The organism is Hyunsoonleella aquatilis, assembly GCF_014270105.1.
Lineage (GTDB): Bacteria > Bacteroidota > Bacteroidia > Flavobacteriales > Flavobacteriaceae > Jejuia > Jejuia aquatilis.
Genome location: NZ_JACNMF010000001.1, coordinates 115,344 through 346,029 on the forward strand (window position 1 = coordinate 115,344; position 230,686 = coordinate 346,029).

The following is a 230,686-nucleotide window of genomic DNA, read 5'->3' on the forward strand; positions in this document are numbered from 1 at the left end:
ATTGGTGTACACTTGAATGGCCAATCCTGTAAACAGAAAGAACACTAGCATTACCCAGAAGCGTTTTTTATCACTGTTTAATAAAAAGAACATGCCTATTAACCCTAAAATTAATGGCAGGAAATAATAGGTGTTTCGTGCTTTGTTGTTTTTTACATCACTAGGCAGATTATCTTGTGACATTCCCAAATGCCATTCATCAATGGGTTTGATACCACTGATCCAATTGCCGTGGTTGTCATATTTTCCTTGGATATCATCCTGTCTCCCCACAAAGTTCCACATAAAATAGCGCCAGTACATATATCCCAATTGGTATTCAAAAAGGTATTTGATATTGCTTGCCAAATCGGGCTTTTCGATATCGATATAACTTTTATAGCGCTTTAAAAAACTGTTGTAATCCTCGTAATCCACATTGCCCTGCATCACTTCGCCCCGAAAATCGGAAACTAGTTTGCGCAGTTCATTTTGCATTTGATATTCAGGTTTCAAACTAAAATTCAAATACCCCGTAAACATCATGTAGTTTTCGGCATGCTCTGCACTCCACATTCTCGGTAAAATAGAAGCGTGGTCTGAATTATAATTTTGCTTGGCGTCCTTATAATCGTTTACCACCACATATTCGCCCTTTTTCTCATCCTTTTCATATTTGGGTTTGTCATCAATGTAAGGATTATTTTCATCCAAATAGGCGTATTGATCGGTAAATTGAGGGCCATAAAACAGATGGGTTTCAGGGTATTGCTCCAAGTTGTAATAGGCCAAAAGTTCCCTGGCACTTGATGGATTATTTTCGTTCACCACCACATTGGCATTGGCTCGAATAGGCAACATCAACCAAGTTGAAAATCCAATAATTACGAAGGTTAAACAAAGAATACCGGTATTCAAATGCACATAATTCTTCTGTCGGGTATAGCGCAAGGCATAAAAAATAACTGCCACCAAAAACACCACGGCAATGATGGAACCAGAATTAAATGGCAATCCAATGCTATTCACAAAAAAGATTTCAAAAACACTGAAAATCTTTAAAATATTCGGTGCCAATAGTTTAAATACAAATAGCAAAATAGCCACCGAAACTACATTGGCGATAATAAAATTGGTAACCGTAACGGTTTTGTAATTCTTGAAGAAATAAATAAGACCAATTACAGGAATGGTCAACAAGCCCATAAAGTGTACGCCAAAAGATAGCCCTAAAATAAAGGCGATCAAAATCAACCAACGGTTGCCACGGGGTTTATCCATATCCTGTTCCCATCGCAAGGCCAGATAAAACAAACAGGACATAATCAAAGTGGCCATGGCATACACCTCAGTTTCTACGGCATTGAACCAAAACGAATCCGTAAAGGCAAATGCCAAACTGCCTACTAAACCACTGCCTAAAATGGCAATGCCTTGCCCTTTGGAAACCGTATTGTCTTTTGAAACTAATTTTTGTAGCAATATTGTAATGGTCCAAAACATAAACAAAATGGTAAAGGCACTAGCTACTCCACTCATCATATTCATCATTAAGCCTACCAATTCGCTGTTGCCAAAGGTAAAGGTGGAGAAAGATGCTCCCATCATTTGAAACAATGGTGCCCCTGGTGGGTGTCCCACCTGCAGTTTTGCCGAAGTTAAAATATACTCGCCCGCATCCCAAAAACTTACCGTCGGCTCAACCGTTAAACTGTAGGTTATTAGAGCAATTAAAAAAGAGAACCAGCCCAAAATGGTGTTCCATTTTTTAAAATTAAAATCCATCATCAAATATCTGTGTTTGTTTGCTGTGGCGAATTTAACAATAAATATGAAACAGCCGTAAATATTATACTGGCGTTAACATAAGTGATTTGGACGCTAATTCCACTAATTTGCACAAATGCTTAAACGTACGCTTTATATTGACTTTTTAAAGAAAACCGCATAAAAACCCTCAAGGGCTTATTTAAAATTGGTGAGAATTCGTGGAATTCGTGTCTGCAATTTTTTCCCAAAAATACTTGTTCAAATAAAACTTTGTGCTAAATTTGCACCTGCCTTTGCCGACAGGCAGGCCCGCATTGGCCTATGGTGTAACTGGCAACACGTCTGGTTTTGGTCCAGAAGAGTCTAGGTTCGAGCCCTAGTAGGCCAACAAGTTATTCAAAAGTCCTTACTTTAAGTGAGGACTTTTTTTATTTCGAGTGATTCCTGAAAGGAATTTTGCCAATACGTTGGGCGTTACCCACAAGGGGTCGGGCTTTCCGTTCCAATTCCTCGCTACGCCTTTGGGCTCCGCTGTGGGATTTCCACTGCAATCCCTAACGCAAATCCGCTAAGCACATTACCTGTTCAAAGTTTATTTATATGTTGCAGACCATTACGCCTCAGCGCCTTCGCGAGAAAAAATCAAATCCGAAACGTCATCACAGGTCGCCTAGCATGGTTCACCAAATCCTCACTGATACTCCCATTAAAAAAATGGGAAATCCCACGTCTGCCATGCGTGCTCATCCCAATCAAATCCGCATTTATAGACTGCGAAAAATTCATCACTCCCTCCTCAATCGTTTTGTCGTTATAAACATGAATCGTACAAAAATTATGGGTTACGCTGTCTAGAAACCCTTGAATACGGGCTTTGGCGTCCACAGTAGTCACAAATTTATTGGCCGTTACCACCATTAACAAGTGCATTTCGGCTTCAAATAATTTTGCAAACTCGGAGGCCTTTAAAAACGGCACTTTCGATTCTTCCTTAAAATCAGAGGCAAACACAAAATTATCAACCTTAAATTCCGTATGGCGTTTTTTCACCACCAAAACAGGCACATCAGCTGTGCGTACCACCTTTTCAGTATTGGAACCAATCAGCAGTTCCTTAAATCCACTCGTACCATGCGACCCCATAATCACCAAATCAATATTGTGTTTTTTGCACACCTGGTTGATGGCTTTAAAGGTGTCGTGGAACTCAACAGTATCGTGTACAGTAAGACCTTCCAAATAATCCCGTGTTTTTAATTCCTCAAACTTTTTATGTGCCAATTTCATAAAGAATACGGCCTCGGGTAAATCGTTATAACCTTTGATGGGGTCAATTTCGTGGAGAGGCAAATCCAAAACATTCAAAAGAAAGATTTCGCAATTGTGCTTTCTGGCCAGCTGGGAGGCCACTTCAAGGGCTTTTTCGGCCTGTTCGGAAAAATCGGTTGGGACTAGTATTTTTTTCATGATGGGGAGGTTTAGCTATTAACTCGATTTTATCATTTCTTGTAGAAAGAGAAAGTTGTTTGAGTTCTTATAAAATTAGGCATAAATTCTTTAAAAATCAATTTAATATCTTATATTTGCGCCGTTGAAAAGGCGAAATTAATTATGAGGGGACGGAAAGTCCCCTCTTTTTATACTTAAAATGTTTAAGGAAAGCGTACAGGAGTTGTTGGAAAATGCGTTGGAAGAACGTCCAGATTTGTTCTTGATTGATTTTGAGGTAAATGAAGCGAACCATATCAAAGTGATTTTGGATGGCGACAATGGTGTTTTGGTGGAAGATTGCATGTTTGTAAGCCGTGCCATTGAACATAATCTGGATAGAGAGGCGCAGGATTTTTCACTGGAGGTGATGTCGGCTGGGGCCACTTCCCCATTGGTCAATAAAAGACAGTATAAAAGGCATATCAGCCGAACCTTGAAGGTGAAAACAGCCACCGAGAAACTAGAGGGCGTTTTGGCCGAAGCCACAGAGGATAAGATTCTTATAGAATGGAAGGCCAGAGAGCCAAAACCCGTTGGAAAGGGCAAGGTGACCGTAAAAAAGCAAGCCAATGTGGCTTACGAGGACATTGTAGAAGCAAAAGTTATGATTAAATTTTAATTCAAGTAGAGTTATGGAGAATGTTGCGTTAATTGAATCTTTTTCGGAATTCAAAGACGATAAACTAATCGACCGTGTTACGCTGATGGCGATTTTAGAAGATGTTTTTAGAAGCGCCTTAAAACGAAAGTTTGGGGATGACGACAATTTTGATATCATTGTTAACCCAGACAAAGGAGATTTAGAAATTTGGAGAAACCGTATCGTGGTTGCCGATGGTGAGGTGGAAGACGAAAACCAAGAGATATCCTTGAGTGATGCTAGGAAGATTGAACCTGATTTTGAGGTTGGTGAGGATGTGTCTGAAGAAGTAAAATTAGTGGATTTGGGAAGACGTGCTATTTTAGCCTTGCGCCAAAACCTAATTTCTAAGATTCATGAGCACGACAACACCATCATCTACAAGCAATTTAAAGATTTAGTCGGCGAAATTTATACTGCTGAGGTGCACCATATTCGTCACCGTGCTGTCATTTTATTGGATGATGAAGGCAACGAAATTGTATTGCCAAAAGACAGACAAATTCCTTCGGATTTCTTTAGAAAAGGCGATAACGTTAGAGGTGTTATTGATACGGTTGAGCTTAAAGGCGCAAAACCGACGATTATCATGTCCAGAAGCTCCCCCGTATTTTTGGAGAAGCTTTTTGAACAGGAAATTCCAGAGGTATTTGACGGATTGATTACGATCAAAAAAGTAGTGAGAATCCCAGGTGAAAAAGCAAAAGTAGCAGTGGACTCCTACGATGATAGAATTGACCCGGTTGGTGCCTGTGTGGGTATGAAAGGTTCAAGGATTCATGGGATTGTACGCGAATTAGGCAATGAAAATATTGATGTAATCAACTATACTAACAACTTACAACTGTTCATCACAAGAGCATTGAGTCCAGCACGTGTCACGTCTATCAAAATTGACGAAGAAAGCAAACGTGCCGAAGTGATTTTAAAGCCAGAGGAAGTCAGTAAGGCTATTGGTAGAGGTGGTCACAATATCCGTTTGGCAGGTCAATTAACTGGTTACGAAATAGATGTATTTAGAGAAGGTGCTGAAGAAGATGTTGAACTAAGCGAATTCTCTGATGAAATAGAAGAGTGGATTATCGCCGAATTCAGTAAAGCGGGGTACGATACCGCAAAAAGTGTTTTGGAGCAGGACGTTACAGATTTGGTTAAGCGCACTGATTTAGAAGAAGAAACAATAAACGATGTTGTTAGAATTCTTAAGGAAGAATTCGAGGACTAATACCAATTACTGTTAGCAAAATAGGTATTAAATAATATATTTGGGATTTTAAAGGCAATTTATGGCTGAAACAATTAGATTAAATAAAGTTTTACGCGAACTGAACATTTCTTTAGACCGTGCTGTGGAATTTTTGGATTCCAAGGGCATTGAAATCGAAAAGCGTCCGACTACTAAAATCTCTGAGGACACGTACAACGTGCTTGCAGATGAATTTGAAACGGATGCCAATAAGAAAATAAGGTCTCAGAAAGTCAGTGAGGCAAAACTAAAGGAAAAGGAAGATTTGCGTATCAAGCGCGAGCAGGAATTGGAAGCAAAACAGAAGGCCCAGGAAGTTGCAGAGCAAGCGCAACAGGAAGAGGTCATCAAGGCATCCCCGTCCCTTTCTGGCCCTAAAACTGTAGGCAAAATTGATTTAAGCCCAAAAAAGGTTGAAGAGAAGCCAGTTGTCGAAGAAGTTGTAAAAGCTGAGCCGCCCAAAGTCGAGGCTAAAGCTGTCGTTGAAAAAACGAAGACTTCGGACAAAGTTGAGGTTGATAAGGAGGTTGCTGTTCCGGACGAAAAGGTAAAAACCCAATATCAAAAATTAACTGGGCCAAAGATTGCCGGCGATAAGATCGATTTATCAAAATTCAATAAGCCTAAAAAGAAGAAAGAGGAGAAAAAAGAAGGCGGTGCATCAGATTCTGGTGCAAATAAAAAGAAACGCCGTCGTATTAGTAAGGTAGGTCCTGGTCAAGGAGGAAACGGTCAAAGAGGTGGCAACCGCAACGACCGGGGAAAAGGAAAAGGACGCCGAAATATCGTAAAAGAAGAACCGTCTGAAGAAGATGTAAAAAAACAAGTGCGCGAAACACTTGAAAAACTTCAAGGTAAATCCTCAAAAGGAAAAGGAGCAAAATACCGCAGGGAAAAAAGAGACCAACACAGGGATCAAACCGAGAAGGAGCTACAGGCTGAAGCTGAAGAAAGTAAAATCCTCAAAGTAACCGAGTTTGTTACTGCAAGCGAGGTGGCTACGATGATGGACGTTGGCGTTACCGAAATTATTTCGGCATGCATGTCCCTTGGAATGATGGTAACCATGAACCAACGCTTGGATGCTGAAACTTTATCGATTGTAGCTGAGGAGTTTGGATATGAAGTTGAGTTCGTAACTGCTGATATTGAAGAATCTATAGAAGAAGTTGAGGACAAGCCAGAGGATTTAAAACCTCGTGCGCCGATTGTAACAGTAATGGGGCACGTAGATCATGGTAAAACATCGCTTCTGGATTATATCCGTGAAGAAAATGTAATCGCTGGTGAATCCGGTGGCATTACGCAGCATATTGGTGCCTATGGTGTTCAGTTGGATAGCGGACAAAAAATAGCATTCTTGGATACACCGGGTCACGAAGCCTTTACGGCGATGCGTGCACGTGGTGCCCAAGTTACTGACATTGCCATTATTGTAGCGGCAGCTGATGATGATATTATGCCACAGACCAAAGAAGCCATATCGCATGCGCAAGCTGCTGGTGTACCTATCGTATTTGCGATTAATAAAATTGATAAGCCAGATGCCAACCCTGAAAAAATCAAGGAAGGTTTGGCAAACATGAACTTATTGGTAGAAGATTGGGGTGGAAAAATACAGTCCCATGATATTTCTGCCAAGTTCGGTACTGGAGTTAAGGAATTATTGGAAAAGGTATTGCTTGAAGCAGAATTGCTGGAATTAAAAGCCAATCCCGATAAGCCAGCAGTAGGTACAGTAGTAGAAGCGTTTTTGGATAAAGGACGTGGTTACGTATCTACTATTTTGGTACAGGCAGGTACACTTCGCGTAGGCGATTATGTATTGGCAGGACAGCATAGTGGTAAAGTAAAGGCCATGCACGATGAGCGTGGTAATGATATTGAAGCCGCTGGCCCATCAACACCAGTATCCATTCTAGGTTTGGACGGTGCACCTCAAGCAGGTGATAAATTTAATGTATTTGAAGATGAGCGTGAGGCCAAGCAAATTGCGTCCAAACGTTCTCAATTGCAACGTGAGCAATCCGTAAGAACGCAACGCCACATTACTCTTGATGAAATCGGTCGTCGAATTGCATTGGGTGATTTCCAAGAGTTGAATATTATCCTTAAAGGTGACGTGGATGGCTCTGTCGAGGCATTGACGGATTCTTTCCAGAAATTATCTACAGAAGAAATCCAAGTAAATATTCTTCATAAGGGTGTTGGTGCGATTACAGAAAGTGATGTGCTCTTAGCTTCTGCTTCGGATGCGATTATAGTAGGATTTAATGTGCGCCCTGTTGGAAACGCAAGGGATATTGCAGACAAGGAGGAAATCGATATTAGAACCTACTCCATCATTTACGATGCGATTAACGACTTGAAGGATGCTATGGAAGGTATGTTGTCTCCTGAATTGAAAGAGGAGGTAACAGGTACCGCGGAAATCAGGGAAATATTTAAAGTGTCCAAAGTTGGAAGCATTGCTGGATGTATGGTCACTAGTGGCAAGATTTTCAGAAACTCTGGAGTGCGCATCATACGTGACGGCGTTGTTGTATTTACAGGAGAGCTTGCTTCCTTAAAGCGATTTAAGGACGATGTGAAAGAAGTCTCGAAAGGTTACGACTGCGGTATGCAAGTAAAGAATTATAACGATATTAAAGAAGGTGACATTATTGAAGCCTTCCATGAAGTTGAGGTAAAAAAGACACTGAAATAGCAATTCAGTACAAAACCTAATAAATTAAAAAAGCATCTATTTCTTGAATAGATGCTTTTTTGTTGCCTTCATATTGATAGTAACTTATAGGATTAGTCATAAAGATCAACTACTAAGAAATAAGAAGAAATTCAGAAATAATGCTTTACGCGATATTAAAAGTTTGAAGATTCAACAGAATAATGTTAAAAACACTACTGAAAGAGAGTAATAGCCGAGAAATGAATGAACTTTTTGTACTTTTAATATGGTAAAGTCATATAACTATGATTCGATTATTTTTCATGCTTGGTGTAGTATACTTTTTAAGTATTACCAATATTTATTCACAGGATAGTTATGTTACACTACTTGATTCTATTACGGGCATTGAAACTTCTGGATTATATAATGGTCCAAGATATTATGAGCTTTACAAGAATACCAATACGAATACTATATATTTTAAATCAACAGATTTTGTTGAAGGTTCAGTTATATATGATAATCAACCTTACTTCAATACAAAATTAAAGTTTAACCTAAATGAAGACCTATTGATATGTAAGCCAGAGGGAGATAAAAGTTTTTTTAGCTTTATACTAATTCCAGAAAAAATCAAAGAGTTTACTCTAAAGAATCATAAATTCGTTAGACTTAAAAATAATGAAATACTAGAGCCTTTTTATGCAAATGGTTTTTTTGAAGCTGCTTATTCTGGAGAAAAGTTGACTCTTTATACCAAACATCAAAAGTCCATAAAGACGATGCTGAATAAGAAAAATGTGTCTTATAAATTTTTATTCAATAACACCTATTTTCTGCATTTTAAAAATCAATATTATAAAATAAAATCGGCTAAATCTATTAGAAAGGTTTTACCTGAAATAAATAGAGAAATCAAAGATTTTTTTAAAGCATATAAAAAGCTAAATGCAGAAGATACTGATTTGTTTATGGTTAAACTGATAAACTATTTAGATAAAAATTTAGTCAACGCTAAGACATAAAGGGAACTTATTAGTGTTGATGTCGCTTTTTAAAAGTGAGGTAACACTTAGGGCATTTTAAATGAAATATTAAAAATGAAGAAATTAATTTTAAGTTGTTTGTTCTTTTTTAGTTTTCAATGTATGTTTTGCCAAACAAATCAATCTATTTCTATAGAATTTAAGGGATTGACACAAAAGCAGGCTCTGCTTAAATTAGAAAGTATAATTGACTTCACCTTTTATTTTCAAGACGATTGGTTTGATGATTCAAAAATTGTAAGTGGCACTTATAGCGACACATCTCTTGAAACAGTTTTAAATGACATTTTTAAAAACACAACAATAAACTATTTTATTTTTGAGGATAAAATTGTATTAACCAATAATAGTGTGGTTTATGATACCCTTCCCGAAAATTATTTTAACGAAGACACTCTTTCTGTTTTTAAGCCCGATAAAAAGCCTATTTTTTATAATGATTACACAATTAAGGATGCCAACAAGAACTCTAGTACTTTAATTATTGGCAAACAAAATAAAAACTCAAGCCAAACTACTTTTCGCCTCTTAGGGGTTATAAAAGATGAAAACTCTAATACCCCTATTGAGAATATGGTTATTTCTATTAGAGGTAGTAATAGCAATACAACCACCAATAACAAAGGATTTTTTACTCTTGAAGTGCCTGCAGGTTTAGTTATTTTAGAAACAAAGTTATTTGGTTACGAAGACATTCAGAAAGAGGTTTTAGTTTATGGCAATGGATCAATAAATCTAAGTGCTTCAGAAAGTGCGCAACAGCTTGAAGAAGTAAATATTGAAGCTAATGCCAATCAAAACGTAAAAGACGTAGTTGTAGGCCTAACAAAAATTAATACAGAAGGAATTAAAAATATACCTGTTGTACTTGGAGAAAGAAATATTTTAAAAGTTGCAACGACTTTGCCAGGGATTAAAACTGTAGGAGAAGGTGCAAGTGGATACAATGTTAGAGGTGGAAGAGCCGATCAGAATTTAATATTACTTGATGATGCGGTGCTCTATACACCTTCACATTTTTTAGGGTTTTTCTCTGCACTTAATCCTTTTACAACTGGTAGTGCAGATATTTATAAAGGAAGTATTCCCGTAGAATTTGGAGGGAGAATTTCCTCTGTATTTGATATAAAAACCAAAGATGGAAATCAAGAAAAGTTAACCGGTGAAGGTTCTATAGGCCCAATAACGGCAAATCTTAGTATAGAAACACCAGTTGTAAAAAATAAATCATCCTTAGTTTTGGGTGTTAGGTCTACTTATTCGCAGTGGATTTTAAAATCTCTTGATGAAGAATCATTAAAAAATAGTCAAGCTTCTTTTTATGATGGAGTTTTAAAATATAACCATAAAATAAATGAAAAGAATAACATTCAATCTACACTGTACTATAGTAATGATGTATTCAGTATTACTTCAGATTCAATATTTAGTTACAATAATTTATTAGCATCAGTTAAATGGAATCATAGTTTTAATGCAAAGAATAAAGCTGAATTAATTGCAGTAAATAGCCAATATAAATACGGCATTGAATTTGAAGGAAACGCTAACTCCAATTTTGATTTCGATTATACTATAAATGAGGCGCAAATCAAACTAAAAATGAGATACTTGCATAGTAAAAAACATAAATTTGACTATGGAATTAGCAGTAAACTATACAGAATAGACCCTGGAAATATAAGTCCACTAGGGAGTAATTCTATCGTTGAAACCAGAAGTATAAATCAAGAAAAGGGCCTAGAATCTGCAATATACATATCAGATTTATTTGAAGTAAATGACAAATTGCTTCTAGATTTCGGCTTGAGATATTCAGTTTTTTCTGCACTTGGAGAGCGTACTCAGAATATCTATGAAACAAATGGTCCAAAAAATGCTTCAACAGTTATAGAAACACGAGATTTTGGCAATAATGAAACGATAAAAACGTATGGTGGCCCAGAGTTAAGGTTGTCATTAAGATATTTTCTCTCGCCAGATATTTCGGTTAAAGCTAGTTACAATAAAACAATTCAATATTTACACCTGTTATCAAGTAACACCACAATTTCGCCTACAGATATTTGGAAATTATCAGATTTGAATATTGAACCACAAAGAGCAGATCAACTTGCACTGGGTCTTTATAAAAATTTTAAGGATAATAGCTTTGAAGTCAGTATTGAAGGTTATTACAAAAGAATGAGTAGTCTTCTGGATTATAAAGTTGGTGCAGAACTTTTACTAAACGAAAACATAGAGCAAGAAGTTTTACAAGGAGAAGGCAAGGCGTATGGCGCAGAGGTTTTAATAAAAAAAGACAAAGGTAAACTTAATGGTTGGCTAGGGTACACTTATTCTAGGGCATTTGTAAAACTAGATAGTGCTATTCTTCAAGAGCGCGTTAATAATGGTGAATTTTTTCCGGCAAATTTTGATAAGCCACATGATTTTAGCCTAATTGCGAATTATAAACTTACTCAACGCTATAGTATATCTACAAATTTTACTTACCAAACGGGAAGACCAATAACGTATCCTGTTGGTAAATTTATTTATGCAGGAGAAGAGCAAGTACTATACAGTGATAGAAATCAATTTCGTATTCCAGACTATTACCGTTTAGACTTAGGAATAAACATAGAAGGCAATCACAAAATAAAAAAATTGGCACATAGCTTCTGGAATATATCGGTATATAATGTTTTAGGTAGAAATAATCCTTACTCTGTATTCTTTGTGTCAGAAAACGGAGAAGTTCAAGCTTACAAAACATCAATTTTTTCAATTCCTGTTCCAACTATAACCTATAATTTTAAATTCTAATTATGAAAACAATAGCTAGACATAGAATTGTTTGTTTTATTGTTTTTATAGGGGTTTTAAGCTGTATAGAGCCTTTTGAAATTGAATCAAGAACTTTTGAAGATGCTTTGGTTATTGAAGGCACTATCACAAACGAAATGAAACACCAAGAAATAAAAATTTCTAGGACATTTTTACTTAACGAAAACGAGCCTGCTATCGAAAATAATGCTCAGGTTAGCGTTGTAGATAGTCAACAAAACACATATGTGTTTTCTCAAAATTCATCGGGTACTTATATTTCAAATACACCTTTTAGGGCATTAAATAATACTACATATAAACTTTTTATATCAACAACCGATGGGAGGCAATATGAGTCTCAGAATGTTGAATTAACACCAACCTCTGAAATAACTAGGTTATATGCTGAATTTGATTCTTTGAATGATAATGTAAAAGTTTTTGTTGATAATGATAATGCAAATAACGAAGCGCAGTTTTTTAGATACGAATATGAAGAAACGTATAAGATAATAGCCCCTAAATTTGAGCCTACTTTTAATGTTGAAATAATAAATTTAGATACAAGTGAAGATCTTGAAATATTGCTGACTTATGATATGATTTTAGTCCCCAAAACAGAAGAACAACAGGGACTAAAAATATGTTATACCACTATGGAATCAATTGGTATAAGGCAAACATCTACAAGTGATTTTGATGATAATATCGTTTTTAGGTTCCCTGTTAGAATTATTGATAAAGATGATAGTGTGCTAAGAGAAAGATATAGCATACTTGTAAAGCAATATGTTCAAAGTTTAGAATCTTATACATTTTATAAGATAATTAATGAATTAGGAGGTATTGAGAGCTTGCTCTCAGAAAATCAGCCTGGGTTTGTGTCGGGGAATATATTATCACTAAATAGTAGTACTGAAAAAGTTTTAGGCTTTTTTGAGGCTGCAACAGTATCATCAAAAAGGATTTATTTTAATTATACTGATTTTAACTTATCCAGACCAGAGTATTTTTACGATTGCGAATATAGTGCTGATCCTAGAAATCAAAACCATCTTAGATTTGATTATAGAATTACAGGAGAAGTTCCTGGTACTATTCCAGAGCGATTAATTTTATTTCAATTATTAACTGAGAGTAATTATAAATATTGGTCGGTAGAAGGCGACTTTATTTATTATATCGTTAGTCCCGAATGCGGAGATTGCACGTCTTTTTCATCTAATATAATACCAGATTTTTGGGAAGACTAATTATGATGAACATATTAAAAATAATAGTAGTATTTCTGTTATTAGGCTCAAGCACCTCGATGCAAAGTCAGATAAAAAAATCTCAATTAACCGAGGCGTTTAATACGTCTGTGCCACAAGAAAAGACTATAATACAGACAAATACCGACTTGTTGCTAACGGGTGAGTATTTGTATTACAAGATATATTGCTTAAATAAAAATGATGGTGCTTATAGCAAGATTAGTAAACTGGCTTATGTGGAATTAGTTGGGGCCAATAGCACTATTATTTTTAAACATAAACTTAAATTAGAAAATAGTAGTGCTCAAGGAGATTTTTTTATTCCCTCTACTGTTTTAACAGGAAATTACAAACTTCTTGTTTACACCAATTGGAGTAAAAATAAAGCTTATAATAGTTTTTATGAACACGATATATACATCTTAAACCCGTTTACAACTGAGACTCAAAAAATAGCATCTAGCAAAGCTAAAATTAATACAGTATTAGTTAAACAAAGTAATTCTGCAAATGATACTTTAAATGATTTGCAAGAATTAAAGCTGTCAACAAATAAACCAGTCTATTCTACTCGTGAAAAAGGAACAATTATTCTCACAAGTGATAATTATAAAAAATATAGAGGTAGTTATTCGTTATCAATTAGAAAACTAGATTCAATTCATATTATAAGAGATTTTACATCAAAATCTAATAACATCAAAAAACAAGGGGATACCTTTTATTTACCAGAAATAAGAGGAGAAATAATTTCAGGAAAGATAAAAGGAGTAAATGGGGCTTCAATAGAGAATATATCTGTGGCTTTGTCTATACCCGGTAAGGATTATGTTTTTAAATTAGTGCAGACTAATAGCCAAGGGCAGTTTTTCTTTAATATTAGTGAAAATTATGACACAAGTACAGCAGTTATTCAAGTTCAAGAAGCAAATAAACAACACTATGAATTAGTAATTGATAAAAAAGAAATGAATGATTTTAGCCGTTTAAACTTTAGCGCACTGGAGTTAAATCCAGATATCAAACCTTGGTTAGAGTTACGTAGCGTTAGAAGTCAAATAGAGAATGCTTATTATAATGTAAAATCAGATAGTGTTTTTCAAACTAATTACAATCTTGAACCATTTTTTTACCCGATAGCTACTACCTATGTTTTAGACGAATACACTCGGTTTAATTCAGTAAAAGAAACTTTTGTTGAGATTATTAATACAGCTAGTTTAATAAAGAAAGATGGGAAGTATAAGTTTATGTTCAGTAACAGTGAAAACAGTGAAACAATTGATGTTTCCAATTTAACCCCGCTAATTTTAGTAGATGGTTTATTAATTCATGACAATGAAGAAATAGTAAGTTATAACCCAAAAAATATTGAAAGTATAAGTGTAGTAAATAGGAATTATATTTATGGCTCAAAACTTTTTGGAGGTATAATTGCATTCGCAACTAAGAAGGGAGATTTTAAAAATTTCAAAAATAGTAAGCCTTTCAAAATGTTTGAACTAAAAAGGCCACTTAATAACAAACGTTATTTTATGCCCAACTACGATAAAAAATTAGAGCGTATTCCTGATTTTAGGAATCAATTATTATGGGCTCCAAATATTCAATTGAATGAAGATGAAGTAATTGTGGATTTTTTTACTTCTGATAACATTGGAAAATATGAAGTAAAACTAGAAGGTTATACAACAGAAGGTGCTTATGTCTTAAATACTAAAAGTATTACTGTTTTGAACAAATAAATTATTCAATTAAGAATGATGTTAATTCTTTAAAGTAAAAAGCATATAAGAGCTGATATTATCGAAGCCTTCCATGAAGTTGAGGTGAAGAAGACCTTGAAATAATTAGGTTTCAATATTATAAGAGAAAAGCGAACCATTCGGTTCACTTTTTTTATACGGAATAGTGTCAGTTTTACTTCTTTTTCTTCGGCTTAAAGATAAATGCACTTGAAAAGGTTCGCTTTATTTTTTGAAGAGCTCTATCAGCCTCCAAGCGCGTGCTAAAATTACCGGCCCAAACTTTAAAATTTGGGGTTTCATAATGCATTACTGGGCGCCACTGTGTAAAAGTATTGGCAAATTCTTCTTGAGCAGAAGCCGCGCCAGAACGATTGCCCGAATAAATCTGAATTTTATAGCGTCTTGAATCCGTTTCGTCGCGATTCATTTCCTTTTTAATATCCAAAAGCTTCGTGATTTTTTCATCTTGATTGATGGTCACGTTGCCTTCCTGAGTGAAACCATAAAAGGATAGAAAAAAGACACTAAAAGTGATGATATAGGTAGTTTTTAAATTGAATAAGTCCATTTTTAATTATATTTATGCAAATGTAAAAGTTATAAACTGAATTACTTGCGAATTTATTATTTAGAATCTCTCTAAATTAGGGTTTAACGAAGCGTTAACATTTTGGGAATCGACATTAAATATTACTTTTGCCTGAGTTTTATAACTGTGTTTTTTCTACCTTTTCCAATGAAAAAACCGTACCAAAAGTTTAGAAGTTAATATAACCAACAATATGAAACAGGTGATTCACCGTAGATTAAGCAACATTGTTCTTCATTTTGGCTTAATTGTATTATTAGCGTTTACTACATCGATTTCGGCTCAGGAAGGAGACCCAGCAAAAGGAAAATCTTTATTTAATGCGAATTGTGCCGCTTGTCACCAATTGGACAAGAAGATGACAGGGCCTGCATTACGTAATGTTGAGGCCAGATTGTCAGAAGAGCAAGGCTTGGACAGGGATTGGATTTATGCTTGGATTAGAAATAGTGCCGGGGTTATCAAATCTGGTGACGCTTATGCCAATAAAATCTACAATGAGTACGGTGGTGCGGCGATGACGGCCTTTCCTCAATTGTCAGACGAGGATTTAAACAATATTTTGGCTTACACTGCCGAAGAGAAGAAAGTCCCTGAAGTGGCAGTTGCCCAAACTACCGGTCCTAGTGGAGGGGAGTCCTCAGGAGGTATTTCCAATGAAATTATCCTTGGTGCCTTAGCTATTCTATTTATTCTTTTGGCACTTGGACTATATCTGGTAAATAAAACGTTACGTCGCTTTGCTACTGCTCAGGGTGTCGAATTACCGGCGTCCTCATCAAGAACGCCATTATGGAAAGCTTTTGTGCAAAACCAATTTTTAATGTTGGTTATGGCTATTTTCTTTTTGTTGGCCAGTGCATATTTTGCTTACGGCTACTTTATGCAGATTGGTGTGGACCAAGGGTATCAGCCCGTGCAACCGATTCATTTTTCACATAAAATTCATGCTGGCGATAATGGCATCGATTGTAAGTATTGCCACTCCTCTGCAAGAGTAAGCAAGCATTCGGGAATTCCTTCGTTAAATATATGTATGAATTGTCATAAGTCGATTTATGAGTACAATGGCGAAACCTCTGTGGAATACTCTAAGGATTTTTATGATGGTGAAATCAAAAAATTATACGCAGCGGCCGGATGGAATGATGCTGAGCAAAAATATACTGGAGACTCACAACCGGTAAAATGGGTTCGTATCCACAATTTACCTGATTTTGCCTACTTCAATCACTCACAGCACGTTACAGTTGCTGGTGTGGAATGTCAAACCTGTCACGGTCCTGTTGAGGAAATGGAGATTTTATATCAATATTCACCTCTAACCATGGGATGGTGTATCAACTGTCATAGAGAAACCAATGTTGATGTAAAAGACAACGGCTATTACGAGAAGATTCACGAAGAACTTTCCAAAAAGTATGGCGTTGACCAGTTAACGGCGGCGCAAATGGGAGGCCTGGAATGTGGTAAATGCCACTATTAATCAATTTAATAAGAAGTAATTCATATATCATATGTCATCAAACAAGAAATACTGGAAAAGTGTTGAAGAGCTAAAAGATAGCTCTATTGTTGAGACGCTAAAGCACAACGAATTTGTAGAAGAGATTCCTACCGATGAATTTTTGGGGGATAAGGAAACTTTGGAAGCTACTTCTACTTCACGTCGTGATTTCTTAAAATATGTTGGTTTTACGACAGCGGCCGCTTCTTTGGCTGCCTGTGAAGGCCCAGTGAAGAAATCTATTCCTTATGTGGTGCAACCAACGGAAATTATTCCTGGTGTTGCTAACTACTATGCGACTACCATCGCTGATGGTTACGATTTTGCAAGTGTTTTGGTAAAAACCCGTGAGGGACGTCCTATTAAGATTGAAAATAACACGATGGCTGGTAGTGGTGCCAATGCCAGAGTGAATGCTTCGGTTTTAGGTTTGTATGATAGCCTTAGGGTTATGGGGCCTAAGAAGGGAGGCGAATCTATTTCTTGGGATGATTTTGATGCTGAAACTTCAAAGGCTTTAACGGATATTGCAGCGGCAAATCAACCTATTGTGTTGTTGACGCAAACTTTTGCAAGTCCATCCACAGATAAATTGGTGGCTGAGTTTACTGAAAAATATGGAAATGTAAATCATGTCCAATACGATGCGATTTCAGAATCTTCAGCTTTGGATGCCTACCAAGCAAAATACGGAGAAAGAGGCCTAGCGAATTACGATTTTTCCAAGGCGATGACCATCGTTTCTGTTGGTGCAGACTTCCTTGGGGATTGGCAAGGTGGTGGCTTTGATTCTGGATATTCTAAAAATAGAATTCCCGATCACGGGAAAATGTCCCGCCATATTCAGTTTGAATCTAATATGTCCTTGACGGGGGCTAACGCGGATAAGCGTGTGCCATTAACGCCAAGCCAACAAAAACAAGCTTTAGCTAAATTATATAGCTTAGTTGTTGGTGGTGCGGTTTCAACGGATTTGCCTGAAGCTATAAACGAAGCGGTTCAAAAGGCGGCTTCAGCATTAAAGAAAGCAGGAAGCAAAGGTGTTTTGGTAACAGGTATTCAGGATGTGAATGCACAAACAGTCGCTTTGGAGATTAATGAGGCCTTGGGAAGTAAAGCATTCGACCCAAGCACGCCAATTAAAACACGTCAAGGTAACGATAAAGCAGTGGCAAAATTAGTGGCTGATATGAAAGAAGGAAAAGTTGGGGCTATCATCATGAGTGGTGTGAATCCTGCTTATACTTTGCCAAATTCGGCTGATTTCCTTGAAGGACTAGGAAAAACAAAATTGTCAGTGGCATTTTCTCTGAAAGAAGACGAAACTGCTACGGCATGTGATTATATCGCTGCAGCACCTCACTATTTAGAATCTTGGGGTGATGTGGAATTGAAAAAAGGACACTTTGGTTTAACACAGCCAACGATTCGTCCTTTGTTCGATACAAGACAATTTCAGGAAGCTTTATTAAAGTGGACTGGTAATGATAGTTCGTACCATAACTATATAAAGGAGGCTTGGGGAACGGATATTTTAGGCGGAAGCTCATTTAACAAAGCACTACACGATGGTATTTATGTTGGATTTATTGAGGTAGAAACTGATGCTGTTGCCGAGGAAACTCAAGACGAAGAAGCTGTTGAAGCGCCTTCCGGAAATGCAGCAAGGGCATTAGCTAAGTCTGCAAAATCTGAAGGTCTTGAATTGGTTTTATACGCCAAAACCGGTATGGGTGATGGCCAGCAAGCTAACAACCCATGGTTGCAAGAATTCCCAGATCCGATTACAAGAACGGCTTGGGATAACTATTTGACAGTATCCAATGCTGATGCTGATACATTAGGCTTGGAGAATACCCACGTGGCTAATGGCGCTTTAAACAGTAATTATGCGAAAGTAACCGTTAATGGTGTTTCAGTTACCGTACCTGTGATAATTCAACCTGGTCAGGCCAAAGGTTCCGTTGGATTGGCATTTGGGTATGGAAAGACCCAAGGCATGAAAGCAGAAATGCAAGTGGGTGTCAATGCCTATCCTTTATATCAAGATTTTAACAACGTACAAAATGTTACTGTTGAAGCAGTTGGTGGTGAGCATGAATTTGCTTGTGTCCAGTTGCACAATACCCTTATGGGACGTGGGGATATTGTTAAGGAAACGACATTAGAAATTTTCAATACTTACGATAGAGAAGACCACGAACATGGTTGGAACAAAGTACCAAAGGTGTCTTTGAACCACGAAGAAACTCCGGTAACTTCTCCTGAAGTTGATTTATGGGATGAGTTTGACCGTTCTATCGGACATCATTTTAATCTTTCTGTTGATTTGAATGCTTGTACAGGATGTGGTGCTTGTGTTATTGCATGTCATTCTGAAAATAACGTACCAGTAGTTGGTAAAACTGAAGTACGTCGTAGCCGTGATATGCACTGGTTGCGTATTGATAGATACTACTCTTCAGAGGAGTCATTCGAAGGAGATAACGAGAAGAAGGATAATATTTCCGGTTTAGGAAGCTCATTAAGTGAGTTTGGTGAAATGGAAAATGCAGCGGATAATCCTGAAGTGGCATTCCAACCAGTAATGTGTCAGCACTGTAACCATGCGCCTTGTGAAACGGTTTGTCCTGTTGCAGCAACGTCTCACGGTCGTCAAGGTCAAAACCACATGGCGTATAACCGTTGTGTAGGTACAAGATACTGTGCCAACAACTGTCCTTACAAAGTGCGTCGTTTCAACTGGTTCTTATATAACGGCAATGATGAATTTGATTACCACATGAATGACGACTTAGGCCGTATGGTATTGAATCCAGATGTTGTTGTACGTTCTCGTGGTGTGATGGAAAAATGTTCGATGTGTATTCAAAAGACACAGAAAACCATTTTGGATGCCAAACGCGACGGACGCCAGATTAAGGATGGAGAATTCCAAACTGCTTGTTCTGCAGCATGTAATAATGGTGCAATGGTGTTTGGAGATATCAATGATAAGGAAAGTAAAGTTGCAAAACTTAAGGAAGATAACCGTATGTATCACTTATTAGAAAGTGTGGGCACAAAACCAAACGTGATGTACCAAACCAAAGTGAGAAATACAACTGAAGCATAAATCTAATTAAAGAACAATTATATAATTATGGCGTCTCATTACGAAGCACCTATTAGAAGACCTTTAGTTACAGGCGAGAAATCATACCACGATGTTACCGTGGATGTAGCCAAACCTGTGGAAGGAAAAGCCAATAAGCACTGGTGGATAGTTTTTGGTATCTCACTTGCCGCTTTTCTTTGGGGAATTGGATGTATCATTTATACCATATCAACGGGTATCGGTACTTGGGGTTTGAATAAAACCGTAGGTTGGGCCTGGGATATTACAAACTTCGTTTGGTGGGTAGGTATTGGTCACGCAGGAACACTGATTTCAGCGGTATTGTTGCTATTCCGTCAAAAATGGAGAATGGCCGTAAACCGTTCTGCGGAAGCAATGACCATCTTCTCGGTAGTACAGGCAGGTCTATTCCCAATTATTCACATGGGTCGTCCATGGTTAGGTTATTGGGTATTGCCAATTCCAAACCAGTTTGGGTCGTTATGGGTAAACTTTAACTCTCCATTACTTTGGGACGTATTCGCGATTTCAACGTATCTGTCGGTTTCATTAGTGTTCTGGTGGACGGGTCTATTACCTGATTTCGCAATGATTCGCGATAGAGCTGTTAAGCCGTTTCAAAAGAAAATATATTCATTATTAAGTTTCGGATGGTCCGGTCGTGCAAAGGACTGGCAACGTTTTGAGGAGGTGTCCTTGGTACTTGCTGGTTTAGCAACACCACTGGTACTTTCGGTACACACTATTGTATCCTTTGATTTTGCCACCTCGGTAATTCCAGGATGGCATACCACCATTTTCCCGCCTTACTTCGTTGCGGGAGCGGTATTCTCTGGATTTGCGATGGTAAACACGCTTTTGATTATTATGAGAAAAGTGTGTGACTTGGAGGATTATATCACTGTACAGCACATCGAATTGATGAACATCGTAATTATGATTACAGGTTCTATCGTTGGTGTGGCATATATCACTGAGCTATTTATCGCTTGGTATTCAGGTGTGGAATATGAGCAATACGCCTTCTTAAATAGAGCAACCGGACCTTACTGGTGGGCCTATTGGGCCATGATGACCTGTAACGTGTTCTCGCCACAGTTTATGTGGTTCAAAAAATTAAGAACGAGCATTATGTTCTCTTTCTTTATTTCGATTGTGGTAAACATCGGTATGTGGTTTGAGCGTTTCGTAATTATCGTAACCTCATTGCATAGGGATTACTTACCATCTTCGTGGACAATGTTCTCGCCAACGTTTGTGGATATCGGGATATTTATCGGTACGATTGGATTTTTCTTTGTGTTATTCTTATTGTATTCCAGAACTTTCCCTGTAATTGCACAGGCTGAGGTGAAAACAATTTTGAAATCCTCTGGAGAGCGTTACAAAAAGATTAGAGAAAGAGGTGATAGTTTAGTCGGCACGGGCGCTGATGAAAGAACTTCAGGAAGATCAGCTACAGTTGCTCCAACCAAAGAGGCTCCTAAAACAGATGTTTCAGATGATGATAAATCTGAAATGACCAACTCACTTTTGGCAAGTATTGGCGCATTTGATGCATCCACACAGACGGCAGACGACTTGAAGAAAATCAGTGGCGTTGGTCCTAAGATGGAACAAGTTTTAAACAGTATTGGTATCTACACCTTCCTTCAGGTGAGTAAGATGACCAAAAAAGAATATGATTTGTTGGACAGTATCACAGGTTCCTTCCCTGGTAGGGCAGAACGTGACGATTGGGCAGGGCAAGCTAAAAAATTAATAAACTAAACGTAGTCAATGGAAGCTTCAAAAGTTATTCACGCTATCTATACTGATGATGATGTATTAATGTCGGCCGTTAAAAAGGTGAAGGCAGCAAAACATCATATCGAAGAAATATACACACCGTTTCCGGTACACGGGCTAGACAAAGCAATGGGCTTGGCACCAACCAGAATTGCGATTACATCGTTTATGTACGGGTTGGTTGGTTTAACGGTAGCCATTACCATGATGAACTTCATCATGATTGAGGATTGGCCTCAAAACATTGGAGGGAAGCCAAGTTTTAGCTATTTGGAAAATATGCCGGCTTTTGTGCCAATTATGTTTGAGTTGACTGTGTTTTTTGCGGCCCACTTAATGGTGATTACTTTTTATTTAAGAAGCAGGATGTGGCCATTTAAAAAAGCCGAGAATCCAGACCCAAGAACTACGGACGACCATTTTTTAATGGAAATAGCGGTGCATGGTAATGAGGGCGAGTTACAAAGTTTACTTGCCGAAACTGGTGCAGTTGAAGTTAATATAGTTGATAAAGAAGCGCATTAATATAATTTATATGAAAAGCTTAATTAGAATAGCATTTGTAGCATTTGTTTTAGTAGCTGTGTCGTGTAAGACGGATACTGCTCGCAATTATGAGTTTATGCCAAATATGTATGAACCCGTAAGCTATGAAACTTATGGAGAGAATGATATGTTTGAGCAGGGAATGGCAGCCAGAACCCCGGTTGAAGGCACTGTGCCAAGAGGGTTTGTGCCGTTTGATATTGAAAATTCCACTGCAGGTTATGATTTGGCCAAGGCTACAATCACCAGTCCGTTAGATTCTACTCAGGTAGATTTGGACAGAGGAAAGGAGCTTTATGATATTTATTGTGGCATCTGCCACGGCAATAAAGGCGACGGTCAGGGTAAGTTGGTAAAACGCGAAAAGATTTTGGGTATTCCTAGTTATGATGATGCTGGTAGAGCCATTAATGAAGGCAGTATTTACCATACGATTTACTATGGAAAGAATGCCATGGGAAGTTATGCCAATCAGTTGAACGAAGAAGAACGCTGGCAAGTTGTGTCTTATGTTCTAAAGTTAAAAGCAGATTTAGAAAAGTAATAAAGATATGCAAGATTACACGTTTTCAAATAAATTAAAGACATTTTCTTTCATCCTGATTATTTTGGGACTGTTAGGTGTGGGGTATGGATTTATGACCTCCAATAAGTCTTTTGAAGAAGTTGAGCATTTACTAGCTGAGGAAGCGCATCACGGTGGCGGACATGGAGAAGAGGCGGCGCATGCAGTAGCGAGTCACGACAGTCATACTGATGATGCCCATGCCACTGATTCACACGGCGACAAGGCACACAGTGAAGTGGATGAACATACCAAGCATATTGAGCATGTGCAACATCAAATTCATAACAGACCTTGGGCAGCCCTTTACGTAGCGGCTTTCTTTTTTATGATGATAGCTTTAGGTTGTTTGGCCTTTTATGCCATTCAAATTGCATCGCAAGCGGGATGGTCCCCTGTATTATTTAGGGTGATGGAAGGGATAACGGCATACCTATTGCCAGGAGCAGTAATTGTTGTATTGATTGCAATTGGATCTCATTTTATTGGACATAATAGCATTTTCATTTGGATGGACCCGGATGTAGTAGCACATGATAAATTGATTCAAGGAAAATCAGGGTGGTTAAATTTAACCGGCTTTATTATCCGTGCCATTATCTTTATTAGTGGTTGGGTTTTATACCGTCGTTTTTCACGTAAATTTTCAATTGCACAGGATACTGCTGAGGATAAAAGCAACTTCAAGAAATCATTCCGTATTTCCGCAGCATTCTTGGTATTCTTCATCTATACGGAATCCATGATGTCTTGGGATTGGATTATGAGTGTTGATCCACACTGGTTCTCAACGCTATTTGGATGGTATGTTTTTGCCTCTATGTTTGTAAGTGGTATCACTGTGATTGCTTTGATCTCGATTTACCTAAAATCTAGAGGATATCTGGAATTTGTGAATGAAAACCATTTGCACGATGTGGCCAAGTTTATGTTCGCGATGAGTATTTTCTGGACGTATCTATGGTTCTCACAATTCATGTTGATTTGGTATTCTAACATTCCAGAAGAAGTGACTTATTTCATTTCAAGATTTAACGATTACAAGTTACCATTCCTTGGTATGGTCGTGTTGAACTTTGTGTTCCCAATATTAATGTTGATGAATGCGGACTATAAGCGAATTCCTTGGTTCGTAGTGATGACTGGTTTGGTAATCCTATTTGGACACTATATTGATGTTTTCAATATGATAATGCCAGCAACTGTTGGAGATAGATGGTTTATTGGTATCCCTGAAATCAGCTCGATATTACTGTTTGCGGGTCTGTTCATCTTTGTGGTATTTACAGCTTTAACAAAAGCGCCATTGCTGGTGAAACAGTATCCATTTAGAAAAGAAAGTGAAGATTTTCATTATTAATTAAGATATAAATAAAGACGACCGATAACAATGACTGCTTTATTAACAATTATAGTTTTAGTATTTATTTTAATTGCCATTTGGCAGATGGTGAAAATTTTCGATTTAGCACAAGCTAAACAAGAAAGCACTATTGCTGGTGTTGCTACCGATAAGGATAACACCTTGAATGGTTATTTGATGATGGGATTCTTGGCTTTTATTTATATCATTACCATAGTTTGTTGTGTAAAATATGGTGACCTGCCTTTGATGTCGAATTCCGCTTCTGAGCACGGACCAACCATTGATAACCTTATGGTGATTTCTATGGTGATCATTTTCTTCGTGCAGACGGTAACGCAGTTTTTATTGCATTACTTCGCATATAAATATAAAGGTGAAAAAGGGAAGAAGGCTTTATTCTTCGCTGATAATAATAAGTTGGAATTTATTTGGACGATCATTCCTGTAATTGTTTTGGCAGGTTTGATTATTTACGGTTTGAATACTTGGATCAATATCATGGGTGTTGATGAAAGTGATGATCCGTTGGTAGTTGAACTATATGCACAACAATTCAACTGGAAAGCCAGATACGGTGGTGCAGACAATACCTTAGGGAAGGCAAATGTGCGTTTGATCGATATCGATCGTGCTAACATCTTAGGTTTGGATGAATCCGATCCTAATGCTCAGGATGATGTGATTACCACTGAATTGCACTTACCAGTAGGTCGCCCTGTACTGTTCAAAATGCGTTCACAGGATGTTTTACACTCTGCATATATGCCTCACTTTAGAGCTCAAATGAACTGCGTGCCAGGTATGATTACCCAGTTTGGGTTTACGCCTACAAAAACCACGGTGCAAATGCGGGAAACACAGCAAATGAAGGATAAGGTACAGCATATCAATGAAATCCGGACTGAAAAGAGCAAAGCCTTAATAGCTAAAGGCGAGGATGCTTTAGAGCGTTATGAATTTGATTATTTGTTGTTGTGTAATAAGATATGTGGCAAATCGCATTACAATATGCAAATGAAAATTGTGGTGGAAACACAAGAAGAATATGACGCTTGGATGAAGGAGCAGAAGGAATTCAAAAACTCTTTAATTAACTAATACAAAAAGAAAAACGAAATAAGATTATGTCAGCACACGCAGATACTCACGCTCACGACGACCACGGACATCATCATAAAGAAACGTTTGTTACTAAATATATTTTTAGTCAAGATCATAAGATGATCGCCAAGCAGTATCTTATTACAGGTACTATTATGGGGGTTATTGGGGTAATGATGTCGCTCATGTTTCGTATGCAGATTGCCTGGCCTGAACAGCCCAATGTGATTTTTGAGGCATTACTTGGTAAATGGGCCCCGGATGGTGTTATGGATGCTGATATCTATTTGGCCTTGGTTACGATACATGGTACCATTATGGTATTCTTCGTATTAACAGCCGGTTTGAGTGGAACATTTAGTAACCTTTTAATTCCATTGCAGATCGGAGCAAGAGATATGGCTTCTGGATTTCTTAATATGGTTTCCTATTGGTTATTCTTTTTGTCTAGTGTGGTGATGGTAATATCCCTATTTGTACAGGCTGGACCGGCCGCTGCAGGTTGGACGATTTACCCTCCGTTGAGTGCCCTGGAATTGGCGCAAGGTGGCTCGGGAATGGGTATGACCTTATGGTTGGTGTCTATGGCCATCTTTATTGCATCATCATTATTAGGGTCGTTAAATTATATCGTTACGGTAATCAACTTGAGAACTAAGGGGATGTCAATGACCAGATTGCCATTGACGATTTGGGCATTTTTTATTACTGCCGTTATCGGTGTAATATCTTTCCCGGTGTTATTGTCGGCAGCATTATTGTTGATTATGGATAGAAGTTTCGGTACGTCCTTCTTCTTATCCGATATATTTATTCAAGGGGAAGTGTTGCACTATCAAGGTGGTTCACCGGTATTATTTGAACATTTGTTTTGGTTCCTAGGACATCCAGAAGTATATATAGTCATATTACCGGCGATGGGTCTGGTTTCTGAAATCATGGCATCCAACTCACGTAAACCCATTTTTGGTTACCGTGCGATGATCGCTTCTATTTTGGCGATTGCATTTCTTTCAACCATTGTATGGGGGCACCACATGTTTATCTCCGGAATGAATCCATTCTTAGGCTCAGTATTTACATTTACTACTTTATTGATTGCGATACCTTCTGCTGTTAAAGCCTTCAACTGGATTACCACCCTCTGGAAGGGTAATCTCCAAATGAACCCCGCAATGCTGTTCTCCATTGGTTTTGTATCAACCTTTATCACTGGAGGTTTAACAGGGATTATTTTAGGAGATTCGGCATTGGATATCAATGTGCATGATACTTATTTTGTTGTGGCACACTTCCACTTGGTAATGGGTATCTCAGCATTGTACGGGATGTTTGCTGGGATTTACCACTGGTATCCAAAAATGTTTGGTAGAATGTTAAATAAGAACTTAGGTTATATTCACTTTTGGGTAACCGCGGTTTGCGCCTACGGAGTATTCTTCCCAATGCATTTTATTGGTATGGCAGGTTTACCGCGTCGTTATTATACCAACAGCAACTTCCCATTATTTGATGATTTAGCTGATGTTAATGTGATTATTACCATATTTGCTTTGGTGGGTGGTGCAGTTCAAATTTTGTATCTATACAATTTCTTTGCAAGCATTTTCTTTGGAAAGAAAACAGTTCAAAATCCATGGAAATCGACTACACTTGAATGGACAGCACCAATTAAGCATATTCACGGTAACTGGGAAGGTGAGATTCCACATGTACACCGTTGGGCTTACGATTACAGTAAGCCAGGTCATGATGAAGACTTCGTACCTCAAAACATTCCGTTAAAGGACGGAGAGGAAGAGTTACAGCACTAGCAGTTAGAATTAATCTTACAATACAGAAGCCCGCTTTTAAGCGGGTTTTTCTGTTTAAATGCATTTTATTTTCGATGAAATGTAAAAAATTTTCAAAAAAATCGATGAAATACAAAAAAATCAGTTAAATTGCAGTCGGAAAATATGTATATAAAGATGGGTGAATTCGATATGATCCCCTGAGTTTACAATATTTTCAAGTATTAATTGTGATTTTTTAAAATTTCAATCATGACAACCAAATCTACCTCTAGAAATGCATGGTATTATGCATTTTTAATCTTTCTCTCATGGGGTGCAACGTCTTCCCTGTATGCACAATGCCCCACAATAACCGATCCTAACCCGCCTCCCATTTGTGATGCTTCAGGTTTTACCTTTAACGATTTAAATGCTTTTGCTACGGATGGTGGTGATGGTATTGTTTGGTACGATATGCTTTCTGGTGGAAGTGCATTTAACCCAAACGAACTTGTACCTGAAGGCACCTATTATGCAGACAATGATTCTGGTGATTGCGCTACACGACCATCAATTACCGTTGACTTTCAGGTGAATGCTACAGGGGTTAATTTAGATGAAATTTATTGTAGCAACGAAAACAGTACTGTTCAGGACTATAACGATGATGTGTTACAACCAAGTTTTCCTACAGGTGCTACATCTGTTGAAATTTATTATGATTTAGGGTTAACCATTCAGGCTAATTCAACAGATATTTTCTCCGTTGGAGGGACAAATCTTTATATAATTTTTATTGATGGTTCTAATTGTAGAAGCCAAATAGAGTTTTCACAAGTAGGTGTTTTTAGTTCCCCAACTGATCCGACTCCCGTTTCGCCTCAAGAATTTTGTTCTGATTCAAACCCATTGGTAGGAAATTTAGATCCGGGAACCACCGCTACCAACTTTAATTGGTATGCCAATTTGGATGGTTCTGGAAATCCAATTCCTCCTGCCTTAGCTTTAACAACACCTTTGGTGGACGGTAATACCTATTATATCCAAATTGACGATATTTTTTGTGTGAGTAACCCTGTGGCGGTTACCGTCAATATTGATGATCCAGCGGATGCAGGGTCATCCGGAAATTTAGAATACTGTAATGATAGTTTACCAGGCTCCGACTTCGATTTATTTAATGAATTGGGCGGTACGCCTGAAGCCTCAGGTTCGTGGTCTGGACCCTTGGCTACTTCGAATGGTCATTTAGGAACAGTGAACATTTCATCATTAACCACTGCGGGTATCTACACATTTACTTATACGGTATCAGGAAATGGCGCATGTCCAGATGCCACAGCGAATGTGGTGATAACGGTATATGAAACATTGAGTTCGGGAACACCATCTTTAGCCAATCCGGCAACATATTGTGAATCTACTGTGCCAACCAACCTGGATTTGTTCACATTATTGGATAATGAAGACCCTAATGGACAATGGACACAAGGCACTTCGAGTACGGATCCGGTGGTAGCATCACCTATTGATTTAACTGGATTTACGGCTAACACTTATAATTTTACCTATACTCAAAATCTATTGCCCAACCCGTGTCCAGAAGAATCAACAACTGTACAGGTGGTGGTACTTCCGGACCCTCATGCCGGAAATGCCATAAATCAAACTTTTTGTGAAAATGATTTAAGTGCAAATTCCCCTTTTGATTTATTTGATGCCTTGGATGGTTCACAGGATAATAACTCTGGCACATGGACCGATTCAGGAAGCAATACCATTTCAAATTCGATTGATATTACTAGCTTTACCGTAGCCGGAAGCCCGTATCTATTCACTTACACTATTGATAATGGAAGCTGTTCAGATTCGGAGCAGATTTCAATTACCGTAGAAGACGCCCCCGAATCAGGAAACCCAGTCGCATCTTTTCCTGAATACTGTGAAGGTTCAGCACCGTCAAACTATAATCTTTTTGATTTACTAGAAAACGAAGATCAAACGGGAACATGGTACATTGGAACGGACAATACAGGAGCAACAACTACCAATACCCAAGATTTATCGAGTTTTATTCCCGGAACCTATGATTACACTTTTGATGTGGACGCTATCGGAAGCTGTGATGACGTATTGGTGACGGTACAAATCACGATTAACCCGCTTCCAAATACGGGAATACCCGATTCACCAACATATTGTGAAAACGATTTAGCCTCAAATTCACCATTGGATTTGTTTGGCCAATTAACAGGTGAAGATTCGGGTGGTACTTGGACAGATGATGGTACTTCTGGAGCCCTAACGGGTAGTGATGTTGATTTAACTTTATTGACCATTGGAAGTTATAATTTCAATTATACCATTACTGATTCGAATGGCTGTACCAATAGCTCATCAGTTACCATTACGGTTGAAGATGCCCCAGAATCAGGAAGCCCAGTAGCTACTTTCCCAGAATACTGTGAAGGTTCTGCACCATCAAGCTATAATCTTTTTGATTTACTAGAAAACGAAGATCAAGCGGGAACATGGTATGTTGGAACGGACAATACAGGCGCAGCAACTACCAATACCCAAGACTTATCAAGCCTTATTCCTGGAACCTATGATTACACATTTGATGTGGACGCCATAGGAAGCTGTGATGACCCCTTGGTTACAGTACAGGTCATAATAAATCCGCTTCCAAATACAGGTATTCCCGATTCACCTACATATTGCGAAAATGATTTAGTCTCAAATTCACCTTTGGATTTGTTCGGTCAATTGTCTGGTGAAGATAATGGAGGAACTTGGACGGATGATGATGCATCCGGGGCATTAACGGGAAGCGATGTAGATTTAACGGCACTTACCATTGGAAATTATAGCTTCACATATACCATTACCGATGCTAATGGCTGTACAAACAGTTCAACCGTAACAATTACAGTTGAAGATGCCCCAGAATCTGGAACTGCAAATACTCCGGTGGAGTTTTGCCTAGTGGAAATTACAGTTGGCCAAACCTATAACTTATTCGATTTGTTATCTGATGAAGATCAAACGGGTTCGTGGAATGATGATGACGCTTCGGGCGCATTGTCTGGAAATGTGGTTGCCATTGACGGATTGATGGCGGGTACTTATAATTTCACCTATGATGTAGATGCCATCGGAAGTTGTGATGACGTTGATGTAACGGTTAGCATCGTTATTAATGATTCGCCACCGCCGGGAGCACCGACGCCTCAATCTTTTTGCGATTCGGGGACTGTTGGCGATTTATCCGCTACGGGTAATAACATTCAATGGTATGACATAGCAGTCGGCGGTACGCCACTAGATGCAAGTACAGACCTTGTAGATGGCCAAACCTATTACGCTACTCAAACCGATGCCACAACTAACTGCGAATCTTCTGTACGAACAGCAATTAGTGTAAATATTTATCAAACGCCAAATGCGGGTGATCCAAACAGCACAGGCATTGTAGCGTGTAATGACAATACTGCTATTGATTTATTTACCGGGTTGGACGGATCGGAAGATGCAGGAGGTACTTGGCAAAACGATGATGGCGTTGGAAACCTTAGTGGAAGCTCGTTGGATGCTACCGGAGTAACTCCTGGAACGTATCAATTCACCTATTTGGTTTCCGGGAATGCACCATGTGTGGATGATAGCGAAACCATAACCATTACTATCGAAGCACCTTTAAATGCAGGTCCAACCATAAACCCTACGTTGGATATTTGTAGCAATAACGGAGCCGTGGATTTATTTACTTTATTGGGAGGTGCTGATACAGGAGGTACATGGTCACCTGCTTTAGATAGTGGCACTGGACTTTTTGACCCTTTGGTTGATCCGGACGGTACTTATACTTATACGTTAAGTAATAGTTGCGGTACGTTTACCAATGAAATAGCTATTACAGTAACACAGGCCCCAAATGCCGGCACTAGTACCAGCGTTGGTTTGTGTATGATTGATGCCCCGATTGATTTATTCACGGAATTGGGCAATCCCCAAACTGGCGGCACTTGGTCGCCTGCCCTGGCAAGTGGTACCGGAGTTTTTGATCCAGCCGTCGATGCCCCTGGGGTATATACTTATACAATTATTGCTATTGCACCATGCTCGCCGGATAACTCTGCAACGGTAACAGTGGCGGTAAATGATAGTCCTCCGTTGACTGTCTTGGATCCGAATCCAACTTTCTGTTTGACGGATAATCCAACGGTAGCGGATTTAACCAATAGTGTTCAGGCAACGGGAACCATTACTTGGTATGATGATGCAAGCCTTACCACAGCACTTAATGCTTCCGATGCATTAGTGGATGGAGAGGATTACTTTGGAACACAAACTGACGGAACCAATTGCGAATCTTCCATGAATGTAGAATTGAACGTTACCATCAATGATATGGCCACACCAACATTGAACGATACTTCAGAAACCTATTGTATTAATGACGGCCCAACCATAGCAACGCTTTCAGATAATGTTTTAGAATACGATGCAAATGCGGATAACCTAAGATGGTATGATGCACCAACGGGAGGAAATCTAATTTCAGAAGATACAACCCTCGGACTTGCAACTTATTATGCCGTTTTAGTTGATCCGAATACCGGATGCGAAAGTTCGGTGCGATTGGAAGTAACGCCAGATATCACTGCCTGTGGCGACATCCGAATACCGGATGGATTTTCACCGAATGATGATGGGATGAACGACACTTTCGATATTGACAACCTCGCGATTTTGTATCCAAATTTCGAAATGGAAATTTACAATCGAAATGGAAATATCGTGTACCGAGGCAATGCGAATACACCACGATTTGATGGTACGTCCAATCAAGTTCGCGTAGCGCTCAAAGGTGATTTGCCGGTTGGAGTGTATTTCTACATCTTCAGTTACAACGATGGGATAAAACAACCAGTACAAGGACGCTTATACTTAAGCAGATAACATAATTAATAAAGCAAAATTTAAAAAGATGAAACATTTAAATTTATATCAAAACATCCTTGCTTTGTTAAGTATAGCATTGTTATCCTTGCAAAGTACAGCACAACAAGATCCTCAGTTTACACAATATATGTATAATATGAGCGTGATCAATCCGGCATACGCAACAGCGGAAGAGGGTATTTTAAACCTTGGCGGACTTTACCGAACCCAATGGGTAGGAGTGGAAGGTGCTCCAAGAACGGGAACCTTTTTCGCCCATACCCCTATCAACGAGAGAATAGAAGCCGGTATTTCCTTTACCAATGACAATATTGGTGATATTGTAAACGAAAACAACATTTTTGCCGATGTGGCTTATGTGCTTCCGGTAGGTCTTGAAAGTAAGATTTCTTTTGGGGTGAAAGCAGGTCTGAGAATGTTCGATGCCAACTTTGATGGCTTGGTATTGCAATCGGGTCCTGCGAGTGGGGATAACGCTTTTAATGAAAATGTCAATCGCGCTTTTCCCAATTTAGGTATCGGGGCCTTCTTTTTCACGGATAATTATTATTTGGGGCTGTCTGCGCCAAACATGCTGTCCACAAAACATTTGGAAAATGAAAACGGCATCAAGGCCACAGGTGTGGAAAGTGTCCATTTCTTTTTCACTGGAGGATACGTATTCGATATCAACGAAAATCTCAAACTAAAACCGGCATTTATGGGACGCGCCGTAAAAGGTGCACCGTTGGCCTTGGATATAACGGCTAATGTGCTCATACATGAAAAACTGGAAGCAGGTCTGGGTTATAGACTGGGCGATGCCGTAAGTGCTTTGGTAAACTTCAGAGTAACACCTGATTTGAGAATCGGATATGCCTATGATTATACGACAACTAATTTAGGTGATTTCAATTCGGGATCGCACGAAATATTCATTTTGTTTGATGTGGACCTCTTCGGGTTTAAAGGCGGTTACGACCGTTCACCGCGATTCTTCTAACAGTTAATACAAGGAAACATGAAAAAATTTATATACATATTGGCAAGCCTTTTATTAGTTAGCGGAATGGGGTTTGCGCAAAAGAAAAACCTAAAACGAGTGAATACACTTTTTGAAATGAGGGCCTATAAGGATGCTGCCGAAATATACGAAACCAAAGAACGTTCACAAGAAGTGTTACAAAATTTGGCCGATTGTTACTATTACAATTCCAGCCTTCAAAAGGCTATTAAAACCTACAGGGAATTATTTGTGGAGTATGGCGATTCTATTGATATAGACTATCACTTCCGATTTGCCCAGGCTTTAAAGGGTGTTGAGCAATACAAGGAGGCCGACATGCATTTGAGCAGATATTACAATGCTCCAATAAACACTTTGGCATTCATTGAGGAAACGGATAAAACCACACCGCATACCTTCAAATTGAAACAAATTGAAAACCTAAATTCAAGTAGTGATTTTGGATTGTCTTTTTATGGCGAAGATAAAGTAGCTTTTGCTTCCGCAAGGAACTCGGAAAATCCTGCCTATTCGTGGAATAATTTACCCTATTTGGATTTGTACAGTGGTACGTTGAACAGTCAAAATGTACTTGAAAATGTAGTGCCTTTTTCAGAATCTATTAATACCGAATCCCACGAAAGTAATGCAGTGTTCACCAAGGATGGGAAAACCATGTATTTCAATAGAACAAATACAACCAGAAAGAAAACGGACAAAGACCGGATCGCCCATATCAAAATTTATAAAGCGGAATTGGTGGATGGAGTTTGGACGAATGTTTCAGCATTGCCATTTACCTCAAATTCATACAGTACTGAGCATCCCGCTTTGAGCTATGACGAAAAAACGTTGTATTTCGCCAGTGATATGCCCGGAACCTTTGGTAGTTTTGATATTTACAAAGTGGCCATAAATGAAGACGGCACCTATGGCGAACCTGAAAATTTAGGTGAAACTATCAATACAAAACATAGGGAACAATTCCCGTATATCAGCAAATACGATGTGCTGTATTTTTCGTCCATCGGTCATTTAGGCTATGGCGGATTGGATGTCTTTAGGAGTAATTTGGTAAACGGTGCATTTGATAAACCGGTTAACCTGGGCAGTACCATTAATAGTCCTTTGGATGATTTTGCATATGTAGTAAGAGAGAAAGATAACAAAGGGTTTGTGTCATCAAATAGAACCGGATACGACAGATTATTTGGTTTTAAAAGAGAAATAAATCCCCAAACCATATATCAAGTTGAAGGTATAGTGCAAGATTTAAATAGTAAGGAGTTATTAGCAGGATCTTTGGTAACCTTATTTGATGAATCTGATACCGTAATTCAAGACACTATTGTTGGAGATGATGCGTATTATATTTTCAAAATAGAACCCAATAAAAAATATAAAGTACGAGGAATTCGAAAAGCTTACATCCCTCAGGATGTTGAGTTTTCTACAGACAGTAAGGGGAAGGTACAGCATAATATTTATCTAAATTTAGAATCTTTTGCGGATGCCGAAGATCGAATAAAGAAAGATAATAAGACCGATGAGGTCAAGGTAGAGTTAGACAAAATTTATTTTGATTTTGATAAGTCCGACATTCGTGAAGATGCGGCAACCACCTTGAACGTGCTGGTGGACTTAATGAAGAAATACCCAACCATGGAAGTGGAGGTGTCGGCACATACGGATGCCCGTGGTCCCGACCAGTACAATTTGGATTTATCCAAACGCAGAGCGGCCTCAACTTTAGAGTATTTAGTAAGCCAAGGCATTGCCCGCGACCGATTGAAAAGTATCGGCTATGGCGAAATGCAACCACTTAATAAATGCGTAAAAGAAGGCATTTGTACCGACGAAGAATATGACATCAATAGACGTTGCGAGTTTACCATTTTGAAATGAGTTGTATCCAATAAATAATCATATCGACTGAGAAATGTTTACAACGAATTACATCTGACTTATATTGAAAAATAAATTCGGCCAGATGAAATAACCAACCATTTTTATACCAACCAGAAGCCTGAAAGCCTTTCTGAACGACAACCGTCGGGATTGAAAGGCTTTTTGTTTATATTTGCTTGTGCTTAACTTGTTACAGTATCTTGTCATTCCGCACTGTTCCACTGAGCGTGGTCGAAGTGTGATGCGGAATCCACTTTTTTCTATTATTTAAGTTGACACAAAATGTCGCCCTGAGCGCAGTCGAAGGGTCTCAAATATGAACGAAAACCTCGATCCCACAAACGAAAATTATTCCCCCGAGGAACTGGATGTTGAAAGAAAGCTTCGCCCCTTGGCCTTTGACGACTTCACGGGTCAGGACCAAGTACTCGAAAATCTGCAGATTTTTGTAAAGGCGGCCAATTTAAGAGATGAGGCTTTGGACCATACGCTGTTTCATGGCCCTCCGGGATTGGGCAAAACGACTTTAGCACATATTTTGGCGAATGAATTGGAGGTAGGCATTAAGGTCACCTCAGGGCCGGTACTTGATAAACCGGGAGATCTAGCAGGTTTATTGACCAATTTAGAAGAGCGCGATGTTTTATTTATAGATGAAATCCATCGGCTAAGCCCCATTGTTGAGGAGTATCTCTATTCCGCCATGGAGGACTACAAGATTGATATTATGATAGAAACGGGGCCAAACGCCCGAACCGTTCAAATTAATTTAAGTCCCTTCACCTTGGTAGGTGCAACAACACGTTCGGGATTATTGACTTCCCCTATGCGTGCACGTTTCGGTATTCAAAGCAGGTTGCAGTATTATAAAACTGATTTATTGACCACCATTGTACAGCGCAGTGCATCAATTTTGAAAGTTCCCATTTCCATGGAGGCGGCCATAGAAATAGCAGGTAGAAGCCGAGGAACCCCACGTATAGCTAACGCTTTGTTGCGTCGCGTACGGGATTTTGCCCAGATAAAAGGCGATGGCAATATTGATATAAAAATTGCAAAGTTTGCTTTGGAAGCTTTAAATGTGGATACTCACGGTCTGGATGAAATGGATAACAAAATCCTATCAACAATCATCGATAAATTTAAAGGTGGCCCAGTGGGGATTACCACAATTGCTACTGCGGTCAGCGAAAGCCCAGAAACCATTGAGGAGGTGTACGAACCTTTTTTGATTCAACAGGGATTTATCATGCGTACCCCGCGTGGTCGTGAAGTTACGGAACAAGCCTATAAACATTTAGGAAAGATTAAGGGCAATATTCAAGGTGGGTTGTTTTGACATTTATGTCATCCCAAATTGTCACACTGAGCGCAGTCGAAGTGCTGTTTCAGTGTCTCATTAGATAGATAATGAAATACTACTATCCAAATAAGATTTCATTTTTAAAATTTCTTTTAAAATCAACCCATATTGCCAAAAATCCATTGCCATATCATCGCAAATGGTTTGATGACGTGGGTGATACCTTTTCCCTGAAATCCCCTTTTTATGGCCATATCATTTTAACGAGGGATGCTGAAATGGCTAAGCACATCCTTCAAAAAAATCATAAAGTTTACCATAAGTCTAAAATTCAAACCCGGTATTTGTCAAAATACGTGGGCTATGGACTGCTCACCTCCAGCGGGGACTATTGGTTGAAGCAACGCCGTTTGATACAACCTGCCTTTCACAAGGAAAAAATTAATAACCTAGTGGGCATTATTAACGACGCTATCGAAGAACAAGTAGCGTCCATTCCTTCGGATAAAATGGTTGAACTCTATCCACTAATGAATGAATTAGCCTTTGAGGTAGTGGCCAAATCCCTCTTTAATTTTTCAGCTGAAAAGCAAACATTAAAACGACTACAGTTCATCATCGAAAAATTGCAATTGTTTATAATCAAAGAATTAAGATTACCCTATCAAAAAGTATGGTATGTATTGAGCGGTCAAGTGCGCTACCACATGAAACTGGTAAAGGAAAGCAGAGCCATTATTCTTGAAATTATTGAGCTGAGAAGACAATCCAAAGAAACCCATGACGATTTGTTGGACATGCTATTAAATGCTGAATATGAAGACGGTTCCAAAATGACCAATGACCAGTTGATTGATGAAATACTGATTTTGTTTGTAGCGGGTCATGAAACCACGGCAAATGCACTGACTTTCACCTTAAAACTTTTGGCAGTAAATCAAAAGGAACTGCGACAGGTTTCGGATGAAACCCGTGCAGTAAACCAAAACAATGTGTCGCCACTTCAACGGTTATCAAAGCTTAATTATACAAAATGCAGCATTGAAGAGAGTTTACGGTTGTATCCTCCGGCCTGGATTACCGATAGGATGAACATACAAGATGACAATATCGGAAGCTACAAATTGAAAAAAGGCACCATCATTGGCACATCAATTTACGAACTGCACCGAAATAAAAAATATTGGAAACAACCCGATCAGTTCAAACCTGAACGGTTTTTCGAGGAAAATCGAAAAGCAATTCTACCCTATTACATGCCCTTTGGAGCAGGGCCAAGATTGTGTATTGGCAACAACTTTGCGATGTATGAAATGATGCTGACTTTGAATGCCATTTTAAACAGATTTCATATTGAAACAGATACTGATAGGATAGAAACCAACCCGTTAATTACCTTAAAACCAGTCAATGTGAACCTGAAATTCACAAAAAGGAGAAAACCTGAAGGGAGTTGATAGAGCAGTACTAGCACTTCGTCGAAACTTAAGTTACTCAACTAATTTTTAGGCGGTTCAACAAATTATTGTAAGGTTTTTGACGGGGGGATTTAGCTTTGTAGTACTAAATAACCCCAAATTAGTACTTATGAATACCCCAAAGACTTTCAGTATTTTATTGGTGTCTGCATTCATTTTAAATTCCTGTGCGACGGATAACGATGACTATGTAGAAACTCCGATTCAAACCCTATTAGAACAACAAATTGAAGTAACGGCTGGGTCAAAAACCGCATTGATTTTACCAGCATCCAATGACTTTAGTGCCATTCCCAACGATGCAAACAATAGCATCACCAATGCTAAAGTTGTGCTTGGTCAGTTGTTGTTCCACGAAACGGCATTAGGTAAAAACCCTAACATGGAGGAAGGGATGAATACCTATTCCTGCGCCAGTTGTCATCATGCGGCTGCAGGGTTCCAAAGTGGGATACAACAAGGTATAGGCGAAGGCGGTATTGGCTTTGGAACTCACGGAGAAGGACGCCACAAATCCCCGAATTATATTGAAGACGATTTGGACATTCAGCCTATCAAAAGCCCGAGTGTTTTAAATACAGCCTATCAAAAAGTAATGTTGTGGAACGGGCAGTTTGGCGCCGTTGGGATGAATGTAGGAACTGAAGCCAATTGGACGGTAGGTACCCCAAAAGAGGCCAATACTTTCGGTTTTGAAGGTGTGGAAACCCAGGCTATCGCAGGTTTGGATGTACACCGATTAATGATTGAAAAAGACTTTATTATTAATTCAGATTATAAAGCCTTGTTCGATGCCGCTTTCCCAAATGTTTCAGAAGATGAACGGTATACAAAATTAAATGGAGCTCTAGCCATTGCAGCTTACGAAAGAACAGTTTTAGCCAACGAAGCACCGTTTCAAAAGTGGTTAAAAGGTGATGACTCTGCTATGAGCGAGGATGAAATCGAAGGCGCGATGCTCTTTTTTGGAAAAGGGCAGTGCTACTCTTGCCATTCAGGGCCGGGGCTTAATGGTATGGAATTCCATGCTTTGGGCATGAAGGACTTGGCAGGTAATAATATTATGACAGAAGTGGATGAGGCCACTAAAAAAGGGAGAGGTGGTTTCACCGGCAACCCTGATGATGATTATAAATTTAAGACACCTCAACTTTATAATTTGATGGACGCTGGATTCTTTGGTCATGGCAGTAGTTTCAGTTCTATCAGGGACATCATTAGCTATAAAAACAATGCTGTTGCTGAAAACAACGAAGTGCCTTCAAATAAATTGTCGCTACAATTTCAACCTTTAAATTTAACAGAAGATGAAATTGACCTGTTGACTTCGTTTGTGGAAAACGCATTATACGATGCCAATTTAAAGCGCTATCAACCTGAAAGTTTACCAACAGGAAGCTGTTTCCCAAATGCGGATACGCAATCTTCAATGGATATGGGTTGTATCTAGAAAAGGAAGTCCATTCAAATGAAAATCGTAATTTAGGTGCTTTAAACCTAACGTGAGCAAATCAAAATATTCTGAAATGATAAAAGCCGAAGCCAAACGCCTCGGTTTTTTGTCTTGTGGCATTAGCAAAGCACAATTTTTGGAAGAGGAAGCCCCCCGATTGGAAAAATGGCTGACCCAAAAGATGCATGGTGAAATGCATTATATGGAAAATCATTTTGACAAGCGCCTCGACCCTACAAAACTGGTGGAAGACTCTAAAAGTGTGCTGTCTCTGTTGCTAAATTATTTTCCTTCGGAAACGCAAAACCCGGAGAGTTACAAGTTGTCCAAATACGCCTTTGGAATGGATTATCATTTCGTCATAAAAGATAAACTCAAATCCCTGTTGCATTTTATTCAAGATGAAATCGGAGAAGTGCATGGGCGCGCCTTTGTGGATTCTGCTCCCGTTTTGGATAAAGCTTGGGCTGCAAAATCTGGCTTGGGTTGGATTGGGAAGCATAGTAATTTATTGACCCAACAAGTAGGTTCATTCTATTTTGTGGCCGAACTCATTATCGATCTGGAATTGGAATATGACACCCCTGTTACCGACCATTGTGGTACCTGCACGGCCTGTATTGATGCCTGCCCAACCGAAGCCATTACAGAACCTTATGTAGTTGATGGTAGTAAATGCATTTCCTATTTCACTATTGAATTGAAGGGCAATATTCCTTCTGAATTCAAAGGCAAATTTGACGATTGGATGTTTGGCTGTGATGTCTGTCAAGACGTGTGTCCTTGGAACAGGTTTTCAAAAGCGCATGATGAGCCCTTATTTAATCCACATCCGGAATTATTATCCCTGTCTAAAAAAGATTGGGAGGAGATTACCGAAGAAACGTTTCAAAAGGTTTTCAGGAAATCGGCCGTAAAGCGTACTAAATTCTCAGGGTTAAAACGAAACATCAATTTTTTAAGGGATTAAACACGGACTTCTTTCGTTGATGCCCTTACGATTAAATCCGTTTCTAAAACAACAGTTTTGGGTTCAAATGGTTTATCTTTTTTGCGGGCTTTAATTTCCTTAAATAGTTGTTTAAAGGCTACTTTGCCCATTTCAAACCCAGGTTGGTTAATAGTTGTTAGGCTTGGTGATATTACCGACGACATAAACCAGTTACTAAACCCTACGATGCTAATGTCTTCTGGAATTTTCACTCCCATTTCCTGGAATGTAGTCATAGCGCCTATGGCCACCAAGTCGGTGTTTATGAAAATGCCATCAACATCATTATGGTCTTCCAATAATTGTTTTGCGTTTTTTTTGCCTTCTTCAAAACTCATGTCGCCACATTCACAAATATATACTAGCGACGGATCGTAAGGCAAGTTGTGGTCCAACAAAGCTTTTTTGTAACCTAAAAATCTATCAATGGAGTTTTGGGGTAACAAGGCTCCTCTAAAGTGAGCAATACGCTTGCACCCAATATCTATCAAATGTTGTGTCGCGGTATAAGCCGCCTTTCTGTCATCAATTATTACCTTGGAGCATTGTAGTATTTTGGCAATTTTGTCAAACATTACAAGAGGTTTTTCCTGAGCCATTACCTTATTCAAATGATCGTACTTGGCGGTTCCATTTGCTAAGGATATAATAATGCCGTCAACACGTTGGCTTAGGAGCAGTTCAATTTGTTTTTTTTCCAGTTCATAGGATTCATCCGATTGCAGAATTATTACCAAATACCCTTTTTTCTCAGCTTGGGACACAATGCCTTTAATAACATTGGAAAAGAAATGGTGAACTATTACCGGAATAATTAATCCAATGGTTTTGGATTCTTTGGTTCGCAGGTTAACCGCAAAAGCATTGGGCTTATAGTTTAGCGTTTCGGCAAGCGCTTTAACCTGCAATTTGGTTTTTTTGCTAACATCGGGATAATCTTTTAGTGCTTTTGATACCGTGGTAACAGAAATATTTAGCTGTTCTGCAATATCCCTTAGCGTAACAATTTTCATAAAAAAAGAGCTTGGTATGTGCAAATAAAGATATAAAAAATATCAAATCGAAAACGATTTCGGTACTTTCGAAAACGATTTCGGCTGAGAAAATCATAATTTTCAGGGCTATTGAATATAGATTTGCCAATAACAACTCAATAATTTGTTAAATAACTAAAACAGGCAAAATGAATTTAATTAGAAGAAATTTATGTTTATTGGCTTTGATGCTGTTATCCGCTGGCGCGGTTGTAGCACAATCAATTTCAGGAGACGTTAAAGATGAAACAGGTATTCCTTTACCTGGAGTAAATGTAATTTTAGAAGGCACCTCTAAAGGAGCGGTTACAGATTTTGACGGTATTTATTCTATTGACAACGTAGAGGATGGTACTTACGTACTGGTTGCTACTTATTTGGGATATACCAAATTTACGCAAAGTGTCACGGTGCAAGGCGCGGATATTGTCGTAAATATAGTTATGGCTGAGGATGCGGAATCCTTGGATGAGGTGATTGTTACTGGTGTGGTAAACCCTAGGTCTAAAATAGAATCTAGTATATCGGTAACCAGCATGCGTGCAAAAACTATTTCTCAATCTGCACCAAGGTCAACCGCAGAAATTTTTAGAACGATACCAGGTATTCGCTCGGAATCATCTGGTGGTGAGGGTAACGCCAACATCGCCGTAAGGGGTGTGCCAATTTCTTCGGGAGGTTCTAAATATGTACAATTACAGGAAGATGGTTTGCCTGTATTGCTCTATGGCGATATTTCATTCGGAACTGCTGATATCTTTACAAGATTCGATAACAATGTGGCAAGAATTGAGGCCATCAGGGGAGGTTCGGCTTCTACCTTAACATCTAATGCACCGGGTGGTATCATCAATATTATCAGTAAAACAGGAAAAACAGAAGGCGGTTCTATAGGCACTACTTTTGGTTTGGACTACAATACTTTTCGGACCGATTTCGATTACGGAACTCAAATAGGTGAAGATTTATACATGCATGCAGGAGGCTTTTATAGAGCAGGTGAAGGTATAAGGGAAACAGGATTTACAGCCAACAATGGCGGGCAATTAAAACTTAGTTTGTTAAAGGAATTTGAGAAAGGTAAGGTAAGAGTGTACGCCAAGTATTTAAACGATAGAGCGGCTGCGTATTTGCCCATGCCTATGAAGGTTTCAGGGACCAACAGCGATCCAGATTGGGGCAATGCTGCCAATTTTGATGCCACCACAGGATCCTTGCACAGTTCTAATTTATTGCGTACTGTTGGATTGGGTGCCGACGGGGAGCTAAGAAGAGGCCATGTTCAAGATGGGATGCACCCAGTATCTGCATCCGTTGGTGTTGAAGCGTCTTTTGATTTAGGAAACGATTGGAAAGTTACCAATAATGGACGTTATTCCTCCAACAGCGGTACTTTTGTGTCTCCTTTCCCTGCCGAAGTGGCTACTGCATCTAATATTTTGGGTGGCGATTTTGCTACCGATAATGGATGGGGTTCATTGCAGTTTACGGATGGATCTGCAGTTTCAGGAAATAGTTTAGTTGCACGTGTGCATATGTTTGATGTTGAATTGAATAATTTCAACAACTTTATGAATGATTTAAAATTGTCCAAATCTTTTGGCAATGTGGATATTACCTTGGGGTATTTTAAATCTATTCAGGATATATCCATGTCTTGGTTATGGAATTCTTATTTACAAGAAGTGAATGACGACAATGCAAGATTGATCAATGTTTTGGACGGAACAGGCAGCCCTTTAAGCGACAATGGATTATATGCCTATGGCGTACCGTTTTGGGGTAATTGTTGTCAACGTAACTATGACACACAGTACAATGTGTCTGCGCCTTACGCCAATGTTACCATTGAAGCTACTGAGGCTATCACAATCGATGCTAGTATAAGGTATGACAGAGGTCGTGTTGATGGTACCTTTGCAGGGGCAGTACAAACGGAGTACGATGTTAATAACGATGGCGTAATTTCTGCACCAGAGCAAAGCGTATCTGCCATAGACAATGCCAATGCTACTGCGGTTGACTATGATTATGATTACTTCTCTTACTCGGTGGGTTTTAACTACAAGTTTAAAGACAGACAATCTGTGTTTGCAAGAATTAGTAAAGGTGCTTCCGCAAAAGCGGATCGTATTTTGTTCTCTGGCCTAAACTATATGGACGGCGATATGATAAACGCGCTAGACTTTATGAACCAAACAGAATTTGGTTATAAAAGAGGTTTTGATAATGGAGCGCTTTATGCCACCGCATTTTATGCTAAAACGAGGGAAGAAGGCGGTTTTGAAGCAACGTCAAACAGTATTATTGAAAACGATTACAAGTCCATGGGTATTGAATTAGAAGGATTTTACAACTTTAATAATACCTTTAGCTTAAGAGGAGCGGTAACATGGACGGACGCTGAAATAGACTCTGGAGACAACAAAGGAAATACGCCAAGAAGACAGCCGGATTTAATTTATAACCTTATCCCGTCCATTAACTTTGGCGGAAACAAGCAACACTCTGGAGGGTTGAGCTTTATTGGGCAGTCTAAGGCATTTGCACAAGATTCCAACGAATTGGTAATGCCCGGATTCTTAATCATAAATGGATTTGTAAATTTCGCTATTACTGATGCGCTTTCCGCAAATATTTCGGCTAACAATATTTTTGATAGCATAGGTGTAACAGAAGTTGAAGAAGGTAGTATTGTTGAAGGTCAGGACAATTATTTAAGAGCCAGACCTTTACCAGGAAGATCAGTAACAATGGGATTACAATTCAAGTTTTAAAAAGAAGAAAGTTTAGTTTAGTTTGTTAATTTAAGAGTTGGAATTCTATTCTAAAAATTCCAACTCTTTTTCTAAAAATTGATGAGCAATGAGATGGTTTGTTTTTTCAGTAATGTTTTTTTTGACTTCTGTTGTGTTGTGTTACGCCCAAGAGCATACCAGCGCCAAAAATGGCGGGACGGAAAGTTTGGAAACTCCTTTAATAGTTTACGGTAGTGACACTTGTCATTATTGCCTTGACACAAAGGCACATCTTAAAAAACACAAAATAGCATTTGTATATTTTGATGTTGATCAAAATAAGGTAAAAGAGCGCGAAATGGTAGAAAAGCTTCGAGAAAACAATATTCCATTACATAACCTATCGCTTCCGGTGGTAGAGAAAGAAGGGCAAATCATAATGAATAGTGGTGTCTTTGGTGATTTCTTAAAAAAACTAACAGTAAAATAAGTCTTATGCAATCAAAACCGAGATTAAATTTTTGGCAGATTTTTAATATGAATGTCGGTTTTTTAGGCATTCAATATAGTTTTGGATTACAGCAAACAGCAGTAAATCCTATCTTCTCTTTTTTAGGGGCAGAGCACGATCAGTTGCCATTGCTAAATTTAGCTGGTCCGGTAACAGGTTTAATAATTCAGCCTATCATTGGGGCTATTTCAGATAAAACTTGGTCCCCACGATGGGGAAGACGTAAACCCTTTTTTTTAATTGGTGCATTGCTGGGTAGCTTATGTTTATTTGCCTTCCCATTTAGTCCGGCATTATGGTTTGCGGTTGGATTGCTATGGATTCTTGATGTGGGAAATAATATGGCAATGGAGCCTTACAGGGCTTTTGTAGGCGATAAATTACCAAATAGTCAATTAAGTTTTGGCTACCAGATGCAAAGCCTCTTTGTTGGTGCGGGTATAGTATTGGCAAATGCATCTATTTTTCTTTTTCAGGACTGGTTTGGAGGTGCAGAACAGGTTGCCGATAGCGTGGAGTCCATACCAAAATGGCTGTACTATTCCTTTTTTATAGGGGCAGTACTGTCTATTTCAACCATTCTTTGGTCAGTTTTAAAAACACCTGAAATCCCGCCATCCGAAGAAGAACTAGAAGACATCAAAAAGCATAGAGCCCATGGGCTTGCAGAAAGGGTAAAAGCACCAATTATTGAAATAATGGAGGCGGTGAAGGATATGCCAAAATTTATTTGGAAACTTTCGGGTGTTTACCTATTTCAATGGTACGCGTTATTCGTGTATTGGCAATTTATTGCCCCCATGTTTAAGGAAAGTATGGGCTTTGACAGTTCGCAGGCCTTAAGCCAGGCGGCAAAAATGAACACCACCTACAATATTTCAACCATTGTATTTGCATTGGCACTGGTGCCTTTGGCATTAAAATTTGGCGGAAAAAAAGTGTATGTGCTAAGCCTGTTTTTAACGGCAATTGCCATGCTGAGTATTCCATATATCCAAGATCCGCTTCTGGTAGTTTTGCCAATGATATTGTTTGGTATAGGTTGGGCCGCAATGATGGGTATTCCGTATTCTATGGTGTCTAAAATTGTCCCGCAGGAAAGACGCGGGGTTTATATGGGAATTTTGAATATGATGATTGTAATTCCTATGGGCATCCAAACGTTGACTTTTGGCCCAATTGTTAAGTATCTGTTGGACAACAGCGCTGTTAATGCTATTTTGTTTGGGGGCATATTTTTTGTTATCGCGGGCGTTTTGGCTTTGCGCTTAAAACAGCCAAACTCCACTGGGGAAGAAGATGTTGTTTCCGGGTTTGGTGCCGGACATTAATTACAAAAGAAATTAGTTTTGGAAAATTTTAATAAAGACATAGATATACTTTGCGTAGGCGAGGTTCTCGTGGATTTCATAGGCCATCAAAAGGATGTGCTTATAGATGACACGCGAGATTATCATAGATATTTAGGTGGGTCTCCAACCAATGTGGCAATGAATTCGGCCAGATTGGGCTTAAATGCAACTTTGGTGTCCACTGTAGGTGATGACGGCTTGGGGAGCTACATTTTTAAAAGGCTTTCAGAAGTAGGTGTAAATATAGATTATATTGATAAGCTTAAAGACAAAAGCACAAGTGTGATACTGGTTTCGAGGTCTAAAGGCACACCGGATTTTATTCCTTTCCGTCAGGCAGACCAGCATATTTCAGAAAGTCAAATTTCTAAGGAAATGCTTTCTAAAACCAAAATTTTTCACACCACGTGTTTTGCGTTAAGTAAAAACCCTGCACAATCCACAATTTTGAAAAAGGCAGAAGAAGCCTTTAAGCAAGGGTGTACTCTAAGTGTAGATTTAAATTACTCCAGAAAGCTTTGGGACAGTCAGGAAGAGGCTTTAAGGGTCATAAAGGCATACTGCAAGTTTAGTCCTTTAATAAAAATTAGTGAGGATGATATGTTGCGCCTATTTGAAAAAGAACTACAACATGATGAAATATTCAATTTCTTTCACAATGAAGGGGTTGAAACTGTTTGTTTAACCTTGGGCAGCAAAGGGGTTAAATTGTCACAAAAAAACAAGGCACTCATTGAAATGCCGGCTGTAAAGGTGGAAAACGTAATTGATACCACTGGTGCGGGTGATGCATTTTGGTCGGGATTCCTGTTTGCATATATCAAGGATAAACCTATTGAAAAATGCCTGGAAGTAGCTTTGCAATTGGCAGCTTTAAAGCTCCAAAATGTCGGTAGATTGCCTGATAACATAAGCATATTGTCTGAACTTTTATAATATATAATGATGTCAACAAATTCTAATATTACAAACGGCGTTATGCTTAATGCATATCCGGATAGTATTGGCAGTACATTAAGCGATACCATTAGTATCCTTCAAAGGCCTGAGTTTAAAGATGTATTTTCATTGTTTTATATACTGCCAACATTTTTTAATAGTGATTTAGACAGGGGGTTTTCAATAATAGATTACAATCTTAATGAAGAATTAGTTTCAAAAAACGACTTAGAAGCATTAGACGCACTGAATATTCAATTAAAGCTTGATATCGTCCTAAATCATTTATCAGTGGCTTCTCCTCAGTTTAGGGATTTGCTTAAACATGGAGGGCAATCAAAATATAGAGACTTTTTTATCAATTGGAATAGTTTTTGGGAAGGCCATGGCACAATGGGGGACGATGGTATTATCAAGCCAAAAAAGGAATTTCTTGATAAATTATTCATGCGTAAAGCAGGATTGCCAATTTTAAAGGTGCCTTTCCCCGACGGCACTGAAAAACCCTATTGGAATACCTTTTATCAGAAAGTGAACGAGGACAAAAGCTTTTTGGGCCAAATGGATGTCAATGCCAAGTCTGAACTGGTATGGGATTTTTACGAGGAAACCTTGCAAAAAGTAAGTAGCTACGGGTGCAAGATATTGCGCTTGGATGCTTTTGCTTATTTGCACAAGGCTAACGGGGCTTCAAACTTCTTTAATAAACCGGGAACTTGGCAATATTTAGAGCGCATTAAAAAAATTGCAGACAAAAACGGTTTAACGCTTTTACCTGAGATTCACGCAGAATATGGTTCGTTTCTGCATGATGAGGTGGCCCAAAAAGGGTACAGGATATATGACTTTTTCCTACCTGGGTTAATGATCCACACCATTGAGAAAAAGGATAGTACGGCGTTAATAAAATGGGCTAATGAAATTATTGCCAAAGGCTATAAAACTGTAAATATGTTGGGCTGTCATGATGGTATTCCAGTTTTGGACTTAAAGGGAAAGGACGTGGACGGAGATTATCACAAAGGATTGCTTGCAGATAGTGATATTGAGGATATCATGGACATCATTATTGAGCGAGGCGGCAGGGTTAAGAACCTATATGGGTCTGATGGTAAGAAAATATCGTACTACCAAGTTAATGCCACATTTTTTAGTGCTTTAGGAGAAGACGAAAAAAAACTGTTGCTCGCCAGAGCTATCCAAATGTTTATGCCTGGGGTACCACAAGTTTGGTATCTGGATGTGTTTGCAGGAAGAAATGATTATGAGGCGGCCGATAAAGCCGGTAGTGGCGGACATAAGGAAATTAATAGAACAATACTGTCCTTAAAGGATATTGAAGAAGGTCTTAAAACCGACATTGTATTGAATCAACTTGAGTTAATGCGAATTAGAAATACGCACAACGCATTTTCGGGAACCGTAAAAACGCGAACAAATTCCAACAAAAAAGTGGAAATTATTTGGGAACATGGTACCGACTTTGCCATTTTAAAGGCAGATCTCGCAACCTGTAGTTTCAAGATAAACTATAATGAATCTAATGCCTCTAGAGTACTGACTTTTTGATTGTCGATTTTTTAATAGTTGCTGGCTGGACAATAAAATGAAATACGAAGTTTTTGTCTGCCAACTGAAATTGTTTTAAGAAGCATCAATTTCCTAAAAGAATAGGTATTTTACTTCTAAGGATTGTTATATTTGGGTTTCTAAAAAAGTTACAATGAGCGAAGAGAGCAAACGTAGAGAGGCCCTGATATATCACGCAAAGCCGGTTCCCGGTAAAATTAAAGTTGTTCCTACAAAAAAATATTCGAGTCAGAGGGATTTATCCCTAGCCTATTCGCCAGGTGTGGCGGAGCCTTGCTTAGAGATCGAGAAAGACAAGAACAACGCTTATCGCTATACGGCGAAAGGCAATTTGGTGGCTGTAATTTCAAATGGAACGGCCGTTTTAGGTCTTGGAGATATAGGGCCAGAAGCCTCTAAACCAGTAATGGAAGGTAAAGGTTTGCTCTTTAAAATCTTTGCAGATATTGATGTATTTGACATTGAAGTTGACACTAAAAATGTTGATGAATTTATTAATACTGTAAAAAACATTGCACCCACTTTTGGGGGCATCAACCTAGAGGATATCAAGGCACCAGAGGCTTTTGAAATAGAAAGGCGTTTAAAGGCCGAATTGGATATTCCGGTAATGCACGACGACCAGCATGGTACGGCAATTATATCAGCAGCAGCCCTAATTAACGCATTGGAGCTTGCCAAGAAAAAAATCGAAGACGTAAAAATAGTGATTAGCGGTGCTGGTGCGGCGGCAATTTCTTGTTCTCGATTGTACCAGTCCTGCGGTGCCAAACGGAAAAATATGGTGATGCTGGACAGTAAGGGTGTTATTAGAAATGACAGGGAAAATCTATCTTCTCAAAAGGCTGAATTTTCTACGCATCGCAAAATCGATACCCTAGATGAAGCCATGAAGGATGCAGATGTATTCATCGGTTTGTCTATGGCGGATATCGTTACTCCGGACATGTTGAAGGTAATGGCAAAAGACCCTATCGTATTTGCAATGGCCAATCCCGATCCTGAAATTAAGTATCAATTAGCAGTGGATACTAGGGACGACATTATTATGGCAACTGGCAGAAGTGACCATCCTAACCAAGTAAATAATGTGTTGGGCTTCCCTTTTATATTTAGAGGGGCGTTGGATGTTCGTGCCACCTCCATAAATGAGGAAATGAAAATGGCAGCGGTAAAAGCTTTGGCAAAACTTGCGAAAGAGCCCGTACCGGAGCAGGTAAACGTAGCTTATGGGCAAACCCGTTTGGCTTTTGGGAGAAATTATATCATTCCTAAACCTTTTGATCCCAGATTGATTGCCGAAATTCCTCCAGCGGTTGCAAAAGCCGCAATAGAAAGTGGTGTGGCCCAGGGAACCATTGAAAATTGGGAAAAATACAAAGATAGTCTTAGAGAGCGTTTAGGGTCTGATAATAAATTGGTGAGGCTGCTTTTAAGCCGTGCCAAACTAAACCCAAAACGTGTAGTTTTTGCGGAGGCCGATCAACTAGCGGTCTTAAAAGCTGCTCAAATAGCTTACGAAGAAGGCATTGCTATCCCCATTTTATTGGGTCGAAAGGAAACCATTCGGGCACTCATGGATGAGATTGAGTTTGAAGGCGATATCACGATTATCGACCCGAAAACTGAAGAGGAGAACGAGCGCAAGGATCGCTATGGTCGCATATATTGGGAACAAAGAAAACGAAGAGGTGTTACCCTGTATTCAGCAAAACGCTTAATGCGAGAGCGCAACTACTTTGCTGCAATGATGGTAAACGAAGGGGATGCCGATGCCCTGATTTCAGGGTATTCCAGAAGTTATCCAGTAGTTTTAAAACCTATGTTGGAGCTGATTGGTATGGCAAAGGGAGCTACCAAAGTAGCCACTACCAATGTGATGATGACCCGAAGAGGACCACTGTTTTTAAGCGATACCTCTATCAATATTGATCCGGATGCCAAGGATTTGGCAAAAATCGCCATTATGACTTCAAAAGTAATCGAGAATTTTGGGTTTGAGCCTGTAATGGCAATGACTTCCTATTCTAATTTTGGATCATCAGGTAACGAAAAGGCTTCCAAAGTAAGAGAGGCCGTAAGCATGCTGCACCGACATTATCCTGATATGGTTGTGGATGGTGAGCTTCAAACTGATTTCGCCCTAAATGATGAAATGCTACGCGACCAATTCCCCTTTTCAAAATTAGTAGGACGAAAAGTGAACGGACTTATTTTTCCAAATCTTGACGCTGCGAACATCACGTATAAATTGCTTAAGGAATTGAATGAGGCCGATTCCATTGGGCCAATTATGATGGGCATGCGCAAACCCGTACATATTCTTCAATTGGACGCCAGTGTGGATGAAATTGTCAATATGACCGCCATTGCAGTCATCGATGCACAAAACAAGGAGTTATGGGAGTTGGAAAAAGATATTTCATAAGCTTTGAAACGTAAATAATTTCATTACATTTGGCAGTTTAAGAGGGATTTTCTAAATGATTACGCACATACAAGGGAAACTTATTGAAAAGAATCCAACAGATGTAGTGATAGACTGCAATGGCGTAGGCTATCTGTTAAATATTTCTCTTCACACTTTTTCTCAAATTCCCGATAAGGAATCTCTAAAGTTGTACACCCATCTTCAGGTAAAAGAAGACTCCCATACGTTATTCGGGTTTTCGTCTTTGGCGGAACGTGAAATTTTTAGATTGTTGATTTCCGTAAGCGGTATTGGAGCAAGTACGGCTCGTACTATGCTGTCTTCCCTGACCCCAAAGCAGGTGCGCGAAGGTATTGCCTCTGGTGATGTGGCTTTAATCCAATCGATAAAGGGTATCGGAGCCAAAACGGCGCAACGCGTGATTATCGACCTAAAAGATAAGATTTTAAAGATTTATGATATAGACGAAGTTTCGGTTTCAAAGGACAATACCAACAAGAATGAAGCGTTATCTGCTTTAGAAGTTCTTGGTTTTTCAAAAAAGCAGGCTGAACGTGTTGTGGATAAAATTATCGTTTCGCAACCGGAAGCTAATGTAGAGACCATTATAAAACAAGCCTTAAAAAATTTATAAACGATTTTGACTATAACTACCCAAAGCTATAACCAACCCGTCCTAAAAATTGTTGCCCTCTTTGCCCTACTGCTTTTATCAGTGTCTGCATGGGCGCAACAACCTGTTCAGGATTCCACGAAAACCGGGTTTAGCTTAGGAGAAATAAAAACCGCGCGACCAAATAGTATCGAGTCTAAATACACCTACGACCCTGTTACCGACCGCTATATTTATACTGAAAAAATAGGCGATTTTAATATCAATTACCCTATTATCCTGACCCCAAAGGAATATCAGGATTTAGTGGCCAAAGAGAATCTTCGGAATTATTACAAGGAAAAAATTGATGCCTTTGATGGTAAAAAAGAAGGTTCGGACGAGAAGCGTAAAAACCTTTTACCAGAATTCTATGTAAATTCTGGGTTTTTCGAAACACTTTTCGGTGGAAACACCATTGAGGTGGTACCCCAGGGTTCTGTGGAAATGGATTTAGGAATTCTGTTTTCTAGACAGGACAACCCAACCTTTTCACCACGAAACCGAAGTAATTTCACTTTTGATTTTGACCAAAGGATTAGCCTTAGCTTATTAGGAAAAGTAGGGACACGTTTGCAAGTAACGGCAAATTATGACACGCAGTCCACGTTCGATTTTCAGAATTTGGTAAAACTAGAATATACGCCCACGGAAGATGATATCATCCAAAAAATTGAAATAGGAAACGTTAACATGCCTTTAAACAGTTCATTGATCACAGGAGCACAAAGTTTATTTGGGGTGAAGGCTCAGTTACAATTTGGACGAACTACATTTACTGGGGTGTTTTCAGAGCAACGTTCTCAGGCCAATACGGTAGTAGCTCAAGGTGGTGGTACACTAGAAGAATTCGATTTTTTTATTAGGGATTATGACGAAAATAGGCACTTTTTCCTAGCGCATTATTTTAGGGACCAATACGATATTGCTTTAAGACAATATCCATTTTTGGATAACCGAGGTTTACAAATTACGAGGCTCGAAGTATACATCACAAATAGGAGTAACAGAACGGATAATGTGAGGAATGTAGTAGCGATTCAGGATTTGGGGGAATCGTTTTACAACCCAGGAAATCCTGATACGGATAATATATTTTTAGATCCAATTCCAGCAAATTTCATCAATACTCCAGACAATTTTTCCAATAACGTGAATGCCTTTCCGGATAATGGCAATAATGATTTTGACCCGACTGCCATTGGAACGACTTCGATATTAACCGAGGCCATTCGCGATATTGCCACTGCTCAAAATGGATTTGGTGTTTTGTCCAACGATGTTAACGAGGGCTCAGATTATGGGAAAATCGAAAATGCAAGAAAGTTAATCAACGGTCAGGAATATACTTTTAGCCCGGAGTTGGGTTATATTTCTTTGAATCAACGCCTTAACGCCGATGAGGTACTGGCGGTGGCCTTCCAATATACAGTTAATGGGCAAGTGTATCAGGTCGGGGAATTTGCAAACGATGGTATCAACCCAAATGAAGTAGAGCAAAATAATCAGGGACAGGTCACCAATGTTACCAATAAGGCCTTGGTGCTTAAGATGCTAAAAAGTAGCGTCACCAATGTAAGGCAACCGATTTGGGACCTGATGATGAAAAACATTTATGATACAGGGGCTTTTAATTTGAGTCAGGAAGATTTTAGGTTGAATATTTTTTATAATGAAGCGTCACCTTTAAACTTCATTAAGCCTGTTGAAGGCTCATCATTTCCGATTTTTGATAACCATACACCGGGCGATCCCAATGATGATAGGGAAATTGTAGAAACGCCACTTCTGCGGATTTTCAATTTGGACAAACTGAACTTCAACAACGACCCCCAAGGCAATGGCGATGGGTTCTTTGATTTTGTACCTGGCATTACCGTGCAACCCCAAACCGGTAAAATCATATTTACAAAAGTGGAGCCATTCGGACGTTACTTATTTGATCTTTTGGACAGCGATGGTAACTCGAACAATAATGACGTGGATTACCAGGCGGATGTTTATACCGATGCCAATCAGGAAAAGTACGTTTACGATATTTTATATAAGCAAACCAAAACGGCTGCCTTGGAAGATGCCGATAAGAATAAATTCCGAATAAAAGGGCGTTATAAAGGTTCGGCCGGTGATGGGATTCCTATTGGCGCATTCAATGTACCTCGCGGTTCCGTAAGAGTAACTGCCGGTGGACGTGTTTTGGTAGAAGGCGTGGATTATACGGTGAATTATCAATTGGGTCGTGTTCAGATCTTGGACGAAGCCCTCAAAGCTTCAAACACACCCATTCAGGTTTCTACAGAAAATAATGCCGTGTTTGGGCAACAGACCCGTCGATTTACTGGGTTAAATGTGGAACACAAATTCAATGACAATTTTGTGATTGCGGGTACCCTTTTAAACCTAAATGAACGGCCGATAACTCAGAAGGCGAATTTTGGTTCCGAGCCAATAAATAATACCATTTTCGGATTCAATGGAAACTATTCTACTGAAGTACCATTTTTAACTAGGATGGTTAACAAATTGCCTAATATAGATACGGATGTGCCCTCCAATATTTCCTTAAGAGGTGAATTTGCGTATCTGTTGCCAGGAGCCCCAAAGGGCACCAATCTGAATGGAGAAGCAACCTCCTATATCGACGATTTTGAAGGCACCCAAAATGCTATCGATTTAAGGGCGCAACAATCGTGGTTTCTGTCTAGTAGGCCTGTGGACATAGATGGAAATGGAAATGATAATGAAATTGAAGACCGAGCAGGTATTGCAAATGGCTACGGAAGGGCATTTTTAAACTGGTACAGTATTGACCCAATTTTTTATAGTTCCAGAAGGCCTGATGGTATTTCCGATGGAGACCTGTCCAGTTTATATACTAGTCGGGTATTTATTAATGAACTGTTTCCGCAACAGGACTTGGTACAAGGGCAAAATTCCGTGCTGAATACTTTGGATTTGGTGTATTATCCCGACGAGCGAGGACCGTATAATTTCCAAACTACGGGAGTTAATATTGATGTTAGTTCCCAGACAACGACTCTAACTAATCCGGAAAATTCTTGGGCAGGGATTACACGCCAATTGACTACGACTGATTTGGAACAAGCTAATGTGGAATATATTGAATTTTGGTTACAGGATCCATTTCAAAACCCGGATGGGCAAGGTTCATCGACCAATCAAGGTGGGAAGCTAGTATTTAACTTGGGAAATATTTCGGAAGATATTATTAAGGATGGAAGGAAGCTATATGAAAATGGACTGCCCGAAGATGGTGACATAAGTATTTTACAGCAACAGCAAACGAATGCCGAACTTAGAACCGTTGTGCCATTAAATCAGTCTCTCATTTATGCTTTTGATACTACCGGGCAAGAAAGGAATAATCAGGATGTGGGGTATGATGGATATGATGATTCCGAAGAAGACTTTATTGAGCCCGCATATGGTGGATTGGCAGATCCATCAAATGATAATTACTCCTATTTTTTGGATGCCGAAGGGGGCATTTTTGAACGCTACAAAAAATTCAACGGTGTTGAAGGGAACACGCCAGATGTGTTTAACGACAATCAACGGGCGGCCAACCCACAACCCGATGTGGAAGACATCAACAGGGATAACACGATGAATACCATCGATAGTTATTATGAATACGAAATAGAACTTAATAGGACCAATTTACCTGAGGTTAACAATATCACAGATATCACAAGTACCAGTGCATTAGATGAGTTTATTACCGATGTTAAAGTTGAAAACCGTGTTTTAGCCAATGGGCAGAATGCAAGTGTGCGTTGGTATCAAATAAGGATACCAGTGAACGTGCCTAATGAAACCTTTGATGACCCTCTGGCCTCACCGGTTTACAAAAGACGTGTGAATAATATAGAGGACTTCCGATCGATTCGTTTTGTACGGATGTATTTAACTGATTTTACCGAGCAAACCGTGTTGCGTTTCGGAACCTTAGATTTAGTAAGAAGCGATTGGCGACGCTATACTCAGACCTTGCAACCTAATGAAGATGATCCAGATGATGATGGCACTGAATTTTCCGTTGGAATTGTTGGGACTATTGAAAATGAAGATACTTATGTGCGTCCCCCAGGCATTGAACCTGAGCAATTGTTTAATAATAATACGGTGATTCGTCAGAATGAACAGGCTTTGTTACTTAACGTTTGCGATTTGGAATCTGAGGATTCTCGGGCAGTGTTTAAAAATATTAATATCGATATGCGCCAGTACAAGCGCCTTCGAATGTTTTTGCATGCCCACGAAGAAGGCAATGGCTATGAGGACGATGAGGCTGAACGCTTGGTTGGGTTTATCAGATTGGGTAACGACTTAAACGATAACTACTATCAGATTGAGGTGCCGTTGGTGAAATCGCCCAAAGGTTCAAGGGACAGGGAAACGGCTTGGCCGGCAGAAAATGAAATCAATCTACCAATTGAATTGTTAGGGCAAATTAAGGCTAGAGGTATTTCGGACGGGACATTAACGGATGAGGACCCTACCTTTTATGACGTTGTAAATGATGCTATAGGTGACCCCCTGATTAATCCGTTAACTGGGTATATTACCGGGCAACAAAGGATAGGTATAAAAGGAAACCCAAATTTTGGGGATGTGAGGACCTTAATGGTCGGTGTTAAAAATGCCAATAACAGTGATGTTTGCGCCCAAGTATGGTTTAACGAACTGCGCCTTTCCGATTTAGATAACGAAGGCGGTTGGGCGGCCGTAGTAAGTATGGATGCCAACATTGCCGACTTTGCCAATGTGAGTGCCACCGGAAGGCAAAGCACCTCAGGTTTTGGTACCATAGAACAAGGCCCAAGTCAACGTGCTTTGGAGGATGTGAGGCAATATGACGTCGTGACCAATATCAATGTCGGGCAGTTATTACCAAAAAAATGGGGTGTTCAAATTCCGTTTAACTATGGACAAAGTGAAGAATTAATCACCCCTAAATACGATCAGTTTTATAAGGATTTAAAACTGGACTCCCGTTTGGATGCTGCAGCGGATTCAGAAGAGAGGGAGGTTATTAGGCAGCGCTCGGAAGATTATACCAAGCGCCAAAGTATCAATTTTATTGGGGTTAGAAAAAATAGAACTACCGATAAGAAACCACGTTTTTATGATGTGGAAAATTTCACTTTAAATTATTCTTACAATAAGGTAGAACACCGCGATTTTGAAATTGAGAATTCCTTGGATCAAACTGTTAGGGCAGGTGCCAATTATGCCTTTAATTTTAATCCTGTGAAAGTAGAGCCGTTTAAAAAGAACGACTCCCTTTTCCGAGGGAAATACTGGAAGTTTTTAAAGGATTTAAATTTTAATGTATTGCCAACAAGTATTGCAGTGAACTCCGATATCAACAGGCAATTCAATAGTCAAAAATTTAGGGAGGCAGAATTGACGGGTCAAAATATTGGCATTCAGCAATTATTTAGACGAAATTATACATTTGATTTTCAATATACCATCAACTATAATATTACCGATGCCCTGCAGTTGAATTTTACGGCGGCAAATAATAATATTGTTCGTAATTATTTTATTGATGACAATTTTATCAGGGGAGAACAGGATCCTGATTTGGATGTGTGGGACGGCTTCCTCGATGTTGGTGACCCCAACCGACAAACTCAAAGTTTGGGCATTACTTATCAATTGCCTCTAAATAAAATCCCAACATTTAGTTTTATTGATGCCACCTATCAATATAATGGCGATTTCCAATGGCAAAAGGGCTCTGATTTGTTTGGTGATTTTGTTGCTGAGGACGGCAATACCTACGACTTAGGGCATACAGTTCAAAACTCTAATACGCACAATATCAATACCAGTTTGGACATGAACCGCTTGTATAAATACATCGGTTTGGTTAAAAAACCAATACGAACGGTAAGGACTCGTACCAGAACAGCCGGTCCTCCGGGAGCAAAACCAAAGAAAGCCGAAAAGCCAAAAAGTGGCAATAAACCTGGCACCAAATGGCTCAACGCTGGGATAGATATTTTGACCAGTGTAAAACGCGCACAGATTAATTACTCCGAAAACAACGGGATATTTCTACCTGGCTATACAAGAACACCTGGCTTTATTGGGACATTAAAGCCAACTTTCGGATTTACATTTGGTAGCCAAAGGGATGTGCGGTTTTTAGCGGCCAGAAATGGATGGCTGACCTATTTCCCGGAATTCAATCAGCAATATACCGAAACGACTACCAAGCAGTTGGATATTTCTGCAAATTTAGAACCTGTGCGGGATTTAAAGATTGATGTGGTGGGGAACAGGACCTATTTGGAGAATTTCTCTGAGAACTATAATGTGGACCGAAATACTGGCATTTACAATCCTTTAACGCCAAACACTTTTGGAAACTTCAATATTTCCACGGTGATGATTAAAACAGCATTCAGTAAAAGCGATGAAACTACTTCTGATGCCTTTAATACCTTTAGGGATAACCGATTGACCGTGGCTCGAAGATTGGCTGCCGAAAGTGGTGCCGATGTTAATGATGTGGACGCCGAAGGCTACCCTAGAGGCTTTGGAAAAACCAGTCAAGCTGTATTATTGCCAGCGTTTTTAGCAGCTTACACGGGACAGGATGCTGGCAAAGTAAAACTGGGGGCATTTAGGGATTTACCTATTCCCAACTGGGACTTAAAATATACCGGATTTATGAAATTCAATTGGTTTAAAAAGCGTTTCAGGCGTTTTTCGGTGACGCATGGCTACCGTTCCAATTACACCATCAACCAATTTCAAACTAACTTGGATTATGGAGATGGGCCAGATTTTAGTGCAGGATATGATGCCGCAATAAATGATGAGGCTAAAGATCAATCCGGTAATTATAAAAATGCGACTTTGTTCAGCAATATTAACCTAACGGAAATGTTCAGTCCGTTGATTCGAATCGATATGGAGATGAAAAATTCCATGAAGATTTTGGCTGAAATCAAGAAGGACCGGTTACTATCTTTGAGTTTTGATAATAATTTGTTGACTGAAATTCAGGGCAACGAATATGTGCTAGGGCTCGGCTATCGTATCAAGGATGTGCGAATCAAGTCTAAATTGGCCGGACCTCGTCAACGTATCGTAAGTGATTTGAATATGAAAGCCGATGTATCTGTCAGGGACAATAAAACCATTATTCGATATTTGGATTTGGAAAACAACCAGGTCACCTCTGGACAAACTATTTGGGGTATAAAATATACCGCGGATTATGCCTTTAGCAGAAATCTTACGGCCATTTTCTATTTTGATTATTCTTTCGCCGAATATGCTATTTCAACCGCTTTCCCCCAAACAACTATCCGCTCTGGATTTACGCTGAGGTATAATTTTGGGAATTAGTCAGGTTTAACCACTCCTAAAAATCATAGCGGGTTCACTTGGATATTTGTGAAACATTAAGGAGAACGAGCACCTCCCTTACTTCCTCCTTTTTAGGAGGGAACTCTTGCTTTAAAACGACGATCACAGATTAATTGGTAAGTACAATATGTCAATTTTTTGATACTACCAGTCCCCTCGATTAAGAGAGGATTTAGGGGTGTGTTTTGGTATAAACATGTTGGGCTTAATTTATTAACTTATACCTATTTGAAATCTAATTCTGAATGAATACATTTGCGGAACAAATTTTAATACGGACAGCATGAACATTCCATCAGAATTAAAATATACCAAGGACCACGAATGGGTAAAAATTGAAGGCGATATTGCCGTAGTAGGCATAACCGATTTTGCGCAAAGCGAATTGGGCGATATTGTTTATGTTGAGGTTGAAACGCTTGATGAAACCTTAGAGGCTGATGAGGTGTTTGGTACTGTTGAAGCTGTAAAGACCGTTTCTGATTTGTTTTTGCCGTTGTCCGGTGAAATCGTGGAGTTCAATGAAGGATTGGAGGATAGTCCGGAAAGTGTAAATTCTGATCCGTATGGTGAGGGTTGGATGATAAAAATTAAGTATTCGGACGCTTCGGAAATAGATAATTTATTGTCGGCCGAGGGCTACAAAGATATCATCGGTGCTTAAAACCTACTCGCTTTTTTTGGCCGTACCCTATACCATTGCCCTAACGGTGGGCAGTTTAATGAGCCTGAAAAATATGCCAGATACAGGCGTAGATTATGCCGATAAAATTTTCCATTTTCTGGCCTATGCCATTTTATGTTTTTTATGGGTTTTGGTATTTCATTTTACCCTTCAAAAACCTTTGAAAAAAGCAGTTTTGTTTGGCGCAGGTTTTGCAATTTTGTTTGGTATAATTATTGAGGTATTACAAGGAACCCTTACTAAAGAGCGATCTTTGGATGTGTATGATGCCATAGCAAATTCGCTAGGAGCATTAACTACAAGTGCAATAATTCTTTTATTAGGGAAATTAGACCTTAAAAATGGTTAAACATTTGCATTTTTGCTAAATAAGTAGTTATTTTAAAATCTGGAAAAACCACAACACTATGGAACCTAAAAAAAATCCGAAAGCCAACGTAAGTAGAAACAGTTCTCTTTACTTCGCTATTGGTTTATTATTGATGCTATTTTTAGCAAATTTTTCAATTAATTATAAAACCTACGAAAAATCAGCAATTGATATTGGTCAGCTTAATTTAGAAGAGGAACTGGAAGAGGAAATTCCGATTACCGAGCAGATTCAAACACCACCGCCTCCACCACCGCCACCTGCGGCCCCAGAGGTTATTGAAATAGTTGAGGACGAAGAAGAAGTAGAAGAAACAGTAATTGAATCTACGGAGGTAGATCAGGAAACTGAAATTGTTGAGGTTGAAGAAATTGAAGTAGAAGAAGTAGAAGAGGATATCGAGGTGCCATTTGCGGTAATTGAAAATGTGCCTGTGTTCCCTGGTTGCGAAAAAGGTAATAATGCTACGAAAAAGGCATGTATGTCTGACAAGATTGCAAAGTTTGTAAATAGAAAGTTTAATACCGAATTAGCTTCAGAATTGGGCTTGTCGGGAAGACAGCGTATCAATGTAATCTTCAAGATTGATAAAACAGGAAGCATTACCGGAGTTCGTGCAAGAGCACCACATCCAGGGTTGGAAAAGGAGGCCAAGCGCGTAATTAGCTTGTTACCTAAAATGAAACCGGGCAAACAACGTGGTAAGCCTGTAACGGTACCATATTCTTTACCGATTATTTTTCAGGTACAAGACTAATAATACGTTTTATAGTTTTATAAAAGAAACAAGGTCCCGACGATATCGTCGGGACCTTGTTTTTTAGGTACTAAATTTCATTGGACCAATCAATTAAAATCCCGTTACAAAAACTGTAACGGGATTTCTTTTTTGGTATGCTTATTGTGTTTTTATCATAATATTAACATTTTAACTATAATAATTATGAGTAATTCAAAGAACACTCACGATTCCGTTCGGCAAAACGGCCTTGTGAAAAAACCACAAAAGCATGATGCAAATTTACAAAAAAACTCTACCCTCTATTTTCAGGTAGGGCTTATCGTTTGTTTACTGGCCGCCTTCGGTCTGTTGGAAATGCGATTTCAGACAATCATTCCTGATGATTATGGGCCGACACTACTACCTGATGAGGACTTATACGTTTTTAACGATGTCGTAAAAATCTATGAGGAAAAAGCAGAGATAATTGAAAAACGGACTAAACCCACGAATTTTAATAACCCAATTATCAAGGAAGATGATGACATTCTTGCGGAAGAAACCCCAGAAATATTTACTGAACCAGAGATTACGTCCGATCCAATTTCTCCCGATGAAGTTATGCCTACTGCTCCTGAACCAGTTGAAGCCGTGGTTGATTTCATTAGGGTAGAAGAAGTTCCCATATATCCAGGTTGTGAAAAAGAAGATGGAAATGAGGCTAAAAGAAAATGTATGTCCGACAAAATCACAAAGCTTGTTAAAAGAAAATTTAACGGCGGGAGGATAGCCACACAATTTGGCCTACAGGGGAAACAGAGGATTTCAGTTCAATTTCAGGTGGACAAAACGGGTCGTGTTACTGACATTAAAACTAGGGGACCACTTCCAGCTTTGGAACAGGAGGCAGAACGGGTTGTAAATATAATCCCCAAAATGGAACCGGGAAAACAACGGAGTAAACCCGTAGGAGTTCGCTATACCCTTCCCATAATTTTTATTGCCGAATAGCAATTATAATTTATCATGCTTTAAGCCGTTATCCCTAAAAGGATAATGGCTTTTTTGTTCGGAACAGTTTGAACTAAAGCAAATCTTAACAAAATGTACTATCTTTCAGCCCAAATTGATATCATATTCATAGTATGAAGCAACTTGTAGCCCTATTTCTCATCTTACTTAATTGTTTCGCATTTGCGCAGGATAATGGCACCTACGAAAAGCCACCTGTTTTTCCGGAATGTTCAGATGTAACTTTGGATTCCTTGCAAAACTGTTTCGATATAAACGTATTTCAGCGAATCAAAACGAATTTTCAAGTTCCCGACAATGTAGCAAAGGATAAATATAAGGGAGAAGTAGTTGTTCTTTTTGAAGTAGATACTACGGGGCAATTTCGGGTGATTTACGTTGACGCTATGTATGATGAGCTAAAACAGGAAGCTCGCCGTGTGTTTGCATCCTTTCCCAAAGTGAAACCAGCAACTTACAGCGGCAGGAAAACCTTTAAGCAATATGCTATGCCAATCCGAATTCCATTGGAGGATTTCAAACTGGCAAAATCGAGTGATTTAGCTGAGGAAAACGAAATTGCGAAAATTGAAGCTGAGGCCAAACGAGAATTTGATAGCGTCAATAAAGGCTTAAGGCCGTTTTCCAATAAAAGGCTTTCCAGTCAATTAAATATTCAATTCAATCATAGCGACTATGCCCGCTTCGATAGGGCAATAAATCTTGTTGGCACCAACAGCCACACGGCTTCAAAACCATTGTTGTATGCTGACGTTGCCAGATATCATGATTTTAATGCCGAACAGGAGGCCTTGGAACGCGAAACCAACACATTTGCTGGGAGAAAGTGGTGGAATGAACATTTGGTGCGTGTGGAAGGCAAAGACTATTGGTTTACCATTGATCCAATTTTCGACCTTCAATCTGGGAGTGAATCTGTAGTGGGCAGTACTTATAATAATACCCGTGGGGTTTTAGTGCAAGGGGGTTTGGGCAAAACCTTTAATTTTTATTCCACCATTTTTGAAAGTCAAGGGCGTTTTGCGGATTATGTGAATCGCTATTCAGAAAGTCTGAAGGCTTTTGGACCAGACCCTGCCATTATTCCAGGGCGTGGCATCGCAAAGCGTTTTAAAAGTGATTCCTATGACTATCCAGTTGCCGAGGCTTATTTATCCTATTCACCCGCCAAATTTTTGAATGTACAATTTGGGCACGGGAAGAATTTTATTGGCGATGGGTATCGGTCATTATTATTGAGCGACGTGACGAGCCCGCACCCATTCCTAAAAATCAACACCAAATTCTGGAAAATAAAATATACCAATACCTTTATGTGGATGAAGGATGTGCGGGATGAGGTGGTTCAGGATAAAGCCTTTTTAACCAAATATGTGGCCAATCACTATTTAAGCTGGAATGTTTCAAAACGCCTAAATATAGGATTGTTTGAGTCGGTGTTGTGGACTAACAGCAACGATAGGGGCTTCGATATTAATTATTTGAATCCTATTATTTTTTATCGTGCCATTGAGTTTGAAACGGGCCAAGGTGCCGGAAATGCCCTGTTGGGTGCATCGGCTAAATATAAGTTTTGCGATAATGTTAATGCCTATGGGCAGTTTATTTTGGATGAATTTTCACTTGGAGATATCAGTGGAGGTGAGAGAAGCTGGAAAAACAAGTACGGCTATCAGCTAGGGGTCAAATATTATGATGCCTTTAAGGTGAAGAATTTGATGTTGCAACTGGAATACAACCGTGTGCGCCCTTATACGTATTCACATAATACTATTGTGCTGAACTATGGCCACAACAACCAACCTTTGGCCCATTTATGGGGTGCCAATTTTAGTGAAACCATTTTGATGGGCCGTTATCGATGGAAACGATGGTTTGGGGATGCCAAATTTATTTTTGGAACCAGAGGGTTTGATTACAATGACGGTACGGACAATTTTAGCTATGGGGAAGATATCTATAGGGACTACAACGATAGGCCTTTTGATACGGGTGTTGAAATTGGGCAGGGCATTAACACAAAAACGTTCTACGCTAATTTACAGGCAGGCTATCTCATCAATCCTGCGTCCAACATGAAGATTTTTACCGATATCACGGTTAGAAATTTTAATCCCGATGCCACCACGGCTACAACATTTGAAAACAACACCTTCTGGTTGAACTTCGGGATAAGAACGGATCTGTTTAATTGGTATTTTGATTTTTAATGAAACTCGATTTTGGGAAGCCTTTTAGGCGAACTTAAAATTGTAAGTTGAATTCTTGCCTGCTAGCAAGCAGGAATCCCGATGACTATCGGGATCTCATTTTATGATAACCAACAGTCATCCTGAACTGTTGCACTGAGCGCAACCAAAGTATTGTTTCAACAGCTCGGGTGCTACAGAGTAAAACCTGATATTTGTCATAAAAATACATGTCTTTTCTGACGTATATTTACTACGTTAATTAAGAATAAATTCCTGCTTTAAAGTTTAACCGCTATACAACCCTCTCCGTAGCGCATTTAAACCTATAACTTCTCTCAAATAAAGCAGTATTTTTAAGTTGAAACAAAAAAATAAAACTATGAAAAGATTAAACCTACTTACAGTCCTGCTTCTAAGCCTATTTGTGCTGAGTACTGCATGTTGCAACAAAGATGATGATAACTCTACCGACCCCATTGACCAACTGCCACCAGCCACACAGACCGGTGAGAATACCTTTGGCTACTTAGTGAATGGAACACCGATTTCAATTACAAATACTAGAGAGCAAGTAGCTATCTATCAGCAAGGTCAACTTCAGTTTGGAGGGGGGGGCGTTAATATAAATATTGTTGATCCACTTGAAATTAATACTCAATATGAATTAATTGGTCGGGCAAGATACCAGGTAGACCCGAATCCGCAACTAGGTTGCAGTTATCAATTTGAAGACACATTAGCAGGTGTGCTAGTGTTTTCTAAAATAGATAGAGTAAACTATATTATTTCTGGCACCTTTGAATTTTCAACAGTCACCGATAATTGCGAAACCATAAACATAACCAATGGCCGTTTCGATATGAAATACATCCCTTAACATAAACTATTAACATATTAATTCATTTTTATCATGAAAAAACGACTCGTTTTTACACTGCTCTGTATTGCCTTTTTTTACGGCAATGCGCAGAACAACAGCTATTGTATCTTTTACCTCTAATAATTAAACATATTGCCTCAATTTAGGAGTGCTAATGGATTTGTTTAATTGGTATTTTGATTTTTAGGAGGTTATCCAACTTTGGACTGTCTTTTTTGCCCCAATTACATTGCCCAAACAAGTTTTATAAAGTATCTTTGCACTCGCATTTCAAAGCGGTAAAGCACAGAAACTTTGGGCAGAGCAAAATCGGTAACAGCATCACCTTCTATCATTTCGGATTTTAAGGAAATCACGAAGATGCGCCTAGCATTAAGCGTGGTGTTTTCTTCGTTGGCCGGTTACCTTTTGGGGGTAGAAACTGTAGATTTTAAGACTTTGATTTTGCTGGCTTTAGGTGGTTATTTTATGGTAGGCGCCTCCAATGCGTACAATCAAATCATTGAAAAGGACTTAGATGTCTTGATGGAGCGTACTAAAAACCGTCCCATTCCGGCTGGGCGTATGTCGGTGACTACGGCTTTTATCATTGCTTCTATTTTTACGCTGCTTGGCATCATTATTTTATATACGATTAATAAGCAGACCGCCATGTTTGGCGCTATTTCCATCTTTTTATACACTTGTGCATATACGCCCCTTAAAACCAAAACGCCCTTGGCTGTATTTGTAGGCGCAATTCCCGGTGCTATCCCCTTTATGCTGGGCTGGGTAGCGGCCACGGATGACTTTGGGATTGAGCCCGGGACACTTTTCGCATTGCAATTCTTTTGGCAATTTCCACATTTTTGGGCGATTGGATGGTTTTTGTTCAAGGATTATGAAAAGGCTGGATTTTATATGTTGCCCACCGGAAAGCAGGATAAGGCTACCGCAGTGCAAACGATTATGTATACCATTTGGACTTTAGCGGTTTCCATAATTCCTGTTTTTGGATTTACCGGAACATTGAAATTGTCCATTGTGGCCGCAATAGTGGTATTTCTTTTGGGCATTTGGTTTTTGTATTACGCAATTCGACTATTTAAGGACATGACGGAAAAGGCGGCCCGGCAGTTGATGATCGTTAGTGTGTCCTATATTTCATTGGTGCAAATAGTTTACGTTATTGATAAATTTTTGAGCAGTTGACAAGAAATATAAATGTCATATTGGGCGCTCCCGATAGATATCGGGACGAAATGCTTTTTAACAGAGGATTTATTAAGGCCTTCGACTGCGCTCAGGCTGACAACTGATTGCCAACTAAAATTATGGGCAGTATAAAAAATATAATTTTAAGTTAAATGGATTTAACCCAAGGTACCCCAAAGGAAAAGAATGAACGCGCTAAGAAAATGATGCTATGGTTTGGCATTATTTCCTTGATTATGTCCTTCGCTGGATGGACTAGTGCATTTGTTGTAAGCAGTTCTAGACCGGATTGGCTGAAGGATTTTCAATTGCCAGATGCTTTTATCATCAGTACGGTAGTCATCATTATCAGTAGTGTGTCCTTTATTTTGGCCAAGCGCACCTTAAAACAGGGCAATTACAAAGCTACTTCATTGTGGCTATTTGTAACCTTGATTTTAGGTGTGGTATTTATAATGAATCAATTTTCTGGTTTTCAGCAGATTATTGATATGGGCTATAATTTTACAGGGCCAACTAGTAATGTGACGATGTCCTATATTTATTTAATCGCGGTGGTCCATATTGCGCATGTTGTGGTTGGGTTAATTTGTCTATTGGTTGTAATTTATAATCATTTTAGACAAAAGTATAATTCTGAAAACATGCTGGGCTTTGAGTTGGCTGCTACGTTTTGGCATTTTATTGATATTCTTTGGATTTATCTCTTTTTGTTTCTTTATTTTGTAAGGTAGAAGGCGCCCCTGCCGATGGTAGGGAATGATGATTGAAAGCGGATTTTGGCGGATAGGCCCGCGTTAGGGATTGTAGAGGAAAGCCCACAGTCCCGATAGCTATCGGGACGAGGACTTGGAACGGAAAGCCCGACCCGAAGGGTAACGCCCAAAAATGAAACGGGTGTAAACCTCATTTTTTGAGTGTGATATTTCGTTAGATGAATAAATTGATTATTTTTGTGCAACTTTTAACAACAACCAGAATTTATGAGTGCTACAGTTGTAAACGCTGAGACAGAAGGCAAAACTTGGGGCGGAGGGAACCAACCTCTTAATGCAAGCTACGGCAAAATGATGATGTGGTTTTTCATCGTTTCGGATGCTTTGACCTTCTCAGGATTTTTAGCGGCCTACGGATTTTCAAGATTTAAATTTATTGATGCTTGGCCTATTGCGGATGAGGTGTTTACCCACGTGCCGTTTCTGCATGGACAGGAATTGCCGATGATTTACGTGGCATTTATGACTTTTATCTTGATTATGTCTTCGGTAACCATGGTACTTGCCGTAGATGCGGGGCATCATTTAGATAAGGCAAAGGTTACCCTTTACATGTTTTTGACCATTATCGGAGGTTTGATTTTCGTTGGATCCCAAGCATGGGAATGGGCAACGTTTATTAAAGGCGATTTTGGTGCAGTTCAAACAAAAGGTGGTAATATTTTACAATTTGTGGATACAGATGGGCACCGCGTGGCATTGCGCGATTTTGTGGTAGCCGAGCATAAAGATAGAACATCGCATGACCGTGATAACGGGCTATGGTTTGTATCTGAAGGTACTCTACCAACCTATACCGTTGATGAAGTGGTGAAAGGCTTGGAGGCTCATGACAATGTTTTGGTAAGAACACAAACGCTTACTGAAGCAGGTGAAAAAACCGTATTGTCCCGAGCAGAATCTCTAAGACAAATAAAAGAAAATGGAAAGCTAGTAGTAGAAGGGGCCAATCTTCATGTGAACGAATATGGGTCGCCATTGTTTGCTGACTTTTTCTTCTTTATTACTGGTTTCCACGGATTCCACGTATTTTCAGGAGTTGTCATTAATATTATCATTTTCTTCAATGTAATTTTAGGAACATACGAAAGACGCAAAAGTTACGAAATGGTGGAGAAAGTTGGATTGTACTGGCACTTTGTAGATTTGGTTTGGGTATTTGTATTTACATTCTTCTACCTAGTTTAAAAATAGATTTAAGATATGGCACACGCACATAATTTAGCAATACTAAGAGGATTAATTAAATTTAAATCCAATACCCAAAAGATTTGGGGTGTATTAATTTTATTATCTATTGTAACTGCAGTTGAAGTTGTATTAGGTATATACAAGCCAGAGGCTTTATTAGAGCCGGTTTTAGGTATGAAATGGTTAAACTGGATATTCATCATCCTCACCATCGTAAAAGCGTATTATATTACTTGGGACTTTATGCACATGCGCGATGAATTAAAGTCATTAAGACGCATGGTGGTCTGGACGGCTGTTTTCTTGATTCTTTATTTGATTTTTATCTTATTGCAAGAAGGTGGTTATGTTTTTGATGTTTATGAAGATGGGTATATCAAAAGAGATTTTTAAGACACAAGGTTGTGTTAAATATATAGGAAAAAGGTGGTTTTAAGAACCACCTTTTTTATTTTTGCACCGTGGAAAAGAAGAAGCAAATAAAGAAGAATTTTATACTTGGTATTTTATTTTTTTTGCCTGTGGTCTTTGTTTTTATAATGTCTATTTCAACAGAGAATTACGAGACTTTGGATATTGTAAAAACAGATGTGAAGGATTTCTTGCTGGTTAAGGAAGATAGTATCAAACTGAAAGACCATTTAACGGTGTTAGCCTTTTTTGGAAGGCACCCAAAAGAAAAATCCACGGAAGCTTTAAACCTCAAGGAAATTATTTACGATAAATTCAAAGGGTTTAAAAAGTTTCAAATCGTAGCCTTAGTAACCGAAGATGCTCAGGTCGAGGCCGAAGAACTGTTTCAGGAAATAGCCTCATACGAAGATTTGAGGTTTTGGCATTTTGTGCCTTTGGATGAAATCGCTATTCTAAGCACTTTTAATAGTTTGAAAAATGATTTCAGTCTGGACCAAAATTTAGCAACTTCAAAAGTGTTTATTGTAGATACGGATTTAAGCCAAAGAGGACGAAGTGATGCAAGGGAGGACGATGAAAAGGCTAAAAACAAACCCATCTATGAAATGAACTATTATGATTGTGTTGAGGTCGCAGAATTGAAGAATAAATTAGCGTCGGAAGATTTAAGGGTACTGTTTACCGAATACCGACAAAAGCGAAAAGGCCAGTTTAATTCGGATACTAGACGGGCGGATGATTTAAAATCGGATTCTAATTTATAAACATTTGTCAGGTTGAGCGCAGTCGAAACCTTTTTGATTAAAAGAAATGACTAAAAAAACTAACTATTCATATATAGGAATTGCATTTATCATTCTGGTTTTTGGAATTCTTTTTGTTCCGAAAATTGTGGATAGAATCACCAATGATGATATTTCCCGGAAAGAAAGCCGAAGCGATTTAAAAAAGGAAGTAAAAAGCAAAACTGCAGCTTTAGCCTTTATTGAAAATAATGGAGAGAAACGACGGGTGCCGGATTTTAGTTTTACCAATCAAAATGGGGAACAAATCACGAATAAGGATTACGAGGGCAAAGTGTATGTCATCGAATTCTTTTTCACCACCTGCCCAACAATTTGTCCTAGAATGAATCGCAACTTGGTGCAAATTCAAAATACATTTGAGGAATTTGAAAACTTCGGGGTGGCCTCTTTTACCATAAACCCTGAACACGATACCCCGGAAGTGCTAAAGGGTTATGCTGAGAGTTACGGCATTTCCAACCCCAATTGGCATTTAATGACCGGAGAAAAAAACGCTATTTACAAATTGGCTAATGAAGGATTTTACATTTATGCGGCCGAAAATAAGGACGTGGAAGGCGGTTTTGAACATTCGGGTAATTTTGCGCTAATTGATAAAAACGGTTTTATCCGTTCGAGAACTGATGACTTTAGGAACCCGATTATTTACTACAGAGGGATTGCCTCTGAGGAAGAAGGTGCTGATGATAATGGTGAAAAGGAGCAAATCAGTGCGTTAAAAGAAGACATAAAACTATTGCTTAATGAGTAATTCGAATCAACCGATAAACGAAAAAAAGTACAACACGCTAATCATTATTTTGTCTATTGCTATTCCATTAGTAGTGGCCTTGCTTTTCGGTGTTAAGATTGAAGCGGAGCTGCCCGTGTTTCTGCCACCGATTTATGCCAGTATAAATGCAGTAACAGCGTTGGTGCTAGTACTCGCTTTTATAGCCATTCAAAACAAAAAAATCAAGTTGCACGAGCGTTTGATGAAGTTCGCCATAGTGCTGTCAGTGCTATTCTTAGTAATGTATGTGGCTTACCATATGACAAGTGATTCCACAAAATTTGGGGGCGAGGGCGTTATCAAATATTTGTATTATTTTGTACTGATAACTCATATTTTATTGTCTATTGCTGTTATACCGTTTGTACTGATAACTTACGTAAGAGCCATAACAAACAATATTGAGAAGCATAAAAAAATAGCAAAAATCACCTTTCCGTTATGGTTGTATGTGGCCATTTCAGGTGTTGTGGTTTATATTATGATTTCACCGTATTATAACTAGAATTCAACTCCTTCCCTTTTGAAGGGAAGATGTCCCGATAGTTATCGGGATCAATTCCAAAAGAATTGAAAGTCGGAAGGGTTGCTAAAGGTTAAAATTAAAAATGAAACGTTTTATCATCTTTGTTCTCTGTACTTTTTTCCTTGTTCTAGACGTCGAGGGGCAATGCGCTATGTGTCGTGCGGTTTTAGAAAGCGAGCAAGGGCAAACTACCGCTGAAGGTATCAATAACGGTATTGTGTACTTGATGGCGATTCCCTATATTCTTGTTGCAGGCATTGGGTATTTTATTTACCGAAAATTCTACAGGAAATCTTCTTGAATCCCTAGACAGGAAAATGTCGGCACCGTTTCTAAGTTAAAAAATTAATAAAAGTTTTTTTGCACATTATTTGTAACATTTCTTTGCATTGTTAGTCTTATTGCAAAGCGCGTTCACCTAATCTACAAAGAGATGCTAAAAATTAGCGGGTTACACAAATCCTATACCATCGGAGATTCCAGTTTACATGTATTAAAAGGCATTGATTTGTCTGTTGAAGAAGGCGAAATGGTGGCTATTATGGGCTCTTCAGGCTCTGGAAAATCAACATTGCTGAATATCATTGGGATGTTGGATGTGGCAGATTCGGGTGAATATATTTTGGACGGCCTTCCCATTAAAGACCTAACTGAAAAAAAGGCAGCCGTTTATCGCAATAAATTTTTAGGATTTATTTTTCAATCCTTCAACTTAATCAACTACAAGAATGCTTTGGAGAACGTGGCATTGCCATTGTATTACCAAGGTTTAAAACGAAAGAAGCGTCAGGAATTAGGGATGTTTCATCTTGAAAAAGTGGGTTTGACCGATTGGGCGCATCACTTACCAAAAGAGCTTTCAGGTGGACAAAAACAAAGGGTAGCCATAGCCCGAGCCTTGGCAGCCAACCCCAAATTATTATTGGCGGATGAACCCACTGGGGCATTAGACACCACCACGTCATATGAAATTATGGAGTTCATTCAGCAATTAAATGACGAAGGCAAAACCATTTTGATGGTTACACACGAAGAGGATATTGCTAACATGTGCAAGCGCATCGTTCGTCTGCGAGACGGCGTCATTATGGAAGATAAAAAAGTAACTCAGGTAAGAGCAGGTCAGCATGTTTGATTTAGACCTTTGGCGGGAAATATTTCAGAGTATCAATAAGAACAGAACTCGGAGTTTGCTGTCTGGGTTTACCATAGCGTTTGCTATTTTGTTATTTACCATTCTTTTCGGTATCGCCAACGGACTTCAAAATACCTTTGCCGAGGCTTTCGGAACGGATGCTTCAAATTCCATAGTGATTTATCCAGGACGAACCACTATTGCGCACAACGGACTTCAAGCGGGACGACGAATCCAGTTCAAAAATGAGGACCATCAATATATCCTCGATGAATTTGGTAATAAAGTGGAATTCATCACCTCAAAAATAAATCGAAACGCATCAGCTTCATTCAGGGGAGAAAAAAACACGTATGAGGTGCGCGCTATTCACCCGGAATACATGCATATCGAAAATAACGAGGTGCTCCAAGGACGTTATATCAATCAAAATGATTTAACACAGCGAACAAAAGTGGCTGTCATTGGTAGAGTAATTGATGAGGATTTATTCGCAGGGGTGGACGCCATTGGCCAGTATATTAGTTTAAATGGGATTCCATTCAAAGTAGTAGGTATTTTTGGTGATGATGAGGGCGATAACGAAGAGAGTGTGGTTTACGTGCCTATCACCACTCAGCAAAGGGTGTATGGTAATAACGATTATATCGACATGATGCACCTAACCTATAACAGAAAATTGGGTTATAACCAGGCCTTGGATTTTGGAAATGCGTTGACTGCCAAATTAAAAAACAAGTTTAACGTTGCACGCGATGACCAAAGGGCCATACGTGTGTTTAACATGGCGGAGGGGACAAAAGCCGTCAATCAAATGACGGGGGTATTGACCTTTATCGTGTTTTTCATCGGGCTAGGGACCTTAATTGCGGGCATCATGGGGATTAGTAATATTATGGTATTTATAGTAAAGGAGCGTTCGAAAGAAATCGGTATTCGTAAAGCATTGGGCGCATCGCCTAAGTCCATTGTATCCATCATTTTGTTAGAATCTGTCCTTATTACCTCATTCGCTGGGTATTTTGGATTATTGATTGGCGTTGGGGTACTGGAATGGGTTGGACCAAGCCTGAAGCAATATTTTATAACGAATCCCAGCATTGATATTTATATAGTGATTGGAGCCACGTTTACGTTGATATTTTCTGGTGTGATAGCCGGATATTTGCCAGCGCATAAGGCTTCAAAAATTAAACCAATTGTAGCACTAAGAGACGACTAACGCGATGCGATTTTTATTCGACAGAGATACATGGCAGGAATTGTACGATAGTATTCGTAAAAATAAGTTGCGCACACTCGTGACTATTTTTGGAGTGGGCTTTGGGATCTTTTTATTGGTGGTGCTTTTGGGGTCTGCCAAAGGAATGGAGAATAGTTTTAACCGATTGTTCAGCGATTTTGCTACCAATACTGTTTTTATTTGGGGGCAACGTACCAACAAGCCATTTAAAGGATTTCAGGAAGGTAGGCGTGTCCCGATATATTTGGAGGATACCGAAAGGATTGAAAAAAACGTTGAGGGCGTTGAATTTGTGGTTCCCAGAAATCAAAGGATGGCGCAGGTCACACGAAATTTTTTATCTGGCAACTTTTCATTGGCCGGGGATTATCCAATGTTGGATGAGGTAGAAAAAAAGAAACTCATTAACGGACGCTTTATTAATTCCAACGACATTGAAAACAAGAAAAAAGTTACCGTCATTTCTGAAGATGTATTCAAACAACTTTTCGAAAAAGATGAAAAGGCCATTGGGAAATATGTGGTGATAAACAATATCAGTTTTATGGTCATTGGTGTATTCAAGGTGTCCAATATCAATATGGGTCCACCGATTAATATGCACATCCCGTTTACCACCTTTCAGCAGATTTACAACCAAGGGCGAAACATCGGATGGATGGTGGTAAGTGCCAAGCCTGAATATGATATTGTTCAAATTGAGCAGGATAGCAAACTATTGCTTAAGAATGTGCACGACATTCACCCCGATGACCGAAGGGCATACGGTAGTGCCAATGCTGGGAAGGAATTTGGCAAAGTAACAGGCTTTTTAACTGGAATGCAATTTTTAACCTGGTTTGTTGGGATTGCCACCTTGATAGCTGGTGTATTTGCTATTGGAAATATATTGTTGATTACGGTTAGAGAGCGCACCAAAGAAATCGGTTTACGACGGGCTATTGGAGCGACACCTTTCGAAATAAAAAGCCAAATCATATTGGAAGCGATAGTGCTGTGCCTTATCGCCAGCCTTATTGGGATTATTGTTGGGGGCTATGTGCTGATGTTCATCAATCAATTTTATGGACAAGGCGAGGATGCCACTTTAGTGAACCCCTCAGTATCAATTGGCGTAGTGTTTTTGGCATTAATTATACTTGTTGTTTTGGGCAGCTTGATAGGAATGATTCCTGCCTTTAAAGCCACAAGTGTGAAACCTATAGATGCATTAAGAGAAGAATAAACAATCAAAAAAATGAATAAAACGTTAAAGATTATTTTAATATTGGTAGTGGTGATACTGCTGATGTTTGTGTTGAAATATTTTGTGGATGCCAATTCCAAAGACATCGAGGAATTTTCGGTGGCCGAACCATTTTACACATCGATAAATTCGAAAGCCGTGGCCACCGGAAAGCTTAACCCCGAAGAGGAAATCGAGCTGAAGCCCCAAATATCTGGAATTGTGGATGAAATTGTTGTAGAGGAAGGCGATAGGGTTAAAAAAGGCGATTTAGTTGCAAAAATTAGGGTAGTTCCGAACGAGCAGAGTTTGGCCAATGCCCAAAGTAGAATTGCAACGGCAAAACTAGCTTTTGAAAATGCAAAGACGCAATACCAAAGGGATAAGAAGATATTTGAAAAAGGCGTAATCTCCATTCAGACCTTCGAGAATAGTGAACTGAGTTATAATCAGGCTAGGGAATCATTGGTCCAAGCGCAGAACGACTATCAAATTATCAAAAGAGGATCGCTTTCCGGAGGAAGTACAGCCAACACCAATATTATTGCCCAGATTTCAGGTACTATTCTGGAAATCCCGGTGCGCGAGGGTGACCAGGTTATTCAGAGTAACAACTTCAATGCAGGAACAACAATTGCCACCCTTGCGGACATGAGCAATATGATTTTTGAGGGAAAAGTAGATGAGGCCGAAGTTGGTAAATTGGAAGAGGGTAGAGACATCACGGTTATTCTTGGAGCAATTAATGACAAAGAGTTTCCCGCAAAATTAACTTTCGTTGCCCCAAAAGGAAAGGAAGAAAATGGAGCTGTTCAGTTTACAGTCAAAGCCAATGTGATGTTGGACACCGTTACTAATGTTCGCGCGGGATACAGCGCCAATGCCGAAATTGATATTGAAGGGAAAGATAGTGTTTTGGCTATCAAGGAAGCATTGTTACAATATCGAAGACAAAGCGATAAGCCATTTGTAGAGGTTCAGGATGAGGATGGGAATTTTAAACGTAAAAATGTTAAGCTTGGTGTTTCCGATGGGATAAATGTTGAAATTATTGAGGGTGTCGAAGAAGGCGATAAAATCAAAGTATGGAATAAAGCATCAGAAGAAGAGGAAGAAGAAATGGATGATGACAAAAGAAGGGAAAGAAAGGCGAAATAATGAAAGTAAAACGAAAATTTAAGATACTCGCTGGTTTTCTGTTTTTAGGATTTCTGGCAACGGCACAACCCAAGCAATGGACGCTTTTGGAATGCGTTAATCACGCGTTGGAAAACAATATTTCCATTAAGCAAAGTGCACTAGATTTGCAGCAGGGAGAAATCAACAAACTGGATGCCAAAGGCAATTTTTTGCCGTCGTTCAATGCGTCTGCCTCGCATTCTTGGAATATCGGTTTGAACCAGAACATCACCACTGGATTATTGGAAAACCAAACGACACAGTTTACATCGTTCGGGTTGGCCTCAAACGTTACGCTTTATAGTGGACTCCAGAATATCAATCAATTGCATCGCTCTAATTTGGCGATTTTGGCCAGTCAATATCGATTGGCGGATATGAAAGATGACATCTCACTGTTCGTAGCCAATTCGTTTTTGCAGATTCTATTTAACAAGGAACAATTAAAAGTTCAACAGGCACAATACGAGGTGTCAAAACAAGAGTTGGACCGTGGTATCGAATTGGTAGATGCTGGTGTTTTGCCAAAGGGGGATGTATTGGAACTCAAAGCCACCGTGGCTTCTCAGGAACAGCAGATTGTAAATACAGAAAATGCCATTTTACTCTCGAAGATTAGTTTGGCCCAGGTACTACTAATTGATGACTATCAAAATTTTGATATAGTGGATTCGGATTATAATGTGCCATTAACCACTGTACTGGACGAATCGCCTCAAAGCATTCTAGATAAGGCAAAAGAAAATAGATACGATTTGAAAATTGCCGAGGCCAATATTGAATTGGCGGAATATGATTTAAAGCTCGCTAAAGGCAATTTGCAACCAACGCTGTCGGCGTTTTATAACTATAATACAAGGGCTTCCGACAGTGATAGGGTGTTAGGATTTGATAGTACACCGGATGGTACAACGATGCCCATAGGCTTTGTGGAAAGCACTGGGGAAACCGTGGTTGCTCCAAACTTCAACACTACTCGAATCGTCGGAGGACCGGATGCACTCTTCGACCAATTTAGCTTAAACGATGGGCATTCTTTTGGAGTACAGCTAAGGGTTCCGATTTTTAACGGCTTGTCTGCGCGAAACAACATCAAAAGAAATAGTGTAAATTTGGAGCGCTCCAAAAACCAGTTCGAACAGTCGAAATTGGATTTGGAAACCGAAGTTTATCAGGCACTTAATGATGCCAAAGGTGCGTCAAAAGCTTACGAGGCCGCTTTAAAAACATTGGATGCTCGAGAGGAGGCGTTTAATTATTCAAAAGAACGCTATAATGTGGGGCTGATGAACTCCTTCGATTTTAGTCAATCCCAAGCGCGGTTTGAGCAGGCGCAAAGCGATGCTGTGCGGACCAAGTACGATTATATTTTTAAACTAAAGGTATTGGAGTTTTACTTCGGAATTCCAATAGCGAATATAAATTAACAAATTGGCGCTACTACTTAACCTTGAAACGGCTACCACAAACTGTTCAGTTGCGGTTTCACAGGACGGCAAAACAATCGCATTAAAACAAGACAGACGAAACGGGTATTCACATGCCGAAAAACTGCATGTGTTTATTGACGAGGCATTAAAAATTGCCAAGGTAGATAAAACTGAATTGGATGCTATCGCAATTAGCAAAGGCCCGGGGTCATACACAGGTCTGCGAATTGGAGTGTCAACTGCAAAGGGATTGTCCTTTGCTTTGGATAAACCTCTAATTTCAGTACCAACCTTGGAAGTTTTGGCGCGACAGATTGAAGCAGATTTTGGGGTAATTGTTCCCATGTTGGATGCGCGACGGATGGAAGTGTATTCCGCAATTTTCGATTCGAATTACAATCCACTTCGCGAAACACAAGCCCAAATTTTGGATGAAAACGCTTTTTCTGAATATTTGGAAAGAGGAGAAGTTTGTTTTATTGGTAATGGAGTTGAAAAAACCAAAACATTAATAAATCATCCCAATGTCGTTTTTATCGAGGATAAATTACCTTCTGCAAATGAAATGGGAATGTTGGCCGAGCAGAAATATAATCAGACTGATTTTGAGGATGTCGCCTATTTTGAGCCCTACTATCTCAAAGATTTTGTAGCCTTAAAACCCAAGCCACGGGCATAAAAAGACCTGACAGCTTATTGAAGTCTGTCAGGTCTGAAAGTTATTTGAATCAGAAGGATTAGCCTTTCTTTTGAATTTCAACTTGATGTGGGTAAGGAATTTCGATACCAGCCTTATCAAGTGCTTCTTTTACATCTTCAGTAACTCCGAAGTACACGTCCCAATAATCGTCTGCTGTACTCCATGGTCTTACTGCAAAATTGATTGAGCTATCAGCTAACTCAGATACGTTTACCGTTGGTGCAGGTTCTTTTAACACTTTAGGGTGTGAGGTCAGCACATTCATTAAAACTTCTTTAGTTTTTTTAATGTCAGAATCATAACCAACACCAAAAACCAAGTCCACACGGCGCGTACCTTCGGTAGTATAATTAATGATATTTCCGTTGGACAAGGAGCCATTTGGAATAATAATTTCCCTGTTGGACAACCCGGTCAATTTGGTAGTAAAAATTTCGATTTCTTTTACAACACCAAGTTCTCCTTGGGCCTCGATTAAATCGCCTATTTTAAAAGGTTTGAATATCATGATTAAAACGCCACCTGCAAAATTCCCGAGTGAGCCTTGTAATGCTAAACCAATAGCCAAACCAGCCGCAGCTAAAATTGCGGCAAACGAAGTGGTTTCTACGCCAACGGTTCCAAGCACGACGATAATCAAAACAATCTTTAATATCCAGCCCAGCATGTTCAACAAAAACTTTTGAAGGCTTTCGTCGTAATCTCTTTTGGACATTACTTTTTTAGTGCCTTTCAATACTTTTTTGATTACCCATGAACCGATAATCCATATAATAATTGCGCCTAAAATCTTAAGCCCGTAATCCAAGGCTAATTCAAGCCATTTCTCAGTGTCAATGTTTTCTAAATCCATAATGTGTAGTTTTTCAGTCAAAGCAAAATTAAAAACAATGCTTTAGTTTTTAAGTGATTAAATGATAAAAAAATGTTTAATTAATTAGAAAATCCTTAACGCTATGCGTTAAAGTTTCCTTTGAACCTGTCATTCCCGTGAAAAAGGGAATCTAAATAAAGCAAAAAATTAAGGCAATAATTGCAGGAATTGCCTGCACGAAAAATAGTTTTATTTGCTTTGTGGAATAAGACCCATAAATACCCGCAATAGTCACACAAACCAAAAAGAAAATCGCAATATTTTTATCGTTTGAAATGAGCGAGAAAATTAAACCGGCGGCCATGAACCCATTGTAAAGCCCTTGGTTGGCGGCCAAAACCTTTGTTTCTTCAGCGAACTCCTTCGATTTTAAACCAAAAGTTTTGATACCCTTAGGCTTGGTCCATAAAAACATTTCCAAAACTAAAAAATAGAAATGTTCCAACGCAACGATGCTTATTAAAACGACAGCTAAAGTACTCATTTGTCCAATAATTTGATGGCTTTGTCCACGTCCTTTACGGGTAATTTGCAGGCTTTGTTAACGCATACGTAAATTAGGGTTGCTTCAGGATTGTATCGGTTTTCCAATAAGGGCATGTCGTTTTCCGAAGTACTGCCTGCAATCAATTTATTGGGTATATACAGCGCATTAAATGCTGAAATTTTATCCTTCGCATCTTTGCCAACTATGGCAACCTCATAGTATGGATTGGTATAGTTGAGCATCAAATCAAACCAATTGGAATAGGAGGACGGATATTCAGACATTTCTGGTTTAACGTTGTTGAGCATGGCGACTGCTGAAGTTGCAAATTCCTTATTATCAAAGTAATGTGAAAGTTTAAATAGGTTTTTCGCCATCATGGAGTTACTTGCGGGAATCACATTGTCATGATATACAATATTTCTAGAAACAAGGGAAGCATCTTCGTCCGATGTGTAAAAGAACATTTGACTTTTTTCGTCATAAAAATGAGCAACGGCATATTTTGCCAGCACATTGGCAGTATTCAGCAAAGGTTCATTCAAGGTTACTTCGTAAAGCGCTATCAGCCCATCGATAACGGTGACATAATCCTCTAAATGCCCATTGATTTTGCTCTCACCAGCTTTGTAGGTGTGATTCAGACCACCATCTTTGCGCATGGCTGTAGTAATAATGAAATTGGCATTTTTTTCTGCAGTTTCTAAATATTCTTGTTTTTGAAACACACGATAGGCATCCACATATCCTTTGAGCATCAGTCCATTCCAAGAGGTTAAGGCCTTATCGTCCATTCTGGGTTTTGGCCTTTTGTTTCTAATTTCCACCAGTTTAGATTTCCAAGTGATTTTCTTTTGAAGGAGTACCTTTTTCGAAATGTTATGCTTTTTTAGGATGGAAGCGTCATCATCTTTACGTATTAAGACGTAGTTTCCTTTTTCCCAAAGCCCAAAATTATTTATGCTGTAATAGTCTGAAAATAACTCAAAATCTTGGCCTAAAACGGACTGTAATTCTTCCTTTTGCCAAACATAAAAGGCCCCTTCTTCCAATTCGCCTACTGAATTTTCACTATCGGCATCAAAGGAGGAGTAAAAAGCCCCTTCAGGAGTTGTCAATTCATTTTTTATGAAATCCAAGGTTTCCTCAACAACAGATTTATACAATTCGTTTTTGGTCAATAAATACGCCTCAGAATACAGGCTGACCAATTGGGCATTGTCGTACAGCATTTTTTCAAAGTGGGGGACGTGCCATTTACCATCCGTGGAATATCTTGAGAATCCCCCACCAATATGGTCGTAAAGGCCACCATAGGCCATTTTTGTAAGTGTCAGATTCACGAAATCCAGTAAATCTTTATCGTCATTTTGATACGCGTATCGCATCAAAAAGTGATAATTATTTGGCATCATAAATTTGGGTTCACGGTTTATCCCTCCAAATTTCTGATCAAATTGTTCGGACCATTTATCAACAGCATTTGAAACAAAGGATTTTTCAAAAACAGGGGCGTCGGTATTGATCTCAACCACGGCAATGGATTGGATGCCTTTTTCTACATTTTCCGCCTGGGAAATCAATTTTTGTGGTTCTTCTTTGTATATCTCTGAAATACGCTCCAGTACATCTATCCATTGCTTTTTTTCAAAATAGGTGCCTCCCCAAAAAGGCCGTCCGTCAGGTAGCGCTACTACATTCAAAGGCCAACCGCCACTTCCTGTCATCAATTGTACTGCGTTCATATATACTTGGTCCACATCCGGTCTTTCTTCCCTATCGACTTTTATATTGATAAAATTCGTGTTCATCACTTGGGCTACTATGCTGTCTTCAAAACTCTCATGCTCCATTACGTGGCACCAGTGGCAGGACGAATAGCCAACACTAATCAAAATCAGTTTATTCTCATCTTTGGCCTTTTTTAAGGTGGCTTCGTTCCAGGCATGCCAATCTACCGGGTTGTGGGCATGCTGCAGTAAATATGGGCTCGTCTCGTTGATGAGCGCGTTAGTAAACTGATGTTGATTTTTGGATTCGGTATTCTGACCTTTGCAATTCATAAGGATAATCAGAAATAGTAAAAAGGGAAACTTCATTTCTCAAAAATACATGAATTTTTCCATTTCAATATTTAGTTTTTATGTTGGAAGATTGGTCAAAATTGGGCATAAAAAAAGCGTTCTTTAAGAACGCTTATGACTTTAAGGAAGTCTAGTTTATTTTACTTCAAAAGTGATTTTTACGTTGACACGGAATTCTGAAATATCCCCGTCTTTTACGCTTGCACTTTGATCCTGAACATAAACCGAACGAATGTTCTTTACACTTTTAGAAGCTTCTTTTACCGCTTGCTTAGTGGCGTCTTCCCAACTTTTTTCGGAGTTTGCTAAAACTTCAATAACTTTTAATACAGCCATAATATCTTAAGATTTTAATTGTTTTTGATATACCTTAAGACACCGTAACTTTTACAAAGTCACCAAATCTATCCGTTTATGGCCTCTACGGTTTCCACTTTTCCTGGGAGCATTTGTTTTAGCATATTTTCGATGCCATTTTTTAAGGTGAAGGTAGAGGATGGGCAACCACTACATGCGCCTTGAAGGAGTACGCTAACACTTTTTATATTAGCGTCATAGCCCATAAACTGAATATTGCCCCCATCACTGGCAACGGCTGGTTTTACGTATTCCTCAAGGATATTCACAATTTCCTTGGAGGTGTCATCTAGGTTTTCAAAATGATGGTCTTTTTGCGAAGCTGTTTTTTCCAAAGTTTCGGCCGCCTCAGGAAGTACTGCGTCTTTCCCACTTTCAATAAAACGTTTCACAAATTCGCGCAATTGAATGGTGATGTCCTGCCATTCCGTAACATCATATTTGGTGATGGAAACGTAATTTTCCTCAATAAACACACTTTTAACGAAAGGAAAATGAAACAATTCAGAGGCCAAAGGCGACAATTTTGCTTCGTCAATTGAGGTGAATTCAAAGGTAGCCGTTGCTATTTTTTTATTAGCAACAAACTTCATTACGGCAGGGTTTGGCGTACTTTCGGCATAAACAGTAACTGCTACTTTTTTGGGTGCGTCCTGCTCTTCAACCACCACGCCCCCATCGTTAAGGTAGGCCTCAATCTGCTGGGCAACTTCGTCTTGAACATCGCTCCATTCTACAATATTATAACGTTCCACAGCAACAAAATTCCCAGAAATGTAAACCTTCTTCACAAAAGGCAAATAGAACAATTGTTGCGCCAAAGGCGAATCCTTGGCTTCGTCAATATTGTTGAATTCAAAACTTTGATGTTTCGTGATAAATTGATCAACAACAAACTTAATAATGGAATTATTGGCTGTTTCCTGCACGGAAACCTTGAAATGGCTCATTTTAGCTAATTTTTAGCAAAAATACTAAAAGAAAACCTAGTTATCCATATATTTGATTTTAGTTAGTGTTTTTTATACTGACTGCCAAAAGCTTATGAACGAATACTTTTATGGAAATGTAAGCGTTTATAAATGACCAGTTTACCTATAAAAAAGACCTATGAAATTAAGATATCTTTTTCTGCTCTTTATTGGGGCCTTCTTTGTCCTGAGAGTTGAGGCCCAAGAAGCTATTCCTATTTACACGGACTATTTAACGGATAATTATTATTTGATACATCCTTCCATGGCAGGGGTAGCCAATTGCGCAAAGATTAGAATTACAGGTAGGCAACAATGGTTTGGACACGAGGATGCTCCCAAGCTTTTGACTATGAGTATTAATGGACGTATTGGGGATTCCCCATCTGGTGTTGGTGCAATATTATATGCAGATAAAAATGGATACCACTCACAGACAGGAGCCTATTTGACGTACGCTCATCATATCATGTTTTCCAGAAGTGAAGTGGATTTGAATATGTTGTCTTTCGGATTAAGTGGTGGTTTTATACAGTACCAATTGGATGAAACCACATTTTTAGCCGACGGCCCTGACCTAATTATAGATGGTGTGGTTCAGAATCAGACCAATTTTAATATTGATTTCGGATTTTCTTACCACTTTTTGGATTTCTATGCACATGGTACGATTAAGAACATATTGAAAAATTCGGGTATCAATAATAATATTACCATTACAAATAATTTACGAAGGTATCTTTTGTCTGTCGGTGGCGTATTTGGAAAGCTTGGCAGTGATTGGAGTTTTGAGCCGTCTGTAATGTTTCAATATAGGGATGGCACTCAAGAGGCTATGTTCGATATTAACGCCAAAGCGTATAAGGATATGGAGTTTGGAACAATTTGGGGAGGCCTGTCTTATCGTCAAAGTTTAGATGGTGCTGAATTCCTGGATGGTACCCGAGGTGTCAATAGCCAAAAACTACAGCAATTTACGCCCATTCTTGGGGTGAATTATAACCAGTTTATGTTTGCCTATACATATACTTATCAGTCCAACTCGGTAGTGTATGCCAATAATGGTTTTCATCAAATTACATTGGGCTATAACTTCAGCTGTAGACGAGAGCGCTTTGATTGTAAGTGTCCTGCCGTGAATTAAGATTTTTTGTCACTGCGAGGAGGTACGACGTGGCAATCTCTTTTTTGCAATTTCAAGATTACTTCAGTCATACTTCCTCGTAATGATGAAATATTAGTTTCTACCAAGTATACTTTTTCTTTTTGGCTTGTGTTTTAATGGCTTTGGTCATCGCATTTTCCAGGCCATTTGTGTTTTCGGTTTGCTCTTTGGCAATAAAATCCTTCCGTTTTTGGTTCAATTCCTGAATTTCTTTTTGAATAGCCTTGCGCTCATTTTGCTTCTTTGAAACATAGGCTTTGATTTCTTCTTTGTTTTTACCTTTTAATTCTGTTGGCAATGCGTCTTCATCCAATTCTTCAACAACAACCTCTTCGGCCTCTACGGCATCCACCAAATCCCATTTAGAGTTTTTATATAGATGCGAACTTTTGCTGACCGTTCGCCCTACGGCATTGGCTTTGCTGTACCCGCTTGCGTTGGCGTCCTGTTGCGCTTGCACCACTCTTTTGCGTTCGCCATGAACACCGTAGGCCACATAAGTTTTGTTCAGTTTGATATTTAATTGAAGAATTTGGTCATCGTACGGGGAAGCAATATGTACTGTGGCCTTATTGTGGTTTATTGCCATATAGTCGCCATGGGTTAGGACTGCCCCATCTTTCCAATAGGAGGAAACACCTTGGTTATAATCCCCACAAAAAATGGTATTGATGGTAATGTCTTTTTCCTTCGCATTTACGGAAGCGTCTTTATAATTCACTTGACCCTGAGTGAAAGGCTCATTACCTGCGATAAAAATCAGCTTGAGGTCGTCAGGGTTTTTACCCCAATTCAATTGGTTTAATGATGTTTGAATCACATGTCCACAATATTCGCTACCTCCATTGGTAGTCAGGGAAAAAAGCTCTTTGGATATTTCGTCTAGGTCATCACTAAAAGGTAATACCTGACGGATAAAGCCCTCTCGGCCATTCAACCTGTCGTTGCCATATTCATAAAGGGCAATTTCCAAGTTGGGTTTTCCAGTACCGCATTTTGCGTAAGAGAGCTCATTGACGATTTCCCAAAGTTGAGCCTTGGCCTGATCTATCAACCCGTCCATGCTGTTGCTCGTATCCAATAATAATGCAACTTTGATGAATTGTTTATTGGGTTCTGGGTGGGCTGAAACGGTTTTGTGCAGAGCGAGATCCTGCTTTTTGGTGTTAGCATTGCATGCTACAATCATAAATAGAGTGAAGCAGATAGCCAGAGTTTTGAATTGGGTTTTCATGATGTTTTGTTTTTTAATTAAGATGAATTTGTAAAATACCTTTTAGGACTTTGATTTTGAGTATAAAGCTATGGGCGAAGTTTTTCTTAAAAAAGTTGAAATGAGTGAAAGTAGCATCATTTTGAGTGAATGCACTTTTTTAATGTGTGATGCGGGTATTTTTATCCGTGTAATGCGCTTTTTTTAGGATTTAGCATTTTAATATACCACCGAAAGTGCGTAAGTTTAGCTACTATAATGAACACCATGAAATTTATTTTTGGATATATTCTTTTCATATTTATGGCCGGTCAAATCTTGGCTCAGGACTATGGCGCCAGCAATAATGCAAAGATGAAAATTAAGGGGGTGGTCATTGAGAGCGATACTAGAAACCCGATACCAGACGTGAATGTTGAAATAACGGCGGGTGCATATACCACAACCAATATATTTGGAGAGTTTACCATTGAAGCAAGAAAGGGTGACGAATTAATAATTAGGCATAAGGATTTTGAAACCGTATATCATACCATTCAAAACAATGATAAAATTGAGGTTAGGGTAGAGGCCAATGAAGATGAGGATTTTAAAAGCAAGCTATCAAAAAGAAAGGCAAGGGTTACGTTCAGTTCTTTGATAGATTCTGCAAAAGCGTATCTAAAAAAAGATGCCAAAAAAAGTATCCAATTTGTAACGGAGGCACTATCGGAAACTAATTCTAAAAAGGAAAATGCAACCGCTTATAATGTGTTAGGGGATATTTATGTCCAATGGAAACAATACGATTTGGCAGTATCAAACTATAGAATAAGTCTTCAAAATAACGAAGAGAATGATGTAAAATTAAAGTTAGGGGACGCTTATAGATTCAATAAAAACTATCAGGAAAGCCTTGATACTTATAACCGTATCAACAAAAAGGAGCTGACCAATTGGCAATTGGTTAACCTTTATGAGGGTATTGGGGACGTACAGCAAATGACACATAAATATGATGACGCGATAGATGCCTATAATAAAGGGCTTCAGGTGGCTCAGAATCATTTGATTACGCCAAAAGTTACGGACATAAATTCAAAAATTGCCCAGGCATTTAGCCTTAAAGGAGAACTGAATACTGCCCAAACCTATTTTGACAAATCGTTGGAGTTGGCCAATACACAGAGTAAAAAGCGTGCCGTTGAGGAAAAGGTAAAAGTGGCGGATTTTCAAAAAGAAGCTCGCGATTTCCCTAGGGAGATTGAGCTTCGGCAACAGGCCTTAGAAGATATAAGTGAGATTGAGGAAGAGTCGGTTTTGGATAACGAAAGCCCATTGACGCCACAAAAGCAGAACTATAAAATTGGAGATGCCTACGCTAGACAAAACGACTATGGCAACGCGATTACCTATTTGGAGAAAAGTATAAAAGAGGCCGATACCAAGGAAGATTTGATCGTAAAAAAGGATGCCACCCGAAAATTATCTGAAGTCTATCGTTCAGCAGGAGATTTTAACAAAGCGCTTTCTACATACCAGGAATATGTGGAAGTAGTGGACAAGCTCTATCGCAAAAAAGAGATGGAAATCTCCCAAGCTGCAAAGTTTAGTGCGGATTTGGTTTCCAAGCAGAACAGGATTACAAGTTTGGAGAGTGATAGGGAGCTTTCCGAAAGTAAGTATCTATTGACTACTGAGCAATCCAAACGTCAAAAGATAATCATCTACTCCCTTATTGGTGGTTTATTTTTGTTATTGCTCACGGCCTTTTTGATGTTTAAATACATTAAGCAACAAAGATTGGCCAATAATTTACTGGCATTAAAATCGCTCAGAAGCCAGATGAATCCCCATTTTATATTTAACGCATTAAATTCGGTAAATAGTTTTATTGCCTCAAGTGACGAACGCACAGCCAATAAATATCTGACTGATTTTTCAAAGCTGATGCGCGCCGTTTTGGAAAATAGCGAGGAGGATTTTATTCCTTTGGAAAAGGAAATCGAACTATTACAACTGTACACAAAACTGGAACATTTTAGGTTCCAGAATAAATTCGACTACGCCATTAATGTGGACGAAAAAATCGCCATAGCTGATTTTGTGATACCGCCTATGTTATTGCAACCCTACATTGAAAATGCCGTCTGGCACGGTTTGAGATACAAAAATGAAAAAGGCCAACTCAATATTGATATTGTTCAGGCCAATGAAGACGAAATAAAAATCACGATTACGGATGACGGCATCGGACGAAAGAAATCCAAGGCACTAAAAACCCAAAACCAGAAAAAACAAAACTCAAAAGGGATGGGGAATATCAAAAAGCGTGTGGCTATTTTGAACGAAATGTATAAAGATAAAGTAGATGTTTTTGTGGATGATTTTCAGGATGAAGATCCCGATAGCTATCGGGATACGGGAACGAAAGTGGTTGTTACGTTAAAAAAGGATTAATAAGGGGATAACGCTTCAAACTTATAAATATGAAATTAAAATCCATCATAGTAGAAGACGAGGAAACCAGCAGAAAGATTTTGAAAAACTATCTGCAGAAGTACTGCCCAAGTGTTGAGGTTTTGGGAGAGGCGGCAAATGTAGAGGAGGCCTTGGTTTTGATAAGAAACAACGATTTAGACCTCGTATTTCTCGACGTAGAAATGCCATACGGTAACGCCTTCGATCTATTGGAAAAAGTGGGCAATATTAATTTTGAAACCATTTTTGTCACCGCTTACGACCATTATGCAATTGATGCACTCAATGCGCATGCTTCCTATTATTTGATGAAACCAATTTCTATAGACGAGTTGATTAAGGCGGTGGACTATGTTACCGAAATAAAATCCAAGGAAAATGCATTGCAGGATGAGGTACTAGTACCCAAAACTTCGGGAGTAAATGGTAAGATTACCATTCCGCAGCAAAGCGGATTTGAGGTGTTGAACACCGCCAATATCCTTTATTGTAAAGCGGATGACAACTACACTGAAATCTATTTGAACAACAACAAAAGAAAAATCGTCAGTAAAACCCTAAAATATTTTGAGGAAGCATTAAGCGATACTAGTTTTGCCCGTGTCCACAAATCTTATTTGGTGAACGTGAACGAAGTAGTAAAGTATAAAAAAGGAAAAGGTGGTAGCGTGGAGTTGAGCAATGGCAAGGAAATTATGGTTTCGGCTTCTAAAAAAGCGAATTTGTTGTCATACTTTAAATAAAAAGTTCTGTCATTCCGCACTTGATGCGGAATCTACTTGATGAGATTCCAGCATTGCGCCACCGCTAAAGCTAAGGCGACACGCGGTCGCAGGAATGACAATTAATAAAGAAATTAAATTTTTAAAACATGCCAGTAATACAAAAAGTAAGAGGGAAGTCCCCTATAATCCCAGAGGATTGTTTTATCGCCGAAAACGCGACCATCGTGGGGGATGTCTTTATGGGAAACCAGTGTAGTGTGTGGTTTAGTGCCGTTGTCCGTGGTGATGTCAACTACATTAAAATGGGCAACAAGGTAAATGTTCAGGATGGTGCCGTCATACATGGTACGTACAAAACTGCACCCACAAATATTGGGAATAATGTTTCCATCGGGCATAATGCGCTTGTGCACGGCTGTACCATTCACGACAATGTGTTGGTAGGCATGGGCAGTATCATTATGGATGGTACTATAGTGGAATCTAATTGTATTATCGCAGCAGGTGCTGTAGTTTCAAAAAACACCGTTGTGCCATCTGGTTCCATCTACGCTGGAGTGCCTGCAAAAAAGATTAAGGATATTAGCCAGGAATTAATCTCGGGCGAAATTGACCGTATTGCGGATGCTTATATCAAATATGCGAGTTGGTTTAGGGAGTAAAGATTAGGCTTTCGGCGTTTTTGTCATTCCTGCGCAGGCAGGAATCCACAACTCAAAAGATTAAAATTTTAGGTAATCCACCTGATACTTCTGACCTAACAAAGAACTCATGACTTCAACATTACCATTTGTAAAAAATTGAAGTTTTGGTTTTGCCATTTCAGTGTTAAGCAATTCATGTTGCTCCAATATGGCTTTCGTCTGTCGGGCCACTGCTTCACCAGAATCAATAATTTTAACATGGCTTGGTAATAAATCAACTAGCAACGGCATCAAATAGGGGTAATGCGTGCATCCTAAAACCAAATAATCAATATTAGCTTCCATCATGGGTTTTAAATATTCCGATAGGAGCGTTTTCATTTCTTCGGAGTGTAGTTTGCCACTTTCTATCAATTCTACAATACCATTGCCAACCTGTTCAATCACATGGATATCTTTGGTAAAAAGCCCTGAGGTCTTTGAGAATAGGGCACTGGTTAGGGTGCCATGAGTAGCCAGAATACCAACGGCTTTGTTTTTCGTATGAAGTGCAGCCGGTTTTATCGCAGGTTCTATACCGATAAAAGGGACGTTATAATTTGTACGCAGGAAATCAATGGCATTTGTGGTGGCCGTATTACAGGCGACTACGATAAGTTTGCAACCTTTTTGTAAAAGCAATTCTGTGTTTTTGACACTCAGTTCAATGATCTTGTCCGCACCTTTTGGGCCATAAGGTGCATTAACACTATCGGCTAAATAAATGGTGCTTTCGTAGGGCAATAAGTGATGAATTTCCTTCCAAATAGAAGTACCTCCAACACCAGAATCAAAAATGCCAATAGGGGAACTGCTCATGCGAATTCAAAATGAAGTTTACTAATATATAAAGAGATCCTGATTTTCATCAGGATAAGTTCAACTAATTCATTAAAATCCAATTTTAATAAAAGTTTCCCTAAATTAAAAAAGCTGCCTTATAAAAGCAGCTTTTCCTAGTTTATTTCCTTTCGAAGTTATTATTGGATATTCAACGCTTTTTTAACATCTGCTAATAAATCCTTACCGTCAGCCATTATGGTTGCACCTTGTGAGGAATCCAATACGTAATCAAAACCTTGGGCTCTAGCTACTTCCAAAATTTTCGCTTTAGCTTTTTCGGTAATAGGTTTTAATAGATCAAACTCTTTTTTCTGTAAATCCTGTTGCGCTTTGGCTTGGTACTGACGGATGTTTTGCTCCATTGTTTGTACCTCTTGAGCGCGCTTGGTATTTTCTTCTTGGGTCTTGGTCGCCGCTTCCGCATCGTATTGCTTTACCTTGGTTTGGAACTCGTTACCCATATTTTGCAAATCCGTTTGATAGGTTTTGGAAAGGGTTTCCAATTGCGACTTCGCCTCTGCCATCTCTGGCATAGCTTGAATTAATTCCTGGGTATTTATATGCGCAATTTTGCTTTGGGCCCCTACAAAACCAATCGATCCTATGCATAAAGCAGTTGCTACTAAAAGTGTTTTAAAATGTTTCATTTTCAAAAATGTATTAATGTGTTATAATTTTAAAGTTTAATTGTTTTTTATACTGTCTCTCGCTTTTTGTCTTTCTTCAAGAGCTTTTTGGCGCTCTTCTAATATTTTCTTTTTTCGCTCTTCCAATGCCTTTTTCCGGGCCTCACGGTCGGCTAATTTCTTTTGACGGTTTTCCTCAATCAGTTGCTCTCTGGTTTTGGTCTCGCTTTGCGATTCAGCTTCTCCAGTTTTTACTTCTGTCGTTTTCGCTTCCTCTGTCCCCGTACTTTCATTTTGTACAGTCTCTTCGCTTCCTATACTAGTTGATGTTTCCTCTGAACCGGTCTCAGTTACTTTATTTCTGGCATCCAATTTGGCCTGCCTTGCTTTTTCGCGTTCTTCCAATATTTGTTGGCGTCTTGCCTCGGCTTCCAGTTTTTTCTTTTCGCGTGCTGCTAAAATTTCCTGTCTGCGCTTTTCCACTGCACTTTCGCGCGCCTCCTTTTTCTCTTCCAAGGCTTTTTGGCGTTCCTCCAGTTCATAATTAATATCGGGAACTACCTCCTCCTTTTCAGCAGCCTTACGTTGGGCCCTGCTTTGCGCTTGCTTTCTTTTGGATGACCTTGTAATCACTCTCAATACTTGATCACTTATATCGTATTGTTTGGCTGAATAGAGCATCACTACGTCGGCTGATTTGTCAAAAATAAAATCGTATTTTCTACTTTCTGCCATATCTTGTACTGCTGCAAAAATTTGATCTTGAATAGGTTGCATCAACTGTTTTTGTTGAATCATCAAATCCCCGTTTGGGCCAAACCGCTTTTGCTGATAGTCTAGTATTTCTTTTTCCTCATAGGCGATATCCTCCTCGCGCTCCTCGATCAGCTCATTGGTCAACAGCACCTTTTCGTTGCTCAGATCCTTACGTTTTTGAGCTATTTCTGAAAGCTTGCCTTGAATTTCATTCTTCCATTTTTGAGCTTTCGCATCCAATTGGGTCATGGCCTCCTGATATTCCGGCACTTTTTCCAGGATATATTCCGTGTCGATATATGCTATTCTTACACCACGCTGAGCATGAGCGGAAATACTAAGCATTACTGCTACCGTCAATAAAAAAAGAACGTTGTTTCGCATCTGTAGTTTAAGTTTTATCATTTATAAATTCTAAAAACGACAGATGATTTATTTGCTGTTCTGCCACTATTTCGAATTACAATCTTCAAAATTAACGAAATATAATCTTAAAAATTTTAATTCCAATCAAATCATCACACTGTTGTTAGAAAATATCGTGCCAAAAATAAAATTTTCTTTAAAATTGCTGACCGATAATGAAGTGCGTTTGCCATCCGCTTTTTTCTGCATCACCCGGAATAGGATCGAAACCATGACCGAAATCTATACCCAGTAAACCGAAGGCTGGCATAAATATACGCACGCCTACACCTGCCGACCTTTGAAGGTTAAATGGGTTATAATCCCTAAAATTATCATAAGAAGCACCACCCTCTAAAAAGGTTAAGGCAAAAATTTTGGCCGAGGCTTCCAAAGTTATTGGATAGCGCAATTCCAGTGAGAATTTATTATAAATGGTACCACCATCCCTACTTGAAAGCGATTGGTTTGGGTAACCACGCAAGGCAATAACCTGCCTGCCGTCCAACGCAAAGTTGCCTAAACCATCACCACCTAAAAAGAAACGTTCAAAAGGGATTTCTCCTCTAGCATTATTATAGGCGCCTAGAAAACCAAATTCAACAGTTGGTTTTAAAACCAAATTTTTGACAATCTCAGTATACCAGTCTCCTTTAAAATTGATTTTGTAGAACTCAAGCCATTTAAAACGTTCTTGGTCTATTTCAGATCTTCTTGTTGATGCCTCATTAAACTCTTTAGTTTCAGCAGGTGTAGGGTTTGAGTTCAGTCTGAAATTATCTATTATTTGTTGCTTGTCCTTACGTTCATTATTCAAGGCTTCATAATCCACGCCATCAAACAAAGAGTAAGGAATAGAAAGTTTGGCCGTAACGTTAAAATTAGATCCACCTGTTGGGAATATTGGATCAATTCTTGTGTTATTTCGGCTTAGCCCTATGGTATATGATAGGTTTCTAGAACTACCGTTACCAAACGTAAAAAGCCCAGTGTTGTAGTTGTTCAAATCATAAAGCTGGAAGCTTAAAGCCTGCGAAAGAGTGAAATAATCGTCAGGAACGGTTAAGCGTTTGGCTAGACCAAGAGTGATTCCAGTAATATTAAAACTTTGGTCGCGATCTGCGCCTCTGGTAACAGGGTCAAACAAAAACTGTTTGGTATGCGATATAGAGGTCGAAAACTGCACTGGACGTTTACCGCCTAACCATGGCTCAGAGAATGAAAAGCTATAGGTTTGGAAAAATCGGCTTGCTTGTAATCTCAAGGCCAATTTTTGACCATCGCCCATAGGAATGGGCTTGTATGCATCTTTTTTGAAAATATCCTTAATCGCAAAGTTGTTAAAGGATAGCCCAAGAGTACCAATGAAGCCACCGCCACCATAGCCACCTTGGAGTTCTATTTGACTGGATCCAGTTTCTTTTACAGTATATTCCACATCTACCGTACCTTCATTTGGATTAGGATTTTTGATATCCGGAGTAAGCTCCTGAGCATCAAAAAAGCCCAATTGCCCCAATTCACGAATGGTTCTCACTACATTGGACTTACTATACAATTGCCCGGGGCGGGTACGCATTTCCCGGTAAATCACATGGTCATTAGTCTTATCGTTTCCAGAAACGGTAACATTATCAAAATAGGCAGGTTTACCTTCGGAAATACGAATTTCCATATCGATAACATTATTTTCGGCACTAACTTCCACAGGGTTTATGGTTGAGAACAAATAGCCATGATTTTGATACAAGTTGGTAATATCATCAGCATCCGGTTTGGAATTATCGGCAATACGTTCCTGCAACAATACGCCATTGTAGGTGTCTCCTTCTTTGATGCGCAGATAACGATTTAATTGTCGGTCCGTATAAACCGTATTTCCTATAAAATCAATTTTTCCAAACTTATACAAAGTGCCTTCTTCCAATTTCAAATGGATAGAAATGGTCCTGTCGCTATTCACACTGATGCTATCTGAAATAATTCGCGCATCCCGATACCCGTTTTCAGCGTATTTATCAATTAAAGCAGATAAATCTGCCTGATAGGCTGAATCAATAAATTTTGAACGCTTATAAACACGAAGCCGATTAATCTTCTTGGTACTTTTCATGGCCTTGCGCAGGTGTTTTTCCTTCAGCGCCGAACGGCCATCAAAGACAATATCCTTGATTTTTACCTTTTGGCCCTTATCCACAGCTACAACCATATTCACTCTGGCCTTGTCCAACGAATCTTTAACCTCAATGGTATTGATATTCACCTTGGCGTTATAAAATCCTTGCTTCCTGTATTTTTTAATTAAAAAGTTCTTTGTAGTGGTGATAAGGTTTTCCGTAACTTTCGTGCCTTTTTTCAACTTGTTGTCGTTGATTATACCTTCCTTTTTTCCCTTTTTAACCCCGGTTATTTTTATCTCATTCAATTGTGGCAAATCTGAAAGCTGAATCTCTAAAAAGACATTATTGCCTTCAATATTTTTTATGAAGATTTCAATATCGCTGAAGAGTTTGGAATTCCACAATTTTTTGATGGCATTGGCCACATCTTCGCCCGGAATCATGATTTCCTTGCCTTTTCTTAGGCCAGAATAGGCCACAATGGTCTGTTCGTTAAAACTGGTATTTCCGGACACCGAAACACCGGCCAAATTATATTTCTTGCTATTTTCGTATTGAATATTCTGCCCATGAAGCGCGAAGCTAAGTGCTATAAGTACTAACGCTATACAATGTTTGAGGTAAGTTTTCAATAAGAAGGTATTAGCTAAGTTGCTCACTTGTTTTCCCAAATCGTCGTTCTCTTTTTTGATATTCTATAATCGCTTCATACAAATGTTGCTTGGTAAAATCTGGCCAAAGTACGCTTGTAAAGTACAACTCAGCGTAGGCTATTTGCCAAAGCAAAAAATTACTAATACGTTGTTCGCCACTGGTCCTGATAAGCAAATCCACGTCTGGCAAATTTTGCGTGTAAAGATGCTTATTAATAATCGATTCATCAATAGCATCGGGCGAAATTATATTATTTTTAACGTTATTGCTAATTTCTTTAACGGCGTTTAACAGTTCCTCCCGTGAACCGTAGCTCAGTGCCAAGGTCAGCGTCATGCGACTATTATCTTTGGTGCGCTCCATCACTTCTGAAAGTTCTTTGTTCACTTTTTCGGGGAGCGAATTGAGGTTGCCGATTGCAGACAACTTGATATCGTTGTCCTGAAGGGTTTTAATTTCCCTTTTTAACGATGAAATCAACAGCTTCATCAAGGTTTTTACCTCTAGTTTTGGACGATTCCAGTTTTCAGTGGAAAAGGCATATAGCGTTAGGTTCGATACGCCCAGTTCGGCGCAGGCCTCCACAGTTCTACGTACCGCTTTGGTGCCATTTTCGTGACCAAAAGCACGTACCATACCCTTTTGCTTTGCCCAACGTCCATTGCCGTCCATGATGATGGCGATGTGCCGGGGTAAAGCATTAAGCAGTATGTTGTCCTTTAAATCCATTATTCTACACAGTAGCAGGGATTTTCCCCAAATGTATACGTTAGCGTAATGCCCGAAAACATGTACCAATCGTTATTGTTGATGTTGCCAATACTGAACTGCGCCCTTCTAAATTCCCCATCGGGAACACTTCCGTCAATTTCATCAGTAAAGGTATACCTCGCACCAACTTCCAAACCTAAAATAAAATTCTCGATAAAACGCATTTTAAAACCTAAAACCATGGGGATGCCGTAAGCCCAACTCTCACTGTTTTCGGAGGTCAACACTCCAGCATTGTAGTAGTTGTTATCATGTTTCGCAATGCTAATTCCGGTGTACAAATATGGTGTAGCCACAGGTCGTCCCTCATGAAGGTTAAAGTCCATAAAGGTAAACTCCATACCCGCCGAAACTTCCATAACACTGGTATTAAAGCTCAGGCCTCGCTGTTGTCGTCTTGGGTCGTCAGATTCCGCGTCAATACCTTCCAGTTCACTGAAAATCAGCGACACACGATACGAATGTCGTTTACTTCTGTTCCATTTATAAATACCACCAATGGCAAATTGATTTGGGGAAATATAATCCGTGGCACCAACATCGCCAATAAAGTTGCTCCCGCCCAAAAAAACACCGATTTCGTTGATTTGAGAGAAACTTAATTGCATGGTTAAGATGCTTATTATGAATAGGGTTACGTAGCGCATAGCCTTTTAAAGTTTGCAAATATAATAAATAAGATGAGCCTATTACAATTTGAGGGAAATTGTATGAAGCTAAAACAGAAATAATGCGGAATTATTGTTTAGTTACGCTTGTCTTCACCCCAAAGCATTTTCTTCCTTAGGGTCTTTAAAAAGCTTTCATCCAGTAGGTCGATCATCTTAATTTTAAAATCTGCTTTTTTAATGGTGATCAGCGTATCGTTGTCCAGCGTAGCAATTCTAGAATCCAAAGACACCAAATGTTGTTCCTCCCTACCGTTGACGCGAAGCTGTATTTCAGTAGAATCTGGAATAATCAATGGGCGAGCACTTAAGTTATGGGGTGCAATAGGGGTTAGCACAAAACTATTGGTGCTAGGGGTAATTACCGGGCCACCACAACTTAGGGAGTATCCCGTAGAGCCTGTTGGTGTTGAAATAATTAAACCATCGCTCCAATAAGAGGTTAGAAATTCGCCATCCAAAAAAGTTTCTACCGTAATCATGGAGGTGGTGTTTTTACGGCTTACCGCTATTTCATTTAAAGCAAAATTTAGCGGGAATATTTCATCGGTTTTGGGAGAGGTTTCAATGGAAAGCATACTGCGCTCGGAAACTTTGTACCTACCCTTGATGATGTTTTCCATCGCCTTTTCAATATCTTCCACCTGAATGGTAGCCAAAAACCCTAAGCGACCGGTGTTGATGCCAACAATTGGGATATCTAAATTGGTTACAAAGGTAATGGCTCTTAAAATGGTGCCGTCGCCACCGATACTCACCAGCAAATCAAAAGACTCGTCCAGTTTTTCGAAGGTTTCAAAAGTGTCGTAAAAAGATTTTTTATGCGAAGAGGATTTTATCAATTCCGAAAAGTCGGATTCAATAAATACTTCGGCATCTTTTTTTACCAAATATATCAGCAGCGTATCTAAGGATGTCAATGTAAACTTGTTGCTAAAACGTCCAAAAACGGCAATTTTCATGTACAAATGTTTAAATATTCAAATATTTATTGAGGTAGTCCGACCGCTCTTTTAAACTTTGGGTAAAATTATCTTCTTTATGGACAGTGGCAATATTGTAGCTGTAGCGCCTAAAGCTTTGAATAATGTCGTTCAATCCTGTGCTACCAATTTTTAAGGTAACTTGCACCACATCGTTTTTAATTTTTGAAATAAATGCCCCAAGCAATTTGCCCCCATTAGATTCTACAATTTGACTGATTTCGCTAAAAGAATAATCATTGATGCCCTTTTCAACTACCAAAACACCACCGCTTTCAAAGAAAAAGGGCGATTCATTAAAAAGGCCGATGACGTCATTCAATTCGTAGTAACCTATATAAACGTTTTCCTCGTTTAAAATGGGCATTATGTTGGTGGAATTCTGTGCAAAAGCCTCCAAAACATCCAGCCAAATCGTAGTGTCCCGAACATAAAAATCTTCAATGGCATAAAGGTAGTCTTTCGCCAATTTGTTGCTTTCAAAACAATGCACGTCGGTTTCAAAAAACGTTCCTATAAAAACACCGTTGTCGTCCATTATGGGCAAATGCGTGTAGGTCAATTGATTGAATACCTCCTGCAATTCACTTATTTTACTGCTACTTGGTAGGGGTTTGATGTCATTGATGACCAATTCCGAAAGTTTCATTGCTAGCGACTTCATACTGCAAATTAATCAAAAAAATGCTACTTAAGCCTGTTCTAGTTTGTATTTTTGTGCGGTAAAAATGAATTGATGACCAAGCTAAGCGTTAATATCAACAAGATTGCTACCTTAAGGAATTCCCGAGGGGGTGATGTGCCCAATGTGGTAGAATTTGCCAAGGACGTGCAACGTTTTGGTGCCGAGGGGGTTACTGTTCATCCAAGGCCGGACGAACGCCATATCCGCTATCAGGATGCACGGGATTTAAAGCCGGAGGTGTACACCGAGTTTAATATTGAAGGCAATCCGATTCCTTCTTTTATGGACTTAGTTTTAGAGGTAAAACCTACGCAGGTCACTTTAGTGCCCGATGCTGAGGATGCTATTACGAGCAACGCAGGTTGGGACACGATTAAACATAAGGATTTTTTGGTGGACGTGATTTCGGAATTTCGGAATAACGGGATTCGTACTTCCATTTTTGTAGATCCGGTTTTAAAACAAATTGAAGGGGCCAAGGAAACGGGTACAGATAGAATTGAATTGTACACTGAAAGTTTTGCACATCAATATGGATTGGGTAATAAAGATGGCGTAAAACCATATACGGAAAGCGCCGTTTTGGCCAATGAATTGGGTTTGGGTATTAATGCAGGGCATGATTTGTCTTTGGATAATATTGAGTTTTTTAAACAAAATATTCCAAATTTATTGGAAGTATCTATTGGACATGCCTTGGTGGCTGAAAGTTTGTATTTAGGTGTGGAAAATGTGATACAGATGTATTTGAGGAAGTTAAAATAGTAGGCAGTTGGCAGTGGCAGTATACAGTATGTCAATTTGTGAAAATTAGTGTAATACGTGTCTTTAAAGAAAAATAAATTAGTGAATTAGTGGCAGAAAAGCAGATTTTACATTCAAACATTTTAGGCGAGGGAAAACCAATGGTCATTTTGCACGGCTTCTTGGGTATGAGCGACAATTGGAAAACCCATGGCAAAAATTTTGCCGAATTGGGTTACGAAGTACATCTAGTGGACCAGCGCAATCATGGGCATAGTTTCCATGATGACGCATTTAGTTATGAGGTATTGGCGGAGGATTTAAAACACTATTGTGATGCCAAAAATTTGAAGGATATCATCCTTTTAGGGCACTCCATGGGAGGAAAAACGGCAATGTTGTTTGCAAGCCAGTATCCCGAAATGATTGATAAATTATTGGTGGCCGATATTTCGCCACGCTTTTATCCCGTGCATCATCAAGATATTTTAAATGGCTTGAGTGCTTTGGATTTTGATATCGTAAAAAGTAGAGGAGAAGCAGATAAGGTTTTGAGTACATATGTGTCAGATCCCGGAACACGCATGTTTTTGCTTAAAAATTTATACTGGGTAGAAAAAGGACAGTTGGGTTTGCGCATCAATTTGGAAGTTTTGCGCGAGGAAGTCAGCGAAGTTGGCGAACCCTTGCCCAGCTATGCCAGATTTGAGGGCGAAGCCTTATTTTTACGTGGGGACCGCTCCGAATATATTGGTGCTGAGGATGAGCGCATCATCAAAAACCATTTTTCTAAAGCTGACATTGTAAACATCCCTAATGCAGGTCATTGGTTGCACGCCGAAAACCCCAAAGCCTTTTTTGAGGCGGTGGTCGCATTCTTGAATTAAAAAAAACATAAATTCATTTATTATGAAACTCATTCTAAAACTTTTGCTTAACGCCGTGGCCGTATTCATTTTGGCCCATTTTTTATCTGGGGTAAATGTTGATGGATACGTTGGTGCGCTTATTGTTGCCGTTGTTATTTCAATTTTAAATCTTTTGGTAAAACCCATTTTGGTGATTTTTACCCTTCCGGCAACAATTCTTACTTTCGGCCTCTTTTTGTTGGTCATCAACGCTGTTATCATTCTTTTGGCAGACGAATTGATCTCGGGATTTTCAGTTAAAAACTTCTGGTGGGCCATCCTTTTCAGTATTCTGTTGTCCATCCTTCAGTCCATATTGCATTCGCTTTTAAAAGAAGATAAAAAGTAGCTCAAATTCAAGAGATTAAAAACTTTGCAGGGATGTAAAAATATACTAATTTTGCATCCCAATTTTGATTAGAGGATTTTAGGCTGAAATGCCTATTTATTAAATGCCTGATTAGGCGCATATCAATAGTATGAATATTACAAGAGAAAATTTAGATGCATTAAATGCGGTAGTAAAAGTAGATATCGCGAAGGAAGACTACAGTGATAAGGTTGAGAAAATCCTATCCGATTATCGCAAAACGGCCAATATTCCGGGGTTCAGAAAAGGACACGTACCAATGGGAATGGTAAAGAAGCAGTACGGAAAGGCCGTATTGGTAGATGAGGTAAACAAGTTGCTTCAGGATGCATTGAATAAATATTTAACGGAGGAAAAGTTGGACGTTTTAGGACAGCCGTTACCAAAACAACAGGACGATATTGATTGGGATGGTGACGCTTTTTCTTTTGAATTTGAATTAGGGCTTGCGCCAGAATTTGATGTTGACCTAAAAAGCAAAAAAGCGATTGCCTACTATAATATTGTGGCGGATGACAAGATGATTGACGAGCAGGTTGAGCGTATCCAAAAGCAATATGGAAAATTGGTGTCTCAGGATACGGTTGCAAAAGCCAGTGAAATTACCGGAACATACACTAATGAAGCCGAGGAAATTGACAATAAAGTGACTTTGACTTTGGATAAATTCAAAGGAAAATCTACTGAAAAACAATTTATTGGTGCAAAAGTGGGTGACGTAATTACCCTAAACACAAAAGGGTTGTATGAGGACGATCATGAGTTGATGCATGCTTTAAAGGTAGATCACGATAGGGCACATGGTTTGGATATCGAAGTGCAATTCACCATTAATGAAATCAACACCCGCGAATTGGCAGATTTGGACCAAGAATTGTTTGATAAATTGTTCGGGCCTAAGGTGGTGACTTCGGTAACAGAAATGAGAGCCAAAATTAAAGAAGATGCCGAAAAACAATTTAAACAGCAATCTGACCAGAAATTGTTAAACGACGTTACCGAGTATTTGGTGGACAATACGAAATTTGACTTGCCGGCTGAGTTTTTAACCAAATGGATGCAAGCTTCTGGTGAAACCGAATTGGATGAGGCTCAGGCAAAAGAAGAATATGAAAAGTCTGAAAAAAGCCTAAGGTATCAGTTGATTGAAGGTAAATTAATTCAAGAGAATGATATCCAAGTCACAATAGAAGACATCAAAGGGCATGCTAAGGAAATGATAAAAGCACAGATGGCGCAATTCGGTCAGTTAGACCCTTCGGATGAAGAATTGGAAGGTATTGCCGCTAGAGTTCTTGGAAACCAGGAAGAAGCGCGTCGTATTTCGGAGCAACTGATCAGCCAAAAACTGATTGCACTTTACAAGGAAAAGGCCAACTTAAAGACCAAGGAATTGAGTTACGAAAAGTTTGTTAAAGAAGTTTACGGCGATAAATAATAAAATATATATTCATTATATTTATGCGCTTGAACCATTGACGTTCAAGCGCATTTTTTTTATTGAATCATTTCATTTATAAATTTTAAAGGAAAAAGACATTTCATATATGGATTACGCAAAAGAATTTGAAAAATTCGCCATAAAGGACCAAGGCATCAGCAGTACATATTATAACAAGATCATTAGTAGCATGTATCCCGTGGGCTTAACACCGAACATTATCGAGGAACGCCAAATGAATATTGCGATTTTCGATGTGTTTTCTCGTTTGATGATGGATCGGATTATCTTTTTGGGTACCGGTATCAATGATCAAGTGGCTAATATTATTCAGGCCCAGTTACTGTTTTTGGAAAGTACCGATGCTTCAAAGGATATTCAAATTTACATCAACTCCCCGGGCGGTAGCGTTTATGCCGGTTTGGGCATTTATGACACCATGCAGTTTATTAAACCCGATGTGGCTACGATTTGTACTGGTATGGCCGCTTCAATGGGCGCCGTATTACTTTGCGCTGGTGAAAAAGGAAAACGTAGTGGACTAACCCACTCGAGGGTGATGATCCATCAACCAATGGGAGGTGCACAAGGTCAGGCCAGCGATATCGAAATTACAGCCAAAGAAATCTTGACCTTGAAAGAGGAATTATACCGTATCATTAGTAAGCATTCGGGTCAGGATTACGACAAAGTTTATGAAGATAGTGATAGGGATTATTGGATGAAAGCTGATAAGGCCAAGGAATATGGCATGATCGACGAGATTTTGTCAAGATAGTTAAATATTTTTTGTAATTTTATCAGTTCCAAATGAAGCACTAAGAAATAATTTGCTTCCCTGAAAACCCAATGATTAATGGCAAAAGAAGAATTAGAATGCTCGTTTTGCGGTAGAAAAAAGCCTGAAACAAATCTCTTAATAGCCGGCCTAGACGCCCACATTTGTGATAGATGTATAGAGCAGGCACACGGGATTGTTTTAGAAGAATCTAAACAAAACGACAATAATGATCTTTCCGCAGAGTTAAAACTTAGAAAGCCTCAACAGATCAAGGCCTTTTTGGATGAGTATATCATCGGTCAGGAAATGACCAAAAAGGTGATGGCTGTTGCTGTCTACAATCACTACAAGCGTTTGTTGCAAGCGCCTTCAAATGATGATATTGAAATTCAAAAGAGTAATATTATCATGGTGGGGCAAACGGGTACAGGTAAAACCTTAATGGCAAAAACAGTTGCCCGAATGCTTAATGTGCCTTTGGCCATAGTGGATGCTACAGTTCTGACTGAGGCAGGTTATGTTGGTGAGGATGTAGAGAGTATCTTAACACGTTTACTTCAAGCTGCCGACTACAATTTGGAGAAAGCCGAAAAAGGTATCGTCTTTATTGATGAAATAGATAAGATTGCCAGAAAAAGTGACAACCCTTCTATAACGCGTGATGTCTCAGGCGAAGGGGTGCAACAAGCTTTATTAAAACTTTTGGAGGGAACCGTTGTAAACGTACCGCCAAAAGGAGGTAGAAAACACCCAGACCAAAAATTCATTGAAGTAAATACCGAAAACATTCTGTTTATTGCAGGAGGTGCTTTTGATGGCATTGAACGTGTAATCACAAAACGTTTGAATATGAAAGCGGTGGGTTATGCGGCTTCCATGTCTGATGAGGTGATAGATCAGGACAATCTGTTGCAATATATTATTCCGAAGGATTTAAAGGATTTTGGGTTAATTCCTGAAATTATTGGTCGATTACCAGTGCTTACCTATATGGATCCGCTTGACGCTAAGACGTTGAGGGCGATTTTGACAGAGCCTAAAAATGCCATTATCAAGCAGTATAAAAAGCTGTTTGCCATGGACGATATCGATTTTAGTATTACGGATGGAGCTTTAGGTTTTATTGTAGACAAAGCTATAGAGTATAAATTAGGGGCCAGAGGTTTGCGCTCGCTTTGCGAAGAAATTTTGACCGATGCGATGTTTGAATTGCCAAGTAGCAACGACAAGAAATTAAATGTTACCAAGGCTTACGCGGAGGACAAATTGACCAAAACAACACTGAAGAAACTAAAAGCGGTTTCTTAGTAGAAGACATAAATTAAAAAGAAAGCATTCTGATTTTCAGGATGCTTTTTTATTTTTGACCAGATTTTAATTGAAAGAGAGATGTGCAAGTTTTTTAGACGATGGTTTAAGTTGAAAAAGATTTCACATAATGAAGACCCTATGAAGAAATTTTTAATAGTTGGTTTGGGCAATATTGGCGAAAAATACCAAGAAACGCGTCATAATATTGGTTTTAAAGTTTTGGACCATTTTGCCTCTAAGGAAGATGTCTCTTTTGAAACCCAAAAATTGGGGGATGTTGCTATTTATAAATTAAAGGGGAGGACTTTCATTTTTCTAAAACCAAGTACCTTTATGAACCTTAGTGGAAAGGCTGTACAGTATTGGCTCACTAAAGAAAAAGTGCCATTAGAAAACCTTTTGGTCGTAACAGATGATTTGAATCTCCCTTTTGGTAGCATTCGCTTAAAAACTAAAGGCAGTGATGGCGGGCATAACGGCCTAAAGGATATTCAGGATAAATTAAATACAACCAAATATAACCGGTTCAGATTTGGAATTAGCGATGCCTTTTCCAAAGGTAGGCAAGTGGATTATGTCTTGGGAGAATGGACGGAGGACGAGTATTCTAAACTTCCGGAGCGTCTCGATAAATCATTAGAATTGATTAAATCCTTTGTCCTTTCAGGGGTAAATAATACGATGAATACCTTTAATGGGAAATAGTGAGGTCTACTCGATAGCAATTTTTCGGCTGGATGTCCTCTGGCCGTCACTTACTTTCAAAATATAAAGCCCAGATTGCACTTTGCCTAAATCTATAGTTTGTTCAAATTTGCTGGTACTTTTGAAAGTATTGGCATAAATACTTCTGCCTTTCAAATCATAAACCGCAATATTGACAGTGTTACTTTCGGTAATAGTTTCTAATTGTACGTTGAATTTGCCTTCTGATGGATTGGGGAATACTTCTAGTCCAGTAAGTCCATTAAAGTCATCATTGCCTAGTACTACAGTTGTAATACAGAATTCTACGTACCAATCATTCAAGGTGCCCGTATCTCCAGCAAAACCATCACTAACGGAAATTTGCCAATTACCTTGACTATCAAGGCCATCAAAAATGCTTAAAGAATTTGCAGGAATATATGTGCCATTGGTCGGAGAAGCACATGCTACTGCCGACCCCTCATTATCAAAAATGATATCAAAATCTTGATAGCCAGGACTATTAAAACAGTTTTCATTCCATATTACGGAGGAGGTGCTACCATTTGGGTGTTCTAAGGTGACGATTAAATCACTGATATAGGTATGTGTGACATCAACATTTGTTTTGATACTGCTTATTGTTCCGCTGTCCGGAACATTAATAATATTTGTAACAGAATTGCCGTCGGTGATGGGTAAATTCAAATTGGAACTTGAAGCATATTGTTGGTTACATGTGGTTGTAACGATATATCCAATAGCAAAATCCTCAGTATTCACGGCGTAATAAATATTGCCGACAGGTTCAATCATAATCCTACAGAAAGGTGCCGCAATATTGGGGACGGTTATAGTTTCGGAACCATCATTTGGGGTGCTCGAAGCTAATACAGTACTAAAAGTTTCGCCACCATCAGTTGATAATAGTATATTAACGTTAGACGTGTTAATGCCATTTGCATCCGTTCCGGCCACGTCCCAAGTAATGGTTTCGGAAGTGTTTTGGGTCCATTGGATACCATTAGTATTTTGAGATGTAACTACAAAAGGCCCAACAGGGTTAGGGACTGTACCATCAACAACCTGTATTTGCATTCTGTCATAGCTTGATTGTCCTACTGTCGTACTCGCCGGATTTCTATCCCTTACGGTTAATGCCCAATTTAGTGTTCTATCCACTGTGGCTACGGTTTCCCAATCACTTCCCAACCCTGGATTCGTTTGTGTAATATTGCCTTCCAGTACACTGCTTAACCTTGGGATATACCTGTCGGGCGAGGTAGACGGAGGTAATGACCGATTCATGGAACTGCTGGTCAATGTTGGCCCAAAGTTTTGGTAGTCCGTTTTACCACTATCGGTTTGTTCCCAACAATAGGTCAGAACGTCGCCAGAATCCGAATCTGTGGCACTTCCTTTAAGCACATATGGCGTTCCGGCTGGAATTACATAATTGCTCCCTGCATTAGCGCTTGGAGGATTATTGGTTAATGCCGAGGTGGTTTGACAGCTTTTAGAGGTTAAATTATCTAAAATCTGTTTAATGCTATGGTAATGGAAATAAGGGTCACTATCAGAAGCCACATCGTCAGGTCCAGTAATACCAGCATAAGCCATTAAGGTAGAACCACTTCCTGGTTCTGAGTTTACATTAGTGCCAGACTCGGTATCAAAGGCCCAAGTATGGTTTGCCCCCATTTGGTGACCTATTTCGTGGATAACATAATTTAAGTCAAACGTGTCTCCTTCTGGGACACCATTTGGAGGTGAGGTATAAGCACTTCCTTTGTTTAAGTCCATATCGTCCGAGGTGTTGTCATCCCTGCACACACAGCGAATACAGCCTGCACTCCCACCACCGCCATCATCACCAAACAAATGCCCGATATCATAGGCCGCATTACCAATGGTTGATGATAAGGTATTCTGTAATTGCAAACTCCACCCATCGAGGTTGTTGGAATTGTTTTCATCCGTACCAACGCTAGGGTTCGAATACGGGTCCGTCGCACTGTTGGTATAAATTAATTGTGTGGCATTTACCAATTCAAAAGTAACGGCCATGTCTGCTTCAAAAATTTCATTAACCCTTGTAAGGGTGGCATTAATACCTGCTAAAGCACCTCCAACTGTCCCGCCGTGGTAAGCTGTGTATTCCCCAGTAGTTGAAATAGCTATCCTAAAGGTCTGAAGAGTTTGGTCATTGGCACCACCTTCATCTATTTTTGCGCCACCCGATTTTGAAGCTTTTGTTTTTAATGTTTCTATGGTGTTACATTTGAACCCAGCAAGCTCACCTTTTTTATCGCCTTTTTGGTATACTAGATATTGCTCAGAACCTCTTTCCAAAGGCTGCATAAAAACCATGGGTTTATCTGCATACGAAATCATGGTTTGAATACCGTTAGGCGAAACACTCATGCGCAAACGTACTCCAGAGCCATCAATAGCGTAGCCCACATAAGATTTGATATCTGGGAATTGGACTGCTAATTCTGGTGAAAAAACAGACCTTTCCTCAATTTCAAAAGCATGTATTTCGCCATTTTCAGTTGGAATACTGATTGTTGCCGTTCCGTTTTTATTGGTGCTGGCCGACGCTAAGTTTTGTAAGAATTCCGTTTGATTTAAACTAAAATAATCCACTTCAGCAGATTCCAAATTTAGTTTTGAGAGTGCCTGATTATTCTGAATGCTTTTTACTTTGGTCCAAGGAGATTGCTGTCCATAAACAGAAAAGACGAGCAAAAACATTGCAGTTGAAAAAACATAATGTAGATTTGTTTTCGTAACCATTTTGGGGCTTTTTTATTAACAAATCTAGTTTTTTTTGCTGAATTGAGCAATTGACAGAATTTCATGGGCAAAGTTGTAAAGGTAGAAACCTATAGATCCGAAGAACCAACTATTGTGACAATTGGCACTTTTGACGGCGTGCATATAGGCCATCAAAAAATAGTAAGACGGTTGATTATGGATGGGGAGAAAGAAGGCTTAAAATCTGTCATTCTCACCTTTTTTCCCCATCCGAGAATGGTGCTGCAGAAAGATTCCGGGATTAAATTGATTAACACGATTGACGAGCGAAGCAAGATTCTTAAAGATCTGGGGTTGAATTATTTGTTGATTAAAAAATTCACAAAGGAATTCTCAAGATTAAGTGCCGAGGAGTTCGTTCAACAAGTGCTGGTGGATAAATTAAATGCTAAAAAAGTCATTATCGGTTACGACCACCGCTTTGGAAGAAATAGAAATGCCGACATTGAGGATTTGAAAAAATATGGTGAGATGTTCGGTTTTGAAGTGGAGGAAATTTCGGCACAGGATATCAATGACGTTGCAGTAAGTTCAACAAAAATTAGAAGGGCCCTTTTGGAAGGCGATTTAAGAAAGGCCAATAAATACCTGGGCTACGCGTTCATGTTGACCGGCACTATAATTAAAGGAAGGGGTATCGGTAAAACTTTGGATTTTCCAACTGCAAACCTACGTATTACCGAAGATTATAAGTTGATTCCAAAACATGGGTCTTATGTTGTGAAATCAGAAATTGATGGTATAACAGTTTATGGCATGATGAATATCGGCATGAATCCTACGGTTAATGGAGAAAAGGAATCCGTCGAAATTCATTTTTTCGACTTTGATGCTTCTATTTATGGGAGAGAGCTTCAAATAGATCTACTCGAACGCATTCGTGATGAGCAAAAATTTGATTCCATTGAGGTTTTAAAGGAGCAACTTCAAAAGGATAGGGCATTTTCCCTACAATATATAGCCAAATACCATGCTGAATAATTGGCTGTTTAAATATATTGACAATTCCCAGCTTGTTATTTTTAGAATATTTTTTGGCCTTTTGTGTTTCTTGGAATCCATTGGGGCCATTGCCACAGGCTGGGTAACCCGTGTGTTGGTAGAGCCAAAATTCACCTTTACCTTTATTGGTTTTGAATGGCTAAATATATTTCAAGGGCCAAGCATGTATGCCTACTATGCCTTCATGGGGCTTTTTGGAATATGCATCATGTTGGGCTACAAATATAAGTGGAGTATGTTTGGCTTCGCAGTGTTATGGGCAGGGTGCTATTTGATGCAAAAGTCGTCTTACAACAATCACTACTATTTGTTGATGCTAGTCAGTGCTATCATGGTATTTTTACCTGCTAATCACGATATTTCCATTGATGCAAAACAGAACCCGAAACTGAAAACCAATGCCATGCCCCAATGGTGCCGATGGGTGTTTATTTTGCAATTATTCATCGTGTACACTTATGCTTCGGTAGCCAAGTTTTACCCAGATTGGTTGGATACTTCGTTTATCGAGCTTTTAATGAAAGGTAAAGCGCATTACTATTTAATTGGAGATATTTTGCAACAAAAATGGGTGCATTATGTGCTGACCTATGGCGGGATTCTATTTGATGGCTTAATTGTACCGTTGTTACTCTTTAAGCCTACAAGGAATTGGGCTTTCATCATTTCTATAGGATTTCATCTATTCAATTCTATTGTGTTCCAAATAGGGATTTTTCCATATTTGGCTTTGGCGTTTTATTTGTTCTTTTTTGAACCAAAAACCGTTCGCAACATTTTCCTTAAAAGGAGGCCTTTTTATGAAGCTAGTGAAATTAAATTTCCCAAATTTCGGGATGCTTACGTTGTATTGTTTTCAATATATTTTGTGATTCAAATTGCATTGCCGTTGCGACACCATTTTTTTCAGGATGACGTGCTTTGGACCGAAGAGGGGCATCGCTTATCGTGGCGGATGATGTTAAGGGCAAAAAGAGGCTCAACGATTTATACCGTGGTGGACAAGGATTCAAAGGAAAGAATCATTATCAATCAGAATGATTATTTGACCAAAAAGCAGCAACGAAGCGCGGGCACAAAACCCGACGTCATTTGGCAATTTGCCCAATATTTAAGAGCCGATTTCAAAAGTAAAGGACAAGATATTGCAGTGTACGTTAAAAGTAGGGTAAGCATTAATGGGAAACCCTTTCAGGATTTTATTGATTCTGAAGTCGATATTGCAAATATCCCTTGGGAACCATTAAAGCACAGCGATTGGATTTTGCCTTCAAAAAAAGAATAAATTGAAAAGAACTCCCCGACACTTTAAGTCGGGGTTTCCGTTGAAATTGTCATTCCCGTGAAAACGGGAATCTAAATAAATGAATTTCGGTTTTCAGGAAAAAGACTTACAAAAAATTAACAAAGTAATCGGGTGCCTTTAATTTGATAATTGTAGTTACAAGAAATTCTTTGTTTCCTGTCGTAATTCCTTAAATTTGTCGCTTAAATTTTAAACCATGCTACAAGTCCCATTTATTAGAGAGCACAAAACAGAAGTCATTGAACGCCTAGCAAAAAGGAACATCGATGCTGAAAAAATGATTGAGGAAGTGATTGCTTTGGATGAAAAACGACGAAGCACGCAGTCCGAATTGGATAATACTTTGGCCGAATCCAACTCGATTTCAAAAGAAATTGGAGGATTGTTCAAATCGGGAAAAGTGGAGGAGGCGAATGCTCTAAAGGCAAAAACCGGAACGTTGAAAGAAGCTTCAAAAACGCTCGCGGAAACGTTGAATACCACGGCGAATGATTTAAAAGAATTACTATATCAAATTCCAAATGTACCTCATGCTTCAGTACCCCAAGGAAATTCTGAGGACGATAACGAAGAAGTATTTAAAGAGGGTGAAATTCCTGAGTTACATGGCAACGCGTTGCCACACTGGGAATTGGCTAAAAAGTACGACATCATCGATTTCGAACTGGGGAATAAGGTTACGGGTGCGGGATTTCCAGTTTACAAAGGAAAAGGAGCCAAACTACAACGTGCCCTGATTACTTATTTTTTGGATAAAAATACGGAGGCCGGTTATACCGAATATCAGTTGCCACTTTTGGTAAATGAGGATTCGGGTATTGGAACAGGCCAATTGCCAGATAAAGAGGGACAGATGTATCATGTTACTGAGGATAATCTGTATTTGATTCCTACTGCCGAAGTACCTGGGACCAATATTTTTAGGGATGTGGTATTAAACGAAAGCGATTTGCCTATTGGCATTACGGGCTATACCCCATGTTTCCGTCGTGAAGCTGGGAGTTACGGTGCGCATGTTAGGGGCCTCAACCGGTTGCACCAGTTTGATAAGGTGGAAATTATCAGAGTGGAGCACCCATCTAAATCTTATGATGCTTTGGACGGTATGGTAAATCACGTTAAAGACATTTTAAAAGAACTCAAATTGCCCTACAGGATTTTGCGACTTTGTGGTGGCGATACTTCTTTTGCTTCCGCATTGACCTATGATTTTGAAGTATATTCAACGGCTCAAGAACGGTGGCTGGAAATCTCTTCGGTTTCCAACTTTGAAACCTTTCAGGCCAATCGACTAAAACTTCGATTTAAAAACAACGAAGGAAAAAATGAACTGGCCCATACACTAAATGGTTCGTCTTTGGCGTTACCAAGAGTGCTGGCTGGAATTTTAGAAAATTACCAGACAGAAGAGGGTATTGTGATTCCGGAGGTGTTGCGTTCTTATACGGGTTTTGATATTATAAAGTAAGTAAAAACCTTCTAAAAACCAATACGCAATCGATGAAACGCATATTTTCAATGCTGTTTAACGATTATTGTCGAAATTTCTTTGTGTTTTCTTGGTTATTTAGGACTTTTATGCTAACCAAAATGATTAACCTACTTAACCATGAAAAACGTAAAGCGCATCATCCTGCTTATCACACTTCTTTTTTTGGCTAGTAAAGTTTTATTCTCAGATTTCACTTTGGAAAAATCTGAAAATGAAGCTGTAGCAGTTGTGAAAAAATAACCCTTTTTACATACTGATAAAAGCTGTCCCCAATCGAGTGTTGCTGTTATTTTTTATAACAGTGGTTTAGTTAATAGAACTATTATTTTGGTTGGTTATGCCCGAATGTTATGTTCGGGCATTTTTGGTTGTGTTTCTAATATTGGAATAAAAGTTTCCGATTCTTTTAGCAATGATGTATAAGGTTGTAACATGGATATAAAGTTGTCATCGATATTTTTTGGATTAATGCTTTAGTATAATGCATTCTGCTAAGAAGTAATAGTTTATTGTGATGGGTCATTAACCTTAAAACATTCTGTTACGGTTTTTCCGCAGCACGAATTTTGATTTTTCGATAAATCGTGAAAAATTTACCTAAAATAGCTTGTACTCTCTTTTTTTTTTTTTTTTGATTTGTGACGTTCAAAGTATAAAACTAGATTTAGTCTATGTCGGTTGAAGTATTTTGAACGTAAGTTGCAACAAGATCAGCGCTGATTATTTTTCGCATTGCGGGATTTGTTTAAGTTTTAGACCGCTTAAACAGCATGAGATAGACTACAAAAATAGACTGAATAATCATTTTGTCGAACAAGTCAGTTTTAATTTTTAAAAACTGATTTTAAATTTATTCTAATGCAAAAATTAAATGTTTTAATATTTTTTATTTCAATGCTCTTTGTTTCTTGTTCTAATAATGACCAAAATGATTTGGTCGATTCTGAGCAAGAATATATTGAAACCACAAATTTGATGGATTTTATCGAAAAGTCTAATCCAAAATCAACTGCTAAAGGAAGTGCAGGTTGGCCTTATACGGGATGTAAAGAATTTACGATAAAGGTAGGTTCGGATGCAATTGGAGGTACAGTTGAAACAAAGGTTAATCACTGTTGCAATAAAGGGGTATGTGCTGCCGCCCCAATTTGGAACCTTATAATTGGAATTTTTGGAGGAAACCAAACGTTTTTCTCTGACCCTACTTTAAAGCCAGTAGACGTTGTAGAATCGTCCCTAATACCAATTGGAGATTATGATGTAAAGGTAAAAGAAACGTCATATTCTTTAAATGAAGATGGAGAAATAATAGATTTGTTATATGTTGGGCATAAAGTAAGATAAGACTACACGAATAGTGTTAGGCTAAATATAATGCCATTTTATTACTTTATTTATATCGTTAATTTGTTGTTTTATGATAGATAACCTGGGATTGAAAACAAAGAGAATTTTGTCTTTTGGTGTTGATATTTCAATATTGAACACTTTTGTGGATTTTTTGATAACAAATTATATATTGCATGAATGGTCTTATGACTTTTATGTTCTTGGACAAGAGTTCACGGTTAACTTAAGCTATAGTTGGGTAATTTGCCTATTATACTTTTTTGCTTTTGATATTTTTAACAGTGGATGTACCGTTGGCAAAATGCTTTTTAATTTAAACTTGGTTAGTCCAAGATCTAAACCGAAACAATCAATTTTATTGTTGCGTACATTGGTGAAATCCGTGTGTATTCTTTTAATGCCTTTATTTGCGATTTTATATTTAGCTTTTGATAAAATCTTTTACGATGAATGGTTCAAGATATATATTGTAGAAAGTGGTAAGAGAGATGTGCCGTTACAATCTTAAAGTAGTTTAAAAATGGATTGGAGCCTGTTGTATTTCAAATGCAACAGGCTTTAATTTTATATAAGGAATGAATAGAAAAAGAAATAAATTTTTAGTTGTTTCTTGTAGTCTATTTGAGATTATTATATTTACCATTATGAGATGGATTGTTGTCATGTTTTTATTTTTCTCGGCAATGGTATTTTCGCAAAGCGAAATCCTTGCCAAGGAGTATTACAAAAGTGGAGATTTTGAAAAGGCACTTTACGAGTACAAGAAACTGTACGCCAAATCGCCTTCAAACATCAACCATATCAAGCGGATTATAGACACACAGCAACAGTTGGAGCTCTATGACGAAGCGGAAGCCTTCATTATTAAGATATTGGGAAGGACCAAATACCCCGCATTTTATGTCACCTTGGGGCATAATTATCAGTTGAAAGGGGATGCCGAAAAGGCCAACGAAAATTACAACACAGCAATTAATAGCTTGATGGTCAACCCTAACAATGCCTTTTCAGTAGCCCGAAGTTTTCAGGAACACGCCCTGTTGGACCAAGCGGCCACCACTTACGAAAAGGCCATGGAATTAAAACCAAAATTGAATTTTAAACTTCAGTTGGCACAGATTTATGGTGAACAAGGGCATATTGAAAAGATGTTCCTAAACTACATTGGTTTTGCGGAAAAAAATCCTATTTCATTATCCAATATCAAAAGGGCCATTAATGATTTTATCAGTGAAGACGGTTCCACTGAAAACAATATCATACTCAGAAAACTTCTGATAAAAAAAATCCAGCAGGATCCGAATGTTCTTTGGAACGAAATGCTCAGTTGGCTGTTTGTGCAACAAAAGGACTTCAGCAAAGCGTTTGCACAGGAAAAGGCGATTTTTGCTAGGCAACCCGAAAGCCTCTTCAGAATTATTGAACTAGGTCAAATTGCAGTAAACGAAAACCGATATGAGGACGCAAAATCTATTTTCACTTTTGTTGTTGAGAAGGCTCAGGATATTGATACGATTTTGATGGCCTATAACGATTTGTTGCAAATTGAAGCGGAACAAGGTGATGCAACAAATTTTGAAGCACTTCAAACTAAATACATAGAACTTTTTGACACCTACGGAACCTTTGCCCAAACCTTGGAATTACAAATTGCCTATGCCCATTTTTTGGCGTTTTATATGAATAAAACGGAAGAGGCTACTGCCTTTTTAGAGGAAACCTTAAAATTGCCCCTAACCGTGCAACAGAAAGCGCAAGTGAAGTTGGAACTTGGGGATATTTTGGTAGTGCAGGAGGAATTTAACAAGGCGCTTATCTATTTCACCCAAATACAGCGCAACCTTAAAAACAGTACGATTTCCCAGCAAGCGCGCTTTAAAGTGGCTAAAACCAGTTATTATAAAGGCGATTTTAAATGGGCGGAATCACAGCTCAAAATTTTGAAGTCGTCAACATCTCAATTGATTGCCAATGATGCCTTGGATTTAAAACTCCTGATTTCGGATAATAAATATGAAGATTCCTTACAAACTGCTCTAAAACTTTACGCAAAAGCCGATTTGTTGGCCTTTCAAAATAGAAATGACGAAGCCATCACTCTTTTGGACAAGGTTTTGGACGAACATAAAACCGAACCGATTATTCCACAGGCACTGTACAAGCAAGCCGAACTTTTTGAAAAGAAAAAGCAATTTGAAAGGGCAGAAGCCAATTATCAATACATCATTGAAAATTATCGGGATGGGATTTTAGTGGACAACGCCATTTACAGTTTGGCAGAACTGTATATGAATCATCTAAATCAACCTGAAAAGGCCAAAAACCTTTACAAGGATATTGTGTTCAACCACGAGGATAGCATCTATTTTGTGGATGCACGGAAAAAATTCCGAAGATTAAGAGGTGATGCTATTAATTGATAGTTTGAATAACAATCTTTATGAAATCGTGGGTTTCCTCGCGGCGTTCTTGACAACCGCCGCTTTTCTACCTCAAGTCTATAAAACTTGGAAAACCAAAGACGTATCTAGTTTGTCCTTGCCCATGTTGCTCATATTCCTTGTAGGCATAATTTTATGGCTCATTTATGGTATTTTTCTAAACAGTCCCTCCATGGTTTTTGCCAATGCCGTCACTGTAATTTCGGCTACTTTACTGATTTATTTCAAAATCCGATATTCGAAAAAATAGCATGCATTTATTCCAGATTTTTCAAATTGAAAACCCTTCAATCAAAACCCTATTAAACCGATGTGAATTAGGTAATTATTAATAAATTGTTAAATTTGATATTGAAAATTTACAAAAATCATTGATTTTCAGAAAATTTTCAAATTTTTGAACTAATATTGCACTCTCTTTTAAGAGATTTTTTAAAGTTTAGTATCAACATTAAATATCACAGACTATGAAAATTGGTGTTCCTATTGAAATTAAAAACAATGAAAACCGGGTGGGTATGACGCCTTCAGGGGTTTTCGAATTGACTAAAAGAAACCATGCCGTTTATGTTCAAAAAAACGCGGGATTCAACAGTGGTTTTCTGGATGAAGATTATCAAAACGCTGGGGCCATTATTTTGGATACCATCGAAGAGATTTACGATGTAGCCGAAATGATTGTAAAAGTGAAGGAACCCATTGAGCAGGAATATAGTTTGATTAAGGAAGACCAAGTGGTGTTTACCTATTTTCATTTTGCATCGAGCGAAGTATTGACAAAGGCGATGATCGATAGCAAGGCGGTTTGCATTGCCTACGAAACGGTGGAGGATGCCGATGGCTCATTGCCATTATTGATTCCAATGTCTGAAGTGGCAGGGCGCATGTCCATCCAACAGGGCGCAAAATATTTGGAAAAACCCATCCAAGGACGTGGTATTTTATTGGGAGGCATTCCTGGTGTGCCACCGGCAAAAGTATTGATTTTAGGTGCTGGAGTGGTTGGTGTTCAGGCGGCAAGAATGGCTGCTGGGTTGGGGGCCAATGTTTTTATTTTAGACATCAATATGAAGGCATTGCGACGCGTGAGTGAAACCATGCCGAATAACGTAATCAGTGAGTTTTCTAGCGAATATAATATCCGAAAACATATCAAGGACTCAGATTTGATTATTGGTGGGGTACTGATAAAAGGGGCAAAAGCACCGAAGCTCATCACAAAGGATATGCTAAAAGATATGCGCCACGGTACCGTTATGGTGGATGTTGCCGTGGACCAAGGCGGTTGTTTTGAAACTACCAGGCCCACTACTCATCAAGATCCGACTTATATTATTGACGAAGTGGTGCACTACAGTGTGGCAAATATGCCGGGTGCTGTACCTTACACTTCCACAATGGGCTTAACCAACGTCACTCTGCCGTACGTCATAAAATTGGCAAACGAAGGCTGGAAAAAAGCCTGCGATACTTCGCCATCATTGGCAAAGGGACTCAATATTGTTAACGGAAAAATTGTATATAAAGAAATTGCCGAAGCATTTGATTTGGAGTTTGAAACAGCTTAAATCATTTTATCTGACAAAATTTCATGGATTAAAATTGGTGCAATTATTGCTATCTTTATGAAGTGATTTGAATACAAATTAAAAATTGAAATTATGTTTGGATATTATATATTAATTGGAGCTATTGCTCTAGTAAGTTGGTTGGTTAGCAATACTTTAAAACGAAAGTTTGACAAGTATTCAAAAGTGCAACTTCGCAATGGTATGAGTGGCGCCGAAGTGGCCCAAAAAATGTTGGCCGACCACGGTATTTATGATGTTGAGGTGATTTCCACTGCAGGTCGATTAACCGACCATTATAATCCCAAGGACAAAACTGTAAATTTAAGTGAAGCAGTTTACAATCAAAGAAACGCTGCTTCGGCGGCTGTTGCCGCTCACGAAGTGGGGCATGCTGTGCAACACGCGCAGGCCTATAGTTGGTTGCAAATGCGATCCACTTTAGTGCCAGTTGTAAGCGTAAGTTCTGGGATGTCTCAATGGTTAATTATTGGAGGTCTTGTTTTAGGCGGTGCCGCTGGGGTGGGCCTTGGTTGGTGGGTAGCCGCATTGGGTGTAGCAATGATGGGGTTTGCAACGCTGTTTAGCTTTATTACGTTACCGGTGGAATACGACGCCAGTAACAGGGCATTGGCTTGGTTAAAAAATAAAAATATCGTCACGCCTGAAGAATATGTAGGTTCCGAAGATGCCTTAAAATGGGCTGCAAGAACGTATTTGGTGGCGGCCATTGGTGCTTTGGCCAACCTTTTATATTGGGCCTTGCAGGTTTTTGGAGGTCGCGATTAACCATAAAAACATAAAACTTAAAAGCTCTGAAATTCTTCAGGGCTTTTTTTTGTTTCTTTACATTTCTTTTGAATCCCATGGAAACACCTTTAGATTATTATAAAAAACATCTAACCAAATATCAGGCCGAGGTTAAGACTTTAAAAAAACGACTTACCAAGTTGAGTTTCTTAAGAGTTTTAGTTTTTGTTGCAACCAGTTTAGCTATATATCTCTTTTTTGAAAGATGGCAAATTGCTTTGGTTTTTGGATTGGTAGGAGCTGGAGTTTTTCTTTTTCTACTTTCAAAATATACCGATGCAAAACATTTGAGGGATTTCAACAAAGCTTTGGTAAACATTAATGAAGATGAAATCGAAATTGCCTTGAGTAACTTTCACGATAGGGCGGATGGTAAGGCTTTTGAAAACCCAAGCCATCAATATAGTTTGGATATCGATTTGTTTGGGCGAGGTTCATTTTTTCAATATGCCAATCGTACGACTATCAACGAGGGTACGCAACAATTCGCTACTACCTTATTAGCCAACGAAACTAATGGAATTGAGCGAAGGCAAGAAGCCATAAAAGAGCTGGCTTCAAAACCAGAATGGCGACAATGTTACACGGCTTCGGCCAGTTTGATAAAAGCTGAAACACCTGCAAAAAATATAATTGGCTGGTTGAATAATTATCAATCTTTTTTACCCAAATTTATCAAATGGTTGCCGATAGGCTTTTCGGTAATTTCAATTCTTATATCCTTATTGACCATATTTAATGTGATTGAAAACCAAATGATTGTTGTCTATTGGTTGCTATTCGGCCTCGCGATTTCTGGGGTTTACGTCAAACGAATCAGTCAATTGTCCTCTCATTCGGATAGATTAAAAGACACCTTTAGACAGTACGCCATTTTGCTGGACTATATTGAAAAGGAAAGGTTTGCCTCAGGGCTTTTGATGGAAAAACAAAAACAGATTCAGTCTGAACATGAAAAAGCGTCGCATATTTTTAAAAGACTGTCAAGATCGCTCGGCGCCTTGGATAATCGAAACAATCTTTTAGGTGCGCTTTTTGGTAACGGACTATTTTTAATGGATATCAGAAATAGTTACAGCATCGAAATGTGGATTGATACTTATGCCGATAAGGTGTCGGATTGGTTTGAGGTGGTTTCGTTTTTCGATGCCTATAATTCATTGGGGAATTTTGCATTCAATCACCAGGAATACGTTTTTCCCCATATTAAGAACAACGATTGCATAATTAAAGCTTCAAATTTGAGCCACCCATTGCTAGACAGAGAAAAACGCGTGCCAAGTGATTTATCAATTAACGAAGAACAATTTTTTATTGTCACCGGAGCAAATATGGCTGGCAAAAGTACATTTTTAAGAACGGTGTCCTTGCATATTGTGATGGCCAATATAGGGTTGCCTGTTTGCGCTACTTCGAGTGAATATTCGCCCGTAAAATTGATAACAAGTATGCGCACTTCGGATTCCTTAACGGACGACAGTTCCTATTTCTTTTCAGAATTGAGCCGATTAAAATATATCGTGGATGCCATTCAAAAGGAGCCTTATTTTATTGTTTTGGATGAAATTTTAAAAGGTACAAATAGTACGGATAAAGCTATTGGCTCAAAGAAGTTTGTTGAAAAATTGGTAGCTTCAAAGGCAACCGGAATTATTGCAACGCACGATTTAAGTTTATGCGAAATTGAAAAGGAATTAGATGATGTAAAAAACTATTATTTCGATGCCCAAATTATCAAAAATGAACTGTATTTTGATTATAAATTGAAACAGGGCATCTGTCAAAATATGAATGCTTCCTTTCTTCTGAAAAAAATGGAAATCGTTTAAATCGAAAAGAATTCCTCGACGCTGAGCGTCGGGGTTTCCGCTGAACTTGTCATTCCCGTGAACCTGCCTTGCCGGCAGGCAGGAACGGGAATCTAAAATAACAGAATTTCATTTTTTTGTCGATAAAGTTAAATTGAAACCAACGAAATATCGTAATGGTTCTACCTCGGAGATAGTTCATTTCAAGAAATTCTTTTATTTGCTTCCCTTCTAAAAAGTGACTTTTTGTTGATATTGGTGTCCAAAAAGCAAAAGAATATATTAGAATGAAAAACATATTAAGACTTTTGCTTTTAGTGATTTTTTTAATGATTGGAGTGTCAATAAAAGCTCAAGAGATTAAAGTGAACGAAGTGGTTTATGAGGTCAAGAAAGATTTGATTTTTAAAGATGGGGCGGATGTTACTAATACCTTAACTCCTGAAGAAAAGACAAAAATCAGGTCAGCTTTTGAGAAAAGGAAACTTCAAATGGGAGAAACTGAGCGTGTTGAAAAGCAACTGGAGAAAGCTGAAAAGGAGCAGAAAAAGGCTGAAAAAAAGCAAAAACAGGCTGAAAAAGCCCTAAAAAAGAAACAAAAGGCGCAATCCAATTTTGAAAAGGCCACCAAAAAACACGAAGTTGCTACAAAGAAGTACGAGAAGCTAAAAAAGAAAGGTAAACTTTCCCCACAGGACGAACAAAAGTGGCTGGAAAAAATTGAAAAGCTAAATACCAATTTGGCCAAAACCAAAAGGAGGTTATAATGAAATGAACGAAGGGTTTTGTATAAATCCAGTTGGTTTACTTCAAATTAAATAATATCTTAAGAGTTCAAAAAAAGTATAATTTTTGGACTCTTTTTTATATGATATAACCATTGTGGGGGGAGGGATTGTTGGTGTAGCTACAGCCTATAAAATTCAACAAAAATATCCCAATTTAAAACTGCTTCTTATTGAAAAAGAGGAGGGTTTGGCAACTCATCAAACAGGAAATAATTCAGGTGTTATCCATTCAGGTTTGTATTACAAGCCTGGTTCTTTAAAAGCCAAACTGTGTTCAGATGGACGTAAGCAGCTGGTGGCTTTTGCCAAAAAGCGTAATGTGGCACACGATGTTTGTGGTAAAGTGGTTGTCGCCACAGGGAAAAGTGAATTGCCTTATTTGGACAAAATATTCAATAACGGACTTCAAAACCAAATTGAGGGTATCGAAAAAATCAATGCCCATCAAGTGAATGACATTGAGCCTTTTGTAAAAAGTATCGGGGGCATTTGGGTGCCATGTACGGGAATTATAGATTTTAAAGGAGCAACACAAACCCTTGCTGATTTGGTTATTGCAAAACAACCAAGAAGTAAAATCGTGTTAGGGGAAGAAGTCAAGGCCTTTGAACATCAAGCGGAAACCACTTCCATCATCACTTCAAAGGGAACGTACACCACAAAACATTTGATTTTCTGCGGGGGTTTGCAGTCTGATCGCCTTGCGAAGAAAGACGGGGTGAAATCGAAACGGCGAATTGTTGGGTTCAGAGGGGACTATTATAACCTTACCGAAGAAGCAAAACACAAAGTAAAAAACCTAATTTACCCAGTTCCCAATCCTGCTTTTCCCTTTTTGGGCGTACATTTTACAAGGATGGTCAATGGGGACGTCGAATGTGGGCCTAATGCAGTCTTAACGTTTAAACGCGAGGGCTACGGGAAAACCGATTTCAGTTTAAGGGATACGATGGATGCCCTTTCGTATTCTGGGACTTGGAAACTATTGTTCAAGCATACGAATTTCGCCATTAATGAATACCGACGCGCATTTTCAAAAGCATTGTTTTTAAAAACACTTCAGTGTTTAATTCCATCTTTAACTGCTGAAGATATCATACCGGGAAGAGCTGGCGTCAGAGCTATGTTATTGAAGGAAAATGGCGAAATGCAGGAAGATTTTGAAATTGCGTACCAAGGCCGAAGCATTCATGTGTTAAATGCGCCATCCCCAGCTGCAACCGCATGTTTGGCCATTGGTGACGAAGTTAGTGCAATGGCATCCCAATATTTTAATTTGAATTAGCTTACATTTATCCTATGCAAGAGGAATTAAAAATAGCATTGCTCCAGTCTGATTTGGTTTGGGAAAATCCTGAGGAAAATCGGATTAATTTCACCAATAAAATTGAGGAGATTCAGGAGGGTGTGGACGTAATTGTTTTTCCAGAAATGTTTACCACAGGATTCACAATGCATGCAGAAAATGTTGCAGAAAATATGGATGGGGACACGGTAAAATGGATGCAGCATTTTGCTAAATCAAAGGGTTCAGCCATTGTCGGTAGTATCGTGGTTTCTGATAATGACAAATTTTATAACCGCTTGTTGTTCGTGGAGCCATCTGGTAAAATATCCTATTACAATAAACGCCATACGTTTACTTTGGTAGGTGAGGATAAAGTGTACGCAGCAGGCACCGAAAAAGTTATCATCGATTATAAAGGCTGGAAAATTTGCCCAATGATTTGTTATGACTTAAGATTTCCGGTTTGGTCAAGAAATGTTGAGGATTATGACATTCTTCTTTATGTCGCTAATTGGCCAATTCCTCGAATTGATGCTTGGGATACACTATTGAAGGCCAGGGCTATAGAGAATATGTGCTATTCTATCGGGGTAAATCGTGTTGGTGCGGATGGCGAAAATATTAACTACAATGGCAATTCTTCCGCCTATAATGTTTTGGGACAAAAACTTACTTCTATTCCCTTGGGTAAAGAACATACGGAAATCATCACGCTTCAAAAGAAACATATCAACCGTTATAGAAATCGGTTGAAATTTTTGGACGACCGGGATAGCTTTAGTTTAAAGTAAAATTTGTTTCAGTATCCCATCCTGCCCTAACAGCTGGGTCTAGTTTTGTTTCAGAATGTTTTACGATTTCTGGTTGGATTTTTTCAAGATAATTGCCCGTATCATACTTTTTGTTACCGTTCGTATCAAAAATCACCCTAATATAGTAGTCGCCTGGACTGATATTTAAGAAGTCAATGGGGTGCCGTTCAGTGGCATATTTTTCATAACGTACCTCACCTTGTTGCGTAGTTAGCTGAACGATTATGGGATACACGGCATTTTGGATATTTAGCCTAAAATTACCATAGCTGTCCTTTTTTTGGGTCCTGAAAGAGTGTTTAATGGTATCATTGGTTTTTCCATAAAAATCTGTAAGGGCATCGGGATAAAAACCAAAATAATACTCGTTGGATTCCGTTTTATCAAAAGTGATAGCATAAGTATTTGCAAGGGAATCCAAAGGTTTTATAGAAAACTCTACTGCAAGCGTGTCCTTATCGATCAAGTCAATCTTGGTTTTATCGATATTTGTAAGAGGAATGTTTCCTGAAATTAAAAGATCTTCGGTATATCGGATACTACCTTGGGGTTCCATTTTGACCAATAGAGAGTCTTTTTCCATATCCCGAATTCGAACCGTGTATTCTTTTGTGGTCTGCGGGTGTTCAATACTAAGGACTAAGGAATCCACCTCCAATTTCGGTTCGTACCAATAGTAAAGCGTATCCGTCTTTTCATCTTTAGTGATGCGGTATTTAAAATCTTCGGGCACTTCGGAAAGCATGTTCACTTTAATCCCCGTGTAATCGCCTTCATATCCAATCATAATTTTTTGTCCCGTAACTAGTTGTGGCCTAGAAGGCTTAAAATTCACAATTTCATTAAACAATCGAAGCGAGTAGGAGGAGTCCGTTGGTACATCGATAAATTCATCGTAAAAGGCAATTTGATCAGATTTTTGTTGAAATTTATTGTCTCCATTTTTATCCTTTAGAGCCACCAACAAATATTTGCCCTCTTTTACATTTTCAATAGTAAAAGTGGTCAAACTGTCAAGTGTATTGGTGATGTATTTTGGGGTTTCTTTGTAAATAATAGAGTCGGTAAACGTTGAGTCTACTTCATACAGCATAACCGATACAAAAGTTTCGGGTTGCCGTTTTAGGGCATCTGTAATATTACCTGTAACTGTCAATGAATCAAGATGATCCCCTGTAGAAAAAACATATCTGTAATAGGTGTAGGGGTTGCCCTCGTTATTGTCTTCAATACTATTTCCGAAGTTAAAAGCGTAGGTAGTGTTTGGTTGTAGGGTATCGTAAATCTTAATTTTGATGAATTTGCTCGCACTGCCTAAAGGGGTAATCTCGGGTTGCGTTTTCATTGGGGGCGAAATAATCAACTGCTTTTGTAGGTTTTTGATTTTAATGAATTCATCAAAATAGATTCGGATCTCTTTCGCGGCAAAATTGGTAGAATAATTTTCGGGGGATGTGCTCACAATTCTTGGTGGCTCAATATCCTTTGCCCCACCTTCTGGCCTGCCAGTATTGGCACAATTGATAGCAATGCATCCGATGATAATAATTAAAATAAAATTGAAAAACCTATTGCCCATTTGCTGGAATAAAATTTTGCACAAACCTACATAAAATTAGAGATATACCTTATGCTTAAACGCTATTCTTTTTAGGCTATTGCCATTGTGGCTATACTAACTTTAAGGTTTTTGGCCTGGTTCAAAACGGTTATGCAAGCTTCGAGGGTGGCGCCAGTGGTAATTAGGTCGTCTACCAATAAAACATGCTTGTTTTCGATGGCAAAAACATTTTTTAAGCCGAAGAGTTCGTTGTTTTTGGTCCAGCGTGCAAAGCGCCCTTTGGTGGTCTGGGATTTGGTATTGGTAATTTTCACTAATACATCTTCCCTAAATTCAATATTCAAGGCCTCAGCTATTTCTTGCCCAAATTTTGTTACTTGATTGTATCCTCTTTTTTTTAGTTTTTTTTGGTGCATCGGAACGGGAATCACCAAATCAATCTTTTGATAGGCTTCGACTGTTTTCAATTCGCCACCCAGCCATCCTCCTAAAAGCTCGCCTATATGTTCCTGTCCTTTATATTTTAAATTATGAATTAAGGTTTGAACGGGGCCATGCTTTTCATATCTAAATAAAGCCGTTCCATTCTCAATTTTTGCCCTTCCTTTTAATACATTTTTGACCGTGTCGTCATTGTCAAAATGAAAATCGGTCACAGGTAAATCGTGCCGGCAATCCATGCAGATCGTATCCTCATTGTCCGATAAATGGCTGGAGCAGGCATGGCATACCTTTGGAAAAAACAGATTTACAACGGAGTTTAGCATGAATCGGTTTGATTGAACTGTAAACTTAAGTAAAAAATTGAGGCAAGTCTTTATTTTTCTTGAAACAGCCGTTGCAGTTTATGGCGGTTTTATATTTTTGCACCTATGGCAAATCAAGACGATACATTTAAGAAGGTCATCTCCCATGCGAAGGAGTACGGGTATGTGTTTCAAAGCAGTGAGATATACGATGGGTTGAGTGCGGTTTACGACTATGCTCAAAATGGAGCAGAATTAAAGAAGAATATCCGCGATTACTGGTGGCGGGCAATGGTGCAGATGAACGAAAATATTGTGGGCATCGATGCGGCGATTTTTATGCATCCTACTACTTGGAAGGCTTCTGGCCACGTGGATGCGTTTAATGATCCCTTAATTGACAACAAGGATTCTAAAAAACGCTATCGTGCCGATGTATTGATTGAAGATTATTGCGCGAAGATTGAGTCCAAAATTGAAAAAGAAGTAAAGAAGGCTGAAAAACGTTTTGGTGATGCTTTTAATAAAGAAGAGTTTGTTACCACCAACGGACGTGTTTTAGGTTATCAAAAGAAAATTGATGAGACCTTGTCGCGTATGGCAAAATCATTAGAAAATGAAGATTTGGCTGATGTAAAGGCTTTGATTGAAGAGTTGGAAATTGCCGACCCTATGACGGGAAGCAAAAACTGGACGGACGTAAAACAGTTCAATTTGATGTTCGGTACCAAGCTTGGTGCTTCTGCTGATAATGCCATGGATTTGTACCTGCGTCCGGAAACGGCACAGGGTATTTTCGTTAACTTTTTAAACGTTCAAAAAACAAGCCGTTTAAAAATTCCATTTGGGATTGCACAAACAGGAAAAGCTTTTAGGAATGAAATTGTAGCACGACAGTTTATTTTCAGAATGAGAGAGTTTGAGCAAATGGAAATGCAATTCTTTATCAAGCCGGGTACTCAGGCCGAATGGTATGAGCATTGGAAAGAAGCTCGATTAAAGTGGCATTTGTCTTTGGGGATGGGAGCCGACAATTACCGTTTTCATGACCACGAAAAGTTGGCCCATTATGCCGATGCGGCCGCGGATATCGAGTTTAAGTTCCCATTTGGATTTAAGGAATTGGAAGGTATCCATTCAAGGACCGATTTCGATTTAAGCCAACATGAAAAATTTTCTGGTAAAAAATTGCAATATTTTGATCCGGAGGAAAATAAAAGCTATGTGCCTTATGTTCTAGAAACCTCTATCGGTTTAGACCGCATGTTTTTGGCCGTATTCTCAAATTCGCTTAAAGAAGAAGAATTGGAGAATGGAACTACTCGAACTGTGCTTAAGTTACCAGGTGTATTAGCACCGATAAAAGCGGCCGTGTTGCCTTTGGTGAAAAAAGACGGATTGCCTGAAATAGCACGTAAAATTGTTGAAGAGCTAAAATGGGATTTTAATATAATCTATGATGAGAAAGATGCTGTGGGAAGACGGTACAGAAGACAAGATGCCAACGGAACCCCGTTCTGTATTACGGTGGATCACGATACTTTGGAGGACAACACCGTAACGATTCGTCATAGGGATACTATGGAACAACAGCGTGTGAAAATTGAGGATTTAAGAGAACTCATCAAAAAAGAAGTGGATGTCCGCCATTGGTTGATGAAGATGGCATAATTCCTAAGAAAGCAGTCCCGACTGGTCTGGATCAAACCCGAAAGTATTAAAAATCCCAAACTTATAAGTTTGGGATTTTTAAATTTAAATCTTAATCTGTCGGTGGAAGAGTTCGGATAAGGAGATAAAAGTTTCAGTTCTAGAAACCCCACTAATTTCTTGAATGGTGTTGAGTACTTTCATCAAATGGTCGTTGCTTTTGCAAAGTACTTTTAGAAATACATTCCAATTTCCTGTCGTGTAGTGGCATTCCAAAACTTCAGGAACGCGTTGCAATAACTTTATAATCATTGGGGCATCGGCAGCCTTATCAAAATATACGCCTACGAAGCCCATCGTGTCAAAGCCTAAAACTTCTGGGTTCACTTCAAATTTTGACCCTGCAATTAGCCCAGATTTTTCCAATTTACGAAGACGCTGATGAATGGCCGCACCAGAAATGCCTACGTTTCTAGCAATTTCCAAAATGGGTGTTCTGGCATCATCCATGAGAGTTCTTAGGATTTTTTTGTCGATGCCGTCAATGGTGGTTAGTTGGTCTTTTTTCTTCATTTAGCTTATGGATTAAAAGGCAAAAGTAATCATTTGATTTCAATTAGGAATAAAAATAAGCTCTATGCTTTATGGGCTTCGAAACCAAACTTCAAAAAAATCTAGTCATTTAATGGGTTATAGCCAAGGTAAGGCAATTCTTTCTCTCTGAATGAAATCCCAAAGGTTTTCAATTCGTTCAAAATAGGATTGTAAATTTCTTTGGTAATTGGGATTTGTACACCAGGGGTAGTGATATTGCCGTTCAGAATGGCCAATACTGCCATTGCCACTGGGAGCCCTACAGTTTTTGCCATGGCCGTATAAGTTTGGTCTTCTCCGATAACAACCATATTGGCATCTATTTGACGTTTTTTTCCGTTAAGTTCGTAGCCGAACTTATGGTACATCACGATCATATCCTTATCGTCCTGATGTAAGGTCCAACTGTCCATCAATATCTTTTGAAGGATTTGTGCCGGGGAGGCATTTTTAAGCCCTACTGTTTTATCCGGATTGAAAATATCCAGTTCCACCAGTTTGTCCCAAACTATATCGTCCTGGTCTATTTTTAATTCGTGCCTTAATTTTAGTTCCACGGAGTCTTTATGACTGTAATGCAAAAATGCATTGGTAAAATCTCGGTAGCTCATGTTCTCACTATCTTCAATAGTATAGCTGTCATCGGTCATCCCCAACATTACGAAAATATGCCAGGCCCGACTAAAGCCTACCCGGCGCATTGTGCCACGGTAAAGTGTCTTAGTGTCGCTAAGTCCATAGACATTTTGATATTTTAAGGAATCCCGGTTGGCATAGGCTTCAAATCTGCCATAACCTTCAATGTCTAAAAATTCGGTTCGCCTAAATAGACGTTGGTAGGGAATGTATTTATAAGCGCCTTCTTGTATAAATTTCGCGGTGCCCCCTTGTCCGGCCGTAACCACGTTTCTAGGATTCCATGTGAATTTATAGTTCCATAAATTGTTATCGCTTTCGGGAGCTATCAAACCCCCAGTGAAGGATTCAAATAAAATGATACTGCCCCCTTTTGAGCGAATATCATCTAAAACCTGCATGGCGCTCATATGATCTATGCCAGGATCAACACCTATTTCATTCATTAAAATGATGTTTTTTGCAACTGCTTCGTTATGTAAGGCATGTATTTCCTGACTTACGTAGGACGCCGTCACCATATGTTTTTTAAAGGTGATGCAATCTTTGGCGATGGTGATGTGAAATCGTGCAGGTAGCATCGATACAACGATGTCGCAGGCTTTAATCAGTTTTTCACGCTCATTGGTATTAAATATGTCGAGCGAAACAACGTTAGTGTTGGGATGGTTACCTATGAGGGATTTTGCCCTTTTAATATCTACATCTGCCACAGTGATATGTAACTGCTCGGTTTTTGCTTTATCCAAAAGATATTTCAAAAGATAGGGGGAGGACTTTCCAAAACCGATGATTAAAATCTTTCGCATATTGTTTTTTGTTAACTAGATTTGTTGATGTAAATTAAGAAATTAAATGGATAGAAAAATATTAATTATAGCATCCATCCTTGGTTTGCTTTCCGTTGTTTTGGGTGCTTTTGGGGCTCATGGTTTGAAATCCCTGATTTCTGACGAGGCCATTCAAACCTTTGAAACCGGTGTGCGCTATCAAATGTATCATGCTTTATTGCTTTTATTCGTTGGTGGTTCAAAAAAAGTGGCGTCAAAATTCAAAACTGCTATTTTTTATTTAGTTTTAGCTGGAATTGTATTTTTTTCGGGTTCAATTTATGGTCTGGCAACAAACTCACTTTCGGCTTTCGATTTTAAAACAATAGCATTCATTACACCAATAGGAGGTTTGTTACTGATCATGGCTTGGGTGTTAATATTTGTTAATTTCATAAAATATAGACCCTAAAAATAAGAATATTATAATTTCAGTATAAATAATTATCATATTTTTGCGCAATAATTATTTTCACTGAAATATTTTGGCGAACTTAAATCTTGTTATGAAACGAATTTCTTTAGAGAATTATGGCATTAAAAATGCAAAGGTCAACTATCAATTATCGCCCGAGGAGCTACATCGGATAACGATTGAAAAAGGGCAGGGGGTTGAAGCATCATCAGGAGCCTTGGCGGTGAAAACGGGTGAATTTACGGGTCGATCCCCAAAGGATAGATTCATCGTTAAGGATGCTGTTACTGAAGATAAAGTTTGGTGGGGAGAGATCAATATTCCGTTTAGTCCAGAAAAGTTTGATAAGCTGTATGAGAAAGTGGTAGATTATCTTTCGGAAAAAGAAGTTTTTGTACGCGATTGTTATGCCTGCGCGGACGCCAATTATAAATTGAACATCCGAGTCATTAATGAATATCCCTGGAGTAATCAGTTTGCCTATAATATGTTTTTACGTCCTTCAGAAGAAGAATTGGAAAATTTTGAGGAAGAATGGGCCGTAGTGAATGCCCCAGGATTTAAAGCTGATCCTGCCGTGGATGGTACTAGGCAACATAATTTCGCCATTCTAAATTTCACAAAAAAAATTGCCTTGATTGGAGGTACAGGTTATACGGGCGAAATTAAGAAAGGTATTTTTTCGGCCTTAAATTTCATACTTCCTGTTGACAAAAACACCATGCCAATGCACTGTAGTGCCAATGTTGGCCCCGATGGAGATACGGCTGTTTTCTTTGGACTGTCGGGTACTGGAAAAACAACGCTTTCTACTGATCCCCATAGGAGCCTTATAGGAGATGATGAGCATGGCTGGACCAATGAAGATGTAATCTTCAATTTTGAAGGAGGTTGCTACGCAAAAGTCATTAACCTATCTGCGGAACAGGAGCCTGAAATTTACAATGCCATTAAAAAAGGTGCCATTCTGGAAAATGTGATTTTAGATGAAAAGGGAAATGTCGATTTTGAAGACACCTCAATTACGCAAAACACAAGGGTAAGCTACCCGATTCATCATATTGAAAATATCAAAGAACCTTCATTGGGTAAAAACCCTAAAAATATTTTCTTTTTAACGGCAGATGCTTTCGGAGTAATACCTCCAATTTCAAAATTAACACCAAGTCAGGCGGCCTATCATTTCATTTCGGGCTACACTGCAAAAGTTGCAGGGACCGAAGCTGGAGTAAAAGAGCCTGTGCCTTCGTTTTCGGCCTGTTTCGGTGCGCCATTTATGCCCTTGCACCCAGCAAAGTATGCCGAAATGTTAAGCAAAAAAATGATTGAGGCCGGAGTGAATGTATGGCTTGTAAATACTGGTTGGACAGGAGGTCCTTACGGTGTTGGAAAGCGAATGGAATTAAAATATACTCGGGCTATGATAAAGGCGGTATTGGATGGGAAATTAGGATTATACAATTACGACGATTACCATATCCATTCGGTGTTTGGTGTGGCGCAACCGCGAACTTGTCCGGGAGTGCCAACTAGTGTGTTGAGTCCGAGACAGACTTGGAATGACGATGAAGCGTATTACACTATGGCTTTTAAATTGACGAACGCCTTTCGTCACAACTTTAAAAAGTTTGAAGAACACTGCTCGGAGGAAATCAGACGAGGAGGTCCTCAGCGATATGGATTTTAACTACGCTAGCTAATTTTTTATAAGTTATAGCAACAACTATTGTTAGGGTGGTTTTTTCATATTCGGGTTTTCTTACCAGCACCTAGAATCATGGTGTTAGGGATATACCACCAAGTTAGCGACAAGGGAAAGACGGTCGGACGAGTTGCGTACCTCACAGAAAAAACCGGATTTTTCCGTTTCATGAAATCTCTTTACAATCTTATGGTAACATGTATATAGATGCCGGCGCGCAGAAATATTATTCGTTTACAAACGACTACAAACATTTACAAACGAATTTAAACGTGTAATAACCGAATAAACTTTTGATGCCGTTTCATATTTGCAGTGTTGAATCAATGAAGGTTCAATGGTATTAACTGTTAAACAATAAAATTTAAAATTATGAACGCACTTAGAAACAAAGTACAGTTGATTGGAAGATTAGGACAAGATCCAGAAATTATTAACTTCTCCAATGGTAACAAATTGGCTAAATTTTCAATTGCCACGGACGATAGTTACAAGGACAAAAATGGCAACAAAGTTGAGCGCTCCTACTGGCACAATGTTGTTGTGAAAGGTGGATTGGTAAACGTCGTGGAAAACTACATTTCTAAAGGAAAAGAAATTGCCATTGAAGGCAAGCTAACCAATAGAAGTTATGAAAACTCAGCTGGCGAAAAACGCTATGTAACCGAAGTAATTTGTAATGAATTATTGATGCTGAGCAAGTAAAATCTTTTTTTGCCCAAAACGAAAAGGTGCTTTGAGGGAAGCACCTTTTTTTGTTTTGTAGAATTTCTAACTGCCCTATTTCTAATTTTTACCAAAGATATCTTAATTCGATTTTATTATTTTCAATATGCAGTACTTTGTATGTTGAAGCTCCAATTTCTATCAAAGTACCTCCCTCATCAACATCCAATTTTTTCTTGAATTCTGATTCCCTAGTCCTCTTAAAAGCCCAACGATAAAATCCCTCAATTTTGGGTTTGCTTTCTGTCGCTCTAGTTAGAACTATATTCCGATTTTTGAGAACTCCGTTTTCCCAACCCGAAACATCCCAGACTCCTAAGAAACTATTTGCCAAAGAATCAGCAACGATTTCCCGTTTTCGTTTTAATTCGATGAATTTGTCTTCAAAAATTTTATGCTCTAAACTGTCATAATCTATTCCTTTCCAATCACAATTTCCAACAATTTTTATTTCCTCCCCGTTCGTTTTAATATCATAGTAGTCAATTGAAGAAGAATTGAACAAACATGTATCTTTAAGAGTTCTTGCCCTATTAATAAACTTAGTGATTAACTTTAAATCAGACTTCCTAATTTCAATTGTCCAAATTGAGTCCGTCCCCGAGCCATAATAATAAAACGGACTTTTTTTAATTGCTCTTATATTTCCCCCTCTTTTAAGAATATCCATTGAGTGAAATACAATTCTTTCATCACCTGTCCAAAACTGAATTTCGATATCGGAAAAGGTATCCAATTCAGCTTTGCTAATTTTATCAGAATTACATGAATTAAGAACTAGAAGAAAAATTATCAAAAAGCTTCTCATTTGTCTCAAATATCACAAAGGGCAAATTTAACCAACTACCACCTCAATATTATCACTATTAAAATAGCCCCCTTTGTTTTCCTTTCGATCCAAGGATTGTTGGATAATCAAATGCGCCACGTTGATCATATTCCGCAGTTCGCATAATGAGGTGGTGACTTTGGATTCGCGGTACAGGTCCTCAACTTCATTATAAATCACATCCAAACGCCTTATGGCTCTTTTTAGTCTGGCGTTATTTCTAACAATACCCACGTAATCGCGCATCAGCGCCTGCAATTCATGCAAATTATGTTCAATCAGCACATGTTCTTTGGGTATAACGGTGCCTTCCTCATTCCAAAGGGGAATGTCCACATTTATGGGCTCTAATTCCCTTTTTGAATGATACCTGTAAATATTATGGGCATAGACCAAGGCCTCCAAAAGGGAGTTTGAAGCCAATCTGTTGGCACCATGCAGTCCCGTGCGCGTGCATTCACCGCAGGCAAATAAATTTTCAATAGTGGTCTTTCCCTTTTTGTTTACCTTAATCCCACCACACAAATAATGGGAGGCCGGTACAACGGGAATCCAGTCTTTTTCAATATTGATATGGCGCTCCAAACATTTGTCGTAAATATTGGGGAAGTGCGATTTAAACTTATCGATATCCAGATGCGTACAGTCCAAAAATACGTGTGGATCTCCCGACTTCTTCAATTCATTATCAATACTTTGGGATACAATATCCCGAGAAGCCAACTCTGCCCGGTCGTCATAATCTGGCATAAACCGATAGCCTTTTTTATTCCGAAGATACGCCCCAAATCCACGCACCGCTTCAGAAATCAAAAATGAAGACCCGCCTTCGGTATCATACATTGCGGTGGGGTGGAACTGCACAAATTCCATATCCTTGATACGCGCTTTTGCGCGATAGGCCATGGCAATACCATCGCCTGTTGCAATTGTTGGATTCGTGGTATGCCCGTAAACCTTGCCGATACCACCGGTTGCCAAAAGCGTACTATCAGCCTTCACTGTAAAAATATATCCCGTTTTTTGATTGAGCACATAGGCGCCATAACAGGTTTCTGGCTTTGCTTCCGAATCTTTAATGTGGTGATCCGTTATCAAATCAATAGCAAAATGATATGGCAATAATTCGATATTCGGTAGTTGATGCACGCGTGTCAACAATGCCCGTTCAATTTCATAACCCGTGATATCTTTGTGATGGATGATGCGATATTCGGAATGGCCCCCCTCTTTTCCTAAACTCAATTGCCCATCGGGATTGGTGTCAAAATTCGCCCCCCACAACAACAGTTCCTTTAGGCGCTGTGGGCCTTCTTTTACCACCATCTCAACCACTTCTTCCTTACAAAGTCCATCGCCTGCAATTAGGGTGTCCTTTATATGTTTTTTGAAGGAATCTTGATCTTTGTCCAAGACAATGGCCACACCGCCTTGGGCATATTTGGTATTGGATTCGTCCTCGCTGTCCTTGGTAACAATGACCACATTTCTATCTGGAAACTCCTCTGCAATTTTCACCGCAAAGGTCAGTCCGGCAATACCGGAACCAATAACCAGATAGTTGGTTGTTATCATAATTTATTTTGAAAGCTCCAACATGCGCTCGATGGGTAGCAAGGCGCGTTCTATAATGGCGGGATCCACTTCTATTTGCGGGGATTCGTGCAATAGGCAGTGGTATAATTTCTGAAGGGTATTCATTTTCATAAAATGGCACTCGCTACAGGCGCAGGTGTTATCTTCCTTGGCAGGGGCAGGTACTAACTCGGTATTGGGCATTTCCTGTTGCATCTTGTGTAAAATACCTGCTTCGGTAGCTACAATAAACTTTTGATCTTGATGCTCCTTCACATAATTAATCATTCCCGAAGTGGAGCCAATATACGTTGCGGTATCCAAAATATGGGTTTCCGATTCCGGGTGCGCAATAATTTTATAATCGGGATATTTTTGATGCAACTTTATCAGCTTGTCCATTGAAAAAGCTTCATGAACAATACAACTACCATCCCATAGCAACATATCCCTTCCCGTTTCATTGATGATATATCGGCCTAAATTTTTATCCGGTGCAAAAATTATCGGAGTATCTTTTGGAACGGAGTTTACAATTTTAAGCGCGTTGGAAGACGTACACACGATATCGCTCAGCGCCTTTATTTCCGCCGAACAATTTACATAGGTAATCACCACGTGATCGGGGTGCGCTTTTGTAAATTTCTCAAAAGCCTCCGGCGGACAGGAATCAGCCAACGAACATCCGGCATTTAAGTCGGGTAAAACTACAGTTTTTGAAGGATTTAGAATTTTAGCCGTTTCGGCCATAAAATGCACCCCCGCAAATACGATGATATCAGCATCGGTTTCGGCCGCTTTTTGGGACAATCCCAAACTATCTCCTACATAATCCGCTATATCCTGAATTTCGCCCACTTGATAATAGTGTGCCAAAATCACGGCATTTTTTTCTTTTCTAAGGCGGTTTATTTCTTTGACTAAGTCCATTTTAATCTATCGGAATAATTGTAAAATACTAAATAGCTTGTATTCAACATTATTAAAGTTACAAATATCTTAATTAAAAACTTTAGTAAAATACGAATTCCTTAAAAAAAAGCACTGAATATAAAACCGTTAGATTTTTTATGAAATCATTACATTTTTGTTAATCAATGGCTTTGCTGATTAATAAAATAGGAAAGTGTTTATTTTGAAAACGTCTTGGCTTATGCCTTAATTGGCAGATTTTGAATGTCTTTTTGAATTCGATTTAAAGCCATTTCACATTCTTTAAGCTCATTTAGCACCGTGGTTTTAATATCTTCAAAATGATCTTTTGCAGTACCAAACATATTTTGGTAATACGCAATCCCTGCCTTCATATTGGTTGCAAATGTTCTGAAGTATTTCTCTTCTTTTTTACTCATGGCTGTTTTGGCTTCTTCAAATCTTTTTGTCAGATAGTCTATGTAAATATGGAGTTCTTTAATGAAGAAATTAGGTCTATCATCTCGAGACACCATGTTGGTTCTTCCATAGATATGATCTGTCATATTTTGAAGGCTCATTACTTTTGAATAGTAAGCCATATTTGGCCCCGGGCAAACTGAAACGCCTTCACCTTCAACTTTGGTGTCCAAATTATACTTTAGCAAAGCAGCCGTTCCTAGGCCTACGCAGGTACACGATTTTTCAATAATCTTATTGTACTCCTTTTGATAGTTTTCTGCGTCTAATCCTTGTTCATCAAGTGCCTTGATTTTTAAATATTGATACTCCCTGGATGCCGTACAAATACCAGTTTCTTTATACTCTTTATTGAGTGCAACAAACTTTTTAGGGCATGAACTCCCGGGTCTATTTTTATCAATAAGCGTCTGTTTTTCAATATCTTTTGTATTGCCTTTTAAGTTATTGAAAGGCACGCCCAAAGGTGAAATATCGCTTAAATACAAATCTTCTTCTTTGGCTTTGGTTAATTTATCCAAAGTCTTTTTGTCAACGGTTGTGGCCTCTGGCACCAACAAAAATGGGCTGCCCCAACCCACGGAATCCAAATTATAATGCTCCAACAAAAACGCGTGTTCCTCTTCCGTTCCCACACCTCCCTGGGCAGTTATCTCAATGGATAATGTTTGTTTTGGAACTACTTTGTTTTGATTTTCAAGCTCCTGATTTAAAACACTTTGTATAGCTTCTTGGAGCTCCTGACGTTTTTCTTTAAACTCGGCCAGTACAGGCCCCAACAGATACCCATCAGTAGCAAAGGCGTGACCGCCACAATTCAATCCGGATTCAATCCTATATTCTGACACCCAAAGGCCTTTTTTTGCTAAAAATTTCCCTTGTATAAGTGCGGACCTATAATCGCTTACCTTTAAGATGATACGCTTTTTAAAACTGCCATTTTCATCAGGAAAAAAATCGTCAAATTGTCCCATATAACTGTACAGCCTTGGGTTCATTCCAGCTGAAAGCACTACCGAAGAATTCAATTTACTATTGGCAAAACCACGTAAAGCGGCATGGGCATCGTTATATTCCGAAGGCAATTTTTCCTTGTCTTTATAATTATCCTTATCCACCTTGGTCATGATATTAACATCAATTGCGCCCATGACCAAATTGTTGGAAGCCCAGGTTTTTATTTCAGAAAAATTAAACCCTTTTGAAGTCAATTTTTTAAATTCTGATTTTAGTTTTGAATTTTCGGGCAACATATGTATGTATGCCAAAAGTTCATCGCCCTTTTTGGCCGTCATGTTTTTTAAAGACTCAAACTTTTTATCTGCTAAATCACTAATTAAATCTAAATATGAGGTAATTCGTTTTGCCCTAAAATCATCTATTTTATCTGTGATCTCTTGATAGGGTATTTCAAACTTTTCGCTGTACATTTTCCGTAATTTCTCCAGTAAAATATCGTCAACTAATGAAATTACAGAGTCCATACCGTATTGGGCCACTTTTAGCGGTGTATCGATGGTGAAGCCAATTCCCATTACAGGAATATGGAAAGAATGTGCTTTTTTCATGTATTCTGTCTTTCTTGAAACCAAGCCATTCTTATCTGGCGAGATTATTAAAGGCACAAAACCTTTGTGTTCTTAATAAGATGAATCGGCAAAATTAATGAGAGTATGCCTATTATTATATGACATATGTCATACTAACCGAAAATCACAGTCTACCCGTTTTCGCTTCAAATGGAAAGAAAAACACAAGGATTAATGCTCAATTTTTAATTATTGTTAACTTAAACTCAGTATCAATTTAATTTCTGCAAAACTCCCGCAAAGCTGTGAAATTCGTTGTTTGTTTAGTATTTTTATACCTCATTTTTAAAACTGAATTATGTCTGTAGAACCTAAGTTAATTCGATTTAACCATAACGTACTTTCAAAATATAATATTTACAATAGCATATTCACCACATTACCCTTTGATGCAGTAAAAAAAGCAGGGGTTTTGTTGCCTTTGTTTCATGAAACCTGTGAAAAGGGCTTTAAAAATGGAGATGATCCCACTACTATTGTTGAAACTTTTTTCAAAAAGTATCAGGCGAGACGAAATAAACAGAGTCAAATCAATTTAATATTTCGGTTTATTCAATATATAGAGCGCCAGGTTGTACTTTTTGATGCTATTGAAGACGCCTCCTTTTCAACGGTAAACAACATGGACGGTGTTGGTACTATGAGAAACTTAAAAGGGTCGGCCCAATCTGAAGGTAAAATGGAAGAGCTGAGGGCCTTTTTGGAAGAATTTAAGGTGCGTATTGTTTTAACGGCCCACCCAACCCAATTCTATCCAGGTTCTGTTTTAGGAATTATTACGGCACTTTCAAAGGCTATTAAGGAGAATGACCTCCAAACGATAAATAACCTTTTTGGGCAATTGGGTAAAACACCGTTTTTCAAACACAAAAAACCAACTCCTTATGATGAAGCCAAAAGTTTAATGTGGTATTTGGAAAATGTGTTTTATAAAACCTTTGGTGATATTTACAACTACATTCAGGATAATATTTATGCTGACGACAAGAAACACAACGATATTATAAACATTGGTTTTTGGCCAGGAGGGGATCGGGATGGGAACCCATTTGTGAAGCCGAAAACTACCATGAAGGTGGCCAAAAAACTCAAAAAGACCATTCTAAAGAAATACTATGAGGATCTGAGGGACCTCAGAAAAAAGTTAACGTTCCGTGGGGTGGAAGATCGTATTATCCGATTGGAAACCATTATGTATGAATATAGTATCAATTTAAAGTACGAAGATGCTATTAGCGAAAAAGAATTGAGGCACGAATTACTTGAAATACAAAATATTATTATCAATGAACACCAGTCACTCTATGTGAATGAAATTAATCAGCTGATTAACCGTGTGCATCTATTTGGATATCGCTTTGCCTCTTTGGATATTAGACAGGATAGCCGTATTCACCATGCAGTTTTTACAACTGTCATTGATCATTTGATTGCCACGGGCGGTTCTTCTTTTCCGGATAATTATCATGATTTATCGGAAGCCGAACAGATTGAAATTCTATCCAAAGCCACTGATGACATTGAAGACTTGGAAGCTTTTGATGATGAAATGGTACGCAACACGTTAAAAACTATAGCCATTATAAAAGACATCCAAAAAAGTAATGGCGAACGCGGAGCAAATCGATATATCATTAGTAACAATCAGACGGCATTAAATGTGATGCAACTGTTTGCTATGCTTAGAATTGTTGCATTTAAAGATGATTTAACTGTTGATGTTGCGCCTTTGTTTGAAACCATTCCCGATTTGGAAAATGCTCCAGGGGTAATGGAACAATTATACCAAAACCCTGAGTATATGGCTCATTTGAGAGCTCGGGGCAGCAAGCAGCATATTATGTTAGGATTCTCAGATGGAACGAAAGATGGGGGCTATTTAATGGCTAATTGGGGAATTTACAAAGCCAAAGAGTTATTGACTGCCATGTCTAGAAAATACGATATTACTGCTATTTTCTTTGATGGACGTGGAGGACCACCAGCACGTGGCGGTGGAAAGACACATAATTTTTATTCGTCTTTGGGCCCAACCATTGAGGATAAGGAAGTACAGATTACGATTCAAGGACAAACAGTAAGTTCCAATTTTGGCACAAATGATTCTGCCCAATATAACCTGGAACAACTCGTGAGTTCTGGTATTAAGAACAGAATTGATGGGGAACGCAACCGTATGTCCGATGAAGACAGGGCGGTAATGGATGATTTGGCCGAAGTAAGTTATCAAACGTATAAAGATTTCAAGAGCCACCCTATGTTCGTCCCATATCTGGAGCGCATGAGTACGTTGAAGTATTATGCTAAAACTAACATCGGTAGTAGACCATCAAAACGTGGTAAGTCGGATAAACTGGTATTCTCGGATTTAAGGGCCATTCCTTTTGTGGGCTCCTGGAGTCAATTGAAACAGAACGTACCTGGGTTTTATGGTGTAGGCACCGCTTTAAAGAAATATGAAGATGCTGGGGAATTTGATAAGGTCGAGCAGTTGTACAACAACTCAAAATTCTTCAAAACTTTGATCGAAAATAGTATGATGTCTTTGACTAAATCCTTCTTCGATTTGACCAAATACATGGCACAGGATGAGGAGTTTGGCGAGTTCTGGACAATTATTTATAACGAATATTTGGAAACCAATCGCTTGCTCCTAAAACTTACCGGATATTCTGAATTGATGGAAAATGAACCTGCCGGAAAAGCTTCTATAGAAGTAAGGGAGTCCATTGTTTTGCCGTTGCTTACTATTCAGCAATATGCCCTTAAAAAGGTACAGGATTTTGAAAAAGCCGGAGTGCCAAAAGATGATCCTGAAAAGTTACTATTTGAAAAAATTGTGACGCGCTCGTTGTTTGGTAATATTAATGCCAGTAGAAACTCGGCGTAGAACATAAACAATTGAAATTAAAAATGACCTCAATTTACTTTAGTAGATTGGGGTTTTTAATTTTAAAAAATGAAGCTGATACTTTTCGATATCGATGGCACCCTGCTAGACTCAATAAAAATTGATGATTTCTGTTTTAAATCAACATTTAAAAAGCTTCACAATATTGACTTATCAAATGCTGATTGGAGCGATTTTAAGCATGTAACAGATCTAGGGCTTACCAATGAAATTTTTGAAAAGTACCTTAACAAACAGCCCAGTTGTTCAGAAATTGACGCCATCAAATCTGAGTTCATCAAACAAATCAGCTCAAACACAAAAGAAATCACGCAGATAAAAGGTGCATTTGAATTCCTAGAACTGGTCAATTCTCATAATGATTTGGCAATTGCCATAGCAACAGGCGGATGGAAAGAAACTGCAGTTTTAAAATGCAAGGCTATCGGAATAGATTTAGACATGTACGTTGTGGGCTCTTCAAATGACCATTACGACCGAAGCAGAATCATTCAGATTTCAATGGATAAAGCGCTGAAGGAATATCGTCAAAACTTTTTTGATTCCGTTGTTTATTTCGGCGATGGTATTTGGGACTTTGAAGCTACCGGAAAACTTGGGATAAATTTTATTGGAGTGGACTCCAAAAACGATGGCAGGCTTAAGAATGCAGGGTGCAAAACTATAATAAGGAACTTTTCAAACCCTGCCAATATTTTAAATCTTATTCCATAAAAAATGCCCCACAAACCGCAGGGCATTTACTAACTAACTTTGAATATTGATAATCTATTAATGCTCATTCAAGCGGAAGTCAGGATAAGCATCCATTCCGTGTTCGTGGGCATCAAGTCCTTCTAATTCCTCTCTTTCGGAAACTCTAATTCCTACAGTTGATTTCAAAACAAATATGATGATAAATGAAGATACCAAACAGATTCCGGCATAACATAAAACACCTATTAATTGGGTAACAAAACTATGCTCTGGGTTGGTGGAAAATATTCCAACTGCTAAAGTACCCCAGATACCACAAATTAAGTGTACTGCGATTGCTCCAACAGGATCGTCTAATTTTAATGAATCTATAAAGGCTACAGCAAATACGATTAGTGCCCCAGCAATAGCTCCAATAATAATGGCGCTAGTGGGAGTCATTACGTCAGCCCCAGCTGTAATACCAACTAGTCCACCAAGTATACCATTTAAGAACATGGTTAAATCCAAATTCTTATACATAACAGTGGATACTAACATGGCAACCACACCACCAGCTGCAGCAGCCAAACAGGTGGTTACCAAAGTTAATGAGGTTAATTCGGGATCAGCAGATAGTACGGAACCACCATTAAAACCAAACCATCCTAACCATAGGATCAATACCCCTGCAGTGGCCAATGGAATGTTATGTCCTGGAAGTGCCTGTGGCTTACCATCCTTAAATTTCCCGATACGGGAGCCAAGCAACCAAACGGCTACCAAAGCGGCCCATCCACCAACGGAATGTACTAAAGTGGAACCAGCAAAATCATAGAATCCCATTTCATCCAAAAATCCTCCACCCCATTTCCATGAGCCGGCAATTGGATAAACGAATCCTACATATACGATAGTGAAAATCATAAACGGAACAATCTTCATGCGCTCGGCAACAGCCCCGGAAACAATTGTTGCGGCAGTAGCGGCAAACATCCCTTGGAATAGGAAGTCCGTCCAATAAGTATAGCCCTCATTGTAGGCCAAATCCAATGCTCCGTCAACTAATGGTGATTCCAAACCGATACCAGCAAAACCGATAAATCCGTTAAAGTCACCCGGATACATCAAGTTAAAACCTACTAAGCAATATAACAATAGGCCAACGGTGATGATAAAAATATTTTTAAATAAAATGTTAATGGTGTTTTTTTGTCTGGTTAATCCAATTTCCAAAAAGGCGAACCCAAGGTGCATAAAGAAAACCAGTGCCGTACAGATCATCATCCATACGTTATTTGTTGTTAATAATTCCATAATATCTTAAATTATCTATAAATGTTTTTGTTTGATTTTATTTGAGAGTGCTCCCGCCTTTTTCTCCCGTTCTAATTCTGTAGCATTCGGTAACATCGGAAACGAATATTTTACCATCACCTACTTCACCTGTAGCTGCGGAGTCTAAAAGGGCTTTAATAGTTGCCTCCTCAAAGTCGTCGTTTACAACAATGGATAGGAACCTGCGCTGAATATCACTTGTGCTGTAAGATACACCTCGATATACGTGTCCTTCCTTTTCGTTACCCAAACCGGTAACGTCCCAATACGAGAAAAAATTTACGCCAACACTATGCAAGGCTTCTTTAACCGCACTGTACTTGGACTTTCTAATAATTGCTTCAATTTTTTTCATTATGTCTTAAATTTTATCAGTTAGGCTTCAAAAGTAAATAAAATTCGGAAAGCACTTAGTTCGTCAAATTAAAGGATGCCTCAGAAATCCGAGGCATCCAAAAATCAAACTAAACTTTATTGATATTATGATATCCGATAAAATTTACTTTTAGAGATCTTTATATCAGAATGAATTATTGTCTTGTCTATTCTTCAATTTCTCTTTGTCTCTTACCTGGGTAGGCTAAAGCACCATGTTCAGATAAGTCTAATCCTTCGATTTCCTCTTTCTCGGTTACTCTTAGTCCAAGCGTTTTCTTGAGTATAGTCAAGAATATCAATGAAGTTAAAACGGCCCAAATAGCATATGCCAAAGCTCCAATTAATTGTGCTAAGAACTGATCTGCTCCACCACCATTGAATAAACCAATTCCGGTATCTCCATCAACACCCCAAAGGCCAATTACTATTGTTCCCCAGAAACCAACAAGTCCGTGAACTGAAAATGCACCAACGGCATCGTCAATTTTAAGCTTTTGCTCCACAAACTCCATAGAGAATACCACAAGGATACCACCAACAAAACCAGCAGCAATAGCTCCAAACTCAGTCATGTTGCCACAACCTGCAGTAATTGCAACCAATCCAGCCAATGCTCCGTTAAGGGTCATATCCAAATTAGGTTTTTTATATCTCAACCATGATAAGAAAAGGGCACCTACTGCACCTGCAGAGGCCGCAAGGTTAGTTACTAGTACAACCATTGAAGCACCAACAGCATCGGCACCACCCCAAGCTAATTGAGAACCACCGTTGAATCCGAACCATCCGAACCAAAGGATAAATACACCCAAAGTAGCTAATAATTTGTTGTGACCTGGAATATTTACTGCTTTACCGTCAATATATTTTCCTAATCTAGGACCAACAAGAATAGCGGCAACAAGTGCGGCCCAGCCACCAACAGCGTGTACAACTGAAGAACCGGCAAAATCGATAAATTCGGCTGGCATGATGCCATCAGTATCATTTAACCATCCGCCATTCCATTCCCATCCACCAGCAATTGGATAGATGATAACAGTCATAATTACTGAGAAAATGATATAGGTAGTATATTTAGTTCTACCAGCAATGGCTCCAGAAACGATAGTAGCAGCCGTGGCACAGAATACCGTTTGGAAGAACAAATCTGCTGGGCCTTGGTTAAACATGAATCCACTCCAACCTATCCATCCGCTTCCAGATTCTCCGTACATCAAAGAATATCCGATAAACCAGAACATCAAAGATCCTACTGCTATGTCCAATACGTTTTTCATGGCAATATTCACCACGTTTTTAGAACGCGTAAAGCCAGACTCCACCAATGTAAATCCTGCTTGCATAAGGAATACTAGGATACCTGAAATCAGCATCCACATCATTCCCATGTCGCCTTCAATTGCGGCGGTGTCTTGTATTATAAGGGGCACGTTTAATAATGACATAATTATTGTTTTTAATGGTTAGTAATTAAGGAGAATAAAGCGAGTTCCTTTTTCATAAAGAACTCGCTAAATTCTTTACTCTTGAGATTTTCTCAATGTTTTATTTAGAAAGTAAATATTGAGGCAATTGTAAAGGCCGCAAGATTATCTGATGCTGCACCATCATTGTCAATATATGGCATGTCATCGCTCCAAGAATCTAATCTAATCTCAGGCTTTAGGATAAAGTTTCCTACTTCGTAACTTCCAGTTAAGGTAAGAGCAATAACGCTTTCCTCTGCAGGATTAGCATCTCCGTGCATTGCAAAATACTCACCTCTTAAACCTAGAGAAAAGCTGTCACATGTCGCTACCTGAGGATATAAAGCTGCTCCGTAGAATCCTGAACCATCATTATCGTTATAAGCGGCATTGATTCCTAAGAAGAAAGCATCTGATAAATCGAAACCACCAGTATAGTCGATTTCGAAACCTAAACCTCCATTGTTGCCACTATCATAGTAAAGGTTTAAGTATTGACCGTAAAGGCCTAATTGAGCCCCAAGTGCATACTCGCCAGTCATAGAAATGTTGTTGGTATCCCAAGGGTTGGTAACAGCTAACATTAAGCTAATATCATCAGATAAAGCAAAATCAGCCTTTAAACCTATGTGTGAGAAAGGACCGTTTGAAAACAAATAAGAACAACTGTAGTTAAAGTTTGCAGAAGGTGCAATAACTTCATACCCTAAAAAGGTGTTAAATCTACCCAATGTTAATGTAGTGCTTTCAGAAACATTATAGTAAACATAAGCTTGGTTTACGATACCATCAACGATATCGGTGTTAAATGTAGCTCCAGCACCTCTTGGTCCAGTAACTAAGTCAAGAACAACACCAGCCTTCTCACCTTCGTAAGACGCAATAATGTTCCCCATACCGATAGCAAAACCGGATTGATCAGCAAAAGCGGTTCCAAAAGATACGCCTTCGTTATCCGGAGCCGTAAGGTATGTTTGCCAATAAGCATCTACACTACCTGTAATAGATAGCTTCGGCTCCTGCGCAAATAATGCTGTTGTACAAAAAAGCATTGTGAGGGTAAATAATAATTTTTTCATAATCTTTAAATTTTGGTTATTAATTTTTAAAATTTATTTCCTTAAGACGGGGCTAAACTATTTAAAAAAGAGTTCACCCCCTAAAAAAAAGGGGGTATTCAGACAACTTTTATGATTTTTTAAATTTTACCCCTATTTTTTTAGGGGTATTTAGTTTTTAACAAGATTTTATGAAATATCAATAACCCATTTCTTTGAAGTATTATTAGTGTTTGTCCGTTTTTCATGACATTTTTTCAAGAAAATCAACATTTGTTAATTTTAATTCAGGTTTCTCTATTATTGACTAAAAATTATCAATTGAATATTTAATAATATATTTCATAATTATTGATAGAAACCTATTTTTCACTTCGGTTCAATCAAAAAATCGAAATAATGAAATCCCCGTTATTGTAAATCAAAAACTAGGGTGTATCTTAGCGTTTCCAACCAAAATCATTTAATTAATTTTCTGTTGATTATGTTGAAAGAACAAGGACTGTATTCCCCCGAATTCGAACATGAAAACTGTGGAGCTGGTTTTATCTGTAACCTTAAAGGCGAAAAGACAAACCAAATTATCCATGATGCTTTAGAAATTCTGGTGAAATTGGAACACCGCGGCGGTGTAAGTGCGGACGGAAGAACAGGCGACGGCGCGGGTCTATTAATAGATATCCCTCATGATTATTTTAAGCGTGTGTGCGAATTTGACATCCCAGCCCAAAGGGAGTACGCCGTCGGTATGGTGTTTTTGCCAAAAAACCAAAACCAATATATATATTGTAAGGACGTTTTTGAAAGAGAAGTTGAAGCTCAAGGTCTTACTATTTTAGGATGGCGCGAGGTCCCTGTGGATTCCACGCAGCTAGGGCAAATTGCCTTGGCCTCAGAGCCTACGATCGAACAGATTTTTATTGGCAAAACAGAAGCTATTGATGAAGTTACGTTTAAGGCTAAGCTTTATGCCGCACGTAAAATTACAGAGCACGCCATTATTGAGTCAAAGATATCGCAGAGTTCCTATTTTTATGTGCCAAGTTTATCCACAACGACCTTGATATATAAGGGTATTATTATGCCCGAGGATATTGGGCCATATTATACCGATTTACAGCAAAAGGATTTGGTAACCAGACTGGCTTTAGTGCACCAGCGTTTTTCAACCAATACCATGCCTACATGGGAATTGGCTCAACCGTTCCGTTTTATGTGCCAGAACGGCGAAATCAATACCTTGAGAGGTAACGTAAGTCGCATGCGCGTGCGCGAGGAAATCATGAGGAGCGATGTGTTTGGTCCGCAGATTGAAAAATTGTTCCCGATTATCCTTCCGGGGAAATCGGATTCCGCCTCCATGGATATGGTAGTGGAGCTCCTAACGCATACAGACCGTTCCCTTCCTGAAATAATGATGATGATGATTCCTGAAGCTTGGGAGAAACACGCTACCATGAGCGATGACAAAAAGGCCTTCTACGAATACAATTGCTGTATTATGGAGCCTTGGGATGGCCCTGCATCTGTGCCTTTTACGGATGGGGATTATATTGGAGCGCTTCTGGATAGAAATGGTTTAAGGCCATCAAGGTATTCCGTGACCAAAAGTGGCAAATTGATCATGGCTTCTGAAGTTGGTGTGGTAGACATCGACCCGGAAGATATTGAGATGCATGGCCGATTGGAACCAGGAAAAATGTTCTTGGTAGATATGAACGAAGGACGCATCATTGACGACGAAGAAATCAAGTCAGAAATTGTATCGCAACGCCCATACAAAGAGTGGTTAGGGAAGACTCGTTTACACCTAAGGGATGTGCCGTACACCAGCGAAACGTGTCCTATTGAGACGATTGATATTAAAACAAGGCAACGTCTTTTTAACTATACATTCGAAGATATTCAGGAGGTCATAACACCGATGGCGCAAAAGGGAAAAGAAGCCCTCGGATCTATGGGAATTGACACGCCATTGGCCGTGTTATCGGATAGACCTCAATTGATTTCAAACTACTTTAAGCAACTCTTTGCTCAGGTGACCAATCCGCCTTTGGATGGCATCCGCGAGGAAATCGTTACTGATATTAGTTTGAACCTTGGTAAGGATCGTAATATTTTCAGCATAACCGAAAGACAATGCAGAAAGTTGCGTATTCAAAATCCCGTGATTTCCAACGCAGATTTGGAAAAAATCAGAACTATTCAGATCGAAAGCTTTAAAGCGGAGACCATTCAAATGTTGTATCCAAAAGCAAAAGGTATGAATGGTTTGGAAGATGCTTTGGACGACATTATTGTTCAAATAGAAAAAGCATTAGAGCGTAAAACAAATATTATTATCCTATCTGATAGAGGGGTGAACGAGGAATTTGCACCGATACCTTCATTGTTGGCATGTTCGTATGTAAATCATCAGATGAACCGTTTACGGAAGCGTTCCTATTTTGATATAATTATCGAATCTGCCGAACCTCGTGAACCACATCATTTTGCAACTCTATTCGGTTATGGCGCGAGTGCCATCAATCCTTACATGGTGAACGAAATCATCAGAATGCAGGTGAAAGAAGGCTTTATTTCTGATTTGAACGAGGATCAAGCAGTTGAAAACTTCAACAAAGCTATCGGGAAAGGCATCCTGAAGATTATGAACAAAATTGGAATCTCAACTTTGCATTCATATAGAGGTTCGCAAATTTTTGAGATTGTTGGTTTTAATTCGCAGTTTGTTGAAAAATATTTCCCCTATACCACGTCCAGAATTGAGGGTATTGGGCTTTACGAAATAGAAAAAGAAATTAACGAGCGCTACAAGCTAGCTTATCCAGATAAGTTAATCGACAAGCGTTTAGGCTTGAATATTGGTGGAGATTATCGATGGAGACGTAACGGTGAACGGCACATGTTTAACCCTACCACTGTTGCTAAATTACAACAAGCTGTTAGATTGAGCGATCAACATAGTTACGATACTTATTCCAAAGCCATAAACGAACAATCTGAAAACTTAATGACCATTCGCGGATTGTTTGAATTTGACAATTTAGATCCTATCCCAATTGATGAGGTTGAGCCGTGGACGGAAATTGTAAAACGCTTTAAAACGGGAGCGATGTCCTACGGTTCCATTTCGCGTGAAGCGCATGAAAATTTGGCTATTGCCATGAACCGAATCGGCGGCAAATCTAATTCTGGAGAAGGTGGCGAAGATAGAAATCGTTTCCATCCGGACGTCAATGGAGATAGTAGAAACTCTGCTATTAAGCAAGTCGCTTCTGGTCGTTTTGGGGTAACGTCACACTATTTGACTAATGCTAGGGAGATTCAAATTAAAATGGCACAAGGTGCAAAGCCTGGTGAGGGTGGACAATTACCTGGAGAAAAGGTATTGCCATGGATTGCTGCGGCTCGAAATTCAACACCTTTTGTAGGATTGATTTCACCACCACCACATCACGATATTTATTCCATTGAGGATTTGGCACAATTGATTTTCGATTTAAAAAATGCCAACCGCGACGCCAGGATAAATGTTAAATTAGTATCCGAAGTTGGAGTTGGAACTATTGCCGCAGGGGTTGCCAAGGCTAAGGCCGATGTTGTTTTGATTTCAGGATACGACGGCGGCACTGGAGCCTCTCCTTTAACGTCATTAAAGCATGCCGGTTTACCTTGGGAGCTCGGACTTTCAGAAGCCCAGCAAACCTTGGTATTGAACAACTTAAGAAGTAGAATTGTTGTAGAATGTGACGGACAGTTGAAAACTGGCCGTGATGTGGCCGTAGCAGCATTGCTCGGAGCTGAGGAATTCGGTTTCGCAACGGCGCCACTGGTTGCATCCGGATGTATTATGATGCGCAAATGTCATTTAAATACTTGCCCTGTTGGGGTTGCCACTCAAGATAAAGAGTTGCGCAAAAACTTTAAGGGTACACCGGAACATGTTATCAACTTCTTCTTCTATATTGCTGAGGAGCTGAGAGGTATAATGGCGCAGTTAGGGTTTAGAACTATGGCCGAGATGATTGGACAAACCCATAAAATAAATGCTAATAAAGCTATTAAGCATTACAAAGCAAAAGGGCTGGATTTATCGAGTATTTTACACAGACCCGCCGCTTATAGTGAATTAGTGGTGAGAAATACGGAAGAGCAAGATCACAATCTCGATGAGGTGCTTGACTTTACAATATTAAAGGATTCGCATCGCGCCATGTACCGCAAAGAAAAAATGACCTTGCAGTACCCAATCAGTAATGTTAACCGTACCGTTGGTGCCATAGTAAGTAACGAAATTTCAAAAATATACGGCCATTTAGGCTTGCCTGAAGATACTTTGAACATCAACTTTAAAGGTTCTGCTGGGCAAAGTTTCGGTGCATTCGGAGCATTTGGATTGACCTTTACTTTGGAGGGCAATACCAACGACTACCTTGGGAAAGGGCTTTCGGGCGCGAAACTTATTGTAAAGAAACCTGTCAACGCCACTTTTAAAGCGAATGAAAACATTATTGTTGGTAATGTATGTTTATTTGGAGCGGTAAATGGCCAAGCTTATATTAATGGTATCGCGGGAGAACGTTTCGCAGTTCGAAATTCTGGAGCTACAGCCGTTGTTGAAGGTGTTGGTGACCATTGTTGTGAGTACATGACAGGTGGGCGTATCATCGTGCTTGGTAAAACGGGACGAAACTTTGCCGCAGGAATGAGCGGTGGAATCGCATATGTGTATGACCCAAACCATAAATTTGTGAATGGTTTGTGTAATACCGAAACCATAGAGTTTGAGGATATTACCAGCGAAGATGCCAATGAATTAAGAGCTTCGATAGAAAAGCACTCACTTTATACCAATAGTGACATTGCAAAAGAACTGCTTTCAGATTGGGATACCAGTTTGGGCAATTTCGTAAAAGTGATGCCAATTGAATACAAACGTGCATTGAAGCGTTTAGAGACTGAAGAACCAATGGTAGAAGAATTAACAGCTTAGAGACATGGGGAAAGTAACAGGTTTTAAAGAATTTGACAGACAAGATGAAAAGTACACGTCTGTAGAAGATCGTGTAAAACATTATAAGGAATTTACAGTGCCTCTTTCCGAAGAGGAAATTACAAAACAAGGTTCGCGCTGCATGGACTGTGGCATTCCATTTTGCCATAGTGGTTGTCCTTTAGGGAATTTAATCCCAGATTTTAATCATATGGTGCACCAAGGTGAGTGGCAAAAGGCCTCTTGGATTTTGCATTCCACAAATAATTTCCCTGAATTTACAGGTAGATTATGTCCAGCGCCTTGTGAAAAATCATGTGTATTGGGCATTATTGAAGATCCTGTTTCCATTGAGAATATTGAGAAACAGATTGTTGAGCGTGCTTTTAAAGAAGGCTGGATTAAACCTCAGCCCCCTAAAACAAGATCGGGAAAAAGCATTGCTGTAGTTGGTTCGGGCCCTGCAGGATTAGCGGCGGCGCAGCAATTGAACAGAGCCGGTCATACCGTTACTGTTTTTGAACGCGATGACGAAATTGGTGGTTTACTACGCTACGGGATTCCTAATTTCAAAATGGAAAAGGAGATTATCGACCGCCGTTTGGCCATTTTGGAGGAAGAAGGTATCGTTTTTAAAACCAATGTGAACGTTGGGGTTAATTATGATGTAAAAGAACTAAAGGCTTTTGATGCTGTAGTTCTTTGCGGTGGTGCTACCGAAAGACGTAGTCTGCCTACACCGGGTATTGATGCGGATGGCGTGGTTCAAGCGATGGATTTCTTAACGCAACAGACAAAAGTTTTGTTTGGCAAAAAGGTAGAGAATCAGATAATGGCTACGGATAAGCACGTGATAGTTATTGGTGGTGGCGATACAGGTTCTGACTGTATTGGGACATCGAATCGACATGGCGCAAAATCAGTAGTTAATTTTGAAATTATGCCAAAGCCTCCTGGGCATCGTTCTCCAACAACACCTTGGCCTTTCTGGCCGTTGCAATTGAAAACGTCTTCCTCACACCAAGAGGGGGTTGAGCGTAACTGGTTGATAAATACCAAAGAATTCGTAACGGATAAAAACAATAAACTAACAGCCCTAAAAACTGTGAACGTTGAGTGGAAAATGGTACCTGGACAGCGTCCACAACTAATTGAAATTGAAGGTACTGAAAAAACTTGGCCGTGCGATTTAGCATTATTAGCTTTAGGTTTTACAGGGCCGGAAAGTACTTTAGCAGACAAGTTGGGGCTTGAAAAGGATGCCCGCTCCAACTATAAAGCCGAATACGGAAAATATCAAACCAATATTCCAAACGTCTTTACGGCAGGCGATATGCGCAGAGGGCAATCCTTGATTGTTTGGGCCATTTCGGAAGGTCGTGAAGCCGCAAGGCAAGTGGATCTTTATTTGATGGGTAAAACCGATTTGCCAACTAAGGATGAAGCTGGAGATTTGGTGAGTTTGCATTAGGATTTTTGCTTAAATATTATAAAGAAAGCGAGCTATTAGGCTCGCTTTTTTATTCATTCATTTCATAACTTTTACGTGGCTAAACATTTCTGTATTTAAGACCATTCATCATATCCCATTCTCCCGATTACCACTTCTGTATTTGGTATAAATAGATACCAAATGCGCCGTATTTTTTGCTCCCATCTTAGTAGTTAAATTCTTTATATGCGTTTCAACGGTTCTACTGCTTATATTTAGCTGTTCGGCAATTTCCTTTTGGGTTAAACCGGCAGACAATAGGCCAATTACGTCTTTTTCCCTTTTGGATATGTTCAGCCATTTACCAATCTCCAGCATGGCCCTAATATTTTTATCGATGTATCGTTCGTCATTTGCCACTGCGGTGAGAGCCTCCAAGGTTTCTTCAATGCCCAATTGCTTGTCCAAGTATCCATCTACATTGATATCATTAAACAACACTTCATAATTGTCAATCTTCGCCTCCTGGGTCAGAATGATAATCTTTACTTTGGGATGAAAGGCTTTAACCTTTCTGGCAATATCAAATCCATTATAATCCTCGGACTCAAAATTTAGGTCCAATATCAGCGTTGATACCGTTTTTGTGGCCAATATGCTTAAGGCCTGCTGATAGTTATGCGCTACCTTGATACTACTGACATAATCTGGAAACTCTTCCAAAAGGGCCACCATGCCCTGTGAAAAAATTACGGAGTCGTCTACAATCAAAATGTCAGATTTAAAGGTTTTCATCAGTGATTTTTACCGGAAAATTAATATGTACTTTCGTGCCTGTTTTGGTTTTGCCAATGTTGCAGGTGCCCTCCAGTATTTCAACACGTTGTTTGATATTCATAAGGCCAATGCCCTCCTTGTGTTTATTGGTGATGCCTATACCATTGTCCTCAAATACAATGTTCATGTTGTTTTCGTCGTCTAAAGAATTTTTAATGTTGAGTGTTGTGGCATGAGCATGTTTTTCAACATTATTCAATACTTCCAATAAAATCCCATATAAATTATTTTGTACTCCAATTGACAGGCCGTTCAATAGATCCGGCAATTCGTCTTCCAGTTCAACAAACACATTACCGTACAGTTGGAACTCGCTCAATCTAGATTTTATGATATCGGTAAATTTCTGATTGCCCATGTACATTTCCAGTGGGTAAAGCCTGTGTGATACCATTCGTATTTGCAGGTTCATCTTTTTAAGATCGTCAGTAATGCCATCCACACTTTGTTTAAGATTTGAGCTGCGCTTTAATGCCAAAACCCTGAGGCGAAGCCCGTCAAAGTTTGTTGTAATGATGTCGTGCAAATCCCGTGCTATACGTTTTTTTATGATTTCTTGGCCGTCATAAATGGCTTCCAACTTTTCTATTCTAACAGTTTGAACAGCCGTTTTTTGCCGCTGTAAAAAGAATTGGTAAATAATTACCACCAACAGAATAATGATCCCTAAAATAATTAACGTAAGGTTTTTATATTGGATACTTTCGTTCTTTTCAGAAAGCAGTAGTTGGGCATTTTTATTTTTAAGGTTCAAGGCCTGTATCTTGTCTTCTCTTTGTTCATATTCAAAGTTTGCCCTCATGGTTTGCACAAGTTCAGCCTGTCGCGTATTGTATACCTCTTTATACAGATCAGAATATTTCAGTTGAAATGCCAGTGCCGTTCTATAATCCTTAACCTTTTTATGGTATTCTGCTTCGTTCTCATAAGCGCTAAGAATAGCACGTTTATCCTTGATAACCGGAAGCAGGTGGTTAGCCATATCTAAATAACGCCTTGCTTGTTTTAGGCTATTATGTTTTAAAAAAAGGTGGGTTATCCCATTATAATTATATAAAAGAGAAATAGTGTCCCTTAAATTTTGATTGATTTTTATGGATTCGTTGAACAATTCTACACTGGATTTTTTATTGCCTAAATCACAATAGGTTATGGCCATGTTACTCAAAAGCTTAGCATATGGGCCACTCTTTTTATCAAAGTGAACAAGTGCTTTTTGATAGTTGGCAATGGCGGAGTCGTGCATCTTTAAATCATCGTAAACACTGGCAATATTGGTGTAGCAAATACCTTTGCCAAAGCCATGGTCTAGATTTTTTTCTAGTTCAAGCGCTTGAAAATGATAGTTTAGTGCCTGATAATGGTGGCCCATTTGGTTTTGGATATTACCTATAGTAGTGCAAGCATCAGCCAATTTAGAATTATCCCCATCTTTTTTAAACCCTTCATAGGCCTTTATTGAGTATTTAAGTGCCTTTGTGTACAATTGAAGGTCCTTATATACATAACCCGCCCTTAAAAAAGCCTTATAGCCCGAGTTATTCAGCTCAAGCTTTTCATAAAGCCTTAAGCTTTTCTCCAGATATACCATAGCACTATCGCCTTGGTGAAGCTTCTCTTTCACCAATGATGCATTGTAGTTTAAATCGGCGGCTACTTTAGAAATACTATCAAAGTTTAGCCCTTTGTTATAGTATCTGTCTGCTTTAACGAAATCCTGATTCAGATAATATTGTGTTCCAATTTTTTTGTAAAGTATGGCAACCTCTTCGTTAAAGTTGTGATCAAGCGCGATGGACAACCCTTTTCTAAAAACTTCATGTGCCTTTTTTGTGTCCGTTTTTTTAAGGCTGTCCCCTTGTTTAATCAAAGCTTCAACAATCCTTTTATCATTTTCTTCTGAAAACGACTGACAAAATATCAGCAAGCTATTAAAAAAACTTAGCAAGAAAAGAAAAGTGATTTTCATTAAGAATTGTTTAACCTCCACCAAATTAAAAAATATTGGATGAAAAACACCTTGCATGAAAAAAATTACGGGAATTTACGGATTGCTCTCTCAAAGGATATAAGTTATTATTGATACTCCAAACCAGCCCTAAACCTACAATTACTTTCTACAAGCTGTTACGGTGTTGCTATTAATCAATATTAAAAACCTTTGATGCTTCTATCGCGAAAAATCGTAGCTCTTTTTATACTATTTGCCATGACTTCATTCAGTCTCACAGGACAAGAGACGACGGTTGACGTGAAGTATAAGCGCAGCTCCCTGCACACCATAATGATTACTGACGACACCAGGGAGCATAGCGAAACAATTCGGGATATTTTCATAAACGCGCCCTTAATCGATAAGTTTAATAACCATATGGTAGACATGCGCTTGGTTCCGAAGGCGGATGCCCTGTCTGGCCAAGTAGAAACCGACGAAGATAAATCCTCCAAGCATAAGGAGATTCTTTCTTATTTGAACACAAACGATCTGGCAAAATCCATAGTGGCAAAATGGTTCAATAGAAGTGAAACGGGGGGCTTCAATATGGATTTGGTAGCCGAAAGGGGACACTACAATGCAACAGATTTAGATGTGAAAATAGCAAATAACAGCGAGCGTGGTGCCGCACTTTTGTCCGATGCGGGGGAGGCTTTGATACAAAACACCTTCGTCATTGTCAACGATTTTAAATACACCAATAAAGAGGAAGTTGCGAAAAAAACCAACAGCATACTGTCCAAAGTTTCAAGCATAGCCTCAAGAGTTGGGGATGGACATACTGTCCAACTTGCCAATGCTTCGTCGGAAAGTGTGGAGTTTTTAGGAAAAGGGTACATCATCAAAACCAAGGCCCACCTTTTTAAATTGGTTTGGAATGAGGAAACGGCAGCAATTTTTTACAACAACTTTTGGACGGATGATAACAACTTAGACCCAGAAAAGAAAAAAGCCTTTGATGATACCGACGTATTCAAACTGGAATATATTGGTACCGAAATCTCTTGGGCCGACCTTCAAAGCACCAAGCTAACTACAAAGACAAACGAGGAACTCATTGGCATTGCCACCATCAAGGCTATTGATAATGTTATTGCGAAATTACAGCGCACCCATGAAGTTTTTAGGACGAAAACACCTCTTATAGGCGTTGATCCCCTTGCTGCTAAAATAGGCTTAAAAGAAGGTTTGGAGAAAGGCGATAAATATGAGGTACTGGAACAGGTACTGAACGAAAATGGGATTGTGGAATACCAACGATTGGGTATTATTAAAGTAGACAAAGACCATATTTGGGACAACAGATATAATGCGGAAGAGGAGAACCCTTCGCCAATAACCTATACAACATTCAGTGGTGGAAAGAAAAAATATTTTGCCGGTATGTTAATAAGGCAAATTAATTAATAACAATACTTATGAAACTAAAATCGCTTTTAATACTCGCATTGCTTCTGTGTATCGGCACGAGCGTAAATGCCCAATGGAAAAAGAACAAGGCCAATAAGGACACCGAAATATGGCGTTATGATTTGGTTTGCGAAGGCATTGCCAAACAAGGTTCAAAACTTGTAAAGGTATGGTCGTATTCCAAAAACCCAAAGCATGCCATTTCCAGAGGGATGAAAAATGCTGTACACGGTATCATTTTTAAAGGCTACGCCGGTGGCGGACAAGGATGCACTTCGCAAAGCCCACTGGTAAAATCAGCAGATACGGAGGAAAAGTTCAAGGAGTTTTTTGAAGCATTTTTTGCCGACGGTGGAGAATATTTAAAGTACGTGTCCTCCGCAACCGATGGAGCCATTGCGCCCGGAGATCGGCTAAAAGTAAGCAAGCGCGAATATAAGATTGGAATCATTGTAAATATTCAGTTTGCCCAACTTAGAAAGCGACTAGAGGACGAAGGCATTATTCGAGGTTTAGCCTCAGGGTTTTAATTTAAAATAATCACTTATGAAAAAACAGTACAAATTTATAGTTGCATTCTGTATACTTTTTGCTTACGGTTCGGTATTTGGGCAGGCAAAGAAACCCACTTTGATGGTGGTGCCCAGCGATGTTTGGTGCCTTAAAAATGGCTACATGATGACATTTGACGACCAAGGTACCACGGTAAAAATCCCAGATTACAAAAAAGCCTTTCAGGAAAATGCCGAGTTGCTCCAAGTGATAAGTCATATTAATGGTTTGATGGCAGAAAGAGGTTTCCCTTTAAAAAACATGGAGTCGGTCATAAAAACCTTAAATTCCAATGCTGCGGAAGACAATCTTCGTACTTCGAAATCCTCTGGGAGCGGTATTAGCGAAAGCCCTATCGATGTTTTCAAGAAGACGGCTAAAGCTGATATCATTATCCAATTGACTTGGACCGTGAATACGACTGGCCCAAAAAAATCAATAACCTTCAACATGCAAGGCTTGGATGCCTATACCGATAAGCAGGTAGCCACTGCCGTCGGCACGGGTGCACCTTCCTTTTCAGCGGAAATGCCTGTTTTGCTTTCTGAAGCTGTTTTGTCCCACATGGACAGATTTACAGAATCCCTACAAATGCATTTTGATGATATGTTCGAAAATGGCAGAGAGGTCATTATCCGCATCCAAAAATGGGACGATTGGGATGGTGATCTGGAGTCTGAATATGACGGGGAAGAATTGCGTGATATCATTGAGGATTGGCTAGCTGACAATACGGTTCAAGGCCGGTTCAGCACTACTGACGAATCTGAAAATATGATGCTTTTTGAACAAGTAAGAATTCCTCTTTATAATGAAAAAAACAGAGCTATTGATGCTCGAAGGTTTACCCGAGGTTTAAGCAAATTCTTGAAGGAAGCTCCATACAGTATTCCAAACAAACTGGTGATGAAAGGATTGGGAAGGGCTACAATAATTTTGGGGGGCAAATAATCCATTGAAAACAACATTGAAAATGAAAAAATTAATATTTACAGTATGTTTCTTAGGTGCGCTGTTGCTAACGGCTCAAGAAAACAATAACGGCATTACATTAGGCGCGTATATCCCTGAACAGTCTGAGGGTATCCCTACGCATGCCAGAAACATGCTGAAAAACAAATTGAATCGAATTATTACCGAAAACGGCATAAGCGACAATGTCTATAATCCCCGATTCATCCTTGTGCCTAACATCACGGTTTTGAACAAAAACATAACGGGTACAGCACCTGCCATGGTGGTATTAAATATAGACTTATCCCTTTACATTGGCGATGGCATCGGGGGAAATCTATTTGCAAGTGAATCCATTCCGCTTAAGGGTGTGGGTACTAATGAAAACAAAGCTTATATCGCCGCACTTAAAACTATTAAACCAAACAGCCCGAACATTAAAAGTTTTGTATCAAAAAGCAAGCAAAAAATCATCGAATACTATGACCAAAATTGTGAGCTGTTGGTTAAAAAATCTCAAAACCTTGAAGCACAAAACGAATTTGGGGAGGCTCTATTTACTTTGAGCAGCGTACCGGAAGTAAGCTCGTGTTTTGACAACGTAAAATCAAAATTAAGGCCTCTTTACATAAAAGCCATCAACAGGGATTGTGAGGTCAAATTTAACGAAGCTTCGGCCATTTGGGCTGCTAACCAGGACCTTGAAGCCGCTAATGCAGCCGGGCTTTTATTATCTGGAATTGAGCCTATGGCCACATGTTTTCCAAAAGCAAAAACCTTATACGAAAATATTGCAGAACGTATAAAAGCCAAAGAACTTTTGGATAGGGAATGGCACGTTAAACTTAAAGAACTTGATAACGAAAAATCCAGCATACAAGCCGCCAGGGATGTTGGAGTGGCCTACGGCCTAAACCAACAACCAACATACAATATTAGGGGGTGGTATTAGCCTCAATACGCCAAACTTGAAAATGCTATTAACATAAATTATTAATCTTAAAAATCGAAAACCATGAAAACAAAATTATTTCTAGCACTTTTAACCTTCGCATTAATTTTTAGCTGTAAAAGTGATGACGATGGTGGTGGTGGATTTGACGGCTCCTTAAGGAGTATAGAAGACTTCTACAGCCCAGAAATTCTTGACGCCCTAGAAGATTTAGGCTTTTTAATAAACACAGGGAACACCCCTCCTAATTTAGAAGGCGCGTACTTATTTAGCCCTTTAAAGCTTTTAAGTTCTACTGTTTCAGGAGATACTCCTGGAAAAACGTTTGCAAATTATATGGCCTCCTTTAAGAATCAAAATAATAGTGAGCTTACCATTGACTATAATGGCAACCATATTGGGGCTTCCCAAGTGGATGAGGGAAATGGGGCTTTTATTTCTGGTTCCAATAATGAGTTTTCAATGTTTTTGAAAACAACAACACAAATCAGCAACTCGGTACCAGCTGAGTCCACTATTGCCATATCAGGAAAAATGACTGAAAACGGCATTGAAGACGCTCAAATGGTGCTGATGATGCTAGACAACAAAGGGAATCCTGATGGCGTTTACATTCCCGACAATACAGGAAGGTTACTTTATGATTCAAACAATTTTTCTGAAAAACAATAAATCAACTATATTAGCCGAAACTAACAATAATCAAATCTGAATAATTATGAAAAAACTATTCTTAGGCATTGCATTTGCCGTATGTTCAATCTTTACTTTAGGCGCACAAGGTTTTGTACAGGGCACCAACGCCATTAACGTCGGCGCAGGTTTTGGTGGCCATTACGAGTCTTATTATTCTTCAACAACGGTGAGTCCAGTATTCAGTGTAAGCTACGACAGAGGCATTTGGGAAATCCCTGGGCCTGGGATTATTAGCCTTGGTGGGTATGTAGGCCACAGGACCATAAAGTATCGATTCAGCTCGAGTGACTACAAATTTTCTCAAACTGCTATTGGAGTACGTCCGGCCTATCATTACAATGGGTTTGAAATTGACGAACTCGATCTTTACGCAGGTTTTTTGCTGGGATATTATTTTTATTCGGATAACCAAGGAAACAACCTAAGGAGCTATGATAACAGATTAGATCATTCCGGATTTATTGGTGCGCGATGGTTTTTTACCGAATTTCTCGCGGCCTTTGTTGAAGCTGGCTACGGAATTTCCAATATCTCAGGTGGAGTTTGTTTCAAATTTTAGCTAAACAATAATCAATTCAAATTTTAAACTTCTATGAAAAATTCAATTTTTATAGGCATGGTTTTGTGCCTATTATTCTCGGGATGTTCCCAAACGGAAGCAGTTAGGAACACGTTTAATGCGACGGAATGCTACGAACAACTCCTAAGGTATTCCAACAATGACGATAACCTTAGCTGTCGAGAGCAGGTTAGCGAACTAAAAAAGCTACAAGCTGATTGTGCCGCCTTTGACGATGAAAATTCCTTTCAGGCTTTAATTGACGCACTTGAAGCCTCTGAGGATTGTATGGAGGGGAATTAGCCTCAAGCTCATTTTTTTCTTGTAAAAGTTGAAAACATAAAAATGAAAACAAAGCGATATTTTTATTTACTATTGTTAGTGCTTTGTTCTGCCTGCTCCAATGGAGGTTCCAATAATCAGTCCAACGGCAATAGCTCCTTTACAGCAAAAATAGATGGCCAGAGTTTTGTAGCTCGTCATGATTTAATATTTACACTTGAGCTTAACGGGAAGTATCTAGCTATCGGAGGTACTAATGATAACATGACCAATATCAAAACGATTGATTTTACTATCACTATGGATGCCTTTCAAGGACTTTCCAATGGATTGGAAATCACGGATGCCACGGCTGGCTTTTATGTCGAGGCCAATTTTGTTGATCAGGACCAGGATATCGACGCTTGGGAAGATGAACCTGGTGCCAGTTATTTTATAAAAATTATTTCTGTTGATTATGATAATGGTCTTGTCTCAGGAGAATTCAATTTTACACTTGTAGACGACGAATTGAGTCAAACTGTAAATATTACCGAAGGGGAATTTAGCAACATAAAGTTTTAACTTGTATGAGAAGATTACTTTTGCTTCCATTTTTATGTTTTCTTGTTGTGGGATGTTCACTGTCAGATAATATTGATCTTACTGAAGATATTGATGGAAGCTTATTTGAAGAGCACAACGGTACTTTCAATTTAACCATTGATGACGAAACCACAACTTTTGACAGTGATGATTTTATGACTGCTGGTTTCAATACAGGCAACCCTAAAGGTTTTTTGATACACACAAATGGCCCAAATGTCTACCCAAGACCATCTTTCAGAATATTTATATACGATGTTGATATTAACGATTTGGTAGCCGGAGCCGCGTTTTCAGGTGAGGATGAATTAAAAATGGATTACGTCCTGTATAATGATGAAAATGCATCAAGCCCATCAGTTTACAGTGCTTATACTAAGGACGATGTCTATTTAAAAATAACGGAGGTTAATATGGAAACATCTACAATTTCGGGTACTTTTAATTGTACAGGTTTAGACACACTGGACGGATGGTATGCTGGCGGAAAAACGTATGCCATGGAAGGTGATTTTAAGGATGTTCCTTTCAGGAAATAAAAAAATGCTATTCTCATCGGTCTATTACTAAAGGGTTATTAGGAGAAATACAAGTTCCTAGTAAGTTTTTCAAGCCCCTGAGAATTGCATATCGAAAAGATCTACCATCCCCTATCTTACATAAATAGAAAAAAGGCTGTCTTTGCTTTTTAAGCAAGCCTTTCAAAAAAATTTATTTTGCTATTATCAATAACTCTTTGAACATTTAAAAAATGAAAACAAAATTACTTTTACTACTTTCTATATTTTTGGGGCTACATGTCTTTTCTCAGCAATATAGCGCCCCACAACCAAAAACATGGGACATTGATCTTGCAGATACTGGAGGATGGAAACATTTTACAAATTCCGTGTTTGAATTTAATGGAGATTGCATGCTCATTAAAGTAATCACCCAAGCTCTAAATGTCAATACCGATCAATTTGAAAATAGTATTCTTCAGGAACTCACTTATGAAAATAACAACCAAAAAATTACTGCTATTCATTCTGTATGGGATGGGAATGATTGGGTAGAATCGGAAAAATTTGTGAATATCTATAATGGAGATACTATAGATAATACGACTTCATATATTATGGAAAATAATGTCTGGAAAGAAAATGAAAAAATATTTAACACTTTTAACGGTTTTATGCACCCCTCCGAAATTATTACATATAGATGGGATGACGGAAATGATACCTGGAAAGAGTATAAAAAACAGGAATTTGTTAACTATAACAACACCATTTATTTCGAATATGAGAATGTCTACTTATGGAATGGCAATAGCTGGGATACTTCTTACAAAAACACTTTTACTTTTTCTCCGGCAGACCTTATTGAGACAGAAGTGAACGAAGATTGGGAAAATGGTACATTTGTTAAGGATTTCCTCATCGAATTCACCTATGACTCGGATGACTTTTTAATAGAAAAGTTGTTCAAGGACTGGGACAACAGCCAGTATGTAATCAAAACTAGGGAAGTCATCACCAATAATACTGATGGACATCCTACGGCCAACATTACTCAAGGTTATGTGGCACCGACGGTTTGGACTAATATAAGCAGAGCCAGAAGAACTTATCCTACTTGTTCTTCATTATCGATTTCGGAATTTAATGATGCCTCTATAAGTATTTATCCAAATCCAGTGGAAAAAGAGATACACATTACATCTAAAACCCAACTGTTTGATTTCTATTTATTTGACGTAAAAGGCCGAATTGTAAAAAAAGGAGAATTTGAAAAAAATGGTAACTCAATTAACATTTCAACCTTTAAGAAAGGACTTTATTTTTTGAATTTAAAAACCGAATCAGGAAGTGCATCGTTCAAAATCATAAAAAACTAGATTACTATTCCCAACAGGTTTGCTATGAACTGGGGTATTAATCGAAATGCGGGTGAAAACACCCGCATTTTTTTATTCAGCATTGCGCATAAACTCTTCAACTTTATCTACCATATTTTTGCTTCCGCAAATAAACGGTACGCGTTGGTGCAATTCCGTTGGTTCAATATCCATAATTCTTGTGAATCCGTCACTGGCCTTTCCGTTGGCCTGCTCTGCCAAATAGGCCATCGGGTTGCATTCGTATAACAAGCGCAATTTACCATTTGGGTTTCTAGAGCCTTGAGGATATAGGTACACCCCGCCCTTTATCATATTTCTATGGAAATCAGAAACCAAAGAGCCTATATATCTTGAAGTATAAGGCCTATTTCCCTCTTCCTGTTGGCAATACTTAATATAGTTTTTAATGCCAAGAGGGAAATCAAAATAATTTCCCTCGTTTACAGAGTATATATTGCCATCCAAAGGGAACTGCATATTAGGATGCGAAAGGTAAAAAGACCCTATTGCAGGATTTAGAGTAAATCCGTTTACCCCATCACCCGTAGTATATACCAACATGGTAGAAGTGCCATACACCACATATCCAGCAGCTACCTGCTCACTCCCTTTTTGCAGAAAATCTTCCAATTGCACTGGAGTTCCAATTGGTGTAACCCGTCTGTAAATAGAAAAAATGGTACCAACCGATACATTTACATCAATATTGGAAGACCCATCCAAGGGGTCAATCAACACCACATATTTATTTTGATGGTTCTCATCCTGACTGTTTATAGTAATAAAATCGTCCTCTTCCTCACTGGCCAGTCCACAAATAATATTTCTTCTTGTTAAGGTTTGAATAAACTTTTCGTTAGCATATACATCTAATTTTTGCTGGTCTTCGCCCTGAATATTTGTGTCTCCAGCGGCACCGATAATATCAACCAAGCCGGCTTTGTTTACTTCATGGTTCACCACTTTTGCAGCAAGACGGATGGAGTTTAATAGGCTGGAAAGTTCCCCAGAGGAATACTTAAAAGATGTCTGGTTTTCAATTATAAATTCTCCTAATGTTTGTTTTTTGTTGGACATAGCTAAAGATGTTTAGTGTTATAGTTGTTTGTAAAAATTAAGTAACAAATGGTTTTCATTTTTTACGTTCTACAAAATAGTAAACTTTTGAACTATATTTGAATTTAATTAATAATTTATGGAAGTATCTATCAGAAATGCCCAGAAAAAAGACATGGCCCAAGTATTTGGATTAATTCAAGAACTAGCTGTTTTTGAAAAAGAACCTGATGCCGTTGAGGTAACAGTTGAAGATTTGGAAAATGACGGTTTTGGCGAAGCTCCTCAGTTTCATTGTTTTGTAGCCGAGGTCAATTCAAAAATAGAGGGTATTGCCTTGGTTTATAACCGTTATTCCACTTGGAAAGGAAGGGCAATTCATCTGGAAGACCTCATCGTAAGTGAAGCTATGCGGGGCAAAGGTATTGGCTCTATGCTATTGGATGAAGTCATCAAATACGGGTATCAACTTGGCGTAAAACGCATCAATTGGGAGGTGCTGGATTGGAACGAACCTGCAATCGCGTTTTACGAAAATAAAGGCGCAAACGTCATGCGCGATTGGGACGTTGTCCAAATGAGTGAAGAAAGCATTAAACACTATATTTCTAAATTAGGGTAGTCCATTTTATAAGCAAAACAACCGATCAACTAAACAACTAACAGCAAAACGACTCAACAATAATGCAGGTATTCAAATTTGGTGGAGCCTCAGTAAAAGACGCTGAGGGGGTCAAAAACTTAGCCAAGGTTTTGAAAACTTTGGGTTTTGAAAATACTTTGGTGGTTGTCTCGGCCATGGGCAAAACTACCAATGCCATGGAGGTTGTGGTTAAAAATTATTTTGAAAACAGCGCCGAACTTAAAAGTGCATTGCAGGACGTCATCAAATATCACAATGCGATTTTGCTTGATTTGTTTGAAAACGAAAACCACCCCGTATTCAAAAAAACCGCTTCCCTTTTTAAGGAATTGGATGGGTTTTTGCGCTCCAACAAATCCCCAGATTATAATTTTGTGTACGATCAAGTCGTAAGTTATGGCGAACTGGTTTCAACCACCATCATCAGCGAATATCTTATTAATATTGGTATCGGCAACAAATGGATTGACGCCAGAAACCATATAAAGACTGATAATTATTACAGGCGAGCCAACGTGAATTGGAATCAAACCCAGCGGAGAATCACAGCGGATTTTAACCCAAAAGTTTTAAATATTACCCAAGGATTTTTGGGGAGTGACGCTAACAATTTCACTACCACTTTGGGTAGGGAAGGCAGCGATTATACGGCCGCTATTTATGCCTATTGCCTTAACGCCGTTAATGTTACAATTTGGAAAGATGTCCCAGGGGTATTAAACGCCGATCCGCGCTACTTCGAAAACGCTCAACTATTACATCAGATATCGTATGAGGAAGCCATCGAACTGGCTTTTTACGGAGCCTCGGTCATTCACCCTAAAACTTTACAGCCCCTGCAAAGGAAGGAAATCCCACTTTTTGTAAAATCATTTTTAAATCCTGAAAATCAGGGTACCAGAGTGGGAAAAGGCATCACCTTAAAACCCACTGTACCCTGTTTTATACTAAAGAAAAATCAGGTGTTAATCAAGTTGTCGTCTTTGGATTTTTCATATATCATTGAAGAAAACATAAGCGACATTTTTAGGTTGTTACATCAGTTTAAAATGAAAGTGGACGTCATTCAAAATTCAGCTATTAGTTTTTCGGTCTGCATCGATAACGTCTATGACACTCTAGAACAACTCTTGCAACATTTAAAAGCAAAATTTAGAGTGACTTGTCATGCCGGCGTCTCACTCTATACCATAAGACACTACAATGATGTTGTTTTAAAGACATTGGAAACGGATAAAACCATTTTACTAAAACAAATGACCCAGGAAACAGTACAATTGGTCACCAAATCTTAATATTTATTACTTTTACGTCAATGGGGAAACAACAAGATTCGGGATTGGTTAGCGCAAAGGAGGTTGCTAAAGCCATACAATTGGACAAATATGGTTTTATCGGCACGTTTATTGGCTGGCTTTTGATGAAAGTTCTTAAAATTTCCACCTTAAACAAGATTTATAGGCGCCATAAAAAATTAAATGGCCTTTCGTTCTTGAACGCAATTATTGGTGATTTTCAGATTAAGTTTGAAATCCCGGAGGAGGACCTAAAACGACTGCCGAAAGACGGTGCCTATATAACTGTTTCCAATCATCCGCTTGGGGGTATTGACGGAGTTCTTCTATTAAAATTAATGCTGGAACAACGCGAGGATTTTAAAATTATCGCAAATTTTCTTTTGCATCGTATAGAGCCTATAAAGCCCTTCATCATGCCTGTAAATCCTTTTGAAGACCGAAAGGATGTAAAGTCCAGCGTTGCTGGCTTCAAAAATGCCATTTTGCATTTGCGAGAAGGGCATCCGCTTGGTATTTTTCCGGCAGGTGAAGTTTCCACCTATCGCGATGGAAAATTAGTGGTAGACCGCCCTTGGGAAGAGACCGCTATGAAATTGGTTAAAAAGGCAGAGGTACCAATTGTGCCTATATACTTTCACGCCAAAAACAGCAAACTGTTTTATAAGCTTTCCAAAATAAACGATACTTTTAGAACAGCCAAACTGCCTTCGGAGCTGCTGACTCAAAAACGCCGAACTATCAAAGTCAGGATTGGAAGACCCATTAGTATTGATGACCAAAGGGAGCACGAAAGTCTAGATGATTTCTCAGATTTTATACGACGAAAAACGTATATGCTCTCCAATGCTTTTGAAGAGAAGCCAAAAATTTTAGACAATATTTCCTCACAGTTAAAAGTGCCAAAACACCCTAAAAATATTGTTACTCCGGTGGATAGTGGTTTAATGTTGAAAGAAGTTGAAGCCCTTAGAAAAAGTGAACGCCTATTGGAAAGCAAAAATTATGAGGTGTTTTTGGCCGAAGCAAGTCAGATACCCCACATTCTCAGGGAAATTGGGCGCTTGCGGGAAATCACTTTTAGAGAGGTTGGCGAAGGCACCAATGAAGCCATCGATTTGGATGCTTTCGACAATTATTACCACCATATGTTTCTTTGGGACAACGAACAGAATATCCTTGCCGGGGCTTATCGAATGGGATTGGGCTCTAAAATTTTTGCAAAATTTGGTATTGAGGGGTTTTATTTACACGATCTGTTCCGGTTTGAGCCGGAGCTTTATAAAATGATGAGCGAATCAATTGAAATGGGTCGAGCTTTCATCATCAAAGAATACCAACAAAAGCCAATGCCACTATTTTTATTATGGAAAGGTATTGTGCACACCACTTTGCGCCATCCAGAGCATAATTACCTCATTGGTGGGGTTAGTATCAGCAACCAGTTTTCCAACTTTTCAAAGTCTCTTATGGTCGAGTTTATGAAATCGCATTATTACGATCCCTATATTGCACAATACGTGCGCCCAAAAAAGGAATTTAAAGTAAAATTGAAAGATGCTGATAAAGATTTTGTTTTTGATGAAGCCGAAGCTGATTTAAACAAATTCGATAAATTTATTGATGAAATTGAGCCAGGCGCACTGCGACTGCCCGTTCTTTTGAAAAAGTATATCAAACAAAATGCCAAATTGGTAGCTTTTAATGTGGATCCTCTGTTCAATAATTCGGTGGACGGATTGATGTATATTAAAATAGCCGATTTGCCCGAGAGTACTGTGCGTCCCGTTATGGAAGAATTCCAGGCAGAGTTGGAACGCAAATTGGCGGGCCAGAATGGAGACAGTTAAACCGGTGCACTTTCCCATATTAAATGAATGCCTTTGAATCTATTAAGCACTTTTACCGACCATTACAGCCCTCTGTGGCAACTGATGGCAAACAGGTCATTTACCAAGAAGTTTTACCAGAGGCTTCCTTGCAGTACTTCGTTTATTGTTTTTGGCAATTAAAGACTTCCAAAAAATTGGATGCTCCTTTTGTGTATCGTGTAGTTTCAGACGGATGCATCGATATTTTTTTCAATCAGAATGTTACATCTGAAAGTTTTGTAATGGGCTTTTGCCGAAAATATGCAGAATTCCCTATTGGAAATGAATTCAACTATATCGGCATTCGATTTTTGCCATCGGTATTTCCATTGGTTTTTAATATTGACGCAAAAGCGTTAAGCAATCAAGATCAAAAATTAAGAGGTATCCTTCCCGATATTGCACGATCCATTACAGAAAAGATTCATCCAAATCAAGAATTTACCACGGTGGTTAAACAACTGCACCAAATTGTAGCTCCATTCATTTTAAATATAAACTTTGATTTTGACAACCGTTTTTACAAGGCTCTGCATCTTATTTTTAAAACCTCCGGAAATATTGAAACCGAGAATGGTTTGGACACGGGTTTAAGCCCGCGACAATTGAGACGGCTATTTAACTACTACATCGGCACCACTCCAAAGGCTTTCGGAAAAGTCGTTCGGTTTCAACATTTTTTAAATATGAAACCCTCAACCCAAAGTCTAAAATCCCAAAAACTGTTTTATGATGTTGGGTTTTATGACCAAGCCCATTTTATTAAAGACTTCAAAACCTTTTATGGTGTAACGCCTTCACGAGCTTTAAAATAGGTTGTCCGTTTTTTACAATGTCCTCAACAACTTGGGTTCTAAATTTGTACCAATAAAATATGAGAACTATAATCATTTTAGCATTCACAGTAATCACTGGGATAGCAAACAGTCAAGTTGAACATCAAAAAACAGAAACTATGAAATTAAACGCAGGAATTATCACGGACAAATTAGAGGAAACCAAAACATTTTACACCGAGACATTAGGTTTTGGGGTGGCTTTTGAAAACGATTTTTACCTATTGATGCATACGCCCGATAGGACGGCGGAACTCAGCTTTTTAAAACCGAACCATCCCAGCCAACAGCCCATTTTTAAACCCGCATTCAACGGACAAGGGGTTTATATCACTATTGAAGTAGAAAATGTGGATGCATTGTATAAGGAACTCACGGAAAAAGGGGTAGATATAGCCTTTGAAGTACGAAGCGAACCCTGGGGCGATAGGCATTTCGCCATTGTTGACCCTAATGGGATAGGAATAGATATTGTAACTTATACGCAACCTGAATAAAAATGGAAACAACGATAGCCTTAAAAGGTTCCAAAAACATTGGTGTTTCCATAGAAAAAAGACTAAACGAAATAGGTGTTTATACATTAACCGATTTAGCTGAACGCACTCCAGAAAAAGCATATCGGGATATCTGCAAGAACTACCCTGATAAAACCATTCCCAAGTGCTATTACCTATATTCCCTTAAAGGTGCGCTACTAGATACAGATTGGAGGAAATTGCCTGAGAACATCAAAAAAGAATTACGTACATAAGAAAAATGCCATAGTATCCTGCTATGGCATTTTTTAATTTATAACAGAAACTAAACTTATTTTAAACCAGAAAACACAAATTTCATCTCCGTTGCAATCTGTAAACTCCGTTCCAAATAAGTTTCTGTTTGGCGTGGTGTACCATCCGACTTTTTTGGATCTTCATAAGTGACGGCGATGCGCTTATCACAGCCCAAAACCATAGGGCAAGCCTCATCCGCTGAAGAACAAGTCATAATCGCATCAAATTCAGAAGTTGGATTAAAACTATGTCCAAATTCTTTTGAAAATGCAATAATAGCCGGTTCGTTTTCGGAGAACTTAATGGCATAAACTGGATTATCACCTTCTGATAATTTATTAATCCTGAAACCTTGATTGGCCAAAGTCTCCCCAACCTTGGGAAACATCGCCGTAGCTTCTGTTCCTCCAGAATAACAGGACACATGTTTCACTTCAAAATAGTGCGCCATCGTTTGCGCCCAAACCTGGGATAAATGACTTCGTCTTGAGTTGTGGGTACAGATAAAGTTTAATCGGATAGGTGCTTTCTCAGCCACCTTGGCATTGAGATAATCAATTAGAGGTTGCAAAACTTGCTTCCTTTCATCGGAAATAGTCCCTGTATCAAGGGATTCAATAAGATTTGATATTTTATCAAACGCCATAGTATGCTTCTATTTTATAATTTGCTAGCAGCAACCACTATCCCGGGCACAGCATGCCTCTACTTTTTCCTTAACGGTTTCTGTAACTTCAACCGCCTTTTCTGCAACCCCACATAAGGTCTTTGCCTTGCAATCTGTTTTTTGGACGGCTAATTTAAAAATTAAATGATAGCCCTGTATTTCGAAATCGTTAACATATAATTGTGCTGTATGAAAAGTTTCGTTGCTGTATTCAAACTTCACCTCCGAATCCAAATCATAAGGCTTCATTTTAGCGACTTTGTTTAAAATGCCCAATGCTTTAAGCACTGACATAAATTCTGTTTTGTCCTTTTCTTTCGGGCTTTCCCAAAGCTGAATAATGGTTTCATTCCAGCTATCACTTCTTGCGCCACAATCTACGGCATCAATTTTCAGGTGCTTAACTTCCGTAATGTGGTAGTTGGCACCTACAAATTGTTGAGGTCCATATTCAAATAATAAAGCCTTATCCGTATTGGCTTTTAAAATTGAAAAAAGTTCTTGTGTTTTCATAATGTAATTCTTTTAAAAAAAGCTGTTGAGGCTTAACAACAATTAGACTTTGTACTTTCAAAAAATGTGTTCAATTGCTTTTGAAATTCCTGTAGCCGGTCAATATTTATACAATAACAAATACTCTTTCCTTCAAAATTACCTTTTAACAAGCCAGCTTTGTTAATGACCTGTAAATGCTGGGAAATAGTCGGTTGAGATAAGCCAATTTCGTCTACAATATCATTGCAAATACAGGACTCCTGCTTGCTGATATACTGCAAAATAGCGATTCGGGCAGGATGTGCGAACACCTTAGCAACCATGGCCATTTGGTTGGTCTCTTCGGAATAAATATCAAGTTTTGATGCGCCCATAGCTTTAAATTTGAGACAAAGATATATATTTAATTGTAATATTGCAATATTACGATACAAAATTTACATGAGAATGTACTCTGAGTAAGTCAAGGTTTAAAACCCTTTCAAGAAAAGGGGATAACCAATAACCAAGAAAACGAACTGCCCTAACATTAGATTTCAATTGAAACTCTAAATCCCTCAACAAATGAAGCGTAGGGTCAAAATCAATCTATTGTTCCATCTATTTCAATAGAGATATTGCAATATTACGATAATATACCAAAAAAATAAAGACCAAAAGCAGTCACCTTTGGCCAAATTCATTTTACAATCCCGCAAACCATTTCTGGAAATGCTCACCTAATAATGGAACAGTTTTCTTCTCTCCACTTAAAGACCCTAGTAAACTAATGACCCATAGAATTAATACAAAAACCCAGGCAATAATATTTACAAAAGGAATGAAACTAGCTACGATTCCCAAAAGCGCAATCCCCAACATCTGACGGATATAAAATGACCCCAATTCTGTTTTATTGCTGCCATTCATTATTAACGCAATTATCCACCCAATTAAAGTGATGTGTGCAATAATCGCAACATTTTTCCCATCACTCAAAACCTCCTTTGCATCTTCTGCAAACTCGGAAGCCGTTTCCTTTGCTTCACTAGCAAATTCTTTTGCCTTTTCCTTGGCGTCATCTGCTATTTCTCCAGCTTTGTCCGCCGCTTTTTTGGCGCCATCTTTGGCGTCGCCTAACATATCGTTTAAGTCGTCCCCTAAATTTTTTTCGTCTGACATGATTATTAATTTTTTTGATTAGAATTTAAAAGTACTAAAAAATACATTTACTACTAACTATATGTGTTTCAAAGTTTAAAAACGTTACGTACTGCTATCGAAACAACATAATCAACCCTCCAATAGCGGTAACAATAATGATAAACTTCCGGTAATTGACATTGGAAATTTGTCGCACCAAAGCTACCCCCAGAAAGAATCCTATTACCACCACAGGTATCAAAGTCATATTTAATACGAGCGTATCCTTTGAAACCGTATGCCATACAAAAAAATGAAAAGGCAATTTAAACACATTGATAATAAAGAATAGCCAGGCCGCCGTACCAATAAATTCATTTTTAGGCAAGCGCATGGCCAGGAAATAAATGTTGGAAATCGGTCCCGCCAAATTCCCAATCATAGTTGTAAAACCCGCCAAGAAACCTGCAGAATTCGAAAACCATTTATTATGGGGAATCTTATCCGATTTTCGCCGTTCAAAATACAACATAATTCCAATCGACCCCATGATGATTATGGCCATCACCCTTTTGAACACTACCTCAGAAATGGCATCACCTACCCAAACACCCACCAAAACCCCTATTACCATAGAAGGTAACAGCTTTTTGATAAAGCGCCACTGTGTATGCCGGTTATAATAGCTTACGGCGATAATATCAGCCGAAATCAGCATCGGCAACAAAATTCCAGTGGACGCCTTCTCACCAAACACGAAGGCCAAAATAATGACGATAATAATCCCAATGCCCTTTATTCCAGATTTTGAAAACCCAAGAATAAACACGGCAAAACCAATAGCCGTCCATTGCAGAGCAGATAAATTATAGGATTGAAGAATTTCCGCTACGCCCAAAAAATATTATTTAAAAACATCATCAATAGGTTCCCAGAGCTCAATTTTGTTACCATCGTTATCTAAAATCCAACCGAATTTACCATATTCATATTCTTCCATTTCTCCCACAACAGTAACGCCTTCTTCCCTTAAAATCTTCAAAAGTTCCACCAAATTTTCAACCCGATAGTTGAACATGAAATCCTTTTTTGACGGTTCGTAATAGGTGGTACTATCAGAAAATGGGCTCCATTGGGTAGAGCAGTCCTTGCCCTCCTTATTTTTCCACCAAAAGGTGCACCCGTAATCGTCCGTATTGAAGCCCAAATGGGTTCTATACCAGTCTTTTGTAGCCTTCGGATCCTTTGTTTTAAAGAACAACCCGCCAATTCCAGTCACTCTGTTTTTCATTTCAAAAATTGTTAATTTATTTTGGGCGTTTCCCTCGATGTATATGCCGAAAGTTTTCAAACATATACGTCCTCGGGTCGGGCTTTCCGTTCCAAGTCCTCGCGCCCTTCTGATGGGGCGCTGTGGGCTTTCCTCTACAATCCCTAACGCAGCTCCCGTTATTTTTACAAAACCTAGGTTCTCTTTATGGCACTTTCGTAAATTTCAATCCATTCCTCGCAGGTCATTTTTCGCGTTAATTCCCCAATCAAGTCAAAAGGAATGTCGTCCAAATGTTTAAAGCGAATACAACTTTTTCCCATATCCAGTTTTCGTTTGGAATGTTTTGGAAATTCACTAACAAACCAATCAGACAATTCCTTTTTAGCATAAATCCCACTGTGATACAGGTTTACCGAATTTTTCTGCGACGCAAAACTCATAAAAGGTAATGGCGTCTTCGGGTCGCAATGATAGCCGTCCGGATACACCGAATGTGGCACATAGTAACCTATCATCTTATAAATCATACCCTCCTCAAAGCCTTTTGGGAGGTTGTCATTGATTGTTTTTCGAAGTTTTTTCAAGTTCTCCTGCCGCTCTTCTGGTACTTGTCCGATGTAATCTTCCGGGGAACTGGCGTCGTATTGCATAATTTTATTTACGTTGAAGGATTAAACCTGAAACTAAAGATATAACAAATCCAATGAGTACCACCGTGAAAAACATTAAAAAAGCCATGAAACCAGAACCTCCGTAGTCCTCCATCTGTTGTGTCAATTCTGCCTTTTTCACTTGAAATTCTTCTTGGGATAGGGTAGTTTCCATTGCTTTTAATGTGGTTTCCAGATATTCATTCGCAAAATTGGGGTTTATTATTGTTGTATAAATATAATCGGCGAGGCCCACACCAACTCCAACCAAAACCGAAATCAAAAGGCCAATAACGATAGCTTTCCCCAAAGAAACCACTCCTCCATTTACCTTGTCGCGATAATGTTTTATGCCGAAAAAAATAAACGACAGGGATGCCACCATTGTGGCATACCCCAATATTTCCTGGGAGGTATAGCTTAGTCCGTCCCCAAAAGTAAGTGCCAAAAGAAAACAAAGTATTCCTGTTAAAAGTCCATAAAGACCGTATTTGATTACGGTTGGTTTCATCTTAAAAATTTGATTTGATTGATGGTTTTACACGTGCTGATCTATTAAAATAGTATTGCCATCAGGATCGGTAAGTACGATGTTTGCTGGACCTGAGGTATTTTCATCGGCTTCCCTTTCTAATGGAATCCCCTCTGATTTTAAATGTTTTTGAATCGTTCTGACATCGTCATAATCTTCCAAGGTCTGGGCATTTTCGTCCCAACCCGGATTAAAAGTGAGGATATTTTGCTCAAACATCCCTTGGAATAAACCCACTAAGGCATTGCCGTTTTTCATAATGAGATAGTTCTGCTCGATGTTGCCTGCAAAAACACTGAATCCTAAATTTTCATAAAACGCTTTTGATTTATGAATGTCCTTCACACTTAAACTGATGGAAAATGCTCCTAATTTCATATAGTTAAAATTTTGATGAATCAATTTGAAACAAAGCTAAGGATGAAGCAGAAATGGGGAGTCATACTAAAGTACCAAAATGCGAATACTTTAGTTTAAAAGTATGAAAAATAATGAGATTTGAAAGTAGTCTTTTAACACACCCCTTACTCCCCTCTTACTAGAGGGGAAACTCATACGCAACATTTTCCCTCCTAAAAAGGAGGGGTTAAGGGAGGTGTAAAAAATCAAATAAGGTGATATTCTTTTGCAATTTGAAGTGCTTGTGTCCTCCGTTTTGCATTCAGCTTTACCAGTAAATTAGATACATGGGTTTTGATGGTGCTTTCAGAAAGAAACAATTTATCGGCTATTTCCTTATTAGACAACCCCTCCGAAATAGCTTGAAGTACTTCGTATTCACGAGTAGTGATTTCAAGTTCCTTTATTTTTTGATGGTTTATCTCCCTAGAATTGGATGGCAGTTTATGAAGGCTTTTTTTATTGATGTAGATGCCCACCACTAAAAATGCAAAGGCAATAATGGCAACAGCAAACTCCGTTTTTAGATTTCCCGAATGAATGGAATAGGTGCTCAATTGAAACAAAAGCACCAAGGCTAAAATCAATCCTGAAAAAACGAGAATGGTTTTTTTCATGGATTAAATTTAGCAAAACTTCGCTTTAATTTTATCCACAATGGTTTGCGCCAGTTTTTCTTTGCTTTCTGCCGTCCAGCCTGCCACATGGGGGGATAATATCACATTTTTCGCTTGGATTAAATACTCAAAAGCCTCTGGCATTGTATCAGAAAACAAACTTTCAAAAGATTTTTTTTCGTATTCTAAAACATCAAGGCCTGCACCCAAAATTTTACCTGATTTTAAGGCAGAAACCAAATCGGAGGTCACTACACTTTTGCCGCGTGCCGTATTTAACAACCAAAACGGTTTTTTAAATTGATTTATAAATTCGGTATTCACCATATTTAAAGTTAATGGCGTTTGCGGTGTGTGGAGACTCACTACATCCACTTTTTCCTGAAACTCCTTTAAGCTGACTTGCTTTGCATTTTCGTCACCAACGCCATCTTTAATATCGTAGCACAATACTTCAACATCAAAACCCCTTAGTTTTTTGGCGAATGCTTTCCCCATGTTACCGTAACCTATCAGGCCAACCGTTCTGCCATCCAATTCAATGCCTCGGTTTTCCTCGCGTTGCCATTTACCTTGTCTGACTTCCTTATCGGATTTGTTTAATTTATTAAAAAGAGACAGTAGCATTCCGAGCGTATGTTCGCCAACGGCATTTCTATTGCCTTCGGGCGCTGAAATAAGATACACGCCTTTTTGTTTGGCGTAATCGCAATCGATATTTTCCAATCCCGCACCTACACGCCCAATAAACTTTAGCTTCGTGGCCGCATCCAAAAATTGTTTGTCGATAGTAAACCTACTTCGTATGATGATACCGTGGTAATCCGCTATTTTTTCTTCAATCTCTCCTTTTGAAGACGTATAATCTTCATAGTTAGAAAACCCTAAAGCGTTGAGCTGATTTAATAGCAGTTCGTGATTGGTATCGAGGTGGAGTATTTTCATGGTGCAAATGTATGAATACCTAAATGTTATAAAAAAACTAAAAGCTCTGAAAGTTGTTTGGATTACTCTGGATAAAGTGCGTTAGGGATTGAGGCATTTGTTGAAGCTCCCCGACCATAGGAGGGAGCGACTGCCGAAAGCCCGACCCTCCCGATAGCTATCGGGAGTGGGTAACGCCCAAATAAGGATTAATCTAAAAACTTTGAAATTCTAAATTGGAAAGACGGATTAACTCTCAGGCGCCAATTCTACCTCGAGGCCTTCCATTTCAGGAGTCATTTGGATTTGACAGCCCAAACGGGAATTGTCCTGAACGTCAAACGCTTCGGACAGCATGGCTTCTTCGTCATCGCTTTTTTCAGGCAACTCGGTATTGCTCAAAACATAGCATTGGCAGGAGGCGCACATGGCCATACCGCCACAAACACCAATGGTACCTTCAGGTGCCAGCTCATAGGAGCGCACTACTTCCATTAAATTCATGGCCATATCGGTTGGCGCCATAATCTCGTGGGTTACGCCATCCCTATCCGTTATCTTGATGTTAATATCCTGACTCATCTGTAAAAATTATGATTACGCTAGTTGCACTACATTTTGCGTGCCAAAAGTATTATTTATTCTGGGATTTTTCTAAAAAAATATGTAGTAAAATGGGTTTTTGGAGGATGATTTTATACATCAATATTAATGACTTCCTCAATCTGTGGTGCGTGCTTTTTGATGGTCATTTCTACACCCGATTTTAAGGTCATTTGATTGACGCTACAACCTACACATGCACCCTGTAATTGCACCCTTACCAACCTATCGTCTTCAATGGACAGCAACGAAATATCCCCGCCATCACTTTGCAAAAACGGACGGATTTCGTCAAGTGCTTTTTCAACGTTTGTTTTTATTTCTTCTGAGGTCATGTCTTATTTCTTTATGGCCGCGCAACCAGCCATTGTGGTGATTTTTATTGCTTCGGTTGGCGGTAGGCTTTCATTTCGATTCACTACTTCCTGAACCACATTTTGGGTTAAAGTTTCAAAAGCTTGTTCCATTGGGGTTGCCGTTTGCAAAGCGGCCGGGTGCCCCACATCACCGGCTTCCCTGATACTTTGCACTAACGGGATTTCTCCTAAAAACGGTACGCCTAAATCTTCTGCAAGGTGTTTTGCACCTTCTTTTCCAAAAATATAGTACTTATTATCCGGCAATTCTTCAGGAGTAAAGTACGCCATATTTTCAATAATTCCTAAAACTGGCACTTGTATGCTGTCTTGTTGGAACATAGCTACGCCTTTTTTGGCATCTGCCAAAGCGATATTTTGTGGTGTACTTACCACGACCGCTCCAGTAATTGGTAGGGACTGCATAATACTCAAATGGATATCCCCTGTGCCAGGAGGCAAGTCCAACAAAAGGAAATCCAATTCGCCCCAATGCGCATCAAATATCATCTGATTTAAAGCCTTCGCCGCCATCGGCCCACGCCAAACTACGGCTTGGTTGGGCTGGGTAAAAAATCCTATGGATAGTATTTTTACACCGTAATTCTCGATAGGTTTCATTTTTGATTTTCCTTCGATATTAACGGCTAACGGTTTTTCATCGGCCACATCAAACATGATAGGAATGGACGGCCCATAAATATCGGCGTCCAAAACACCCACTTTAAATCCCATTTTTGCCAAAGTCACCGCTAAGTTAGCCGTTACGGTAGATTTCCCTACACCTCCTTTTCCTGAGGCCACGGCCACAATATTTTGAATGCCGGGAATGGGCTTCCCTTTAATTACATTGGCTTTTGGTTTTGCAGGAGCTTCAACTTTGACATTTACAGTTATTTTGGCTTTTTCGTACACCTTCTCGTGGATGGTTTTTAGGATATCCACCTCTGTACGTTTTTTAGCCTGCAAACTCGGGTTTTTAATGGTAATATCTACAATTACCTCATCTGCAAAGGTCACTACGTTTTTCACGGCACCACTTTCCACCATATTTTGTCCCTCACCAGGAACGGTAATGGTTTCCAGTGCTTTTAATATATCTTGTTTTTTTAGCTTCATTTCCCAATTAAGAATCATTCTAAATGCAAAGATAATCAATAATGGCAGAAGACAGACGGCTGGTGCTAGAAGTTTTGATTATGTGGATATTGGGTTTGGTTATGGGTTGAAATATGTAATTATTTGTAAATTTTTGAAAAATTAGGAAATAATTACAATTCCCTCCCTGGGTCCCAAAACACGGCTTCAAAATTTTGGATTTGGTTATCAACAACTTCGATGCCTTCACTTTCCAAAAGCTGTTGCATGAGGTTGGTGCCGTCAAAATGGTGTTTGCCAGTCAACAACCCCTTTCTGTTGACCACGCGGTGCGCAGGAACATCCTTTCCTCCCGAACCGTTCATGGCATAGCCCACCATTCTTGCGCTTCTAACCGCACCCAAATATTTGGCGATGGCGCCGTAACTGGTGACCCTTCCGTAAGGAATCAAACGGGTAACTTCGTAGACCTTATCAAAGAAATTCAAGGTTTCTTGTTTCATCTTAAAGGTCCTTGATGATATTGATTAAGGTAATGATTGATATAATCCCGGTGATGCCCCCAATAATGTAATTCATACTTTTCTGTGAGGTGAAAGATTTACTTTTGATCATATCAAAGAAGAAAATATAAACATAAAGCATAACGAAAGTACCTGTTCCAGCACCTGCGACATAGGCTATAATGCTGGTCTGCTCAAAATTCATCCATCCAACTGAAGCTAGTGTAATGATTAGGTATGACTGATATGGAATGGGAAATACATTTATGGCCGACATTAACATGCCTTGAAAAAACCGACTGTGCTTACTCTTAATTTTCGGTTCCTTTTGGGATTTGGGTTTTGATTTTGCAATAAACAAAAAGTAAATTGTCACCAAAATAAAAATTACACAGGCAACACTCCTCAAAATACTTATTACCTCGGGGTGTCTGCTTAGGTAACGTGAAAATATCGCCGCGATGTACGCTTGGGCCATTAGTACAACGCATACGCCAATGGAAAACACAATTCCCCTTACATGGCCTTCTTTAAGGCTAATTTTTGCAGCGCTCATATTGAGCAACCCCGGCGGAATCACCCCTATAATGGCAAAAAGTAGCCCCCATAAAAAGATAAAAGTCAAGTCCATTAGGAGGAAAAATTAAACTTAATATAGGTAATGGGCTTATTTTGCTCCAAATACTGTGATTCGTAAAAGGTTTGTATGCTAGTAACCTCCGCAGGGCTTCCTTCTTGCTTGTAAACATCATGGTTGGCATACATCACCTCATACCTCAAACCATGCAATAAGCCCAAAGTATAGCCGTGCATAAATTCGCTATCGGTTTTAAGATTAACAGTCCCATCCGGTTTTAAAATGGATTTATAGCGCTCTAAAAAACTCATATTGGTCAAACGGTGTTTGGTCCGTTTATATTTTATCTGCGGGTCAGGGAAAGTTATCCAAATTTCGTCCACTTCGTTTTCCGCGAAAGCGAAATCAATCAACTCGATTTGCGTGCGCAAAAATGCCACATTTGGAATATCCTCCTCAATAGCGGTTTTAGCTCCCCTCCAAAATCTGGCCCCTTTGATATCCACCCCAATAAAATTTTTATCTGGATATTTTTGGGCCAATGCAACAGAATACTCACCCTTGCCACAACCCAATTCCAATACCATGGGATTGTCATTTTTAAAGACCTCTTCACGCCAATGGCCTTTTAACCTGAACTTGGAACCCACTAATTCCTCGCGTTTTGGCTGGTATACATTGGAAAAGGTGTCGTTTTCCTTAAACCGTTTGAGCTTGTTTTTGCTTCCCACAATCTCTTAACTATTTCTTAGTATTGCTTTAGAATTGGTAAAAATAGAGAATTTCTTTTTGAGAAATTCTCTTTTTAGATTCCCATTTTCATGGGAAAGACAAATTCAACGGAACCCAATTAAAAATTGGAGATTTCTTAATATTACGGAAATATACAACAGCGTTGTTATCTTTACTTTTGAATTTACCTCTAACCCCGCGTGAGGGATTGAACGGCATGTTTGAGCTCCTCTCCCGATAGCTATCGGGAGAGAGCGAGTAGTGAAAGCCCGACTTGAGGTACGAGAGGCACGCCCAAATAATGAAAAAAAGAATTTTAATTGCGCCCCTAAATTGGGGGTTAGGCCACGCAACACGATGCATTCCTATCGTCAAGGCACTTTACGAAAATGGCTTTGAACCCATTATTGCCAGTGATGGTATCGCACTGGAACTTTTACGGAAGGAATTTCCTGGATTTTCGTCTATCGAATTGCCTTCCTACAACATTACCTACGCCAAAAAGGGCAAGCATTTTAAGCTGAAGCTTTTAAAGGATTCACCGAAGTTGGTCAAAGCAATTAAAGCCGAAAGAAAAGCAACCAAGTCCATTGTTGAAACTCATGGAATTACAGGGATAATTTCAGATAACAGATTAGGGGTTTACGATAAAAAGGTGCCGAGTGTTTTTATAACGCATCAACTCAATGTACTAAGTGGACGCACTACATGGCTTAGCACTAAACTGCATGAAAAATTTATTACCAAATTTGAAGAGTGTTGGGTGCCGGATAATGAGGGAATCATCAATTTGTCGGGCAAACTTGGTCATAAAAAGCATCTCGATATTCCAACAAAATATATAGGCCCCTTGAGCCGATTTAATAGGACAAATGCGCAAATTCGCATTGATTTACTGATTTTGCTTTCCGGACCAGAGCCTCAGCGTACTATACTTGAGGAAAAACTTTTGAAGGAAGTTGGGGATTTTAAGGGTTCGGTGGTATTTGTAAGAGGTGTAATGGAACAACAACAAGCGATTACCGAAAAAGGCCTTGTGACCATCTATAATTTTATGACTTCGGTGTTATTGGAAAAAACCATAAACGAGAGTAAACTGGTACTATGCAGATCGGGCTACACCACGGTTATGGATTTGGCTAAACTGGAAAAAAGGGCATTTTTTATCCCAACTCCGGGACAGTCCGAGCAGGAATATTTGGCAAAGCGTATGACGGAGCAGGGCTTTGCCCCAAGTTGTTCGCAAGAAGAATTTTCAATTGATAAACTAGAAATCGTTTCGGATTTTAAAGGATTGGAAAGTTTCAACGCAGAAATCAATTATAAAAAGTTATTCGGCCTTTTCAAGGGTAAATGAGAACTCGCTCCCCACGCCGTATTCACTTTCAACATAAATACGTTCGTCGTGGGCCTCGATGATATGCTTCACTATCGAAAGTCCCAAACCGGAGCCTCCTTCACTTCTCGATCCACTTTTGTCTACACGGTAAAAGCGTTCAAACAGTCTTGCCAGATGCGTTTTTTCAATACCCTCGCCGTTGTCGGTTACCCTGACAATGGCCTTGTTTTTAATCAAATTTTCTATACTCACTTCGGTGGTTCCCTTCAAACGTCCATATTTTAGGGAATTGATAATCAGGTTCACTAGCACCTGCTGAATACGTTCCTTATCTGCCCGCACCATAATGGGATTCGGATAATCCCTGTCAAAAGTTAAGGTAATTGACTTATCATTAGCCCGCATTTCAACCATTCCAAAAACTTCCTTAACCAATTCAACAATATCAAATTCCTCAGGATTTAACCTTAAATCCCCAGCCTCCAGTTTGGTAATCAAATCCAAATCGCTAACGATATAATTCAACCGTTCCACAGCACTATTGGCGCGTTTGAGGTATTTTTTCCTCACAGCCTTATCATTGATGGCACCGTCCAATAAAGTTAAAATATAGCCCTGAATTGTAAAAAGTGGGGTTTTCAGCTCGTGCGACACGTTACCTAAAAACTCCTTTCTGTACTGCTCCCTTACTTTCAGGGTTTCGATTTCCAACTTTTTATCGCGGGCGTATTTATCAATCTCCTGGGTCAACGTGGCCATGTCGGTTGTGATGGCACCCCTAGTAAAACTTGCAGATTCCAAAAGCGTCAAATCGTCGTAAATCTTCTTTACCCGTTTATATATATAGCGCTCCACACGATACTGAATCACAACAAAGGAAAAAAGAAAACAGCCAACGGCAAAAACTAAAATGGGAACCCATTTGAACGAAAAGTAATAGTACAAAAAAACACTCATCAAGAGTGTAAAAAACAAAGTTATGAATAGCGATGTTTTAACCGCAAAGCGATAGGATTTCTTAACTTTTACCTGCATTAGTCTACAAACTTGTAGCCGACACCTTTTACTGTTTTAAAGCTTTTATCTCCTATTTTTTCGCGCAATTTTCGGATATGAACATCGATGGTGCGTCCGCCAACAACAACTTCATTGCCCCAAACTTTATCCAAGATTTCGTCGCGCTTAAACACTTTCCCAGGTTTCGACGCCAATAAAGATAACAATTCAAACTCTTTTCTTGGTAAAATTATTTCTTTTCCTTTGAGGCTAATTTTATATTCATCACGGTTGATTATAAGGTTGCCCACCTTAACTGTATCCTTTACGTCCTCTTTAAAACGTCTTAAAAGCGCCTTCACCTTGCTCACTAGCACCTTTGGTTTTATAGGTTTGGTGATATAATCATCGGCTCCGGCATCAAAACCGGCCACTTGCGAATAATCCTCACCACGGGCAGTTAAAAAGGTAATGACCACATCTTTTAAGTCGGGGTTTTTTCTAATTTGTTCGCAGGCTTCGATACCGTCCATTTCGGGCATCATTACGTCAAGAATGATCAATTGGGGCTGTTCTTTTTTGGCTTTTTTTACAGCCTCCACCCCATTTTCGGCAGTAATTACTTGATACCCTTCGTTGGACAGATTGTAACCTACAATCTCCAAAATGTCCGGCTCATCATCTACAAGCAGTATTTTTATGTCTTTTTTGTTCATTACTGAAATCAATATTTTGACGCTTCCAAAAGTAAATATAAAACTAATAACATTCAACTTTTAAAAATCGCCCACAAATAACAATAAGGTAACACAAGGCTTACACAAGATTAACTTTTCGACGTATAACTGCAATCTTTAACAGAATTTTGGTACAGCTTTTGCTGTAAAAGCAGTAATTTTACCACATTGGAAACGTTATGAAAAAAAACTACTTTTTTTATGTTTTACTTCTTGTTTTATCCTTGATAACCTTCGATGGGTTCTCACAGGACATAGCTTCCAATGACCTTAAAAACAGCCTCAGTATCGAAGGGCTCTCCGTGTTTCCAAATCCAGTAAATATGGGAAAGTCAACAATTTACATTGACACCAAACAAAACGCTCTTAAATCCGTGGCCGTTTTTAATGTTTTGGGCAAACAAATTCTTGCGCCCGTAATTACTAGGAAAGAGTTGGATATTTCAACTTTGAGTTCTGGGGTTTACATTTTGAAAATTACCGAAAACGCAGTCACCGAAACGCGAAAATTGGTGATTCGCTAACCATTTATCTCTCTTATTTTTTGAAGTGTTGCTTTTAGCAATGCTTTTTTATTTTATCTACATTTGTGATGCCCTTTTGGCACTATTGAAATCTTCTTTTTTAGCAATACATGATTGACCCAAATACGATTTTCAATATTGAATCTGATGACGCATTTGAAGCCTTGGCTTTAAGAGTGTTTAAGTTTCAGTTTGAAAACAATAGGGTGTACCGTTCATTTTGTGATTTGTTGTATAAGCATCCTAGCGATGTAAAAAACATCAACGACATTCCATTTTTGCCCATTGAATTTTTTAAAACTCGAAAGGTTATTTCCGGTGAAACAAATGCTGAAATTATCTTTGAAAGCTCGGGAACGACAGGGCAACAAACCAGCAAGCATCATGTATCGGATTTGAAACTTTATCGCAGAAGTTTTAGAACTGGTTTTCGGAAATTTTTCGGAAATATTGAAGATTATGTGATTTTGGCATTGCTTCCTTCCTATTTGGAACGCCAAGGATCTTCATTGGTTTTTATGGTGAATAATTTGATTGCAAAGTCGAAAGCTTCTGAAAGCGGTTTTTTTCTAGATAACCTTTCGGAATTAAAGGAACGCTTAGTTCGATTAGATGGAGCGGGAAAAAAGGTGCTCCTCATCGGAGTATCTTTTGCTTTATTAGATTTGGTTGAAAACGATTCATTTCAATTAAAAAACACGATAGTTATGGAAACAGGTGGCATGAAAGGACGTCGCAAAGAAATGATTCGTGAGGAATTGCACGCTACCCTTAAAAAAGGTTTTGGTGTTGAAAACGTACATAGTGAATACGGCATGACAGAACTTCTAAGCCAAGCCTATTCTAAAGGAAACGGCATCTTCAAATGTCCAAATTGGATGAAAGTGCTAACTAGGGATACAGAAGACCCGTTAGGCATTCAAATGATTGGCAAAACGGGCGGTTTAAACGTGATTGATTTAGCGAATATCAACTCCTGCGCCTTCATCGCTACCCAAGACCTGGGAACGGTTTACGAAGACGGAAATTTTGAAGTTAAAGGCCGGTTTGACCATTCCGATATCCGCGGGTGTAACTTAATGGCTTTATAAAATTATTTTGTAAGGAATCGCAAATGAATACGACAAAGGGATTGCTAAGATAAAAGAAAGATTATTTTTAGTAAGTTGGTTAGTTTGTGAATCCCGCCGGTGGCGGGATTCTTTTATTTTACCGTAAGCACAAAGTAGTTCTTTTTACCGCGTTGTAACAGCACAAACTTGTCGTTTATCAGATCCTTCTTCGTGATTTTAAAGGTTTCATTTACCTTTTCTTTATTTACTGAAATTGAGTTTTCTTTCAGCGCCCGTCTAGCTTCTCCGTTAGATTTTAAAAAACCTCCCTTTTCGGCCAGCGCGCCAATCACGTCCAATCCTGAATCTATTTCAGATTTGTCAATTTCGGTTTGTGGTACCCCTTCAAAAACATCCAAAAAGGTTTTTTCATCTAGTTCTTTTAAATCTTCACTCGTGGACTTTCCGAATAAAATATTACTCGCTTTTATGGCATTGTCCAAATCCGATTTGGAATGCACCATCTGTGTGATCTCTTCGGCCAAACGCTTTTGTAAAACTCGCAAATGCGGTGCTTCTTTATGCTCAGAAATTATAGCTTCAACTTCCTCCTCATTTAAAAAGGTAAAAATCTTGATGTACTTTTCGGCATCTTCATCGCTGGAATTCAACCAATATTGGTAGAATTTATAGGGTGAGGTTCGGTTTGCGTCCAACCACACGTTTCCACCTTCAGATTTCCCAAACTTTGAACCGTCGGATTTCGTAATGAGCGGACAGGTAATTGCATAGCCTTTTCCTCCACCAATACGACGAATCAGCTCAGTACCCGTGGTGATATTTCCCCATTGGTCACTTCCACCCATTTGAATGGAACAATTATTGGCGCGATACAAATGCAAAAAGTCGTAGCCCTGCACCAATTGATAGGTAAACTCCGTAAAGCTCATCCCTTCGGAATCATCGGATGAAATCCTGTTTTTTACGGAATCCTTGGCCATCATATAATTAACCGTGATATGCTTCCCCACATCTCGGATAAATTCCAAAAATGAGAATTCCTTCATCCAATCGTAGTTATTGACCAATTCGGCCGCATTTTCGGCATCGCTTTCAAAATCCAGAAAATGGGCCAACTGTTTTTTTATGGCTTCTTGGTTATGGCGCAATGTCTTTTCGTCCAGCAAATTACGTTCACTCGATTTTCCGGACGGGTCTCCAATCATTCCTGTGGCACCACCCACCAAAGCAATAGGTTTATGTCCACACCGTTGGTAATGCGCCAAAAGCATTATGGGCACTAAGTTTCCAATATGTAAAGAATCTGCCGTCGGGTCAAAACCTACATAGGCGCTTCGCATCCCCTCCATTAAATGTTCCTCCGCACCGGGCATTACCGTATGAATCATGCCCCTCCAAGTCAATTCTTCAACAAAATTCTTCTTCATTCTTTGATAATTTTGAAAACTAGCGCAAATATAAAAAGACGCTAATAAATGGGTGCCATAAAAGGGTATCAAATTAATTTCGCAAATCAACTTATAACCATAGACTGTGCAGTTATTAATATTCATTATTTTCGCCCTATGGTTTTAGTCACAGGGGGCACTGGTTTGTTAGGAGCGCATTTGTTGTATCAATTGGCGACTTCCAAAGAAACTGTTCGAGCGATTTATAGAACGGAACGCAAACTTGAAAACGTAAAACACGTATTTTCAACGTACACGGACAACTATCAGCCTATTTTTGACCGTATTGAATGGGTTAAAGCCGATATTTTGGATATTCCCACATTGGATGTGGCCTTAAAGGGTGTTGATTTTGTATATCATTGTGCCGCCTTTGTTTCTTTTGAACCAGATAAATACCAACTGCTTCGACACGCTAACATTGAGGGTACAGCCAATGTGGTAAATCTCAGTATGGCAAATGGAGTTAAAAAATTGTGTTATGTGAGCTCGATTGCCACCACAGGAAGCCCCACAAATGGCGAAACGATTACTGAAGAAACTGCATATAATCCCGAGGAAGACCACAGCGTGTATGCCATAACAAAATATGGCGCCGAGATGGAAGTTTGGCGTGGCACCCAAGAAGGTTTGGATGCCGTTGTTGTAAATCCTGGAGTTATTTTAGGCGCCGGAATTTGGCGTTACGGTTCGGGAAATTTGTTTAAAAGAGCCCACAATGGGATTAGGTATTATACTGCCGGAAGTGTCGGACTAGTTACAGTCCAAGATGTAGTTAAAGTTATGATAGAGCTCTTAAGGAGCGATATTAAAAATCAACGTTACATTCTAGTTGCCGAAAACTGGGACTACCAAAGGTTTTTGCAAACCTTGGCCAAATCTTTAAACTCAAGAATTCCAAAAAAACAAGCTAAAACTTGGCTTTTGAATATAGCATGGCGTTTGGATTGGTTAAAACATAAAATAATGGGAAAGCGAAGAGTATTGACCAAACATCTAGCGCAATCACTTAATAAACCTCATGAATACAGCAGTGCTAAAATAAACAGAGATCTGAATTATCAATTTTCATCAATTGATGACTGTATTACTGAGGTGTCAAATCAGTATCTGAAATCGGTTCGATAAGTTCTGCTTCGATCTCTAGCCCCTCTAATTCCTTAATAGTTTCCTTCTGAATGTTCTTCAAAGAATCTTTTTCTATTCGTTGTAATGAATCTTTGATTTTTTTCGCTTCTTTTTCAATGTTTACAATAGAATCATACTTAGCTTTTAACTTATCCAAGCTGTCTTTGGCCAAAGCGTAAATCTCCTCATATTCATCAACATAGTAGGCGTAATAGGCATTGTTTTGCGCAAATTGGATACTATCGATATTGTATTTCTTATAAATGTATCCATCCGCCGTAACATTGGCACTGTCTAACACCTTTTTATCCAAACCGGTAACTGCGTTAATTATCTTTAAATCGATAAGGATATGCGCCATCTTTTCCTTCGTTAGCAAAGGTTCTGGCTTCTCGGGCTTGTTGTATTTATAACAGGAAGTTATTCCCATTAAAACACATAAAAGTAAACTTAGCTTTTTTGGCATTATCTATTAAAAGTGAGCCTTTTGGCTGATTTTACATTCAAAAATTTAAAATTTCGATACACCAAAGTACCATTTAAAAAGGTATGTGTAATTCTAGATTTAAAGGTAGACCCTTCAAAAGGAGACCAACCGCATTTGTATAAAATATTTTCCTTTTTCACCGTCCATGGACTGTTCAAATCTACAAAAACCAAATCTGCATAATAGCCTTCTTTGATATATCCGCGACGTTCCACCTGAAATAAAATGGCGGGGTTATGGCACATTTTTTCCACAATTTTTTCGATGGAAATCTTGCCTTTATGAAACATTTCCAACATGGCAGGCAACGCATGTTGCACCAATGGCCCGCCGGAAGGTGCTTTTGTATAAACGTTTTTCTTCTCTTCCATAGTATGTGGCGCATGGTCAGTTGCTATAACGTCAATGCGGTCATCCAAAAGAGCTTCCCACAGTTGCTCTCGGTCGTTTTTGGTTTTTACCGCTGGGTTCCATTTAATCAACGTTCCTTTTTTCTTGTAATCTTCATCCGAAAACCACAGGTGATGGATGCATACCTCAGCCGTAATTTTTTTGTCCTTTAACGGAATTTTATTGGTAAACAAATTGGTTTCCTTTCCGGTGGACAAATGAAAAACGTGCAGTCTTGCCCCCGTTTTTTTTGCCAACTCAATGGCTTGGGAAGAAGACAAATAGCAGGCCTCTTCACTGCGGATGATGGGGTGTTTTTCAATAGGAATATCCTCCCCATATTTGTCCAAATGGGCTTTCATATTCTTTTTTATTGTCGCTTCGTCTTCACAATGCACCGAAATCACCATATTGGTGCTTTTGAAGATTTTCTCTAAAACCTTCGGGTCGTCCACCAGCATATTTCCTGTAGAAGACCCGAGAAATAGTTTTAATCCAGCAACTGCCGTTTCATCCACCTTTAAAATCTCATCCAAATTATCATTGGTGCCACCAAACATAAAGGAATAATTGGCTGAGGAGGTTTTCTCGGCTATCTTAAACTTTTCATTAAGCTTCTCAATTGTGGTGGTCTGAGGATTTGTATTCGGCATTTCGATAAAGGACGTTATGCCTCCGGCAATTGCCGCTTTGGATTCAGTTTCAATGTTCGCTTTATGTGTCAGCCCGGGTTCCCTAAAGTGTACTTGGTCGTCCATAGCACCTGGCAAAACATGTTGGCCTTCCGCATCAATCACCCTTACATCGGCCGACTTTGCACTAATTGACTTCGCAATTCGCTTTATAAATTCGCCTTCTATTAATATATCGCCGTTAAAAATTGTGCCTTCGTTCACAATTTTAGCGTTTTTTATGAGTGTTCTTTTTAGCTTCATTTAGCTTTTACGTTTAAATAAACTTTTCAACTTCATTGAGATGACACCAAAAACAGCTTCGGAAATAATCCCAGAACTCAATTTGGATTCCCCGCGTACTCTATCGGTAAAAATAACTGGAACTTCTACAATTTTGAAGTGTTTCAAGTGGGTTTTAAATTTCATTTCGATTTGAAAGGCATAACCGATAAACTTGATTTTTGTCAAGTCTAAAGTCTCCAAAACCCTGCGTTTATAGCATACAAATCCGGCGGTGGTATCGTTAATTTTCATCCCTGTAATCAACCGAACATATTTTGATGCCAAATAAGACATCAGCACCCGGCCCATCGGCCAGTTCACCACATTTACCCCGGTGACGTATCGCGACCCGATAGACATATCGGCACCGTCCACCGCACAGGCCTTGTACAGTCGCTTCAAATCTTTTGGGTCATGTGAAAAGTCGGCATCCATTTCAAAAATGTATTCATAAGATCGGACCAAACTCCATTTGAAGCCTAGAATATAAGCGGTCCCTAAACCACCTTTGCCCTCTCTTTCCTTTATGAATAATCTACCTGTAAATTCCTTTTGAAGTGCCTTCACTTTTTTCGCCGTTCCGTCTGGGGAATTATCGTCCACAATAAGAATATGGACGTCTTTGGATTCTGAAAATACCGCCCTGATGATTGCCTCAACATTTTCAATCTCGTTGTAAGTAGGAATTATAACTACGGCGTTCTTCATCTCAATCTGATAATCCAGCACAAAAACGATTTACAGTTTTCGTACTGACGCAAATGTACATTTTTCGCCTCTTCTTTTTTTTAAAAATTTCGTAATATTTCATAGCTTAAACAATAATTATGATAATTTTACAACATGTTAAGGGAAGTGCCGTCTTATACGCTTTTTACTATTCTTTTGATAGTTGGACTTGTGGCCATTGCCGTGGCAAAAAGTATTGATCCCAAGCGTTTTAGAGAGTTTATAATGGTTATTGGAAATTCCAAGTACTTAAAAATTTATGGCAAGGACCAAAAGTTTTTGGATTATTATGACGGTGCCTTATTCTTAAATCTCATTATTTCTTCAGCTATTTTTTTAGCCCTTTGTATTCAAGGGTTTACTGGCGAAGCCTATATGGATTTAACGTTAATAGTGAAGCTAATCGTGGGTATAGGGGTTTTTATTTTGAGTAAAGTGCTTTTGGAGCGCCTGATCGGAAGCCTTTTTGAAATAGATTATTTGATTGACGATTATTTGTTTCAAAAAATCAGTTATAAGAATTATTTGGGTTTGTTACTCTTGCCTATCAACGCTTTGTTGATTTTTAGTTTTTCACCAACGCTTCCTTTGATATATACGGTTTTCGGAATACTTTTTATCGTGAATATAAGTGGTTTGTTTACAACATTTAAAGTCTATCAAAATGAAATAAAAAGCAACTTATTTTATTTTATTTTGTATCTTTGCGCTCTCGAAATCGCACCATACGTAGTAATTTACTCGATTTATAGTGCCTTTTAAACTATTTTGGACCTATGAAAGTGAAGACTATTTTAGTATCTCAACCAGAACCTAAAATTGAGAACTCCCCATATTTTGATTTACAGGAGAAGAATAAGGTAAAAATAGATTTCAGGCCTTTTATTCATGTTGAAGGGGTTTCAGCCAAAGAGATCAGACATCAAAAAATTGACTTACACGACTACACTGCTATTATACTTACCAGTAGGAATGCCGTGGATCACTTTTTCAGGATTGCAGAAGAAATGCGGTTTAAGGTGCCGGACACGATGAAGTATTTCTGCCAGTCTGAAGCCGTGGCGTACTACCTTCAAAAGTATGTGGTGTACAGAAAGCGCAAGATTTATGTGGGCAAGCGTACCTTCGCAGAATTATCTCCATTAATCAAAAAATACAAGGACGAAAAATTCTTATTGCCAAACACCGATAAGGTAAAGCCAACAATTCCAGAAACCTTGGACGCCCTTGGTGTAAACTGGAAACAGGCCACATTTTACAGAACCGTGGTAAGCGACTTGTCAGATTTGGCGAATGTGTATTATGACGTACTGGTATTCTTTAGCCCATCGGGTATTGAATCCTTGTTTCAGAATTTCCCAGATTTTCAACAAAATGACACCCGAATTGCGGTATTTGGAAATACAACCATAAAAGCCGTTGAAGAAAAAGGCTTACGCGTGGATATTGCGGCACCAACGCCCGAAACACCGTCAATGACCATGGCTTTGGAAAAGTATATTGAGAAGGTTAATAAAGGGAAGTAGTTTCATGAAAATATAGCATAAAAAGAGGGGCGAATTTAAAAATTTACCCCTCTTTTTATATTAATTCTTTTGGTTCTTGCCCATAAGGGGTCAGGTTTCCAATAACTTAATCCTAACATGGGGAGTACCTCCGACTTACCACCAAACCCAAAACACTTTTTCTATTACACCACTTTTATGCTTCAACCAAAAAAGACAAGAATACTTCTGCTCAAGAAGTTCATTCGTTATATCTCTTAATTCTTTAAACTTTATCCAATCCACATTGGGATGAGGCGCAATCAACCAATCTTTTTTAGAAGGAATATAGAACTTACAATTTTCAAAAGTATCGAGTTCATTTTGGGTGATATAAAATCCGTAGATACAATCTAGGTTTAAGGTATTCAATTGAATGTTTTGACTACAATAAGGCAGAAACAATTGGGCCTTAAAATAAACTCGCTGAATAATGTCTTCTGATTTTAAGTTGAGGCTTTTAAGATATGGTTTGCAGGTTTCAGAATAGAGCAGAGGTAGTTGCTTTTCTTTAAGCTTCGTTAGTTTTTGTCTCAAAGAATCTTTTCGGTTAGGGCCAACAAAATGTTCAATTTCAGTAGTGCCAACCGATGAATCATACAGATAAAATTTATAGATCACTTCCAGATGAATGGGTTTGCCGTCTTTTAAAAGCAAACAGTCCAATTCCCCTAGAGTGGTTTTATTTTCTTGAACTTGAACATTTTCTGCCAAAACAGTAATGTTCTCGTTTTGTTGAAGCTGATAGGATACTAAACGTTCCACATATTTGCCCAATCGCAGTTTATCACCTATGGAAATAGTAATTTTTTTAGGTGATGAAGTAATTTCAAATTGCATCAAATTATAAACAGCATCACCAAACCACAAACAAGGGGTGCTTAAAAAACCTTGGTAGCGTTTTTGGAGGGTTTTAGTCTTTCCAGATACCAAATTCTTCACTTAAAATATTAACAATTTCTGAATATAAAATTAACTCATCAATATCAGGATAAAGCTTTAAATATTCTTTGTGACTTGAAAAAAAGAATTCGTTTGTTTTGTAATCGGAGATTTGAACTTTGAAAAAAATTCCATCGAGAAAAACTTTTTTGGTTCTATTTTTGAATTCGAACATTTCTTTGTAATCACCCTTACTATTAATTTTTCTTTTAACCTTAACTATTTCTCCTTTTTTTGTTAATTTCCAATCAATATCGTCAAGGTTGGGTAAGTCAAGAATATGGTTTAATAAAAGTTTGAGATAAACCAACTCTATTTCTGTTTTGGGTTTTAAATCAATTTTTTTTGACTTAAACCCTTTTTCATTATTCGTCATGGACCAATGCTCATAAAATTCAGCTTTCCAGTTTTCCTTCGAATTCTTATAAATTCGAAGTAAAGACGTTTGATTTAAGTAACTAAATCCTTTGTAAATTCGAACTTCTTTTGAGTTTGATAGTGAGTCAAGCAAACCTAAATCACTATTTATATGGGAAACATCTTGAGAAAAAGACGAGAGATAATGTAGTAATAGAACAAAAAAGAAAAATACTTTCATTTTACTAGGTTTTATAATCATTCAGCTTAGTAGGCCCTTCCAGCAACACCCTCACAATCTGCAACGTGCCGTCGTCCTTCGTCGCAATTTGCCATTTAATCAAGGAAATAGCACCATTTTCAATTTCCAAACCTGTAATACTTCTAGGGTGCACACAACTGCCATCGTTAAAAAAAGCAATATCCCCTGGTTCCGGGAAACGAGGGCGGTGGGTATGTCCAGCAATGGTTAATAGATTGTTGTTGTCCGCTATCCATTTTTTGGTGCGGCGTTCCACTTTTATCAATTCTTTGTAGTTTTTAGCGGGGCTCGTAGGGTCAGCAATGCCCATGACGTTGAGAGGTTTCCAAAGAATTCGCACCATAAAACGGCTCCATTTCCAAAACAGGTAGTTCCACCAATCCGCTTGATGCCCGTGGGTTAAGAACAGTTCTTGCCCTGTTCTGCAATGCTTCAACACAATCCCTTCATGATACGTAATGTCCCCAAATAATTCTACATCTTCGCCAACCTTGGGGTCAAAATAAGAGGATAAATGCTTTTTAACATACTCGGGATTTCTGTATACCATATCATGGTTGCCCCAGATCATGTGAAGCCGATTGTCCTTATGGAACAGTTTCATAAGCATGTACACATTTTTGTGTGCATTTAAAATGGATTCAAAGGACAGGTTTTCCCAAAGTTCGTCACCATCACCCAGTTCACAGTAATGAAAACCATCGTTATAATAATGCTTTAAGGCGTGGAAATAGATGTTGCGGTTGTTGGCAAAATCATCGGCAAAACTGTTGTCGCCCCGGTGGCAATCACTAAAGAGTATAAACTTGCTATCATCATCAAAATCAATAACTTTAGCGTTTTTATAGGCCTTATCAAGTCTTTTTTTAGAGGAAAACATACCTTTAGCGCTTTAGGCTAATATAGGCATAATTAGTTATTGTCTACCTCAATTTTTTCAATTGCTATGGGTAAAATTCGTTCCACAAATTTTGTGTATGCCAAGGTTGAAGGATGTAGCTTATCGGAGGCGACAAGCTCTGGGTTGTTAAGGCCTTGCCTAGTAATATCGGTGATGTAAACATAGCTAATGTTATTTTGGGCGCAATATTGTTCAGCAAAATTGTTGTAGGCGTCCAGTCTAGTTGAAATCTCTGTATTTCCATTTCCAAAGGGTGTGAACGCATAATCCGGTATAGAAATAACAATAAGGTTGCTTTTGTCTCCTTTAGCTTTTTTAATGGCAGTATTTACCAATTGTGGAAATTCGGTTTCGTACAGTGAAAATGGTTTTTTTCGAAATTCATTATTCACGCCAATTAAAAGTGTTACCAAATCAAAGTCGCTTGAAGGATTTTCACTAGCTATTGCATTTATGAGATTCGTAGTTGTCCATCCTGTGGTGGCGATAATTTCGAGCTCAAACTTATCTGTGGAATCTATCCTTTTATTTAAGCTGTCCCTTAATTGTGCAGGAAATCTGCAAGTGTCGCAAACGCTTTGCCCGATGGTGTAGCTATCTCCTAGGGAAAGGATTTTTAAGGTGTCTTTTGAAGAGGGTTCTATTTCATTGTCTTCCGTAGTTTCACCCATATTATCAATTTCTATTTGGGTTTCATCATCGATATTTAACTCCGCATTTGAAGAACACGCAAGCCACAGAAAGAATCCTATGCCAATGAATAGCAAATTATAATTCAATTTCATCTTTTTGTTTAAAGATACGATTTTGACCTGAGAGGATAAAATTTACAAAAAAAGCGTTTCGTAGAGAAACGCTTTTTTTAACTTGAAGCAAAAAGGAGGTTTAGTGCATTGCGTACTGCAATCCAAACATCAAATTATAATTTTGCTTTAATTGAATGCCATTTAAATCTTGATACAAAGGTGTACTGATTTCACTGGCAAAACGTAAACCTTTCAAACCGCCATTTTTAATCATGTAGTTTACGCCAAATCCAGAATTGATAAACGTGCCTCCTGAGTTTGCAACATCTGCCGTAGTCACCATCATAGGGTTCAATAGTGAACTCACGCCATCAATCTCATCAATAAGCACGCCTTCCAGTCTTATGGAAACACTGAGGTTTTCACCAGCTTTGGCACCAATCCAGTTATTAAATCGATATTGGTTTCCAAATTTATAATCTTGGTCATTATCATTGAAATTTATCATTCCAGTTAATTGATGTCCCCAAGAAAATTTATCGGATTGCCCTAAATACGTCAAACCCAATTTTGCGCCGAACGACCCTGTGCCTAATTGCATAGGGTAGGGCAACTGCATATCATTGCCCATTGACATTGGCGTAACATCCATCGCTTCAATACTACCAGTAGGAATGTTGATGCCCAATTGCGCGTGCATCGCTTTTCTGTTCTTATTGAAAATGCTATACAGTGCGCTCACCATAACGTCACCAAAACCCGAGGTGCTGGTAGAAAACTGGTTGCCATTTCGCATTTGCAGGTTCATGTCGTTTTCTAAATAATTGGCCATGGCCATAATGGTAATTTTATCGGATAGTGCATACATAGCTCCTAACATGTGCATGTTCATTATCATATCAACTGGTGCAACCATATAATTGGCATGGGCATTTGCGGTTGTGGTATCGTCGGTCCCCGATCTTAATTGCCGCATGTCCATAGTCATATACCGGTAAGAAAACATTATCCCTCCCCTATGATGTGTATGGTCTCCCATTACTGATATTGGCGCATGACCATCGGGTCGGCCGGAAGACCATTGGGATGAATTTCCTTCTTTATTATGGTGGCCATGGTTATCATGGCTGTTTGAATTATCATGATTTTTGTGTTGCTCGTGTTGTGCAAAAGCAAAAGTGGTTGTAATGCATAGCATCACAACGAAAAATAATTGTTTCATTGAATTTAAAGTTTATTGTAAAATAAATAGCTAAGGTTCTCTGGAGGGTATTTCCAAGGAAACCGAATCAAAACAGAGTATAAACTAAACTAAATCCGGTGGGTGAAAGTTATTTTGATGGAAGTCAAAATTATAAAATTGACGATATGAATAATGGGGGCTATCGGCTAAGGGGAATTTCTGCGGAGCAATAATTCTATAAATAGTAACAAAGCCAATAGGATAGTTTTCCAATGAAACAGAAAGTGCAGTGAATGGTTCTTTTTCCTGTTGTTTTTCAAACTGTTTTGCCAAGTAGCATTTACCGTTGCACTGCAACTTGGGTTTGTCCTTGTTAATACATAAAAACTCAGAGATATAATCTTGATTCAGTATATATTCCACATAGGGTTGCACGGGCCTCAACATAGCAACCATGTATAGGAATACAAAACATATAGCAGTAAATTTTTGCAACACCGAAAATTTTGCCAAATATACGGTTTAGGTGCAAATTTGGTGTAAATCTTGCGTCTAATTTTTTTTGAAAAAACTTGCTCTAACAGCAAAGAGCCGATACAAATGATATCGACTCTTATATTAAAACATTTAATGGACAAATAATCAGTTTTTCTAGTTAAGCTGGTAATTCTCAGAACTACTTTTCTTATCCGTTGTTTTGGATTTTTTAAACAAAGGATCTGCTCCAATAGTCCCGACTAAACGTTGAAGATAGGTATCTGATTTTGCCTCTTTATAAAGTGCCTTTACCGATTTCAATCTATCTTTGATATTCATCTCGGTAACTAGTTCCTCGTTATCTGAATTTGAAATAAAATCTTCCAAATAGCTGATCTGGGCATCGTAAAAACGAATGTCTTTTTGTTGTTTTAATTTCAATCGTTCTTTGTACCAATCACTGTTCAGCACATAATCCCTGTCAAAGAATTTACGCAATTCTGGGTCGCTGATATCTTTGCCTTCATAATGACCATAGGCCATGATATGCAACAGGATTTGTAGCGGAGGAATGGCCGCATTAACACTGCCATCTTCAAAATAATTCAATGCCACTTTCTGTTGCGCCTCAGTAATGTTGTTGATACCGTCCACATAATCTTCCATGCCCTGAAGTTCTGGTTTCAGCATACGTTCGCTAAATACTGCGGTAGGTTCGTCGAATATACGATTCAAACAATACAGGTCAAATTTTCTGGTAATTCTATAACCCAGGCGGCTTGCTAAAATTTTCTTGCCTTTGTATTCAAAATCTTCCAGTTTTTCTAACGAACCATTGGCGATGAGGTTTTTAGGGTCCCTGTCCTCGGGAGTCATTCTTGCCCAAATTTCAGGAATCAATAAACTCACGTCGTGGTCTATCTTGTTCTCAGCACCAACATAGCCGGCGGCAGTACTAAATCCATTAGATTCAGTCAAAATATGCGATAACAAGGCGTTGTTCAAATCCGTAGTTGGTGTTAACATATTAAACGGTGCTTTGGTCAATGCACCTTCAGTACCAGCTCCAGTTGTTGACGGTGATTTACCTGTTAAGCTACATACAAAATCCATAAACAATTCAGGGGTTTCCTGATAATGGATGGGGTTGTAAACCGCCAACGGACGGATACCAGCCTTTTTGTCTACCGGGTTGTTTCTTCTACCTGGTAGCACTGCATTAACTACATGGATTACGGGGTCTTCCGCCTTAATTTTTCTTCGTAATCGCACGCCGATATCTGAGATATACGATGCTTCGTTTTCGTGAAAAAATCTGTTTGGCTCTAAATACCGTGGGTTTTTAGTTGGCAGACCGTCCTCAATAATCCTTGGGTGGGACGGCAGTACAAACTGGATATCGTCATCATCATTGTTGATAATATCCAAAATAAAATCCTTAACCGGCTGGGTGTATTTATCAAAATTAATGGTGTCTTCGTAAATAGCAATCGCATCTGCTTTGGTCAGCTTTTCATAATTGGTCAAGAACCTACCGTCTGAAATGATATCCAATTCAGCGCCTTTATCGTAACCTCTAACGATGGCCTCATCTGGTCTTTGGAATAAGTGGGCTTCACAGTTTATCAATACTTTTACACTAGGATTGCTGTACTCTGGGTTCAGGTTTTTAAACTGGTTTCTTGGTAATGTAATTGAAGCCGAAATATCATCCTCGGTTTGTATCTTTTCACTTGCCGAGAAATCCGAACGCAACTTATTTAACATCCAGTTGCCTTGCTGATTGAACCCAATGCGCACATAGCTACCCATAACAGGGTTATTGTTGTATCTTAGAGAAGTCCCCTGAACGCCATTGACAATTTCTACCGACATCATGTCCTTCCAGTTAAGGGTGGCACCATGCGCCTGTCTGTACAAACGTTTTATGAATAATACCAACGATCGCACATGAACCGGAATGCCTTCTAGCCAAGCGTTGAATTCATCGGAGTTTTCGTCGGACGGCGTTAACAATTTCACCACCGAACCAAGAGTTCTTTTTTCGCTTAAGAACGACCTTGATTTTGGACGGTTGGGGTCTTTGTCCTTCCAACGGGTAGAGTAGTTGAACTCAATAATTTCCTCAGCCTTTTTGAAATCTTCTTCAATATTTTGAAGGTTAAAGTTGCTATAGGTGATTGCATTTTGCATAGACTTGGAAATCTCTGATTTACCACCTCCAGAGACGGTACATGGTTTGTGGCAAAACACACCTTCCGGAAAGGTTTCCACCATACGCCACAAGTTAATCTTTGGGTGTTTTTCCAATCTGAGCTTATTACCAGTTGGATGCACATAAGTTTTAAAAGGCGATAACGTCAATTTCTGGGTTTTGCCCTTGTATTCCCATGTAATATTATTTTTGTTAATATTGAAATAGGACGTCTCGGGGATATAAATGATATTAGGATATTTATTGTCTACCGCATAGTTTTCAGGCATAACAGTAATCCTGTCTGCTAATAGTTTTTTTACCTCCTCAAAGGTGTGGGTCAATCCGTAATACCTTGAATAATCCACGCCGTTTACGGTATCCCCCATAATACGTCTTGCGTAGGCAATAGCGCCACCAGCATGCTCTTCTTCCAATGATCCGTATAGGTTGGCGGAATAGCTGATTTGCGTTTTGATTTCCTTTTTGGAATAGCCGTAATAGTTGTCCGCAATCAAAGTAATGACTACACCTCGGTCATCCCTGCAAGTGATTTTAAACGCACCACCGTCATTGTAAAGCTCATTTTCATCTTTCCAGCACATGCCGTCTTTACGTTGTCTTTCGGTGGCATCATCATAATGAGGTAAGCCCAAATCTTTCTTTTTCAATTCTTTTAAATGAGGCGCTAAAACGATACATCCGGTATGGCCTGTCCAATGTTCAGGATCCAGTGCGGCATCGTTTTGGGCAAGGTTTGGGTCTCCGGCATTGCCAAAAATGTTTTCCACAAAATCAAGATTACTTACCAAATTCCCTGGAACAAAAAAGCGCACTTCCAAGGATTTTTTAGGAACGATACCCTTTACTTCTGGGCAAACCGTTGGCCTAAGCATCATGGATACAATTACCTTGGCTTTGTCTTCCTGGCTGGAAGTGAAGGGCAATACTTTTAAGTCCTCTGGTGGGTTAAATGCGGCATTTAAAAAGTGGGCGAATACCACTTTCGGTACTTCTTTTTTATCCAAAGGCACAGGTAAGGTGCCTTCTACAATATGGAACGTTCCTTTTGTGGTTCTTTTATCGTGAAGCGGGTTGTTCAAAACTCCCTGCTTTATGCGGTTGGACGTTACCAAATCACTTTTAAAGAGATTGCCATCTGGGGGCAAACTAATTTCCCGTGCCTGTCCTTTTTTGGTCAGGATAAGGGTGTCGTTTGGTACCACGATTGGTTTTTTAATGTCGATCTCCTTGAGGTAATCGTCAATAAAGTTTTGAATTCGTTTATCAACAGGGGAATGATGGCTGGACAGCAATCGGGATTTCTCCTTCAAGCTTTTGATGAGTCCACCGGTTAATTCCTCAAACTTCGGATCTAAAAATTTTTCTTTACTGTCTGGTTTATCTTTAAAAGTCGGTTGGCCTAATGACGCTAATTGCAGATTGATAAACTGAATAATGTCTTTTCTTGATTCTTTCATGATGCTTTAAACTATTGAATAATAAGTGAATACATTCATATTCAAAGCAAATTTAGACTTAGAATTCCTGAAAAAACATGTCAAAAGTCATATTGCGGGGATATTTTTTGCTATAACGATGTAGTGAATGTGGGAAATAATCTTAACCAGGTAATGAGATAATACGTAGGGATGGTTCAAAATGTTAACCTAATTATCGGCCGAACTTAGCTCTGTTCCATCATACGGACAGTAGGACCATTTTCCGTTAAGCATTCTGTTACATTTATTGCAAATTTTTTCCTTTAACAAAGAACCCAACGGCAATTCGACTACATTTTCAAAATCACCAAGAGAAAAATAAAGATTTTCAGAACTGTATGGGTCAACCGGAAGAATTTTTTTAAAACCAGGATTTTTGAATAGAAAAACTTGCATGTTCTCACCCATAGGACCGAGCATATTACTCATCATAGGTTTTATTAGTGATAAAAAATTGAGTAAATCTGGATCGTAGTTTTTTTCGTTCTCAAGTTGAAGTTCGTCGGTTTTGAATCTGACTTTTAAAGAGGATTGAATGGAATCTTTAGAAGCATAGGTGACACCACCAAACAATCCCACTTTTCCTTTTACGGCAATTATGGTCACATAATTTTTTAGAAGATTTATGATGGCTTCACTTTCTGATTTGGAGACTGTTTTGTCCTGAGAAAACACCACATTCCAATATTCTGTAGGAATCCACCAAATTAGATCAATGGATTCTGTAGAGTCACTGGAATATTGCGTTTCGGTGATTAGTTTGTCGATGCTTACGTTTTCAAATTCTTTTTTTTGGGAAAATGAAAATTGGAATGTGAGAAAGGTAATTAGGGCAATAATAATTTTTTTCATCAATGGTTTCTTTGTGCTAATTTACTTAAAAGCGTTCAAACCCGTTACATCCAATCCCGTAATTAATAAATGAATATCATGTGTGCCTTCATAAGTAATCACACTTTCCAAATTCATCATATGGCGCATAATGGAATATTCTCCCGTAATGCCCATGCCTCCTAAAATTTGGCGGGCTTCTCGGGCTACATTAATTGCCATGTCTACATTATTGCGTTTTGCCATGGAAATCTGCGCTGAGGTGGCTTTGTTTTCGTTACGCAATACACCCAATCTCCAAGCCAGTAGTTGTGCTTTGGTGATTTCAGTAATCATTTCGGCCAGTTTTTTTTGTTGAAGTTGAAATTGCCCAATGGGCTTTCCAAACTGTGTGCGCTCCTTACTATATCGCAGTGCGGTGTCGTAGCAATCCATGGCAGCGCCAATGGCACCCCAAGCAATACCGTAGCGTGCGGAATCTAAACAACCCAGTGGTGCGCCTAACCCTGATTTATTGGGCAATAAGTTTTCTTTTGGTACTTTAACATTGTCAAAAATCAATTCTCCAGTTGCCGATGCCCGAAGCGACCATTTATTATGGGTTTCAGGAGTAGTAAATCCTTCCATTCCACGTTCCACGATCAATCCGTGAATGCGTCCCTCTTCATTTTTTGCCCATACCACAGCTACTTGGGCAAAGGGTGCATTACTGATCCATAGCTTGGCACCATTCAATACATAGTGGTCGCCATTATCCTTAAAGTTGGTCACCATGCCTCCGGGGTTGCTCCCGTGGTCTGGTTCCGTCAATCCGAAACATCCAATCCATTCGCCACTGGCCAGTTTAGGTAGGTATTTTTTGCGTTGTGCCTCACTGCCGTATTTCCAAATAGGATACATCACTAATGAAGATTGCACAGAGGCTGTAGAGCGAATCCCAGAATCGCCCCGTTCAATTTCCTGCATAATCAGGCCATAACTAATTTGGTCCAAACCTGCCCCACCATATTCCATCGGAATGTAGGGGCCAAAAGCTCCGATTTCAGCCAAACCGCCAATAATTTGTTTGGGGAATTCTGCCTTTTGGGCATAGTCTTCAATAATTGGAGAAACATTCCGTTTTACCCATTCACGGGCAGAATCACGTACTAATTTATGTTCGTCTGAAAGTAATTCATCTAAATTGTAATAATCCGGGGCTTCGAACAAATCGGGTCTCATAAATTAAATATTATTCAGATTTACAGCAAATTTATTGAAAATAATTTACTAAAAACAGTTTTTTTTACAGAATATTAAACTCTAAAGTGGCAGTGCTTCCATTTGAAATTTTATTCTTTCTGATTAAGTCTTAATGACTATCAAATTAAGGATTCACGATGTTTAAACTACCCATTTTAGGTAGTACAGCTTACTTTAATTTTGTGCTTCTTTATTGAGAAAACTGCTAAAGTTTGTGTAGTGGCTTTTTTATCAACGAATTTCGTTTAATAAATGCACATTAGCTTCTACCTTCGGAAAAAACAATAATGTTTTTATATTAACTTAGAATTTTGATTTTTTTTTGGATTAAACTCTCAATGTGAAGTACTTCGTTTTTTCTTTAGTTTTTTTGATAGTTCTAAAATCTTTTGGGCAACGGGATAAGGTAGGGGAAATTATGTTCTACAATACACAGATTGATTCATTAATAAAGGTTTTTGATTATAATTCTGCAAGGGAATTACTTCATAGTTCTTCGCAGTTGGCCAATGAAATTCAGGTGGATTCAATTTCGGCAATTGTATATGAAGCACATGCAAAGTATTACTACTACACAAGCGATTATCAAAAAACTGCTAAATATTTGATAGCATCTGCTGAAATTTATGATAAAATAGGAGCGAAGAACAAGGCCATTAGAATGTATAACAACATTGCCGCAATTCTCGGGGCACTTGGTCAATATCAAAAAGCACTCAATACCAGAAAAAAAATACTGGAATATAATGAAATTGAGGATGATTTGGGATTCAAAATAAGTGTATTGTCAAATATTGGATCGGATTACCGAAAGTTAAACCTAAACGATAGTTCGTTTAACTATTTAAAAAATGCCCTAAAAGTTTCCAAAGAAAATAAATTAAACCCCTTAATAGGCGCCATTTACAAGAAAATCCAAAAAGCATACCTAGAGCTTAATCAATATCATTTGTCCATAAAGTACGGAGATTCCGTTTTAATTTATAAGGATGAAATTGAAAGACCACTTTATGAAAATTCGATAATTGATGCAGCACAGGCGCTTTTTAAAATTCAGAATTACGAAGGGGCGCTACAAAAATGTCAACTAGCAGAAACTTTAATAAGCGAAAGTAAAATGCTGATTAATCTGCCTATGGTATACCAGTTGATGAGCTCTATTTATGAGCAAAAAAAGCAATACAAAAAGGCGAATAGTTTGTTAAAAAGAAGAATTGTAATTCGCGACAGTTTGTTAAGCGAGGAAAAGCAAAGACAAATTATTGAGCTAGAGCAGAAATATCAAACAGAAAAAAAGGAGAAAGAAAATTTCAGGTTAAAAAAAGAAAGTGTTGAAAAAGACTTAAAACTTATCCGGAAAAACAATGTGCTTCTTGTTGTTTCTCTTGTGTTTGGGGTGGTTGTGGCATTCCTTGTTCTTTATCAACTAATTAAGTTTAAATCGAAAAATAAGGCGCTTCAAAATGAAATGGATAGACGAGAAGAGGTCGAAAGAAGTTTAGGGGTCGTAAGAGACAATATTGCCAAAGATTTTCACGACGACCTTGGAAATAAACTTGCACGAATTACGGTGCTGTCCGATCATATGGTGCAATCTCAAACTACCAAAACCAAAGAAGAAGCGATTTCAGCATTGAAAAAAATCAAATTAGATTCAGATATATTATACAAAGGTACGAGGGATTTTATGTTCTCCATAAAGGCCAATAGCGACTATGCCGAAGAGCTTTTTACGTATTTATCAGATTTTGGAGAAGATTTTTTCGAATCCTTTCCTATTGACTTTTTCGTGGAGAAACATTTACACAGGAATATAAAGTTGCCCTATTACTGGAATAGGCAAATTATTATGATTTTTAAGGAGGCCATGACAAATACGGCAAAATATTCAAACGCTTCCAAAGCGGTTTTACGGTTAAGTTTGAAAGCAAATTTTTTGGAAATTAGTTTTGATGATAATGGTGTTGGTTTTAATGAAGAAAGAGTAAGTGACAAAAACGGACTGGCCAATATGAAACTAAGAGCAGATAAAATCTTAGGCCGTTTGGAAATTATTTCAGGAAGTGAGGGGACAAAAATTGTGTTTTCTTCACGCATGCCTTTGAATTATAAACTCAACACATGAATGTATGAAAACCAAAGTAATGATAGTGGAGGACAATGAACCTCTGAATGATCTATTCCGTGATATAATTAATAGTTCCGAAAATTTCAAGGTTTCTGGTTCTTATTTGAATGCCGAAGATACTCTCAAATTCTTTAAGGACGACATGCCAAATATCGTTTTAATGGATATTGAACTTCCAAAAATGAGCGGTATACAATGTACTAAAGAATTAAAAAAAATCAACCCGAATGTTCTAGTTATAATGGTTACGGTTTATGAAAATTCTGCTACAGTTTTTGATGCTTTATGTGCTGGAGCAACAGGGTACTTAACAAAAAATGCCTCGTCGGAAAAGCTGATAGCTTCTTTAAACGAAGCCCTTGCTGGAGGAGCGCCTATGAGTATAAATATTGCCAAAATGGTGGTACAATCCTTTCAAAAGTCTCCTGATTCCATATTAACCGAAAGGGAGACTGAGGTACTCAACATGTTAGCGAGAGGTAGTAGTTACAAATCCATTGCTTTAACTTTTGAGATAAGCGTAAATACCATTAAATATCATATCAAGAATATTTATGATAAACTCCAAGTGCATTGTAAGGAGGATGCTATTGAGGAAGCTTCAAAGCGAAAACTTATTTAGACCTACCTAATCGGTGTAGTACTTCACGCTACACCACTTCATAGTTTTGTTGTATTCATTTTAAATTTTAAAACTATGTTAGATTCATTAATTCTGTTTTTCAAGATTGTTGTTTTACTTAATACAGCAAGTGTGCCCTCCGAATTACCCATCGATTTGTACGATGATGATATTGAGACAACCGCAATAATGGAAAAAGGTAATATTCGTGTAGAAATACAAACAATATCAGGCAGATGACTGTTTGTTTTGTCTGAAATGCAAAAGGCGCTCAGTTTTTCTGGGCGTTTTTTTGCTACCCATTTTAGGTAGTACGCAAAGTGATATCAGAAAGTAGTTTTGTCCCTAACCTTAAATTTTAAATCATGAAAACAAAACTACTTATCACTGTACTCTTTTTGCCATTTTTCGGATTCACCCAAATTAGCCTGCTGTTTGATTCCAATGAAGCGGGTGGATTAAATCCAGCACAGGGAAATCCTGATAATGCCATCGTTTTTGGGAGTGACCTCTATTTTACGTCCTCAGACACCAATACTTCCTCTAGAATTTACAGAACCGACGGTACGATGTCTGGCACTGAATTAGTGCGTTATGCACCAAGTACTACTCAGAATTTTGTGACATTAAAGCCTAGTTGGTCAATTTATACGGATGCCAATGGAGACCTACAACTTGCTTTCACATCACACAGGGAATTAACAGTTGGGGTATATCAATATAACAAGTTAGTTACAGGATTAGATGACAGCAACTTCGATGAGGTCAATAATGCCAGCTCTGTCACTCTTGGCGAATTAGAGAATATAAATGACAGACTATATTTTTTAGTGTCTCAATCGTCAGTCAGTAGGTTAAACCTATCAGGAACTGTAGCTAATATTAAAAGCTTTACAAACTCTGTAACCAAACTTTTCGCTTTTAACAATATGTTATATATGACAGCAGATGATGGAGATGATGCTGGAAATGAGCTATATGTTTACGACCCGGTTACAAACGCCACTTATTTAGTGGCAGATATAAACCAAGTGTTAACGGGAGATTTTAGCAACCCAAACCAAACTTTTGGAAGTGATCCGGATGATTTTATAGAAGCCAATGGCAAATTATATTTTACTGCCGATACTGGTTTTGGTAGAAAACTATGCGTTTTAAATGGGGTAACAGTATCTGTAATCTCAAGCACGGACGAGGCTGAGGGAATGGAAATCTTGATATCTGGAGGTATAACATATCTGATATTATCGGCAGATGTTAACGGCTCTAAAAGACTAGTGAGAGTCAATACAACAGATGATACAGCTACATTATTGTCCACTAATCTTTTAAACCCAAAAGAGATGACAGGCTTTAATGGGTTTATTTATTTTTCTGCCGAAGGAAATGATGGGATAGAACTATATCGAACTGCAGGAACAACGGGAAGTACAGGTATTGTATCCAACATAAATGCATCCGGGGATAGCAACCCGACGGGTTTTCTTGAATACGATAATGCCCTTTACTTTGGAGCCAATAACGGTGTGGTTGGAAATGAACTTTGGAGCGTAGATACATCAAATACGGTAGCACTTGTTGAGGATTTCATCGTTGGTCCTGGAAGTTTTTCACCGCAACCTTTCGCCGTTTTTAATAACAAACTGTATTTGAATGGGATGAAAGGGGCTTTAGAAAGAGAGCTTTATATATATCAATCCCAAACGCTCAGCAATATCAATTATGATATTACAAATATTGAGATTTTTCCAAATCCCGTCGAAAATTCATTTTTCTTCAATGGAATTCATAAAGATGAATTGATTGATGTATCAATATTCGATATAAACGGAAAGCATCTAAAAACATATCAAAAACTACAAGAGCATTTTTCCATCGAAGCCTTTCCTTCGGGAGTGTATGTTGTAAAAATTCAAACTTTCAACAGAAGTTATTCAAGAAAGATAATTAAGAATTAATATGATAAAATTGAACAAGAGATGGTATCTATAGATTACATCTTCAAATAAAAATCCTTGGTCAGGTTGATATAGTCCTCCGTGTATTGATGGCGTTCCGTTTCAATTATCAACGTGTTGGTGGATATCGTTGTTTTTTGAAATGAGAACTCCATCAAACTTCTTTTGGCCTTGGAAGTAGGATTTCCTTTTATATGTAAAATTCTATTAGGGAAAAGGCCAACCGCCTCCGCTAGCGGGATAAAGCTGTCTTCCACATGGAAAGGGATCACAACAGAAAATATGCCGTGACCTGACAATAATTCGGAAACACTTTCCAAAAGATGCTCAAAAGGCATGGCATCTTGAAACCTTGCCAAATCCCGTTTTTCGTTTCTTGTTTTATAATCTTCCTGGTAAAATGGAGGGTTAGATACAATTAAATCATATTTGTCGTCAATTTCTTCGGTAAACTCTTCTAAAGAAGCATGATAACAAAATAGTCTGTCTCCCCAAGGTGATTGCTCAAAGTTTCCAACGCACTGTTCATATGCATCACTATCTATTTCTAGGGCGTCAATCACTTGTGCAATACTGCGTTGGGCCAACATCAGGGCTAGGATACCTGTTCCGGCGCCAATATCCAGAATGGAAAAGGGTTGTGTTTTAATGGAAGTCCATGCACCCAGTAATACGGCATCCGTGCCAATTTTCATAGCACATTTATCTTGATCGACTTTAAAATTTTTGAACTGAAACGTAACGTTTTTCATTGAATAGACAAACTTACTTTTAAAAATCTAATAGGTCTTTTTTATAAAAAATTAAAAGCCCGAAGATACTATTTTGAGATTTACACAAAAAGTGAATTTTTAAAACCGAACATCAGGTCTGGGTGCAGGATAGTAAGGTTCATCTACAAACGTTGTTTCTACTAATTAAATAGGTGTTGATATTTTGATGCTGTAAGCTGAGAAATACAATATTTTGGCGTTTGCATCAAGTAAAAGGGGAGTTATAATAGTATGGAATTAATGGTTTGATTTTTCTCTTTGTTACGATTGAAATGTTAAAAAATGAGTAGGCCTTTCCAGGTTACTTATAGATAATATGAATTGTGTTGAACTTTTTTTTTGATGACATTTCAAAACTTTGTCCGATGTGCAAGTGTAATCCATTAAGTCGATGTCATGAAACCAATGATTTTATTTCTAGCACTTTCAATTTTAGTACTGGCTTTTGGTTGAAGCATAACAATCCTTACGAAAACGATATTTATGCTGAAAATTCGTGTTGCGATGAGTTTGAATCTAAAATTTGAAATGATAATTATCCCTATAAACTAAATAGCGAAGAAAGGACAAGAGTAAATCCAGCCTATTAAACTACCATAAAAATGAAAAATTTTAAAATTAAAACCTGTGCCATTATTTGGATTGTATTAATGAGCTTTTTTAACTGTAGCCAAGGTGATGTTACAAGTGAAGAAAAGGAAGAAAAAACTGAAGAGAACCATTCAGGTTTAGCTCTTGTTGACCAAGTAAGTTTAAGTAGTGCGGACGATGAGTTTGGGATTGACATTATAGCCACCGATAACGGCTATATAATATGTGGCGTGGCAAATGAAGAACGCCCTTATCTTATAGCAATAGATAAAAACCTGAACGTAATTTGGGAAAAAAACTTGGGGACAAGTGGTGTTGGTGGATTTGAGAGGATTATTAAAACGAAAGATGGCAATTACGTTGCAACTGGTTTTACCGAAGTTACTGGCAATGATTTGGACCTAGACGTATATGCCGTTAAAATAAATGATTCTGGTGAAATCCTTTGGGAGAATACGTTCAACTTCAATTATATTACAGACACAACCATGGATATGATTGAGGCTTCCAATGGTGATATTGTTATTGCAGGAAGTAAGCTAACAGAGCCTCTGCCTGCAAGTATTTTTGATGCTAAAAAGGATATTTTAGTGGTAAGAATTGATGCAGGAGGTGATTTGGTTTGGTCCAATACTTTTGGTGAGGTTGACAGTAATGAAGGGTTGTCTTCAATTATAGAAGATAGCAACGGTGATTTTTTGATAGGGGGCTCATTGTCCGTTGAAATTCCCAGTAATAATGGCAGTATTGTCACTACTAGTGAAAGCGATGTGCTGTTGCTCAGGGTAAATTCTGACGGCCAGTTGCTGACCAGAAAAACACTTGGTTCTTCTGAAAGCGACGGTGCTGCAAGACTTCATAAACTTAGTAATGGACAAATTGTTGTATTGAGTGCTAGTTCAGGGTCCGATCAAGATGTTATCCAGCAAAATAAAGGCGAACAGGATATATGGTTGTTTTCAATAGATAGTAACTTAAATATTACTAATCAAGCTAGCTTTGGTGGTGTTGGGATGGATTATGCCAGTAGACTAATAGAAAAAAGTAATGGCGAATTACTTTTGATAGGAGATACAAACTCACATTTAATAACAGCTAGTAATGCCTTTGCCTCCTCGGATGTATGGATTTTAAGGCTGTCGTCTGCATTCACGGTCTTAGATGAAATTACTATTGGGGGTAGTGATTATGATGGAGCTTCTGGGGCTATATTGGATAGTGACGATAATTTGGTGGTTGTTGGGAGTTCAGTGTCAACTGACGGCGATGTGGTAAACAATATGGGTAATTGGGATATTTGGGTGACTTTTATAAAAGATTTTGAATAATTCATTTGAGGTGTTAAATGCACGGTTAAAAATGGGCTGGATGCATTTAATAGCTTTTAAAATTAATCTCAACCAAACCAATACCACCTTCCTTGAGTGTCCCAATGGACACCGTTATTTCCGGTAAGCACTTTTACTGAAGCTACTTGTTCCGGTTCAATCCTCGAAGACCAGTCGCATGAAAAGAAAGTTTGTTCATTTTGTAATATTCAATTGAAAAACTGCCTAAAGAGTCCGAGAAAGCCATCTTTTTGGTCTTTTTTGCTGAAACTTCAACATCATTCAAAGTATAAGCTTTAAAAGCTAAAATCCTGCCGTTGATGATTTTTGTCTGATCGTGAAGATGGTCTATTGTGATAAAAAACAGAATGCACTAAAAACTATAACAATTTATTTGATGGATGAAGGCTGAATTTTGCATAAATATGGCGATGGTAACTGTTTTTCAATAAGATTTGAACAGTTGTCATGCAATTGGAGCTTTATGTTTTAATTAAGGAAAAGTGCCTCAACTGAAATGGAAAAGTAGGCATTTCATATCTATGTTTTCAATATTTTATCCGATTTAATGGACTTTTTCTTGCGAAATTGAAACTAAAATTGTACGTTTGTCGAGTAAATTTGCTTTTTATCGATTATGTTGATTAGGAATTTTCCAACCCCAAATTCTTAATTATGGAAAAAAAGTACATTTTTAGCTCTCCTATCTTAACCGTAATCTGCGTCTTTTTGTTTGGGATTTGCATTGCAAATGCTCAGACGATACAAGTAGAAGTGCTGGGAGGAGCGGTGGTAACCCAAGGTTCAACAGTTACGATCAATGCAGGAAATGCCATTGATTTTAGAATTACAAATACGTCTGCTGGATGTACGAAGTTGAAGGTACAGGATGTTGATATTTCAAATACCACCGATTTTGATATTAGCCCAAATAACCCGAAAAGAACTGTTCGATCTCAAGGCTGTAAAAACTGGAAAAAATACCTTGATTTTGAAATAGAAAATATAAGTCCTAATTGCACGACTACAAGTACTTTAGTAACTATTGAAATCAAAAACCAAGCTGATTTTACCTTTACAGTAGAAGTAAATTCCGCTCCGGAAATATATGTTTTGGGTGGGAGTCCATTTGCCGATATCATGCATGGTGACACTACAACTTCTGATACAAATGGTACTTATTTTGGTATTATAGATGAAGGAAATGTAGAGGTAAGGCGGTATGCTATCGCCAATATTGGAAGCTGTGATTTGGATATATCCACAATTACAAGCTCAAATTCAGATTTTGCTGTATCATCTCCGTACCCCATTCCATTTAATGGTTTGGATCCATTCTTTTTTATTGTTTTTGACGTAACATTTACTGCTCCAGTAGCGGGTACCGGAACGCAATCCTCTACCATAAGCATTGGGAATTCAGATAACACCACATTCACATTTGTGGTTGAGGCCGAGATGTTTAACGAGAATATTCCAGGCCCGGGAGGTATTACGGCCGATTTCAGGCTCTGGTTAAAATCCACTAGAGGTATTGTTGATACCGCATCAAAAGTTTCAGAATGGCAAGATTTAGGGACGAATGGCAAAGATGCCATTCAGCCAACAGGAACCAATCAGCCAACGTATTTGGACACAGCAACGGACAATATCAACTTTAACCCTGTAATAAAATTTGAAAATGACGGAGGCGCAACGGAGCAATATTTATACAATGCCACCAATGGTTTTTATAGTCAGGACATATTTATAGTGATGATTCCGGATGCTACAATGACAAGTGCATCGGCCAGAAACACTATTTTTGCTGGAACATCCTCCGGAAATGCTGGTGATATCACAGGTGTAGGCTTTGGGGATTACTCTTCAGAATTTACCAATGAAACATTGTCCTACAATCAGGACGTTGCTGGTGGTGGGAGTTATAATGGCGAGGCAGAAATTAGTTCGTCTTATGCAAATGCGGGGATTATTAATGTTAGAAACAACTCGGCAACTTCACCCACCGGACAGGATATATTATACAATTCCGTGGTCTTGACCACCAATTCCGTTAATGATATTGCTTTTGCGAACGTGGGCTCACCTGGTCCTCCAATTCTGGGGACTGAATATTGGATAGGACGTAATTTTGATGTCCAAGGAAGTTTAAATGGAAGAATAGCTGAAATTTTCACTTTTGCTGAACGCGTTACAGATGCAGATCGTCAAAAAATAGAATCCTACTTGGCCATTAAATATGGCCTGACTTTAGGTGCTGCAACAGAGGCCCAAAAGGACTATATCAATTCCTTTGACACAAAAGTTTGGGACATTACCGCAAATGCCGGTTATAATTATCACGTGGCAGGAATTGGTAGGGATTCTATTTCTGATTTGAATCAAAAGCAATCCAAAACGTTGAATATGCTCAACGAAGTGACTATAGGCTTAAATGGTATTTCAACCACCAATAGTGCCAATATTCATGAGTTTGAAAATGATGGCGACTTTTTGGTTTGGGGCTCAAATGATTTGGCCTACACGGCAAGTGGCTCAAACACTATTACAATAAGTTCTGGAATTACTACCTCTTTAACCAGAGTATTGCGCCAGTGGAAAATTATCGAATCTACTGAAGTAACAAGTGACGTTGGCAACGTTTTCGTCAGCATTCCATCAGGGGCCTTTAGTGGTTTTGCTTTAGGTACAGACGAGGAATATGTGCTAGTCGTCGCAGATACGGGTACTTTCGCCAATGCTGATATTATCGATGTGATTCCATTAAAAGATGATGGTTCGGGAAATCTACAAACTTGGTACGATTTTGATGGAACAAAATATTTTACTTTCGGTAAGGCCGGTAAGTATTCAAATGACAGGGCCTTAAGTATTGGTGCCGGCGATTATTTAGTCGGTGAATATGATTTAAATCTTAGCGTTGACGATTTTACGATTTCCGCTTGGATTAAAAACTCTACAACTTCTGGAACAAGAACAATTATGGCCAAAGGCGAAAAACTGCAATTAAGATTGAACGGTAATGAGGAAATTGAGGTCATGATGGACGATGCGGTAACGCCACGTTTTACATCAAATGTTCAAATTAATGATGGTAAATGGCATCAAATAACCTTTGTGTATCACAGTGGAACTATATTTCTTTATGTTGATGGCGTTTTAGACAAATCCGAGCAAAATGTAGTACACCCTTCACCTAACTACAATCACTTTTCGGTCGGCGCAGTATATGTTGACAAAAGCAATATTCTTAATCCGTTTTTAGGAGAAATAGATGAGATTTATGTTTGGGATGTTGGGCTTACTGAAGATCAAATTCGATATTTGATGAACCAGGAAGTAGAGCGTTTTGACATTTCAGGAACGGATTATGTGGACGGTAAAATTATTCCCCAAGCAAGCACCAGCAATGAAATTGGTACGATTACTTGGTCGCATTTAAGGGCCTATTACGATTTCAATGCGTTTTATGGATCGACAACCGAAGGTTTAACGGATGACAGGTATTTTTTAAGGTTGAAATATTTGGATAAGGACAAATCCATGACTGATGCACAAACTATTCCTGTGCCCTATATTTCGGCAAATGATGGGGCTTGGGATACAGCAACTACATGGAGTAATAATGCCGATCAAGTCATTCCAAATACAACAAGTTTGGATGGTTCTACAGTAGTGGATTGGAATATTGTTGAAATTGGGCATAACATTACCTCGGGAGACAGGGATGTTTCGGTTCTGGGACTCACCCAAACCGCAGGAAAATTAACCATCGCCGATCCTATTGAAGCCCAAGATGAAACCAATTCAGGTCAGGCTTTAACGGTTACCCACTATTTGGAAATTGACGGCGTAATTGATTTGGTAGGAGAATCACAATTGATACAAACAGATAAAAGTATAATTGATGCCGATAGTGGGGGCTATATTGAGCGGGACCAACAGGGTACGGCAAATGGCTTTAACTATAATTATTGGTCATCATCCGTTGGCCCAATTACAGGAAATACTGCTACTAGGGGTACGGGAATTTCGGCATCTAACGCCAATAATAACATGGTTGGCTTTTTAAATGACGGGACCATTTCCGGACTTTACCAGGATTTGACTTATAGCTCTTCTGCAACTGCAAGTGATGGTACCCCACCACCACCGGGATTTGCCAGAACCATAAGTTCGCATTGGTTGTATAAGTTTTATGGTGAAGCCGACAATTATTTTGCATGGCAGAAAATTGATGAAAACACGGCTTTACTGCCAGGCGAAGGATTCACTATGAAAGGGACATCAGGCACGGTTGCTATAGCTACTCCCCAAAACTATGTTTTTGAAGGTTTGCCGTACAATGGTGATATCACGCTTGAATTGGATAATTCATCAGGCGAAGTGGATCGCTTAATTGGTAACCCATATCCTTCCGCCATAGATGCTACCGAATTTATATTGGATAATTTAAGTATTGCTGACGGAGGTACTAATACCAACGGAACAATTTTTAATGGCGCATTATATTTTTGGGATCATTTCGGAGAGGAGAACACGCATGTTTTAAAGGAATATGTAGGGGGTTATGCTACTCGAAATTTAACTGGTGGTGCTGCCGCTATTTCTAATGATGCTAGAATCAATAACACATCTAACGGAGGAGGAGCTGCAACGGGGACAAAAGTTCCGGGGGAATATATTCCCGTAAATCAGGGGTTTTTCGTATCCACGGCGTTGGACGGATTGGATAACGATAACGGTACCCCAATACTTACGGTTGATGGTGGTGATATTGTCTTCAAAAATAGCCAGCGGATTTTCGCAAGGGAAGATGGGAGTACATCGCTTTTTACTAAACCTGGCACAAAAAAAGGAAGTAAACAAATTGCAGGTACAGGAGTCGAAAAACCGATGATAAAATTGATTTATAGTTCTCCGCAAGGTTACCATAGGCAATTGGTTTTGGGCGCTGATCCAAATGCATCTTTAGATTTCGATTTAGGTTATGATGCTTTTATGCTGGATGTTGGTATTGAAGATATGTATTGGTTGATTAATGATAGCAGGTTTGTGATTCAGGGAGTAGATGGATTTGAACAAACACAAAAATATGACTTGGGAGTAAAGGTTAAAGAAGCCGGAATTGCCAAAATGAGCTTAGAGCTTAAAGAAAATAGCGATGTTGCTGTCCAAATTGAAGATACTGAAACTGGTGAAGTCTTCAATATTGAAAATGAACCCTTTGAGGTGTATTTGGAGGCCGGTACATATAATGATCGATTTAAACTGGTATTTGCAGGCCAATCTCAATTGTCAGTTGAAGAAGTGCAATCCGTAAAGGATAAATTGGAAACTTATTTTGATAGAGAAGCATCGGTACTAAAAGTAAATCTGATTTCAAAAGCCGAGGCTTTAAGCGCTTCGTTCTCAAATATAATGGGCCAACAAATTTTGGAACAAAACGTTTCCTCGAATAGCTTTAAAATGCCAATAAATGTTAATTCAGGCGTTTACATTTTAAACCTAAAAACCACACAGGGGACACTAAGTAAGAAGCTAATTTTAGAATAGAAACAGGATCGTAATTTGGCAAAGCAAAGGTTTCGTATGCGAATAAGCGACTGATTGTTCTTGTGCTCTCCTTTAGTGTAAATTCTACTTGCTGGATTCGGCTTTTTAAAGTGCCTCTCATCAAAAGCCCCATAAAATTTGAATTCTTAGGTCGAAATCACATCATGTAAAAAAAGAGCTTGATTTTCTTCGGGCATCCTTTGTGGTGGGTTTAATCTTGAGAGAATCATTTTATAAATACAGAAAAAAGCTGTAATATTGCATTTTGTATACAAAATGCAATTTCGGAAAAGTGATTGAATATACAGACTTAAGCCGGCCTATTTATAAGCGTTTAAAGGAGATGATCCGAAACGGCGAATTGAGGCAGGGCGAAAAAATAGTGCAGGAAAAGATAGCCGAACAGTTAGGCGTAAGCAGAACGCCGTTGATGAAAGCTTTACTAGCCCTTGAGAATGAGTATTTAGTAGAAAGTATCCCCCGCCGCGGTATGTACATCAAGACTTTGGACTACAGCCAAATTATCGATATTTATGTATGCAGGGAGGCTTTGGAAGGTATGGCCGCAAGAATTTTGGCTGAAAAAAAGGAGCCTACCGCAGTTAAAAAACTGAAGGACTGTTTTTCTCCTTTTGTGGGTTTGACCGAAATCGACCAGCAAACTTATGCCGATGCGGATGAGGTATTCCATTCACTGTTGATAACACTTACGGGCAACAAACCACTGGATAACATCTACTTTTTCAGCAACATACACGATAAGGTTGTCGGGCACGGCTTGGTGAGGTCGCCAGAGGAGACCTTGGAAGAACATTTTAATATCATTGCAGCGATTGAGGAAGGGAATGCAGATAGAGCTGAAGAACTAGCAAGAGCACATATCAGTAAATCAAAAGAATTATTAATAAACCAAAGTAAAAAACAAAGAAAGTGAGTAATTACAAAATTGCAGTAGTGCCAGGTGATGGTATTGGTAATGAAATTGTACCCCAAGGACTGAGAGTTTTAGAGGCCGTGGCCAAAAAGCACAATTTTTCAATCGAAACTGAGGAGTTTGGTTGGGGAGCAGGATATTATTTAAAACACAATCAATTTATGCCCGATGACGGGATTGAAAAGTTGAGGGCATTTGATGCTGTGTATTTTGGTTCCGTTGGTCTTCCAGCAGTGGACGACACCTTGCCCGCAAAAGACTACACCTTTAAGGTGAGAACACATTTTAATCAATATGTGAATCATAGACCTGTGCGCACATATCCAGGCGTAACGAGACCTATTCGTTCAGAAAAACATATCGATTTTGTAATTGTAAGAGAGAACAATGAAGGAGAGTTTGTTCAGATGGGTGGGCAATATTTGCCAGATTTTGAAAACGGGATGGGTATTGATACCAGTGTTTTCACAAGAAAGGGTATTGAACGCGTGGCGCACTATGCGTTTAAGTTGGCCAGAACCAGACGTAACAAAGTTACGCATATTACAAAGTCCAATACTTTAATCAATAGTTTATCCTACTGGGATAGGGTGATTAAAGAAGTGGCCGAACAATATCCGGATGTAGAACACCAACAGATGTATATCGACAACTCCACGGCCATGTTCGTACTAAAGCCAGAACAATTTGATGTAGTGTTGACTACAAACTTATTCGGTGACATCTTGAGTGATTTAGGAGGTGCTGTAATGGGAAGCCTTGGTTTAGGAGGTAGTGGCAATATCAACCCTGAAAAGGAATTTCCATCAATGTTTGAACCGATCCATGGGTCGGCTCCAGATATTGCAGGTCAGAATATTGCTAATCCTTACGGACAGATTTGGTCTGTGGCCTTAATGCTGGAGCATTTGGGCGAGTCCGAAGCAGCAAACAATATTATGGAGGCTATTGACAAGTCAACCTCTTCAGGGGTGTTGACGGTAGATTTGGGCGGCAAAGCCAGTACAACTGACGTTGCCGACGCGGTCATAGCAAACCTTTGATTAGTAGCCAAATGGATAGGGTAGTTGATCTAACGATGGCATACCACAACGGTATCAATGGTTTTTCCAAAGAAGTTGCAAAAACCAAAGATAAAGACGGGTGGAATGCCAGTACCCTATCCTTTTATTCACATGTGGGTACCCACATGGATGCCCCATTTCATTTCAATGTAAGCAACCAGACCGTTGATGAAATCCCTGTGTCAGATTTTATTGGACGTGCTTATGTAATTGATGCACGAGAGGTAGAGCCTAAAGGGCTGATTAAAGTAAATCATATTCCTGACGAAGTTCGTGAAAAATTTATCGAGGGCGATAGTTTGATTATTTGGACGGAATGGTCCAAACATGCTGGGACTCAAAAGTATAGAGACGATTTGCCGCGAATCAGCGAGGGATTAGCCCAGTGGTGTATCCAACATAAAGTAAAAATGATTGCGGTGGAACCACCTTCAGTGGCCGATGTAAACAATCTGGATGAGGTGACCAAAATCCATGAGATTCTTCTCGCTGGTGTGGTGATTATCGAAGGTATTACCAATATTGAAAGTTTAAAATCCAATTGTGTAAAGCTCATTGCATTACCGCTGAAAATAAAAGAAGGGGACGGAGCTCCCGCACGTGTTATCGCCATTGAAAATTATTGATGCTAAAAAGCCTTAAACATATTTTAAGCAATCTTCCCTCTGAAGATTCGAATGATTATCGCTCCGAAAACAGGGCGTTGTTTTCCAAATTGGATAAAACCTGTATCGTTATTGATGATGACCCCACTGGGAACCAAACCGTTTATGGCATTCCATTATTGACAGAATGGAGCATGGACGTCTTTATAAAGGAATTTATTGAGGGCACGCCAGTGTTTTATGTTTTGACAAATTCAAGAAGTTTAACACCGGAAGGCACTTCAAAAATATATGAGGAAATAGCCCAAAATATTTTGAAGGCATCAAAGGTTACTCAAAGAAAGTTCACTATTGTCAGTCGAAGCGATTCCACGTTACGCGGCCATTTTCCGTTGGAGCCTGAAACTTTGCAGAAATATTTGAATTTAAACGAGGCCATTACCGTATTTATTCCAGTAATGTTTGAGGGCAATCGTGTTACTGTGGAGGATGTCCATTATATTAAAAACGGGGATGACCTCACCCCGGTTAATGAAACCCCTTTTGCCCAAGACCATTCTTTTAAATATTCAAATGCAAATTTAAAAGCCTATATCGCAGAAAAAACAAATGGCGATATTCAGATTTCTGATGTTTTCTCTTTTTCATTGGAGGAAATTAGGCAATTGGACGTAAACGTCCTTGCTGAAAATATTTTGGAAATTCCTGCAAACAGCTACTGTATTTTTAACAGTTTGAATTACTCCGATTTGGATAAAGTATCTCAAGCATTACTAAGAGCAGAGGCTTTGGGTAAACCAATAGTTTACAGGACTTCAAGTTCTTTCGTGCCATCATATATCGGGTTAGAGCCAAGAGGATTACTAACTTCAAAAGATGTATTTTCAGAACACAACACTAACGGGGGTTTGACAATTGTTGGGTCCTACGTAAAAAAATCTTCAGAACAATTGAGCAATGCCCTTTCTATTTTTCAAAAGGAGAGCATCGTAGAAGTAGATGTATCGCAAGTACTCTCCACCGAATATGAATCGCATTTGAATGACCTGATTTTGAGAATAGATACTCATATTTCTCAAGGGATGGATGTTATCGTTTATACCAGTAGAAAACTGATAACGGGGAATTCCCAGAACGACACAGTCGATATTGCCATTAAGATATCAAACGCTTTGGTAACGCTGGTTAGAGGCATTTCTATACGCCCAAAATACATCATTGCAAAAGGCGGGATTACATCCCACGATTTGGCAACAAAAGGCCTTGGTATGAAACGATCCAAAGTTTTGGGGCAAGTACAACCCGGAATTCCCCTCTGGGAAATGGGAGAGGATACCCATTTTCCAAGATTGCCATATATTGTTTTTCCAGGAAATGTTGGGGATGCCGATACTTTAAAAACCATTATAACTAAACTAAAACACCATGTTCAATAACTCCAAACGCTATAGGTTTTTCCTTGGCTCATTCTTGATTACTTTGTTGCTTTACGTGGACAGGGTATGTATTTCATCCGCTAAGGATTCTATTGCTGGCGACTTAGTTTTGACCGATATTCAAATGGGTTGGGTGCTAAGTGCCTTTGCCCTTGGGTATGCTTTGTTTCAAGTGCCCGGAGGTGCTTTAGGAGATAAATATGGGGTTAGAAAAGTGTTGACATGGATTATGGTATTGTGGTCCATTTTTACATCTTTAACAGGGGTGGCGTGGAACTATATTTCCATGCTATTTTTCAGATTTACCTTTGGTGCAGGAGAGGCGGGAGCATTCCCCAATATTTCAAGAGCTGCCTTCTCATGGATACCGACAAAGGAAAGAGGCCTTTTTCAGGGTATTAACTTTTCTGGATCCAGATTGGGAGCTGCTTTTGCTCTGCCATTGGTGGCCTATCTTATTGATGCTTGGGGTTGGCGCAATATCTTTTACTTTTTTGGAGCCATTGGGATTATATTCGCTGTTGTCTTTTATTGGGCATTTAGAAATAAACCGGAAGATCACCCGGGATTATCTGAGGCCGAAAAGGAATATATCGTGAACAATAGGCAACACGCCGTAGAGAAAAAAGGAGGTAATCTTTCAATAGGAACTATTCTTGGATCAAACAATGTCATATTGGCCATGATACAGTATATCGGAAGCAACTTTATTTTCTTTTTTATGTTGACGTGGTTGTTTCCATATATCAAAGCGAAGTATGAATTAGGCCTTGTGGCAACTGGTTTTTATGCCATGATGCCTTTGTTGGCGGGTGCATTGGGGAACTGGGTTTCAGGTTTTATGGTAGACAGTATTTACAAAACAGGAAAATGGAAGCAGTCCCGACAAATCCCGGCTACTATTGGATTTGTTTTGGTAGTGATAGGCATACTTTCCAGTTTATATATGGATACACCTTTGGGTGCGGTATTCTGTTTATCCGTTGCTATTTTTGGAGCAGATATGACCTTGAGCCCATCGTGGTCTTTTTGTATGGATATTGGTGAAGAAAACTCGGGAAAGGTCTCTGGAATGATGAATATGGCTGGGAATATCGGTGCATTTACAACCGCATTGGCTTTTCCATACCTTCGTGAATGGACCGGAGCCGATGAGCCTTTTTTCTACGTAGCCGCCGCACTTGGATTTGTAGCCATATTTTGCTGGTACTTTATGAACCCCAATAAAAAATTAAGTGATGCGTAAATTAAAAGGAGTGGCCATTGGGGCCGGGTATTTTAGTCAGTTTCAGTATCAGGCATGGACTAGAATTCCGGAAGTTGAAATCACGGCACTTTGTAATTCCAACAAAGAACGGGCAAAGAGAATCATGGATGCCTATGGTGTAAAAAACCATTATACCGACTATAAGGAGATGATCCTCAAAGAAAAGCCTGATTTTGTGGATATTATTACCCCTCCTGAAACGCATTTTGAGATGTGCAAGTTTGCTGCAGATCATGGCGTTCATATTATCTGCCAAAAGCCCATGGCGCCAACTTATGAAGAGTCAGTGCGCATCGTGGATTACGTTTCGAAGAAGAATGTGCGCTTCGTGGTCCACGAAAATTTCAGATTTCAACCTTGGCACCGGGAGATTAAAAAACTGATTGAAAATGATGCCGTCGGCGAACTTTTCAACCTTAATTTTAGGTCTCGAATGGGCGATGGATGGGGAGAGGATGCCTACTTATCCCGTCAGCCCTACTTTCGGGATTATAAAAAACTATTGATTTATGAAACCGGTGTACATTTTATAGACACTTTCAGATATCATGCTGGGGAGGTGAACAATGTATATGCCATTTTAAAACGACTGAACCCCGTCATTAAAGGTGAAGATGCTGGATTAATGGTTTTGAATTTTGAATCGGGAGCAACGGCAGTGTGGGATGCCAACCGATACAACGAGAGCAATATTGAAAATTTCCGATATACCTTTGGCGAGTACTTGGTGGAAGGTTCAAAGGGCTCTATCCGGTTATATAATGATGGCAAAATTACTGTACAGCATTTGGGAAAACCTGAAAAAGAGCATCAATATGAGCATCGTAACATTGGTTTCGCAGGAGACTGTTGCTATATCTTTCAACGTGATTTTATCGATAAACTGATTTCGGGAGCATCTTTTGAAACCAATGGCCCAAGCTATTTAAAGACATTGAAAATCCAGGAAGCAGCTTATAAATCTGCTGAAACCAATTCACCCATTAAAATAATTTAGGTTTCAATTTCGTAAAACCTGGTTTTTTGGCTTGCTATTTTTGTAAATTGCATCTTCGTTTTACTTAGATATAACCCTGATGGTCACTTTAAAACAGCTTGCAAAGGAACTTAATGTTTCAATTTCTACCGTTTCAAAAGCACTTAACGATAGTGAAGAAATAGGTGAGGATACCAGAAAGCGCGTAAAGGAGCTAGCTGAATTGTATAACTATAAGCCCAACAAGGTAGCGCTAAGTTTAAAGCAAAACAAAACGAAAACGATTGGGGTGATCATCCCGGATATCCTAAACCATTTTTTGTCTAAAGTACTTTTTGGGATTGAGCGGGAAGCCAGTAAGCATGGTTATAATATTATTACATGTATCTCCAATGAATCCTTGGAAAAGGAAAAGGAAAGCCTGGAACTTTTGGCCAATGGGAGCGTGGACGGCTTTATTTTGAGTTTGGCTGAAGAAACCCAAATGAAAAATGAAGTACATCATTTGAGAGATACCATAGGGCAGGGATTGCCGATTGTAATGTTTGATAGGGTAGCCCATGACGTCATGTGTGATAAGGTAATTGTGGATGATTTTGAAGCTACGTATAATGCCACCAAGAATTTGATTGCCGAAGGGCGAAAACATATTGTTTTTATCAGTAAAATAGATGATATAAGCGTTGGTAAATTAAGGGAAAGAGGCTATAACAAAGCAATTTTAGAAGCACAAATGTCGCCTTTGGTTTTAAAAATTAAGAAAGGCGATGATATCCAGCAAAAAATTAGAAAGCTTTTAAAGAAGAATAAAACTATTGACGGAGTTGTGGCCGCAGATAGCGCTTCTGGAGTTGTTGCCATTAATATGGCGATAAACCTGAAGAAAAAAGTACCAAAAGATATTTCAGTGGTTGGTTTTTCGAGTAAAGCTGTATCCAATCACTCGGTACCTAGATTGGCTATTATCAGACAACATGCCAAAAGAATCGGAGCCATGGCAGCCGAGATGCTTATTGCGCGTTTAAATAATACTACTGAATCACAGCCTGATTTTTCAACAAAGGTGATAAAAACCAGTTTTGTAAAAAGCGAATCTACCTTATAAATCTAGGGATGGAAAGACAAGTTTCTTTGAAAGAAAATACAGGTAAAAAACACAATATGCAGTTAATCGATGTTTTTTATCGATAAAATATGCCTTTTGTCGAGTATTTTGTCAAATACTACCTCTCGCCTCTACTTTCGTACCAGATAACGAGCAAACTATATTCCCTCTCTGCACGTTATGTTAATTAATCCTTTTTTTGACCCAGGTCATTCTCCCTCGAAAATTTGAAAATCATTTCGTATGCTTTTGAGCATCCGATTTTTAAAGTTAATTATTCCATTTTCCCTTGATTAAGATTTTGAATTAAAATCTTGATTTTTTTAACGTGTAAGTTTTTAAAACTTAGATAAAGAGAAATAGTTTAACCTTAAATTTCGAATGAATATGAAAGCCCTAAAAATTACCTTAGTCTTAGCCTTTTTAGCTGCCTCTTTAACCTCTTGTGTAAAGCAGGATTTGAATGAAGATGACGTTTTAGTATCACCGGTAAACGAAATACCGTCTCCATTTACTGGAGGTAGTGGACATGATCAATAATTTCTAGTAGTTACAATATTTTAGCCCTTAGGATTTTTTCTTAAGGGCTTTTTTAATTTAAGAATTTAAAAATTATAGATACATTTGAAAAAAGAGTCAATTTTACCAAATTTTGAGAATAAAACTTATTCATTTTCTAGTTGTGTTAGGGTGCTGTTATTCCTCAGCTCAGACAGGTAGCCATTCAGATAAAATAGATTCTATTCAAAATTTTATCCAGAACATACCTAATTCGGACTCACTTCTCATTGCTAAACAGCACTATAAAATTGCAGAGCTATATAGATTCTCTTCCATTAATGATAGTGCCTATTACTATTATAACAAAGCCGCAAAAGTTTTTAAAAATCGAAAACTTCTGTTCGAAACTGCAATCACCCTTTTTGGGCTAACAGTAGTTCAAACTAACAATAAAGATTACACAGGTGCCGAAGTAACCGCATTTGAAGCAATTGATATACTTGAAAATCTTCCTCAGAATAATAATGTAAAAAAATACAAGTCGTATATATACAATACATTAGGGATCATATTTGACGAATTAGATTTGTTTGAAGATGCTATTAAATATCTAAACCTTTCCCTTGAAATCAAAAAAGGTTTGAATGGAGATTTTGAAAGAAGCAAAGCCCTAACAATCAATAATATTTTGAAGGTGTATCGGCGTTCTGGACAATTTGATTTGGCCGTTCAAAAATATAATGAAATATATGGCAACAAGGATTTGATTAGAAATCACCCCGACGTTTATGTTTTGGCTCTGGGCAATTATGGCAAAACACTATACGAATCAGGTAATCTGGAGCAATTGCCTGGCATATATTTAAGGGCCTTAAGAATTACAGACAGCATCAATGACAGCTACAACTCCATCATTTTGCATCAGCATTTGGCCGAGTTTTATAATGACAGAAACAATAAGGATTCTGCGAAATATTATGCCTATAAGGCCAAGGAAATTTCGGAGGATTATGCCAATGACGATTTATTGAAATCCCTTATGCTACTCTCAAAAATTGAAGAAGGTGAAACGTCAGCAAAGTTCCTCGAGCAGTATGTTAAGCTGAGCGACAGCCTTCAAAAAGCTGAAAGGGCCATCAGAAATAAATTTGCGAGAATAAGATTTGAAACTCAGCAGATTGAACAGGAAAATATCCGTATCGCCCGAGAACGCATGTGGTTGATCATTATCTCGGTCATATTATTGGTGGCGGCACTGCTGCTTTATGTGATTATATCTCAACGGGCTAAGAATAAAGAGTTGGAATTCAATAGGCAACAACAAGAAACCAATGAAGAAATCTATAATCTGATGCTTGCTCAAAATGATAAAATCGAGGAGGCTAGAGCTCTTGAGAAAAAACGAATTTCAGAAGAACTGCATGATGGGGTTTTAGGGCGATTATTCGGAACCCGTTTGAGCTTGGATAGTTTAAACCTGAACCCTTCGGTTGAGGCTATTAAAACCCGAGGACAGTATATTGACGAATTGAAGACTATCGAAGAAGATATCCGAAAGGTATCCCACGAGTTGAATACTGATTTTGTTTCAGGTTCAGGGTTTGTGGACATCATCGAGACACTTGTTGAAACCCAAACAAATGCTTATGCTCTTAAATATGATTTATCACATGACGACGACATTCACTGGGATGGCGTTTCTAACAAATATAAAATACATGTATATAGAATGCTACAAGAAGCACTGCACAATATTTATAAACATGCAGAAGCGACTAAAGTTGACGTTATTTTTAAATTAAAAAATGATGTAATTTGTCTAATAATTAAGGACGACGGGTCTGGATTTGAGGTAAACAAGGCCAAATCTGGGATTGGCTTAAAGAACATGAATTCCAGGATCGGTGAAGTTGAGGGCAACTTGCATATAGAGTCGGAAAAAGAAAAAGGTACAACAGTAACCATTGAAATACCAACCAAAATAGAAGTAAAATGACAGAACACATCAAAATTTTAATGATTGATGATCACCCAATGATTATTGAGGGGTATCAAAATACATTGTTGTTTACCAAGAAAGAAAATCAGGAACTGAGTATCCATATTGCTAACAATTGCGATGAGGCCATAATATTTATGGATAAGTCCGTCTCCAATGGTTTGCCTTATGATATGTTATTTGTAGACATAAGCCTACCCCCCTCTTCCGACGGGAAAATGAGTTCTGGGGAAGACTTGGCAGAATATGCCCGAAAGGTATTGCCAGATGCCAAAATCGTAATTCTTACCATGTTCAACGAATCTTTCAGGATTCACAACATTATGAAAAATATCGATCCCGAAGGTTTTTTGATAAAAAGTGATTTAACCTCCAGCGAGCTAGCCAGTGCTTTTCAGGCCGTTTTGAATAATCCACCATTTTATAGTGGTACTGTAAATAGTTTTATCAGGAAATCCATTACCAGCGATATAGTTATCGACGATAGAAACAGAAAAATTTTGCACTTGCTGTCCCAGGGAATCAAAACCAAAAGCTTGGCGTCCCACTTGGATATTTCTTTAAGTGCCGTTGAAAAGCGCAAAAAGCAATTAAAGGAGATTTTTTCGGTTGAGGACGGAAAGGATGAAACCTTACTTAAAGAAGCCCGTGACAAAGGGTTTATTTAGCATTTCCAATCCAGAAAAGAACTAAAAAGTGTAATAAAGTAAAAAAAAGCACATTTTTTTCCTCCCAAAAGCACCTCAAACAGTACGTTCTATAATTAAACCGTAATTCTGTTACGGTTTTTCCGCAGTTCAAAGCCGTATCTTATGGTTATCTTTGTTTTGTCAACATATCAGATTAATTAATCCCTCGATTTTTTTGTTGATAATAGCAATTTACAAAGGCCCTGTGGAGGTGAGAGACCCACAGGGCTACTTCTTTCCGAGCATTAGAAAGCACTGCCTCCATATTCTATCAATTTTCCGATGTATAGTCCCAGGAAAATGATTGCAACCACAAATTTTAAAAAGGTTGAAGTGAGAAAGCCGATAAAAGAACCGAAAGCGGCCTTTACAGCAGTTTTAGAATCATTTTTGTGGATAAGTTCGCCAATCAATGCTCCGAAAAATGGACCAATAATTATGCCTCCAGGAATTGGAGCAACCAGTCCAACAATTAAACCTATCGTAGTGCCGATCATCCCATATTTTGACCCGCCAAAACGTTTCGTGCCAACTGCCGGAATAATATAATCCAGTAGCCAAATTAAGGTAGCCACGATAAATGTGACTGCTAAAAAGGATTTGTTCATCGGTATGGCATTCGTAAAATGTATGAGCAAAAGGCCTATCCAACTGGTAATAGGACCCGGCAAAATAGGTAGAAAACTGCCCAAAATCCCCAAAATCATAAATAGGCCGGCTATGATGATTAAAATGATATCCATTATAAAAGTTTAAGTTTTTCAATAGGTAAGACGTTTTGCTAAACAAAACGTTACATTTTAAACTAAAAAATTAGTTAAAACTAAAATTTTAGTTATATTTGTAAAACTAAGTTTTTAGTTGAAATAAAAATATCATATAAAAATGAAACAACTTACCAAAGCGGAAGAGGATATTATGCAAATACTTTGGCAACTTAAAAAAGCCAATGTAAAAGCAATAATCGAACAATTGCCAGAACCAAAACCCGCTTACAATACCGTATCCACTATCGTTAGAATTTTAGAAAATAAAGGTTTTGTGGATTACGAAAAACAGGGGAAAGGCCATATCTATTTCCCCATTGTAAAAAAGCAGGACTACAGCAACCAGTCTATAAATAAACTGGTGGACAATTATTTTCAAGGCTCCTTCAAAAGTATGGTATCGTTTTTTGTGAAAAAGAACGATATGGACATAAAGGATTTGGAAGCTGTACTAAAGGAAATCAATAAAAATGACCGCTAGTATGTTGCATTATATTTTTCAAACTATCACCTTTCAATTGCTCTTTTTAATCATTTATGATGTCTTCCTAAAAAAAGAGACCTTCTTTAATTGGAACCGAGCCTATTTGCTCATTACCCCTATTTTATCATTACTGATTCCCTTTGTTAAGATAAATAGTTTTAAGGATGTTATCTCTCAAGAGTTTATGGTTCAGTTGCCTGCGGTGTTTATGGGTGATGCCACGGTTGCCGAACAAAACCCGATACAAATATCTCAATCAACGGCGGTTCAAACGTCGTTATCCACATGGGAAACGTTAATGTTAATGGGGACTGTAATTGCTGGAGTATTGTTGGTGTTCAAACTATTGAAACTTTTAAAGTTGTTAAAACGAAGCACAAAGGAAGCAAAAGGCAAGCTAGTAATGGTAAAGGTATCAAATAGTAAGATGGCCTTTTCGTTTTTTAACTACGTGTTTATAGGCGATGGTATCGATAATACTGAAAAAGCCACCATTTTAAAACACGAAATGGTACATATTAAGCAAAAGCACACGTTTGATTTATTGCTGTTTGAACTGTTGAGGATAGTGTTTTGGTTCAACCCCTTGGTGTATATGTATCAAAATAGAATTATGGCACTACATGAATTTATTGCAGATGCGCAAGCCACGAAACAGCACGATATGTCGGCCTACTATCAAAACCTATTGTCTCAGGTGTTTGATACCAAATCCCTTTCGTTTATAAATCCATTTTATAAACAATCATTAATCAAAAATCGAATCATTATGTTGCAAAAATCAAAATCAAAACAAATTAAATTACTGAAGTATATGGTATTAATCCCTGTAGTTTTAGGAATGCTTATATATACTTCATGTGAAAAGGAAGTTTATTCAAGTGAAGATTTAAGTCAATATTCATTTACAATTTCGAAAGAAGAACATGATAGCAATGCCAATTCAGAAGAAATCAGGGCGAAAACCAATAAATTTGAGTCTTTTTTAAAGTCTAATCCAAATTATGTGGGGTGGATAAATTTTGACAACAATCCAAAAACTAAAAGTTATTCTATTCACCCTTTGGAAGAGAATGTTCCCGAAAAATATACGTCCGAATACACGGAAAAGAACAGTGGAGGTGAATTATTGAAGATTAGGTACAACTTTGAAATTTTGAATAAATCACAAGAAATTACGGTGAGGAAGTTGAACCATCCAAAAGTGGAGACTGAAGAAGAAAAGGTAAAACGTCTTGAGGAGTTCGAAAAAAAGAAAGCATCTTATGCTAATGTAGAGGACGTACCTTTTGCATTTGTTGACCAAGTACCAGTTTTCCCTGGCTGTGATGGGAACTCCGCAGAAGAATTAAAAAAGTGTTTGCAGGAGAATGTTTCAAAACATGTAAATCACAATTTCAATGTTAAAATAGCCAGTGACCTTAATTTGGAAGGGAGGCAACGCGTTAATGTTATATTCAAAATTAATAAGGAAGGGGAGATAGTTGATGTGCGTTCAAGAGCACCTCATGAAGCTTTGGAAAAAGAAGCCATTAGGGTGGTAAAAACACTTCCAAAGTTAAAACCAGCCATGAATAATGGGAAAGTGGTTAACCTGCTTTATTCTTTACCAATAATTTTTCAAGTGGCCAATTAGTATGTTAAGAACGGCCCTGATTTTTTTAGTAATGTTAGTTAAAACTGAAGCACAAACTTCGGTTTTAAACATTGCCGATAGTTTGTATTTGAACGGCGATTTTACAAAATCCATCACATATTATAAAGCATACGACGATCCATCGGAAGTTTTTGATAAAATAGCGAAGGCTTACATGGCCATTGGCAACTATGATAAGGCATTAAAGCATTTTGAATCTGCCATTGAAACAAATCCGGATGATGTTTTGACCAAATACGAATTTGCAAAATTACTGTCCAAGACCAAAAATTTCGAGACGGCTTCGCTACTTTTTAAAGAGTTGATTACGAAACACAAGGACAACCCCAATTACCACTACGAACTGGGCTTGGTTTTGGAACAACTAAAGGATTCATTGGCGCAGCAAAGTTTTCATAGGGCTTTTGCGCTGGACAGTACCCACCAAAAAGCAATTTATAAAATAGCAAAGCACCATTTGCAAAAGCGCCAATATGCCAAGGTGGATATGCTGGTTGAAAAGGGATTGGAAACCTATCCCAACAATGTTGAACTGCTTAGCTTAAAAGCACAGAACCTTTTTTGGCAACAGGAATACAGAAAAGCAATACCCTGGTTTGAAAAGCTGATTGAACTTGGCGAAACCTCAGAGTTTGTTTATGAAAAGTTGAGTGCCTGCCATGTCAAACATTTCAAGTACGCTGATGCGTTGAAATACAAATTGGAAGTATTGAAGTTCAACCCCGACGATGCGATGACCAACTATACTATCGGTGCCTATTATCTAGAACTCCAAGATTACGAAAAAGCAGAAGACTTTTTAAGCAAGGCTTTATTGGTTTTAGGCAGGCCGTTACATAACGAATACGGCAAACTGACAACTGCTTTATCCTATCAAAAGAAATACCCCGAAGCAATAAAAGCCATTAAAAAGGCAATAAGGGAAGCACCCGAAATTGAATGGCCACATTTGAGGCTGGCACTTATTTTAGAAAAGTACTATGCTGATTATAACGCTAAGATTGATGCTTTTGAAGCTTTCAGGCAAAAATTTCCTGAAAGCAGGATGGCTACCTTCGTCGATGGTAAAATCAAGGCGTTAAAAGAGGAACAATTCAATCGTCAGGAAAGCGAAAACCCGAATTAGAGTGAGTTATTATAAAATAAGTTGTAACAATTATTTAGAAAGTTATGTGCCATTCAATAAAAACAATGAAAGTCTTATTTAAAATACTTCTTCTATTTTCAATTATAGGCTGTTCTTCACCTCAAAACTACAATGTGACTCCTAAACAATATATGGATGAGGTTTTTGAAATTGTGGAAAAAAAATCTATCAGAAAAGATGCTGTTGATTTAAGCCCAATAAAGAAACTCGTGTATGAAAAGTTAAAAAGCATTGATTCAATTGAAGAATGTTACCCATTGATAGAATCTACACTTATTGGGCTCCAAGACCATCACAGTTTCTTCATGCCAAAAAACAAAGTAGTTCAATGGAAATCAACTTCTAAGACGAAGAATATTTATGAATTAATGACCTTTACGGGTACAACTTTAAACAAGGATATTGGATATATTTCAATGAGGGGGTTTAATAGCGGAGATTCAATTTCTATGCAAAAATATGCTGACAGCTTACAGGATAAGATAAAATCAATTGACAGTAAAAACGTTAAAGGCTGGATACTGGATTTAAGAGAAAACAACGGAGGCAATTGTTGGCCAATGCTCGCTGGGATAGGACCTCTATTAGGTAATGGAATATGTGGCTATTTTATAGATAATGATAAAAGAAGGGCTTCATGGTTTTACGCTGATGGCGCATCTGGTATTGACTCTTTTACTAAGGTTAAAGTAAGTAAAAAACCATACGCACTAATCAATGAAGACCCCCATGTTGCTGTATTAACAAGCCCCAGTACTTGTAGTTCTGGAGAAGTAGTTGCTACGGCATTTCATAATAAGGAAAATACAAGAAGCTTTGGAAAAAGTACTGCTGGTTTGACTACTGGTAATGCTCAGTTCAAATTAAGTGATGGTTCCGCAATATTTCTAGCAACAAGTATTTACGTTGATAGAGAAGGCGTTGTGTTTGGTGGTAAAATTTCACCCGATGAAACGATAGATGTACCATTTATTTCGGTTGGCTTACGTGGAGATCCAGTTGTGGAAAGAGCAATCGAATGGATTTATGAACAAAAGCAAAATATGCTACGTAGCAAAGAATGAAAATAATTGCCTTATACTGGCTAACTTGGAAAACCCTGCAGGTTTTTCTTTGGCCGTTCTATTTTTAGTAGGTTAGTTGTGCAACCACGCAACTATCCTTACTCAAGCCTTTAATCTGAAAACCGGAGTCTAGCTTCGGTTTTCCCTTTTAGAAGGATTTTAGTTCCAAAAAAATTGTACTTTTCGGCTTCAGAATAGTTCAATGAGACCAACTTTGATTTTAATACTCCTTTTTACCCTCATGTCCTGCGAGTATTTTAATATAAAAAAAACAACTCCCGAAGCTATTTTAAAGGAGGAACTAAAGACTTTTAATTGGGATGAGGTCGATACTTATCCCAGTTTTTCTCAATGTGATAGTCTTAGTTTGAAGGAAGAAAAAAAGTCTTGTTTTGAAAGTACTTTGTATGCCGAGATTAGCGGGTTTCTTCAGAATCAAATCATTGTGGTGACTGAAGATGTTAATGATACTTTGCAATTGGAATTTAAAGTATCAAAACAAGGTGATTTATTCTTGATGAAAACTGAAATGGATTCTCTGACACAACAGCAAATACCCCAACTACAAAGACTTCTACAAAAAAGTTTGGATTCGTTGCCTAGAATTTATCCGGCCATTAAGCGTGGTCAGCAAGTTGCTACTGAGTTTAAACTTCCCGTGATTATCACAGTAGATTAAAACCGAATAGCCAATTTTCGCATCAGGCGCAACACTTCAACATACAACCAAACCAACGTTACCAAAAGCCCCCAAGTGGCCAGCCATTCTTTATATTTAGGCGATGAGTTTTTATGGCGTTCAATGTAGTCAAAGTCGAGCAGTAACGATAATGCGGCAAAAATACCTGCTACGATATTGAAAATGATGGCAGGCCATGAGGTGCCCCATATAAATACTTTTATTCCGAAAAAACCGAGTATCCACGAAATGATATAAATGATAAAAATGCTTGCAGTGACAGTTATAATTACACTTCGGAGCTTTTTTGTGACCACAATAATTCGGGTTTGATATAATAAAAGCATGACGAGAAATGTCACCATAGTTATTCCAATAGCCTGATATGGGAAGTTGGGAAAACGGGCATGGGCATAAGCTGTTGTAGCTCCCAGGAAAAAACCTTTTGCAATGGCGTACAGTGGTACCAAAATATGTGCCCAATGTTGGCGTACGGAAATCACGAGACTGATAATTATGGCGGCCAGCATACCGCCCATTGAGTACCATTTTACATCCGCGCCCTCACTGTAAAGTTTCCAAATGCCGATAGAAATAATGATAATAATGGTGATGGAAAGTGAAGATTTTACAAAGACCCCCGTCACCGTCATTTTATTGGAAGAAGGACGGTCGTTATTAAAAAAGTAATCGGTAAAAGCGGGGTTGCTCGTTTTGTCAAGTAGTTTCATTAGGGTAAATCTACTAAAAATTATAATTTGAATTTACGGCCTTTCCAACTATATCCACCAAACAGCGATAGTAGCCCAACATGAACACTAAAAAACGGATAGAAACTAAAACTGGTCAAGAAACTAAGAAATGCTTTTTTCTGCCCAAAAAATGTGGCCGTTTTGTACAGTAGCAAAAAATCAATATTCAATTTAATTACTAAAAGATACACCCAGATTTTAAAATTGAACAGACCGGCAATGGCTAAAAATGGGAGTACTAGGGCCAAAATATTTATTAAAAGGACAATGATGCCTGTCAATTTTCCAATCCAATTATTGTAGGCCTTGGCTTTGGACGCCCAACGGAGGCGTTGTTGCATAAGTTCATGCCAAGTGGGTTGCGGATTGGTTTTTACAATGGCCTTTTCACATTTTAAATAATGCACTTTATCTGGGAATTTTGATGTGAATTTTTCCAATAGGAAAATATCGTCGCCACTTGAAATATTGGTGTTGCCTTCAAAACCGTTCACTTCCTGAAAAGTAGTTTTGGTATAACCAAAATTTGCCCCGTTGCATAAAAATGGTTTTTTCAGCCCAAATCCACCAACGCCCGCTCCTTGTAAACTGAAGAGGTCCAATTGTTGAAACCTGCCCAAAAATGTTGTGCCGTCATGATACATTACAGGGCCAGCAATACATATTGAATCGGTTTGCTGAATGAATTCGTCAAAGCATTCCAACCAGAATTTTGGTAAAACACAATCTGCATCGGTGGTAATTATCCATTCGTGCTTTGCTTTGTTTATAGCTGTATCGATGGCATCTTTTTTTGGAGATTCGGTTTGTCTTTCATTGGCGACAATTTGGAAATTGAGAATTGCATTTTCCTCCAAAAATGTTTCAATGATTTCTTTTGAATGGTCTTCCGAAGCATCATCCACCAAAATCACTTCAAATAGATCTTTTGGGTAATTGAGCAAACTTATGGAATGTAGTAATTTCGGCAGATTTTCAGCTTCATTTCTAAAAGGGATGACCACTGTAAATTTCGTTTTGGCGGGAACGTCTTTCAAATGAAACGATTTGACTTTGTCAAAACCCACAATAAAACTTCCAATCAATAGCAAATAAGAAAGTACGACAATGAGGCTGAAAACAATCATATTACTCGCTTTTTGGAAGATTGAAATTCAATACATAGTAACTGCCAAATACACTGGGGAGGGCAAAATTCAATAGCCACATGATGGTCACCGTACTTAAAATGATGAGTGGGTTGATGCCTAAAAAAGAAAACAGATAGACGGCAACGCCACCTTTGATGACGGCATCAAAAATAAAAATTGAGGGGAGCAATGAGGCTAAAAGATACAGAGATGTAATGACCATCATAGCTTCAAAATACGCCAAATCTGTATTGAAAATATGAAGCAATAAAAAGAACTGAAACGAAAAGATGAGATATCGGAACAATGAAAATAAAACCCCTAAACTTAATCCGTTTTTGGGATAATTAAGAACGAACTGCTTTACCTTTTCAAAAGAAAATCCTTTAATAGAAAATTCACTCTTCCGAATACCAAAACCGACAAGGGCAATCGCGAGAAAAAATATGATGAGCAATCTCCCAAACCTATAAAAGTCAATTTCGAGATGATACCGGTTCATAAAAAAACTAAGGCCAATGATACCGAAAATTACGGTTATCCCCATTTGTAATATATTACCCAATAAATTAACCATCAAAATAGATTTCCTTTTTGAGCCTTCAAAATAAATGGCTTTTGCCCCATATTCCCCAATTCTGTTAGGTGTAAATAAGGATGCCGTCAATGCCCCTAAGCTTTGTTCCATGGCTTGTTTAAAATTTAGTCTTGCGACAGGGCTTGTCAAATACTTCCATTTCAAAATTTCAAAACACCAATTAAGAATA

The 230,686-nt window shown here is 38.6% G+C and carries 196 protein-coding genes and 1 tRNA gene (2 of these 197 only partly in view); 126 read left to right on the plus strand and 71 right to left on the minus strand.

The annotated features are described in order from the left end of the window. A protein-coding gene (locus H7U19_RS00475) for a DUF2723 domain-containing protein (RefSeq protein ID WP_186557877.1) crosses the window boundary here: on the minus strand, positions 1 to 1,767 show its 5' portion. It extends 1,539 nt beyond the left edge of the window; 1,767 of the gene's 3,306 nt are visible here — the first part of the coding sequence; the start codon lies at positions 1,765 to 1,767; its stop codon lies beyond the left edge, outside the window. Positions 1,768 to 2,064: 297 nt separating this feature from the next. On the opposite strand from H7U19_RS00475, the gene H7U19_RS00480 reads away from it, so the two are divergent. After that, positions 2,065 to 2,137 (plus strand) — tRNA-Gln (locus H7U19_RS00480). Positions 2,138 to 2,391: 254 nt separating this feature from the next. Here H7U19_RS00480 and H7U19_RS00485 read toward each other — a convergent pair. Next, entirely contained in the window at positions 2,392 to 3,216 is an 825-nt protein-coding gene (locus H7U19_RS00485; RefSeq protein WP_186557878.1) for a universal stress protein, read from the minus strand. Positions 3,217 to 3,397: 181 nt separating this feature from the next. On the opposite strand from H7U19_RS00485, the gene rimP reads away from it, so the two are divergent. The 7 genes from rimP to H7U19_RS00520 all read left to right on the plus strand — a co-directional run bounded on the left by rimP (position 3,398) and on the right by H7U19_RS00520 (position 14,655). Further along, positions 3,398 to 3,859, plus strand: coding sequence for a ribosome assembly cofactor RimP (gene rimP / locus H7U19_RS00490; protein ID WP_186557879.1), 462 nt, complete (start codon positions 3,398 to 3,400; stop codon positions 3,857 to 3,859). A gap of 13 nt (positions 3,860 to 3,872) precedes the next feature. Further along, complete coding sequence (gene nusA, locus H7U19_RS00495) at positions 3,873 to 5,105, plus strand: transcription termination factor NusA (RefSeq protein WP_186557880.1); 1,233 nt, start codon at positions 3,873 to 3,875, stop codon at positions 5,103 to 5,105. 61 nt (positions 5,106 to 5,166) lie between these two features. Beyond that, on the plus strand, positions 5,167 to 7,833 hold the full coding sequence (gene infB, locus H7U19_RS00500; RefSeq protein WP_186557881.1) for a translation initiation factor IF-2: 2,667 nt from the start codon (positions 5,167 to 5,169) through the stop codon (positions 7,831 to 7,833). A 266-nt stretch (positions 7,834 to 8,099) separates the two neighbouring features. After that, positions 8,100 to 8,822 (plus strand): hypothetical protein, encoded by a 723-nt coding sequence (locus tag H7U19_RS00505; protein WP_186557882.1) that lies wholly within the window; start codon positions 8,100 to 8,102, stop codon positions 8,820 to 8,822. A gap of 75 nt (positions 8,823 to 8,897) precedes the next feature. Beyond that, positions 8,898 to 11,651, plus strand: coding sequence for a TonB-dependent receptor (locus H7U19_RS00510; RefSeq protein WP_186557883.1), 2,754 nt, complete (start codon positions 8,898 to 8,900; stop codon positions 11,649 to 11,651). Between the two features lie 2 nt (positions 11,652 to 11,653). After that, positions 11,654 to 12,907, plus strand: a complete 1,254-nt coding sequence (locus H7U19_RS00515; protein WP_186557884.1) for a DUF4249 domain-containing protein — start codon at positions 11,654 to 11,656, stop codon at positions 12,905 to 12,907. 2 nt (positions 12,908 to 12,909) lie between these two features. Next, positions 12,910 to 14,655 (plus strand): hypothetical protein, encoded by a 1,746-nt coding sequence (locus tag H7U19_RS00520; RefSeq protein ID WP_186557885.1) that lies wholly within the window; start codon positions 12,910 to 12,912, stop codon positions 14,653 to 14,655. A 175-nt stretch (positions 14,656 to 14,830) separates the two neighbouring features. On the opposite strand, the gene H7U19_RS00525 is transcribed toward H7U19_RS00520, so the two are convergent. Continuing rightward, positions 14,831 to 15,226, minus strand: a complete 396-nt coding sequence (locus H7U19_RS00525) for an SPOR domain-containing protein (protein ID WP_186557886.1) — start codon at positions 15,224 to 15,226, stop codon at positions 14,831 to 14,833. Positions 15,227 to 15,440: 214 nt separating this feature from the next. Between H7U19_RS00525 and H7U19_RS00530 the strand changes: the two genes are divergently transcribed. From H7U19_RS00530 to queG, 15 genes are all read left to right on the plus strand, one after another. Continuing rightward, positions 15,441 to 16,733 (plus strand): cytochrome c3 family protein, encoded by a 1,293-nt coding sequence (locus tag H7U19_RS00530; protein WP_186557887.1) that lies wholly within the window; start codon positions 15,441 to 15,443, stop codon positions 16,731 to 16,733. A gap of 31 nt (positions 16,734 to 16,764) precedes the next feature. Next, positions 16,765 to 19,869 (plus strand): TAT-variant-translocated molybdopterin oxidoreductase, encoded by a 3,105-nt coding sequence (locus H7U19_RS00535; protein WP_186557888.1) that lies wholly within the window; start codon positions 16,765 to 16,767, stop codon positions 19,867 to 19,869. Positions 19,870 to 19,896: 27 nt separating this feature from the next. Then, positions 19,897 to 21,642 carry an NrfD/PsrC family molybdoenzyme membrane anchor subunit gene (nrfD, locus tag H7U19_RS00540; RefSeq protein WP_186557889.1) on the plus strand — a complete coding sequence of 582 codons (1,746 nt, stop codon included), beginning with the start codon at positions 19,897 to 19,899 and terminating at the stop codon, positions 21,640 to 21,642. Positions 21,643 to 21,651: 9 nt separating this feature from the next. After that, positions 21,652 to 22,185, plus strand: coding sequence for a DUF3341 domain-containing protein (locus H7U19_RS00545; RefSeq protein ID WP_186557890.1), 534 nt, complete (start codon positions 21,652 to 21,654; stop codon positions 22,183 to 22,185). A 10-nt stretch (positions 22,186 to 22,195) separates the two neighbouring features. Next, a complete protein-coding gene (locus H7U19_RS00550; RefSeq protein WP_186557891.1) occupies positions 22,196 to 22,750 on the plus strand; it encodes a c-type cytochrome in 555 nt (184 codons plus the stop codon). A gap of 7 nt (positions 22,751 to 22,757) precedes the next feature. Then, positions 22,758 to 24,131: a quinol:cytochrome C oxidoreductase gene (locus tag H7U19_RS00555; RefSeq protein WP_186557892.1), complete on the plus strand. Its 1,374-nt coding sequence runs from the start codon at positions 22,758 to 22,760 to the stop codon at positions 24,129 to 24,131. 30 nt (positions 24,132 to 24,161) lie between these two features. Further along, on the plus strand, positions 24,162 to 25,235 hold the full coding sequence (locus H7U19_RS00560) for a cytochrome c oxidase subunit II (RefSeq protein ID WP_186557893.1): 1,074 nt from the start codon (positions 24,162 to 24,164) through the stop codon (positions 25,233 to 25,235). Positions 25,236 to 25,261: 26 nt separating this feature from the next. After that, on the plus strand, positions 25,262 to 27,052 hold the full coding sequence (locus H7U19_RS00565; RefSeq protein ID WP_186557894.1) for a cytochrome c oxidase subunit I: 1,791 nt from the start codon (positions 25,262 to 25,264) through the stop codon (positions 27,050 to 27,052). Between the two features lie 231 nt (positions 27,053 to 27,283). Continuing rightward, on the plus strand, positions 27,284 to 31,978 hold the full coding sequence (locus H7U19_RS00570; RefSeq protein WP_186557895.1) for a T9SS type B sorting domain-containing protein: 4,695 nt from the start codon (positions 27,284 to 27,286) through the stop codon (positions 31,976 to 31,978). A 28-nt stretch (positions 31,979 to 32,006) separates the two neighbouring features. Continuing rightward, positions 32,007 to 32,963 (plus strand): PorP/SprF family type IX secretion system membrane protein, encoded by a 957-nt coding sequence (locus H7U19_RS00575; protein WP_186557896.1) that lies wholly within the window; start codon positions 32,007 to 32,009, stop codon positions 32,961 to 32,963. Between the two features lie 18 nt (positions 32,964 to 32,981). After that, entirely contained in the window at positions 32,982 to 34,871 is a 1,890-nt protein-coding gene (locus H7U19_RS00580) for an OmpA family protein (protein ID WP_186557897.1), read from the plus strand. Between the two features lie 319 nt (positions 34,872 to 35,190). Further along, positions 35,191 to 36,213 carry a Holliday junction branch migration DNA helicase RuvB gene (ruvB, locus tag H7U19_RS00585; RefSeq protein WP_186557898.1) on the plus strand — a complete coding sequence of 341 codons (1,023 nt, stop codon included), beginning with the start codon at positions 35,191 to 35,193 and terminating at the stop codon, positions 36,211 to 36,213. A 71-nt stretch (positions 36,214 to 36,284) separates the two neighbouring features. Beyond that, positions 36,285 to 37,634, plus strand: coding sequence for a cytochrome P450 (locus H7U19_RS00590; protein ID WP_186557899.1), 1,350 nt, complete (start codon positions 36,285 to 36,287; stop codon positions 37,632 to 37,634). 130 nt (positions 37,635 to 37,764) lie between these two features. Next, on the plus strand, positions 37,765 to 39,105 hold the full coding sequence (locus H7U19_RS00595) for a cytochrome-c peroxidase (protein ID WP_186557900.1): 1,341 nt from the start codon (positions 37,765 to 37,767) through the stop codon (positions 39,103 to 39,105). Positions 39,106 to 39,181: 76 nt separating this feature from the next. Next, complete coding sequence (queG, locus tag H7U19_RS00600; RefSeq protein WP_186557901.1) at positions 39,182 to 40,078, plus strand: tRNA epoxyqueuosine(34) reductase QueG; 897 nt, start codon at positions 39,182 to 39,184, stop codon at positions 40,076 to 40,078. Here queG and H7U19_RS00605 read toward each other — a convergent pair. After that, positions 40,075 to 41,112 carry a LacI family DNA-binding transcriptional regulator gene (locus H7U19_RS00605; protein ID WP_186557902.1) on the minus strand — a complete coding sequence of 346 codons (1,038 nt, stop codon included), beginning with the start codon at positions 41,110 to 41,112 and terminating at the stop codon, positions 40,075 to 40,077. The two genes, queG and H7U19_RS00605, sit on opposite strands and share 4 nt — an antisense overlap. A gap of 170 nt (positions 41,113 to 41,282) precedes the next feature. Between H7U19_RS00605 and H7U19_RS00610 the strand changes: the two genes are divergently transcribed. The 28 genes from H7U19_RS00610 (at position 41,283) to tsaB (ending at position 77,209) form a co-directional block, all read left to right on the plus strand. Next, positions 41,283 to 43,910 carry a TonB-dependent receptor gene (locus H7U19_RS00610; protein ID WP_186557903.1) on the plus strand — a complete coding sequence of 876 codons (2,628 nt, stop codon included), beginning with the start codon at positions 41,283 to 41,285 and terminating at the stop codon, positions 43,908 to 43,910. Positions 43,911 to 43,998: 88 nt separating this feature from the next. Continuing rightward, a complete protein-coding gene (locus H7U19_RS00615; RefSeq protein WP_186557904.1) occupies positions 43,999 to 44,361 on the plus strand; it encodes a glutaredoxin family protein in 363 nt (120 codons plus the stop codon). Positions 44,362 to 44,366: 5 nt separating this feature from the next. Beyond that, a complete protein-coding gene (locus H7U19_RS00620; RefSeq protein WP_246454564.1) occupies positions 44,367 to 45,713 on the plus strand; it encodes an MFS transporter in 1,347 nt (448 codons plus the stop codon). Positions 45,714 to 45,731: 18 nt separating this feature from the next. Then, positions 45,732 to 46,670, plus strand: coding sequence for a carbohydrate kinase family protein (locus H7U19_RS00625; RefSeq protein WP_186557905.1), 939 nt, complete (start codon positions 45,732 to 45,734; stop codon positions 46,668 to 46,670). A gap of 6 nt (positions 46,671 to 46,676) precedes the next feature. Continuing rightward, complete coding sequence (locus H7U19_RS00630; RefSeq protein ID WP_246454565.1) at positions 46,677 to 48,242, plus strand: alpha-amylase family protein; 1,566 nt, start codon at positions 46,677 to 46,679, stop codon at positions 48,240 to 48,242. A 154-nt stretch (positions 48,243 to 48,396) separates the two neighbouring features. Continuing rightward, on the plus strand, positions 48,397 to 50,691 hold the full coding sequence (locus tag H7U19_RS00635) for an NADP-dependent malic enzyme (protein ID WP_186557906.1): 2,295 nt from the start codon (positions 48,397 to 48,399) through the stop codon (positions 50,689 to 50,691). Between the two features lie 55 nt (positions 50,692 to 50,746). Beyond that, positions 50,747 to 51,328: a Holliday junction branch migration protein RuvA gene (ruvA, locus tag H7U19_RS00640; RefSeq protein ID WP_186557907.1), complete on the plus strand. Its 582-nt coding sequence runs from the start codon at positions 50,747 to 50,749 to the stop codon at positions 51,326 to 51,328. A gap of 6 nt (positions 51,329 to 51,334) precedes the next feature. Beyond that, on the plus strand, positions 51,335 to 58,738 hold the full coding sequence (sov, locus tag H7U19_RS00645; RefSeq protein WP_222597361.1) for a T9SS outer membrane translocon Sov/SprA: 7,404 nt from the start codon (positions 51,335 to 51,337) through the stop codon (positions 58,736 to 58,738). A 304-nt stretch (positions 58,739 to 59,042) separates the two neighbouring features. After that, complete coding sequence (gene gcvH / locus H7U19_RS00650; RefSeq protein ID WP_186557908.1) at positions 59,043 to 59,423, plus strand: glycine cleavage system protein GcvH; 381 nt, start codon at positions 59,043 to 59,045, stop codon at positions 59,421 to 59,423. Continuing rightward, entirely contained in the window at positions 59,416 to 59,793 is a 378-nt protein-coding gene (locus tag H7U19_RS00655; RefSeq protein WP_343069058.1) for a VanZ family protein, read from the plus strand. The genes gcvH and H7U19_RS00655 overlap by 8 nt, the downstream gene beginning before the upstream one ends. Before the next feature lie 58 nt (positions 59,794 to 59,851). After that, positions 59,852 to 60,571, plus strand: coding sequence for an energy transducer TonB (locus H7U19_RS00660; RefSeq protein WP_186557909.1), 720 nt, complete (start codon positions 59,852 to 59,854; stop codon positions 60,569 to 60,571). A gap of 186 nt (positions 60,572 to 60,757) precedes the next feature. Then, entirely contained in the window at positions 60,758 to 61,546 is a 789-nt protein-coding gene (locus tag H7U19_RS00665; RefSeq protein WP_186557910.1) for an energy transducer TonB, read from the plus strand. A 134-nt stretch (positions 61,547 to 61,680) separates the two neighbouring features. After that, positions 61,681 to 63,777 carry a gliding motility protein RemB gene (locus H7U19_RS00670; protein ID WP_186557911.1) on the plus strand — a complete coding sequence of 699 codons (2,097 nt, stop codon included), beginning with the start codon at positions 61,681 to 61,683 and terminating at the stop codon, positions 63,775 to 63,777. A gap of 361 nt (positions 63,778 to 64,138) precedes the next feature. Continuing rightward, complete coding sequence (locus H7U19_RS00675; RefSeq protein WP_186557912.1) at positions 64,139 to 64,636, plus strand: Riean_0653 family protein; 498 nt, start codon at positions 64,139 to 64,141, stop codon at positions 64,634 to 64,636. 297 nt (positions 64,637 to 64,933) lie between these two features. Further along, the gene (gene cyoE / locus H7U19_RS00680) at positions 64,934 to 65,830 is read left to right on the plus strand and encodes a heme o synthase (RefSeq protein ID WP_186557913.1); all 897 of its coding nucleotides are present in this window, start codon (positions 64,934 to 64,936) and stop codon (positions 65,828 to 65,830) included. A gap of 155 nt (positions 65,831 to 65,985) precedes the next feature. Continuing rightward, positions 65,986 to 66,567 carry a cytochrome c oxidase subunit 3 gene (locus tag H7U19_RS00685; protein WP_186557914.1) on the plus strand — a complete coding sequence of 194 codons (582 nt, stop codon included), beginning with the start codon at positions 65,986 to 65,988 and terminating at the stop codon, positions 66,565 to 66,567. Between the two features lie 249 nt (positions 66,568 to 66,816). Continuing rightward, a complete protein-coding gene (locus H7U19_RS00690) occupies positions 66,817 to 67,797 on the plus strand; it encodes a cytochrome c oxidase subunit 3 (RefSeq protein ID WP_186557915.1) in 981 nt (326 codons plus the stop codon). A 15-nt stretch (positions 67,798 to 67,812) separates the two neighbouring features. Then, positions 67,813 to 68,193, plus strand: coding sequence for a cytochrome C oxidase subunit IV family protein (locus tag H7U19_RS00695; RefSeq protein ID WP_186557916.1), 381 nt, complete (start codon positions 67,813 to 67,815; stop codon positions 68,191 to 68,193). Positions 68,194 to 68,339: 146 nt separating this feature from the next. Next, complete coding sequence (locus H7U19_RS00700) at positions 68,340 to 68,978, plus strand: hypothetical protein (RefSeq protein ID WP_246454566.1); 639 nt, start codon at positions 68,340 to 68,342, stop codon at positions 68,976 to 68,978. A 46-nt stretch (positions 68,979 to 69,024) separates the two neighbouring features. Beyond that, positions 69,025 to 69,771 (plus strand): SCO family protein, encoded by a 747-nt coding sequence (locus tag H7U19_RS00705; RefSeq protein ID WP_186557918.1) that lies wholly within the window; start codon positions 69,025 to 69,027, stop codon positions 69,769 to 69,771. Continuing rightward, entirely contained in the window at positions 69,764 to 70,297 is a 534-nt protein-coding gene (locus H7U19_RS00710; RefSeq protein ID WP_186557919.1) for a DUF420 domain-containing protein, read from the plus strand. Before H7U19_RS00705 ends, H7U19_RS00710 begins: the two co-directional genes overlap by 8 nt. A gap of 103 nt (positions 70,298 to 70,400) precedes the next feature. Next, a complete protein-coding gene (locus H7U19_RS16785) occupies positions 70,401 to 70,619 on the plus strand; it encodes a hypothetical protein (protein ID WP_222597362.1) in 219 nt (72 codons plus the stop codon). Positions 70,620 to 70,751: 132 nt separating this feature from the next. Then, positions 70,752 to 71,453, plus strand: a complete 702-nt coding sequence (locus H7U19_RS00715; protein ID WP_186557920.1) for an ABC transporter ATP-binding protein — start codon at positions 70,752 to 70,754, stop codon at positions 71,451 to 71,453. Further along, a complete protein-coding gene (locus H7U19_RS00720; RefSeq protein ID WP_186557921.1) occupies positions 71,446 to 72,675 on the plus strand; it encodes an ABC transporter permease in 1,230 nt (409 codons plus the stop codon). Before H7U19_RS00715 ends, H7U19_RS00720 begins: the two co-directional genes overlap by 8 nt. A gap of 4 nt (positions 72,676 to 72,679) precedes the next feature. Next, a complete protein-coding gene (locus H7U19_RS00725; RefSeq protein WP_186557922.1) occupies positions 72,680 to 73,921 on the plus strand; it encodes an ABC transporter permease in 1,242 nt (413 codons plus the stop codon). 12 nt (positions 73,922 to 73,933) lie between these two features. Beyond that, positions 73,934 to 75,079, plus strand: a complete 1,146-nt coding sequence (locus H7U19_RS00730) for an efflux RND transporter periplasmic adaptor subunit (protein ID WP_186557923.1) — start codon at positions 73,934 to 73,936, stop codon at positions 75,077 to 75,079. Further along, complete coding sequence (locus tag H7U19_RS00735) at positions 75,079 to 76,527, plus strand: TolC family protein (RefSeq protein WP_186557924.1); 1,449 nt, start codon at positions 75,079 to 75,081, stop codon at positions 76,525 to 76,527. The genes H7U19_RS00730 and H7U19_RS00735 overlap by 1 nt, the downstream gene beginning before the upstream one ends. A gap of 4 nt (positions 76,528 to 76,531) precedes the next feature. Further along, positions 76,532 to 77,209 carry a tRNA (adenosine(37)-N6)-threonylcarbamoyltransferase complex dimerization subunit type 1 TsaB gene (tsaB, locus tag H7U19_RS00740; RefSeq protein WP_186557925.1) on the plus strand — a complete coding sequence of 226 codons (678 nt, stop codon included), beginning with the start codon at positions 76,532 to 76,534 and terminating at the stop codon, positions 77,207 to 77,209. 58 nt (positions 77,210 to 77,267) lie between these two features. On the opposite strand, the gene H7U19_RS00745 is transcribed toward tsaB, so the two are convergent. From H7U19_RS00745 to H7U19_RS00765, 5 genes are all read right to left on the minus strand, one after another. Further along, complete coding sequence (locus H7U19_RS00745) at positions 77,268 to 78,083, minus strand: mechanosensitive ion channel family protein (protein ID WP_186557926.1); 816 nt, start codon at positions 78,081 to 78,083, stop codon at positions 77,268 to 77,270. A gap of 151 nt (positions 78,084 to 78,234) precedes the next feature. Continuing rightward, positions 78,235 to 78,588: a DUF1304 domain-containing protein gene (locus H7U19_RS00750; protein ID WP_186557927.1), complete on the minus strand. Its 354-nt coding sequence runs from the start codon at positions 78,586 to 78,588 to the stop codon at positions 78,235 to 78,237. Then, positions 78,585 to 80,654, minus strand: coding sequence for a thioredoxin domain-containing protein (locus tag H7U19_RS00755; protein WP_246454567.1), 2,070 nt, complete (start codon positions 80,652 to 80,654; stop codon positions 78,585 to 78,587). Before H7U19_RS00755 ends, H7U19_RS00750 begins: the two co-directional genes overlap by 4 nt. A gap of 156 nt (positions 80,655 to 80,810) precedes the next feature. Further along, the gene (locus tag H7U19_RS00760) at positions 80,811 to 81,011 is read right to left on the minus strand and encodes a dodecin family protein (RefSeq protein WP_186557929.1); all 201 of its coding nucleotides are present in this window, start codon (positions 81,009 to 81,011) and stop codon (positions 80,811 to 80,813) included. 68 nt (positions 81,012 to 81,079) lie between these two features. After that, positions 81,080 to 81,982, minus strand: coding sequence for a NifU family protein (locus H7U19_RS00765; RefSeq protein ID WP_186557930.1), 903 nt, complete (start codon positions 81,980 to 81,982; stop codon positions 81,080 to 81,082). 160 nt (positions 81,983 to 82,142) lie between these two features. Between H7U19_RS00765 and H7U19_RS00770 the strand changes: the two genes are divergently transcribed. Continuing rightward, positions 82,143 to 83,147 carry a PorP/SprF family type IX secretion system membrane protein gene (locus H7U19_RS00770; RefSeq protein WP_186557931.1) on the plus strand — a complete coding sequence of 335 codons (1,005 nt, stop codon included), beginning with the start codon at positions 82,143 to 82,145 and terminating at the stop codon, positions 83,145 to 83,147. A 100-nt stretch (positions 83,148 to 83,247) separates the two neighbouring features. Here the strand turns inward: H7U19_RS00770 and H7U19_RS00775 are convergent, their stop codons facing one another. Then, on the minus strand, positions 83,248 to 84,402 hold the full coding sequence (locus H7U19_RS00775; protein WP_186557932.1) for a VWA domain-containing protein: 1,155 nt from the start codon (positions 84,400 to 84,402) through the stop codon (positions 83,248 to 83,250). 246 nt (positions 84,403 to 84,648) lie between these two features. Between H7U19_RS00775 and H7U19_RS00780 the strand changes: the two genes are divergently transcribed. From H7U19_RS00780 to H7U19_RS00790, 3 genes are all read left to right on the plus strand, one after another. After that, the gene (locus H7U19_RS00780) at positions 84,649 to 86,820 is read left to right on the plus strand and encodes a histidine kinase (protein ID WP_186557933.1); all 2,172 of its coding nucleotides are present in this window, start codon (positions 84,649 to 84,651) and stop codon (positions 86,818 to 86,820) included. 29 nt (positions 86,821 to 86,849) lie between these two features. Next, entirely contained in the window at positions 86,850 to 87,584 is a 735-nt protein-coding gene (locus H7U19_RS00785; protein ID WP_186557934.1) for a LytR/AlgR family response regulator transcription factor, read from the plus strand. Positions 87,585 to 87,712: 128 nt separating this feature from the next. After that, a complete protein-coding gene (locus H7U19_RS00790; RefSeq protein WP_186557935.1) occupies positions 87,713 to 88,228 on the plus strand; it encodes a gamma carbonic anhydrase family protein in 516 nt (171 codons plus the stop codon). 60 nt (positions 88,229 to 88,288) lie between these two features. Here H7U19_RS00790 and murI read toward each other — a convergent pair whose 3' ends face one another. From murI to H7U19_RS00830, 8 genes are all read right to left on the minus strand, one after another. Beyond that, positions 88,289 to 89,068, minus strand: coding sequence for a glutamate racemase (gene murI, locus H7U19_RS00795; protein ID WP_186557936.1), 780 nt, complete (start codon positions 89,066 to 89,068; stop codon positions 88,289 to 88,291). Positions 89,069 to 89,229: 161 nt separating this feature from the next. Beyond that, positions 89,230 to 89,739 (minus strand): OmpH/Skp family outer membrane protein, encoded by a 510-nt coding sequence (locus H7U19_RS00800; RefSeq protein WP_186557937.1) that lies wholly within the window; start codon positions 89,737 to 89,739, stop codon positions 89,230 to 89,232. Between the two features lie 36 nt (positions 89,740 to 89,775). After that, on the minus strand, positions 89,776 to 90,858 hold the full coding sequence (locus tag H7U19_RS00805; protein ID WP_186557938.1) for an OmpH/Skp family outer membrane protein: 1,083 nt from the start codon (positions 90,856 to 90,858) through the stop codon (positions 89,776 to 89,778). 178 nt (positions 90,859 to 91,036) lie between these two features. Next, the gene (gene bamA, locus H7U19_RS00810; RefSeq protein ID WP_246454568.1) at positions 91,037 to 93,631 is read right to left on the minus strand and encodes an outer membrane protein assembly factor BamA; all 2,595 of its coding nucleotides are present in this window, start codon (positions 93,629 to 93,631) and stop codon (positions 91,037 to 91,039) included. A 10-nt stretch (positions 93,632 to 93,641) separates the two neighbouring features. Beyond that, the gene (gene uppS, locus H7U19_RS00815; protein ID WP_186557940.1) at positions 93,642 to 94,382 is read right to left on the minus strand and encodes an undecaprenyl pyrophosphate synthase; all 741 of its coding nucleotides are present in this window, start codon (positions 94,380 to 94,382) and stop codon (positions 93,642 to 93,644) included. Then, positions 94,382 to 95,071 carry a type IX secretion system protein PorG gene (gene porG / locus H7U19_RS00820; protein WP_186557941.1) on the minus strand — a complete coding sequence of 230 codons (690 nt, stop codon included), beginning with the start codon at positions 95,069 to 95,071 and terminating at the stop codon, positions 94,382 to 94,384. Before porG ends, uppS begins: the two co-directional genes overlap by 1 nt. A 98-nt stretch (positions 95,072 to 95,169) precedes the next feature. Then, positions 95,170 to 96,054 (minus strand): NAD kinase, encoded by an 885-nt coding sequence (locus H7U19_RS00825; RefSeq protein WP_186557942.1) that lies wholly within the window; start codon positions 96,052 to 96,054, stop codon positions 95,170 to 95,172. Between the two features lie 10 nt (positions 96,055 to 96,064). After that, positions 96,065 to 96,724, minus strand: a complete 660-nt coding sequence (locus H7U19_RS00830) for a CBS domain-containing protein (RefSeq protein WP_186559819.1) — start codon at positions 96,722 to 96,724, stop codon at positions 96,065 to 96,067. Between the two features lie 87 nt (positions 96,725 to 96,811). Here H7U19_RS00830 and H7U19_RS00835 point away from each other — a divergent pair, with 87 nt between their 5' ends. From H7U19_RS00835 to pth, 7 genes are all read left to right on the plus strand, one after another. Beyond that, complete coding sequence (locus H7U19_RS00835) at positions 96,812 to 97,525, plus strand: pyridoxine 5'-phosphate synthase (protein WP_186557943.1); 714 nt, start codon at positions 96,812 to 96,814, stop codon at positions 97,523 to 97,525. Between the two features lie 140 nt (positions 97,526 to 97,665). After that, positions 97,666 to 98,391, plus strand: coding sequence for an alpha/beta fold hydrolase (locus H7U19_RS00840; RefSeq protein ID WP_186559821.1), 726 nt, complete (start codon positions 97,666 to 97,668; stop codon positions 98,389 to 98,391). Positions 98,392 to 98,413: 22 nt separating this feature from the next. After that, entirely contained in the window at positions 98,414 to 98,761 is a 348-nt protein-coding gene (locus H7U19_RS00845) for a phage holin family protein (protein WP_186557944.1), read from the plus strand. A 130-nt stretch (positions 98,762 to 98,891) separates the two neighbouring features. Beyond that, on the plus strand, positions 98,892 to 100,220 hold the full coding sequence (gene tig, locus H7U19_RS00850; RefSeq protein ID WP_186557945.1) for a trigger factor: 1,329 nt from the start codon (positions 98,892 to 98,894) through the stop codon (positions 100,218 to 100,220). 109 nt (positions 100,221 to 100,329) lie between these two features. Continuing rightward, a complete protein-coding gene (gene clpP, locus H7U19_RS00855; RefSeq protein WP_186557946.1) occupies positions 100,330 to 101,001 on the plus strand; it encodes an ATP-dependent Clp endopeptidase proteolytic subunit ClpP in 672 nt (223 codons plus the stop codon). Positions 101,002 to 101,079: 78 nt separating this feature from the next. Next, a complete protein-coding gene (gene clpX, locus H7U19_RS00860; RefSeq protein WP_186557947.1) occupies positions 101,080 to 102,312 on the plus strand; it encodes an ATP-dependent Clp protease ATP-binding subunit ClpX in 1,233 nt (410 codons plus the stop codon). Positions 102,313 to 102,393: 81 nt separating this feature from the next. Continuing rightward, complete coding sequence (gene pth, locus H7U19_RS00865) at positions 102,394 to 103,020, plus strand: aminoacyl-tRNA hydrolase (protein WP_186557948.1); 627 nt, start codon at positions 102,394 to 102,396, stop codon at positions 103,018 to 103,020. Positions 103,021 to 103,026: 6 nt separating this feature from the next. Here pth and H7U19_RS00870 read toward each other — a convergent pair whose 3' ends face one another. Beyond that, positions 103,027 to 105,801, minus strand: a complete 2,775-nt coding sequence (locus H7U19_RS00870; RefSeq protein WP_186557949.1) for a zinc-dependent metalloprotease — start codon at positions 105,799 to 105,801, stop codon at positions 103,027 to 103,029. Between the two features lie 63 nt (positions 105,802 to 105,864). On the opposite strand from H7U19_RS00870, the gene H7U19_RS00875 reads away from it, so the two are divergent. From H7U19_RS00875 to H7U19_RS00935, 14 genes are all read left to right on the plus strand, one after another. Continuing rightward, complete coding sequence (locus H7U19_RS00875) at positions 105,865 to 106,803, plus strand: bifunctional riboflavin kinase/FAD synthetase (RefSeq protein WP_186557950.1); 939 nt, start codon at positions 105,865 to 105,867, stop codon at positions 106,801 to 106,803. Continuing rightward, a complete protein-coding gene (locus H7U19_RS00880) occupies positions 106,793 to 108,109 on the plus strand; it encodes an HTTM domain-containing protein (RefSeq protein WP_186557951.1) in 1,317 nt (438 codons plus the stop codon). The genes H7U19_RS00875 and H7U19_RS00880 overlap by 11 nt, the downstream gene beginning before the upstream one ends. A gap of 217 nt (positions 108,110 to 108,326) precedes the next feature. Then, a complete protein-coding gene (serS, locus tag H7U19_RS00885; protein ID WP_186557952.1) occupies positions 108,327 to 109,598 on the plus strand; it encodes a serine--tRNA ligase in 1,272 nt (423 codons plus the stop codon). A gap of 141 nt (positions 109,599 to 109,739) precedes the next feature. Further along, positions 109,740 to 109,862: a hypothetical protein gene (locus H7U19_RS16960; protein WP_281386105.1), complete on the plus strand. Its 123-nt coding sequence runs from the start codon at positions 109,740 to 109,742 to the stop codon at positions 109,860 to 109,862. A 618-nt stretch (positions 109,863 to 110,480) separates the two neighbouring features. After that, complete coding sequence (locus H7U19_RS00890) at positions 110,481 to 110,966, plus strand: hypothetical protein (protein ID WP_186557953.1); 486 nt, start codon at positions 110,481 to 110,483, stop codon at positions 110,964 to 110,966. 73 nt (positions 110,967 to 111,039) lie between these two features. After that, positions 111,040 to 111,480 (plus strand): RDD family protein, encoded by a 441-nt coding sequence (locus H7U19_RS00895; protein ID WP_186557954.1) that lies wholly within the window; start codon positions 111,040 to 111,042, stop codon positions 111,478 to 111,480. Between the two features lie 136 nt (positions 111,481 to 111,616). Further along, positions 111,617 to 113,392 (plus strand): tetratricopeptide repeat protein, encoded by a 1,776-nt coding sequence (locus tag H7U19_RS00900; protein WP_186557955.1) that lies wholly within the window; start codon positions 111,617 to 111,619, stop codon positions 113,390 to 113,392. Next, the gene (locus H7U19_RS00905) at positions 113,379 to 113,663 is read left to right on the plus strand and encodes a SemiSWEET family sugar transporter (protein WP_186557956.1); all 285 of its coding nucleotides are present in this window, start codon (positions 113,379 to 113,381) and stop codon (positions 113,661 to 113,663) included. Before H7U19_RS00900 ends, H7U19_RS00905 begins: the two co-directional genes overlap by 14 nt. A gap of 217 nt (positions 113,664 to 113,880) precedes the next feature. Further along, on the plus strand, positions 113,881 to 114,981 hold the full coding sequence (gene ald / locus H7U19_RS00910; RefSeq protein WP_186557957.1) for an alanine dehydrogenase: 1,101 nt from the start codon (positions 113,881 to 113,883) through the stop codon (positions 114,979 to 114,981). A gap of 93 nt (positions 114,982 to 115,074) precedes the next feature. After that, entirely contained in the window at positions 115,075 to 115,770 is a 696-nt protein-coding gene (locus H7U19_RS00915) for a zinc metallopeptidase (protein ID WP_186557958.1), read from the plus strand. A 77-nt stretch (positions 115,771 to 115,847) separates the two neighbouring features. Next, a complete protein-coding gene (locus H7U19_RS00920) occupies positions 115,848 to 117,620 on the plus strand; it encodes a MutS-related protein (RefSeq protein ID WP_186557959.1) in 1,773 nt (590 codons plus the stop codon). Between the two features lie 266 nt (positions 117,621 to 117,886). Further along, positions 117,887 to 118,366 carry a hypothetical protein gene (locus H7U19_RS00925; RefSeq protein WP_186557960.1) on the plus strand — a complete coding sequence of 160 codons (480 nt, stop codon included), beginning with the start codon at positions 117,887 to 117,889 and terminating at the stop codon, positions 118,364 to 118,366. Between the two features lie 85 nt (positions 118,367 to 118,451). Then, the gene (lhgO, locus tag H7U19_RS00930; protein WP_186557961.1) at positions 118,452 to 119,672 is read left to right on the plus strand and encodes an L-2-hydroxyglutarate oxidase; all 1,221 of its coding nucleotides are present in this window, start codon (positions 118,452 to 118,454) and stop codon (positions 119,670 to 119,672) included. Between the two features lie 14 nt (positions 119,673 to 119,686). Beyond that, the gene (locus tag H7U19_RS00935; protein ID WP_186557962.1) at positions 119,687 to 120,466 is read left to right on the plus strand and encodes an amidohydrolase; all 780 of its coding nucleotides are present in this window, start codon (positions 119,687 to 119,689) and stop codon (positions 120,464 to 120,466) included. On the opposite strand, the gene H7U19_RS00940 is transcribed toward H7U19_RS00935, so the two are convergent. Next, on the minus strand, positions 120,453 to 122,066 hold the full coding sequence (locus tag H7U19_RS00940) for an Ig-like domain-containing domain (protein ID WP_186557963.1): 1,614 nt from the start codon (positions 122,064 to 122,066) through the stop codon (positions 120,453 to 120,455). The two genes, H7U19_RS00935 and H7U19_RS00940, sit on opposite strands and share 14 nt — an antisense overlap. A 71-nt stretch (positions 122,067 to 122,137) precedes the next feature. Continuing rightward, positions 122,138 to 122,815, minus strand: a complete 678-nt coding sequence (locus H7U19_RS00945) for a ComF family protein (RefSeq protein WP_186557964.1) — start codon at positions 122,813 to 122,815, stop codon at positions 122,138 to 122,140. A gap of 105 nt (positions 122,816 to 122,920) precedes the next feature. On the opposite strand from H7U19_RS00945, the gene H7U19_RS00950 reads away from it, so the two are divergent. Further along, positions 122,921 to 124,465: a glycine--tRNA ligase gene (locus tag H7U19_RS00950; RefSeq protein WP_186557965.1), complete on the plus strand. Its 1,545-nt coding sequence runs from the start codon at positions 122,921 to 122,923 to the stop codon at positions 124,463 to 124,465. 84 nt (positions 124,466 to 124,549) lie between these two features. On the opposite strand, the gene H7U19_RS00955 is transcribed toward H7U19_RS00950, so the two are convergent. Both H7U19_RS00955 and H7U19_RS00960 read right to left on the minus strand, forming a co-directional pair. Further along, on the minus strand, positions 124,550 to 125,017 hold the full coding sequence (locus H7U19_RS00955) for an Lrp/AsnC ligand binding domain-containing protein (protein WP_186557966.1): 468 nt from the start codon (positions 125,015 to 125,017) through the stop codon (positions 124,550 to 124,552). Between the two features lie 101 nt (positions 125,018 to 125,118). After that, entirely contained in the window at positions 125,119 to 126,483 is a 1,365-nt protein-coding gene (locus tag H7U19_RS00960; RefSeq protein WP_186557967.1) for a saccharopine dehydrogenase family protein, read from the minus strand. A 46-nt stretch (positions 126,484 to 126,529) separates the two neighbouring features. Here H7U19_RS00960 and H7U19_RS00965 point away from each other — a divergent pair, with 46 nt between their 5' ends. The 3 genes from H7U19_RS00965 (at position 126,530) to H7U19_RS00975 (ending at position 129,326) form a co-directional block, all read left to right on the plus strand. Further along, entirely contained in the window at positions 126,530 to 126,916 is a 387-nt protein-coding gene (locus tag H7U19_RS00965; protein ID WP_186557968.1) for a DUF423 domain-containing protein, read from the plus strand. A 94-nt stretch (positions 126,917 to 127,010) separates the two neighbouring features. After that, entirely contained in the window at positions 127,011 to 128,606 is a 1,596-nt protein-coding gene (gene pckA / locus H7U19_RS00970) for a phosphoenolpyruvate carboxykinase (ATP) (RefSeq protein ID WP_186557969.1), read from the plus strand. A gap of 387 nt (positions 128,607 to 128,993) precedes the next feature. Then, positions 128,994 to 129,326 (plus strand): single-stranded DNA-binding protein, encoded by a 333-nt coding sequence (locus tag H7U19_RS00975; RefSeq protein WP_186557970.1) that lies wholly within the window; start codon positions 128,994 to 128,996, stop codon positions 129,324 to 129,326. Positions 129,327 to 129,414: 88 nt separating this feature from the next. On the opposite strand, the gene H7U19_RS00980 is transcribed toward H7U19_RS00975, so the two are convergent. The 4 genes from H7U19_RS00980 to H7U19_RS00995 all read right to left on the minus strand — a co-directional run bounded on the left by H7U19_RS00980 (position 129,415) and on the right by H7U19_RS00995 (position 134,711). After that, positions 129,415 to 130,143 (minus strand): hypothetical protein, encoded by a 729-nt coding sequence (locus H7U19_RS00980; protein ID WP_186557971.1) that lies wholly within the window; start codon positions 130,141 to 130,143, stop codon positions 129,415 to 129,417. 39 nt (positions 130,144 to 130,182) lie between these two features. Next, positions 130,183 to 131,751 carry an L-aspartate oxidase gene (nadB, locus tag H7U19_RS00985; protein ID WP_186557972.1) on the minus strand — a complete coding sequence of 523 codons (1,569 nt, stop codon included), beginning with the start codon at positions 131,749 to 131,751 and terminating at the stop codon, positions 130,183 to 130,185. Between the two features lie 3 nt (positions 131,752 to 131,754). Beyond that, complete coding sequence (gene nadA, locus H7U19_RS00990) at positions 131,755 to 132,681, minus strand: quinolinate synthase NadA (protein WP_186557973.1); 927 nt, start codon at positions 132,679 to 132,681, stop codon at positions 131,755 to 131,757. 221 nt (positions 132,682 to 132,902) lie between these two features. After that, positions 132,903 to 134,711 carry a hypothetical protein gene (locus tag H7U19_RS00995; protein ID WP_186559823.1) on the minus strand — a complete coding sequence of 603 codons (1,809 nt, stop codon included), beginning with the start codon at positions 134,709 to 134,711 and terminating at the stop codon, positions 132,903 to 132,905. A gap of 319 nt (positions 134,712 to 135,030) precedes the next feature. Between H7U19_RS00995 and H7U19_RS01000 the strand changes: the two genes are divergently transcribed. Further along, on the plus strand, positions 135,031 to 137,622 hold the full coding sequence (locus tag H7U19_RS01000) for a phosphoenolpyruvate carboxylase (protein WP_186557974.1): 2,592 nt from the start codon (positions 135,031 to 135,033) through the stop codon (positions 137,620 to 137,622). Positions 137,623 to 137,691: 69 nt separating this feature from the next. Continuing rightward, positions 137,692 to 138,357, plus strand: a complete 666-nt coding sequence (locus H7U19_RS01005) for an HAD family hydrolase (protein ID WP_186557975.1) — start codon at positions 137,692 to 137,694, stop codon at positions 138,355 to 138,357. A 57-nt stretch (positions 138,358 to 138,414) separates the two neighbouring features. On the opposite strand, the gene H7U19_RS01010 is transcribed toward H7U19_RS01005, so the two are convergent. The 4 genes from H7U19_RS01010 to H7U19_RS01025 all read right to left on the minus strand — a co-directional run bounded on the left by H7U19_RS01010 (position 138,415) and on the right by H7U19_RS01025 (position 142,555). Then, on the minus strand, positions 138,415 to 139,635 hold the full coding sequence (locus H7U19_RS01010; protein ID WP_186557976.1) for an ammonium transporter: 1,221 nt from the start codon (positions 139,633 to 139,635) through the stop codon (positions 138,415 to 138,417). Between the two features lie 37 nt (positions 139,636 to 139,672). Then, positions 139,673 to 140,011, minus strand: a complete 339-nt coding sequence (locus H7U19_RS01015) for a P-II family nitrogen regulator (protein WP_186557977.1) — start codon at positions 140,009 to 140,011, stop codon at positions 139,673 to 139,675. A 187-nt stretch (positions 140,012 to 140,198) separates the two neighbouring features. Then, positions 140,199 to 141,482 carry an ammonium transporter gene (locus H7U19_RS01020; RefSeq protein WP_186557978.1) on the minus strand — a complete coding sequence of 428 codons (1,284 nt, stop codon included), beginning with the start codon at positions 141,480 to 141,482 and terminating at the stop codon, positions 140,199 to 140,201. A gap of 104 nt (positions 141,483 to 141,586) precedes the next feature. After that, the gene (locus tag H7U19_RS01025; protein WP_246454570.1) at positions 141,587 to 142,555 is read right to left on the minus strand and encodes an outer membrane beta-barrel protein; all 969 of its coding nucleotides are present in this window, start codon (positions 142,553 to 142,555) and stop codon (positions 141,587 to 141,589) included. Positions 142,556 to 143,045: 490 nt separating this feature from the next. On the opposite strand from H7U19_RS01025, the gene gltB reads away from it, so the two are divergent. After that, positions 143,046 to 147,557 carry a glutamate synthase large subunit gene (gene gltB / locus H7U19_RS01030; protein WP_246454571.1) on the plus strand — a complete coding sequence of 1,504 codons (4,512 nt, stop codon included), beginning with the start codon at positions 143,046 to 143,048 and terminating at the stop codon, positions 147,555 to 147,557. A 4-nt stretch (positions 147,558 to 147,561) separates the two neighbouring features. Continuing rightward, a complete protein-coding gene (locus H7U19_RS01035) occupies positions 147,562 to 149,028 on the plus strand; it encodes a glutamate synthase subunit beta (protein WP_186557980.1) in 1,467 nt (488 codons plus the stop codon). A 108-nt stretch (positions 149,029 to 149,136) separates the two neighbouring features. Here H7U19_RS01035 and H7U19_RS01040 read toward each other — a convergent pair whose 3' ends face one another. Further along, on the minus strand, positions 149,137 to 149,784 hold the full coding sequence (locus H7U19_RS01040; RefSeq protein WP_186557981.1) for a response regulator transcription factor: 648 nt from the start codon (positions 149,782 to 149,784) through the stop codon (positions 149,137 to 149,139). After that, positions 149,771 to 151,795, minus strand: a complete 2,025-nt coding sequence (locus H7U19_RS01045; RefSeq protein ID WP_186557982.1) for a tetratricopeptide repeat-containing sensor histidine kinase — start codon at positions 151,793 to 151,795, stop codon at positions 149,771 to 149,773. The genes H7U19_RS01040 and H7U19_RS01045 overlap by 14 nt, the downstream gene beginning before the upstream one ends. Before the next feature lie 195 nt (positions 151,796 to 151,990). Here H7U19_RS01045 and H7U19_RS01050 point away from each other — a divergent pair, with 195 nt between their 5' ends. The 10 genes from H7U19_RS01050 to H7U19_RS01095 all read left to right on the plus strand — a co-directional run bounded on the left by H7U19_RS01050 (position 151,991) and on the right by H7U19_RS01095 (position 159,691). Next, positions 151,991 to 153,229: a hypothetical protein gene (locus H7U19_RS01050; protein WP_186557983.1), complete on the plus strand. Its 1,239-nt coding sequence runs from the start codon at positions 151,991 to 151,993 to the stop codon at positions 153,227 to 153,229. Positions 153,230 to 153,240: 11 nt separating this feature from the next. Next, positions 153,241 to 153,762 (plus strand): hypothetical protein, encoded by a 522-nt coding sequence (locus H7U19_RS01055; RefSeq protein WP_186557984.1) that lies wholly within the window; start codon positions 153,241 to 153,243, stop codon positions 153,760 to 153,762. Between the two features lie 16 nt (positions 153,763 to 153,778). Beyond that, positions 153,779 to 154,735: a DUF6175 family protein gene (locus H7U19_RS01060; RefSeq protein ID WP_186557985.1), complete on the plus strand. Its 957-nt coding sequence runs from the start codon at positions 153,779 to 153,781 to the stop codon at positions 154,733 to 154,735. A 22-nt stretch (positions 154,736 to 154,757) separates the two neighbouring features. Then, positions 154,758 to 155,690: a hypothetical protein gene (locus tag H7U19_RS01065; RefSeq protein WP_186557986.1), complete on the plus strand. Its 933-nt coding sequence runs from the start codon at positions 154,758 to 154,760 to the stop codon at positions 155,688 to 155,690. A 63-nt stretch (positions 155,691 to 155,753) separates the two neighbouring features. Beyond that, positions 155,754 to 156,362 (plus strand): hypothetical protein, encoded by a 609-nt coding sequence (locus H7U19_RS01070; protein ID WP_186557987.1) that lies wholly within the window; start codon positions 155,754 to 155,756, stop codon positions 156,360 to 156,362. A 46-nt stretch (positions 156,363 to 156,408) separates the two neighbouring features. Continuing rightward, positions 156,409 to 156,945, plus strand: a complete 537-nt coding sequence (locus H7U19_RS01075) for a hypothetical protein (RefSeq protein ID WP_186557988.1) — start codon at positions 156,409 to 156,411, stop codon at positions 156,943 to 156,945. A 33-nt stretch (positions 156,946 to 156,978) separates the two neighbouring features. Then, the gene (locus tag H7U19_RS01080; protein ID WP_186557989.1) at positions 156,979 to 157,248 is read left to right on the plus strand and encodes a hypothetical protein; all 270 of its coding nucleotides are present in this window, start codon (positions 156,979 to 156,981) and stop codon (positions 157,246 to 157,248) included. Between the two features lie 42 nt (positions 157,249 to 157,290). Next, a complete protein-coding gene (locus H7U19_RS01085) occupies positions 157,291 to 157,791 on the plus strand; it encodes a Riean_0653 family protein (protein WP_186557990.1) in 501 nt (166 codons plus the stop codon). A gap of 5 nt (positions 157,792 to 157,796) precedes the next feature. Beyond that, a complete protein-coding gene (locus H7U19_RS01090) occupies positions 157,797 to 158,351 on the plus strand; it encodes a hypothetical protein (RefSeq protein ID WP_186557991.1) in 555 nt (184 codons plus the stop codon). Between the two features lie 212 nt (positions 158,352 to 158,563). Beyond that, entirely contained in the window at positions 158,564 to 159,691 is a 1,128-nt protein-coding gene (locus tag H7U19_RS01095) for a T9SS type A sorting domain-containing protein (RefSeq protein ID WP_186557992.1), read from the plus strand. A 72-nt stretch (positions 159,692 to 159,763) separates the two neighbouring features. On the opposite strand, the gene fbp is transcribed toward H7U19_RS01095, so the two are convergent. Further along, positions 159,764 to 160,771 (minus strand): class 1 fructose-bisphosphatase, encoded by a 1,008-nt coding sequence (gene fbp, locus H7U19_RS01100; protein WP_186557993.1) that lies wholly within the window; start codon positions 160,769 to 160,771, stop codon positions 159,764 to 159,766. Positions 160,772 to 160,889: 118 nt separating this feature from the next. On the opposite strand from fbp, the gene H7U19_RS01105 reads away from it, so the two are divergent. The 6 genes from H7U19_RS01105 to H7U19_RS01130 all read left to right on the plus strand — a co-directional run bounded on the left by H7U19_RS01105 (position 160,890) and on the right by H7U19_RS01130 (position 166,149). Next, the gene (locus H7U19_RS01105; protein WP_186557994.1) at positions 160,890 to 161,372 is read left to right on the plus strand and encodes a GNAT family N-acetyltransferase; all 483 of its coding nucleotides are present in this window, start codon (positions 160,890 to 160,892) and stop codon (positions 161,370 to 161,372) included. Between the two features lie 62 nt (positions 161,373 to 161,434). Next, the gene (locus H7U19_RS01110; RefSeq protein ID WP_186557995.1) at positions 161,435 to 162,688 is read left to right on the plus strand and encodes an aspartate kinase; all 1,254 of its coding nucleotides are present in this window, start codon (positions 161,435 to 161,437) and stop codon (positions 162,686 to 162,688) included. Between the two features lie 20 nt (positions 162,689 to 162,708). Then, the gene (locus tag H7U19_RS01115) at positions 162,709 to 164,538 is read left to right on the plus strand and encodes a GNAT family N-acyltransferase (protein WP_186557996.1); all 1,830 of its coding nucleotides are present in this window, start codon (positions 162,709 to 162,711) and stop codon (positions 164,536 to 164,538) included. Between the two features lie 23 nt (positions 164,539 to 164,561). After that, positions 164,562 to 165,374 (plus strand): AraC family transcriptional regulator, encoded by an 813-nt coding sequence (locus H7U19_RS01120; RefSeq protein WP_186557997.1) that lies wholly within the window; start codon positions 164,562 to 164,564, stop codon positions 165,372 to 165,374. A gap of 140 nt (positions 165,375 to 165,514) precedes the next feature. Further along, positions 165,515 to 165,892 (plus strand): VOC family protein, encoded by a 378-nt coding sequence (locus H7U19_RS01125; RefSeq protein ID WP_186557998.1) that lies wholly within the window; start codon positions 165,515 to 165,517, stop codon positions 165,890 to 165,892. A 2-nt stretch (positions 165,893 to 165,894) separates the two neighbouring features. Next, entirely contained in the window at positions 165,895 to 166,149 is a 255-nt protein-coding gene (locus H7U19_RS01130; protein WP_186557999.1) for a TfoX/Sxy family DNA transformation protein, read from the plus strand. A 56-nt stretch (positions 166,150 to 166,205) separates the two neighbouring features. On the opposite strand, the gene H7U19_RS01135 is transcribed toward H7U19_RS01130, so the two are convergent. From H7U19_RS01135 to trmB, 17 genes are all read right to left on the minus strand, one after another. After that, the gene (locus H7U19_RS01135) at positions 166,206 to 166,817 is read right to left on the minus strand and encodes a low molecular weight phosphatase family protein (RefSeq protein ID WP_186558000.1); all 612 of its coding nucleotides are present in this window, start codon (positions 166,815 to 166,817) and stop codon (positions 166,206 to 166,208) included. Positions 166,818 to 166,841: 24 nt separating this feature from the next. Next, complete coding sequence (locus tag H7U19_RS01140) at positions 166,842 to 167,351, minus strand: DUF6428 family protein (RefSeq protein ID WP_186558001.1); 510 nt, start codon at positions 167,349 to 167,351, stop codon at positions 166,842 to 166,844. A 32-nt stretch (positions 167,352 to 167,383) separates the two neighbouring features. Beyond that, a complete protein-coding gene (locus tag H7U19_RS01145; protein WP_186558002.1) occupies positions 167,384 to 167,707 on the minus strand; it encodes an ArsR/SmtB family transcription factor in 324 nt (107 codons plus the stop codon). Between the two features lie 310 nt (positions 167,708 to 168,017). Further along, positions 168,018 to 168,494: a YtxH domain-containing protein gene (locus H7U19_RS01150; protein WP_222597363.1), complete on the minus strand. Its 477-nt coding sequence runs from the start codon at positions 168,492 to 168,494 to the stop codon at positions 168,018 to 168,020. A gap of 94 nt (positions 168,495 to 168,588) precedes the next feature. Next, complete coding sequence (locus tag H7U19_RS01155) at positions 168,589 to 169,353, minus strand: sulfite exporter TauE/SafE family protein (RefSeq protein WP_186558003.1); 765 nt, start codon at positions 169,351 to 169,353, stop codon at positions 168,589 to 168,591. 6 nt (positions 169,354 to 169,359) lie between these two features. Further along, entirely contained in the window at positions 169,360 to 169,746 is a 387-nt protein-coding gene (locus tag H7U19_RS01160) for a VOC family protein (RefSeq protein ID WP_186558004.1), read from the minus strand. 173 nt (positions 169,747 to 169,919) lie between these two features. After that, positions 169,920 to 170,378, minus strand: a complete 459-nt coding sequence (locus H7U19_RS01165; protein ID WP_186558005.1) for a DUF1801 domain-containing protein — start codon at positions 170,376 to 170,378, stop codon at positions 169,920 to 169,922. Positions 170,379 to 170,382: 4 nt separating this feature from the next. Continuing rightward, positions 170,383 to 170,889, minus strand: coding sequence for a DUF4199 domain-containing protein (locus H7U19_RS01170; RefSeq protein ID WP_186558006.1), 507 nt, complete (start codon positions 170,887 to 170,889; stop codon positions 170,383 to 170,385). 27 nt (positions 170,890 to 170,916) lie between these two features. Continuing rightward, a complete protein-coding gene (locus tag H7U19_RS01175) occupies positions 170,917 to 171,288 on the minus strand; it encodes a VOC family protein (RefSeq protein WP_186558007.1) in 372 nt (123 codons plus the stop codon). 227 nt (positions 171,289 to 171,515) lie between these two features. Beyond that, a complete protein-coding gene (locus H7U19_RS16965) occupies positions 171,516 to 171,926 on the minus strand; it encodes a response regulator transcription factor (protein WP_186558008.1) in 411 nt (136 codons plus the stop codon). 9 nt (positions 171,927 to 171,935) lie between these two features. Beyond that, positions 171,936 to 172,871, minus strand: a complete 936-nt coding sequence (locus H7U19_RS01185; protein WP_186558009.1) for a 2-hydroxyacid dehydrogenase — start codon at positions 172,869 to 172,871, stop codon at positions 171,936 to 171,938. Positions 172,872 to 173,099: 228 nt separating this feature from the next. After that, a complete protein-coding gene (locus H7U19_RS01190; RefSeq protein ID WP_186558010.1) occupies positions 173,100 to 173,432 on the minus strand; it encodes a 2Fe-2S iron-sulfur cluster-binding family protein in 333 nt (110 codons plus the stop codon). 113 nt (positions 173,433 to 173,545) lie between these two features. Next, positions 173,546 to 173,788 carry a NifU family protein gene (locus H7U19_RS01195; protein ID WP_186558011.1) on the minus strand — a complete coding sequence of 81 codons (243 nt, stop codon included), beginning with the start codon at positions 173,786 to 173,788 and terminating at the stop codon, positions 173,546 to 173,548. Between the two features lie 3 nt (positions 173,789 to 173,791). Further along, the gene (locus H7U19_RS01200; RefSeq protein WP_186558012.1) at positions 173,792 to 174,928 is read right to left on the minus strand and encodes an Mrp/NBP35 family ATP-binding protein; all 1,137 of its coding nucleotides are present in this window, start codon (positions 174,926 to 174,928) and stop codon (positions 173,792 to 173,794) included. Positions 174,929 to 175,080: 152 nt separating this feature from the next. Then, positions 175,081 to 175,410: an MGMT family protein gene (locus tag H7U19_RS01205; RefSeq protein WP_186558013.1), complete on the minus strand. Its 330-nt coding sequence runs from the start codon at positions 175,408 to 175,410 to the stop codon at positions 175,081 to 175,083. Between the two features lies 1 nt (position 175,411). Beyond that, the gene (locus H7U19_RS01210) at positions 175,412 to 176,041 is read right to left on the minus strand and encodes a LysE family translocator (RefSeq protein WP_186558014.1); all 630 of its coding nucleotides are present in this window, start codon (positions 176,039 to 176,041) and stop codon (positions 175,412 to 175,414) included. Then, positions 176,041 to 176,718, minus strand: coding sequence for a tRNA (guanosine(46)-N7)-methyltransferase TrmB (gene trmB / locus H7U19_RS01215; RefSeq protein WP_186558015.1), 678 nt, complete (start codon positions 176,716 to 176,718; stop codon positions 176,041 to 176,043). The genes H7U19_RS01210 and trmB overlap by 1 nt, the downstream gene beginning before the upstream one ends. A gap of 302 nt (positions 176,719 to 177,020) precedes the next feature. Between trmB and H7U19_RS01220 the strand changes: the two genes are divergently transcribed. Beyond that, a complete protein-coding gene (locus tag H7U19_RS01220; protein ID WP_186558016.1) occupies positions 177,021 to 178,076 on the plus strand; it encodes a glycosyltransferase in 1,056 nt (351 codons plus the stop codon). Here H7U19_RS01220 and H7U19_RS01225 read toward each other — a convergent pair. Together H7U19_RS01225 and H7U19_RS01230 are read right to left on the minus strand one after the other, a co-directional pair. After that, a complete protein-coding gene (locus H7U19_RS01225) occupies positions 178,050 to 179,093 on the minus strand; it encodes a sensor histidine kinase (RefSeq protein WP_186558017.1) in 1,044 nt (347 codons plus the stop codon). The two genes, H7U19_RS01220 and H7U19_RS01225, sit on opposite strands and share 27 nt — an antisense overlap. Continuing rightward, the gene (locus tag H7U19_RS01230; protein ID WP_186558018.1) at positions 179,093 to 179,770 is read right to left on the minus strand and encodes a response regulator transcription factor; all 678 of its coding nucleotides are present in this window, start codon (positions 179,768 to 179,770) and stop codon (positions 179,093 to 179,095) included. The genes H7U19_RS01225 and H7U19_RS01230 overlap by 1 nt, the downstream gene beginning before the upstream one ends. Before the next feature lie 200 nt (positions 179,771 to 179,970). On the opposite strand from H7U19_RS01230, the gene H7U19_RS01235 reads away from it, so the two are divergent. Both H7U19_RS01235 and H7U19_RS01240 read left to right on the plus strand, forming a co-directional pair. Further along, the gene (locus H7U19_RS01235) at positions 179,971 to 180,315 is read left to right on the plus strand and encodes a T9SS type A sorting domain-containing protein (protein ID WP_186558019.1); all 345 of its coding nucleotides are present in this window, start codon (positions 179,971 to 179,973) and stop codon (positions 180,313 to 180,315) included. Positions 180,316 to 180,425: 110 nt separating this feature from the next. Further along, complete coding sequence (locus tag H7U19_RS01240) at positions 180,426 to 181,406, plus strand: LuxE/PaaK family acyltransferase (RefSeq protein WP_186558020.1); 981 nt, start codon at positions 180,426 to 180,428, stop codon at positions 181,404 to 181,406. A gap of 113 nt (positions 181,407 to 181,519) precedes the next feature. Here the strand turns inward: H7U19_RS01240 and tyrS are convergent, their stop codons facing one another. Then, positions 181,520 to 182,815: a tyrosine--tRNA ligase gene (gene tyrS, locus H7U19_RS01245; protein WP_186558021.1), complete on the minus strand. Its 1,296-nt coding sequence runs from the start codon at positions 182,813 to 182,815 to the stop codon at positions 181,520 to 181,522. A gap of 48 nt (positions 182,816 to 182,863) precedes the next feature. On the opposite strand from tyrS, the gene H7U19_RS01250 reads away from it, so the two are divergent. Beyond that, positions 182,864 to 183,964 (plus strand): NAD-dependent epimerase/dehydratase family protein, encoded by a 1,101-nt coding sequence (locus tag H7U19_RS01250; protein ID WP_343069059.1) that lies wholly within the window; start codon positions 182,864 to 182,866, stop codon positions 183,962 to 183,964. Here the strand turns inward: H7U19_RS01250 and H7U19_RS01255 are convergent. Genes H7U19_RS01255 through H7U19_RS01265 form a run of 3 tightly spaced genes read right to left on the minus strand, consistent with a single transcriptional unit; the run spans position 183,924 to position 186,505 of the window. Beyond that, positions 183,924 to 184,430, minus strand: coding sequence for a DUF4296 domain-containing protein (locus tag H7U19_RS01255; protein WP_186558022.1), 507 nt, complete (start codon positions 184,428 to 184,430; stop codon positions 183,924 to 183,926). The two genes, H7U19_RS01250 and H7U19_RS01255, sit on opposite strands and share 41 nt — an antisense overlap. After that, positions 184,430 to 185,776: a dihydroorotase gene (locus H7U19_RS01260; protein ID WP_186558023.1), complete on the minus strand. Its 1,347-nt coding sequence runs from the start codon at positions 185,774 to 185,776 to the stop codon at positions 184,430 to 184,432. The genes H7U19_RS01255 and H7U19_RS01260 overlap by 1 nt, the downstream gene beginning before the upstream one ends. After that, positions 185,777 to 186,505: a polyprenol monophosphomannose synthase gene (locus tag H7U19_RS01265; protein ID WP_186558024.1), complete on the minus strand. Its 729-nt coding sequence runs from the start codon at positions 186,503 to 186,505 to the stop codon at positions 185,777 to 185,779. 135 nt (positions 186,506 to 186,640) lie between these two features. Here H7U19_RS01265 and H7U19_RS01270 point away from each other — a divergent pair, with 135 nt between their 5' ends. Beyond that, complete coding sequence (locus tag H7U19_RS01270; protein WP_186558025.1) at positions 186,641 to 187,288, plus strand: DUF4271 domain-containing protein; 648 nt, start codon at positions 186,641 to 186,643, stop codon at positions 187,286 to 187,288. A gap of 14 nt (positions 187,289 to 187,302) precedes the next feature. Further along, positions 187,303 to 188,052, plus strand: a complete 750-nt coding sequence (locus H7U19_RS01275; RefSeq protein WP_186558026.1) for a uroporphyrinogen-III synthase — start codon at positions 187,303 to 187,305, stop codon at positions 188,050 to 188,052. Positions 188,053 to 188,187: 135 nt separating this feature from the next. On the opposite strand, the gene H7U19_RS01280 is transcribed toward H7U19_RS01275, so the two are convergent. From H7U19_RS01280 to H7U19_RS01320, 9 genes are all read right to left on the minus strand, one after another. Then, the gene (locus H7U19_RS01280; protein ID WP_343069060.1) at positions 188,188 to 189,012 is read right to left on the minus strand and encodes a DUF1853 family protein; all 825 of its coding nucleotides are present in this window, start codon (positions 189,010 to 189,012) and stop codon (positions 188,188 to 188,190) included. Then, the gene (locus H7U19_RS01285) at positions 188,984 to 189,610 is read right to left on the minus strand and encodes a hypothetical protein (protein ID WP_186558027.1); all 627 of its coding nucleotides are present in this window, start codon (positions 189,608 to 189,610) and stop codon (positions 188,984 to 188,986) included. Before H7U19_RS01285 ends, H7U19_RS01280 begins: the two co-directional genes overlap by 29 nt. 4 nt (positions 189,611 to 189,614) lie before the next feature. Continuing rightward, positions 189,615 to 190,511, minus strand: a complete 897-nt coding sequence (locus tag H7U19_RS01290) for a metallophosphoesterase family protein (protein WP_186558028.1) — start codon at positions 190,509 to 190,511, stop codon at positions 189,615 to 189,617. Between the two features lie 32 nt (positions 190,512 to 190,543). After that, a complete protein-coding gene (locus tag H7U19_RS01295; protein WP_186558029.1) occupies positions 190,544 to 191,317 on the minus strand; it encodes an SGNH/GDSL hydrolase family protein in 774 nt (257 codons plus the stop codon). A 100-nt stretch (positions 191,318 to 191,417) separates the two neighbouring features. Beyond that, the gene (locus H7U19_RS01300; protein WP_186558030.1) at positions 191,418 to 192,500 is read right to left on the minus strand and encodes a transporter; all 1,083 of its coding nucleotides are present in this window, start codon (positions 192,498 to 192,500) and stop codon (positions 191,418 to 191,420) included. Between the two features lie 84 nt (positions 192,501 to 192,584). Further along, positions 192,585 to 192,974, minus strand: a complete 390-nt coding sequence (locus H7U19_RS01305; protein WP_186558031.1) for a hypothetical protein — start codon at positions 192,972 to 192,974, stop codon at positions 192,585 to 192,587. Positions 192,975 to 193,112: 138 nt separating this feature from the next. Further along, positions 193,113 to 196,613, minus strand: coding sequence for a PPi-type phosphoenolpyruvate carboxykinase family protein (locus tag H7U19_RS01310; RefSeq protein ID WP_186558032.1), 3,501 nt, complete (start codon positions 196,611 to 196,613; stop codon positions 193,113 to 193,115). Positions 196,614 to 196,802: 189 nt separating this feature from the next. Next, positions 196,803 to 197,486 (minus strand): hypothetical protein, encoded by a 684-nt coding sequence (locus H7U19_RS01315; RefSeq protein WP_186558033.1) that lies wholly within the window; start codon positions 197,484 to 197,486, stop codon positions 196,803 to 196,805. 21 nt (positions 197,487 to 197,507) lie between these two features. Continuing rightward, positions 197,508 to 198,686 carry an acyl-CoA dehydrogenase family protein gene (locus H7U19_RS01320; protein WP_186558034.1) on the minus strand — a complete coding sequence of 393 codons (1,179 nt, stop codon included), beginning with the start codon at positions 198,684 to 198,686 and terminating at the stop codon, positions 197,508 to 197,510. 361 nt (positions 198,687 to 199,047) lie between these two features. Between H7U19_RS01320 and H7U19_RS01325 the strand changes: the two genes are divergently transcribed. The 3 genes from H7U19_RS01325 to H7U19_RS01335 all read left to right on the plus strand — a co-directional run bounded on the left by H7U19_RS01325 (position 199,048) and on the right by H7U19_RS01335 (position 203,415). Then, a complete protein-coding gene (locus tag H7U19_RS01325) occupies positions 199,048 to 200,832 on the plus strand; it encodes a tetratricopeptide repeat-containing sensor histidine kinase (RefSeq protein WP_186558035.1) in 1,785 nt (594 codons plus the stop codon). 4 nt (positions 200,833 to 200,836) lie between these two features. Beyond that, a complete protein-coding gene (locus H7U19_RS01330) occupies positions 200,837 to 201,457 on the plus strand; it encodes a response regulator transcription factor (protein WP_186558036.1) in 621 nt (206 codons plus the stop codon). 365 nt (positions 201,458 to 201,822) lie between these two features. Beyond that, positions 201,823 to 203,415: a T9SS type A sorting domain-containing protein gene (locus H7U19_RS01335; protein WP_186558037.1), complete on the plus strand. Its 1,593-nt coding sequence runs from the start codon at positions 201,823 to 201,825 to the stop codon at positions 203,413 to 203,415. A 35-nt stretch (positions 203,416 to 203,450) separates the two neighbouring features. Here the strand turns inward: H7U19_RS01335 and H7U19_RS01340 are convergent, their stop codons facing one another. Further along, positions 203,451 to 204,110 carry a tRNA1(Val) (adenine(37)-N6)-methyltransferase gene (locus H7U19_RS01340; protein WP_246454572.1) on the minus strand — a complete coding sequence of 220 codons (660 nt, stop codon included), beginning with the start codon at positions 204,108 to 204,110 and terminating at the stop codon, positions 203,451 to 203,453. Between the two features lie 680 nt (positions 204,111 to 204,790). Here H7U19_RS01340 and H7U19_RS01345 point away from each other — a divergent pair. The 12 genes from H7U19_RS01345 (at position 204,791) to H7U19_RS01400 (ending at position 222,218) form a co-directional block, all read left to right on the plus strand. Next, entirely contained in the window at positions 204,791 to 206,107 is a 1,317-nt protein-coding gene (locus H7U19_RS01345) for a hypothetical protein (protein ID WP_186558039.1), read from the plus strand. Between the two features lie 675 nt (positions 206,108 to 206,782). Next, entirely contained in the window at positions 206,783 to 211,663 is a 4,881-nt protein-coding gene (locus H7U19_RS01350; RefSeq protein ID WP_186558040.1) for a DUF8202 domain-containing protein, read from the plus strand. 292 nt (positions 211,664 to 211,955) lie between these two features. Beyond that, positions 211,956 to 212,597 carry an FCD domain-containing protein gene (locus tag H7U19_RS01355; protein ID WP_186558041.1) on the plus strand — a complete coding sequence of 214 codons (642 nt, stop codon included), beginning with the start codon at positions 211,956 to 211,958 and terminating at the stop codon, positions 212,595 to 212,597. Next, positions 212,594 to 213,640 carry a tartrate dehydrogenase gene (locus H7U19_RS01360; RefSeq protein WP_186558042.1) on the plus strand — a complete coding sequence of 349 codons (1,047 nt, stop codon included), beginning with the start codon at positions 212,594 to 212,596 and terminating at the stop codon, positions 213,638 to 213,640. Before H7U19_RS01355 ends, H7U19_RS01360 begins: the two co-directional genes overlap by 4 nt. A gap of 11 nt (positions 213,641 to 213,651) precedes the next feature. Then, a complete protein-coding gene (locus H7U19_RS01365; RefSeq protein WP_186558043.1) occupies positions 213,652 to 214,287 on the plus strand; it encodes a cyclase family protein in 636 nt (211 codons plus the stop codon). Beyond that, entirely contained in the window at positions 214,287 to 215,702 is a 1,416-nt protein-coding gene (locus H7U19_RS01370) for a four-carbon acid sugar kinase family protein (protein WP_186558044.1), read from the plus strand. Before H7U19_RS01365 ends, H7U19_RS01370 begins: the two co-directional genes overlap by 1 nt. Further along, the gene (locus tag H7U19_RS01375) at positions 215,692 to 216,948 is read left to right on the plus strand and encodes an MFS transporter (RefSeq protein WP_186558045.1); all 1,257 of its coding nucleotides are present in this window, start codon (positions 215,692 to 215,694) and stop codon (positions 216,946 to 216,948) included. The genes H7U19_RS01370 and H7U19_RS01375 overlap by 11 nt, the downstream gene beginning before the upstream one ends. Continuing rightward, positions 216,941 to 217,966, plus strand: coding sequence for a Gfo/Idh/MocA family protein (locus H7U19_RS01380; protein ID WP_186558046.1), 1,026 nt, complete (start codon positions 216,941 to 216,943; stop codon positions 217,964 to 217,966). The genes H7U19_RS01375 and H7U19_RS01380 overlap by 8 nt, the downstream gene beginning before the upstream one ends. A gap of 79 nt (positions 217,967 to 218,045) precedes the next feature. Continuing rightward, positions 218,046 to 219,050, plus strand: coding sequence for a LacI family DNA-binding transcriptional regulator (locus H7U19_RS01385; RefSeq protein ID WP_186558047.1), 1,005 nt, complete (start codon positions 218,046 to 218,048; stop codon positions 219,048 to 219,050). A gap of 387 nt (positions 219,051 to 219,437) precedes the next feature. Next, positions 219,438 to 219,590: a hypothetical protein gene (locus H7U19_RS01390; protein WP_186558048.1), complete on the plus strand. Its 153-nt coding sequence runs from the start codon at positions 219,438 to 219,440 to the stop codon at positions 219,588 to 219,590. Positions 219,591 to 219,702: 112 nt separating this feature from the next. After that, positions 219,703 to 221,547, plus strand: coding sequence for a tetratricopeptide repeat-containing sensor histidine kinase (locus H7U19_RS01395; RefSeq protein ID WP_186558049.1), 1,845 nt, complete (start codon positions 219,703 to 219,705; stop codon positions 221,545 to 221,547). Beyond that, complete coding sequence (locus H7U19_RS01400) at positions 221,544 to 222,218, plus strand: response regulator (RefSeq protein WP_186558050.1); 675 nt, start codon at positions 221,544 to 221,546, stop codon at positions 222,216 to 222,218. The genes H7U19_RS01395 and H7U19_RS01400 overlap by 4 nt, the downstream gene beginning before the upstream one ends. 266 nt (positions 222,219 to 222,484) lie before the next feature. On the opposite strand, the gene H7U19_RS01405 is transcribed toward H7U19_RS01400, so the two are convergent. Beyond that, a complete protein-coding gene (locus H7U19_RS01405; protein ID WP_186558051.1) occupies positions 222,485 to 222,982 on the minus strand; it encodes a DUF456 domain-containing protein in 498 nt (165 codons plus the stop codon). A gap of 142 nt (positions 222,983 to 223,124) precedes the next feature. On the opposite strand from H7U19_RS01405, the gene H7U19_RS01410 reads away from it, so the two are divergent. The 5 genes from H7U19_RS01410 (at position 223,125) to H7U19_RS01430 (ending at position 228,037) form a co-directional block, all read left to right on the plus strand. Beyond that, positions 223,125 to 223,487 (plus strand): BlaI/MecI/CopY family transcriptional regulator, encoded by a 363-nt coding sequence (locus tag H7U19_RS01410; protein WP_186558052.1) that lies wholly within the window; start codon positions 223,125 to 223,127, stop codon positions 223,485 to 223,487. A 1-nt stretch (position 223,488) separates the two neighbouring features. Further along, on the plus strand, positions 223,489 to 225,126 hold the full coding sequence (locus tag H7U19_RS01415; protein WP_186559839.1) for a M56 family metallopeptidase: 1,638 nt from the start codon (positions 223,489 to 223,491) through the stop codon (positions 225,124 to 225,126). A gap of 31 nt (positions 225,127 to 225,157) precedes the next feature. After that, a complete protein-coding gene (locus H7U19_RS01420; RefSeq protein ID WP_186558053.1) occupies positions 225,158 to 226,273 on the plus strand; it encodes a tetratricopeptide repeat protein in 1,116 nt (371 codons plus the stop codon). A 65-nt stretch (positions 226,274 to 226,338) separates the two neighbouring features. Next, entirely contained in the window at positions 226,339 to 227,358 is a 1,020-nt protein-coding gene (locus H7U19_RS01425; RefSeq protein WP_186558054.1) for a S41 family peptidase, read from the plus strand. A gap of 202 nt (positions 227,359 to 227,560) precedes the next feature. Then, positions 227,561 to 228,037 (plus strand): hypothetical protein, encoded by a 477-nt coding sequence (locus H7U19_RS01430; protein ID WP_186558055.1) that lies wholly within the window; start codon positions 227,561 to 227,563, stop codon positions 228,035 to 228,037. Here the strand turns inward: H7U19_RS01430 and H7U19_RS01435 are convergent. The 3 genes in view from H7U19_RS01435 to H7U19_RS01445 are tightly spaced (at most 20 nt apart) and all read right to left on the minus strand, a layout consistent with a single transcriptional unit that may run on beyond the window. Continuing rightward, positions 228,034 to 228,768, minus strand: a complete 735-nt coding sequence (locus H7U19_RS01435; protein ID WP_186558056.1) for a Bax inhibitor-1/YccA family protein — start codon at positions 228,766 to 228,768, stop codon at positions 228,034 to 228,036. The genes H7U19_RS01430 and H7U19_RS01435 overlap by 4 nt on opposite strands. Before the next feature lie 20 nt (positions 228,769 to 228,788). Next, positions 228,789 to 229,916: a glycosyltransferase family 2 protein gene (locus tag H7U19_RS01440; protein ID WP_186558057.1), complete on the minus strand. Its 1,128-nt coding sequence runs from the start codon at positions 229,914 to 229,916 to the stop codon at positions 228,789 to 228,791. Between the two features lies 1 nt (position 229,917). Next, positions 229,918 to 230,686, minus strand: partial view of a lysylphosphatidylglycerol synthase domain-containing protein gene (locus H7U19_RS01445; RefSeq protein WP_343069061.1) — the 3' portion only. Its footprint extends 155 nt past the window's final position; 769 of the gene's 924 nt are visible here — the last part of the coding sequence; its start codon lies beyond the right edge, outside the window; the stop codon is at positions 229,918 to 229,920.

What these genes read in the sequence shown, in the direction of transcription:
- H7U19_RS00485 (WP_186557878.1), bottom strand. Translation starts at nt 3,216, where the DNA reads ATGAAAAAAATACTAGTCCCAACCGATTTTTCCGAACAGGCCGAAAAA.
- tyrS (WP_186558021.1), bottom strand. Translation starts at nt 182,815, where the DNA reads ATGAAGAAGAATTTTGTTGAAGAATTGACTTGGAGGGGCATGATTCAT.
- H7U19_RS00535 (WP_186557888.1), top strand. Translation starts at nt 16,765, where the DNA reads ATGTCATCAAACAAGAAATACTGGAAAAGTGTTGAAGAGCTAAAAGAT.
- H7U19_RS00545 (WP_186557890.1), top strand. Translation starts at nt 21,652, where the DNA reads ATGGAAGCTTCAAAAGTTATTCACGCTATCTATACTGATGATGATGTA.
- H7U19_RS01020 (WP_186557978.1), bottom strand. Translation starts at nt 141,482, where the DNA reads ATGTCATTATTAAACGTGCCCCTTATAATACAAGACACCGCCGCAATT.
- H7U19_RS00760 (WP_186557929.1), bottom strand. Translation starts at nt 81,011, where the DNA reads ATGGCTGTATTAAAAGTTATTGAAGTTTTAGCAAACTCCGAAAAAAGT.
- H7U19_RS01095 (WP_186557992.1), top strand. Translation starts at nt 158,564, where the DNA reads ATGAAAACAAAATTACTTTTACTACTTTCTATATTTTTGGGGCTACAT.
- H7U19_RS00755 (WP_246454567.1), bottom strand. Translation starts at nt 80,654, where the DNA reads ATGAATTGCAAAGGTCAGAATACCGAATCCAAAAATCAACATCAGTTT.
- H7U19_RS01270 (WP_186558025.1), top strand. Translation starts at nt 186,641, where the DNA reads ATGTTAAGGGAAGTGCCGTCTTATACGCTTTTTACTATTCTTTTGATA.
- H7U19_RS00715 (WP_186557920.1), top strand. Translation starts at nt 70,752, where the DNA reads ATGCTAAAAATTAGCGGGTTACACAAATCCTATACCATCGGAGATTCC.
- H7U19_RS01090 (WP_186557991.1), top strand. Translation starts at nt 157,797, where the DNA reads ATGAGAAGATTACTTTTGCTTCCATTTTTATGTTTTCTTGTTGTGGGA.
- H7U19_RS01055 (WP_186557984.1), top strand. Translation starts at nt 153,241, where the DNA reads ATGAAACTAAAATCGCTTTTAATACTCGCATTGCTTCTGTGTATCGGC.
- pckA (WP_186557969.1), top strand. Translation starts at nt 127,011, where the DNA reads ATGAAACGAATTTCTTTAGAGAATTATGGCATTAAAAATGCAAAGGTC.
- H7U19_RS01300 (WP_186558030.1), bottom strand. Translation starts at nt 192,500, where the DNA reads ATGAAACAATTATTTTTCGTTGTGATGCTATGCATTACAACCACTTTT.
- H7U19_RS01000 (WP_186557974.1), top strand. Translation starts at nt 135,031, where the DNA reads ATGTCTGTAGAACCTAAGTTAATTCGATTTAACCATAACGTACTTTCA.
- H7U19_RS16785 (WP_222597362.1), top strand. Translation starts at nt 70,401, where the DNA reads ATGAAACGTTTTATCATCTTTGTTCTCTGTACTTTTTTCCTTGTTCTA.
- H7U19_RS00560 (WP_186557893.1), top strand. Translation starts at nt 24,162, where the DNA reads ATGACTGCTTTATTAACAATTATAGTTTTAGTATTTATTTTAATTGCC.
- nrfD (WP_186557889.1), top strand. Translation starts at nt 19,897, where the DNA reads ATGGCGTCTCATTACGAAGCACCTATTAGAAGACCTTTAGTTACAGGC.
- H7U19_RS01275 (WP_186558026.1), top strand. Translation starts at nt 187,303, where the DNA reads ATGAAAGTGAAGACTATTTTAGTATCTCAACCAGAACCTAAAATTGAG.
- H7U19_RS01365 (WP_186558043.1), top strand. Translation starts at nt 213,652, where the DNA reads ATGGATAGGGTAGTTGATCTAACGATGGCATACCACAACGGTATCAAT.
- H7U19_RS01435 (WP_186558056.1), bottom strand. Translation starts at nt 228,768, where the DNA reads ATGAAACTACTTGACAAAACGAGCAACCCCGCTTTTACCGATTACTTT.
- H7U19_RS00565 (WP_186557894.1), top strand. Translation starts at nt 25,262, where the DNA reads ATGTCAGCACACGCAGATACTCACGCTCACGACGACCACGGACATCAT.
- H7U19_RS01390 (WP_186558048.1), top strand. Translation starts at nt 219,438, where the DNA reads ATGAAAGCCCTAAAAATTACCTTAGTCTTAGCCTTTTTAGCTGCCTCT.
- H7U19_RS01350 (WP_186558040.1), top strand. Translation starts at nt 206,783, where the DNA reads ATGGAAAAAAAGTACATTTTTAGCTCTCCTATCTTAACCGTAATCTGC.
- gltB (WP_246454571.1), top strand. Translation starts at nt 143,046, where the DNA reads ATGTTGAAAGAACAAGGACTGTATTCCCCCGAATTCGAACATGAAAAC.
- H7U19_RS01370 (WP_186558044.1), top strand. Translation starts at nt 214,287, where the DNA reads ATGCTAAAAAGCCTTAAACATATTTTAAGCAATCTTCCCTCTGAAGAT.
- H7U19_RS01240 (WP_186558020.1), top strand. Translation starts at nt 180,426, where the DNA reads ATGATTGACCCAAATACGATTTTCAATATTGAATCTGATGACGCATTT.
- H7U19_RS00595 (WP_186557900.1), top strand. Translation starts at nt 37,765, where the DNA reads ATGAATACCCCAAAGACTTTCAGTATTTTATTGGTGTCTGCATTCATT.
- H7U19_RS00875 (WP_186557950.1), top strand. Translation starts at nt 105,865, where the DNA reads ATGGGCAAAGTTGTAAAGGTAGAAACCTATAGATCCGAAGAACCAACT.
- H7U19_RS00780 (WP_186557933.1), top strand. Translation starts at nt 84,649, where the DNA reads ATGAAATTTATTTTTGGATATATTCTTTTCATATTTATGGCCGGTCAA.
- H7U19_RS01165 (WP_186558005.1), bottom strand. Translation starts at nt 170,378, where the DNA reads ATGCAATACGACGCCAGTTCCCCGGAAGATTACATCGGACAAGTACCA.
- H7U19_RS00750 (WP_186557927.1), bottom strand. Translation starts at nt 78,588, where the DNA reads ATGAGTACTTTAGCTGTCGTTTTAATAAGCATCGTTGCGTTGGAACAT.
- H7U19_RS00830 (WP_186559819.1), bottom strand. Translation starts at nt 96,724, where the DNA reads ATGAAACTTTCGGAATTGGTCATCAATGACATCAAACCCCTACCAAGT.
- H7U19_RS00775 (WP_186557932.1), bottom strand. Translation starts at nt 84,402, where the DNA reads ATGAAAACCCAATTCAAAACTCTGGCTATCTGCTTCACTCTATTTATG.
- H7U19_RS00705 (WP_186557918.1), top strand. Translation starts at nt 69,025, where the DNA reads ATGACTAAAAAAACTAACTATTCATATATAGGAATTGCATTTATCATT.
- H7U19_RS01005 (WP_186557975.1), top strand. Translation starts at nt 137,692, where the DNA reads ATGAAGCTGATACTTTTCGATATCGATGGCACCCTGCTAGACTCAATA.
- ruvA (WP_186557907.1), top strand. Translation starts at nt 50,747, where the DNA reads ATGATTACGCACATACAAGGGAAACTTATTGAAAAGAATCCAACAGAT.
- H7U19_RS00945 (WP_186557964.1), bottom strand. Translation starts at nt 122,815, where the DNA reads ATGCTAAACTCCGTTGTAAATCTGTTTTTTCCAAAGGTATGCCATGCC.
- H7U19_RS00770 (WP_186557931.1), top strand. Translation starts at nt 82,143, where the DNA reads ATGAAATTAAGATATCTTTTTCTGCTCTTTATTGGGGCCTTCTTTGTC.
- H7U19_RS01015 (WP_186557977.1), bottom strand. Translation starts at nt 140,011, where the DNA reads ATGAAAAAAATTGAAGCAATTATTAGAAAGTCCAAGTACAGTGCGGTT.
- H7U19_RS00620 (WP_246454564.1), top strand. Translation starts at nt 44,367, where the DNA reads ATGCAATCAAAACCGAGATTAAATTTTTGGCAGATTTTTAATATGAAT.
- H7U19_RS16960 (WP_281386105.1), top strand. Translation starts at nt 109,740, where the DNA reads ATGAAAAACGTAAAGCGCATCATCCTGCTTATCACACTTCTTTTTTTG.
- H7U19_RS00660 (WP_186557909.1), top strand. Translation starts at nt 59,852, where the DNA reads ATGGAACCTAAAAAAAATCCGAAAGCCAACGTAAGTAGAAACAGTTCT.
- H7U19_RS01110 (WP_186557995.1), top strand. Translation starts at nt 161,435, where the DNA reads ATGCAGGTATTCAAATTTGGTGGAGCCTCAGTAAAAGACGCTGAGGGG.
- H7U19_RS00590 (WP_186557899.1), top strand. Translation starts at nt 36,285, where the DNA reads ATGAAATACTACTATCCAAATAAGATTTCATTTTTAAAATTTCTTTTA.
- H7U19_RS01135 (WP_186558000.1), bottom strand. Translation starts at nt 166,817, where the DNA reads ATGGCGTTTGATAAAATATCAAATCTTATTGAATCCCTTGATACAGGG.
- H7U19_RS00670 (WP_186557911.1), top strand. Translation starts at nt 61,681, where the DNA reads ATGAAGCAACTTGTAGCCCTATTTCTCATCTTACTTAATTGTTTCGCA.
- H7U19_RS00700 (WP_246454566.1), top strand. Translation starts at nt 68,340, where the DNA reads ATGTCTATTTCAACAGAGAATTACGAGACTTTGGATATTGTAAAAACA.
- H7U19_RS01040 (WP_186557981.1), bottom strand. Translation starts at nt 149,784, where the DNA reads ATGAAAACCTTTAAATCTGACATTTTGATTGTAGACGACTCCGTAATT.
- H7U19_RS00975 (WP_186557970.1), top strand. Translation starts at nt 128,994, where the DNA reads ATGAACGCACTTAGAAACAAAGTACAGTTGATTGGAAGATTAGGACAA.
- H7U19_RS01380 (WP_186558046.1), top strand. Translation starts at nt 216,941, where the DNA reads ATGCGTAAATTAAAAGGAGTGGCCATTGGGGCCGGGTATTTTAGTCAG.
- H7U19_RS01265 (WP_186558024.1), bottom strand. Translation starts at nt 186,505, where the DNA reads ATGAAGAACGCCGTAGTTATAATTCCTACTTACAACGAGATTGAAAAT.
- H7U19_RS01120 (WP_186557997.1), top strand. Translation starts at nt 164,562, where the DNA reads ATGAATGCCTTTGAATCTATTAAGCACTTTTACCGACCATTACAGCCC.
- H7U19_RS01410 (WP_186558052.1), top strand. Translation starts at nt 223,125, where the DNA reads ATGAAACAACTTACCAAAGCGGAAGAGGATATTATGCAAATACTTTGG.
- H7U19_RS00890 (WP_186557953.1), top strand. Translation starts at nt 110,481, where the DNA reads ATGCAAAAATTAAATGTTTTAATATTTTTTATTTCAATGCTCTTTGTT.
- ald (WP_186557957.1), top strand. Translation starts at nt 113,881, where the DNA reads ATGAAAATTGGTGTTCCTATTGAAATTAAAAACAATGAAAACCGGGTG.
- H7U19_RS00960 (WP_186557967.1), bottom strand. Translation starts at nt 126,483, where the DNA reads ATGCGAAAGATTTTAATCATCGGTTTTGGAAAGTCCTCCCCCTATCTT.
- H7U19_RS01310 (WP_186558032.1), bottom strand. Translation starts at nt 196,613, where the DNA reads ATGAAAGAATCAAGAAAAGACATTATTCAGTTTATCAATCTGCAATTA.
- H7U19_RS01025 (WP_246454570.1), bottom strand. Translation starts at nt 142,555, where the DNA reads ATGCTTTTTTGTACAACAGCATTATTTGCGCAGGAGCCGAAGCTATCT.
- H7U19_RS01190 (WP_186558010.1), bottom strand. Translation starts at nt 173,432, where the DNA reads ATGAGTCAGGATATTAACATCAAGATAACGGATAGGGATGGCGTAACC.
- H7U19_RS00610 (WP_186557903.1), top strand. Translation starts at nt 41,283, where the DNA reads ATGAATTTAATTAGAAGAAATTTATGTTTATTGGCTTTGATGCTGTTA.
- H7U19_RS16965 (WP_186558008.1), bottom strand. Translation starts at nt 171,926, where the DNA reads ATGAAAAAAACCATTCTCGTTTTTTCAGGATTGATTTTAGCCTTGGTG.
- H7U19_RS01285 (WP_186558027.1), bottom strand. Translation starts at nt 189,610, where the DNA reads ATGAAAGTATTTTTCTTTTTTGTTCTATTACTACATTATCTCTCGTCT.
- H7U19_RS00630 (WP_246454565.1), top strand. Translation starts at nt 46,677, where the DNA reads ATGATGTCAACAAATTCTAATATTACAAACGGCGTTATGCTTAATGCA.
- H7U19_RS00555 (WP_186557892.1), top strand. Translation starts at nt 22,758, where the DNA reads ATGCAAGATTACACGTTTTCAAATAAATTAAAGACATTTTCTTTCATC.
- H7U19_RS01160 (WP_186558004.1), bottom strand. Translation starts at nt 169,746, where the DNA reads ATGAAAAACAGAGTGACTGGAATTGGCGGGTTGTTCTTTAAAACAAAG.
- H7U19_RS00805 (WP_186557938.1), bottom strand. Translation starts at nt 90,858, where the DNA reads ATGCGAAACAACGTTCTTTTTTTATTGACGGTAGCAGTAATGCTTAGT.
- H7U19_RS00695 (WP_186557916.1), top strand. Translation starts at nt 67,813, where the DNA reads ATGGCACACGCACATAATTTAGCAATACTAAGAGGATTAATTAAATTT.
- H7U19_RS00675 (WP_186557912.1), top strand. Translation starts at nt 64,139, where the DNA reads ATGAAAAGATTAAACCTACTTACAGTCCTGCTTCTAAGCCTATTTGTG.
- H7U19_RS00950 (WP_186557965.1), top strand. Translation starts at nt 122,921, where the DNA reads ATGGCAAATCAAGACGATACATTTAAGAAGGTCATCTCCCATGCGAAG.
- nadB (WP_186557972.1), bottom strand. Translation starts at nt 131,751, where the DNA reads ATGATAACAACCAACTATCTGGTTATTGGTTCCGGTATTGCCGGACTG.
- H7U19_RS01295 (WP_186558029.1), bottom strand. Translation starts at nt 191,317, where the DNA reads ATGAAATTGAATTATAATTTGCTATTCATTGGCATAGGATTCTTTCTG.
- H7U19_RS01420 (WP_186558053.1), top strand. Translation starts at nt 225,158, where the DNA reads ATGTTAGTTAAAACTGAAGCACAAACTTCGGTTTTAAACATTGCCGAT.
- H7U19_RS00745 (WP_186557926.1), bottom strand. Translation starts at nt 78,083, where the DNA reads ATGGATTTAGAAAACATTGACACTGAGAAATGGCTTGAATTAGCCTTG.
- clpP (WP_186557946.1), top strand. Translation starts at nt 100,330, where the DNA reads ATGGATTACGCAAAAGAATTTGAAAAATTCGCCATAAAGGACCAAGGC.
- porG (WP_186557941.1), bottom strand. Translation starts at nt 95,071, where the DNA reads ATGCGCTACGTAACCCTATTCATAATAAGCATCTTAACCATGCAATTA.
- H7U19_RS00580 (WP_186557897.1), top strand. Translation starts at nt 32,982, where the DNA reads ATGAAAAAATTTATATACATATTGGCAAGCCTTTTATTAGTTAGCGGA.
- H7U19_RS01170 (WP_186558006.1), bottom strand. Translation starts at nt 170,889, where the DNA reads ATGAAACCAACCGTAATCAAATACGGTCTTTATGGACTTTTAACAGGA.
- H7U19_RS01230 (WP_186558018.1), bottom strand. Translation starts at nt 179,770, where the DNA reads ATGAACAAAAAAGACATAAAAATACTGCTTGTAGATGATGAGCCGGAC.
- H7U19_RS01130 (WP_186557999.1), top strand. Translation starts at nt 165,895, where the DNA reads ATGGAAACAACGATAGCCTTAAAAGGTTCCAAAAACATTGGTGTTTCC.
- H7U19_RS01220 (WP_186558016.1), top strand. Translation starts at nt 177,021, where the DNA reads ATGAAAAAAAGAATTTTAATTGCGCCCCTAAATTGGGGGTTAGGCCAC.
- H7U19_RS00785 (WP_186557934.1), top strand. Translation starts at nt 86,850, where the DNA reads ATGAAATTAAAATCCATCATAGTAGAAGACGAGGAAACCAGCAGAAAG.
- H7U19_RS00840 (WP_186559821.1), top strand. Translation starts at nt 97,666, where the DNA reads ATGGTCATTTTGCACGGCTTCTTGGGTATGAGCGACAATTGGAAAACC.
- ruvB (WP_186557898.1), top strand. Translation starts at nt 35,191, where the DNA reads ATGAACGAAAACCTCGATCCCACAAACGAAAATTATTCCCCCGAGGAA.
- H7U19_RS00525 (WP_186557886.1), bottom strand. Translation starts at nt 15,226, where the DNA reads ATGGACTTATTCAATTTAAAAACTACCTATATCATCACTTTTAGTGTC.
- H7U19_RS01115 (WP_186557996.1), top strand. Translation starts at nt 162,709, where the DNA reads ATGGGGAAACAACAAGATTCGGGATTGGTTAGCGCAAAGGAGGTTGCT.
- pth (WP_186557948.1), top strand. Translation starts at nt 102,394, where the DNA reads ATGTGCAAGTTTTTTAGACGATGGTTTAAGTTGAAAAAGATTTCACAT.
- H7U19_RS00790 (WP_186557935.1), top strand. Translation starts at nt 87,713, where the DNA reads ATGCCAGTAATACAAAAAGTAAGAGGGAAGTCCCCTATAATCCCAGAG.
- H7U19_RS01335 (WP_186558037.1), top strand. Translation starts at nt 201,823, where the DNA reads ATGAAAACAAAACTACTTATCACTGTACTCTTTTTGCCATTTTTCGGA.
- H7U19_RS00965 (WP_186557968.1), top strand. Translation starts at nt 126,530, where the DNA reads ATGGATAGAAAAATATTAATTATAGCATCCATCCTTGGTTTGCTTTCC.
- H7U19_RS00505 (WP_186557882.1), top strand. Translation starts at nt 8,100, where the DNA reads ATGATTCGATTATTTTTCATGCTTGGTGTAGTATACTTTTTAAGTATT.
- H7U19_RS01075 (WP_186557988.1), top strand. Translation starts at nt 156,409, where the DNA reads ATGAAAAAACTATTCTTAGGCATTGCATTTGCCGTATGTTCAATCTTT.
- H7U19_RS01440 (WP_186558057.1), bottom strand. Translation starts at nt 229,916, where the DNA reads ATGATTGTTTTCAGCCTCATTGTCGTACTTTCTTATTTGCTATTGATT.
- H7U19_RS00730 (WP_186557923.1), top strand. Translation starts at nt 73,934, where the DNA reads ATGAATAAAACGTTAAAGATTATTTTAATATTGGTAGTGGTGATACTG.
- rimP (WP_186557879.1), top strand. Translation starts at nt 3,398, where the DNA reads ATGTTTAAGGAAAGCGTACAGGAGTTGTTGGAAAATGCGTTGGAAGAA.
- H7U19_RS01080 (WP_186557989.1), top strand. Translation starts at nt 156,979, where the DNA reads ATGAAAAATTCAATTTTTATAGGCATGGTTTTGTGCCTATTATTCTCG.
- H7U19_RS01320 (WP_186558034.1), bottom strand. Translation starts at nt 198,686, where the DNA reads ATGAGACCCGATTTGTTCGAAGCCCCGGATTATTACAATTTAGATGAA.
- H7U19_RS00550 (WP_186557891.1), top strand. Translation starts at nt 22,196, where the DNA reads ATGAAAAGCTTAATTAGAATAGCATTTGTAGCATTTGTTTTAGTAGCT.
- H7U19_RS00605 (WP_186557902.1), bottom strand. Translation starts at nt 41,112, where the DNA reads ATGAAAATTGTTACGCTAAGGGATATTGCAGAACAGCTAAATATTTCT.
- H7U19_RS01225 (WP_186558017.1), bottom strand. Translation starts at nt 179,093, where the DNA reads ATGCAGGTAAAAGTTAAGAAATCCTATCGCTTTGCGGTTAAAACATCG.
- nadA (WP_186557973.1), bottom strand. Translation starts at nt 132,681, where the DNA reads ATGGACTTAGTCAAAGAAATAAACCGCCTTAGAAAAGAAAAAAATGCC.
- H7U19_RS01385 (WP_186558047.1), top strand. Translation starts at nt 218,046, where the DNA reads ATGGTCACTTTAAAACAGCTTGCAAAGGAACTTAATGTTTCAATTTCT.
- H7U19_RS01330 (WP_186558036.1), top strand. Translation starts at nt 200,837, where the DNA reads ATGAAAACCAAAGTAATGATAGTGGAGGACAATGAACCTCTGAATGAT.
- H7U19_RS01045 (WP_186557982.1), bottom strand. Translation starts at nt 151,795, where the DNA reads ATGAAAATCACTTTTCTTTTCTTGCTAAGTTTTTTTAATAGCTTGCTG.
- H7U19_RS01105 (WP_186557994.1), top strand. Translation starts at nt 160,890, where the DNA reads ATGGAAGTATCTATCAGAAATGCCCAGAAAAAAGACATGGCCCAAGTA.
- H7U19_RS01425 (WP_186558054.1), top strand. Translation starts at nt 226,339, where the DNA reads ATGAAAGTCTTATTTAAAATACTTCTTCTATTTTCAATTATAGGCTGT.
- H7U19_RS01210 (WP_186558014.1), bottom strand. Translation starts at nt 176,041, where the DNA reads ATGGACTTGACTTTTATCTTTTTATGGGGGCTACTTTTTGCCATTATA.
- H7U19_RS01235 (WP_186558019.1), top strand. Translation starts at nt 179,971, where the DNA reads ATGAAAAAAAACTACTTTTTTTATGTTTTACTTCTTGTTTTATCCTTG.
- H7U19_RS01150 (WP_222597363.1), bottom strand. Translation starts at nt 168,494, where the DNA reads ATGTCAGACGAAAAAAATTTAGGGGACGACTTAAACGATATGTTAGGC.
- H7U19_RS00905 (WP_186557956.1), top strand. Translation starts at nt 113,379, where the DNA reads ATGCTATTAATTGATAGTTTGAATAACAATCTTTATGAAATCGTGGGT.
- H7U19_RS01195 (WP_186558011.1), bottom strand. Translation starts at nt 173,788, where the DNA reads ATGACCTCAGAAGAAATAAAAACAAACGTTGAAAAAGCACTTGACGAA.
- H7U19_RS00940 (WP_186557963.1), bottom strand. Translation starts at nt 122,066, where the DNA reads ATGGGCAATAGGTTTTTCAATTTTATTTTAATTATTATCATCGGATGC.
- H7U19_RS00725 (WP_186557922.1), top strand. Translation starts at nt 72,680, where the DNA reads ATGCGATTTTTATTCGACAGAGATACATGGCAGGAATTGTACGATAGT.
- H7U19_RS00925 (WP_186557960.1), top strand. Translation starts at nt 117,887, where the DNA reads ATGAAAAACATATTAAGACTTTTGCTTTTAGTGATTTTTTTAATGATT.
- H7U19_RS00510 (WP_186557883.1), top strand. Translation starts at nt 8,898, where the DNA reads ATGAAGAAATTAATTTTAAGTTGTTTGTTCTTTTTTAGTTTTCAATGT.
- H7U19_RS01375 (WP_186558045.1), top strand. Translation starts at nt 215,692, where the DNA reads ATGTTCAATAACTCCAAACGCTATAGGTTTTTCCTTGGCTCATTCTTG.
- H7U19_RS00690 (WP_186557915.1), top strand. Translation starts at nt 66,817, where the DNA reads ATGAGTGCTACAGTTGTAAACGCTGAGACAGAAGGCAAAACTTGGGGC.
- H7U19_RS00895 (WP_186557954.1), top strand. Translation starts at nt 111,040, where the DNA reads ATGATAGATAACCTGGGATTGAAAACAAAGAGAATTTTGTCTTTTGGT.
- H7U19_RS00615 (WP_186557904.1), top strand. Translation starts at nt 43,999, where the DNA reads ATGAGATGGTTTGTTTTTTCAGTAATGTTTTTTTTGACTTCTGTTGTG.
- nusA (WP_186557880.1), top strand. Translation starts at nt 3,873, where the DNA reads ATGGAGAATGTTGCGTTAATTGAATCTTTTTCGGAATTCAAAGACGAT.
- H7U19_RS01035 (WP_186557980.1), top strand. Translation starts at nt 147,562, where the DNA reads ATGGGGAAAGTAACAGGTTTTAAAGAATTTGACAGACAAGATGAAAAG.
- uppS (WP_186557940.1), bottom strand. Translation starts at nt 94,382, where the DNA reads ATGGATTTAAAGGACAACATACTGCTTAATGCTTTACCCCGGCACATC.
- H7U19_RS00995 (WP_186559823.1), bottom strand. Translation starts at nt 134,711, where the DNA reads ATGAAAAAAGCACATTCTTTCCATATTCCTGTAATGGGAATTGGCTTC.
- H7U19_RS01200 (WP_186558012.1), bottom strand. Translation starts at nt 174,928, where the DNA reads ATGAAGCTAAAAAAACAAGATATATTAAAAGCACTGGAAACCATTACC.
- gcvH (WP_186557908.1), top strand. Translation starts at nt 59,043, where the DNA reads ATGAACATTCCATCAGAATTAAAATATACCAAGGACCACGAATGGGTA.
- H7U19_RS01050 (WP_186557983.1), top strand. Translation starts at nt 151,991, where the DNA reads ATGCTTCTATCGCGAAAAATCGTAGCTCTTTTTATACTATTTGCCATG.
- H7U19_RS00955 (WP_186557966.1), bottom strand. Translation starts at nt 125,017, where the DNA reads ATGAAGAAAAAAGACCAACTAACCACCATTGACGGCATCGACAAAAAA.
- H7U19_RS00825 (WP_186557942.1), bottom strand. Translation starts at nt 96,054, where the DNA reads ATGAAAATTGCCGTTTTTGGACGTTTTAGCAACAAGTTTACATTGACA.
- H7U19_RS01340 (WP_246454572.1), bottom strand. Translation starts at nt 204,110, where the DNA reads ATGAAAATTGGCACGGATGCCGTATTACTGGGTGCATGGACTTCCATT.
- H7U19_RS01125 (WP_186557998.1), top strand. Translation starts at nt 165,515, where the DNA reads ATGAAATTAAACGCAGGAATTATCACGGACAAATTAGAGGAAACCAAA.
- H7U19_RS01255 (WP_186558022.1), bottom strand. Translation starts at nt 184,430, where the DNA reads ATGCCAAAAAAGCTAAGTTTACTTTTATGTGTTTTAATGGGAATAACT.
- H7U19_RS00635 (WP_186557906.1), top strand. Translation starts at nt 48,397, where the DNA reads ATGAGCGAAGAGAGCAAACGTAGAGAGGCCCTGATATATCACGCAAAG.
- H7U19_RS01065 (WP_186557986.1), top strand. Translation starts at nt 154,758, where the DNA reads ATGAAAAAATTAATATTTACAGTATGTTTCTTAGGTGCGCTGTTGCTA.
- H7U19_RS00870 (WP_186557949.1), bottom strand. Translation starts at nt 105,801, where the DNA reads ATGGTTACGAAAACAAATCTACATTATGTTTTTTCAACTGCAATGTTT.
- H7U19_RS00665 (WP_186557910.1), top strand. Translation starts at nt 60,758, where the DNA reads ATGAGTAATTCAAAGAACACTCACGATTCCGTTCGGCAAAACGGCCTT.
- H7U19_RS01260 (WP_186558023.1), bottom strand. Translation starts at nt 185,776, where the DNA reads ATGAAGCTAAAAAGAACACTCATAAAAAACGCTAAAATTGTGAACGAA.
- H7U19_RS00800 (WP_186557937.1), bottom strand. Translation starts at nt 89,739, where the DNA reads ATGAAACATTTTAAAACACTTTTAGTAGCAACTGCTTTATGCATAGGA.
- murI (WP_186557936.1), bottom strand. Translation starts at nt 89,068, where the DNA reads ATGAGCAGTTCCCCTATTGGCATTTTTGATTCTGGTGTTGGAGGTACT.
- H7U19_RS00530 (WP_186557887.1), top strand. Translation starts at nt 15,441, where the DNA reads ATGAAACAGGTGATTCACCGTAGATTAAGCAACATTGTTCTTCATTTT.
- H7U19_RS01060 (WP_186557985.1), top strand. Translation starts at nt 153,779, where the DNA reads ATGAAAAAACAGTACAAATTTATAGTTGCATTCTGTATACTTTTTGCT.
- H7U19_RS01140 (WP_186558001.1), bottom strand. Translation starts at nt 167,351, where the DNA reads ATGAAAACACAAGAACTTTTTTCAATTTTAAAAGCCAATACGGATAAG.
- queG (WP_186557901.1), top strand. Translation starts at nt 39,182, where the DNA reads ATGATAAAAGCCGAAGCCAAACGCCTCGGTTTTTTGTCTTGTGGCATT.
- H7U19_RS00515 (WP_186557884.1), top strand. Translation starts at nt 11,654, where the DNA reads ATGAAAACAATAGCTAGACATAGAATTGTTTGTTTTATTGTTTTTATA.
- H7U19_RS01205 (WP_186558013.1), bottom strand. Translation starts at nt 175,410, where the DNA reads ATGAAACAAGAAACCTTGAATTTCTTTGATAAGGTCTACGAAGTTACC.
- H7U19_RS00710 (WP_186557919.1), top strand. Translation starts at nt 69,764, where the DNA reads ATGAGTAATTCGAATCAACCGATAAACGAAAAAAAGTACAACACGCTA.
- H7U19_RS00520 (WP_186557885.1), top strand. Translation starts at nt 12,910, where the DNA reads ATGATGAACATATTAAAAATAATAGTAGTATTTCTGTTATTAGGCTCA.
- fbp (WP_186557993.1), bottom strand. Translation starts at nt 160,771, where the DNA reads ATGTCCAACAAAAAACAAACATTAGGAGAATTTATAATTGAAAACCAG.
- H7U19_RS01145 (WP_186558002.1), bottom strand. Translation starts at nt 167,707, where the DNA reads ATGGGCGCATCAAAACTTGATATTTATTCCGAAGAGACCAACCAAATG.
- H7U19_RS01345 (WP_186558039.1), top strand. Translation starts at nt 204,791, where the DNA reads ATGAAAAATTTTAAAATTAAAACCTGTGCCATTATTTGGATTGTATTA.
- H7U19_RS01085 (WP_186557990.1), top strand. Translation starts at nt 157,291, where the DNA reads ATGAAAACAAAGCGATATTTTTATTTACTATTGTTAGTGCTTTGTTCT.
- H7U19_RS01400 (WP_186558050.1), top strand. Translation starts at nt 221,544, where the DNA reads ATGACAGAACACATCAAAATTTTAATGATTGATGATCACCCAATGATT.
- H7U19_RS00915 (WP_186557958.1), top strand. Translation starts at nt 115,075, where the DNA reads ATGTTTGGATATTATATATTAATTGGAGCTATTGCTCTAGTAAGTTGG.
- H7U19_RS00575 (WP_186557896.1), top strand. Translation starts at nt 32,007, where the DNA reads ATGAAACATTTAAATTTATATCAAAACATCCTTGCTTTGTTAAGTATA.
- clpX (WP_186557947.1), top strand. Translation starts at nt 101,080, where the DNA reads ATGGCAAAAGAAGAATTAGAATGCTCGTTTTGCGGTAGAAAAAAGCCT.
- H7U19_RS00685 (WP_186557914.1), top strand. Translation starts at nt 65,986, where the DNA reads ATGGATTTAACCCAAGGTACCCCAAAGGAAAAGAATGAACGCGCTAAG.
- H7U19_RS00920 (WP_186557959.1), top strand. Translation starts at nt 115,848, where the DNA reads ATGGAAACACCTTTAGATTATTATAAAAAACATCTAACCAAATATCAG.
- H7U19_RS01185 (WP_186558009.1), bottom strand. Translation starts at nt 172,871, where the DNA reads ATGAAAATACTCCACCTCGATACCAATCACGAACTGCTATTAAATCAG.
- serS (WP_186557952.1), top strand. Translation starts at nt 108,327, where the DNA reads ATGCTACAAGTCCCATTTATTAGAGAGCACAAAACAGAAGTCATTGAA.
- H7U19_RS01250 (WP_343069059.1), top strand. Translation starts at nt 182,864, where the DNA reads ATGGGTGCCATAAAAGGGTATCAAATTAATTTCGCAAATCAACTTATA.
- H7U19_RS01430 (WP_186558055.1), top strand. Translation starts at nt 227,561, where the DNA reads ATGAGACCAACTTTGATTTTAATACTCCTTTTTACCCTCATGTCCTGC.
- H7U19_RS00735 (WP_186557924.1), top strand. Translation starts at nt 75,079, where the DNA reads ATGAAAGTAAAACGAAAATTTAAGATACTCGCTGGTTTTCTGTTTTTA.
- H7U19_RS00935 (WP_186557962.1), top strand. Translation starts at nt 119,687, where the DNA reads ATGCAAGAGGAATTAAAAATAGCATTGCTCCAGTCTGATTTGGTTTGG.
- H7U19_RS00765 (WP_186557930.1), bottom strand. Translation starts at nt 81,982, where the DNA reads ATGAGCCATTTCAAGGTTTCCGTGCAGGAAACAGCCAATAATTCCATT.
- H7U19_RS00720 (WP_186557921.1), top strand. Translation starts at nt 71,446, where the DNA reads ATGTTTGATTTAGACCTTTGGCGGGAAATATTTCAGAGTATCAATAAG.
- H7U19_RS00835 (WP_186557943.1), top strand. Translation starts at nt 96,812, where the DNA reads ATGACCAAGCTAAGCGTTAATATCAACAAGATTGCTACCTTAAGGAAT.
- H7U19_RS01405 (WP_186558051.1), bottom strand. Translation starts at nt 222,982, where the DNA reads ATGGATATCATTTTAATCATCATAGCCGGCCTATTTATGATTTTGGGG.
- H7U19_RS01070 (WP_186557987.1), top strand. Translation starts at nt 155,754, where the DNA reads ATGAAAACAAAATTATTTCTAGCACTTTTAACCTTCGCATTAATTTTT.
- H7U19_RS01010 (WP_186557976.1), bottom strand. Translation starts at nt 139,635, where the DNA reads ATGGAATTATTAACAACAAATAACGTATGGATGATGATCTGTACGGCA.
- H7U19_RS01415 (WP_186559839.1), top strand. Translation starts at nt 223,489, where the DNA reads ATGTTGCATTATATTTTTCAAACTATCACCTTTCAATTGCTCTTTTTA.
- tig (WP_186557945.1), top strand. Translation starts at nt 98,892, where the DNA reads ATGAATATTACAAGAGAAAATTTAGATGCATTAAATGCGGTAGTAAAA.
- H7U19_RS00880 (WP_186557951.1), top strand. Translation starts at nt 106,793, where the DNA reads ATGCTGAATAATTGGCTGTTTAAATATATTGACAATTCCCAGCTTGTT.
- H7U19_RS00845 (WP_186557944.1), top strand. Translation starts at nt 98,414, where the DNA reads ATGAAACTCATTCTAAAACTTTTGCTTAACGCCGTGGCCGTATTCATT.
- H7U19_RS00570 (WP_186557895.1), top strand. Translation starts at nt 27,284, where the DNA reads ATGACAACCAAATCTACCTCTAGAAATGCATGGTATTATGCATTTTTA.
- H7U19_RS01175 (WP_186558007.1), bottom strand. Translation starts at nt 171,288, where the DNA reads ATGAAATTAGGAGCATTTTCCATCAGTTTAAGTGTGAAGGACATTCAT.
- H7U19_RS00900 (WP_186557955.1), top strand. Translation starts at nt 111,617, where the DNA reads ATGAGATGGATTGTTGTCATGTTTTTATTTTTCTCGGCAATGGTATTT.
- H7U19_RS01315 (WP_186558033.1), bottom strand. Translation starts at nt 197,486, where the DNA reads ATGAAAAAAATTATTATTGCCCTAATTACCTTTCTCACATTCCAATTT.
- H7U19_RS01290 (WP_186558028.1), bottom strand. Translation starts at nt 190,511, where the DNA reads ATGTTTTCCTCTAAAAAAAGACTTGATAAGGCCTATAAAAACGCTAAA.
- infB (WP_186557881.1), top strand. Translation starts at nt 5,167, where the DNA reads ATGGCTGAAACAATTAGATTAAATAAAGTTTTACGCGAACTGAACATT.